General features: G+C 57.0%; 227 protein-coding genes, 4 tRNA genes, 1 rRNA gene, 1 other RNA gene, 1 pseudogene and 1 other annotated feature (1 of these 235 cut by a window edge). Of the genes and pseudogenes, 118 read left to right on the plus strand and 116 right to left on the minus strand.

Annotation, left to right across the window (positions count from 1 at the left end; genetic code table 11):
- From UR504_RS07180 to rluD, 4 genes are all read right to left on the minus strand, one after another.
- A 16S ribosomal RNA gene (locus UR504_RS07180) occupies nucleotides 1-456 on the minus strand; the annotation flags it as partial.
- Nucleotides 457-884: 428 nt separating this feature from the next.
- Nucleotides 885-3458 (minus strand): ATP-dependent chaperone ClpB, encoded by a 2574-nt coding sequence (gene clpB / locus UR504_RS07185; protein ID WP_115876089.1) that lies wholly within the window; start codon nucleotides 3456-3458, stop codon nucleotides 885-887.
- A gap of 129 nt (nucleotides 3459-3587) precedes the next feature.
- Nucleotides 3588-4319, minus strand: coding sequence for a purine nucleoside phosphorylase YfiH (gene yfiH, locus UR504_RS07190; protein ID WP_302236699.1), 732 nt, complete (start codon nucleotides 4317-4319; stop codon nucleotides 3588-3590).
- Entirely contained in the window at nucleotides 4316-5296 is a 981-nt protein-coding gene (gene rluD, locus UR504_RS07195) for a 23S rRNA pseudouridine(1911/1915/1917) synthase RluD (protein WP_111964900.1), read from the minus strand. The genes yfiH and rluD overlap by 4 nt, the downstream gene beginning before the upstream one ends.
- 131 nt (nucleotides 5297-5427) lie before the next feature.
- Between rluD and bamD the strand changes: the two genes are divergently transcribed.
- From bamD to pheA, 4 genes are all read left to right on the plus strand, one after another.
- Nucleotides 5428-6165, plus strand: a complete 738-nt coding sequence (gene bamD, locus UR504_RS07200; RefSeq protein WP_023308867.1) for an outer membrane protein assembly factor BamD — start codon at nucleotides 5428-5430, stop codon at nucleotides 6163-6165.
- Nucleotides 6166-6433: 268 nt separating this feature from the next.
- On the plus strand, nucleotides 6434-6775 hold the full coding sequence (raiA, locus tag UR504_RS07205) for a ribosome-associated translation inhibitor RaiA (RefSeq protein WP_003863162.1): 342 nt from the start codon (nucleotides 6434-6436) through the stop codon (nucleotides 6773-6775).
- A 111-nt stretch (nucleotides 6776-6886) separates the two neighbouring features.
- Nucleotides 6887-7012 (plus strand) — a sequence feature (Phe leader region).
- A complete protein-coding gene (gene pheL / locus UR504_RS07210; RefSeq protein WP_100249759.1) occupies nucleotides 6888-6935 on the plus strand; it encodes a pheA operon leader peptide PheL in 48 nt (15 codons plus the stop codon). (Overlaps the previous feature by 48 nt.)
- 30 nt (nucleotides 7013-7042) lie before the next feature.
- Nucleotides 7043-8203 (plus strand): bifunctional chorismate mutase/prephenate dehydratase, encoded by a 1161-nt coding sequence (gene pheA, locus UR504_RS07215; RefSeq protein ID WP_021242003.1) that lies wholly within the window; start codon nucleotides 7043-7045, stop codon nucleotides 8201-8203.
- On the opposite strand, the gene UR504_RS07220 is transcribed toward pheA, so the two are convergent.
- From UR504_RS07220 to aroF, 3 genes are read right to left on the minus strand one after another with little or no spacing between them, the layout of a single operon-like run.
- On the minus strand, nucleotides 8200-9072 hold the full coding sequence (locus tag UR504_RS07220; RefSeq protein WP_302236692.1) for an SMP-30/gluconolactonase/LRE family protein: 873 nt from the start codon (nucleotides 9070-9072) through the stop codon (nucleotides 8200-8202). The two genes, pheA and UR504_RS07220, sit on opposite strands and share 4 nt — an antisense overlap.
- 60 nt (nucleotides 9073-9132) lie before the next feature.
- Nucleotides 9133-10254 carry a bifunctional chorismate mutase/prephenate dehydrogenase gene (tyrA, locus tag UR504_RS07225; protein ID WP_302236690.1) on the minus strand — a complete coding sequence of 374 codons (1122 nt, stop codon included), beginning with the start codon at nucleotides 10252-10254 and terminating at the stop codon, nucleotides 9133-9135.
- 10 nt (nucleotides 10255-10264) lie between these two features.
- Complete coding sequence (gene aroF, locus UR504_RS07230) at nucleotides 10265-11335, minus strand: 3-deoxy-7-phosphoheptulonate synthase AroF (RefSeq protein WP_111964897.1); 1071 nt, start codon at nucleotides 11333-11335, stop codon at nucleotides 10265-10267.
- Nucleotides 11336-11549: 214 nt separating this feature from the next.
- On the opposite strand from aroF, the gene UR504_RS07235 reads away from it, so the two are divergent.
- From UR504_RS07235 to UR504_RS07250, 4 genes are all read left to right on the plus strand, one after another.
- Nucleotides 11550-11924, plus strand: coding sequence for a DUF2799 domain-containing protein (locus UR504_RS07235; RefSeq protein ID WP_115876094.1), 375 nt, complete (start codon nucleotides 11550-11552; stop codon nucleotides 11922-11924).
- Nucleotides 11925-12062: 138 nt separating this feature from the next.
- Complete coding sequence (locus UR504_RS07240) at nucleotides 12063-12614, plus strand: YfiR family protein (protein WP_223580273.1); 552 nt, start codon at nucleotides 12063-12065, stop codon at nucleotides 12612-12614.
- The gene (gene dgcN, locus UR504_RS07245; RefSeq protein ID WP_302236681.1) at nucleotides 12607-13827 is read left to right on the plus strand and encodes a diguanylate cyclase DgcN; all 1221 of its coding nucleotides are present in this window, start codon (nucleotides 12607-12609) and stop codon (nucleotides 13825-13827) included. The genes UR504_RS07240 and dgcN overlap by 8 nt, the downstream gene beginning before the upstream one ends.
- A gap of 12 nt (nucleotides 13828-13839) precedes the next feature.
- A complete protein-coding gene (locus UR504_RS07250) occupies nucleotides 13840-14325 on the plus strand; it encodes an OmpA family protein (protein WP_115876096.1) in 486 nt (161 codons plus the stop codon).
- Between the two features lie 2 nt (nucleotides 14326-14327).
- Here UR504_RS07250 and UR504_RS07255 read toward each other — a convergent pair whose 3' ends face one another.
- From UR504_RS07255 to UR504_RS07275, 5 genes are all read right to left on the minus strand, one after another.
- Nucleotides 14328-15698 carry a PepSY-associated TM helix domain-containing protein gene (locus UR504_RS07255; protein ID WP_127732007.1) on the minus strand — a complete coding sequence of 457 codons (1371 nt, stop codon included), beginning with the start codon at nucleotides 15696-15698 and terminating at the stop codon, nucleotides 14328-14330.
- A gap of 39 nt (nucleotides 15699-15737) precedes the next feature.
- Complete coding sequence (locus UR504_RS07260; RefSeq protein WP_111964891.1) at nucleotides 15738-16142, minus strand: DUF2946 domain-containing protein; 405 nt, start codon at nucleotides 16140-16142, stop codon at nucleotides 15738-15740.
- 228 nt (nucleotides 16143-16370) lie between these two features.
- Nucleotides 16371-17420, minus strand: a complete 1050-nt coding sequence (locus tag UR504_RS07265) for a site-specific integrase (protein ID WP_063960130.1) — start codon at nucleotides 17418-17420, stop codon at nucleotides 16371-16373.
- Nucleotides 17421-17443: 23 nt separating this feature from the next.
- Nucleotides 17444-17782, minus strand: coding sequence for a DUF2511 domain-containing protein (locus tag UR504_RS07270; protein WP_320739520.1), 339 nt, complete (start codon nucleotides 17780-17782; stop codon nucleotides 17444-17446).
- 9 nt (nucleotides 17783-17791) lie between these two features.
- Nucleotides 17792-18655, minus strand: a complete 864-nt coding sequence (locus UR504_RS07275) for a phage repressor protein CI (protein WP_320739521.1) — start codon at nucleotides 18653-18655, stop codon at nucleotides 17792-17794.
- 121 nt (nucleotides 18656-18776) lie between these two features.
- On the opposite strand from UR504_RS07275, the gene UR504_RS07280 reads away from it, so the two are divergent.
- The 11 genes from UR504_RS07280 (at nucleotide 18777) to UR504_RS07330 (ending at nucleotide 24581) form a co-directional block, all read left to right on the plus strand.
- Complete coding sequence (locus UR504_RS07280) at nucleotides 18777-19148, plus strand: hypothetical protein (protein WP_023333086.1); 372 nt, start codon at nucleotides 18777-18779, stop codon at nucleotides 19146-19148.
- 32 nt (nucleotides 19149-19180) lie between these two features.
- Nucleotides 19181-19690: a phage regulatory CII family protein gene (locus tag UR504_RS07285; RefSeq protein WP_023333087.1), complete on the plus strand. Its 510-nt coding sequence runs from the start codon at nucleotides 19181-19183 to the stop codon at nucleotides 19688-19690.
- A 7-nt stretch (nucleotides 19691-19697) separates the two neighbouring features.
- Nucleotides 19698-19898, plus strand: coding sequence for a phage filamentation protein Fil family protein (locus tag UR504_RS07290; RefSeq protein WP_320739524.1), 201 nt, complete (start codon nucleotides 19698-19700; stop codon nucleotides 19896-19898).
- Complete coding sequence (locus UR504_RS07295) at nucleotides 19862-20200, plus strand: DUF5347 domain-containing protein (protein ID WP_000963462.1); 339 nt, start codon at nucleotides 19862-19864, stop codon at nucleotides 20198-20200. The genes UR504_RS07290 and UR504_RS07295 overlap by 37 nt, the downstream gene beginning before the upstream one ends.
- 67 nt (nucleotides 20201-20267) lie before the next feature.
- Entirely contained in the window at nucleotides 20268-20495 is a 228-nt protein-coding gene (locus tag UR504_RS07300) for a DUF2732 domain-containing protein (protein ID WP_320739526.1), read from the plus strand.
- Entirely contained in the window at nucleotides 20495-20719 is a 225-nt protein-coding gene (locus tag UR504_RS07305) for a TraR/DksA family transcriptional regulator (protein ID WP_311023062.1), read from the plus strand. The genes UR504_RS07300 and UR504_RS07305 overlap by 1 nt, the downstream gene beginning before the upstream one ends.
- Nucleotides 20716-21018, plus strand: coding sequence for a hypothetical protein (locus UR504_RS07310; RefSeq protein WP_320739528.1), 303 nt, complete (start codon nucleotides 20716-20718; stop codon nucleotides 21016-21018). The genes UR504_RS07305 and UR504_RS07310 overlap by 4 nt, the downstream gene beginning before the upstream one ends.
- A gap of 453 nt (nucleotides 21019-21471) precedes the next feature.
- Complete coding sequence (locus tag UR504_RS07315; RefSeq protein ID WP_320739529.1) at nucleotides 21472-23703, plus strand: replication endonuclease; 2232 nt, start codon at nucleotides 21472-21474, stop codon at nucleotides 23701-23703.
- Between the two features lie 113 nt (nucleotides 23704-23816).
- Nucleotides 23817-23999 (plus strand): hypothetical protein, encoded by a 183-nt coding sequence (locus UR504_RS07320; RefSeq protein ID WP_023209082.1) that lies wholly within the window; start codon nucleotides 23817-23819, stop codon nucleotides 23997-23999.
- Between the two features lie 3 nt (nucleotides 24000-24002).
- Nucleotides 24003-24236, plus strand: a complete 234-nt coding sequence (locus UR504_RS07325) for a DinI family protein (protein WP_063960142.1) — start codon at nucleotides 24003-24005, stop codon at nucleotides 24234-24236.
- Nucleotides 24237-24323: 87 nt separating this feature from the next.
- Nucleotides 24324-24581: a hypothetical protein gene (locus tag UR504_RS07330; RefSeq protein ID WP_320739531.1), complete on the plus strand. Its 258-nt coding sequence runs from the start codon at nucleotides 24324-24326 to the stop codon at nucleotides 24579-24581.
- Nucleotides 24582-24893: 312 nt separating this feature from the next.
- On the opposite strand, the gene UR504_RS07335 is transcribed toward UR504_RS07330, so the two are convergent.
- On the minus strand, nucleotides 24894-25919 hold the full coding sequence (locus tag UR504_RS07335) for a phage portal protein (protein WP_270654990.1): 1026 nt from the start codon (nucleotides 25917-25919) through the stop codon (nucleotides 24894-24896).
- A 1-nt stretch (nucleotide 25920) separates the two neighbouring features.
- Nucleotides 25921-27690, minus strand: a complete 1770-nt coding sequence (locus UR504_RS07340; protein WP_320739533.1) for a terminase ATPase subunit family protein — start codon at nucleotides 27688-27690, stop codon at nucleotides 25921-25923.
- Between the two features lie 166 nt (nucleotides 27691-27856).
- Here UR504_RS07340 and UR504_RS07345 point away from each other — a divergent pair, with 166 nt between their 5' ends.
- From UR504_RS07345 to UR504_RS07465, 25 genes are all read left to right on the plus strand, one after another.
- Nucleotides 27857-28711, plus strand: a complete 855-nt coding sequence (locus tag UR504_RS07345; protein ID WP_320739534.1) for a GPO family capsid scaffolding protein — start codon at nucleotides 27857-27859, stop codon at nucleotides 28709-28711.
- A 55-nt stretch (nucleotides 28712-28766) separates the two neighbouring features.
- The gene (locus tag UR504_RS07350; RefSeq protein WP_320739535.1) at nucleotides 28767-29834 is read left to right on the plus strand and encodes a phage major capsid protein, P2 family; all 1068 of its coding nucleotides are present in this window, start codon (nucleotides 28767-28769) and stop codon (nucleotides 29832-29834) included.
- 3 nt (nucleotides 29835-29837) lie between these two features.
- Nucleotides 29838-30593 carry a terminase endonuclease subunit gene (locus UR504_RS07355; protein ID WP_320739537.1) on the plus strand — a complete coding sequence of 252 codons (756 nt, stop codon included), beginning with the start codon at nucleotides 29838-29840 and terminating at the stop codon, nucleotides 30591-30593.
- 99 nt (nucleotides 30594-30692) lie between these two features.
- Entirely contained in the window at nucleotides 30693-31199 is a 507-nt protein-coding gene (locus tag UR504_RS07360) for a head completion/stabilization protein (protein ID WP_047361211.1), read from the plus strand.
- Nucleotides 31199-31402, plus strand: a complete 204-nt coding sequence (locus tag UR504_RS07365) for a tail protein X (RefSeq protein ID WP_023333101.1) — start codon at nucleotides 31199-31201, stop codon at nucleotides 31400-31402. Before UR504_RS07360 ends, UR504_RS07365 begins: the two co-directional genes overlap by 1 nt.
- Nucleotides 31393-31614 (plus strand): hypothetical protein, encoded by a 222-nt coding sequence (locus tag UR504_RS07370; RefSeq protein WP_001354073.1) that lies wholly within the window; start codon nucleotides 31393-31395, stop codon nucleotides 31612-31614. The genes UR504_RS07365 and UR504_RS07370 overlap by 10 nt, the downstream gene beginning before the upstream one ends.
- A complete protein-coding gene (locus UR504_RS07375; RefSeq protein WP_320739539.1) occupies nucleotides 31598-32107 on the plus strand; it encodes a lysozyme in 510 nt (169 codons plus the stop codon). Before UR504_RS07370 ends, UR504_RS07375 begins: the two co-directional genes overlap by 17 nt.
- Nucleotides 32104-32529: an Rz-like lysis system protein LysB gene (lysB, locus tag UR504_RS07380; protein ID WP_248201422.1), complete on the plus strand. Its 426-nt coding sequence runs from the start codon at nucleotides 32104-32106 to the stop codon at nucleotides 32527-32529. Before UR504_RS07375 ends, lysB begins: the two co-directional genes overlap by 4 nt.
- Nucleotides 32417-32662, plus strand: coding sequence for an Rz1-like lysis system protein LysC (gene lysC / locus UR504_RS07385; RefSeq protein ID WP_320739540.1), 246 nt, complete (start codon nucleotides 32417-32419; stop codon nucleotides 32660-32662). The genes lysB and lysC overlap by 113 nt, the downstream gene beginning before the upstream one ends.
- Complete coding sequence (locus tag UR504_RS07390; RefSeq protein WP_214551125.1) at nucleotides 32625-33092, plus strand: phage tail protein; 468 nt, start codon at nucleotides 32625-32627, stop codon at nucleotides 33090-33092. Before lysC ends, UR504_RS07390 begins: the two co-directional genes overlap by 38 nt.
- On the plus strand, nucleotides 33085-33534 hold the full coding sequence (locus tag UR504_RS07395; protein WP_320739541.1) for a phage virion morphogenesis protein: 450 nt from the start codon (nucleotides 33085-33087) through the stop codon (nucleotides 33532-33534). The genes UR504_RS07390 and UR504_RS07395 overlap by 8 nt, the downstream gene beginning before the upstream one ends.
- A 68-nt stretch (nucleotides 33535-33602) precedes the next feature.
- Entirely contained in the window at nucleotides 33603-34244 is a 642-nt protein-coding gene (locus UR504_RS07400; RefSeq protein ID WP_320739542.1) for a phage baseplate assembly protein V, read from the plus strand.
- A complete protein-coding gene (locus UR504_RS07405) occupies nucleotides 34241-34591 on the plus strand; it encodes a GPW/gp25 family protein (protein ID WP_320739544.1) in 351 nt (116 codons plus the stop codon). Before UR504_RS07400 ends, UR504_RS07405 begins: the two co-directional genes overlap by 4 nt.
- Nucleotides 34592-34596: 5 nt before the next feature.
- Nucleotides 34597-35505: a baseplate assembly protein gene (locus tag UR504_RS07410; protein WP_320739545.1), complete on the plus strand. Its 909-nt coding sequence runs from the start codon at nucleotides 34597-34599 to the stop codon at nucleotides 35503-35505.
- The gene (locus UR504_RS07415; protein WP_213787202.1) at nucleotides 35498-36106 is read left to right on the plus strand and encodes a phage tail protein I; all 609 of its coding nucleotides are present in this window, start codon (nucleotides 35498-35500) and stop codon (nucleotides 36104-36106) included. The genes UR504_RS07410 and UR504_RS07415 overlap by 8 nt, the downstream gene beginning before the upstream one ends.
- Complete coding sequence (locus UR504_RS07420) at nucleotides 36103-37125, plus strand: phage tail protein (protein WP_320739547.1); 1023 nt, start codon at nucleotides 36103-36105, stop codon at nucleotides 37123-37125. Before UR504_RS07415 ends, UR504_RS07420 begins: the two co-directional genes overlap by 4 nt.
- Nucleotides 37125-37721: a tail fiber assembly protein gene (locus UR504_RS07425; protein WP_320739548.1), complete on the plus strand. Its 597-nt coding sequence runs from the start codon at nucleotides 37125-37127 to the stop codon at nucleotides 37719-37721. Before UR504_RS07420 ends, UR504_RS07425 begins: the two co-directional genes overlap by 1 nt.
- A 124-nt stretch (nucleotides 37722-37845) precedes the next feature.
- On the plus strand, nucleotides 37846-39039 hold the full coding sequence (locus UR504_RS07430) for a phage tail sheath protein (RefSeq protein WP_320739550.1): 1194 nt from the start codon (nucleotides 37846-37848) through the stop codon (nucleotides 39037-39039).
- Nucleotides 39040-39051: 12 nt separating this feature from the next.
- Nucleotides 39052-39570 carry a phage major tail tube protein gene (locus UR504_RS07435; protein WP_023333115.1) on the plus strand — a complete coding sequence of 173 codons (519 nt, stop codon included), beginning with the start codon at nucleotides 39052-39054 and terminating at the stop codon, nucleotides 39568-39570.
- Nucleotides 39571-39630: 60 nt separating this feature from the next.
- Entirely contained in the window at nucleotides 39631-39939 is a 309-nt protein-coding gene (locus tag UR504_RS07440) for a phage tail assembly protein (RefSeq protein WP_203461261.1), read from the plus strand.
- Nucleotides 39936-40094 (plus strand): GpE family phage tail protein, encoded by a 159-nt coding sequence (locus tag UR504_RS07445; protein ID WP_316326018.1) that lies wholly within the window; start codon nucleotides 39936-39938, stop codon nucleotides 40092-40094. Before UR504_RS07440 ends, UR504_RS07445 begins: the two co-directional genes overlap by 4 nt.
- The gene (locus UR504_RS07450) at nucleotides 40084-42531 is read left to right on the plus strand and encodes a phage tail tape measure protein (protein ID WP_320739553.1); all 2448 of its coding nucleotides are present in this window, start codon (nucleotides 40084-40086) and stop codon (nucleotides 42529-42531) included. The genes UR504_RS07445 and UR504_RS07450 overlap by 11 nt, the downstream gene beginning before the upstream one ends.
- A gap of 12 nt (nucleotides 42532-42543) precedes the next feature.
- Entirely contained in the window at nucleotides 42544-43008 is a 465-nt protein-coding gene (locus UR504_RS07455; protein ID WP_150182732.1) for a phage tail protein, read from the plus strand.
- Nucleotides 43005-44168: a phage late control D family protein gene (locus tag UR504_RS07460; protein WP_320739555.1), complete on the plus strand. Its 1164-nt coding sequence runs from the start codon at nucleotides 43005-43007 to the stop codon at nucleotides 44166-44168. Before UR504_RS07455 ends, UR504_RS07460 begins: the two co-directional genes overlap by 4 nt.
- A 76-nt stretch (nucleotides 44169-44244) precedes the next feature.
- The gene (locus UR504_RS07465; protein WP_071847085.1) at nucleotides 44245-44463 is read left to right on the plus strand and encodes a DNA-binding transcriptional regulator; all 219 of its coding nucleotides are present in this window, start codon (nucleotides 44245-44247) and stop codon (nucleotides 44461-44463) included.
- Between the two features lie 144 nt (nucleotides 44464-44607).
- On the opposite strand, the gene rplS is transcribed toward UR504_RS07465, so the two are convergent.
- The 5 genes from rplS to ffh all read right to left on the minus strand — a co-directional run bounded on the left by rplS (nucleotide 44608) and on the right by ffh (nucleotide 48079).
- Nucleotides 44608-44955 carry a 50S ribosomal protein L19 gene (rplS, locus tag UR504_RS07470; protein ID WP_002914145.1) on the minus strand — a complete coding sequence of 116 codons (348 nt, stop codon included), beginning with the start codon at nucleotides 44953-44955 and terminating at the stop codon, nucleotides 44608-44610.
- A 43-nt stretch (nucleotides 44956-44998) separates the two neighbouring features.
- On the minus strand, nucleotides 44999-45766 hold the full coding sequence (gene trmD, locus UR504_RS07475) for a tRNA (guanosine(37)-N1)-methyltransferase TrmD (protein ID WP_014832949.1): 768 nt from the start codon (nucleotides 45764-45766) through the stop codon (nucleotides 44999-45001).
- Between the two features lie 31 nt (nucleotides 45767-45797).
- Nucleotides 45798-46337 carry a ribosome maturation factor RimM gene (gene rimM, locus UR504_RS07480; RefSeq protein WP_223561258.1) on the minus strand — a complete coding sequence of 180 codons (540 nt, stop codon included), beginning with the start codon at nucleotides 46335-46337 and terminating at the stop codon, nucleotides 45798-45800.
- 15 nt (nucleotides 46338-46352) lie between these two features.
- A complete protein-coding gene (gene rpsP, locus UR504_RS07485; RefSeq protein WP_003863133.1) occupies nucleotides 46353-46601 on the minus strand; it encodes a 30S ribosomal protein S16 in 249 nt (82 codons plus the stop codon).
- 116 nt (nucleotides 46602-46717) lie between these two features.
- Nucleotides 46718-48079 (minus strand): signal recognition particle protein, encoded by a 1362-nt coding sequence (gene ffh, locus UR504_RS07490; protein ID WP_014884878.1) that lies wholly within the window; start codon nucleotides 48077-48079, stop codon nucleotides 46718-46720.
- A gap of 166 nt (nucleotides 48080-48245) precedes the next feature.
- Between ffh and UR504_RS07495 the strand changes: the two genes are divergently transcribed.
- Nucleotides 48246-49037 (plus strand): inner membrane protein YpjD, encoded by a 792-nt coding sequence (locus UR504_RS07495; protein WP_032623031.1) that lies wholly within the window; start codon nucleotides 48246-48248, stop codon nucleotides 49035-49037.
- 18 nt (nucleotides 49038-49055) lie between these two features.
- Nucleotides 49056-50342 carry an HlyC/CorC family transporter gene (locus UR504_RS07500; RefSeq protein ID WP_039263458.1) on the plus strand — a complete coding sequence of 429 codons (1287 nt, stop codon included), beginning with the start codon at nucleotides 49056-49058 and terminating at the stop codon, nucleotides 50340-50342.
- A 52-nt stretch (nucleotides 50343-50394) separates the two neighbouring features.
- On the opposite strand, the gene grpE is transcribed toward UR504_RS07500, so the two are convergent.
- Nucleotides 50395-50988 (minus strand): nucleotide exchange factor GrpE, encoded by a 594-nt coding sequence (gene grpE, locus UR504_RS07505; RefSeq protein ID WP_136195203.1) that lies wholly within the window; start codon nucleotides 50986-50988, stop codon nucleotides 50395-50397.
- Nucleotides 50989-51110: 122 nt separating this feature from the next.
- Between grpE and nadK the strand changes: the two genes are divergently transcribed.
- From nadK to bamE, 3 genes are all read left to right on the plus strand, one after another.
- Nucleotides 51111-51989 (plus strand): NAD(+) kinase, encoded by an 879-nt coding sequence (gene nadK, locus UR504_RS07510; protein WP_008502500.1) that lies wholly within the window; start codon nucleotides 51111-51113, stop codon nucleotides 51987-51989.
- An 85-nt stretch (nucleotides 51990-52074) separates the two neighbouring features.
- Nucleotides 52075-53736 carry a DNA repair protein RecN gene (gene recN, locus UR504_RS07515; protein ID WP_023616819.1) on the plus strand — a complete coding sequence of 554 codons (1662 nt, stop codon included), beginning with the start codon at nucleotides 52075-52077 and terminating at the stop codon, nucleotides 53734-53736.
- 138 nt (nucleotides 53737-53874) lie between these two features.
- Nucleotides 53875-54213 carry an outer membrane protein assembly factor BamE gene (gene bamE / locus UR504_RS07520; protein WP_008502502.1) on the plus strand — a complete coding sequence of 113 codons (339 nt, stop codon included), beginning with the start codon at nucleotides 53875-53877 and terminating at the stop codon, nucleotides 54211-54213.
- Between the two features lie 97 nt (nucleotides 54214-54310).
- On the opposite strand, the gene UR504_RS07525 is transcribed toward bamE, so the two are convergent.
- Nucleotides 54311-54598, minus strand: a complete 288-nt coding sequence (locus tag UR504_RS07525) for an RnfH family protein (RefSeq protein ID WP_008502503.1) — start codon at nucleotides 54596-54598, stop codon at nucleotides 54311-54313.
- Nucleotides 54588-55025: a type II toxin-antitoxin system RatA family toxin gene (locus UR504_RS07530; RefSeq protein ID WP_014832955.1), complete on the minus strand. Its 438-nt coding sequence runs from the start codon at nucleotides 55023-55025 to the stop codon at nucleotides 54588-54590. The genes UR504_RS07525 and UR504_RS07530 overlap by 11 nt, the downstream gene beginning before the upstream one ends.
- A 156-nt stretch (nucleotides 55026-55181) precedes the next feature.
- On the opposite strand from UR504_RS07530, the gene smpB reads away from it, so the two are divergent.
- Both smpB and ssrA read left to right on the plus strand, forming a co-directional pair.
- Entirely contained in the window at nucleotides 55182-55664 is a 483-nt protein-coding gene (gene smpB, locus UR504_RS07535) for an SsrA-binding protein SmpB (protein ID WP_008502505.1), read from the plus strand.
- Nucleotides 55665-55753: 89 nt separating this feature from the next.
- Nucleotides 55754-56117: a transfer-messenger RNA gene (gene ssrA, locus UR504_RS07540) on the plus strand.
- A 141-nt stretch (nucleotides 56118-56258) separates the two neighbouring features.
- Here the strand turns inward: ssrA and UR504_RS07545 are convergent.
- The 3 genes and pseudogenes from UR504_RS07545 to UR504_RS07555 form a co-directional block, all read right to left on the minus strand.
- Nucleotides 56259-57305: a bifunctional transcriptional activator/DNA repair enzyme AdaA gene (locus tag UR504_RS07545; protein ID WP_196346712.1), complete on the minus strand. Its 1047-nt coding sequence runs from the start codon at nucleotides 57303-57305 to the stop codon at nucleotides 56259-56261.
- The gene (locus UR504_RS07550; protein ID WP_302236659.1) at nucleotides 57289-58065 is read right to left on the minus strand and encodes an isocitrate lyase/PEP mutase family protein; all 777 of its coding nucleotides are present in this window, start codon (nucleotides 58063-58065) and stop codon (nucleotides 57289-57291) included. The genes UR504_RS07545 and UR504_RS07550 overlap by 17 nt, the downstream gene beginning before the upstream one ends.
- A gap of 158 nt (nucleotides 58066-58223) precedes the next feature.
- Nucleotides 58224-58421 (minus strand): annotated as a pseudogene (locus tag UR504_RS07555) (nucleotidyltransferase domain-containing protein); the annotation flags it as partial.
- Between the two features lie 386 nt (nucleotides 58422-58807).
- Between UR504_RS07555 and UR504_RS07560 the strand changes: the two are divergent.
- Together UR504_RS07560 and UR504_RS07565 are read left to right on the plus strand one after the other, a co-directional pair.
- Entirely contained in the window at nucleotides 58808-59164 is a 357-nt protein-coding gene (locus tag UR504_RS07560; protein WP_008502540.1) for a hypothetical protein, read from the plus strand.
- A 105-nt stretch (nucleotides 59165-59269) separates the two neighbouring features.
- Nucleotides 59270-59830, plus strand: a complete 561-nt coding sequence (locus UR504_RS07565; protein ID WP_115876103.1) for a YceI family protein — start codon at nucleotides 59270-59272, stop codon at nucleotides 59828-59830.
- Here the strand turns inward: UR504_RS07565 and UR504_RS07570 are convergent.
- From UR504_RS07570 to UR504_RS07580, 3 genes are read right to left on the minus strand one after another with little or no spacing between them, the layout of a single operon-like run.
- Entirely contained in the window at nucleotides 59822-60613 is a 792-nt protein-coding gene (locus UR504_RS07570; protein WP_274240644.1) for an anti-sigma factor family protein, read from the minus strand. The two genes, UR504_RS07565 and UR504_RS07570, sit on opposite strands and share 9 nt — an antisense overlap.
- Nucleotides 60610-61140 carry a sigma-70 family RNA polymerase sigma factor gene (locus tag UR504_RS07575; RefSeq protein ID WP_133295001.1) on the minus strand — a complete coding sequence of 177 codons (531 nt, stop codon included), beginning with the start codon at nucleotides 61138-61140 and terminating at the stop codon, nucleotides 60610-60612. The genes UR504_RS07570 and UR504_RS07575 overlap by 4 nt, the downstream gene beginning before the upstream one ends.
- A gap of 7 nt (nucleotides 61141-61147) precedes the next feature.
- Nucleotides 61148-61675: a tetratricopeptide repeat protein gene (locus UR504_RS07580; RefSeq protein ID WP_302236654.1), complete on the minus strand. Its 528-nt coding sequence runs from the start codon at nucleotides 61673-61675 to the stop codon at nucleotides 61148-61150.
- 761 nt (nucleotides 61676-62436) lie between these two features.
- Between UR504_RS07580 and UR504_RS07585 the strand changes: the two genes are divergently transcribed.
- The 6 genes from UR504_RS07585 to UR504_RS07610 all read left to right on the plus strand — a co-directional run bounded on the left by UR504_RS07585 (nucleotide 62437) and on the right by UR504_RS07610 (nucleotide 78270).
- Nucleotides 62437-72504 (plus strand): BapA/Bap/LapF family large adhesin, encoded by a 10068-nt coding sequence (locus tag UR504_RS07585; RefSeq protein ID WP_302236652.1) that lies wholly within the window; start codon nucleotides 62437-62439, stop codon nucleotides 72502-72504.
- Nucleotides 72505-72583: 79 nt separating this feature from the next.
- A complete protein-coding gene (locus tag UR504_RS07590; RefSeq protein WP_320739561.1) occupies nucleotides 72584-73987 on the plus strand; it encodes a TolC family outer membrane protein in 1404 nt (467 codons plus the stop codon).
- Nucleotides 73984-76182 (plus strand): type I secretion system permease/ATPase, encoded by a 2199-nt coding sequence (locus UR504_RS07595; RefSeq protein WP_302236648.1) that lies wholly within the window; start codon nucleotides 73984-73986, stop codon nucleotides 76180-76182. The genes UR504_RS07590 and UR504_RS07595 overlap by 4 nt, the downstream gene beginning before the upstream one ends.
- 10 nt (nucleotides 76183-76192) lie before the next feature.
- Nucleotides 76193-77362 (plus strand): HlyD family efflux transporter periplasmic adaptor subunit, encoded by a 1170-nt coding sequence (locus tag UR504_RS07600; protein ID WP_271369256.1) that lies wholly within the window; start codon nucleotides 76193-76195, stop codon nucleotides 77360-77362.
- A 250-nt stretch (nucleotides 77363-77612) separates the two neighbouring features.
- Nucleotides 77613-77912 (plus strand): type II toxin-antitoxin system RelE/ParE family toxin, encoded by a 300-nt coding sequence (locus UR504_RS07605; RefSeq protein ID WP_136195161.1) that lies wholly within the window; start codon nucleotides 77613-77615, stop codon nucleotides 77910-77912.
- A gap of 10 nt (nucleotides 77913-77922) precedes the next feature.
- Nucleotides 77923-78270, plus strand: coding sequence for a HigA family addiction module antitoxin (locus UR504_RS07610; RefSeq protein ID WP_271369186.1), 348 nt, complete (start codon nucleotides 77923-77925; stop codon nucleotides 78268-78270).
- A gap of 20 nt (nucleotides 78271-78290) precedes the next feature.
- On the opposite strand, the gene UR504_RS07615 is transcribed toward UR504_RS07610, so the two are convergent.
- The 3 genes from UR504_RS07615 to UR504_RS07625 form a co-directional block, all read right to left on the minus strand.
- A complete protein-coding gene (locus UR504_RS07615) occupies nucleotides 78291-78809 on the minus strand; it encodes a DUF6622 family protein (RefSeq protein WP_302236641.1) in 519 nt (172 codons plus the stop codon).
- 85 nt (nucleotides 78810-78894) lie between these two features.
- A complete protein-coding gene (locus tag UR504_RS07620; protein ID WP_302236638.1) occupies nucleotides 78895-80076 on the minus strand; it encodes a PLP-dependent aminotransferase family protein in 1182 nt (393 codons plus the stop codon).
- 20 nt (nucleotides 80077-80096) lie between these two features.
- Entirely contained in the window at nucleotides 80097-80984 is an 888-nt protein-coding gene (locus UR504_RS07625; RefSeq protein WP_271369188.1) for a LysR family transcriptional regulator, read from the minus strand.
- 97 nt (nucleotides 80985-81081) lie between these two features.
- Between UR504_RS07625 and UR504_RS07630 the strand changes: the two genes are divergently transcribed.
- The gene (locus tag UR504_RS07630; protein WP_023308908.1) at nucleotides 81082-81684 is read left to right on the plus strand and encodes a short chain dehydrogenase; all 603 of its coding nucleotides are present in this window, start codon (nucleotides 81082-81084) and stop codon (nucleotides 81682-81684) included.
- 116 nt (nucleotides 81685-81800) lie between these two features.
- On the opposite strand, the gene UR504_RS07635 is transcribed toward UR504_RS07630, so the two are convergent.
- From UR504_RS07635 to UR504_RS07660, 6 genes are all read right to left on the minus strand, one after another.
- The gene (locus UR504_RS07635; RefSeq protein WP_274240650.1) at nucleotides 81801-83180 is read right to left on the minus strand and encodes an amidohydrolase family protein; all 1380 of its coding nucleotides are present in this window, start codon (nucleotides 83178-83180) and stop codon (nucleotides 81801-81803) included.
- A gap of 1 nt (nucleotide 83181) precedes the next feature.
- On the minus strand, nucleotides 83182-84138 hold the full coding sequence (locus UR504_RS07640; RefSeq protein ID WP_271369190.1) for a carbamate kinase family protein: 957 nt from the start codon (nucleotides 84136-84138) through the stop codon (nucleotides 83182-83184).
- Entirely contained in the window at nucleotides 84135-85688 is a 1554-nt protein-coding gene (locus UR504_RS07645; RefSeq protein ID WP_115876113.1) for a xanthine permease, read from the minus strand. Before UR504_RS07645 ends, UR504_RS07640 begins: the two co-directional genes overlap by 4 nt.
- Nucleotides 85689-85699: 11 nt before the next feature.
- Nucleotides 85700-87115, minus strand: coding sequence for a DUF1116 domain-containing protein (locus tag UR504_RS07650; RefSeq protein WP_320739563.1), 1416 nt, complete (start codon nucleotides 87113-87115; stop codon nucleotides 85700-85702).
- Complete coding sequence (gene fdrA / locus UR504_RS07655; RefSeq protein ID WP_271369192.1) at nucleotides 87115-88656, minus strand: acyl-CoA synthetase FdrA; 1542 nt, start codon at nucleotides 88654-88656, stop codon at nucleotides 87115-87117. The genes UR504_RS07650 and fdrA overlap by 1 nt, the downstream gene beginning before the upstream one ends.
- A 108-nt stretch (nucleotides 88657-88764) precedes the next feature.
- Nucleotides 88765-89370, minus strand: a complete 606-nt coding sequence (locus tag UR504_RS07660; RefSeq protein ID WP_320739566.1) for an ankyrin repeat domain-containing protein — start codon at nucleotides 89368-89370, stop codon at nucleotides 88765-88767.
- 320 nt (nucleotides 89371-89690) lie between these two features.
- Here UR504_RS07660 and UR504_RS07665 point away from each other — a divergent pair, with 320 nt between their 5' ends.
- Entirely contained in the window at nucleotides 89691-90620 is a 930-nt protein-coding gene (locus UR504_RS07665; RefSeq protein ID WP_115876116.1) for a LysR substrate-binding domain-containing protein, read from the plus strand.
- Here UR504_RS07665 and UR504_RS07670 read toward each other — a convergent pair.
- A complete protein-coding gene (locus UR504_RS07670; RefSeq protein ID WP_115876117.1) occupies nucleotides 90617-90775 on the minus strand; it encodes a YqaE/Pmp3 family membrane protein in 159 nt (52 codons plus the stop codon). The two genes, UR504_RS07665 and UR504_RS07670, sit on opposite strands and share 4 nt — an antisense overlap.
- 181 nt (nucleotides 90776-90956) lie before the next feature.
- On the opposite strand from UR504_RS07670, the gene UR504_RS07675 reads away from it, so the two are divergent.
- From UR504_RS07675 to UR504_RS07685, 3 genes are all read left to right on the plus strand, one after another.
- Nucleotides 90957-91256: an ArsR/SmtB family transcription factor gene (locus UR504_RS07675; RefSeq protein WP_115876118.1), complete on the plus strand. Its 300-nt coding sequence runs from the start codon at nucleotides 90957-90959 to the stop codon at nucleotides 91254-91256.
- A 9-nt stretch (nucleotides 91257-91265) separates the two neighbouring features.
- Complete coding sequence (locus UR504_RS07680) at nucleotides 91266-91787, plus strand: rhodanese family protein (protein WP_115876119.1); 522 nt, start codon at nucleotides 91266-91268, stop codon at nucleotides 91785-91787.
- Between the two features lie 79 nt (nucleotides 91788-91866).
- On the plus strand, nucleotides 91867-92046 hold the full coding sequence (locus UR504_RS07685) for a hypothetical protein (protein WP_023308920.1): 180 nt from the start codon (nucleotides 91867-91869) through the stop codon (nucleotides 92044-92046).
- Nucleotides 92047-92084: 38 nt separating this feature from the next.
- Here UR504_RS07685 and stpA read toward each other — a convergent pair whose 3' ends face one another.
- Nucleotides 92085-92489: a DNA-binding protein StpA gene (gene stpA, locus UR504_RS07690; RefSeq protein ID WP_111965892.1), complete on the minus strand. Its 405-nt coding sequence runs from the start codon at nucleotides 92487-92489 to the stop codon at nucleotides 92085-92087.
- A gap of 495 nt (nucleotides 92490-92984) precedes the next feature.
- Between stpA and alaE the strand changes: the two genes are divergently transcribed.
- The gene (alaE, locus tag UR504_RS07695) at nucleotides 92985-93434 is read left to right on the plus strand and encodes an L-alanine exporter AlaE (protein ID WP_274240654.1); all 450 of its coding nucleotides are present in this window, start codon (nucleotides 92985-92987) and stop codon (nucleotides 93432-93434) included.
- Nucleotides 93435-93466: 32 nt separating this feature from the next.
- Here alaE and UR504_RS07700 read toward each other — a convergent pair whose 3' ends face one another.
- The gene (locus UR504_RS07700; protein ID WP_023308923.1) at nucleotides 93467-93811 is read right to left on the minus strand and encodes a DUF2002 family protein; all 345 of its coding nucleotides are present in this window, start codon (nucleotides 93809-93811) and stop codon (nucleotides 93467-93469) included.
- Nucleotides 93812-93971: 160 nt separating this feature from the next.
- Between UR504_RS07700 and UR504_RS07705 the strand changes: the two genes are divergently transcribed.
- The 13 genes from UR504_RS07705 to leuA all read left to right on the plus strand — a co-directional run bounded on the left by UR504_RS07705 (nucleotide 93972) and on the right by leuA (nucleotide 108740).
- Nucleotides 93972-94298, plus strand: coding sequence for a DUF883 domain-containing protein (locus UR504_RS07705; protein WP_008502569.1), 327 nt, complete (start codon nucleotides 93972-93974; stop codon nucleotides 94296-94298).
- Nucleotides 94299-94550: 252 nt separating this feature from the next.
- Nucleotides 94551-94790, plus strand: a complete 240-nt coding sequence (gene nrdH / locus UR504_RS07710) for a glutaredoxin-like protein NrdH (protein ID WP_274240656.1) — start codon at nucleotides 94551-94553, stop codon at nucleotides 94788-94790.
- The gene (gene nrdI, locus UR504_RS07715) at nucleotides 94787-95197 is read left to right on the plus strand and encodes a class Ib ribonucleoside-diphosphate reductase assembly flavoprotein NrdI (protein ID WP_133295016.1); all 411 of its coding nucleotides are present in this window, start codon (nucleotides 94787-94789) and stop codon (nucleotides 95195-95197) included. Before nrdH ends, nrdI begins: the two co-directional genes overlap by 4 nt.
- Nucleotides 95170-97314: a class 1b ribonucleoside-diphosphate reductase subunit alpha gene (gene nrdE / locus UR504_RS07720; RefSeq protein WP_302236613.1), complete on the plus strand. Its 2145-nt coding sequence runs from the start codon at nucleotides 95170-95172 to the stop codon at nucleotides 97312-97314. Before nrdI ends, nrdE begins: the two co-directional genes overlap by 28 nt.
- A 9-nt stretch (nucleotides 97315-97323) precedes the next feature.
- On the plus strand, nucleotides 97324-98283 hold the full coding sequence (nrdF, locus tag UR504_RS07725) for a class 1b ribonucleoside-diphosphate reductase subunit beta (RefSeq protein ID WP_302236609.1): 960 nt from the start codon (nucleotides 97324-97326) through the stop codon (nucleotides 98281-98283).
- Nucleotides 98284-98614: 331 nt separating this feature from the next.
- A complete protein-coding gene (proV, locus tag UR504_RS07730) occupies nucleotides 98615-99817 on the plus strand; it encodes a glycine betaine/L-proline ABC transporter ATP-binding protein ProV (RefSeq protein WP_127732090.1) in 1203 nt (400 codons plus the stop codon).
- Nucleotides 99810-100874, plus strand: a complete 1065-nt coding sequence (gene proW, locus UR504_RS07735; protein ID WP_271369196.1) for a glycine betaine/L-proline ABC transporter permease ProW — start codon at nucleotides 99810-99812, stop codon at nucleotides 100872-100874. The genes proV and proW overlap by 8 nt, the downstream gene beginning before the upstream one ends.
- Before the next feature lie 9 nt (nucleotides 100875-100883).
- Nucleotides 100884-101879, plus strand: coding sequence for a glycine betaine/L-proline ABC transporter substrate-binding protein ProX (gene proX, locus UR504_RS07740; protein WP_302236602.1), 996 nt, complete (start codon nucleotides 100884-100886; stop codon nucleotides 101877-101879).
- 184 nt (nucleotides 101880-102063) lie between these two features.
- Nucleotides 102064-103248 (plus strand): MFS transporter, encoded by a 1185-nt coding sequence (locus UR504_RS07745; protein WP_320739571.1) that lies wholly within the window; start codon nucleotides 102064-102066, stop codon nucleotides 103246-103248.
- A 313-nt stretch (nucleotides 103249-103561) separates the two neighbouring features.
- The gene (mprA, locus tag UR504_RS07750) at nucleotides 103562-104092 is read left to right on the plus strand and encodes a transcriptional repressor MprA (RefSeq protein ID WP_023333174.1); all 531 of its coding nucleotides are present in this window, start codon (nucleotides 103562-103564) and stop codon (nucleotides 104090-104092) included.
- Nucleotides 104093-104218: 126 nt separating this feature from the next.
- The gene (gene emrA / locus UR504_RS07755) at nucleotides 104219-105391 is read left to right on the plus strand and encodes a multidrug efflux MFS transporter periplasmic adaptor subunit EmrA (RefSeq protein WP_045909303.1); all 1173 of its coding nucleotides are present in this window, start codon (nucleotides 104219-104221) and stop codon (nucleotides 105389-105391) included.
- Nucleotides 105392-105407: 16 nt separating this feature from the next.
- Nucleotides 105408-106955, plus strand: coding sequence for a multidrug efflux MFS transporter permease subunit EmrB (gene emrB / locus UR504_RS07760; RefSeq protein ID WP_115876129.1), 1548 nt, complete (start codon nucleotides 105408-105410; stop codon nucleotides 106953-106955).
- A gap of 129 nt (nucleotides 106956-107084) precedes the next feature.
- Nucleotides 107085-108740: a 2-isopropylmalate synthase gene (leuA, locus tag UR504_RS07765; protein ID WP_302236593.1), complete on the plus strand. Its 1656-nt coding sequence runs from the start codon at nucleotides 107085-107087 to the stop codon at nucleotides 108738-108740.
- Here the strand turns inward: leuA and UR504_RS07770 are convergent.
- From UR504_RS07770 to mltB, 18 genes are all read right to left on the minus strand, one after another.
- The gene (locus tag UR504_RS07770; protein WP_274240662.1) at nucleotides 108727-109491 is read right to left on the minus strand and encodes an AraC family transcriptional regulator; all 765 of its coding nucleotides are present in this window, start codon (nucleotides 109489-109491) and stop codon (nucleotides 108727-108729) included. The genes leuA and UR504_RS07770 overlap by 14 nt on opposite strands.
- 53 nt (nucleotides 109492-109544) lie before the next feature.
- Nucleotides 109545-110060 carry an S-ribosylhomocysteine lyase gene (gene luxS / locus UR504_RS07775; protein WP_014833019.1) on the minus strand — a complete coding sequence of 172 codons (516 nt, stop codon included), beginning with the start codon at nucleotides 110058-110060 and terminating at the stop codon, nucleotides 109545-109547.
- 153 nt (nucleotides 110061-110213) lie between these two features.
- Nucleotides 110214-111758, minus strand: a complete 1545-nt coding sequence (gshA, locus tag UR504_RS07780) for a glutamate--cysteine ligase (RefSeq protein ID WP_274240663.1) — start codon at nucleotides 111756-111758, stop codon at nucleotides 110214-110216.
- An 83-nt stretch (nucleotides 111759-111841) separates the two neighbouring features.
- The gene (locus tag UR504_RS07785; RefSeq protein ID WP_008499541.1) at nucleotides 111842-112270 is read right to left on the minus strand and encodes a YqaA family protein; all 429 of its coding nucleotides are present in this window, start codon (nucleotides 112268-112270) and stop codon (nucleotides 111842-111844) included.
- Complete coding sequence (gene yqaB / locus UR504_RS07790; RefSeq protein WP_032648006.1) at nucleotides 112267-112833, minus strand: fructose-1-phosphate/6-phosphogluconate phosphatase; 567 nt, start codon at nucleotides 112831-112833, stop codon at nucleotides 112267-112269. The genes UR504_RS07785 and yqaB overlap by 4 nt, the downstream gene beginning before the upstream one ends.
- Before the next feature lie 117 nt (nucleotides 112834-112950).
- Nucleotides 112951-113027, minus strand: a tRNA-Arg gene (locus UR504_RS07795).
- A 160-nt stretch (nucleotides 113028-113187) separates the two neighbouring features.
- Nucleotides 113188-113264: transfer RNA gene (locus UR504_RS07800), tRNA-Arg, on the minus strand.
- Between the two features lie 29 nt (nucleotides 113265-113293).
- Nucleotides 113294-113370 (minus strand) — tRNA-Arg (locus UR504_RS07805).
- Between the two features lie 4 nt (nucleotides 113371-113374).
- A tRNA-Ser gene (locus UR504_RS07810) sits at nucleotides 113375-113467 on the minus strand.
- 342 nt (nucleotides 113468-113809) lie between these two features.
- Nucleotides 113810-113995 (minus strand): carbon storage regulator CsrA, encoded by a 186-nt coding sequence (gene csrA, locus UR504_RS07815; RefSeq protein ID WP_000906486.1) that lies wholly within the window; start codon nucleotides 113993-113995, stop codon nucleotides 113810-113812.
- A 241-nt stretch (nucleotides 113996-114236) separates the two neighbouring features.
- Nucleotides 114237-116864: an alanine--tRNA ligase gene (alaS, locus tag UR504_RS07820; RefSeq protein ID WP_223580361.1), complete on the minus strand. Its 2628-nt coding sequence runs from the start codon at nucleotides 116862-116864 to the stop codon at nucleotides 114237-114239.
- A 131-nt stretch (nucleotides 116865-116995) separates the two neighbouring features.
- Entirely contained in the window at nucleotides 116996-117496 is a 501-nt protein-coding gene (gene recX, locus UR504_RS07825) for a recombination regulator RecX (protein WP_111965498.1), read from the minus strand.
- Nucleotides 117497-117565: 69 nt separating this feature from the next.
- Nucleotides 117566-118624, minus strand: coding sequence for a recombinase RecA (recA, locus tag UR504_RS07830; RefSeq protein WP_024907698.1), 1059 nt, complete (start codon nucleotides 118622-118624; stop codon nucleotides 117566-117568).
- An 89-nt stretch (nucleotides 118625-118713) separates the two neighbouring features.
- Nucleotides 118714-119211 carry a nicotinamide-nucleotide amidase gene (gene pncC, locus UR504_RS07835; protein ID WP_032643004.1) on the minus strand — a complete coding sequence of 166 codons (498 nt, stop codon included), beginning with the start codon at nucleotides 119209-119211 and terminating at the stop codon, nucleotides 118714-118716.
- 129 nt (nucleotides 119212-119340) lie between these two features.
- Nucleotides 119341-120219, minus strand: coding sequence for a metal ABC transporter substrate-binding protein (locus UR504_RS07840; RefSeq protein WP_320739573.1), 879 nt, complete (start codon nucleotides 120217-120219; stop codon nucleotides 119341-119343).
- A gap of 14 nt (nucleotides 120220-120233) precedes the next feature.
- The gene (locus tag UR504_RS07845; RefSeq protein ID WP_133295027.1) at nucleotides 120234-121094 is read right to left on the minus strand and encodes a metal ABC transporter permease; all 861 of its coding nucleotides are present in this window, start codon (nucleotides 121092-121094) and stop codon (nucleotides 120234-120236) included.
- Complete coding sequence (locus UR504_RS07850) at nucleotides 121091-121744, minus strand: metal ABC transporter ATP-binding protein (protein ID WP_115876137.1); 654 nt, start codon at nucleotides 121742-121744, stop codon at nucleotides 121091-121093. Before UR504_RS07850 ends, UR504_RS07845 begins: the two co-directional genes overlap by 4 nt.
- Nucleotides 121745-122013: 269 nt before the next feature.
- Complete coding sequence (gene mltB, locus UR504_RS07855) at nucleotides 122014-123114, minus strand: lytic murein transglycosylase B (RefSeq protein ID WP_302236573.1); 1101 nt, start codon at nucleotides 123112-123114, stop codon at nucleotides 122014-122016.
- A gap of 252 nt (nucleotides 123115-123366) precedes the next feature.
- Between mltB and srlA the strand changes: the two genes are divergently transcribed.
- From srlA to gutQ, 7 genes are all read left to right on the plus strand, one after another.
- Complete coding sequence (gene srlA, locus UR504_RS07860; protein WP_003862164.1) at nucleotides 123367-123930, plus strand: PTS glucitol/sorbitol transporter subunit IIC; 564 nt, start codon at nucleotides 123367-123369, stop codon at nucleotides 123928-123930.
- Nucleotides 123927-124886, plus strand: a complete 960-nt coding sequence (locus UR504_RS07865; RefSeq protein WP_302236570.1) for a PTS glucitol/sorbitol transporter subunit IIB — start codon at nucleotides 123927-123929, stop codon at nucleotides 124884-124886. Before srlA ends, UR504_RS07865 begins: the two co-directional genes overlap by 4 nt.
- A 12-nt stretch (nucleotides 124887-124898) precedes the next feature.
- Entirely contained in the window at nucleotides 124899-125261 is a 363-nt protein-coding gene (gene srlB, locus UR504_RS07870) for a PTS glucitol/sorbitol transporter subunit IIA (protein ID WP_274240665.1), read from the plus strand.
- A gap of 14 nt (nucleotides 125262-125275) precedes the next feature.
- Nucleotides 125276-126055 (plus strand): sorbitol-6-phosphate dehydrogenase, encoded by a 780-nt coding sequence (gene srlD / locus UR504_RS07875; protein WP_274240666.1) that lies wholly within the window; start codon nucleotides 125276-125278, stop codon nucleotides 126053-126055.
- 67 nt (nucleotides 126056-126122) lie between these two features.
- Nucleotides 126123-126482, plus strand: a complete 360-nt coding sequence (gene gutM, locus UR504_RS07880; RefSeq protein ID WP_045908515.1) for a transcriptional regulator GutM — start codon at nucleotides 126123-126125, stop codon at nucleotides 126480-126482.
- 63 nt (nucleotides 126483-126545) lie between these two features.
- Nucleotides 126546-127319 (plus strand): glucitol operon DNA-binding transcriptional repressor SrlR, encoded by a 774-nt coding sequence (srlR, locus tag UR504_RS07885; RefSeq protein WP_115876141.1) that lies wholly within the window; start codon nucleotides 126546-126548, stop codon nucleotides 127317-127319.
- Nucleotides 127312-128277 carry an arabinose-5-phosphate isomerase GutQ gene (gutQ, locus tag UR504_RS07890; protein WP_271369203.1) on the plus strand — a complete coding sequence of 322 codons (966 nt, stop codon included), beginning with the start codon at nucleotides 127312-127314 and terminating at the stop codon, nucleotides 128275-128277. Before srlR ends, gutQ begins: the two co-directional genes overlap by 8 nt.
- Here gutQ and norR read toward each other — a convergent pair.
- Nucleotides 128274-129788, minus strand: coding sequence for a nitric oxide reductase transcriptional regulator NorR (norR, locus tag UR504_RS07895; protein WP_320739575.1), 1515 nt, complete (start codon nucleotides 129786-129788; stop codon nucleotides 128274-128276). The two genes, gutQ and norR, sit on opposite strands and share 4 nt — an antisense overlap.
- Nucleotides 129789-129974: 186 nt before the next feature.
- Between norR and norV the strand changes: the two genes are divergently transcribed.
- On the plus strand, nucleotides 129975-131417 hold the full coding sequence (norV, locus tag UR504_RS07900) for an anaerobic nitric oxide reductase flavorubredoxin (RefSeq protein ID WP_302236559.1): 1443 nt from the start codon (nucleotides 129975-129977) through the stop codon (nucleotides 131415-131417).
- A complete protein-coding gene (norW, locus tag UR504_RS07905; protein WP_115876143.1) occupies nucleotides 131414-132547 on the plus strand; it encodes an NADH:flavorubredoxin reductase NorW in 1134 nt (377 codons plus the stop codon). The genes norV and norW overlap by 4 nt, the downstream gene beginning before the upstream one ends.
- A gap of 449 nt (nucleotides 132548-132996) precedes the next feature.
- Here norW and UR504_RS07910 read toward each other — a convergent pair whose 3' ends face one another.
- From UR504_RS07910 to UR504_RS07925, 4 genes are all read right to left on the minus strand, one after another.
- Nucleotides 132997-134019 carry a HoxN/HupN/NixA family nickel/cobalt transporter gene (locus UR504_RS07910; RefSeq protein WP_302236554.1) on the minus strand — a complete coding sequence of 341 codons (1023 nt, stop codon included), beginning with the start codon at nucleotides 134017-134019 and terminating at the stop codon, nucleotides 132997-132999.
- Entirely contained in the window at nucleotides 133997-136237 is a 2241-nt protein-coding gene (gene hypF / locus UR504_RS07915; protein ID WP_302236552.1) for a carbamoyltransferase HypF, read from the minus strand. Before hypF ends, UR504_RS07910 begins: the two co-directional genes overlap by 23 nt.
- Nucleotides 136238-136242: 5 nt before the next feature.
- The gene (gene hydN, locus UR504_RS07920; RefSeq protein ID WP_023308960.1) at nucleotides 136243-136788 is read right to left on the minus strand and encodes an electron transport protein HydN; all 546 of its coding nucleotides are present in this window, start codon (nucleotides 136786-136788) and stop codon (nucleotides 136243-136245) included.
- Between the two features lie 134 nt (nucleotides 136789-136922).
- Complete coding sequence (locus UR504_RS07925) at nucleotides 136923-137936, minus strand: LacI family DNA-binding transcriptional regulator (protein ID WP_223580372.1); 1014 nt, start codon at nucleotides 137934-137936, stop codon at nucleotides 136923-136925.
- A 214-nt stretch (nucleotides 137937-138150) separates the two neighbouring features.
- Here UR504_RS07925 and ascF point away from each other — a divergent pair, with 214 nt between their 5' ends.
- Together ascF and UR504_RS07935 are read left to right on the plus strand one after the other, a co-directional pair.
- Nucleotides 138151-139602 carry a PTS cellobiose/arbutin/salicin transporter subunit IIBC gene (gene ascF, locus UR504_RS07930; protein WP_302236544.1) on the plus strand — a complete coding sequence of 484 codons (1452 nt, stop codon included), beginning with the start codon at nucleotides 138151-138153 and terminating at the stop codon, nucleotides 139600-139602.
- An 18-nt stretch (nucleotides 139603-139620) separates the two neighbouring features.
- The gene (locus UR504_RS07935; RefSeq protein WP_023618131.1) at nucleotides 139621-141045 is read left to right on the plus strand and encodes a 6-phospho-beta-glucosidase; all 1425 of its coding nucleotides are present in this window, start codon (nucleotides 139621-139623) and stop codon (nucleotides 141043-141045) included.
- Nucleotides 141046-141112: 67 nt separating this feature from the next.
- On the opposite strand, the gene hycI is transcribed toward UR504_RS07935, so the two are convergent.
- The 9 genes from hycI to hycA form a co-directional block, all read right to left on the minus strand.
- Nucleotides 141113-141568 carry a hydrogenase maturation peptidase HycI gene (gene hycI, locus UR504_RS07940; RefSeq protein WP_115876149.1) on the minus strand — a complete coding sequence of 152 codons (456 nt, stop codon included), beginning with the start codon at nucleotides 141566-141568 and terminating at the stop codon, nucleotides 141113-141115.
- Nucleotides 141561-141971: a formate hydrogenlyase maturation HycH family protein gene (locus tag UR504_RS07945; protein WP_111965483.1), complete on the minus strand. Its 411-nt coding sequence runs from the start codon at nucleotides 141969-141971 to the stop codon at nucleotides 141561-141563. The genes hycI and UR504_RS07945 overlap by 8 nt, the downstream gene beginning before the upstream one ends.
- Nucleotides 141968-142735, minus strand: a complete 768-nt coding sequence (locus UR504_RS07950; RefSeq protein WP_021241938.1) for an NADH-quinone oxidoreductase subunit B family protein — start codon at nucleotides 142733-142735, stop codon at nucleotides 141968-141970. Before UR504_RS07950 ends, UR504_RS07945 begins: the two co-directional genes overlap by 4 nt.
- Entirely contained in the window at nucleotides 142735-143277 is a 543-nt protein-coding gene (locus UR504_RS07955) for a formate hydrogenlyase complex iron-sulfur subunit (protein WP_111965481.1), read from the minus strand. Before UR504_RS07955 ends, UR504_RS07950 begins: the two co-directional genes overlap by 1 nt.
- A gap of 9 nt (nucleotides 143278-143286) precedes the next feature.
- Nucleotides 143287-144996: a formate hydrogenlyase subunit HycE gene (gene hycE, locus UR504_RS07960; RefSeq protein ID WP_149366659.1), complete on the minus strand. Its 1710-nt coding sequence runs from the start codon at nucleotides 144994-144996 to the stop codon at nucleotides 143287-143289.
- Nucleotides 144997-145011: 15 nt separating this feature from the next.
- Nucleotides 145012-145935 (minus strand): respiratory chain complex I subunit 1 family protein, encoded by a 924-nt coding sequence (locus UR504_RS07965; protein ID WP_302236527.1) that lies wholly within the window; start codon nucleotides 145933-145935, stop codon nucleotides 145012-145014.
- A 1-nt stretch (nucleotide 145936) separates the two neighbouring features.
- A complete protein-coding gene (gene hycC / locus UR504_RS07970; protein ID WP_302236526.1) occupies nucleotides 145937-147751 on the minus strand; it encodes a formate hydrogenlyase subunit 3 in 1815 nt (604 codons plus the stop codon).
- Nucleotides 147748-148356 carry a 4Fe-4S dicluster domain-containing protein gene (locus UR504_RS07975; RefSeq protein WP_023308971.1) on the minus strand — a complete coding sequence of 203 codons (609 nt, stop codon included), beginning with the start codon at nucleotides 148354-148356 and terminating at the stop codon, nucleotides 147748-147750. Before UR504_RS07975 ends, hycC begins: the two co-directional genes overlap by 4 nt.
- Before the next feature lie 70 nt (nucleotides 148357-148426).
- A complete protein-coding gene (gene hycA, locus UR504_RS07980) occupies nucleotides 148427-148891 on the minus strand; it encodes a formate hydrogenlyase regulator HycA (protein ID WP_032653166.1) in 465 nt (154 codons plus the stop codon).
- 210 nt (nucleotides 148892-149101) lie between these two features.
- Here hycA and hypA point away from each other — a divergent pair, with 210 nt between their 5' ends.
- The 10 genes from hypA (at nucleotide 149102) to UR504_RS08030 (ending at nucleotide 159029) form a co-directional block, all read left to right on the plus strand.
- A complete protein-coding gene (gene hypA, locus UR504_RS07985; protein WP_008499580.1) occupies nucleotides 149102-149452 on the plus strand; it encodes a hydrogenase maturation nickel metallochaperone HypA in 351 nt (116 codons plus the stop codon).
- 3 nt (nucleotides 149453-149455) lie between these two features.
- Nucleotides 149456-150319, plus strand: a complete 864-nt coding sequence (hypB, locus tag UR504_RS07990) for a hydrogenase nickel incorporation protein HypB (RefSeq protein WP_127732128.1) — start codon at nucleotides 149456-149458, stop codon at nucleotides 150317-150319.
- Entirely contained in the window at nucleotides 150310-150582 is a 273-nt protein-coding gene (locus tag UR504_RS07995) for a HypC/HybG/HupF family hydrogenase formation chaperone (RefSeq protein ID WP_111965475.1), read from the plus strand. The genes hypB and UR504_RS07995 overlap by 10 nt, the downstream gene beginning before the upstream one ends.
- A gap of 2 nt (nucleotides 150583-150584) precedes the next feature.
- Nucleotides 150585-151706 carry a hydrogenase formation protein HypD gene (gene hypD, locus UR504_RS08000; protein WP_274240671.1) on the plus strand — a complete coding sequence of 374 codons (1122 nt, stop codon included), beginning with the start codon at nucleotides 150585-150587 and terminating at the stop codon, nucleotides 151704-151706.
- Nucleotides 151703-152713 (plus strand): hydrogenase expression/formation protein HypE, encoded by a 1011-nt coding sequence (hypE, locus tag UR504_RS08005; RefSeq protein WP_111965473.1) that lies wholly within the window; start codon nucleotides 151703-151705, stop codon nucleotides 152711-152713. The genes hypD and hypE overlap by 4 nt, the downstream gene beginning before the upstream one ends.
- 56 nt (nucleotides 152714-152769) lie before the next feature.
- On the plus strand, nucleotides 152770-154842 hold the full coding sequence (gene flhA / locus UR504_RS08010; RefSeq protein ID WP_115876158.1) for a formate hydrogenlyase transcriptional activator FlhA: 2073 nt from the start codon (nucleotides 152770-152772) through the stop codon (nucleotides 154840-154842).
- A gap of 153 nt (nucleotides 154843-154995) precedes the next feature.
- Nucleotides 154996-155994, plus strand: coding sequence for an ABC transporter substrate-binding protein (locus tag UR504_RS08015; RefSeq protein ID WP_320739582.1), 999 nt, complete (start codon nucleotides 154996-154998; stop codon nucleotides 155992-155994).
- A complete protein-coding gene (locus UR504_RS08020) occupies nucleotides 155994-157031 on the plus strand; it encodes a FecCD family ABC transporter permease (protein WP_302236514.1) in 1038 nt (345 codons plus the stop codon). Before UR504_RS08015 ends, UR504_RS08020 begins: the two co-directional genes overlap by 1 nt.
- The gene (locus UR504_RS08025; RefSeq protein WP_302236511.1) at nucleotides 157031-157792 is read left to right on the plus strand and encodes an ABC transporter ATP-binding protein; all 762 of its coding nucleotides are present in this window, start codon (nucleotides 157031-157033) and stop codon (nucleotides 157790-157792) included. The genes UR504_RS08020 and UR504_RS08025 overlap by 1 nt, the downstream gene beginning before the upstream one ends.
- A gap of 16 nt (nucleotides 157793-157808) precedes the next feature.
- On the plus strand, nucleotides 157809-159029 hold the full coding sequence (locus UR504_RS08030; RefSeq protein ID WP_320739584.1) for an MFS transporter: 1221 nt from the start codon (nucleotides 157809-157811) through the stop codon (nucleotides 159027-159029).
- 5 nt (nucleotides 159030-159034) lie between these two features.
- Here the strand turns inward: UR504_RS08030 and UR504_RS08035 are convergent, their stop codons facing one another.
- The gene (locus UR504_RS08035; RefSeq protein ID WP_111965467.1) at nucleotides 159035-159379 is read right to left on the minus strand and encodes a nitrous oxide-stimulated promoter family protein; all 345 of its coding nucleotides are present in this window, start codon (nucleotides 159377-159379) and stop codon (nucleotides 159035-159037) included.
- 175 nt (nucleotides 159380-159554) lie between these two features.
- On the opposite strand from UR504_RS08035, the gene UR504_RS08040 reads away from it, so the two are divergent.
- Entirely contained in the window at nucleotides 159555-159785 is a 231-nt protein-coding gene (locus tag UR504_RS08040; RefSeq protein ID WP_045908493.1) for a SymE family type I addiction module toxin, read from the plus strand.
- A gap of 113 nt (nucleotides 159786-159898) precedes the next feature.
- Complete coding sequence (gene mutS, locus UR504_RS08045; RefSeq protein ID WP_127732138.1) at nucleotides 159899-162460, plus strand: DNA mismatch repair protein MutS; 2562 nt, start codon at nucleotides 159899-159901, stop codon at nucleotides 162458-162460.
- Between the two features lie 45 nt (nucleotides 162461-162505).
- Here the strand turns inward: mutS and UR504_RS08050 are convergent, their stop codons facing one another.
- The 3 genes from UR504_RS08050 to UR504_RS08060 are packed head-to-tail and all read right to left on the minus strand — an operon-like array spanning nucleotide 162506 to nucleotide 164757.
- Nucleotides 162506-162727: a non-oxidative hydroxyarylic acid decarboxylases subunit D gene (locus tag UR504_RS08050; RefSeq protein ID WP_003862116.1), complete on the minus strand. Its 222-nt coding sequence runs from the start codon at nucleotides 162725-162727 to the stop codon at nucleotides 162506-162508.
- 10 nt (nucleotides 162728-162737) lie between these two features.
- Nucleotides 162738-164165 (minus strand): non-oxidative hydroxyarylic acid decarboxylases subunit C, encoded by a 1428-nt coding sequence (locus UR504_RS08055; protein WP_115876163.1) that lies wholly within the window; start codon nucleotides 164163-164165, stop codon nucleotides 162738-162740.
- Nucleotides 164155-164757 (minus strand): non-oxidative hydroxyarylic acid decarboxylases subunit B, encoded by a 603-nt coding sequence (locus UR504_RS08060; RefSeq protein WP_302236456.1) that lies wholly within the window; start codon nucleotides 164755-164757, stop codon nucleotides 164155-164157. The genes UR504_RS08055 and UR504_RS08060 overlap by 11 nt, the downstream gene beginning before the upstream one ends.
- Nucleotides 164758-164929: 172 nt before the next feature.
- Between UR504_RS08060 and UR504_RS08065 the strand changes: the two genes are divergently transcribed.
- A complete protein-coding gene (locus UR504_RS08065) occupies nucleotides 164930-165337 on the plus strand; it encodes a MarR family winged helix-turn-helix transcriptional regulator (RefSeq protein ID WP_008499596.1) in 408 nt (135 codons plus the stop codon).
- Here the strand turns inward: UR504_RS08065 and UR504_RS08070 are convergent.
- Nucleotides 165334-166221 (minus strand): LysR family transcriptional regulator, encoded by an 888-nt coding sequence (locus tag UR504_RS08070; RefSeq protein WP_302236452.1) that lies wholly within the window; start codon nucleotides 166219-166221, stop codon nucleotides 165334-165336. The two genes, UR504_RS08065 and UR504_RS08070, sit on opposite strands and share 4 nt — an antisense overlap.
- Nucleotides 166222-166329: 108 nt before the next feature.
- Here UR504_RS08070 and UR504_RS08075 point away from each other — a divergent pair, with 108 nt between their 5' ends.
- Both UR504_RS08075 and UR504_RS08080 read left to right on the plus strand, forming a co-directional pair.
- Complete coding sequence (locus UR504_RS08075) at nucleotides 166330-167532, plus strand: MFS transporter (protein ID WP_302236447.1); 1203 nt, start codon at nucleotides 166330-166332, stop codon at nucleotides 167530-167532.
- Entirely contained in the window at nucleotides 167529-167906 is a 378-nt protein-coding gene (locus UR504_RS08080) for a DUF4440 domain-containing protein (RefSeq protein WP_302236444.1), read from the plus strand. Before UR504_RS08075 ends, UR504_RS08080 begins: the two co-directional genes overlap by 4 nt.
- A 51-nt stretch (nucleotides 167907-167957) precedes the next feature.
- Here the strand turns inward: UR504_RS08080 and rpoS are convergent, their stop codons facing one another.
- From rpoS to cysG, 13 genes are all read right to left on the minus strand, one after another.
- Nucleotides 167958-168950, minus strand: a complete 993-nt coding sequence (gene rpoS / locus UR504_RS08085; RefSeq protein ID WP_008499600.1) for an RNA polymerase sigma factor RpoS — start codon at nucleotides 168948-168950, stop codon at nucleotides 167958-167960.
- 59 nt (nucleotides 168951-169009) lie between these two features.
- A complete protein-coding gene (gene nlpD, locus UR504_RS08090) occupies nucleotides 169010-170134 on the minus strand; it encodes a murein hydrolase activator NlpD (protein WP_127732148.1) in 1125 nt (374 codons plus the stop codon).
- Between the two features lie 116 nt (nucleotides 170135-170250).
- The gene (locus UR504_RS08095; protein ID WP_111965459.1) at nucleotides 170251-170877 is read right to left on the minus strand and encodes a protein-L-isoaspartate(D-aspartate) O-methyltransferase; all 627 of its coding nucleotides are present in this window, start codon (nucleotides 170875-170877) and stop codon (nucleotides 170251-170253) included.
- A complete protein-coding gene (gene surE, locus UR504_RS08100) occupies nucleotides 170871-171632 on the minus strand; it encodes a 5'/3'-nucleotidase SurE (protein WP_302236436.1) in 762 nt (253 codons plus the stop codon). Before surE ends, UR504_RS08095 begins: the two co-directional genes overlap by 7 nt.
- The gene (gene truD / locus UR504_RS08105; RefSeq protein ID WP_133295057.1) at nucleotides 171613-172662 is read right to left on the minus strand and encodes a tRNA pseudouridine(13) synthase TruD; all 1050 of its coding nucleotides are present in this window, start codon (nucleotides 172660-172662) and stop codon (nucleotides 171613-171615) included. Before truD ends, surE begins: the two co-directional genes overlap by 20 nt.
- Nucleotides 172659-173138, minus strand: a complete 480-nt coding sequence (ispF, locus tag UR504_RS08110; RefSeq protein ID WP_008499607.1) for a 2-C-methyl-D-erythritol 2,4-cyclodiphosphate synthase — start codon at nucleotides 173136-173138, stop codon at nucleotides 172659-172661. The genes truD and ispF overlap by 4 nt, the downstream gene beginning before the upstream one ends.
- The gene (ispD, locus tag UR504_RS08115; protein WP_302236432.1) at nucleotides 173138-173848 is read right to left on the minus strand and encodes a 2-C-methyl-D-erythritol 4-phosphate cytidylyltransferase; all 711 of its coding nucleotides are present in this window, start codon (nucleotides 173846-173848) and stop codon (nucleotides 173138-173140) included. Before ispD ends, ispF begins: the two co-directional genes overlap by 1 nt.
- Before the next feature lie 19 nt (nucleotides 173849-173867).
- On the minus strand, nucleotides 173868-174179 hold the full coding sequence (gene ftsB, locus UR504_RS08120) for a cell division protein FtsB (RefSeq protein WP_008499609.1): 312 nt from the start codon (nucleotides 174177-174179) through the stop codon (nucleotides 173868-173870).
- A 166-nt stretch (nucleotides 174180-174345) separates the two neighbouring features.
- Nucleotides 174346-174672, minus strand: a complete 327-nt coding sequence (locus tag UR504_RS08125; protein ID WP_008499610.1) for a DUF3561 family protein — start codon at nucleotides 174670-174672, stop codon at nucleotides 174346-174348.
- A gap of 58 nt (nucleotides 174673-174730) precedes the next feature.
- Nucleotides 174731-175336 carry an adenylyl-sulfate kinase gene (gene cysC / locus UR504_RS08130; RefSeq protein WP_302236430.1) on the minus strand — a complete coding sequence of 202 codons (606 nt, stop codon included), beginning with the start codon at nucleotides 175334-175336 and terminating at the stop codon, nucleotides 174731-174733.
- Nucleotides 175336-176760 (minus strand): sulfate adenylyltransferase subunit CysN, encoded by a 1425-nt coding sequence (cysN, locus tag UR504_RS08135; RefSeq protein WP_302236427.1) that lies wholly within the window; start codon nucleotides 176758-176760, stop codon nucleotides 175336-175338. The genes cysC and cysN overlap by 1 nt, the downstream gene beginning before the upstream one ends.
- 9 nt (nucleotides 176761-176769) lie before the next feature.
- On the minus strand, nucleotides 176770-177678 hold the full coding sequence (cysD, locus tag UR504_RS08140; protein ID WP_006811770.1) for a sulfate adenylyltransferase subunit CysD: 909 nt from the start codon (nucleotides 177676-177678) through the stop codon (nucleotides 176770-176772).
- A 9-nt stretch (nucleotides 177679-177687) separates the two neighbouring features.
- Nucleotides 177688-179037, minus strand: a complete 1350-nt coding sequence (gene cysG / locus UR504_RS08145; RefSeq protein ID WP_168708014.1) for a siroheme synthase CysG — start codon at nucleotides 179035-179037, stop codon at nucleotides 177688-177690.
- Between the two features lie 246 nt (nucleotides 179038-179283).
- Here cysG and UR504_RS08150 point away from each other — a divergent pair, with 246 nt between their 5' ends.
- Nucleotides 179284-180327: an aminopeptidase gene (locus UR504_RS08150; RefSeq protein ID WP_115876173.1), complete on the plus strand. Its 1044-nt coding sequence runs from the start codon at nucleotides 179284-179286 to the stop codon at nucleotides 180325-180327.
- A gap of 47 nt (nucleotides 180328-180374) precedes the next feature.
- Here UR504_RS08150 and cysH read toward each other — a convergent pair whose 3' ends face one another.
- From cysH to cysJ, 3 genes are read right to left on the minus strand one after another with little or no spacing between them, the layout of a single operon-like run.
- Complete coding sequence (cysH, locus tag UR504_RS08155) at nucleotides 180375-181109, minus strand: phosphoadenosine phosphosulfate reductase (protein WP_023344813.1); 735 nt, start codon at nucleotides 181107-181109, stop codon at nucleotides 180375-180377.
- A 15-nt stretch (nucleotides 181110-181124) separates the two neighbouring features.
- The gene (gene cysI / locus UR504_RS08160; RefSeq protein WP_008499617.1) at nucleotides 181125-182837 is read right to left on the minus strand and encodes an assimilatory sulfite reductase (NADPH) hemoprotein subunit; all 1713 of its coding nucleotides are present in this window, start codon (nucleotides 182835-182837) and stop codon (nucleotides 181125-181127) included.
- On the minus strand, nucleotides 182837-184642 hold the full coding sequence (cysJ, locus tag UR504_RS08165) for an NADPH-dependent assimilatory sulfite reductase flavoprotein subunit (protein WP_127732160.1): 1806 nt from the start codon (nucleotides 184640-184642) through the stop codon (nucleotides 182837-182839). Before cysJ ends, cysI begins: the two co-directional genes overlap by 1 nt.
- A gap of 306 nt (nucleotides 184643-184948) precedes the next feature.
- Between cysJ and queD the strand changes: the two genes are divergently transcribed.
- The gene (gene queD, locus UR504_RS08170; RefSeq protein WP_111965448.1) at nucleotides 184949-185311 is read left to right on the plus strand and encodes a 6-carboxytetrahydropterin synthase QueD; all 363 of its coding nucleotides are present in this window, start codon (nucleotides 184949-184951) and stop codon (nucleotides 185309-185311) included.
- On the opposite strand, the gene UR504_RS08175 is transcribed toward queD, so the two are convergent.
- The gene (locus UR504_RS08175; RefSeq protein WP_302236416.1) at nucleotides 185296-187644 is read right to left on the minus strand and encodes a helix-turn-helix domain-containing protein; all 2349 of its coding nucleotides are present in this window, start codon (nucleotides 187642-187644) and stop codon (nucleotides 185296-185298) included. The genes queD and UR504_RS08175 overlap by 16 nt on opposite strands.
- A 171-nt stretch (nucleotides 187645-187815) precedes the next feature.
- Here UR504_RS08175 and UR504_RS08180 point away from each other — a divergent pair, with 171 nt between their 5' ends.
- Both UR504_RS08180 and UR504_RS08185 read left to right on the plus strand, forming a co-directional pair.
- Nucleotides 187816-188985, plus strand: coding sequence for a M20 aminoacylase family protein (locus UR504_RS08180; protein WP_302236413.1), 1170 nt, complete (start codon nucleotides 187816-187818; stop codon nucleotides 188983-188985).
- A 27-nt stretch (nucleotides 188986-189012) separates the two neighbouring features.
- A complete protein-coding gene (locus UR504_RS08185; RefSeq protein WP_115876177.1) occupies nucleotides 189013-190410 on the plus strand; it encodes an MFS transporter in 1398 nt (465 codons plus the stop codon).
- Here the strand turns inward: UR504_RS08185 and queE are convergent.
- The 3 genes from queE to UR504_RS08200 are packed head-to-tail and all read right to left on the minus strand — an operon-like array spanning nucleotide 190407 to nucleotide 193420.
- Entirely contained in the window at nucleotides 190407-191099 is a 693-nt protein-coding gene (queE, locus tag UR504_RS08190; RefSeq protein ID WP_320739588.1) for a 7-carboxy-7-deazaguanine synthase QueE, read from the minus strand. The genes UR504_RS08185 and queE overlap by 4 nt on opposite strands.
- A gap of 54 nt (nucleotides 191100-191153) precedes the next feature.
- Complete coding sequence (locus UR504_RS08195; protein ID WP_320739589.1) at nucleotides 191154-191861, minus strand: N-acetylmannosamine-6-phosphate 2-epimerase; 708 nt, start codon at nucleotides 191859-191861, stop codon at nucleotides 191154-191156.
- On the minus strand, nucleotides 191861-193420 hold the full coding sequence (locus tag UR504_RS08200) for a PTS transporter subunit EIIC (RefSeq protein ID WP_302236406.1): 1560 nt from the start codon (nucleotides 193418-193420) through the stop codon (nucleotides 191861-191863). Before UR504_RS08200 ends, UR504_RS08195 begins: the two co-directional genes overlap by 1 nt.
- Nucleotides 193421-193585: 165 nt before the next feature.
- On the opposite strand from UR504_RS08200, the gene UR504_RS08205 reads away from it, so the two are divergent.
- The gene (locus UR504_RS08205; RefSeq protein ID WP_024909265.1) at nucleotides 193586-194410 is read left to right on the plus strand and encodes a MurR/RpiR family transcriptional regulator; all 825 of its coding nucleotides are present in this window, start codon (nucleotides 193586-193588) and stop codon (nucleotides 194408-194410) included.
- Nucleotides 194411-194768: 358 nt separating this feature from the next.
- Nucleotides 194769-195878: an SDR family oxidoreductase gene (locus tag UR504_RS08210; RefSeq protein ID WP_115876180.1), complete on the plus strand. Its 1110-nt coding sequence runs from the start codon at nucleotides 194769-194771 to the stop codon at nucleotides 195876-195878.
- 53 nt (nucleotides 195879-195931) lie between these two features.
- Here UR504_RS08210 and eno read toward each other — a convergent pair whose 3' ends face one another.
- From eno to rlmD, 5 genes are all read right to left on the minus strand, one after another.
- Nucleotides 195932-197230, minus strand: coding sequence for a phosphopyruvate hydratase (eno, locus tag UR504_RS08215; RefSeq protein WP_024909267.1), 1299 nt, complete (start codon nucleotides 197228-197230; stop codon nucleotides 195932-195934).
- Nucleotides 197231-197312: 82 nt separating this feature from the next.
- On the minus strand, nucleotides 197313-198950 hold the full coding sequence (gene pyrG / locus UR504_RS08220) for a glutamine hydrolyzing CTP synthase (RefSeq protein ID WP_032648095.1): 1638 nt from the start codon (nucleotides 198948-198950) through the stop codon (nucleotides 197313-197315).
- A 223-nt stretch (nucleotides 198951-199173) separates the two neighbouring features.
- Nucleotides 199174-199965 (minus strand): nucleoside triphosphate pyrophosphohydrolase, encoded by a 792-nt coding sequence (mazG, locus tag UR504_RS08225; protein WP_143345462.1) that lies wholly within the window; start codon nucleotides 199963-199965, stop codon nucleotides 199174-199176.
- A 66-nt stretch (nucleotides 199966-200031) separates the two neighbouring features.
- The gene (gene relA / locus UR504_RS08230) at nucleotides 200032-202263 is read right to left on the minus strand and encodes a GTP diphosphokinase (protein WP_008499628.1); all 2232 of its coding nucleotides are present in this window, start codon (nucleotides 202261-202263) and stop codon (nucleotides 200032-200034) included.
- Nucleotides 202264-202314: 51 nt separating this feature from the next.
- On the minus strand, nucleotides 202315-203613 hold the full coding sequence (gene rlmD, locus UR504_RS08235; RefSeq protein WP_302236397.1) for a 23S rRNA (uracil(1939)-C(5))-methyltransferase RlmD: 1299 nt from the start codon (nucleotides 203611-203613) through the stop codon (nucleotides 202315-202317).
- A gap of 57 nt (nucleotides 203614-203670) precedes the next feature.
- On the opposite strand from rlmD, the gene barA reads away from it, so the two are divergent.
- Entirely contained in the window at nucleotides 203671-206430 is a 2760-nt protein-coding gene (barA, locus tag UR504_RS08240; protein ID WP_302236395.1) for a two-component sensor histidine kinase BarA, read from the plus strand.
- Between the two features lie 89 nt (nucleotides 206431-206519).
- Here barA and UR504_RS08245 read toward each other — a convergent pair whose 3' ends face one another.
- The 8 genes from UR504_RS08245 to syd all read right to left on the minus strand — a co-directional run bounded on the left by UR504_RS08245 (nucleotide 206520) and on the right by syd (nucleotide 214834).
- Nucleotides 206520-207659 (minus strand): glycerate kinase, encoded by a 1140-nt coding sequence (locus tag UR504_RS08245; RefSeq protein ID WP_274240682.1) that lies wholly within the window; start codon nucleotides 207657-207659, stop codon nucleotides 206520-206522.
- A gap of 77 nt (nucleotides 207660-207736) precedes the next feature.
- Entirely contained in the window at nucleotides 207737-209074 is a 1338-nt protein-coding gene (gene gudD, locus UR504_RS08250; RefSeq protein ID WP_302236390.1) for a glucarate dehydratase, read from the minus strand.
- Between the two features lie 15 nt (nucleotides 209075-209089).
- Nucleotides 209090-210430, minus strand: coding sequence for an enolase C-terminal domain-like protein (locus tag UR504_RS08255; RefSeq protein ID WP_302236704.1), 1341 nt, complete (start codon nucleotides 210428-210430; stop codon nucleotides 209090-209092).
- A complete protein-coding gene (gudP, locus tag UR504_RS08260; RefSeq protein ID WP_090418491.1) occupies nucleotides 210430-211785 on the minus strand; it encodes a galactarate/glucarate/glycerate transporter GudP in 1356 nt (451 codons plus the stop codon). The genes UR504_RS08255 and gudP overlap by 1 nt, the downstream gene beginning before the upstream one ends.
- Before the next feature lie 294 nt (nucleotides 211786-212079).
- Nucleotides 212080-212529: a flavodoxin gene (locus UR504_RS08265; protein WP_029741558.1), complete on the minus strand. Its 450-nt coding sequence runs from the start codon at nucleotides 212527-212529 to the stop codon at nucleotides 212080-212082.
- A 24-nt stretch (nucleotides 212530-212553) separates the two neighbouring features.
- A complete protein-coding gene (gene truC / locus UR504_RS08270) occupies nucleotides 212554-213330 on the minus strand; it encodes a tRNA pseudouridine(65) synthase TruC (protein WP_127732184.1) in 777 nt (258 codons plus the stop codon).
- Nucleotides 213327-213656: a YqcC family protein gene (locus UR504_RS08275; protein ID WP_047173524.1), complete on the minus strand. Its 330-nt coding sequence runs from the start codon at nucleotides 213654-213656 to the stop codon at nucleotides 213327-213329. The genes truC and UR504_RS08275 overlap by 4 nt, the downstream gene beginning before the upstream one ends.
- A 632-nt stretch (nucleotides 213657-214288) precedes the next feature.
- On the minus strand, nucleotides 214289-214834 hold the full coding sequence (gene syd, locus UR504_RS08280) for a SecY-interacting protein (RefSeq protein WP_115876189.1): 546 nt from the start codon (nucleotides 214832-214834) through the stop codon (nucleotides 214289-214291).
- A 69-nt stretch (nucleotides 214835-214903) separates the two neighbouring features.
- Between syd and queF the strand changes: the two genes are divergently transcribed.
- From queF to xni, 5 genes are all read left to right on the plus strand, one after another.
- Nucleotides 214904-215746, plus strand: a complete 843-nt coding sequence (gene queF / locus UR504_RS08285) for an NADPH-dependent 7-cyano-7-deazaguanine reductase QueF (protein ID WP_021241894.1) — start codon at nucleotides 214904-214906, stop codon at nucleotides 215744-215746.
- Between the two features lie 116 nt (nucleotides 215747-215862).
- Nucleotides 215863-217227 (plus strand): nucleotide 5'-monophosphate nucleosidase PpnN, encoded by a 1365-nt coding sequence (gene ppnN, locus UR504_RS08290; RefSeq protein WP_023309027.1) that lies wholly within the window; start codon nucleotides 215863-215865, stop codon nucleotides 217225-217227.
- Nucleotides 217228-217742: 515 nt separating this feature from the next.
- Nucleotides 217743-219038, plus strand: a complete 1296-nt coding sequence (locus UR504_RS08295) for an HAAAP family serine/threonine permease (RefSeq protein ID WP_111965430.1) — start codon at nucleotides 217743-217745, stop codon at nucleotides 219036-219038.
- 65 nt (nucleotides 219039-219103) lie between these two features.
- Entirely contained in the window at nucleotides 219104-220471 is a 1368-nt protein-coding gene (locus tag UR504_RS08300; protein WP_302236378.1) for an L-serine ammonia-lyase, read from the plus strand.
- Between the two features lie 112 nt (nucleotides 220472-220583).
- A complete protein-coding gene (xni, locus tag UR504_RS08305) occupies nucleotides 220584-221339 on the plus strand; it encodes a flap endonuclease Xni (RefSeq protein ID WP_115876191.1) in 756 nt (251 codons plus the stop codon).
- A gap of 62 nt (nucleotides 221340-221401) precedes the next feature.
- Here the strand turns inward: xni and rlmM are convergent, their stop codons facing one another.
- From rlmM to UR504_RS08325, 4 genes are all read right to left on the minus strand, one after another.
- Nucleotides 221402-222502: a 23S rRNA (cytidine(2498)-2'-O)-methyltransferase RlmM gene (rlmM, locus tag UR504_RS08310; protein ID WP_111965427.1), complete on the minus strand. Its 1101-nt coding sequence runs from the start codon at nucleotides 222500-222502 to the stop codon at nucleotides 221402-221404.
- The gene (locus UR504_RS08315; RefSeq protein ID WP_320739593.1) at nucleotides 222495-222890 is read right to left on the minus strand and encodes a DUF423 domain-containing protein; all 396 of its coding nucleotides are present in this window, start codon (nucleotides 222888-222890) and stop codon (nucleotides 222495-222497) included. Before UR504_RS08315 ends, rlmM begins: the two co-directional genes overlap by 8 nt.
- 39 nt (nucleotides 222891-222929) lie before the next feature.
- Nucleotides 222930-223847, minus strand: coding sequence for a glycine cleavage system transcriptional regulator GcvA (gene gcvA, locus UR504_RS08320; RefSeq protein WP_032643156.1), 918 nt, complete (start codon nucleotides 223845-223847; stop codon nucleotides 222930-222932).
- A gap of 349 nt (nucleotides 223848-224196) precedes the next feature.
- Nucleotides 224197-224424: a YgdI/YgdR family lipoprotein gene (locus tag UR504_RS08325; RefSeq protein WP_008499648.1), complete on the minus strand. Its 228-nt coding sequence runs from the start codon at nucleotides 224422-224424 to the stop codon at nucleotides 224197-224199.
- 192 nt (nucleotides 224425-224616) lie between these two features.
- On the opposite strand from UR504_RS08325, the gene csdA reads away from it, so the two are divergent.
- Both csdA and csdE read left to right on the plus strand, forming a co-directional pair.
- Nucleotides 224617-225822, plus strand: coding sequence for a cysteine desulfurase CsdA (csdA, locus tag UR504_RS08330; protein WP_302236366.1), 1206 nt, complete (start codon nucleotides 224617-224619; stop codon nucleotides 225820-225822).
- Nucleotides 225822-226268: a cysteine desulfurase sulfur acceptor subunit CsdE gene (gene csdE / locus UR504_RS08335; protein ID WP_115876194.1), complete on the plus strand. Its 447-nt coding sequence runs from the start codon at nucleotides 225822-225824 to the stop codon at nucleotides 226266-226268. Before csdA ends, csdE begins: the two co-directional genes overlap by 1 nt.
- Here csdE and tcdA read toward each other — a convergent pair.
- Complete coding sequence (gene tcdA / locus UR504_RS08340; protein ID WP_320739594.1) at nucleotides 226259-227065, minus strand: tRNA cyclic N6-threonylcarbamoyladenosine(37) synthase TcdA; 807 nt, start codon at nucleotides 227063-227065, stop codon at nucleotides 226259-226261. The genes csdE and tcdA overlap by 10 nt on opposite strands.
- A 75-nt stretch (nucleotides 227066-227140) precedes the next feature.
- Nucleotides 227141-228016, minus strand: partial view of a murein transglycosylase A gene (gene mltA, locus UR504_RS08345; protein ID WP_302236359.1) — the 3' portion only. Its footprint extends 222 nt past the window's final position; 876 of the gene's 1098 nt are visible here — the last part of the coding sequence; the start codon falls outside the window, past its right edge; the stop codon is at nucleotides 227141-227143.

Genomic DNA, 228016 nt, shown 5'->3' on the forward strand with positions numbered 1-228016 from the left:
CGCCTTCCTCCCCGCTGAAAGTACTTTACAACCCGAAGGCCTTCTTCATACACGCGGCATGGCTGCATCAGGCTTGCGCCCATTGTGCAATATTCCCCACTGCTGCCTCCCGTAGGAGTCTGGACCGTGTCTCAGTTCCAGTGTGGCTGGTCATCCTCTCAGACCAGCTAGGGATCGTCGCCTAGGTGAGCCGTTACCCCACCTACTAGCTAATCCCATCTGGGCACATCTGATGGCAAGAGGCCCGAAGGTCCCCCTCTTTGGTCTTGCGACGTTATGCGGTATTAGCTACCGTTTCCAGTAGTTATCCCCCTCCATCAGGCAGTTTCCCAGACATTACTCACCCGTCCGCCGCTCGCCGGCAAAGTAGCAAGCTACTTTCCGCTGCCGCTCGACTTGCATGTGTTAGGCCTGCCGCCAGCGTTCAATCTGAGCCATGATCAAACTCTTCAATTTAAGTTTGATGCTCGTGAATTAAACTTCGTAATGAATTACGTATGTTCACTCAGAGACTTGGTATTCATTTATTGTCCGAAGACATTAAGAATCCATGTCACTTTGAGTGCCCACACAGATTGTCTGATAAATTGTTAAAGAGCAGTGCCGCTTCGCTTTTCGCAGCGGCGCGGGGTGTGCATATTACGCCTTCCCGCTTCAGAGTCAAGCGTTTATTTACACTATTCTCTGCTGACCCGGCGGCGTGTGTGCCGTTGTTCCGTGTCAGTGGAGGCGCATTATAGGGAGTAATTCTGAACCTGCAAGGATAAAGTGAAATTTATTTACTGACTGCTCACTTTCCAGGCAAAACCAACTCCAGACCTCAATTTTCGCCTGGTTTTTAAACAAAAACGAGCCGCAAGCGGCTCGTTTTTGCGTTTTGTGACTTACTGCACTGCCACAATGCGATCGTCGTTGGCTTCCAGACGGATAACTTTGCCAGGAACCAGCTCCCCGGAGAGGATCTGTTGCGCCAGCGGGTTTTCGATCTGCTGCTGGATAGCGCGTTTCAATGGACGCGCACCGTACACCGGATCGTAACCGTTCTTACTCAGCAGCTTCAACGCATCGTCGGAGATGTGAATTTCATATCCACGTTCTTCCAGACGTTTGTACAGACGCTGCAGCTGGATCTGCGCAATCGACGCAATGTGTTTCTCACCCAGAGGATGGAATACCACCACTTCATCAATACGGTTGATGAACTCCGGACGGAAGTTATGGCTTACCACACCCAGCACCAGATCCTTCATGTGGCTGTAGTCCAGTTCACCGAAACGTTCCTGAATCAAATCGGAACCCAGGTTCGAGGTCATAATGACAACCGTATTACGGAAGTCGACCGTTCTCCCCTGCCCGTCGGTCAGACGACCATCATCCAGCACCTGAAGCAGGATGTTGAACACATCCGGATGCGCTTTTTCCACCTCATCCAGCAGGATGACGGAATAAGGACGACGGCGCACCGCTTCCGTCAGGTACCCACCTTCTTCATAACCCACATATCCCGGAGGCGCCCCGACCAGACGCGAGACGGAGTGTTTCTCCATAAATTCGGACATGTCGATACGCACCATCGCATCGTCGCTGTCGAACATAAAGTTAGCCAGCGCTTTGCACAGCTCGGTTTTACCGACACCCGTCGGCCCCAGGAACAGGAACGAACCAATCGGGCGGTTTGGATCGGACAGCCCTGCACGGCTACGACGAATAGCGTTCGATACCGCCTCAACCGCTTCGTTTTGACCAATCACACGATTGTGGAGATCGTTCTCCATGCGCAGCAGTTTTTCACGCTCGCCTTCTAGCATGCGCGCCACGGGAATACCGGTCCAGCGCGCCAGGACTTCCGCGATCTCGGCATCCGTCACTTTATTACGCAACAGACGCATCGTTTTACCTTCTGACTGCGTCGCTATCTCAAGCTGTTTTTCCAGCTCAGGAATTTTGCCGTACTGCAGTTCAGACATCCGAGCCAGATCGCCCACGCGTCGCGCCTGCTCAATGGCAATTTTTGCCTGTTCGAGTTCAGCTTTAATGGTCTGCGTACCGGAAAGGGAGGCTTTCTCGGCTTTCCACTCTTCTTCCAGCTCAGAATACTGGCGCTCTTTATCGTCCAGCTCTTCATTGAGCATATCGAGGCGTTTCTTACTGGCTTCATCAGACTCTTTCTTCAGCGCCTGCTGTTCCAGCTTGAGCTGAATGATGCGTCGGTCGAGTCGGTCCAGCTCTTCCGGCTTCGAGTCAATCTGCATACGAATGCTCGACGCCGCTTCATCAATCAGGTCGATCGCTTTATCCGGCAGCTGACGGTCAGCAATATAACGATGCGAAAGCGTCGCCGCCGCAACGATGGCCGGGTCAGTGATCTGTACATGGTGGTGCAGTTCATAGCGCTCTTTCAGACCACGCAGGATCGCGATGGTATCTTCAACGCTTGGCTCGGCAACAAACACTTTCTGGAAACGACGTTCCAGCGCAGCATCTTTCTCAATGTACTGACGGTACTCGTCCAGCGTAGTGGCACCGACGCAGTGAAGTTCACCGCGCGCCAGCGCAGGTTTCAGCATGTTCCCGGCATCCATCGCGCCGTCCGCTTTACCCGCGCCGACCATGGTGTGCAGTTCATCGATAAACAGAATGACGTTGCCTTCCTGCTTCGCCAGGTCGTTAAGCACGCCTTTAAGGCGCTCTTCGAACTCGCCGCGGTATTTCGCACCGGCCACCAGCGCGCCCATATCCAGCGCCAGTACGCGACGGCCTTTCAGCCCTTCTGGCACTTCACCGTTCACTATACGCTGCGCCAGCCCTTCAACAATGGCGGTTTTACCGACACCCGGTTCACCAATCAGCACCGGGTTGTTCTTGGTACGACGCTGCAGTACCTGAATGGTACGACGAATTTCTTCGTCACGGCCGATCACCGGGTCAAGTTTGCCCTGTTCAGCACGCTCGGTCAGATCGACCGTAAATTTCTTCAAAGCCTGACGCTGGTCTTCGGCTCCCTGATCGTTCACGCTTTCACCTCCGCGCATGTTCTCAATCGCCTGAGTCACGTTGGCGGTGGTCGCACCGGCGGATTTCAGCAGGTCGGTCAAGGTACCGCGTGATTCAAGCGCCGCCAGAACAAACAGCTCTGACGAAATAAAGTTGTCCCCACGTTTTTGCGCCAGCTTGTCGCAAAGGTTCAGGACGCGCACCAGATCCTGCGACGGCTGAACGTCGCCGCCGGTCCCTTCGACCTGCGGTAAACGGCTCAGCGCCTGATCGATAGAGGTGCGTAACTGGCCAGCATTAATGCCAGCGGACGTTAATAAAGGACGTACCGATCCCCCTTCCTGATTCAGCAAGGCGCTCATTAAATGAAGAGGTTCGATAAATTGGTTGTCGTGCCCCAGTGCGAGGGACTGGGCATCGGCGAGAGCAAGCTGGAATTTATTAGTAAGACGATCCAGACGCATAACTCCTCCCATAACAGGTCAAATTTGCTACTGGAGATTAAATGAGGTCATCCCTCAATTATTCAAGGTTAATGACCTGAATTATGTGAAAAGAAAACGGCACGTGCCGGATCGTCTTGATTCTTTAGGTTATATCAGCCAAATGAAACTTGCCATACGCCCCGTCGTCTTGTCGCGGCGATAAGAGAAAAAATCACCCTTTTCGGTGAATGTACAGCGATCGCCGCCGAAGATCTGCGTTATGCCGGCGCTATTCAGGCGCTGACGAGCAAGCTGGTAAATATCGGCCAGATATTTATCTCCGGAAGGCAGGAAGGCGTCCACCGCTTGCGGATCTTTAACCATAAAGGCTTCGCGAACCTCCGGCCCCACTTCAAAAGCGCGAGGACCAATGGCCGGGCCAAGCCAGGCCATAATATTGGTGGGCTCATCCTTAAAGCAGGCGACGGTTTCTTCCAGCACGCCTTCACACAGTCCACGCCAGCCCGCGTGTGCTGCAGCCACCTCGGTGCCTGAACGGTTACAAAAAAGTACCGGCAGACAATCCGCGGTCATTACGGCACAAACGGTTCCCGGAGTATTGCTGTAAGAGGCATCAGCACGTTTAGAAGCATAGGGTTCCCCCGTCAACTTCAGCACCGCCTTGCCATGAACCTGTTCCAGCCAGACCGGTTTTGAAGGCAGGTTCCCCGCAGCAAACAGACGCCTGCGGTTCTCTTCCACATGCTCCAGGTTATCGCCACAGTGTGCGCCGAGGTTCAAAGACTCCCACGCGCCCTGGCTAACACCGCCAGTGCGGGTTGAACTGCAGGCGGCCACGCCGGCAGGCAATGGCCACTCCGGGACAATCAGTTTGGTCATAACCAGTCCACTTGATCCTTATGTTCTTCGAAATCAACACGCATCGCGTCAATAAGGTCCACCATATCCTGCGGGATAGGCGCATGCCACTCCATCTGAATACCGGTGATCGGATGGTAAAGGCGCAGCATGGTCGCGTGCAGCGCCTGACGATCGAATTTACGCAATACGCTGATGAACTCATCCGACGCGCCCTTAGGCGGACGTGGACGACCACCGTAGACCTGATCCCCCACCAGCGGATGGGTGATGTGGGCCATATGCACGCGGATCTGGTGAGTACGCCCGGTCTCCAGACGCAGACGCAGACGCGTATGAATGCGGAAATGTTCCATAATGCGATAGTGCGTCACCGCCGGTTTACCCATCGGATGCACCGACATATGGGTTCGCTTGGTCGGGTGACGGCTGATGGGCTCTTCTACCGTCCCGCCAGAGGTCATATGCCCAATGGCTACCGCCTCATACTCACGGGTGATTTCGCGCAGCTGCAGCGATTCCACCAGACGGGTCTGCGCAGGAACGGTCTTCGCCACCACCATCAGACCGGTAGTGTCTTTATCCAGACGGTGCACGATGCCCGCGCGCGGAACATCCGCGATCGGCGGATAGTAATGGAGAAGCGCGTTAAGTACCGTACCGTCAGGATTCCCCGCGCCCGGATGAACAACCAGGTCGCGCGGCTTGTTGATTACCAGAATGTCATCATCTTCATAGACGATGTCCAGTGGGATATCCTGCGGCTCGAAGCGGATTTCCTCTTCGATTTCAGCATTGATGGCGACAGCTTCCCCACCTAACACTTTCTCTTTTGGTTTGTCCCAGATCTTGCCGTTTACCATCACGCGCTGGTCAAGGATCCATTCTTTTATGCGTGAACGCGAATAATCAGGGAACAATTCGGCCAAAGCCTGATCTAAGCGTTGACCGAGCTGATTTTCGGAGACTGTTGCGGTGAGTTCTACTCGTTGTGCCATAAACTGCTTCTTCGTTTAACGTTGGGTTTTACGGCTTTGCCGTTTAATATAGTGTGCTATTGTAGCTGGTCTTAATCGGGAGCAGGAACAGAGTTTCTCCCGGACAAACATTTGAGGAAAGTCAAAACGTCATGACGCGCATGAAATATCTGGTGGCAGCGGCCACGTTGAGCCTGGCTTTGGTGGGCTGCTCCGGTTCAAATGAACAGGTCCCTGACAATCCGCCGAATGAAATCTATGCGACTGCACAACAAAAGTTGCAGGACGGTAACTGGAAACAGGCGATAACGCAACTGGAAGCGTTGGATAATCGCTATCCATTTGGTCCGTATTCGCAGCAGGTACAGTTAGATCTCATCTACGCATACTATAAAAATGCCGATCTGCCGCTGGCTCAGGCAACCATCGATCGTTTCATGCGTCTGAACCCGACTCATCCTAACATCGACTACGTGATGTACATGCGCGGCCTCACCAACATGGCGCTGGATGACAGTGCGCTGCAGGGCTTCTTCGGCGTGGATCGTTCCGACCGTGACCCGCAGCATGCGCGTGATGCCTTTAATGACTTCTCCAAGCTGGTGCGCGGCTATCCAAACAGCCAGTACGTGACTGACGCCACCAAACGTCTGGTGTTCCTGAAAGATCGTCTGGCGAAATATGAATACTCCGTGGCGGAATATTATACCCGCCGTGGCGCATGGGTTGCCGTGGTTAACCGCGTAGAAGGTATGCTGCGCGATTACCCGGATACTCAGGCAACGCGCGACGGCCTGAAGCTGATGGAAAATGCTTACCGTCAGATGCAGATGACCGCTCAGGCTGAAAAAGTGGCGAAAATCATCGCCGCGAACAGCAGCAACACCTGATTTTGCCTCAATGCAAAACGGCAGCCCGCTGGCTGCCGTTTGTTTATTCGTTTCTGAGCATCGCTGAAGCGCCTTAGCCTCAACACATCCTGTCAACTATGGCCCCAATTTATGCCTTCTACAAGGTAAATCTCACCTCTTCCTGCCCTGCCTCACAAAAAAGATTCCCTGACAAAAACCGACAAAATAACGTGATCTAAATCACACATTTTGACATTGGGTCGGGTATGCTGGAATCACCAAGACGGAAAGACAAGAGGTAAAATTTATGACAATGAACATTACCAGTAAACAAATGGAAATTACTCCGGCAATTCGCCAGCACGTCGCAGACCGTCTCGCCAAACTGGATAAATGGCAAACTCATTTGATTAATCCACATATCATCCTGTCCAAGGAGCCGCAGGGTTTCATCGCTGACGCAACTATCAATACTCCAAACGGCCATCTGGTCGCCAGCGCAAAACACGAGGATATGTACACCGCTATTAACGATTTGATCAACAAGCTGGAACGGCAGCTCAATAAAGTGCAACACAAAGGTGAAGCCCGTCGCGCCGCAACGTCGGTGAAAGACGCCAGCTTCGCGGAAGAAGTTGAAGAAGAGTAATCCTTTAAATTGAGTGTACCGCCAACGCGCCTTCGGGCGCGTTTTTTGTTTTTTTATTGACAGGGTGAAAACAGTACAGGTACTTTAACGGTATCAATCACAGGATGACTTTATGAAACTTACGCCGTTCTTCTTCGCATTCTTTTTTACCTTCCCCTGAACGGGAGGCGTTTCGTCGTGTGATAAAGAATGCGAAGACGAACAACAAGGCCTCCCACACCGGGGGGCCTTTTTTATTGATAACGATAAAATGAGACAGGCAACACTATGACACCGGAAAACCCGTTACTGGATCTGCGCGTAAAAATCAGCGCGCTGGATGAGAAACTGCTGGCGCTGCTGGCCGAACGCCGCGCCCTTGCCGTTGAAGTAGGCAAAGCCAAGCTGGACTCCCATCGTCCGGTCCGTGATATCGACCGCGAGCGGGATCTTCTGGAACGTCTCATTCAGCTCGGCAAAGCGCATCACCTCGATGCCCACTACATAACCCGGTTGTTCCAGCTCATCATTGAAGACTCCGTTCTGACCCAGCAAGCGTTACTCCAGCAGCACCTCAATAAAACCAATCCACACTCTGCGCGTATCGCCTTCCTGGGACCGAAGGGCTCTTATTCTCACCTGGCCGCACGTCAGTACGCTGCACGCCATTTCGAAGAATTTATTGAGAGCGGCTGCGCGAAGTTTGCCGACATTTTTAACCAGGTCGAGACCGGCCAGGCGGATTACGCCGTGGTGCCGATTGAAAACACCAGCTCCGGCGCCATCAACGACGTCTACGATTTGCTGCAGCACACCAGCCTGTCGCTGGTCGGCGAGCTGACGATCCCTATCGATCACTGCGTGCTGGTCTCAGGCTCAACGGACCTGAACACGATCGAAACGGTTTACAGTCATCCGCAGCCGTTCCAGCAGTGCAGCCAGTTCCTGAACCGCTATCCGAACTGGAAAATTGAGTACACCGAAAGCACCTCGGCGGCAATGGAAAAAGTGGCGCAGGCTAATTCCCCCACCGTCGCGGCGCTCGGCAGCGAAGCGGGCGGCGCGCTGTATGGCCTGCAGGTGCTGGAACGCAACCTGGCAAACCAGACGCAAAACATTACCCGCTTCGTGGTGCTGGCCCGCAAGGCAATCAATGTGTCTGACCAGGTACCGGCCAAAACCACGCTGCTGATGGCAACCGGCCAACAGGCCGGTGCGCTGGTTGAAGCCCTGCTGGTGCTGCGTAATCACAACCTGATCATGACCAGGCTGGAATCACGCCCAATCCACGGTAACCCGTGGGAAGAGATGTTTTACCTCGACATCCAGGCCAACCTGGAGTCTGCTTCCATGCAGAAAGCTCTCCGCGAGCTGGGCGAGATCACGCGTTCCATGAAGGTGCTGGGCTGCTACCCGAGCGAAAACGTCGTGCCGGTCGATCCAATCTAACGTTCGATAAAGCGGCTTTTCTTCATCCCTGCCACGCTCACCGGCAGGGTGAAGATAGCTCCGGAGAGAGGATATTTCGCCACCTCCTCCGCCTCCATATTCTCCCGCGTGGTGGTAATAAACAGCGTTTTCATATCATCGCCGCCAAAGCAGACCATCGTCGGGCAACGCACCGGCATGCGATATTCTTCCAGCTGCTCCCCTTGCGGTGAAAAACGCGCGATGCGCCAGCCGTCAAACAGCGCGCTCCAGTAACAGCCTTCCACATCCATCGCCGCGCCGTCCGGTATCCCCTCGCCCTCTTTAAACTGACGAAACACCTCTCGCTTACCCGGCTCGCCCTGCTCATCAAGCGGGGTACGGTAAATAACACCGTTGGGCGTGTCTGAGGAAAACATCCACTGCTTATCCGGGCTAAACGCTAAGCCGTTATGCCCGTGGATATCGCACTGGATCACCTTTGGCGTCAGGTCGTTGTCGATGCGCATCAGCAGAGCCCCGTTGTAATCTCCCGGTCCCCAGAACGTACCCGCATAGAACCGGCCCTGATGGTCGGTGCCTCCATCGTTAAAACGCGCCAGCTGCGGGTTAGAGGGGTTATCGCACACCTTGCGCTGCAGAAGGCCATGCTTATCGGCAAGCCAGATGCCATTGCGCATGGCGACGATAAAGCCGCCGCGCTCGCGCAGCGCGAAACAGCCCACCTCCTCATGAAAAGAAAGCACGGTGTGTTCCGCCGTCGGAAGATGGTAGCGGTGGATCTCTCCTTCCAGAATATCGGCCCAGTAGAGCGCGTGCTCTTCTGCACTCCACGTCGGGCATTCAGGCAAATGCCCGGTGTAATTCAACAGCAGCTGCGGTTCGGCCATGACAGTTCCCCAAAATGAAAAAAGCCAGCAATGCTGGCTTTCAGTATATACATCATCGCATTACTGGCGACTGTCATTTGCCTGGCGCAATAAAGTCCGACTCTCATTCTGGAAACGCTGCGCGTAGTCGCCAAACCAGTGCTCGACCTTGCGGAAGCTATCGATAAACGCCTGCTTGTCTCCGTGCTCCAGCAGCGTAATGGCTTCACCAAAGCGCTGATAGTAGCGCTTGATCAGCGCCAGGTTGTTCTCGGAGGACATAATAATGTCCGCGTACAGCTGTGGATCCTGCGCAAAGAGACGCCCGACCATCGCCAGCTCCAGACGATAGATAGGTGAAGAGAGCGCCAGAAGCTGTTCAAGCTGTACGTTCTCTTCCGCCAGATGCAGACCGTAGGCAAACGTGGCAAAGTGGCGCAGCGCCTGAATGAACGCCATGTTCTGGTCGTGCTCAACCGCGCTGATGCGGTGCAGTCGTGCCCCCCATACCTGAATCTGTTCCAGGAACCACTGATAGGCTTCCGGCTGACGACCGTCGCAGTAAACCACCACCTGCTTAGCCAGGCTGCCGCTGTCCGGGCCAAACATCGGGTGCAGACCCAGCACCGGACCCGTATGAGCAGCCAGCATTGCCTGCAGCGGACCATTTTTGACGGAGGCCAGATCCACCAGGATGCAATCTTTCGGTAAAGGAGGCAGCTTCCCGATGATTTGCTCCGTCACGTGGATCGGCACGCTGACGATAACCATCCCTGCATCTTTCATGAGTTCCGGAGCAAGCGCCCAGTCCTCTTTTTCCAGAATGCGCACCTGATAGCCAGAAAGCGTAAGCATCTTTTCAAACAGGCGCCCCATCTGCCCAGCACCGCCGACAATCACGACCGGACGCAGGGTCGGACAGAGGGTTTTGAAGCCCTTGTCGTTTTCACTGGAGTAGGACTCCCGCATCACGCGACGCAGAACATCTTCAATCAAGTCCGGCGAAACCCCCAGCGCCTGCGCCTCTTTACGGCGGGAGGCGAGCATAGAGGCTTCGCGCTCCGGGACGTAAATCGGCAGGCCGTATTTGCTTTTCACCTCACCGACTTCGGCAACCAGCGACATGCGTCGCGCCAGCAGATCCAGCAGCGCCTTATCCACTTCATCAATTTGATCGCGCAGTGCGGTCAATTCAGCAACCATAACTACCCTCTTAAGCCAGACGCGTCGCCAGCTGGCCGTTTAAATCTTTATGGATCTCACGCAGCAGTGCATCGGTCGTCTCCCAGCTGATGCAGGCATCCGTCACGGAAACGCCGTGCTTCATGGCGCTGCGCGGTTGTTCAGATGACTGATTGCCTTCATGAATGTTGCTCTCAATCATCAGACCGATAATCGAACGATTGCCATCTTTGATCTGTGCGACCACGGATTCCGCAACCGCAGGCTGGCGACGGTAATCTTTATTCGAGTTACCATGACTGCAATCTACCATCAGTGCCGGGCGCAGTCCCGCCTGCTCCATCTCTTTTTCACACTGGGCCACGTCCGCCGGGCTGTAGTTAGGGGCTTTACCGCCGCGCAGGATCACGTGGCCGTCCGGGTTACCCTGCGTTTGCAGGAGGCATACCTGGCCCGCCTGGTTGATACCGACGAAACGGTGCGGCATGGCGGCCGCGCGCATGGCGTTGATCGCCGTCGCCAGACTGCCATCGGTACCGTTTTTAAAACCAACCGGCATCGACAGACCAGACGCCATCTCGCGGTGGGTTTGCGATTCCGTGGTACGCGCGCCAATCGCGGACCAGCTGAACAGATCGCCAAGGTATTGCGGGCTGTTCGGATCCAGCGCTTCGGTTGCCAGCGGCAGCCCCATGCTGACCAGCTCCACCAGCAGGCGACGCGCAATCTTCAGGCCTGCTTCCACATCAAACGAGCCATCCATGTGCGGATCGTTAATCAGCCCTTTCCAGCCGACGGTAGTACGTGGCTTCTCAAAATAGACGCGCATCACCAGATAGAGGCTATCGCTGACCTCCTCTGCTAATGCTTTAAATCGACGAGCGTACTCAATGGCGGTTTCAGGATCGTGAATGGAGCAAGGACCACACACCACCAGCAGGCGCGGATCGCGGCCGGCGATGATATTTGAAATGGTCTGACGCGAGTGCTCAATCTGAGCCTCCTGCGCGACGCTCAGCGGAAATTCTGCTTTCAGTTGATCCGGGGTAATTAAAACCTGTTCGTCAGTGATATGTACGTTGTTCAGCGCGTCTTTTTGCATGATGGCGATCCTGTAAAGCTCGTTTGCGATAGTTGTTTTCCTCAATGAGGTGAAACCACGATACCATAAAAAGTAAACATTTCAATCCAAAATACGTACACATTACTTTACACAAGCCAATTTATTGCAAAAATCAGCCGCCAAAAACGTAAAGTTTAAATTACAGACATATATTCTTAAGCCAGGCTATGCTGAAGAAAAAAGGAGAATGGCTATGCGTTCAATTGCTCTCATGCTGTTGTCGCTGTTTTTAACGGGCTGCCAGATCAATCCTTATACCTTCCAGCCCGACTGGACCAGTCCCTCCTGGTTTGATGCAGGTAAAGAAGACGCCATGAATGGCCTGCCGGTTAAAGATAACCAGACCCTGGCCGATAGTTTTAACGACACCCACGTTGATCGTAGTGAATATCTTCGCGGCTACGCTGACGGCCAAAAGAAAGTCTGCGAAGAAGGGTTTATTCATGCCTGGGGATTAGCGGGCAAATCTTTCCCTGCCAGTTGCGATACTGCCGAAAACGCGACAAAACTGCGTGCGTCATGGCAGGAAGGGATGGATGAAAGTATGCGTTCCAGCAGACTTAATTAAGTCTATTTTTATCCATCGAAAAATAAACAACTGTAGGATTTAGCTTAGGTTGGCCTGATGCTATTTCTGACATAATGACGGCTCTGATAAACAATGGTATTCTGCCCGCAACTCTCAAGGACATCTATTTCCGGAGCGATGTGGCGGATTCTGGTGAGAAATTTATTCTTGATCTCTTTTTTCCGACTCACTCTGGTGTTAATGCTGTTCCTTATGGTGGGCCCTGCGGCGGCAGGCACGCTTACGGAAACGGATAAATCGGTACGCTCGATTGTCTCAGGCATTGTGAGCTATACGCGATGGCCGTCACTTTCCGGGCAGCCTAAACTTTGCGTCTATGCCACTTCTCACTATACGCACGCGCTCAGCGGCGACGAAGGGCACAACGAGTTACCCTATACTCCCGTTATTGTACGTAACGATCAGGAAGCCCTGGCCGCGACGTGTGATGCGATTTATTTCGGGTCTGAATCACCGGCAAAACAACTTGAATTAATAAGTCAATATCAGGGCAGAGCGTTGCTATTAATCTCAGAGCAAAATCCGGAATGTGTAATTGGCAGTGCCTTTTGCCTGATGATCGATCGCGGCCAGGTACGGTTTTCCGTCAACCTGGATGCGTTGACGCGCAGTGGCGTAAGAGTCAATCCGGATGTATTAATGCTGGCACGGAATAAGCAGCATGGATAAAGATTTCACTTCAACGCCACGTCCGACGTTTAAAAGAACGTTGAGGCGAAACAGCATGATAAGCGTCATTATCACAATGACGTTAATATGGCTGTTGCTCTGTTTTGCTTCCGTCGTGACGTTAAAACAATATGCGCAAAAGAACCTCGAATTAACCGGTGCCACAATGAGCCACAGCCTGGAAGCTTCGCTGGTTTTCAACGACTCGCTGGCGGCCAACGAAACGCTTGCAGCCCTGGGCAAACAGGGGCAGTTTGCCGCGGCGGAGGTGATTAACGCGCATAAAAAGCGGTTTGCCTACTGGTCATGGAACCCGGAAGATAACAACGACACGCTGGGCGCACTGGTCAGCCGCTGGCTTTTCCCCGTACCGGTTGCGCAGCCCATCATGCATAACGGCTTAACGATCGGCGAAATCCGCCTTACCGCGCGTGACAGTTTGATCAGCCACTTCATCTGGACGTCGTTTGCCGTACTTACCGGCTGCATTCTCTTTGCCGCCGTCGTCGCGCTTATCATTACCCAGTCTTTGCATCGTGGGATGGTTATGGCCCTGCAGAACATTACCGACGTCGTGCATGACGTACGCACAAACCGCAACTTCTCCCGCCGGGTAAAAGACGGGCGTATCGAAGAGTTTCACCAGTTTGGCGAAGACTTCAACAGTCTTCTGGATGAAATGGAAGAGTGGCAGCTGAAGCTCCAGGCGAAAAACGCCCAGCTGTTGCGGACCGCCATGCACGACCCGCTCACCGGTCTTGCCAACCGCGCAGCGTTTCGTAACAGCATTGCGGCCTTAATGAACGACCCTTCAGCCAGAACAAACTCGGCCCTGCTCTTCCTCGACGGTGATAACTTTAAGTTTATTAACGACACCTGGGGCCACGCGGCAGGAGACTGCGTGCTGATCGAAGTCGCCAGCAGGATGATGGAGTTTGGCGACAAACGTCATCAGTCTTACCGTCTTGGCGGTGACGAATTTGCCATGGTGCTGTACGGCGTTCACTCTGAGCTTGAGGTTCAACACATTTGTGCTGCGCTTTCGCAGCAGTTTATTCGTCCGTTTGATCTTCATAACGGGCAAAAAGCATCGATGTCACTCAGCATTGGCTTTGCTCTGGCGTGGGAAAATGCTTCCGTGGAAGCATTACTGGAGAGGGCTGACCGCAATATGTACCAGGTTAAAAACCAGCGTACGAAAACAATAAGTTAGAAAGGATACACTATGTTAAAACGTTACTTCGCGCCGTTAGTACTGGCCTCACTGGTTCTGGCAGGCTGTCAGTCGCCGCCGGAAGGCAAATTCACTCCTGAGCAAATTGCGGCGATGAAGTCTTACGGTTTTAACGAACTGAACGGTGACTGGTCGCTTGGCATGTCGGACACCATCCTGTTTGATAAAAATGACGCCAGACTGCGTTCTGAGAGTGAAACGCAGATCCAGTCCATGGCCTCTCGCCTGGCGGAAACCGGCCTGACCCATGCGCGAATGGACGGTCACACGGATAACTACGGGGAAGAAAGCTACAACGAAGCGCTGTCGTTAAAACGCGCCAACGCCGTGGCCGATGCCTGGGCGAAGGGTGCAAATATCCCGCGCAGCAATCTCACCACGCGAGGATTAGGTCAAAAATACCCGGTGGCGAGCAACAGTACCCCGCAAGGGCGCGCTGAAAACCGCCGCGTCGCAGTGGTGATCAGCACGCCATAGGGTTATTTAGCGGATGATTCGGCGAGCGTCACCCTGGTTGCCGCTCGCCAGCGCAGCCAGTCCACCAGAATAAACAGCGCCAGACTCACGCCCATCACCGGCAGGGCTAGCCCCAGCAGTACGCTGATTATCAGCGTAACCCCTCTTCCCCATCCTGACAGCGCCAGCCAGCTCTGACAAAGCGTCTGTACCGGACTCACTGCCGATTGCGCAGGACGACGCATCCACCACATCCGGTATCCCCAGATAATGAGCACGCACAGGGCGAGGCCGAACGCCACGAGCAGCAGCTGATTCACTAGGCCGAATAAGATCCCCATATGGAAATCCACGCCCCAGCGGGTCAGTTTTGCCATTAACGGGAAATCCTCGAATCGGGTTCTGTCCAGGACCTGCATCGTATGGGGATCTACCGCAACGGCGTCCACCTGAGTCGGCCAGCTGCGATCGATTTCCGTTACGGTCCAGGCACGATCCATTGTTTTCGCCGGGCGGATCTCCAGCTTGCTGGCATCAATCCCCGCGTTACGCGCCGCGCTTAATACCCCGTCAAACTGCGTCAAATCCATCGCCATTTCCGGCATCATCATCCCACCGTGATGACCGCGATGTTCGGCATGTTCATCCATAACCTCATGTTGGCCGGATAGCGTCGTGTTCACCTGCGGGGTGAGCCAGTTCATCTCTGCACGCAGCTTATCCACGTTCCCGCCAGCCCACTGGGACCAGGTCAGGCCGGTTGCGGAGAACAGCAGCATTCCACCCAGCAGAACCCAGCCCAGCGTCACGTGCACCCGACGCCGGTTCTGGAAGCGATTGTTGATCCGCCGTTTGGGTCGGGTATAAAACCACAGGGCAATACCGCCCAGCGCGGCAACCCACATCCAGGAGGCTGCAAGCTCGCTGTAGAGCCTCCCCACGTCGCCCAACATCAGAGAGGTGTGGAGGTAATCAATGGTCTGACGCAGCGGTAAAATCCCGCTGGTGCCGTATACCGTCATATCTCCCAGTACCGTCAGGCTTACCGGATCCACGAAGATAGCGCGGTTCTCCGATGACCCAAGTTTCGGGTCAGCGAACATCACGCGGGTGGTTTCGCCTTCAGCCAGCCCCGGACGAACGGCGTGCAAACGTAAATCTGATCCAACGGTTTTTTCCGCCACGGCGATTTGTTCGGCCAGAGGCTGCGGCTCGCCCACGGAATCCGCGTGGAGCGCGTGTCGGTAGAGCGCATTCTCCAGCTGCGGGGTCGCCACATACAGCGTCCCGGTCAGCGCGGCGAAGAAGATAAACGGGCCGACAAACAGCCCAACGTAGAAATGAAGGCGACGCAGCAGGTTTCCCCATGCCGCGCGCGAGGTGCAGGTAGTCATACTTTTCCTTTTTAAGGCAAAAAGTTATCGATTTTGTTTTTAAAGGGAAAAAGCAGACTGCCGCGGCGGCGCGCGGGTATCCGGGTAAAGCCAGGGGAAGAAGTGCCAGTGGTTGACCGCCTGACGCGGCGGCTTAACGCGAAGCCTCTGCAGCACCACACTGAGCAAGACGATCAGCGCCAGCATCACGCCAGGGACATGCGCTAACAGCACGCAGTAGCCACAGGCTTCCGCATGGTCGACAGGCATCGAGTGCGGCATATCGCCGTGATGCTCGTCCATCGACATCATGCTCATGTCATGATGCATGCCCGGCATGGCGCTCATGGGATCTTTCTGCAACGAGACGGAGATCAGCGGCGCCACCACGATCAGCAGGATCGCAAACAGCGCGATCAATGCCGCTGCGCGTTTCCGGTCAGGCTGATGCAGTACGTTATCCACTTCCCCTCCACTCAAGAGGCAAGCATTGTAAATGATTTATGACGAAAGGGTTAACTCGAGAGGTGCGATGGGATAAAAAAAGGGCCAGCCTTTCGGCCAGCCCTTTCTAACAGGATGTCGCTTAAGCGAATCTTAGTTCAGACGCTCCTAATAACACCCTTTCAAAAACATACACTTACCATAAAAAACAACTAGTTAAGTTAATTTTTAATGCAGCGAATTGTAGTGTTATGCAACCTCTGCCGCCATATTGTCGCCAACATAGAGAGAAAGAGGGTTGAGAGAGACGGCTTGCTCTAAATGGTCAGGAGCAAAGTGCGCGTATCTCATTGTTTCGCGAATGTTGGAATGTCCGAGGATTTTCTGCAGTACCAGTATGTTTCCGCCGTTCATCATAAAATGCGCACCAAATGTATGCCTCAGGACATGCGTCTTTTGCCCTTCAGTTAGCTCGATATTCGTGAGTTTGAGCATCTTTTTAAACTCCTGATAGCAGGGCTTGAACATTCTGCCCTGACGTTCGGCTAGCTCGTCATACAACCATTTAGGAATGGGAACGGTGCGATTTTTCTTACCTTTGGTTTTTGTGAAAGTCAGTTTGCAGGGAGAGAGTTGAGGCCGCGTCAATCTCTCGGCCTCCCCCCATCTTGCGCCGGTTGCAAGACAGACTTTGACAATCATCGTGAGATCCTCTTTGCCGTATTGCTCGCAGGCTCGAAACAGCTCAGGGATTTGAGAAAGAGTTAGCCAGGACATTTCTTTCTCGGCTTCTTTGAATACGCGTACCCCTTCCAGTGGGTTGGGTAAACTCCACTCCCCTAACCGCCGCAGCTCATTAAACACAGCTATAAGATATTGCTGCTCACGATTCACGGTTATTGGTTTGGCGACCCATTTCGCCGGGTCTTTATGATATCCATTGTCTATTTCACCACGGAGTCGACGGTCGCGGTAATGAGCCCAATCTTTAGCGGTAAAGCGGGATGCAATTGGGTCGCCCAAACCGTTACACACAATTTGCAGCTTTGCTAACCGCGACTTACTGGCGACTAAAGCTTGTCCGTGCAGGTTATGCCAGAGTTGAATCAACTCGCTTAAGCGTCGGCGATCTTCTTTCTTGCCGAGCCAAGGCTTGTCCTCACTTTCATTCTTCGTAAATGTTTCGAATGCCTCGGCCTCACCTTTTGTATTGAAATGCCGACGAATACGCCGACCTTCCCTACCGTTTGGATAAAGCTCGCATAACCATTTACCGTTTTTTTGCTTACTAACTGTCATAGCTACACCGAGGCCAAATATTTTTATTCACAAAGCGCAATGGCTTCACTGAAAACAGGAGCAATATCAGCTCGTTCTAATGGATCGTTAGGGTCTTTTTTTATAACTTCTTTTAAATCTCGCCCTTCCATTTTTCCAGACTTGACGGCGTTCTTAGCCATGCCGCTTAAGGGATAGCGTTCATCCGTATCAGTGTCATAAACAAAAACGTAGTGACTATTTACACAGGATACTTTTGCATGTTCAAAGGTAAGCGGCCATTTATCACCAAGAGATTTACTATCAATCTCTTTAAATTTCTCAGCGGCTAAGGCTGAGGAAGAAAGCGCGATACCGGCCATCAAAAATAATAACTTTTTCATAACTGCTCCTTAAACATGCTTTTCCAAAGTAAAAATCACTGCACCTGATGGTGTGATGTCTGAAAGATTACATTCAAACTCCGCAGACTTATTTGAAAGCCTGACCTTTCCACCTGGTAACCTGATGACATCAAAAACATCGAGCGCACCATCAATGCCAATAAGCCAACGACCATTACCGATCTTTGAGTTAGAACAATCAACAAGCCAAGATGCGCCTACTCCATCAATAAAGATCAATTCATCAATGTTTTCAGGAACCATTGTAAGGTCTGGAGTCCAACGCCCAATATCTTTAAGCTCGCCAGCTTCAAGGCGACATTTTCTTACTGTTAAGGCGCTAAGAGATTCACTTTCCCTGCCGTCTCGCATCTTGCCTTTGCCTGTAGAAAGCCACTCCAACGAAACGCCTGTGTCAAGTGCGCAGGTCACCACCACATCGCCCGGGAAAAAGTCACGCCTGACCCAAGTGCTTATAGTGCCGGAAGAAATACCCAATAAATCACCAAGCTCTTTTTGCATCGTAAACCCATAAGCATCAAGAATTCTGCGCAAAACGGTTTTGCCCCCGTTCGTCATGATCTCGTCATAGAGTTCTTTGCCCTTTAGCTTGCAACCGACTCGCTCATGTTTTGCATTTGCAAGCTCACCACTTACAAGCCAATTGATATCAGCACCAGTATCAAGACAACACCTAACTATGACATTGCCGGGTATTGCATCGCGTTGAACCCAGCCACTAACGCTGTGTTTAGCGATGCCCAACAGGTCAGCTAAATCCTTTTGCATCTTGACGCCATAGGCTGACATTACGCGCTCTAACACGCCATTTGATGCACCTACACGCCACTGAACATCGAGTTCAGAACTCATAAAAACCCCTACAGATAATTTTATGGGTGTTTACAGATAACTTTTTACGATCTATAGTGGCGCTTATCGACCAAGATGCACACCACTGCACCACATTTCAAACAACAGGAGATAATGCGATATGTCAGATGCAAAATCAATCTCGACGCACGACTCGCAAAACTCACAAAATCAAACTGTGCTGTTAGACCCGACTCAGTTTGACGCCATCGTTACAGCAATGCTGCCAGCCCTGCAGACAATGATTCGCTCTGCAATGTCCGACACCATGACAGTGAAAGACTTTGCCGCCACTCGCGGCGTTAGCGAGCGTCTGGTCTGGCAATGGCTTGATGAGGGCATTCTTCTTAAAGCTCCGACCAAAGACTTTTCCAACAAAGAGGAAGCCGGTAAACGAAGCCGCACCCTCGTAAACGTAAAAGCATGGCGCGACAAACTGACTCAACAAGCGATCGATTGTCGCTACATCGACCAGCGCACCGCTCTTAACTGAATTTGATTATGCAAGTTAGAGGGAACTTAACCATGTTTGATTTTCAGATTTCCAAACATCCCCATTATGACGATGCGTGTCGTGCTTTCGCTCAACGTCACAACATGGCGAAGCTTGCCGAACGTGCGGGAATGAATGTTCAGACGTTACGTAACAAGCTCAACCCGGAACAGCCTCACCAGCTCACCCCGCCTGAGTTATGGCTGCTGACAGACCTGACCGAAGACTCAGCCTTAGTTGATGGTTTTTTGGCTCAGATTCATTGCCTGCCATGTGTACCGGTCAACGAACTGGCGAAAGACAAACTGCAGTCTTACGTCATGCGTGCTATGCGTGAGCTGGGAGAACTGGCGAGCGGCGCGGTCTCTGATGAGCGACTGACCTCTGCCCGTAAGCACACCATGATTGAAAGCGTTAACTCTGGTATTCGCATGTTGTCTTTGTCGGCACTGGCGCTGCATGCGCGTTTGCAGACCAATCCAGCAATGACGAGTGTTGTCGATACCATGAGCGGTATTGGCGCGTCATTCGGTCTGATTTGAGGTGCTTATGCTGAAAAATGAACCGTCATTCGCGTCTCTGCTAGTTAAACAAAGCCCCGGCATGCACTTCGGCCACGGCTGGATCGCAGGTAAGGACGGCAAGCGCTGGCACCCGAGCCGCTCACAGGCTGATTTACTGGCTGACCTGTCCACCAAAAAACAGGGGAAATCATGGCTATCGAAGCTGTTTCCGCGAATGTTCCGCTAAAGGCTGGCGAGCGTCTGGCTGGTCTCAATCACATAGCTGAATTACGCGCGAGATATTGGGGTGATAGCTGGAAAGAGGTTGAGCGTTTTGTCGATGATATGCGCGATAAACGCGATCCACAATTTGAAGAAAATACTCGGGCGCTGGCCGCTATTTTCTTTCTGGCAAAAATACCGGCGGCTCGTCATGAGCTCGAATTAAGTGAGCTGACTACTGACGAGAAAAAAGCATTGATTACAGCGATGAATCATTTTCGTGCAGTGGTGAGCTTATTTCCAAAACGGCTAACCATGCCGAATTAATCCAAACAGAAATTTAATGGCGTAAACCCGCCGGGCTTCTTATTGCCCGAAATCAGGAGAGTCAATTATGCGTAATACCGAAACCCGTAGCTTTCACACCGATAGCGATGCACTGGCCGTACTGCTGAGCGATGCCAAAAAAGAAGAGCGTAAAGACCGAGCTCTCGCCGTTTCCATGCGTCTTGAGGCGCTGGCTATCCACATCACCAAAGAGGGTATGAGCGGCATCGAAGCCGCCGAACTGCTGCGCCGTGAAGCAACCCGCTTTGAGAATGAATCACAGGAGCTGCACTAATGGCCGATGCAATGGATTTAGCACAACAGCGTGAGCAGGAAGACCGCGAGCGCCACATCAGCAACGCGCGCAGCCGTATCGCTGCGCCCTCTCGTTTCATCTGTGAAGAATGTGAAGCACCAATCCCGGAAGCGCGCCGCATTGCGATTCAGGGCGTGGCTTTATGCGTGACCTGTCAGCAAATCGCCGAACTTAAATCGAAGCACTACATGGGGGCGATATGACAATCCAAAATTTGACCGAGGAAAGCCGTTTCACCAAAGAGCAGTTAATCGCTAGGGCTAAGGAAAATCTCCTCGCTCTGGAGTGTTTCCCGTTGCAAGCGGTGCCTCAAATGGATTTGGCGCTAATGAAAATCGCAATAGCAGTGCTGACCGCGAAGCCGCTTGGATGGACTGACGATCAGGAATTACGGAGCATCGAAATACACGGCTGCGGCTATCTCTTTAATGCCAACCCTGTTTCACCTAACGCCGACTCACGCCGGGTTATTAAGCTTTACCGCCTGCCGGAGATTGATTGATGGAATTCACCAAACAGCAGTTGATTACGCATGTAACAGCAAAGGCAGCACGGATAAAGCCAGATTCACAGGCTAACGACTCTCGCCGCAATGAAGCGCTGATGAATAAACATGTGCTTGAAATCGCTTTGGCAGCACTGACCGCGCCAGACTACATCCCGCCTCACGTACTGGACGCAATGAGCGATATGTGCGACGGGGGTTTTAATGCACAAGGCATTTGGGATTTATGCCGGGAATCAATTATGCCCCCAGCGCCTTGCCCCCGTTGTGGGACTGTATCAGACAGGCCAGACGGTGGACATTATTGTCACGTCGACGCCGGGCAATGTGGAATTTGCGCTAACTGCGTCCCACAGATAAACGGAGGTTCAGGGTTTAGCAATTGTGCCGAAGCGCATGCTGCAGAGATAGGCCAACCATGCATTACAGCCATTAAGGGGGCTGACGCTAATGCATAGCTCTACGGTTGCTTATGCTTATCCGTGGAATGCCCCACGGTCGGCAATAGCCAGCCCGTATCTTACCTATGACCAACAGCATCGCCGCGATCGTATGTTCGCGGCTTTGCTGCATGCGCGGAAGGTGCTTTCTCTGCAGCCTGAGTGCGTGCGTTTTGATGTATACCGCACCGCTGCGGTGCTGGAACAAAATCAGGGCAGTCAACGAGCCAATGCTTTTTTAATCAGCTTCTGCAAAAAGGCATTGCCGCGTCTGGAACTGGTCGCAAAAAAATACGAGTGCGCTGGCATCGACAGCAAAGTGTCAGCCGCTGTTTTCGGTGGTCATTTCGATACTGAAATCATGCAATATATGGCGTCACGTATGGTCAACATGGTTGCCAGATATAACCGCCTCCCTGATATGTCGCGCGCCGATATTGACCTGCTGGCCGCTGATATCGCTAATTTCATTCGTGCTGAACTGGCTGACAATGATGACGCTGGGTTTAGCGAGCTTAAAACGCTGTATACCTGGTACATGCGCGCCGGTTTTATTTCTATGCAATTTAACGTTTCCCCGCCGCATTGGGAGCGCGTGACAAAAAAGTATGTCGGTCAGGATGAGATAGCACCGGCAGTAATGCGCATGTTTAATGAGGTTTGGTGGCGTGGCCGTCTGCGACGCATTGCGGCGTCATGGCGGGAACATCTGCAAATTGCAGTCGGCAACGTCAGTAAGAAACGACACGCCTATGCGAGTAAAAACTGCGTGACCGACTGGCGTGAGCAGAAGCGCCGCACGCGTGAATTTCTCAAGGGGCTGGATCTCGAAGACGAAGACGGCAACCGCATCAGCTTGATTGAAAAATACGACGGTTCTGTCGCTAACCCTGCGATACGCCGCTGCGAGCTGATGACCCGCATCCGTGGGTTTGAAAATATCTGCAATGAGCTCGGTTATGTCGGGGAGTTTTACACCCTGACTGCGCCGTCTAAATATCACGCTACCACTAAAGCAGGCTACCGGAACAGCAAATGGAACGGAGCCAGCCCGTCGGACACACAAAGTTATCTCACCGGACTTTGGGCGCGCATTCGCGCCAAACTGCACCGGGAAGAAATCCGCATTTTCGGCATCCGTGTTGCTGAACCTCATCACGACGGGACGCCTCACTGGCACATGCTTATGTTCATGCTGCCGGAAGACGTTGAGCGCGTGCGCCTCATCATTCGTGATTATGCGTGGGATGAAGACCGCCACGAACTGAGAAGCGACAAAGCCAAAAAGGCGCGCTTTCATGCCGAAGCCATCGACCCGGAAAAGGGCAGCGCTACCGGCTATGTTGCTAAATACATTTCAAAAAACATCGACGGCTATGCTCTCGATGGTGAAACCGATGACGAAAGCGGTGAGCTCCTGAAAGAGACCGCGCCTGCCGTTTCAGCTTGGGCGGCGCGCTGGCACATCCGTCAGTTTCAGTTTATCGGTGGTGCGCCGGTGACGATCTACCGTGAGTTGCGTCGTCTCGCTGACACAGAGACCGCGCACGGTCTAAGCGTTGAGTTTGCAGCTGTCCATGATGCCGCCGACGCCGGTGATTGGGCTGGCTACGTTAATGCGCAGGGTGGTCCGTTTGTTCGTCGCGATGATTTGCAGGTGAGAACGCTGTACGAGCCGCGCACCGAGTTTAACCAGTACGGCGAGGAAACCGTCTGCATCCGTGGCGTATACGATTCCGCTATCGGTGCCGGCACCCCGATTTTGACCCGACTCACGCAGTGGAAAATTGTTCCGAAGCGTGCCGTTGATTTGGCCGTTGACGTTAAGGGCGCTCCTGCGCCCTCTCGGAGTTCTGTCAATAACTGTACGGGAAGCGAAAGCGATCCACTGATACTGGATTTAACAAAACCGCTGAGTCGGCGAGAAAGACGAGAGCTGGCGAGCCGACTGAGGAAGCAAAAACCGTCAAAAAGACGAAAATTCATCCACGGAACGGACGAACAAAAAGCAGCTTTGTCGAAAACTATCGACGAGATACATCTCACAACCGGCATCACCATCAGCCGGGGCGAAGCCCTGCACCTTATGTCAGGTGGTAAAAGTTGCTTTAACGGTAAATGGTTGCGTGGAACGGCTAAAGGAGAGGTATTTTCCGCAGCACCGTCACAACAGTCTCAAGCCAGACGGATTCTAAGTCGCGTTGCGGCTTTAGCCGAAGCGGCAACAAAAATTGATAGCTAATATTCATCCTTATCATGCACATACATAACTCTTACGTTTTTTTTCTCTTCCCATCTTTTGCTAATACATGATACTGTACAAACATACAGTAAAAACTCTATGGGAGGGATTTCATGGTTGGCGAACATTTCAGCCGAACTCAACAAAAGTGGGCGTGCGTGCAATTTATTGCCGAGGTATCTCTGATTGCAAACTGCAAACCAACAGACTTAAAGCTCGCTCTCACTCTCATTGCGGATCTTGCAAACAGCGAAAATAACGAAACCGAAGATGATATTTTTTATAAGGCTGAATAGTTTATGAGAATCAATATCACGCTGGATAAAGAGCAAAAAATTAGCCAAACGACGTTGGATGCACTTGAGGCTGAGTTGTACCGCAATCTTCAACCTATTTACCCAAAGACTGCGATCCGCTTTCGCAAAGGTTCTGCGAATGGTGTTGAGCTAAGCGGGTTGAAACTGGACGAAGATAAAAAACGAGTAATGGAAATTATGCAGCAGGTATGGGAGGACGATAGCTGGCTGCATTAACAAACTCCGCCGGTGCTGGAACTTGCTTTCAGTGCCGGTGGCGTTGAACAACGAGCCCTGCGAGGCGTTAGCATTTCTGGAGGGGTTATGGCGGGTCATGACTTGGGTTTTCAGGTGGTCTATCGGGGTGAGACCCTAGAGTATTACCGCCCCGGAGGGTGGGTTTTCTTCCAGCGGCCTAAAGATTGCGGCGGCGGGTACTGGCTGGGGCGCACTTATGACGGCGTTTTTATGATTGAGTACGAGCGACCGGTGTCGCTAAGTGATGGTATGGATTTTCTGGCCTCAATGAAAAAAGTCGAGGCAAAAAGCGAGGAATTTGACCCGAATTATTCGCTTTTTTAGCGGCGCATGCATCAGGTGCATGAGTTTGCATTCGATTTTTATTCCTGCGTTTGCCAGCCAGCGCCAGCGCTGGCGCGGTTCGGGGCTCCTGATGCACCTGCATTAAAAGCGACCCGTTAAGCGCGCAGGCGAGGCGGGGATAGCACTGCGCGCCAGACGTGGTGACAGGATTTATTTTGCGCGTCTGTGCGCGTCGTGTGGGCGTGCTGAGCGGTGAGGTTGAATCGTGATGAGGTTGCGGGGTTGCGTGGCGTGTACGGCGTCTGGTGAACTCTGAGGATGTGCCGCCCGGAGGCGGCATTTTATGCGGGTTTACTCGGTCTCGATGTTGTAATCCTTAAAGCGGATCACCTCCATCCCGAGCCAGTCGTTTATCTCTTTGAAACGCTCCTGCAGCGGCGTCAGCTCGTTACGCACAAATACCCGCGCCACCTTCTCGATATCGCCCATCGAGCCGATATTTTCAGGCTTGCCGCCCATCAGCTGGAACGGCACGCGGTGCGCATCGAGCAGGTCAGCGGCGCTCACCTTCTTGATGTTAAAAAAATCATCCTTCGTGGCGACTTCACTCAGCGGCACGATCTTAATGCCGTCCGGTTTCCCGTTCGGGGCGTAGAAAAACAGGTTTTTGAAATTCCCGAGCCCTTTCGAGTCGCGCATCGCGGAGCGCAGCGCCTCGACGTCGGTGCTGCTTTGCGCCGCGTCGGTCACGTACATGATGTAACCCGCGTGCGCGCCGTTCTGATAATACTTGCGACGAAACAGCGTGGCGGATTCATTCAGCCAGGCGGAATTAAGCGCGCTCAGGTATTCCGGCATCCCGTAGAGCTCCTGATTGATATCAGGCTCAAGCAGATGAAACACCGAACCGGGGGCGAACTGGTGCGGATTGGTAAAGCTCGATACGTACCAGTAAACGCCATCCTCGACACCACGGCGGGTGTATTTGGCCGGGGAGGTTTCCAGCTTCAGGAGCTGGCCGGTCACGCTCATGCGCTTTTCGAGATAGCCGTTTGCAAACACCAGATAATCAAGCACAAGGCGGCTAAAGTCCTGACGGGACAGCAACGGGTGCGGGATAAAGGTGCTGGTCAGAATGTTGCGCTTTACGTAAATCGGGGAGCTGTGATGCACGGCGGCGCGCAGGCTTTTTGCCAGTCCCGAGAAGTTGACCGGCGGCTCGTACCATTTGCCGTTATTGATGCACTCGACATAGTCGAGGATGTCGCGGCGATCCAGAACGGGTGACGGCTCACCAAAGGTGAACGCCTCCATTTTCTGCGGCGCGCTGGCGGTCATGCTGGTCTGTTTTGGCTGTTTCTTTTGGCGTTTTTTCATCTTAGTTAATATCCAGAATTGAACTTGATTGCATACCGCTACCGGCGGAAAGCGGCTCGTTTAGCAGGGCGTGCATGGTCGCCCACGCGATATCCGCGTGGCTGGCTTCCTCGCTGCGGCTGGCTTCATAGGTGGCGCTGCGGCCGCTGCTGGTCATGGTTTTGCGGATAGCCATAAATGACTGCGTGATGTCGGTCGCCCCGGCGTCATATTCCAGACACCCGCGCCTGATGGTGTCTTTTGCTTTCAGCACCATTGCGGTTTTCATTTCCGGCGTGTAGCGGATGGCGCGCGCCGCCGGGAAGAATGAGCGCACGAGCTGGTAAACCCCCTGGCCGATGCCGGTCGCATCGATGCCGATATAGTCGACGGTGTATTTCTCGGTCAGCGCCCGGATGGCCTCGGCCTGCGCGGCAAAGTCCATGCCTTTCCACTGGTGACGCTCAAGGATGCGGAACTTGCCACCGGCAACCAGCGGCGGAGCCAGTACCGCGCACCCGGCGCTGTCCCCGGTGTGTGACGGGTCATAGCCAATCCAGACCGGTCGCCAGTTAAACGGACGGTCGGCGAACGGCTCGAAGTCCTCCCATTCCTCCATCGCATCGACCATGCAGCGCTGCAGCTCCTCGAACGGGAATACCGACGCCTTATCGTCGACGAACTCGCACATAAACAGGTTACGGAAGTCATCCGCGCTGTTTTCCTGCTTAAGCTGGTCGAGGTTAAACAGGGTGCAGCCACCGGCGAGCGCGTCCTCAATGGTAACAATCTGCCGCCACTGACCGTCACCGCACAGCACACCACCGGCAAGCGCATGATGACTGATATCGATGTCGACACGTTCGTCGCGGTTGCTGCGGCCACGGTTAAACAGCTCGCCTGACCAGAACGGGTAAGCGCCGTGCGCCAGCGTCGATGGGGTCGAAAAATAGGTTGTGCGCAGGTGAGATTGCGACGCCATACCCGAGGCGACTTTTCGCAGCTTCTGAAAATTGGGGATCCAGAAAATTTCATCGACATACAGGTCGCCGTTGTGGCTCTGCGCGGTGTTGGAATTGGTCCCGAGAAAAATCAGCTCAGCGCCATTGTTGCCGATGACGATCGGGTCGCCTGACAGGTCGACGTCAACCAGACGGGCAAAGGCGATGATGTACTTTCGGAACACATAAGCCTGCGTTTTACTCGCCGATAAAAATATCTGGTTTTGCCCGGTCTTAAGGGCGCGCAGGAGCGACTCACGCGCAAAGTAGAACGTCGCGCCAATCTGGCGCGATTTCAGGATGTGGCGGATGCGGTGCTCTAACCCTGCTTTATGCCAGCGGAGCTGATACTCAAACGACTGGTCGAAGAAAATCTCTTCCAGCTTTTCTATCGCTTCATCACTGAAGAAATTGCGTTTCGGCTTTTTGCGATCCCCTTTGTTGCGGCTGGCGATATTGGGGTTTAAATCCACCTCGTTTCCGGTCTGGCCGTAGCGGTTAACGCGCGCGAGCCGCTCCATCTGGCGCGACAGAAAATCCGCGACTTTGAAGTCATGCGCGGTCAGGTCTGGCTTAGCGTAGAGCTGGATAAGTCGCGCCTCCAGCGTCGATTCCACGCGGTTAATCGGCGCGGTTTCTTCCCATCCATCGCGCTGTTTCCAGCTCTGCACGGTCGGGCGCTTGAGCTGCAGCATGTCGCAGATTTGCGGCACGGCGAACCCCTGCCAGTACAACAGGCGCGCCTGTCGTCGCGGGTCATTGAGCAGTGAAAGGTCAGTTGAAATGGTCATGCTTGCCTCGTTTTTGGTGTTACGTGGCAAGGCTAAGGAAATGGGGTGTTATAAGCGCTAAGTGCCTGTTGTGTCAGATCTAATCAGATCGTAAGCGGTGGCTGATACGGGTCAGAGTCGGGAAACTAAACCCGACCCGAAAACCCAACATCAGGACACCTGAACAATGGCAAAGAAAGTCTCTAAATGGTTTCGCATCGGCGTCGAAGGTGACACCTGCGATGGCCGCGTCATCAGCGGCGATGATATTCAGGATATGGCCGACACGTTCGACCCCCGCGTCTACGGCTGCCGCATTAACCTCGAACATATCCGGGGGCTGATGCCTGACAGTCCGTTTAAACGTTATGGCGATGTGACCGAGCTCAAGGCGGAGATTATCAGCGATGGCTCTGCGCTCGATGGCAAAAAAGCGCTGTTTGGCAAAATCCAGCCGCTCGACGAGTTGGTCAGCATGGTGAAAGCCGGTCAGAAGGTTTACACCTCGATGGAGATCCGCCCGAACTTTGCCAACAGCGGCAAATGTTACCTCGTTGGCCTGGCCGTCACCGATGACCCGGCTAGCCTCGGAACGGAATACCTCGAATTCTGCAGCCGCGCCACGCAGAACCCGCTCGCCGGTAAAAAAGACCAGCCGGACGACGTTTTTTCTGTGGCCTCACTGGCTGAGCTGGAGTTTGAGGACGTCCCCGACACCATGCTCAACAGCCTGACCGATAAGGTCAAAGCCATTTTTGGCCGTAAGCAGGCCAGCGATGATGCCCGTTTCGCTGATGTGCATGAGGCGGTGACCACCGTCACCGAGCAGGTGCAGACCAACCTCAATGCTACCGACCAGCGCGTCACCGAGCTGGAGACCGCTTTTGCACAGCTTAAGCACGACGTGGCCAGCAAAGTCGATGAAAACGCGCAGGCGTTTACCTCCCTGAAAAGCTCCCTCGATAACACCGAAAGCCAGAGCCAGCCGCGCCGCGAGCTTTCAAAAGGCGGTACGGGCGACGAGCTGCTGACCAACTGCTGATAACGCGCCGGGCGTGCTGCCCGGCCTGAACCCTTTTACCCGAACAGGAAAAACCATGCGTAAAGATACCCGCTTCAAATTTAATGCCTACCTGACCCGCGTCGCGGAGCTGAACGGCGTTTCCACCGACGACGTGGCGAAAAAATTCACCGTCGAGCCGTCGGTCACGCAAACCCTGATGACCACCCTGCAGATGTCATCCGCGTTTCTGACCAAAATCAACATCGTGCCGGTCGACGAACTGAAAGGCGAAAAAGTCGGGGTGGGCGTTAACGGTACGATTGCGAGCACCGCCGACACCGCCGGTGATGACGAGCGTAAGACCGCAGATTTCACCGCGCTGGAGTCCAACAAATACGAGTGCGCGCAGATTAACTTTGACTTCCATATCCGCTACAAACAGCTCGACCTGTGGGCGCGATTCCAGGACTTCCAGACTCGTATCCGTGACGCCATTATCAAGCGTCAGTCGCTGGATTTCATCATGGCCGGTTTCAACGGCATCGAGCGCGCGGCGACGTCCGACCGCAAAAAGAATCCGATGCTGCAGGACGTGGCGACAGGCTGGCTGCAGAAGTACCGCAATGAAGCGCCAGCGCGCGTGATGTCCAAAATCACCGACGAGGACGGCGCGGTTATTTCCGACGTGATCCGCGTGGGTAAAAACGGCGACTATGCGAACCTCGACGCGCTGGTCATGGATGCCACCGGCAACCTGATTGACGAGATTTATCAGGATGACCCGGAGCTGGTTGTCATCACCGGGCGTAAGCTGATGGCGGATAAGTATTTCCCTATCGTCAACAAAGAGCAGGCAAACACCGAGTCGCTGGCCGCTGACATCATCATCAGCCAGAAGCGAATCGGCAACCTGCCTGCCGTGCGCGTGCCTTACTTCCCGGCAGATGCGCTGATGGTGACGCGTCTCGACAACCTGTCTATCTACTTCATGGATGACGCGCATCGTCGCGCCATCATTGAAGAACCGAAAAAAGACCGCGTAGAAAACTACGAGTCAATGAATATTGACTATGTGGTCGAGGCTTACGCCGCCGGTTGCCTGATTGAAAACATCAAGCTCGGTGACTTCACCGCACCTGCAGCACCGGAAAGCGGGGAGTAAGCCATGACGAGTCCCGCAGCGCGTCACATGATGCGGGTCTCGGCCTCTGAAACAGCGCAGCGGGCTGCCGTCCCGCTGCGCAATGCAACTGCCTATGAGCAGATGCTCGTTAAGCTGGCCGCAGACAACCGCACTCTGAAACAAATCCGATCCAATGAGCGCAAGGCAGACAAAAAGCGCGAGCTGCTGCCGTTCTATCTGCCGTGGGTCGCTGGCGTCCTCGAAAACGGCAAAGGCGCGCAGGATGATATCGTCATGACGGTGATGCTCTGGCGTCTCGATGCTGACGATATCGCCGGGGCGCTGGAAATTGCCCGTTATGCAATGACCTACGGCCTGACCATGCCGACCGGTCGACGTCCGACGCCTTACCTTCTGGCCGAAGAGGTGGCACTGGCCGCGCAACGCCTGCGCGGTGCGAAACAGCCGGTCGAACTGTCGAACCTGCTCGACACCCTCGCGCTGACCGAGCGCGCGGATATGCCCGACATCGTGCGCGCGAAGCTGCACAAAATCACCGGCTACGTGCTGCGTGATGCGGAGCAACTGCCGGAGGCGCTGGCGCACCTGCAGCGTGCGATCCAGTTAGAGAGCACCATCGGCGTTCGAAAAGACATTGAGCAGCTAGCGCGCCAGCTCAGGCCAAAACCCGAACCGACACCGAAAACCAAAACGACTAAACCGCGCACGCGCAAAGTCGCCGAAAAACCGGCGGCACGGCGCGGGCGTCCACCAAAGGCGGCAAAAGCCGCAGGTTAACCGAGCGCTCCCCGAGCCGGGCGGCACGCCGGTCAATGCGGGTATCTATTGCCCTGACTGCGACCGGCGTCCACCGCCCACCCATTACCCGAGGTTGTCATGACGACGCTGATTATTGAGCCAAAAAAAGAGCCGCAGGATGTGCCGGGCGTGGTGATACCGCCGCCGGGCGTGAGCGAGCCGGTAATCAAAAACACCCCGTTTTTTCCTGACGTGGATCCGAAGCGCGTGCGCGAGGAAATGCGTTTAGAGCAGACCGTTTCCCCCGTGCGCTTGCGCCGGGCGATTAAGACCGCCATTGCGGAGACTAACGCGGAGCTGAGCGACTGGCGCGAAGTTCAGCTCGATGCCGGTTACGCCACGCTGGCGGATGTCCCGACCGACAAACTCGACGGCGAAAGCGTGCGCGTTTTCCACTACTTCAACGCCGTGTGCTCGATGACGACGGCCACGCTTTATGAGCGTTTTCGCGGCGTGGATGCGACCGCCAAAGGGGACAAAAAAGCCGACAGCATCGACAGCACTATCGATGAAATGTGGCGGGATATGCGCTGGTCTGTGGCGCGCATCCAGGACAAAGCGCGCTGTATCGTGGGGCAAATCTGATGAAAGCGTATGCGCTGCAGGGCGACACCCTCGACGCGATTTGCGCCCGGTACTACGGGCGCACTGAGGGCGTGGTCGAAACCGTCTTAGAAGCTAATCCCGGCCTGTCCGAGCTCGGCGTCATTCTGCCGCACGGCACGGCAGTAGAGCTGCCCGAGACCGAGAGCGCGGCCAGAACCGAAACGGTGAATCTATGGGACTGAGTATGGAAAAAATCACCACGTTTATCGCCTACTGGCTGGCCGTGGGGCTGGCGTATGTCGGAGCAATGTCCCCCGAAAAGATGGCGCTTTACGTGGGCGGCGGATGCGCCATTTTTACCGCGCTGACGAACTACTGGTTTAAGCGCAAAACGTACCTCTATCTGACATCGCTCGGACTCGATAAAGGGGCTATTCGTGAAATCAATCGTTAAAAAGTGCAGTGTGGCCGCCGTGCTGGCGCTGGCAGCGCTGATGCCTGACTTTCGTCTGCTTAACACCTCGCCCGAGGGGCTGGCGCTGATTGCCGATCTCGAAGGTTGTCGCCTGACGCCTTACCAGTGCAGCGCGGGAGTGTGGACGTCGGGCATCGGCCACACTGCAGGCGTCGTGCCTAAGGGGGAAATCACCGAACGTCAGGCGGCGGCGAACCTCGTCGCGGATGTGATGAACGTCGAGAAGCGTCTCGCAGTCTGCGTGCCGGTGGAAATGCCGCAGCACATTTACGACGCGCTGGTCAGCTTCTCATTCAACGTGGGAACCGGTGCGGCCTGCCGGTCGACGATGGTCGCCTATATCAAGCGTCATCAATGGTGGCAGGTGTGCGACCAGCTCCCTCGCTGGGTTTACGTGAATGGCGAAATTAACAAAGGGCTGGAGAGCCGCCGCGCGCGCGAGCGTGCTTACTGCCTCAGGGGGATTCAATGAAAGTGATGTTGTTTTTACTGGCCGCGCTGATGGCGGTTGTGCTCTGGCAGCGTCATGAAAACGGCAAGCTGACGCGCTCGTTTGAACGGGCAAACAAGGTAGCCACCGAACAAAAAACCGCGATCGGAATGCTGAAAAATCAGCTTTCCGTTTCGCAGGGAATTGCCAGGCGAAACGAAACCGCGCAGGTCAGTTTACGCGGCGAACTGCTGGCCGCCGGTGCGATGGCCGTGCGGCGTGAAGAAACCATTACGAGGCTGATAAATGAGAATGAAACCTTACGCCGCTGGTATAGCGCTGAACTGCCTGATGTTGTGCGCAGGCTGCACACCCGCGCCGCCTGTGCCTCAGCCGGTCATTGTTTACAGCGCCTGCCCGAGGGTGAGCTATTGCCCGATGCCGGGAAGCGACCCGGCCACTAATGGCGATCTGAGCGCCGATATTCGCAGGCTTGAGCACGCGCTCGCCGCCTGCGCGCTGCAGGTTGAAACCGTCAAAGACTGTCAGGATAAACTCGATGAAGAAAGCACGCAGCCTGCGCGAAGCGCTGATTAAAGCCGTTCCGCAGCTTGAAACAAACCCCGAAATGATGCGCATCTTTGCCGATGAGGGGAATATCGATGCGCGTCTCGCGGCCTCGCTGTCGCATGAGAAAATTTATACCCTGAATGTGATCGTGTGTGACTTTGTGGGCGACCCTGACCTGATTTTCGTGCCGGTGGCCGCATGGCTAAGGGAAAACCAGCCGGATATCTGCACGCTCGATGACGGGCGCAAAAAGGGCTACCGTTTCCAGATGGATTTAAACGACGGGGACAGCGTCGACATCAGCATCAGCCTGCAGCTCACCGAGCGCACCCTCATCAAAGAGGAAAACGGCGCGCTGCACGTGAGCTATGCCCCTGAGCCGCCGCTGCCGGAACCCGTAACCCCACCAAAAGAGCTCTATCTTGACGGAGAGCTGGCGAGTAAATGGGATGAGTGAATTTAAGCCCTTTGATGAAAAGCTAAACGGTCTGATTGCTGCCCTGTCACCTGCTGCACGCCGTAAGCTTGCCGGAGAGATAGCAAAGGAGCTGCGCAAATCGCAACAGCAACGTATCAAACAGCAAAAAGCCCCAGACGGCTCGCCGTATCAGGCGCGAAAGCGTCAGCCTCTCAGAGCAAAGACCGGGCGGATTAAACGGGCGATGTTCCAGAAGCTCCGCACAAGCCGGTACATGAAAGCCACTGGCCGTGAAAACAGCGCGGTGGTGGAATTTACCGGCAAAGTGCAGCGTATTGTGAAAGTGCATCAGTACGGGCTAAAAGACCGCCCTAACCCGCACAGCCGTGACGTGCAGTATGCAGAGCGCCAGTTACTCGGATTCAGCCGGGAAGATAAACAGCTCGTCGAGACGCTGATAATTAAACACCTCTCTCTCTGAGCGTTGTCACAACAACCACAAAACACCGTTCCATTGCCGCTGGCCTCCCCCGGCGGCATCCTTTCCCTATGAATAATCTAAATTCTCTGCAGGAAATCGCACGCGCGATCCGCAATCTTATCCGCACTGGCATCGTGACCGACGTCGACCACGACGAGGGGCTTTGTCGTGTCCAGACCGGCGGCATGGAAACAACCTGGTTGAACTGGCTTACCAGTCGCGCCGGTCGCTCGCGCGTATGGTGGGCTCCCTCCGTTGGCGAGCAGGTGCTTTTGCTTGCTGTCGGCGGCGAGCTCGATACGGCATTTGTGCTACCCGGCATTTTTTCGGATGACCATCCCGCGCCGTCTGCCTCCACTGATGCGCTTCATGTTTCCTTTCCTGACGGGGCGGTTATTGAGTACGAGCCCGAAAACGGCGCGCTCACCGTGTCAGGCATCAAAACCGCAGACGTCACCGCGTCTGAGTCCATTACAGCCAACGTGCCGGTGGTGCTGGTGAAAGCGTCGAGCCGCATCACGCTCGATACGCCGGAGGTGGTATGCACCAACAAGCTGACGACCGGCACGCTCGAAGTGCAGAAAGGCGGGACTATGTCCGGGAACATCGAGCACACCGGCGGGACACTGAAATCAAACGGCGTGCAGGTGGATAACCACGCGCACGGCAACGTACAGAGCGGCGGAAGCTGGACTAAGGGGACGCAATGACGGTGCGTTATCTGGGAATGAACAGCCAGACCGGCCTCGGTATCTCTGAGGTTGAGCATATCCGGCAAAGCGTGCGCGACATTCTGGTCACGCCGGTTGGCTCGCGCGTCATGCGTCGTGAATACGGCTCGCTCCTGTCGCAGATGATTGACCAGCCGCAGACCCCGGCGCTGCGCCTCCAGATTATGGCCGCGTGCTATTCCGCGATCCAGAAGTGGGAGCCACGCGTAGACCTCTCGACCATTACCTTTGAACGGTCGGAGACCGACGGCGGGCTGTATGTCGACATCACCGGCATCCGCTCAACCGGCGGCCAGCCATTTTCCATCACCATTCCACTGAGCTAATCACTATGGCAACCGTTGACCTGAATCAGTTACCCGTTCCCGATGTGGTGGAAGAACTGGACTTTGAAACCATTCTTGCCGAACGCATTGCGACGCTAATTTCGCTTTATCCCGAAAATCAGCAGGAGGCTATCGCCCGGACGCTGGCACTTGAGTCAGAGCCGATTGTGAAGCTGCTGCAGGAAAACGCCTACCGTGAAGTTATCTGGCGTCAGCGTGTGAATGAAGCCGCGCAGGCGGTAACGCTGGCCTATTCAACCGGTCGCGACCTCGACGTCGTGGCCGGAAACAATAATACCGAACGCCTGACCATCACCCCGGCGGATGACACAACCATACCGCCAACGCCTGCCGTTATGGAGTCTGACACCGACCTGCGTATGCGTACGCAACAGGCATTTGAAGGCCTGAGCGTGGCGGGTCCGGTCGGTGCTTATGAGTATCACGGCCGCAGCGCCGACGGGCGGGTCGCTGACGTCTCGGTCGAAAGCCCGTCGCCCGCCTGCGTGACGATTACCGTGTTATCCCGTGAGGGTGACGGCACCGCGAGCCCTGAGTTACTGGCAATCGTTGAAAAAGCACTGAACGCCGAAGATGTGCGACCGGTGGCCGACCGGGTAACCGTCCAGTCAGCCCAGATTGTGCCGTACCAGATTGACGCGACGATCTACGTTTACCCCGGTCCCGAGTCTGAGCCCATCAGGCAGGCATCGGAGCAGAGGCTTCAGAGCTATATCAGCGCGCAGCACCGCCTCGGGCGTGATATCCGCCTGTCAGCCATTTACGCGGCGCTGCATGTTGAGGGGGTGCAGCGTGTCGAGCTGGCATCACCGCAGGCCGACATTGTGCTGAGTAAGTCGCAGGCGTCGAACTGTACCGAGTACCAGATAACTATCGGGGGCTCGGATGAGTGACCGGCTGTTACCCGTTGGCTCGTCGCCGCTGGAGGTCGCCGCCGCTGCCGCGCTCTCTGAAATTCAGCGCGTGCCGGTACCACTGCGCACCCTGTGGAACTGGCGTACCTGCCCGGTAAACCTGCTGCCGTATCTGGCGTGGGCGCTGTCGGTCGACCGGTGGGATGAGAAGTGGCCGGAGACGACAAAGCGCAGCGTGTGTGCATCCTCATTTTTTGTCCATCAGCACAAAGGCACCATCAGCGCATTGCGTCGGGTGGTTGAGCCGCTCGGCTTTCTGATTGAGGTGCGCGAGTGGTGGCAGCTTGACGAAGCGCCAGGTACTTTCCGCCTCGTTGTCGGGGTGCTCGACAGCGGCATTACTGACGAAATGTATCAGGAGCTCGAGCGCCTGATTGAAGATGCCAAACCGGCAAGCCGCCACCTGACGGGGCTGGCTATCAGCCTGAGTGCGACCGGTGAGCTGTATGTCGGCGCGGGATGCTACGACGGCGACGCGCTCACCGTTTACCCCTACACCCCCGAGGAAATTGTCGTCGGCGGTGAATATTACCCGGCCTCGGCCATCCATTTGATTGATAACCTGAGAGTGAACGCATGACCGCAAAATATTTTGCCATTCTGACCAATCAGGGCGCGGCGCGGCTGGCGAACGCGGCGGCACTCGGTACCAGACTAAGCCTGACGCAGATGGCCGTCGGTGATGCGAATGGTACGCTGCCGACCCCTGACCCGGCACAGACGAAGCTCATTAACCAGAAGCGCATCGCGCCGCTGAACCTGCTGAACGTTGACCCGGCCAATACCAGCCAGATTATCGCGGAACAGATTATTCCCGAGAATGAGGGCGGTTTCTGGATCCGCGAGATTGGCCTCTACGATGATGAGGGGATTCTGATTGCCGTGGCAAACTGCCCGGAGACCTACAAGCCGCAGCTGCAGGAGGGAAGCGGCCGCACGCAGACCATTCGCATGATTCTGATTGTGTCGAGCACGTCGGCCATTACCCTGAAAATCGACCCGTCGGTAGTGCTGGCAACGCGGCAGTATGTCGAGGACAAGGCTATCGAGGTGAAAGCCTATACCGATAATCTGCTGGCCGCACACCTCGGCGCTGCTGACCCGCACACGCAATACCTCAAAACGGCGGATATTGATAAATACATTCCGGTCGGTTTTCCGCTGCCGTGGCCGCAGGCAACGCCGCCGGAGGGCTGGTTAAAATGCAACGGTGCGGTTTTTGACAAGGCGAAATATCCAAAGCTGGCTGTCGCCTATCCATCCGGTAGCCTGCCCGATTTGCGCGGTGAGTTTCTACGAGGGTGGGATGACGGGCGCGGTGTGGATTCCGGGCGTGGCCTGCTGTCGGCTCAGGGTGATGCTATTCGTAATATCACTGGTAAGTTTGGTAATACGCAATTGTACCCAAGTATTTATCGTGAAGGTGCATTTGGCAGTGTTGTTGAGAATGTATCGCAAACCACAGGCTTAACTCTTGCTCCCTCGGGGCAAGGGAATGGGGTTGTTAATTTTAGCTTTGATGCCTCCAGAATTGTGCCTGTCTCCTCTGAAAACCGACCGCGCAACATTGCATTTAACTACATCGTGAGGGCGGCATAATGGCGAAAGCAACACTGAACAAACAGGGCATTACCACAAAAGCCGGTGACATGACCGTCTATAACTTTGACGGTGAAACCCGCGAATATCTGGCTTCGTCTGTCGAGTTTCTGGCTGTGGGCGTGGGTATTCCTGCTAATTCCTGCACCGATGCACCGGTCGAAAAAAAGGAGGGTTTCGCGGTGTGCCGCACGGCCAGTCTTGACGGGTGGGAGTATGTTGCAGACCACCGGGGCGAAACGGTTTATGACACGGAAACCGGTCAGCTGGTCAACATTACCGCGCCCGGTGACTATGCCGTCGGCGTAACTACGATTGCACCGTCTACCCCCTATGACCGCTGGAACGGTAGCGAATGGGTCACGGATAAGGACGCGCAGAAAAATGGTCATGCTAAGGAGGCAGAACAGAAAAAATCCGCGCTGCTGAATAAGGCACAAAGCACTATCAGCCTGTGGCAGACTGAGCTGCAGCTCGGCATCATCAGCGACGATGACAAGGCCAGCCTGATTACATGGATGAAATACATTCAAGCACTGAACGCGATCGACACCTCTGCGGCGCCGGATATCGAGTGGCCGGAAAGACCAGAATAAACGAAGCCCTCCACCCGGAGGGCTTTTTTGTCTGTTGTGTTATCCCTCCACCAACGGCATTGCATCGCACCTGCGCGACGCACAACAGAAAATAGTCGCACCCCTTAACCACGGAGTTAAACAGATGGGCGACTATCATCACGGCGTCGAGGTCATCGAGATTAACGATGGCACGCGCACCATTTCCACCGTCTCGACGGCCATCATCGGCATGGTCTGCACGGCCAGCGATGCTGACGACAAGACGTTTCCCCTTAATGAGCCGGTACTGATTACCAGCGTGCAAACGGCGATCGGGAAAGCCGGTAAAAAAGGCACGCTGTCAAAATCCCTGCAGGCCATCGCCGACCAGTGCAAGCCGGTCATTGTGGTGGTGCGCGTTCCTGAAGGTATTGAAGACCCGGAAGACCCCGAAGCGGCGCAGAAAGAAACCATTTCCAACATCATCGGCACGACCGACGAAAACGGCAAATACACCGGGCTGAAAGCGCTGTTAACGGCGAAAACCGTCACCGGCGTTAAGCCGCGCATTCTCGGCGTGCCGGGACTTGATTCTCAGGAAGTGGCGACCGCGCTTGCGTCGACCTGCCAGAGCCTGCGCGCGTTCGGCTACGTGAGCGCGTGGGGCTGCAAGACCATTTCCGACGCCATCAAATACCGTGAGAATTTCAGCCAGCGCGAGCTGATGGTCATTCATCCTGATTTTCTGGCATGGGACACCACGGCGAACGAAACCGATATTGCATGGGCGACCGCCCGCGCGCTCGGCCTGCGCGCCAGAATCGACCAGACTATCGGCTGGCACAAAACGCTGTCTAACGTGGGTGTAAATGGCGTCACCGGCGTCAGTGCCTCGGTCTCATGGGATTTGCAGGAGCAGGCCACCGACGCCAACCTGCTTAATCAGGCCGGAGTGACAACGCTCATCCGCAACGACGGCTTTAAGTTTTGGGGCAACCGCACCTGTTCTGACGATCCGTTATTCGTGTTTGAAAACTACACCCGCACGGCGCAGGTGCTGGCCGACACGATGGCGGAGGCGCACGCGTGGGCGATGGATAAGCCCGTTTCCGCAACGCTTATCCGCGACATCGTCGCCGGTATCAATGCCAAATTCCGCGAGCTGAAAAACAACGGCTATATCGTTGACGGCTCCTGCTGGTACGACCCGGAGTCAAACTCCGTGGAAACCCTGAAAGCCGGGAAGCTGTATATCGATTACGACTACACCCCCGTCCCGCCGCTGGAAAACCTGACCCTGCGCCAGCGCATCACCGATACCTATCTGGCAGACCTGTCAGACTCGGTCAACAGCTAAGGAGCTCAGAGCATGGCGTTACCACGCAAACTGAAATACCTGAATATGTTTAACGACGGTCTCAGCTACATGGGCGTCGTTGAATCCGTCACCCTGCCAAAGCTGACCCGCAAGCTTGAGAAGTATCGCGGCGGCGGGATGCCGGGCTCGGTGTCGATTGACCTCGGCCTCGACGACGACGCGCTGTCGCTTGAGTGGACGCTGGGCGGCCTGCCTGACGTTGAGCTGTGGGCACAGTACGCGTCACCGGGTGCCGACAGCGTGCCGCTGCGCTTCACCGGCTCTTTCCAGCGCGATGATACCGGCGCAATTTCCGCCGTTGAAGTGGTCATGCGTGGCCGTCACAAGGAGTACGACGGCGGCGAGAACAAGCAGGGTGAAAGCGGCACGACCAAAATCGCGACTGAGTGCTCGTACTACCAGCTCACGATCGACGGCAAGGAGGTCATCGAGATTGACGTCGTCAACATGGTGATGAAGGTCGACGGCGTCGACCGTCTCGCTGAGCACCGCCGGGCGATTGGCCTGTAACCCGTTAACCGGTCAGCCAGGCTGGCCGGTCACTTACTCACATTCAAAGAGAGCAACATCATGGAAAACATCAACGAAACCGCCACCACTGAAACCGAAAACCCGAACATAGTGATCCTCGATAATCCAATTATGCGCGGTGAGCAAAAAATCGAACAGGTGACCGTGACCAAACCCAACGCCGGAACCCTGCGCGGCGTGAGTCTGGCCTCGCTGGCAAACTCTGACGTCGACGCGCTGATTAAGGTGCTGCCGCGCATGACGTACCCGGCGCTGACCGAGCCCGAGGTTATGCGTCTGGAAGCGTCAGACCTGATTTTGTTCGCCGGTAAGGTGGTCGGTTTTTTGTCGCCATCTTCGGCACGCTGACCTTCCCGGATAACCTTTCGGTCGATGACCTGATGGCGGATATCGCGGTGATATTTCACTGGCCGCCATCAGAGCTAAATTCCCTGAGCGTGGCCGAGCTCATCACATGGCGCGAAAAGGCGCTGCAGCGAAGCGGACACCACCATGAGCAATAACGTCAGACTTGAGGTACTGCTGAACGCAGTTGACCGGGCAAGCCGACCGCTTAAAGCTATCCAGACTGCCAGCAAGACCCTTGCTGGCGATATCCGCACTTCTCAAAACAGCCTGCGCGATCTGAATGCGCAGGCTGGCCGAATTGATGGATTCAGGAAAGCGAGCGCACAGCTTGCCGTGACAGGCCAGTCGCTTAACAAGGCGAAACAGGAAGCCGCCGCGCTGGCCGTCCAGTTTAAAAACACGCAGAACCCCACAACCGCGCAGGCGCGCGCGATGGAGGCGGCAAAGAAATCCGCCGCTGACCTGCAGCTCAAATACAACAGTCTCAGGCAGTCGGTACAGCGCCAGCGCACCGAGCTCGCACAGGCCGGGATTAATACCCGCACCCTGTCGGCAGATGAGCGCCGACTGAAAACCAGCATCAGTGAAACAACTGCACAGCTCAACCGACAGCGCGAGGCACTGGCTCGGGTCAGTCAACAGCAGGCGCGACTGAGTCGGGTTAAAGAGCGTTATCAGGCCGGAAAATCCCTTGCCGGAGGCGCTGCTGCGGCAGGCGCGGCGGGTGTCGGATTCGCCACGGCGGGAACGATGGCCGGAGTGAAGTTGATGATGCCGGGCTATGAATTTGCACAGAAAAACTCTGAGCTGCAGGCCGTGCTCGGCGTCGATAAACAGTCACCCGAAATGGAGGCGCTGCGCAAACAGGCGCGCCAGCTCGGGGACAATACCGCTGCGTCTGCAGACGATGCGGCGAGCGCGCAGATTATCATTGCGAAAAGCGGCGGGGATGCCGCAGCGATTCAGGCGGCGACGCCGGTCACGCTGAATATGGCGCTGTCTAACCGGCGCTCGATGGAAGAAAACGCCGCGCTGCTGACGGGTATGAAATCCGCGTTTCAGATGTCTAACGACCAGATCGCGCACATCGGCGACGTGCTGTCGATGACCATGAACAAAACGGCCGCTGACTTTGACGGGCTGAGCGACGCGCTGACGTATGCTGCGCCGGTGGCAAAAAATGCCGGGGTCAGCATCGAGCAGACAGCCGCAATGGTCGGCGCGCTCCATGATGCCAAAATCACCGGCTCGATGGCGGGGACGGGCAGCCGTGCCGTCCTGAGTCGCCTGCAGGCTCCGACCGGTAAGGCATACGAGGCTATCAAAGAGCTCGGCGTTAAAACGTCTGACAGCAAGGGCAACACGCGCCCGATATTCGCCATTCTGAAAGAAATGCAGCGCAGTTTTGAGAAAAACAATCTCGGAACAAGCCAGAAAGGCGAGTACATGAAAACCATCTTTGGTGAGGAAGCCAGCTCGGCGGCGGCGGTACTGATGACCGCTGCCTCAAGCGGCAAACTCGACCAGCTCACGGCGGCGTTTAAAGCCTCGGACGGGAAAACCGCTGAGCTGGTCAAAATCATGCAGGACAACCTCGGCGGTGACTTCAAAGAATTCCAGTCAGCTTATGAGGCCGTCGGTACTGACCTGTTTGACCAGCAGGAGGGCTCACTGCGTAAGCTCACCCAGACCGCCACGAAATATGTGTTAAAGCTCGACGGCTGGATCCAGAAAAATCAGGGGCTGGCGCAAACCATCGGCATCATCGCAGGCGGTGCAATGGCAATAATTGGCATCGTCGGGGCAATTGGTCTCGTTGCCTGGCCGGTTATTACCGGCATTAATATGTTAATAGCCGGTGCATCGCTGCTCGGAACGATTTTCTCGGTGGTGGGTGGTGCCATTATGGCCGTGCTCGGGGCGCTTACCTGGCCGATAGTGGCTATTGGCGTTGCCATCGTCGCCGGTGCGCTGCTTATCCGCAAATACTGGGAGCCAATCAGCGCGTTTTTCTCGGGTGTAATGGAGGGGCTAAAGCAGGCTTTTGCCCCTGTAACGGAATTATTCGAACCGTTAAAGCCGGTTTTTGACTGGCTGGGTGACAAACTGAAAGCGGCGTGGCAGTGGTTTAAAGACCTGATCGCACCGGTTAAATCGACGCAGGAGACGCTCGACAGCTGCAAAAATGCGGGTGTGATGTTCGGTAAGATGCTGGCCGAAGCGCTGATGTTACCGCTCAAAAGCTTTAATACATTGCGTACCGGCGTTAACTGGCTGCTGGAAAAGCTTGGGGTTATCAATAAAGAATCGAGCGACCTCGACCAGAAGGCCGCAAAAGCCAGTGCCGCCACCGGCTCGCAAAATGGGTCTTATATTCCGGCAACCTCAGCATATGGCGGTTATCAGGCATATCAGCCGGTAACGGTACCCACTGGTAAGACTTACGTCGACCAGAGCAAGCCTGAATACAACATCAACCTGAATGGTGGCATCGCGCCGGGCAGCGACCTTGACCGGCAGCTACGCGAGGCTGTCGATAAATTCGACCGGGAAAACCGTGCGCGTCAGCGCTCAAGTATGCGCCATGACTGAGGGAGATAAAGCATGTTAATGGTTTTAGGTTTGTTTGTGTTTGAGCGCCGCACGCTGCCCTATCAGTCCATGCAGTATTCGAAGGATTACCGCTGGGCGTCAAACGATCGTATCGGAAAGCCACCGGCTTACCAGTATCTCGGGGAAGGTGAAACCACGCGCACGCTGTCGGGCGTGCTCTATCCCGAAATTACCGGCGGACGTCTGTCACTGACCGCCATCGAGCTGATGGCAGACGAGGGGCGCGCGTGGCCGCTGATTGACGGAACGGGCATGATCCACGGCATGTATGTCATCGACAAAGTGACGCACACGCACACCGAGCTATTCAGCGACGGAGCGGCGAGAAAAATCGAGTTTAGCCTTTCGCTTAAGCGTGCAGATAAATCGCTGGCAGCCATTTATGGCGACCTGAAAACGCAGGCCGACAATCTGGTCACGTCTGCCGGTGACTGGCTGGGAGGGCTGGCGGGATGATTACGGGTATGAATATTCAGGCCGGGGCGAAGATAGCTCCGGCGTTTATGCTCAAGCTGGATAACGAGGATATCACGCAGGATTTTAGTGACCGCCTAATCAGCCTGACCATGACCGACAATCGCGGATTCGAGGCCGACCAGCTCGATATAGAGCTCGATGACACTGACGGCCAGATAGCTTTGCCACCGCGCGGCGCAACGTTGACGCTGTGGTTAGGCTGGCAGGATTCCGCGCTGATAAAAAAAGGGACGTTCACGGTCGACGAAATCGAGCACAGGGGCGCACCCGATACGCTGACCATCCGGGGGCGCAGCGCCGATTTTCGCGGTACGCTGAACTCGCGCCGGGAACAGTCATGGCATGACACCACGCTCGGGCAAATTGTGGAGACGATTGCGGCACGCAATAAACTGACGGCCAGCGTGGCCGACACGCTGAAACCCGTCGCGGTGCCTCACATTGACCAGTCGCAGGAATCCGACGCGGTGTTTCTGTCCCGTCTGGCTGACCGGAACGGGGCGTCAGTTTCGGTGAAAGCGGGGAAACTTTTATTCCTGAAAGCGGGGAGCGGTAAGACGGCCAGCGGGAAGCCCATTCCGCAGATGACGCTTGAGCGAGGCGACGGCGATCGTCATCAGTTTGCCATTGCTGACCGGGAAGCCTATACCGGCGTTACGGCAAAGTGGCTGCACACCAAAGACCCGAAGCCGCAAAAGCAAAAGGTGAAGCTCAAGAGAAAGCCCAAAGAGCAACACCTCCGCGCGCTGCAGCACCCGAAAGCGACCAAAGCCCCGGCGAATGCCAAAACCAAAAAAGAGCAGGAAGCGCGCGAAGGTGAGTATATGGCCGGTGAGGCTGACAACGTGCTGGAGCTGACGACCATTTACGCGACAAAGGCGCAGGCCATGCGCGCCGCTCAGGCGAAGTGGGACAAGCTACAGCGCGGTGTCGCGGAGTTTTCAATATCGCTGGCTATTGGCCGCGCCGATTTATTTCCTGAAACGCCAGTCGCGGTGAAAGGCTTTAAGCGCGTTATAGACGAGCAGGCATGGATAATCAGCCGGGTGGTGCATAACCTCAACGGGAACGGCTACACGACGAATTTAGAGCTTGAGGTTAAGATTTCGGATGTTGAGTACGAGCAAGTCAACGATTAAACAATGCAAACTTTATCTTGCAAATGCAAATCTGAGGTTTATCATCCCGACTAGGTCATGAGAGGGGGATATAATTATGATGCACTGTCCGTTATGCCAGGACGCTTCACACGCAAGGTCAAGCCGGTATTTAAGCACTGAAACAAAAGAGCGTTATCACCAGTGCCAAAACATAAACTGTGGCTGTACTTTTGTAACACACGAAACACTTGCAAGGTACATAGTTAAGCCAGGTGAAGTGGTGCCAGCCCCGCCCCACCCCTCAAAATACAATCAGGGTAGTCTGTGGCTTTGAACCTGCTCCGGCAGGTTTTTTTATTTCTATCGCCAAAACGTTAATCTCTGCCGCCAATTTGCCGCCATCGCCAATAAAAAAGGGGTTAGCATTACGCTAACCCCTTGTTTTCTACAAGCTTTCGGATGTTGCGAAAGCGCGTTATTAGTTCAGACGCTCTTTAATACGAGCAGACTTACCAGTACGCTCACGCAGGTAGTACAGTTTAGCTTTACGTACAGCACCACGACGTTTAACAGCAATGCTGTCAACTACCGGAGAGTGAGTCTGGAAGACACGCTCAACGCCTTCGCCGTTGGAAATTTTACGAACAGTGAATGCAGAGTGCAGACCGCGGTTACGAATAGCGATAACCACGCCCTCGAATGCCTGCAGACGTTTTTTGGAACCTTCAACAACCCATACTTTCACTTCCACGGTGTCACCTGGACGGAAGGAAGGTACGTCCTGCTTCATCTGCTCTTGTTCAAGTTGCTTAATAATGTTGCTCATAATTTAATCTCTTATCCTGGGTAAACTGATATTCGGGAGCGTATTACGCATTCCCATCATGTTCATGCTGCTGGTGCGCGTGTTCAGTTTTGAACTCGGCCAGCAACTTTGCTTGCTCTTCAGTCAGAGCCAGGTTTTCCAGAAGTTCAGGTCTTCTAAGCCAGGTTCGGCCCAGCGACTGTTTCAAACGCCAGCGACGTATCTCGGCATGGTTTCCAGACAGTAACACTGCCGGAACTTCCATCCCTTCTAACACTTCAGGACGAGTATAGTGTGGACAGTCCAGCAACCCGTCGGCAAAGGAATCTTCCGTTGCCGAAGCTTCATGGCCCAGAACACCCGGAATAAACCGGGCGACGGAGTCAATCAGCGTCATTGCCGGTAACTCACCACCGCTGAGAACGTAATCGCCGATAGACCATTCTTCGTCAATCTCGGTTTGAATTACGCGCTCATCTATCCCTTCGTAGCGCCCACAGACCAGAATCAGCTTTTGATTCGTCGCCAGTTCGCTCACGCCCGCTTGATCAAGCTTGCGTCCCTGAGGTGACAGATAAATCACCTTTGCGCCTTCACCTGCCGCGGCTTTTGCTGTGTGAATGGCGTCCCGTAAGGGTTGCACCATCATTAGCATCCCCGGTCCGCCGCCGTAAGGACGATCGTCCACGGTACGGTGCCGGTCATGAGTAAAGTCACGAGGACTCCAGCTCTGGATGCTCAGCAGGCCATTCTTTACTGCCCGGCCAGTTACCCCGTAATCGGTAATCGCGCGGAACATTTCAGGAAACAGGCTAATTATGCCAATCCACATAGCGCCGTCTTTTACCGTTTATCCGGAGAATTTAAAAACCAGGATCCCAATCTACTTCAATGGTTTGAGTAGTGAGATCGACTTTCTTGATAACCTGTCCATCGAGGAACGGGACCAACCGCTCCTTGATGCCAAATGCATCTTTCAGGTTTGCCTTAATGACGAGAACGTCATTCGACCCGGTTTCCATCATATCGATGACTTTCCCCAGGCTGTAGCCTTCGGTAGTGACTACCTGGCAACCCATAAGGTCTTTCCAGTAGTAGTCGCCCTCTTCCAGCTGTGGCAACTGCGACGAATCCACGACAATTTCACAATTAGTCAGCGCATTCGCGGCATCACGATCGTCAACGCCTTTCAGCTTGATGATGATGTCCTGATTGTGGTGACGCCAGCTTTCCAGCTCGACCTCTTCCCACTTACCGCCTTTCTGGATAAACCAGGGCTGGTAATCAAAAATGCTATCAGCGTCTTCAGTGGAGGAAAACACTCTGAGCCAACCACGGATACCGTAGCAAGAACCCATTTTTCCCAATACGATCGGTTCAACAGGTGCTTTACTGCTCATCATGACCACCGTGACAGATTAAGCTGCTTTGTTTGCTGCTTTGATCAGCGTAGCAACGCGATCGGAAACAGTAGCGCCCTGGCCAACCCAGTGAGCGATACGATCCAGATCCAGACGAGTTTCTTCTTCTGCGCCAGCGGCCAGTGGGTTGAAGAAACCAACGCGCTCGATGAAGCGACCGTTGCGTGCATTACGGCTGTCAGTCACAACAACCTGGTAGAACGGACGCTTTTTAGCGCCGTGACGTGCTAAACGAATAGTTACCATAACATCCTCTTGTGTGAATAAAACAACCGGGCCCCATCGAGGAACGGAGCCCGGGTGTCATATTAAAAGCCCGAAAATTTTACTCATTTTCGGGCAAAAAGCAATCTCAAAAGCGATTAACGCCCTGGAAAACCGGGAGGCATCATCCCTTTCATCCCACGCATCATCTTCGCCATGCCGCCTTTCTTCATTTTCTTCATCATGCGCTGCATGTCGTCGAACTGTTTCAGAAGGCGGTTAACGTCCTGCACCTGCATGCCGCAACCGGCTGCGATACGGCGTTTACGGGAACCTTTGATGATGTCCGGGTTAGCGCGCTCTTTCAGCGTCATCGAATTGATGATCGCCTCCATACGCACCAGCACCTTGTCATCCATCTGCGCTTTCACGTTGTCAGGGATCTGGCCCATGCCCGGCAGTTTGCCCATCAGGCTGGCCATGCCGCCCATGTTTTTCATCTGACGCAGCTGCTCAAGGAAGTCGGTGAGATCGAAACCGTCGCCTTTTTTCAGCTTGCTGGCGAGTTTCTCAGCCTGCGCGCGGTCAACCTTGCTCTCAATATCTTCGATCAGCGACAGCACGTCGCCCATGCCGAGGATACGGGAGGCAATACGGTCCGGGTGGAACGGCTCGAGCGCTTCAGTTTTCTCGCCCACGCCGAGGAATTTGATCGGCTTGCCGGTGATGTGGCGAATCGAGAGGGCCGCACCGCCGCGGGCGTCACCGTCCACTTTGGTCAGCACCACGCCGGTTAACGGCAGCGCTTCGTTAAACGCTTTCGCGGTATTCGCCGCATCCTGACCGGTCATTGCGTCGACAACAAACAGGGTCTCTACCGGGTTGATAGAGGCATGCACCTGCTTGATCTCGTCCATCATCGCTTCGTCAACGTGCAGACGACCGGCGGTATCCACCAGCAGCACGTCGTAAAATTTCAGCTTCGCCTCTTTCAGCGCGGCGTTAACGATGTCGACAGGCTTCTGCGCCACGTCGGACGGGAAGAAATCTACGCCGACCTGCTCGGCCAGAGTTTCCAGCTGCTTGATCGCCGCCGGGCGATAGACGTCCGCAGAGACCACCAGCACTTTCTTCTTGTGCTTTTCACGCAGGAATTTACCCAGCTTACCGACGCTGGTGGTTTTACCCGCACCCTGCAGGCCCGCCATCAGCACCACGGCCGGAGGCTGAGCGGCCAGGTTAAGCACCTGGTTCTCTTCACCCATCGCCGAAACCAGTTCATTACGAACGATTTTGACGAACTCCTGACCCGGGGTCAGGCTCTTGTTAACTTCATGACCAACCGCCTTCTCTTTTACGCGGTTGATAAAATCACGAACAACCGGCAACGCGACGTCTGCTTCCAGCAGCGCCATGCGCACTTCGCGCAGCGTTTCCTTGATGTTCTCTTCAGTAAGGCGTCCGCGGCCGCTGATGTTGCGCAGCGTGCGCGACAAACGATCGGTTAAATTATCAAACATTGTCTCTCGCCTGAGTAGAAACGTTGGGTCGCATTGAGCGACACATACACAGAATTTTGGCGGAGTATAACATGAAGGCGCCTTTGTTGTTATGCAACGGTTGGAGCAGGCGTCACGTAACGTTATACTGCTTCTCTTTCTTATTAAGACAACTGTCGATGCCTATATGCCTGTTTTCGCACTGATCGCCCTTGTTGCCTACTCTGTCAGCCTCGCGCTGATTATTCCCGGACTGCTGCAAAAAAACAGCGGCTGGCGGCGCATGGCTATTCTTTCGGCGGTGATCGCACTGATTAGCCACGCCTTTGCGCTGGAATCACGCATCATCCCCGGTGACGGCAGCGTGCAAAACCTGAGCGTCCTCAACGTCGGCTCGCTGGTCAGCCTGATGATCTGTACGGTAATGACCATCGTCGCGTCTAAAAATCGCGGCTGGCTGCTGCTGCCAATTGTCTACACCTTCGCGCTGATCAATCTGGCCCTCGCCACCTTTATGCCTAATGAGTTCATTACGCATCTGGAGGCGACGCCGGGGATGCTGGTGCATATCGGCCTGTCGCTCTTTGCCTACGCGACGCTGATTATCGCCGCGCTTTACGCCATGCAGCTCGCCTGGATTGACTACCAGCTGAAAAACAAAAAGCTGGCCTTTAACCATGAAATGCCGCCGCTGATGGTCATTGAGCGTAAGATGTTCCACATCACCCAGGTGGGGGTGGTGCTGCTGACGCTCACGCTCTGCACGGGGCTGTTTTACATGAAGAACCTGTTCAGCGTGGAGAATATCGATAAAGCGGTGCTCTCCATCATCGCGTGGTTTGTCTATATTGTCCTGTTATGGGGCCATTATCATGAAGGCTGGCGCGGTCGTCGCGTGGTCTGGTTCAACGTCGCGGGTGCGGGCATTCTCACCCTTGCCTATTTTGGCAGCCGCTTCATACAGCAATTTGCTGGCTAAGAAACAAAGGAGTTCCCCCTGGAACACATCTCTACCACCACGCTGATCGTTATCCTGATCGTCATGGTGGTCATCTCCGCCTATTTCTCCGGCTCGGAAACCGGCATGATGACCTTAAACCGCTACCGGTTACGTCATCGTGCTAAACAGGGTAACCGTGCCGCACGTCGCGTTGAAAAGCTGCTCCGCAAGCCGGATCGCCTGATAAGCCTGGTGCTCATCGGCAACAACCTCGTCAACATTCTGGCATCTGCCCTCGGCACCATCGTCGGGATGCGCCTCTACGGCAACGCCGGGGTGGCGATTGCCACCGGCGTGCTGACGTTCGTGGTGCTGGTGTTTGCCGAAGTGCTGCCGAAAACCATCGCCGCGCTTTATCCTGAGAAAGTTGCCTACCCGAGCAGCTTCCTGCTGGCACCGCTGCTGATCCTGATGATGCCGCTGGTCTGGCTGCTGAACATGGTGACGCGCGTCCTGATGCGGATGGTGGGAATCAAAGCCGACGTCACCATCAGCAGCGCACTCAGCAAAGAGGAGCTGCGCACCATTGTGAATGAATCCCGCTCGCAGATCTCCCGACGCAATCAGGACATGCTCCTGTCGGTGCTGGATCTGGAAAAGGTGAGCGTGAACGACATCATGGTGCCGCGTAACGAAATCGTCGGTATCGACATTAATGACGACTGGAAAGCCATCGTTCGCCAGCTGACGCACTCCCCGCACGGGCGCATTGTGCTCTATCGTGATTCACTGGATGACGCTATCAGCATGCTCCGCGTGCGCGAAGCGTACCGTCTGATGACCGAGAAAAAAGAGTTCACCAAAGAGGTGATGCTGCGCGCCGCCGACGAAATTTACTACGTGCCGGAAGGAACGCCGCTCAGCACGCAGCTGGTAAAATTCCAGCGAAACAAGAAGAAGGTCGGCCTGGTGGTCAACGAGTACGGCGATATCCAGGGGCTGGTGACGGTCGAAGATATTCTGGAAGAGATTGTCGGGGACTTTACTACCTCAATGTCGCCCTCCCTCGCGGAAGAGGTCACCCCGCAAAACGATGGCTCGGTGCTGATTGACGGCAGCGCAAACATTCGTGAACTCAACAAAGCCTTTAACTGGCATTTACCCGAAGATGAGGCTCGCACCATTAACGGGATGATTCTGGAAGCGCTGGAAGAGATACCGGCAGCGGGCACGCGGGTGCGCATTGAACAGTACGATATTGATATCCTGGACGTGCAGGACAATATGATCAAGCAGGTGAAAGTCCTGCCCGTAAAACCCCTGCGCGAAAGTATCGCGGAGTAAGGTTGTAGGCCGGGTAAGGCGAACGCCGCTACCCGGCACTACGGATTGCGAATTACGCTTTCGCTTTCGCCACGGTCACCATCGCCGCGCGAATGGTACGGCCGTTCAGGGTGTAACCTTTCTGCATTACGCCCAGTACCTTACCGGCTTCAATCTCTTCAGATTCAACCATCGCAATCGCCTGGTGAACGTTTGGATCCAGCGGAACGTCGGTATCGGCAATCACTTCCACGCCAAACTTACGCACCACGTCGAGCATGGATTTCAGCGTCAGTTCGATGCCTTCGATCATTGCCGCGTTGTCCGGATTCGCTTTGTCAGCCACTTCCAGCGCGCGATCGAGGCTATCGATCACCGGCAGCAGTTCGTTGACGAATTTCTCCAGCGCGAACTTGTGCGCCTTCTCAACGTCCTGCTCGGTACGACGACGCAGGTTTTCCATTTCCGCCTTGATGCGCAGAACACTCTCGCGTTCGCGATTCTGTGCTTCTACCAGTTGGGCTTCCAGATTCGCAATTTTTTCATCGCGCGGGTCCACCTGCTCAGCAGATGCGTCTGGCTCTACAGCCTCAACTTCATCGTGCTGTTCCGTGATAATTTCTTCAGGGGCTTGCCCCTCAGGCGTTTTCTGTTCTTTACTACTCATGAATTTCTCCGCGTTTTTCTGCATTCATCTCGCTAACTTCGCTTATTATGGGGATCAGTTTCCTGGATTCAAGGGAACAAGACAGATTGTCATCATTCATCAGGCACAAGGACCTCCAGAAAATGAATAATCATTTCAGGTGTATTGGGATCGTCGGGCATCCGCGTCACCCTACCGCACTAACGACACATGAAATGTTGTATCGCTGGTTGTGTAGCAAAGGCTATGAAGTGATGGTCGAGCAGCAGATTGCCCAGGAGCTGCAGCTGAAGAGCGTCAAAACCGGCACGCTGGCGGAAATTGGCCAACAGGCCGATCTCGCCGTGGTGGTGGGCGGCGACGGCAACATGCTAGGCGCGGCGCGCACGCTGGCGCGTTATGACATCAAGGTCATCGGCATCAACCGTGGCAATCTCGGTTTTTTAACCGATCTCGACCCGGACAATGCCCAGCAGCAGCTGGCCGACGTGCTGGAAGGTCACTATATCAGTGAAAAACGCTTTTTACTGGAGGCACAGGTGTGCCAGCAGGACTGTCAGAAGCGCATCAGCACCGCGATTAACGAGGTGGTTCTTCACCCCGGAAAAGTGGCGCACATGATCGAGTTTGAAGTCTATATCGACGAAATCTTTGCCTTCTCCCAGCGTTCCGACGGGCTGATTATCTCGACACCGACCGGCTCAACCGCCTACTCGCTGTCTGCCGGCGGCCCGATTCTGACCCCCTCTCTGGACGCCATTACCCTGGTGCCGATGTTCCCGCACACGCTCTCCGCCCGCCCGCTGGTCATCAACGGCGACAGCACGATTCGTCTGCGCTTCTCGCACCGCCGTAACGACCTGGAGATCAGCTGCGACAGCCAGATAGCGCTGCCAATTCAGGAAGGTGAAGATGTGCTTATTCGCAGGTGTGATTACCACCTGAACTTGATTCATCCGAAAGATTACAGCTATTTCAACACATTAAGCTCAAAGCTAGGCTGGTCAAAAAAATTGTTCTGATTTTGCATCCAGGACTTTACTGTATATAAAACCAGTTTATACTGTATGAAAACACAGTTATGGTTTTTCATACAGGAAAACAATTATGCTGGCACAACTGACCATCAGCAACTTTGCCATTGTTCGTGAGCTTGAGATCGATTTCCACAGCGGCATGACGGCGATCACCGGGGAAACCGGTGCAGGTAAATCCATTGCCATTGATGCCCTCGGCTTGTGCCTTGGCGGCCGCGCCGAGGGGGACATGGTGCGCATGGGCGCAAACCGTGCCGACCTGTGCGCCCGCTTCTCCCTGAAAGACACCCCTGCCGCCCAGCGCTGGCTGGAACAGAACCAGCTTGAAGATGGACGTGAGTGTTTACTTCGCCGCGTGATCAGCAGCGACGGTCGCTCCCGCGGCTTTATCAACGGCACGGCGGTCCCGCTCTCCCAGCTTCGTGAACTCGGCCAGCTGCTTATTCAGATCCACGGTCAGCACGCGCATCAGCAACTCGTCAAACCCGAACAGCAGAAAGCGCTGCTGGATGGCTATGCGGGTGAGTACGCGCTTACTCAGCTTATGGCCGAGCACTATCGCCAGTGGCATCAGAGCTGCCGCGAGCTCGCTCAGCACCAGCAGCAAAGCCAGGAGCGTGCCGCCCGCGCGGAGCTGCTGGAATACCAGCTCAAAGAGCTGAATGAATTTAACCCGCAGGCGGGTGAGTTTGAGCAAATCGACGAAGAGTACAAACGCCTGGCGAACAGCGGGCATCTGCTCTCAACCAGTCAGAATGCGCTCAACCTTCTGGCCGATGGCGAAGACGTGAACCTGCAGAGCCAGCTGTATAACGTCCGCCAGCTGCTTACCGAACTGGTCGGCATGGACAGCAAACTTTCTGGCGTCCTGGATATGCTGGAAGAGGCAGCCATTCAGATCTCTGAAGCCGGTGATGAACTGCGCCACTACTGTGAGCGTCTGGATCTCGACCCGAACCGTCTGTTTGAGCTGGAACAGCGTATCTCCCGTCAGATCTCGCTGGCGCGCAAGCACCACGTTACGCCGGAAGAACTCCCGGGTTACTATCAGTCTCTGCTGGAAGAACAGCAGCAGCTTGACGATCAGGCTGACTCGCTGGAAACCCTCTCCCTGGCGGTGAGCCTGCACCATGAACAGGCGCTGGCCACAGCGCAAAAGCTGCATGAAATCCGTCAGCACTATGCTCAGGAGTTAAGCCAGCACATTACCGACAGCATGCACACGCTGGCGATGCCGCACGGCGTCTTCACCATTGACGTTCGCTTTGAAGAGAATCACCTGACGGCGGAAGGTGCGGATCGCATCGAATTCCGCGTCACCACCAACCCGGGGCAGCCGTTGCAGGCGATTTCCAAAGTGGCCTCCGGCGGTGAACTGTCGCGTATTGCGCTGGCGATTCAGGTGATCACCGCGCGTAAAATGGACACCCCGGCGCTGATTTTCGATGAAGTGGATGTCGGCATCAGCGGCCCGACGGCGGCAGTGGTGGGTAAACTGCTGCGCCAGCTCGGCGAATCAACGCAGGTGATGTGTGTCACCCACCTGCCGCAGGTTGCGGGCTGCGGTCATCATCACTTTATCGTCAGCAAAGAAACCGACGGTGAAATGACCGAAACGCACATGAAGCCGCTGGATAAACGTGCTCGCCTGCAGGAGCTGGCACGCCTGCTCGGCGGCAGCGAAGTCACGCGCAATACGCTTGCGAACGCGAAAGAACTGCTGGCGGCATAAACTTTTTCGGGATCTCAGGGTCATACAGAACAACAAAAACGCCGCCAGACCGGTTTCAAAGTGGGGCAAGGTCTATTATCATCGGCATATTACATATGAGCCGCGTTCTGCTCGGGCCCGAAAAGGAATCAAATCACTATGCGTTGTAAAATGCTGACCGCTGCCGCAGCGGTTCTTCTGATGTTGACCGCAGGCTGTTCCACTCTGGAGAAAGTGGTTTACCGTCCTGACATCAACCAGGGGAACTACCTTACCCCTAACGATGTGTCCAAAATCCGCGTGGGGATGACACAACAGCAGGTCGCTTATGCACTGGGAACCCCGATGATGTCCGATCCGTTTGGCACTAACACCTGGTTCTATGTATTCCGCCAGAAGCCGGGCCATGAAGATGCGACCCAGCAGACCCTGACGCTGACCTTCAGCAGCGCCGGTGTGTTGACCAACATCGACAACAAGCCTGCCCTGACCAAATAATCCGGTGTCAGAAATGCAAAAAGGTGCTCATTGAGCACCTTTTTGTTTTGTGTTGATCCCCTCGCCGCTTTGGGGAGAGGGTAAGGGGAAGAAAGCGCTACTTGCTGGCCTTCTCCGCACGCTGACGACGCAACTCTTTCGGGTCGGCAATCAGCGGACGATAAATCTCCACCCGGTCGCCCTCTTTCAGCACATCGCCCAGCTTCACCGGACGGCTGTAAATCCCGACCTTATTCTTCGCCAGGTCGATATCGCTGCGAAGCTCCAGGATGCCGGAAGCACGGATGGCCGCCTCAACGGTCGCCCCCTCTTCCAGCGTCACGCGCTGCAGATACTGCTTCTCCGGCAGCGCGTAAACCACTTCCACAGCAATCTTATGCGACACTGTAAACCTCTTTGGCGCGGGTGGTGAACGCCTGAACCATATTCGATGCCAGCTCTTTAAAGATGCGGCCAAACGCCAGCTCAATCAGCTTATTGGTGAACTCGAAGTCCAGATGGAACTCAATGCGGCAGGCGTCAGCGCTCAGCGGCGTAAACTTCCAGCCCCCCATCAGGGTCTTAAACGGACCATCCACCAGATGCATCAAAATACTCTGATTGCTCGTCAGCGTATTACGGGTGGTGAACGTCTTGCTGATCCCCGCTTTGGAGACATCCACCGCCGCGGTCATCTGCGTCGGGCCAGACTCCAGAACGCGGCTCCCGGTGCATCCCGGAATAAACTCTGGATAAGACTGAACGTCGTTCACTAACTGATACATTTGTTCCGCGCTGTAAGGCACAAGCGCAGTACGGCTAATCTGAGGCATAGCATTTCCCATGGTCACACAACGGACAAATAATAACATTTATCACCTGTTAAAAAAACGCTAAGCCTCATCTCGTGCTAAGATAGCGCGTTAGACCTCACAGGACGCAATGAGGTGACTTTTTGAAATCAGATTACCGACGGCTTTACGACACTTATGACGAAGAAAAAAGCACATAAACCAGGCTCGGCGACCATTGCGCTCAACAAGCGTGCTCGCCACGAGTATTTCATTGAAGAAGAATTCGAAGCTGGCCTTGCGTTGCAGGGCTGGGAAGTAAAATCGCTGCGCGCTGGGAAAGCCAACATCGGCGATAGCTACGTGATCCTGAAAGATGGCGAAGCCTTCCTGTTCGGCGCAAACTTTACGCCGCTGACCGTCGCCTCTTCACACTACGTGTGTGACCCAACGCGCACGCGTAAACTGCTGCTAAACAAGCGTGAACTGGAATCCCTCTACGGACGCATCAACCGTGAAGGTTTCACCGTGGTCGCCCTGTCGCTGTACTGGAAAAACGCCTGGTGCAAAGTGAAAGTTGGCGTCGCGAAGGGTAAAAAACAGCACGACAAACGCACTGACCTGAAAGAGCGCGAATGGCAGTTGGACAAAGCGCGCATTATGAAAAACGCAGGACGTTGATTCTGCACACTTATTGTACTATTCAATAAGTTAGCGTTCCGGGCTGGTATCCAGGAAGTGAAATCTGGTATACTCAGTTCAACACTATTGGGGCTGATTCTGGATTCGACGGGATTTGCGAAACCCAAGGTGCATGCCGAGGGGCGGTTTGCCTCGTTAAAAGCCGCAAAAAAATAGTCGCAAACGACGAAAACTACGCTTTAGCAGCTTAATAACCTGCTCTGAGCCCTCTCTCCCTAGCTTCCGCTCTTAAGACGGGGATCAAAGAGAGGTCAAACCCAAAAGAGATCGCGTGGAAGCCCTGCCTGGGGTTGAAGCGTTAAAACTAATCAGGCTAGTTCGTTAGTGGCGTGTCTGTCCGCAGCTGGCGTGCGAATGTAAAGACAAACTAAGCATGTAGTACCGAGGATGTAGAAATTTCGGACGCGGGTTCAACTCCCGCCAGCTCCACCAAAATTCTCCATCGGTGATTACCAGAGTCATCCGATGAAGTCCTAAGAGCCCGCACGGCGCAAGCCCTGCGGGCTTTTTTGTACCCTCAACATGTCCCGCGAAGTCCGTAAAATTTCCCGGCGACACAGAAACATCACGCCATTAAACATTATTTCTCTCATGCTCAATGAGCCATTCTTTGCGTGAAATCCCCCCTCCGTAACCTGTCATCGCGCCATCTTTTCCAATTATCCTGTGACAGGGGATCACAATCGCAATCCGGTTGGCACCGTTAGCGGCAGCGACGGCGCGCACAGCATTGGGCTTATTAAGCCGTAGTGAAATGGCCTGATAGTGTGAGGTCTGTCCATAGGGAACAGCACGCAACGCATGCCAGACGGATTGTTGAAAATCACTGCCCGGAGCATCTAAAGCCAGATCAAACTGTCGGCGGGTTCCGGCAAAATACTCGCCGATCTCTTTTACTGTCTGCCGGGTATGGCTGTTTTCGCCGGTGACGATTCTGGCGTTAAATAAACGCTGGATATCGCGAAATTCTGTTTCTAACATCCGGCGATCGGTAAACTCCAGCAGACAGACTCCCCGCTCTGTCGCGCAGACAAACATCGGCCCAAGCGTCGTGGTAAACCGGTGAATGACTATCACCTGGGTTGCCTGAGTCGGCGCTGCGCCAGTAAGCCGCTTGTAGGTATAACCAAAGCCGCTAAGCGATTCATAGCCATTGTCCAGCGCAACGTCAGTCGCCGCTCGTCCACTTTTTAGCTCCTGCAGGGCAACGTTCACCCGCTGCATTCGCTGGAAAGCCTGAAAAGTGATGCCGTGATGTTGCAGGAACCAGCGCCTTACCCGCTCCGGGCTGATGCCATGCTGACGAAGCTCCGCGTCTGCTACACGGGATTTAATATCGCGCCTGACAAGCGCAAGCGCCTGCTCAACGAATAATGGCGCGCTGTGCGCATTTTCCGCAGGTCTGCAGACCTTACAGGGACGAAAGCCGTCCGCCAGGGCAGATTTGGCATCTTTATAAAATTCGACATTTTCGCGCTTGGGCTTTCGCGCCCGGCATACCGAAATGCAGAATACGCCAGTGGTTTTGACGCCAACAAAAAACACGCCAGTGTAGTCTGAAGCACGTTCAAGTAATGCCTGATACCAGATATCACACAGATTTTTATCGGTTATTTTCATCACCAAAAAGTCCTTCAAACGTCTGACGAGATCGGATCGCATGCATGACATCAATCAGCGTTGACTGCATCGCTGAATGAACAAAATTGCCCATTGAAATGCGGCTTACCCCTGCCCGTTTCAGCCTGTCGAATGACGGAAGATCGGGCATACACATGACATTCAAAGGCAATCCCGTTGCCTCTGCAATGAGGCTGATGTCTTTCTCTGAAGTCAGGCAGGGAACAAAAAGGCCGTCAGCACCTGCAGCTTTGTAGCGTTGACCCCGTAATATCGTCTCCTGCAACGCGTCTTCATGCCCGAGCAGGTAAGTGTCAGTCCGGATGTTCAGAAACAGGCTGGAATTTTCGCTTCTCAGCGTATCGCATACTGTTCTCAGGTTACGGGAAAAATCAGAGGCATCGTCAAGCTGACGAACCCCGTTTATGACTCGGCTGTCTTCGAGGTTAACGCCTGAGACGCCTGTCTGAGCAAGGCGCCGCAGATTGTCTGCTATCTCTTCGGCTGAATCACCATACCCTGCTTCCATGTCAACGCTCAATGGCAGGCTGCTGGCAGCCCGGATCCGGGTGACCATATAAAATAACTCATCAAACGGCACTCGCTGCCCGTCGTCATATCCCAGTGTGGACGCTATAGCTGCACTGGACGTTCCCAGAACCTGGTAGCCTGCTTTTTTCGCTGCGACAGCACTGGCGGCATCCCAGACGTTGGCGATAAGAAGAGGCTCATGCTGATAGTGGCGTTCTGCAAAGTTCATATTCATATCCTCTCGATAGATTGAAAATGAATCTAAGCACTCAGGAAGAACCTCACAACCGAAATTCAGACGACCATTTTTTAGCAAACGTCGTCTGAACATGGGGGGCGGAACAGACCAAAACCTTTCAGGCCCGGGCTCCGGCTTTCAGCATGGCTAAGCAGACGAGGCTCTCCCACATGTTCCCCGGTGAAAGCATGGAGCAGGTGACCCAGTGTTCCGGCGAGCACAATACGCTGAGCCATGATTTCGTCATAGTAGAGAGGGTCTACCACAACGACAAAATCGAGATCGGAGTATTTATCAAACCCGCCATGAACAAGCGAGCCGCCAGCGAGAAGGGAGTGAATCTGCGATCATTCCACCACAATCACTACGTCCAGCCCTGACAGAGCTCATTCATCTTCTCGCTTGAGAAGCTACCCTCTCCCTTTGACCAACATCAACGACACCGCCCCTCCCCCTATGGAGAATGAAAAAACACCCCCACCCACCGCTACAGAATAGCCGCTCACCCCGGAAGGAGCCCCACCATGTACAGACCCATAACCGTCATAATATTCATTCTCCTGACCCTCGCCGCCCTCGCGGAAATAGGCGTTTTATCCTTTGGATAATCCTCAGGCGAAATACCCCTCATCGGGGCATGTTGATCTCATTACAGTTTTTTCCTAAAGCCATCCCGTTTCGCCTGTGCCATGCTGAATCACGCTCATAACCGATAACGTTAAATGAGGATATTATGAAAAAAACAATTATCGCATTATCTGCCGTTCTGCTGGCTTCCCCAGTATTTGCTGCGACCACACATGCAACTGACGATACCGTCGCGGCGGCGAACGCAAACGCCAACGAGGCGAAGCAAAAACTGCACGAAGAGCAGAACAAAGGTGAAGAGCTGAAGCTGAAACAGAAGCATGCTGCGGAAGGTAAAAGCGAAAGCTTTGGCAGCAAGGTCAGCGAAGATTCCCAGAAAGCCTGGCATAAAACCAAAGAAGGCACCGAGAAAGGGTGGGATGCCACCAAAGAAGGCGCTGAGAAAGGCTGGAACAAAACCAAAGAAGGTGCCAGCGAGCTGGAAAAGAAAGTCACTGAGTAAATATTTATGCTCGCAAAAAGGTCGCGCTTGCGGCCTTTTTTATTTCTTCGAATATAATTAGCACCTCGGGCGTTTACGCAGTGCGCATTTATCGGAGAAACCACTATGTATCGCCTTTTGGCCTTTCTGGCCGTTCTGCTTTTATGCCCTTCTCTGCACGCCGCCCCGAAAAGCTACATTATCGACACCGATAACACCGCCATTCGGCTGTCGTGGCATGCCTTCGGCGGCATCCTCTCCTGGGCGACATTCAGCGGCGTGACGGGAGCCGTAACGCTCAACCCGGAAAACGACGTCGACGATCATATTCACGTCACCATTCCCGTAGCGACTCTCGTAGCCTCAAACAAGCTGCTCACCTGGCAGCTCAAAAGCGACATGTTTTTTGAATCCGAGCGTTACCCGACTATCGAGTTCATCAGCTCTCGCGTGGTCGCCCAGGGCGACGGTCGGTTCAGGGTGTTCGGCACGCTGACCGTGCGAAACATTGCCCGTCCGGTGATCCTGGAGGCCATCGTGAAAAACCCGCATGCGCAAGCCCTCACGCTGGATGCCACCACGGCGATCTCGCGCGCGTCCTACGGAATGGATAAGTTTGCCCTGGTCGTGGACGATCGAATTGCCATTGCCATTGCGATTCAGACGAATAAAGTGCCGTCATCCTGAGATCAGGCGCTGTAGCTGCTCCGCGTTTCCCCGCAGATGTGACGGCGGGTTGCGGCCAATCAGGACAAACTGGTAGCCCGCATCCTGCCACCACGCCAGGTTCATGCTGTGCCGCTTCTCCTGGCGGAGCGAGGCCGTCGCCTTTTCATCAACAGGAGAGATACAAAGCGCCATCGGGCCGTAGTCGGCGTTGATCCAGGCAATCTGCGCGATCGAGGTGGTTTCATAGCGCAGCATTCGCACCATTTTCAGCTCTGCCCCCTGAAGGACAAGCTGCGACAGGTTTAGCATCATGCCGATGTCCTGCGCGGCCCGTTTCAGCCCGCGCTGCAGAACCGGCGTTGCGCTGTCCATATCCAGCAGCGTCTCGACGCTGTACAGGGACATATATTGCGCTTCAAGGTCGCGGATATGGGCATTCTCATCCGCAGGCGCAGCTGCGGGACGCAGCAGGTAGCCCAGACCGGAGCCAACCATCAAAAAGCTGACCGATGCGGCAATCAGCGCCCGCCTGCTGACGCCGACCGGCGAAGAGGATTGTGGATCGGGAAGAGCTGCCAGACGCGCCTGCATTGTCTCAAGAGGCGCGTCATCCAGCAGGGAGGCAAACGCCCCGGCGTAATCCTGGCTGCTTTTCATCAGTTCGTCGGTTCGCCCGGCGAGGCGTTCGTCATTTTTCAGTTGTTCTTCAAACTGCTGCGCGTCGGCGCGGCACATCTCGCCATCTATCCAGGCCACGATAGCGTCGTCGTTATAGGGCGGTACAAAACGGTGCGCGTTCAAGAGCGTTTCTCCTTTACCGGAGGCAGTGCGTCAGCGGATCTGGCAAGCCGAGCCCGTGCCGTCGCCAGCCGGCTCATCACGGTTCCGATCGGCACCGCCAGAGTGTCTGCCGCCTCCTGGTAGGTAAAGCCTTCGACATAAACCAAAAATACCGCGTTGCGCTGGGCTTCAGGCAGCGCGTTGACGCGCTGCATCACCTTAAGGTAATGCAGGCGTGTCTCATCCTGTTCACGGGTGTCCGGTGCCATAAGCTCGTCGCTGGCCACAAATCCCTGCCCCTGACGCACGTGTCGTGCCCGAAGTTCAGAGATCCAGATGGAGTGAAGGATCGCGAACAGCCACCTGTCTATGCGTGTGCCCGGCGTATACTGGCTGCTTCTTTCAAGCGCACGCACGCAGGTGGACTGAACCAGCTCTTCGGCGATATCCCTGTTTCGCGACAGCACCAGCCCATACCGCCAGAGACGCGGCAGGTGTGCGGCTAACTGTTGACGAACCTCACGGGTAGCGATGTGTTTTCCCTCCACGAGAAAATCAGGATTCCGGATGTCCGTTGATAGCGGCCTGCAGGTCGCGATACTCCTCACAGGACTGGCCACAAATACCGGCAATCACCTTCAGCTGTTCTTTCGCGAGGTCCGGGCGTCCTTTTACCATCCACGCTTCACCGAGATATTCCCGGGCTTTGGCATAATCCGGGGCGATAGCCAGCGCGCGCTGGTAGTAACCAATCCCTTCGTCCGTGCGGCCCAGTTTGCGCGTGGCGAACCCGCGGTAGTTCCACGCTTCAGCCGTATTGCCATTTTTCAGCGAATCAAGCAGGTTCAGCGCCACCTGGTATTCTCCTTTCTTCGCAAGATGGTACGCATAGTTGGTTTTGTCCTGATCGCTGAGGCTGCTGCTCTTGTCCGGCACGCATTTCTGTGTGGCGCTGTCATATACCTGTCCGGAAGGACAATCGGGCGTTTTGCTCTCGGTACTATTATTGCCCATGGCCTGCGCCAGTGGGGACTGCAGGGATAAAATCAGCACCGGGATCAAACGAAACGAGGTCGTGTTCATACAAAGCTCCAGGGTAAGAAGGAAGTGACGTCAGTTAACGCCCGACTGACGATTTTTATTCATTCTCCCCGTATTTTTTTGTTGTCGCAAAATCATGCCGACATCGTAGCCGCAATGGAAATAAATCAGGTTATTTTACCCTTTCCTTAACGCTATTCATTTCGCGTGATAGCAGAACTTTAACTCCTCACAAGAATATATTTCATTGTACTAGTGATATAATATATTTTATATCAAAAATGTTATCCTAACTTAAATGCATATTAAGCACGCTTAAAAAACAACGTTGATCATTATATTGAAATTGTCCCCTACCAATTATCATACTGCGTTAATGATATTTATAATCAGCATCAAAAGGAAAAAAACAAAATCATATAAAACAATATGTTATGCAATTTAAATTATTAACGCCCCCCATGTATTAATGCCCTCTTCATTGTTTTGGCACTTATTTAAGAAAGCTTAAGTTGCACAACTATCGTTTTCTGTCTATATCATTTTTATATTCCGAAAAATAATTCCTCTATTAAATACAGGGTTTTATAAGACGCAAAACACCCATAAAAACTGTTCTCTTTTATAAGTCATTAGATTCGCTCTGATGTTGCCACTCTGAATTCTGGCGGGCATCGTGCGCGCAAAAAACGACGGTGAGTGCTGCGTTATAACAGCGACTGCGCCGGGGGCGCCCTTTACCTTCTGCAGAGATGGCTCGTCTTGCTCGCCGTTCATGACACATCTGCTGGAGTAATACCTAAATGAGCCAAATCTCTGTTATTTCGAAACTTACTGGCGTGGAAACGACCACGGAAGGCACCCAGGTTACGCTGAGCCATTCCTCTGTCGTTGAGCTTCATGTCGAGCGAGCGAGCGTCTCTCACTTCGCGCGAAATGGTAACGATCTGCTGGTTACGCTCCACTCCGGCGAGGTGATCACCCTTAAAAATTTCTACGTCGCGGACGCGCAGGGCGTGAGCCAGCTGGTGCTGCAGGACAGCCAGGGCGCTTTATGGTGGATTGAAGATCCAACCGGAGCCGCCACGTACGAATCCATCGCGTCCACGGACGTGCTGCTTGCAGCCTCAGGGAGCGACACCGGTGGTGCCGCCATCTGGCCATGGGCCCTGGGCGGGATTGCCGCTGCGGGCGGCATTGCGGCGGCGGCAAGCACTGGCGGCGGTGGTGGTGATAATGGCAGCAGTAACAATTCGGCCGATCCGGATACGACAGCGCCGAACGCGCCTTCCGGCCTTAAGTTTTCTTCAGATGGCAAAACGGTCACCGGTACCGCAGAACCCGGCAGTACCATCACGCTGAAAGACGCGAACGGTAACGTCATTGGCACAGGAAAAACGGGCAGCGATGGCAATTTTACCGTCTCTCTCGACACGCCGTTGACCAACGGCGAGCAGGTGACCGCCACCGCGACGGATAACGCCGGGAATACCAGCCCGGGCACGAATCTTACCGCCCCGGACACCACTGCGCCCGATGCGCCAGCCATCACCAGCGTAACTGACGATACGGCTCCACAGACGGGGGCAGTCAGCAACGGCGGCAGCACCAACGATCAGCGTCCGCAGCTTACCGGCACCGGTGAAGCGGGTTCGACCGTGACGATTTATGACGGCGGGATCGCCATTGGTACGGCGGTCGTCGCCAGCAACGGCACCTGGACCTTTACCCCTTCAGTTGATCTGAGCGAAAGCACTCACCAGATTACCGTGCGGGCAACCGACGCTGCCGGCAACACCGGGCCTGCCTCGCCGGTGTTTACCCTGACGGTGGATCTTACTCCGCCGGACGCCCCGACCGCGATTGTGCTGACCGACGATACGGGCGTTATCAAGGGAACCATCACGTCGGGCGCGCCTACCGATGCTTCACTGCCGATCCTGGCGGGAACGGGCGAGCCCGGCGGAACCATCACTATTTACGATAACGGCGTGGTGGTTGGCACAACGACGGTACTGCCCAACGGCACCTGGAGCGTAACGCCGAACGGTCCGCTTCCGGACGGGACGCACTCCATAACCGTCACTGAAACCGATGCCGCCGGAAACCTGAGCGCGACCTCAGAGCCTGTCATCTTCACCGTGGACACCACGCCGCCGTTAGCCCCTGGAAACCTCGTGGTTTCAAATGATGGCGGCACCATCAGCGGTACCGCAGAGCCGGGCAGCACGGTGACCATCCGTGAAGGCGGCGCACTCGTTGGCACTCCAGTTGTTGCCGATAGTCAGGGTAACTTCAGCCTGACGCTGACCCCGCCGAAGCTCAACGGCGAAATCCTGATCGCTGACGCCACCGACACGGCAGGCAACACGAGTCCTACCACCTCCGCGGCGGCACCGGATATTACTCCACCGCAGACGCCAGTTATCGTGTCGGTGGTTGATGACGTACAGGCCTCCACCGGCCCCGTGGGCCCGAACGGGATCACCAACGACCGGGCGCCGACCGTGAACGGTACGGGCGAAGCGGGCTCGACCATCACGATTTATAACGGCGGTGATATCCTCGGTACGGTGGTTGTTCCCTCTTCCGGCCTGTGGAGCTTTACGCCACCCGCACCGCTAACCGATGGCACGTACGTGCTGACGGCGAAGGCGACGGACCCCGCCGGTAACCCGAGCGGGTTATCAGACTCCTGGACAATTGACGTCGACGGGACGGCACCTGGCGCCCCGGTGATTTCACAAGTCGTGGACGATGTCCCCGGGCGCACCGGCGCGATCGACCTGAATGGGACCACTAACGACACCACCCCGACGCTCAGCGGTACCGCCGAAGCAAACGCGACTGTCACCGTGCGCGTGGACGGTGTTGCTGTTGGTACGACCGTCGCCAATGGCCTTGGCGTATGGATCTTTACCCCTTCCACCCCGATCGGTGAAGGCCCCCATGATCTTACCGCCGTCTCGACCGATGCGGCAGGCAACACCAGCGGCGTCTCCAACACCTGGACTCTGACGGTTGACAGCGTGGCGCCTGCTGCCCCGATCATCACCCAGGTGGTGGATGATGTGCCGGAACGCCTCGGCGAGCTCAACCCTAACGACAGCACTAACGACACCACGCCGACGCTCAACGGCACGGCTGAACCCGGCTCAACCGTCACCATCCGCCTCGATGGCACCGATCTTGTCACGGTTCCGGTCGACAACAATGGCGCGTGGACCTATACCCTCACGACGCCTCTTGTCAGCGGGCCTCATACCTTTACCGTTGTCGCCACCGATACGGCGGGTAACACCAGCCAGCCGTCAGACGGCTTCACCCTGACCGTCGATACCACGCCACCAGTGGCGGCAACCATCGGCACCGTGACTGATGACGTCGGCGGCGTTCAGGGTCCGCTCAGCAGCGGCGATACCACGGATGACACCAAACCGCTGCTGCAGGGCACCGCTCCGGCCGATGCGGCGATCACCGTTTATGACGGCACCACCCTGCTCGGCACCGCCACCCTCGACGGCAACGGCGGCTGGAGCTTTACGCCCGTTACCCCGCTCACCGACGGCCCGCATTCGCTGACGGTTCACGCCACCGATGCCGCGGGCAATACCACCATCTCCAGCCCGTTTGTGTTGACGGTAGATACCGTCGCGCCTGTCACGCCGGACGTGCCGGCCATCACCGTCAATCCTGACGGAACAGAAACAACGCTGAACCCGGGCGAAACCACCCGCGACACCACGCCAACCCTGAGCGGTACCGGCACGGCGGGCGATACCGTGACGATCTACAACAACGGCGTCAAAATCGGCGATGCTGTCGTGGACAATACCGGCAGCTGGTCGTGGACACCATCAACCCCGCTGCCCGGCGGTACCTATGACATCACCCTGACCGTCACCAACGTGGACGGCACGGGCAACGAAAGCGCTCCGTCGCAGCCGGTTACCATCACCATTGATACCGAGGCGCCGGCTACGCCTGCGGCACCGACCGTCACCGACAGCGTCACCCAGATCACCGGCCCCGTACCCGATGGCGGAACCACCAACGATCCGCGCCCGGTGCTGAGCGGCACCGGGACGCCGAACGATGTCATCAACATCACTGACACCGTCAACGGCATATCGACCGTCGTGGGCACCGTCACGGTAGACAGCAGCGGCAACTGGAGCTGGCGTCCTGGCAGCGACATTGCCGAGGGCAGCCACGCCTTTACCGCCACCGCCACCGATGAAGCGGGCAACGTTTCTGACGCTTCTCCTGCGATTACGATCGTCGTGGATACAGTGGCACCGGCTACGCCAGCGATCAGCGCCGTGGGCGGTGAACCGAACGGAGGCTACATTACGGATACCACGCCGACAGTGGGAGGAACCGGCGTTAACGGTGAGACGGTGATCGTCTACAACAACGGCGTCGAGCTGGGTCGTGTCGTGGTGGCTAATGGAGAATGGAGCCTGACGCTCCCCACGCAAACGGACGGCCCGCTCAACATTACCGTAGCGGGCGTGGACGCAGCGGGTAACCTCAGCGCGCCGAGTTCAGTCTTTACCGTCACGCTCGATACCGTTGCGCCTGAGATCCCCGTCATTAGTGCCGTAGCCGACAGCCAGCTGTCCAGTAACGTGCTCTACACGAAGGACGGCACGCCAACTCTTACCGGGACCGGTGAACCCGACACCACCGTTATCGTTTCCGTAGACGGCACACCGTCTACAGTGCTTGTGACGGTCCAGCCGGGCGGCACCTGGAGCTGGACCGCCGACACGACGTTGCCGGATGGTCCTCATACGTTCACCGTCTCTTCCAGCGATCCAGCAGGTAATTCCTCCGGTGATTCAGTACCGCTGAGCGTGACGGTGGATACTGCCGCACCTGCCGACCCGGTCAACATGGCTCTGGCTCAGGAAGGAACGCCGCTGACCGGTACAGGTGAAATAGGAAGTACTATTACCGTGAAAGATAGCGGTGGCACGGTCATTGGTACCGGCGTTATCGGTAGCGACGGCAGCTTCTCGATTGCGCTGAGTCCGGCGCAGCTGGATCCGACCACGCTGACCGTGAACGCTACGGACGCCGCAGGGAATGCCAGCGCGGGCGTGCCTTTTGTCGTCACCGACTCGTCGCTTGAGCTGCCGCAGGTGCCCGTCATCACGGCGATCGTCGATGACGCGGATCCGATAACTGGCGATGTGAAAGGCAAAACGACCAACGACACCACGCCAACGCTTACCGGCACGGCCGAAGCGGGCAGCCTGATTACCATCTATCAGGACGGTAGCACGACGCCATTGACGACGGTGACCGCCGACGGCAGCGGCAACTGGAGCTATACGCCGGCGGCGCTTGGCGAGGGGCTGCACACCTTTGAAGTGACTGCGACCCTCAACGGCCAGACCAGCGGCCGCTCTCCGGCGGCCAGCGTCACCGTCGACCTCACCGCCCCGGGCACGCCAACTATCGGCGCGGTGATTGACGACGTCGGTCCGGGCACCGGCCCGCTGACCAGCGGCCAGACCACCAACGACAACCAGCCGACCCTCACCGGCACCGGCGCGGTGGGCGATACCATCTCCATCTACAACAACGGGACGCTGCTGGGCAGCGTGCTGGTAGGCAACACCGGCACCTGGAGCTACACCACGCCCACCCTGGCAGAGGGCAACCATGTCCTGACCATCCGCGCGACCGATCCTGCGGGGAATCAGAGCGGCCCTTCGGCGGGCTTCACCGTCGTGGTGGACTCCGTTTCCGCCACGCCGGTCATCACCAACGTCACGGATAATGTCGGCAACGCCGCCACCACGGTGGTCAGCGGCAGCGAAACGAACGACGCCACGCCAACCCTTTCGGGGACAGCGGACGCAAACAGCGTGGTGACAATTTTCGACGGCGGCACCCAGATTGCCGTGGTAACGGCTGACGGCACCGGCGCATGGACGTTTACCCCTGACACCGCGCTCGGCGAAGGCTCGCACAGCTTCACCGTCCGGGCGACCGACCCGCTGGGCAACGTCAGCGCGGTCTCTGCTCCCTGGAGCGTGGTGGTTGATCTGACCGCTCCGACGGTTCCGACGCTGGATAATGTAAACGACGACATCCCTGGCGGCGTCCAGGGTAACCTCACCAGCGGCCAGGTAACCAACGACAGCACCCCAACCATCAGCGGCACCGGGCTGGCGGGCAGCACTATCCACATCATGAATAACGGCACGCAGATTGGTACAACGACCGTTGACGGAAGCGGGAACTGGTCCTTTACGCCGACCGCGCCGCTGAGCGACGGCAGCTACTCCCTGCGCGCGTATGCAACGGATACCGCAGGCAACGCCTCGGCGAACTCATCGGTCTTCGCTTTTACCATTGATACCGCAGCCCCCGGCGTACCGGTGGTGACCAGCGTGATTGACGATGTCGGTCCGGTCACCGGGACGCTCACGTCGGGTAACAGCACCAACGACGCGCGTCCAACCTTCAACGGTACGGGCGAAGTGGGTTCTACCGTGCACGTGATCGTTGATGGCAACGAAATTGGCACAGCGGTGGTCAATGCCCAGGGCAGCTGGACCTTTACCCCGGGTACCGATCTGGGCGAAGGGCCACACGCCATCACCTTCAACGCCACCGATGCGGCGGGCAATACCGGCGGCACGACGACGCCGTTTACCCTGACGGTGGATACGGGCGTGCCGTCGGCGCCGATCATTTCGACCGCGGGTGACAACGTGGGCAACATTCAAACTCCGCTCTCTTCGGGGCAGAGCACCGACGACACCACGCCGACGCTGAACGGCACCGCGACCGCCAACGCCACGGTCACCGTTTATGAGAACGGTCAGCCGGTCGGCACCGTTCAGGCGGACGGTACAGGAGCATGGAGCTTTACGCCATCAGCACCGCTGGGCAACGGCAGCCATACCTGGACCGCCACGGTCACCGATGCAGCGGGCAACGTCAGCCCGACCTCGCCGGGCTTTACCCTGATTGTTGATACCGCGGCACCAAACGCGCCGGTTATCAGCCAGGCGGTAGACGACGTGGGCAGCATCACCGGCCCGCTAACGTCCGGGCAAACAACCGACGATACCGTTCCGCGCCTTGTCGGGACCAGCGAACCGTTTGCCACCGTGAAAATATATGAGGGAACTACGCTTGTCGGAACAGGCACTGCGGATAGCAACGGGAGCTGGAGTATCTTGCTCAACACCACGCTGACCGCGGGCGCGCACAGCTTCACCGCGCAGGCGACGGATGCGGCGGGCAATACCAGCCTGTCGTCCACCAGCTTCAGCCTCACCGTTGACACCACGCCGCCTGCGCTGCCGGTGCTGACCAGCATTCTGGATGACGTGGGCAATGCGGCGACGCCGGTTGCAAACGGCGGGTTCACCAACGACGCGCAGCCAACCCTCAGCGGCACGGCGGAAGCCGGGTCGACGGTGAAAATCTTTGATAACGGCGTACAGATCGGCAGCGTGACGGCGACCGGCGGCGCGTGGAGCTTTACGCCATCTCCGGCGCTGAGCAACGGCGCGCACACGTTGACCTTCACCGCCACCGATGCGGTGGGCAACGCCAGCGCCCCCACCGCCGGATATGTCATTAACGTCGATACCCTCGCGCCGGGCGCGCCGGTTATCAGTTCGGTGATTGATGATGTCGGCAGCGTTATCGGTCCGGTGACCGGTACGAATCCGACCAACGATACGCGCCCAACGCTAAGCGGGACAGCCGAAGCGAATGCCACGGTCAGGATCTACGATGGTATTACGCTGGTCGGCACGGTGACCGCCGATGGCAACGGCAACTGGACCCTGCCGCAAACCACCACGCTGACGCAGGGCACGCATAACTTCACCGCCACGGCCACCGATGCGGCAGGCAACACCAGCACGGCGTCAGGCGTGACGACGATTATCGTCGATACGACCGCCCCAACGGCGCCGACCGGGACCCTCAACGCCGACGGTAGCGTCCTGACCGGGAGCGCGGAGGCGGGAAGTACCGTCACAATCCGCCTTGCGGACGGCTCGACGGTGACCGCCATTGCGGGCAACAACGGCACCTACAGCTACACCTTCATTAACAAACAGATCGAAGGCCAGACGCTGCAGATCACCGCTACCGACGCCGCGGGCAACACCTCCCTGCCGGGCTCCGTCCTTGCGCCGGTGTTGCCGCTCTCCGCCAGCAATAACGTTGAAGAGCTAAACCTCAGCACCACGGCGACCGTGACCAACAGCCAGTACAGCGACTACGGCTTCCTGCTGGTCGGCGCCGTGGGCAACGTCCTGACGCTGCTGGGCAATGACACCGCGCAGGTGAACTTTACGGTGGGCAACGGCGGCAGCGCGGATATCGTGGTGAATGCTAACGCTACGGGGGCGGTGCTCTCTCTGCTCAACACTCTTGAGCTGGTAGTTCAGCACTACGTCAACGGCGTCTGGACTACCGTGGTGGATACCGGCCAACCGCAGTTTGCCGATCTCCTGACCCTCGGCGCTACCGGCGTCTCGCTGAACCTGACCGGGCTGGCCGACGGTAACTACCGCGTGCTTAGCTATAACACCAACCTGCTGGCAACCGGCTCCTACACCAGCCTCGACGTGGCGGTGAAAGAGACCGGTCCGGGTACGGTTACCGGCGATACCAGTCTCAACGGCAACGTGATCCTCGATACGGATCCGACCGCCGGCAGCGACAACGCGCCGGCCGGAACCACTATCTCCACGGTGACTAACGCGCAGGGCGTTACCACCAGCGTGAACGCCGACGGCACGGTGATCCAGGGCAAATACGGTACGCTGACCATCAACCGCGACGGCAGCTATACCTATAACCTGACCGACACCAGCGCCGCGGTCGTTGGCCGGACGGAGAGCTTCACCTACACCATCACCCATAACGGCGTCAGCGCGTCGGCGAACCTGGTGCTGTCTCTGGGTGCCGGTACGGTAATCAACGGCATTGTGGCAGTGGACGACACGGCCTCGCTGACCTTTGACACCACCGTGAGTGAGGTGAATAACGGCGCCTCGTCTCAGAACGGTTTTACCCTGGTGGGCATTAATCTCGGCAGCACGCTGGGGCTTAACCTGCTGGACGACATGACCAACCCGATCATCTACAACGTGGAGGAAGGGACGACCCGCACCATGACCATCCAGGCCTCCGTGGGCGGCGTGGCGCTGGCGTCGGTGTTCGACCTGTACGTCTATAAGTTCAACAATGCGACCCAGACCTTCGAGCAGGTTCGCGTCGAGTCGGGCTGGCTGCGCGCCCCGCTGCTGGGGGGTACGTCACCGCAGCTGACGCTGAACCTGCCTGCCGGGGAGTATCTGTTCCTGCTGAATACCGCATCCGGGATCGCCGTACTGACGGCCTACACGCTTAACGTCCTGCAGGACCATGTCTACAGCGTGGCGAGCATCAGCGAAACCACCACGGGCGACGTGCTGGCGAATGATCCGGTTCCAGCGGGCACGCTGGTTACCGAAGTGAACGGCGTGGCGGTCAACAGCAGTGGAACCACCACCATTCAGGGAGAATACGGCACGCTGACCATCAATTCGTCCGGTCAGTACACCTATACCCTGAGAAGCGGCGTGGGGGCGGACCATATCAGCACGCCGGATACCTTCGTCTACACCGTTACCGCGCCTGACGGCTCGAAGGATACGGCATCGCTCAACATCACCCCAACCGCGCAGGCGATGAATGCGGTGAACGATGTCAGCGCCACGATGGACCTTACCTCGGTACATCACACGTCGGTCTACTCGGATACGACCGTGGGCACCGCCAGCTGGACGACGGCCCTGCTCTCGTCAACCCAGGGCAGCGGCAGCGGAACCTTCGTGGTCGACGCGAACACCGCGCTGCACAACGCGTCGCTGCACTTTAGCGTGGCATCGCTGCTGTCGCTGACCGGGTTGACGGTGAACTGGTCTATCAGCGACGGCTCGGGCGTGATCCGCAGCGGCTCCTTCAGCGGGGCCTCGCTGCTGGGCGGCAGTATCGACGTCGCGCTGACCGGGCTGGATCTCAACGCCGGGACCTATACGCTGAACTTTACCGGTAGCGTCCCGGGGCTGAGCGTCGGAAACATCACCATTACCCCAAGCGTGAACGGCACCACCTACTCGCTGAGTAATTTCGACGTCACCGGCAGCCACACCGTCAACGGCAATATCTTTGACGGCACCGACTCCGGCGGCGTGCTGGATCAGCTCCACTCGGTGGATACCCGTCTGAGCGTGACCGGCTACAACGGCGTGACCACCACGCTGGACCCGTATACCGGCAGCGCAACGGTGAACATTGTCGGCCACTACGGCACGCTGGCGATCGGCGCTGACGGCCATTACACCTATACCCTCAACAGCGGGGTATCGCTCTCAACCATGACTTCGAAGGAGACCTTCAACTACACCCTGACCGATTCTGCCGGAAGAACGGACAGCGCCACGTTGACCATCAATATGGCGCCGCAGTTCATCAGCTCTGAGCATAACGACGCCATCACCGGTACGGCCTACGGCGATACGCTGATTTACCAGGTGCTGAACAGCACGGTGGGCAACGGTACGGGGGGTAACACCAGCAGTGCCGCGGGCGATCACTGGACCGGCTTCTCGCTGGCACAGGGCGACAAGATCGACATCGGCGATTTGCTGGTGGGCTGGAACGGTAGCGCCGCGACGCTCGGGAATTATCTCCATGTCACTAATAGTAATGGCAATACCGTGATCTCCATCGACCGTGATGGTGCAGGGGGCACCTACACTAATACCACGCTCGTTACGCTTGATGGCGTTCAGACCACCTACGACGAGCTTGTTAACCAGCAACACATCATTACCTGATACCACCTGCAAGAGATGACCCGGGCGCGCAGCGCCCGGGCATAAATAATAAAGCCGTATTTTTTTATAGGGACATGACATGGGAATGAAGATGCCTTACTGGTGGCTCTCGTGCTGCCTGATATCTGTGCCCGCTTTCTGCGCAAATCCGGCGGCCACCATCAATACCGGACAGCTTCGCGAAACGCAGGAACTCCCCTCGCTCAACGGCCGCGTCGCACCTGCGGCTGGCAAAGCCGCACCCGGTTCATTGCAGCTTGGCGATGCCGTTAACCGCGCCGTCACCTGGCACCCGGCCATCAGCGAAGCCGTGGGGAAACTCTACCAGCAGAGCGAAGAGGTAGACGTCGCTAAGTCAAAATACTATCCGCAGATTAATGCCGGCGTGGACAACGGTTATTCCCACGACGGCGACCAGAACGGCTTTACGCCGTCGCTGGTGCTTTCTCTCTCACAGATGCTCTACGACTTTGGCAAAGTGGCAAGCCAGGTACGCGCCGAGAGCGCCGGCGTTGCCCAGCAGCAGGCCAACGTGCTGGTGAGTATCGACACTATCGCCCACGATACCGCCGTCGCCATGGTGCAGGTGCAAACCTGGCAGCAGATGGTTGAGACCGCTAAAGAGCAGCTCGACGCCCTCTCCTCTATCGGCACGCTGACCCGCCAGCGTAACGACGAAGGGGCTGCATCGCTCTCTGACGTGGTGCAGACCGATGCCCGAATCGAAGGCGCGCGAGCTCAGCTGATGCAGTACCAGGCCAGCCTGGACAGCGCCCGCGCCACGCTGATGAGCTTTCTCGGCTGGAACAGCCTGAACGCGATAAGCAATGACTTTCCGCAAAAGCTGGGCCGGAGCTGCGACATCGCCGAGCCGGACGACCGCCTGGTTCCCGCCGTTCTCGCCGCCTGGGCGCAGGCTAACGTCGCCCAGGCTAACCTGGACTATGCCGACGCGCAGATGACGCCAACCGTCTCGCTGGAGCCGGAGGTGCGCCACTACATGAACGATCGCTACGCGGGCAGCGACACGCGGGATCGCACCCAGTATTCCGCATGGGTGAAAGTTCAGATGCCGCTTTATCAGGGCGGCGGCCTCACCGCACGGCGTAACGCTGCCGGACACGCGGTGGAGGCGGCGCAGTCCACCATTCAGCGCACGCGTCTTGATGTCCGCCAGAAACTGCTGGAAGCCCGCAGCCAGGTGATGAGCCTGCAAAGCACGCTGCAAATTCAGGGCCGTCAGGAGGCGCTCAGCGCCCGCACCCGCGAACTGTACCAGCAGCAGTATCTTGACCTCGGCTCGCGCCCGCTGCTCGACGTGCTCAACGCCGAACAGGAGGTTTATCAGGCGCGCTTCACCCAGCAGCAGACCCTCGGTCAGCTGCACCAGCTGCAGCTCAACTGCCTGTATAACACCGGACAGCTGCGCCACGCGTTCGATCTTGATAACCGCACCATCCAGACCGTGGAGATCCAGCCATGAAGCAGCGTGATATCCCGCAAGGTGAAAACATGACGGATGAGGCGCTGGCGCAGTGGGCACAGGCCTTTGGTTTTGTTGCCACGCGCTATCGCGTCGCCTGCTCGCCCGGCGCGCTGATTGCAGGCGCACCCTGGCTGAAAGGCAAACCGATGGTGCCCGCCCTCACCCAGCTGGCCCGCGAAGCAGGGCTGTCGTTTCAGCTCCTTACCGACGATCGACAGGCGATCAACAGCTGGCGTCTGCCGGTTGTCGTAGCGATGAATGACGACAGGATCGGCGTGATCGAGCATTTCGACGGGGACGATACGCTGGAAGTCAGCTTTTTCGACGACGAGACCTACACCAATCGGCTGTCGATGACGGCGATGCTGCCCGCTATACGCCACGTTATTGCCCTGCGTCCACTCGCCGCGCTGAAGGACAGCCGCGTGGATGCCTATATCTCCAAATATCGTCCGGACTGGCTCTACCGGCTGGTGATGCGCGATCTCCGCCCCTACAGCTGGGTGATGCTCGCCGCGCTGTTTATCAACGTTCTGTCGCTCTCCGGGATCGTCTTTTCCATGCAGGTCTATGACCGGGTGATCCCCGCCCAGTCCTACCCGACGCTGTACGTCCTGACCATCGGGGTGCTGATTGCCACCCTGTTTGGTTTTGTGCTGCGCGTGGCGCGCGGGCACATTATGGATCTGCTGGGCAAGCGCTCGGATATGCGCGTTTCGGATCGCGTATTCGGCCACGCTCTGCGGCTGCGCAACAGCGCGATCCCCCGCTCCACCGGCAGCTTTATCTCACAGCTGCGCGAGCTGGAGCAGATCCGTGAGATGGTGACCTCGTCCACCATCTCGACAATTGTCGATTTGCCCTTCTTTTTACTGTTCGTGGTGGTGCTGGCGATCATCGCCCCGCAGCTGGCGTGGATCGCCCCGGTCGCGGCGGTGATCATGGTCCTGCCCGGCCTGCTGCTGCAGAAGAAGCTGGCGGAGCTGGCAAAGCAGTCGGCCCATGAATCAACCCTGCGCAACGCGGTGCTGGTGGAGAGCGTGCAGGGCCTGGAGGACATCAAGCTGATGCAGGCGGAAAACCGCTTTTTGCAGCAGTGGAACAGCTATATCCAGATCACCGCGGAATCCGGCCTGCGCACTCGTGAGCTGACGCAGAACCTGATCAGCTGGGGGATGACCATTCAGAGCCTGGTCTACGCCGGGGTGATTGTGGTCGGCGCGCCGATGGTGATCGACGGTACCCTGACCACCGGCTCGGTGGTCGCCGCGTCGATGCTGGCTTCCCGCATGATCGCCCCAATGGCGACGCTGTGCGGCGTGCTGGCGCGCTGGCAGCAGGTCAAAGCCGCAAAAGAGGGACTGGACAGCATCATGCAGCTTCCCACCGAAAACCAGCGCGAGGAGACGCCGATCCGCCAGGACGTCCTGCGCGGACACTATCTTTTCGAGCAGGCGCAGTTCCGCTATCAGCCGGACGATCCGCGCATGGCGCTGCGCATTAATCGCCTGGAGATAAGGCCGGGAGAAAAAGTGGCGATCCTCGGGCGCAACGGCGCGGGCAAATCAACCCTGCTGCAGGCGATGGCGGGCGGGATGGACCTGGCGGCGGGCGAACTGCGGCTCGACGGCTTCAGCCTGCCGCATCTCGACGTGGCGGACGTGCGGCGCAACGTCGGCTTTATGACCCAGAACGCGCGGCTGTTTTACGGCACCCTGCGCGAAAACATCACCCTCGGCATGCCGCGCGCCACCGACGAAGAAATTTTCGAGGCGCTGGAGCTGACCAGCGCGGCGGGCTTCGTGCAGAAGCTGCCCAAGGGGCTGGACTATCCGATCATGGAAAACGGCGTAGGGCTCTCCGGCGGGCAGCGCCAGTCGATTCTGCTGGCGCGAATGCTCCTGCGCGATCCGAATATTGTGCTGATGGATGAACCCACCGCGTCGCTGGATGAGCACACCGAGCGGGAATTCATCCAGCGCCTGGGCGACTGGCTCGGGCATCGCACCCTGATCGTCGCCACGCACCGCGTACCGGTTCTGGAACTGGTGGAGCGCGTCGTGGTGTTAAAAGAAGGCATGCTGGTGATGGACGCACCAAAAGCCCAGGCGCTGAGCAACAGCCGTATGCAGCAGCAACAGCAGCAGGCAGCAACCGGACGGGAGTGGAAAAATGAAAATCAGTCAGCGTGACGTGGCGGCAATGGACGATCTGGATAACGCCCTCGACTCCGAAAGCGGCTACACCGGCGCGCGCCGGATCGTGATCTTCTCGCTGCTGATGTTTGTAGTGCTGGGCGTCTGGGCATGGTTTGGCGTGCTGGATGAGGTGTCAACCGGTTCGGGTAAAGTGATCCCCAGCTCGCGCGAGCAGGTCTTACAGTCTCTCGACGGCGGGATCCTCACCGAGCTGAACGTCCACGAAGGCGATCAGGTGCAGGCCGGACAGGTGCTGGCGCGGCTTGACCCGACGCGTTCTGAGTCGAACGTCGGCGAAAGCGCGGCGCGCTACCGGGCCTCACTGGCCTCCAGCGCCCGCCTGTACGCCGAGGTAAACGATCTGCCGCTGAAATTCCCGCCTTCGCTGGCGAAATGGCCGGATCTGATTTCCGACGAAACCCGGCTTTACAACTCGCGCCGCGCGCAGCTGGAGGATACCCAGCGGGAGCTTCGCGCCGCGTTAGATCTCGCCAATAAAGAGCTGGCCATTACCCAGCGGCTGGTGAAAACCGGGGCCGCCAGCCACGTGGAGGTGCTGCGCCTGCAGCGGCAGAAAAGCGATCTGGAGCTGAAGCTCACCGACGTGCGTTCGCAGTATTACGTCCAGGCGCGCGAGGCGTTATCCAAAGCCAACGCTGAGGTGGATATGGTTTCAGCCATCCTCAAGGGCCGCCAGGATTCCGTCACCCGTCTGACGGTAAAATCCCCGGTGCGCGGGATCGTGAAAAATATCAAGGTGACCACCATCGGCGGGGTGATCCCGCCCAACGGCGAGCTGATGGAGATTGTGCCGGTGGACGATCACCTGCTGATCGAAACTCGCCTGTCGCCGCGCGATATCGCCTTTATCCACCCGAACCAGGAGGCGCTGGTCAAAATCACCGCCTACGATTACGCCATTTACGGCGGCCTGCACGGGGTCGTTGAGACGATTTCCCCGGATACCATTCAGGATGAGGCCAAGCCGGAGGTGTTCTATTACAGGGTGTTTATCCGCACCAGTCAGGATTACCTGGTCAATAAGGCGGGCAGGCACTTCTCGATTGTACCGGGGATGATTGCGACGGTGGACATTAAGACCGGAGAGAAAACGGTGCTGGATTATCTGATTAAACCGTTCAACCGGGCGAAAGAGGCGCTAAGGGAGCGATAGCCAATCGCCGGGTGGCGGCTGCGCATTACCCGGCCTACATCCCCCCAGGCCCTTGCAAGCGCAGCGCCGCCGGGCATTAAACCGCACGCCAGAACTGGAACCTGCCTCGGAGGATTAATCTTTAGTCATGCATCCCACTTCCCTTCAGCCATCGCCCAGGTAATATTAACCGCAGACGAAACGCACTTGCGCACAGTGCAGGAGTGCATTACTATTCAGTCAGCTTCACGGACTGGAGCTCGCCAGCATTATGATTAGTTATTTTCGGGATCATTGGCTTGAGGATTTTTTTCTTTACGGCAGATCGAGCAATGTTATCCCTTCAAATCTGGAAACAGCGCTTGCGAGAAAGCTCGATATCATCAGGGCAGCAACCTCGCACAGGGATTTGCGATCGCCACCGGGTAATATGTATGAAGCATTGAATCCTCCGCTGAAGGGCTATTCCTCCATCCGGGTAAACAGGCAATACAGGCTCGTATTTCGCTGGACAGAGGGCAAAGCAGAAGATCTGTACCTCTCTCCACACAAGTACACGCAACACAAGTGAGGCATCATCTATGACACTTCAACAGGCATTCCGCAAACCCACCACGCCGGGCGACGTGTTGCAGTATGAGTATCTTGAACCGCTCAATCTGAAAATCAGCGATCTGGCGGATATGCTCAATGTTCACCGCAACACCATCAGCGCGCTGGTCAATAACAATCGCAAGCTTACTGCCGATATGGCGATCAAGCTGGCAAAAGCCTTTGATACCACGATTGAATTCTGGCTGAACTTACAGCTGAACGTCGATATCTGGGAAGCGCAATCTAACGCCAGGACGCAGGAGGAACTAAGCCGTATAAAGACCGTTGCGGACGTCATGGCTAAGCGAAAATCTGGCCAACCGGATGTAGCCTGACCCGAACAGGCGCGGAGATCTTACTCCGCCGGGCGAGGTGCGGCGCTGTTATACACGCCAATATAACGCGCAAATTTCCCAATAAACACACCGGCAAACACGCCGCCGGAGACGATCGCCAGCGCGCTCATGGCAGGCTGCTGCATCGTCTGGGGAGAGACTGCGCTCATCACGCCCAGCACATACTTTACCCCGAACGCCAGCATCATAAACGGCAGCGCGGTGTAGTCCGCCTGGCGGTAAATGCTTCTCGGCGCCTCTGCGCGGGTGATAACCGCCTGCTTAATCAGAACATACCCCAGCGCGGCCCCGGCGAGGATCCCCGCCGTCCACAATGCGACTGTCCCGGGGGTTAACGTGCGGTAAACCACCAGATCGTAGATATCCCAGATTAGAAATATTGCCGGAATGATGGCAAGCCTCTCCAGCGAAACGGTGGCAGGCCTGCGGGCTTTAATGCCGCGAGAGATGAGGAAGATAAACAGCACCCACACCCAGACGGGCGTGTGCGTCACAACACCGTTCAGAAATTCAAACATGGAGTTCTCCATGGACGATTGCGGCCCGTGCCGCCCTGAACGCGTATTGCGCATAACGGCAAAACCACCGTTATGCGCAGGTCTTTTACAGCGATTTTTTCAGGCGTTGAACCGCTTCCTTCAGCTCTTCATCCGTTGGGGTGACGAATGACATGCGCAGCGTTGAATGGTCTGGCTCATTGCAGTAGAAAAATTCGCCCGGCACAAATACTACGCCGTTACTTAACGTTTTTTCCAGCCAGCGGGTGGTATTACTACCATTTTTCATATTCGCCCACAGGAACATGCCGCCCTTCGGCTTGTGGAAAGACATCACGTCGCCAAGCTCGGCCTCCAGCTCGGTTGCGAACGTCTGGTATTTCTGGCGATAGGCTTCGCGGATCGTTTTAATCTGAGCGGACAGACGACCGGTTTTCAGGTACTCATACGTCATCAGCTGCGACAGCGTGCTGGTGTGCAGATCGGTGGTTTGCTTAAGGTTGACCACCGCACGCTTCAGCCACTCCGGTACCAGCACCCAGCCCACGCGGGTTCCGGGAGCGAGAATTTTGGAGAAGGTGGAGGTATACACCACGTTCTCTTCATTACCGATATCTTTGGCGTGAGCAATCAACGGGCGGAACACTTCGTCGGTGTAATTAATTTCGCTGTACGGATCGTCTTCAATAATCACGAAGTCATAGCGCTTCGAGAGTTCCACCAGCTGTTTACGACGCGCCTCAGAAAGCGTCACGCCGCCAGGATTACCAAAGGTTGGAACGATATAGACCGCTTTGATGGTTTTCTTTGCCACCAACGCCTCAAGTTCATCAACCTTCATGCCGTCGCCGTCGGTGCCAACGGATTCAAAATTCGCCTGCGCCAGGCCGAATACCTGCAGCGCAGCAAGATAGGTTGGACGCTCGACGACGACAATATCGCCCGGATTAATCAAAGCACGCGCCAGCACGTCGAGGGACTGCTGTGAACCAGAGGTCACGACCACGTCATCCGCCTTACAGCGAATGCCTCGCCCCTCGCAAATACGCTGAATCTCTTCCCGCAGTCCCGGCACGCCTTCGGTCAGGCCGTACTGGAATGCCTCGCCAAAATGCTGAGATAACACGGCATCAGCGGCAATTTTCAGGCCTTCGTGATCGAACAAGGCCGGATTCGGAATCCCCCCACCGAGCGAAATGACGCCGGCCATTTTGCTATGTTTTAATAATTCACGGATGGCAGATGATTGCAGGCCCTGCGCGCTGCTGGCGAGTTTACTCACAGACATTCTTTGCTTACCTTCTTTTTTTATAGTGTGCCCAATCTTAGCAGAATATGGGCGATAAATTCCGTAAGCTTAGGCAGTTGACGTAAATCCTGACGCCACAATAAATGCACGGGTCTCGGCGCCGGAATATACTCTTTCAGCACCCGAACCAGCCTGCCGCTTTCCAGATCTTCCGCCACCAGCACCTCCGGCTGCAGCAGCAGTCCCGCTCCGGCTCTCGCGGCCATCCGGAGCCCGTAGCCGTCATTACATTTTAAGACCGCATCCCGCTTCCAGCGCACCTCGCCCTCGACGCCAGGCAGTCGCCACTCGTTGCGCGCGGTCCACACGCTGTGGGACAGGCAGAGATGATCCACCAGATCGGCAGGGGTTTGCGGCGTACCGTAGCGTGCCAGGTAGTCCGGCGCGGCGCAGATCACCATCCGGTAAGGGCAGAGGTATTTCGCCACCAGATCGTCGTTGTGAATGTCGCCAATACGAATGGCCAGATCGATACCCTCCTCCACCAGATCCACCATCCGGTTGGTGAGATCCAGCTCGATGCGCACTTCCGGGTAGCGCTGCAAAAAGGAGGCCGTAAGCGGCGCGATCGCGCTGCCGCCAAACGAGGTGGGCGCCGTCACGCGCAGGGTGCCTGACGGTGCGGCGCGCAGGCGTTCCACGGCGCTTTCGGCGATCGCGACCTGCTCCAGCACCCGCTTCGCCTCGTCGAAATAGACCCGTCCGGCGTCGGTCAGGCTCTGGCGCCGCGTGTTACGCTCCAGCAGGCGGGTGCCAAGCTGGGATTCCAGCAGCGCAACGTACTTCCCCACCATCACCGCCGACATCTCGAGCCGTGCTGCCGCGCCGGTGAAGCTGCCGCTTTCAACCACCGCAATAAAGGTCTCCATGCTGCGAAGCTTATCCATATTCCAAACCTCTGGTTAGCAATCTTCTAACTTTAGCCCAGTTTATCCGTATTTTAATTTATTAAAGAATGAAGGCTCACAACAGAAGGAGTCGGCTATGAAAATCGTCATTATTGGTGCCAGCGGTACGGTTGGTCGTGCGGTAACGGAAGAGCTGAGTCGTCGCCACGAGGTCATCCGCGTCGGCCGCACGCAGGGCGACGAGCAGGTAGATATCACCTCTCAGGCGAGCGTTCAGGCGCTGTTCGAGAAAATCGGTCCGGTGGATGCCATTGTGTCCGCCAGCGGTGGCCTCTACTTTGGCCCGCTCGCGACCATGAAAGATAGCGACTTTAACCAGGGGCTACAGGATAAGCTGCTAGGACAGGTGCGCCTGGCGCTGACCGGCCAGCACTACCTGAACGAAGGCGGCTCGATTACGCTGATAAGCGGAATTGTGGCGCACGAGCCGATTGCGCAGGGCGTAAATGCCACCACGGTGAATGCGGCGCTGGAAGGGTTTGTTCGCGCCGCAGCCTGCGAATTGCCGCGCGGGATCCGCATCAACCTGATTAGCCCGACGGTTCTCACCGAATCCGTCGAAACGTACGATGGCTTCTTCCCGGGCTTCGAAAGCGTGCCTGCCGCGACGGTGGCGCAAGCCTATCGCCGCAGCGTGGAAGGCGTGCAGAGCGGGCGGGTATACAAGGTCGGCTACTGAGCCGTGCGCGCGGCGATCGGCACCAGCATCGGGCGTGGAAGCTGCGCTTACCCGGCCTACAGAAGTGCGGCCTGATGCCATCCCCCCTCTCCCACAGGGAGAGGGAGAAATGCACATCAACCCACAACGCCCCAGACGAGGTTGCCCTTGTGGAACGTTGCGGTACGCGGAGAGATGCGCGCCACGGCTTCGGCGGAACAGGAGGCGTCCACCAGCACAAAGCTGGCGTCATCCTGCGCTTTCGGCCACACGCGCTCGCCTTTGTCGTTCAGCGGCAGCACGTCGCCGGTCGCGATACCTAATGCGCGGGAGAGCGTCTGCTCGTTCGGGCGGATGTAGAGCTGGGCGTAGAGATTCGCTTTTTCCAGCATGTCCCCCAGACCGTACGGCGACCAGTGGTCGATCACGCTGTCGGTTCCCGTCATCACAAACACGCCCTTGTCCCGCAGCTGCTTCAGCGGCATATGCAGGGTGCCAATCGGCACGGTGGAGGCGATGGTCACCTGCTGCGCCGCCATGCGGGTGGCGATCTCATCCACCTGCTTTTCGTTAAGCGTCGCCAGCGCAAAGGCGTGGCTGATGGTCAGCTTCCCCTTCAGCTCCGGCGTTTTCTCCACGGTTTCGATCATGTAGTTCACCGCCGCCACGCCCGCCGGGCTGGTCTCGTGCAGATGAATATCCACTCCTTTGTCGTAGTCCAGCGCAATCTGGAACATCAGGTCGAGAGATTTCTCCATCGCGCCGTCAACGTTGGTTGGATCCAGCCCGCCCACGTAGTGCGCCCCGGCCTGCATCGCCTCGCGCATCAGCTTTTCGGAATGGGACAGCAGCAGCCCGTGCTGTGGGAAGGCGACGATTTCACAGTCAAAGCCGGGCTTACGGCGCGCCAGGACCGCCTGCAGGTTTTCGAGATTCTTCAGGCCGGAGGTCGGCTCGATATTGCAATGGCTGCGGGCGATGGTGGAGCCTTTCGACTGGATCAGATCGATCAGCTTTTCCGCACGCTCCTGGGTGTAGGGCTGAAGCTCCGGCAGCAGCTTCTGTTCCAGGCGGATCATATCCTGAATGGTGGTACCTGCCGGGCGGTTGAGGGAACGCCACGGGCCACCGTAAAAGGTTTTATCCAGGTGAATGTGCATGTCGCGCATCGGCGGAAGCATCAGCTTGTTGCCCGCGTCGTAGTGCGGCAGCGTGGCGTCGGCGTGGCGCTTGTTATCGCGCAGGGCGACGATCTTCCCGTCTTGAATCTCAAGCGTTTTCAGCTCGGTGCGGGTGCTCGTCGCCACGCTGCCGTCGAAATTAAACCCGGCTTCGAGCAGCACGTTGTCCAGATAGTAATGTTTCGCGGTGATCGTCATCGGTTTACCCGTCTCGCAGGTTGGCTTTGCGGAGTCGGCAGCATACGCGACGGATCCGGTCGCGCCAAACAGCGCGCAGGCGGTCACCATTTTGCCGCTCTGGCTGATGAATTCACGGCGGCTTTTATTTTCACTCATCTTATCTTCCTTCATTAATAATATGGGTACCGGTTTCCCCGCGCAGCGCGGCGGGCAGGCAGTCCGGCGAGGTGATAATCACGCGCTTGCCGCCGTGGTGTAAAAACGCCAGCGAGGCGACGATTTTGGGCAGCATGCTGCCCGCCGGGAAGTGGCCTTCGTCCATGTAGCGCGTCATCTCTGCTACGTCGACGGTCTCCAGCGCCTGCTGATTTGGCTTGCCGAAGTTGATGCACACCTTTTCCACGCCGGTAGTTATCACCAGCACGTCGGCGCAAATCTCACGGGCCAGCAGCGCGGTGGAGAGATCTTTATCGATCACCGCGTCGACGCTCTGGTAATCGCCCTGCTCAGTGCGCACCACGGGAATACCGCCGCCGCCCGCGCCGATGACCACAAAACCTTTCTGCGTTAGCGCCTTAATCGCATCCGCCTCGACGATGCGCAGCGGCTGGGGCGAGGCCACCACGCGACGATATCCCCGGCCCGAATCCTCAACAAAGTGCCAGTCCGGGTGCGCGCGCTGCAGCTCGTCGCGCTGCGCCTCGCTGAAGAACGCGCCGATCGGCTTCGTGGGGTGCGCAAAGCCGGGATCGTTTTTATCCACTTCCACCTGCGTGACGACCGTGACCGCCTTTTGCTCGCCGCGCGCGGCAAGGCGGTTGTTCAGCGCCTGCTGGATCAGGTAGCCAATGCCGCCCTGGGTGTCCGCCACGCAGTTTGCCAGCGGCGTGAGGGGAAGCCCCTCCCGCTCGTGGGCGATTTCAGCACGGCGCAGATCCAGCCCCACCTGAGGGCCGTTGCCGTGGGTGAGCACGATGTCATAGTCGGAGGCCAGCATTTCCAGCACCGACTCTGCCACCGCTTTCACCGCCTGCGCCTGATGTTCAACCGACTGGCTGGCGTTGTCTTTGATAATGCTGTTGCCGCCGATGGCAACGACCATAAGCTCTTTCATACGTGTTCCTTCGCAACATTACCCGACGCAGCGCTCGCAACTTCCCGGCTGTCGAGAAAATGCTTCACCACAAACATGCCGCCCATCATCAGATACGCGGTGACGAACATCAGCGAACTGCCTTCGGCAAAGCCCACCACCGGGGCGTGGATCACCCCGAACAGCGCCAGCAGTGCCCCGCCCGCCGCAGCCACGGCACCGCGCAGCGGTTTGTTGATGATGGCAAAAATGGCGATACAGCCCCACAGCATGCTGGCGAGCGGTGCCCCGTTCCCCAGATGGACTAATCCTTCGTAGTAGATCCCTTTGCTGTGCAGCACGTCGGTACCGATTTTGGCGGCATTCGTGCCCGCCGCTCCCATCACGCTGTTCATCATGGTCAGCGCCCAGTTGGCGATCCACGGGAACAGGCAGATGAAGATCACCGGCACTTCCACTTTCGGCGTTTCCCTCACCACCTGGTTGGCGGTAACCACGCCGATAAACACCAGAATCGGCACGATGGCGGTCATCGGAATGATGGCGAGCATAAACGCCCCCAGCCCGAACAGCGGCACGATGAACATGGTCACGCCGGAGGCCAGCGTGTAGCCGATGCTGGCCCCCATCGCTTTCCAGCCGGGATGGCCGACGTAAACCGTCACCGGGAACGGGTTCCCCATCAGGCAGCCGAGCATGGAGGCCAGACCGTTCGCCAGCATGACTTTACGCGTCGGGTATTCATCCCCCGCCGCGTGGGCGCTTTCGATGTTCTCCAGGTCAAAGATGTAGTTCGCCAGCCCCAGCGGTACGGCAGAGGCAAGATACGGCAGCGCGTGCGGCAGGCCCTGCAGGAAGCCCTCCACATGCACCTGCGGCGGGTTAAAGCCGAAGGATGACATGGATGCTTTAATCGCTTCCGGGCTCTGCAGGCCGGAGATCCACGCCAGTGCGGTACCGGCTATCAGCAACAGCAGGCCGGTAGGGATTCTGGCGAAAATCGGCTTTTTGCCAAACCAGTTGATGAAGATCAGCAGCAGGACGATGAACGATACGGTCGGCGCTTCAAACGCCTGCAGCATCGGGTTCATCGCCAGCAGCAGCAGGCCTAAACCGGAGAGGCACGACAGCAGCACGGTGCGCGGGATCATCTTGCGGATGGTTTCGCCCAGGAATGAACCGCCCGCAAGAATCATCGCCTCAACGAAGCACCAGACCAGGCCAATCTGAATAGCGAACTCCGCATCGCCCGTTTGCTGATACACCGGCATCAGCACCAGGAAGGTCACGGTAAAAATTGACGGCGCGCTGGGGCCGGACGGCAGCGCTGTCACGTCCGTGCGCCCGGTCTGGCGCGCCATCTGCATGCCGAACCACGCGTAGCAGATACTCGCGGCCAGCACCGCCAGCCCGAAGGCCGGCGCGATGCGTCCATAAACAATCTCCTTCGGGATGCCGACGACAAAAATGAGCAACCCCATCATGGTCAGCAAATTGGTCAGGTTGTTGGTCATCAACCCGAAATAAGCCGCCCAGTCACCTCTTTTCCACTCCAGCTTCATGTTTTTCATGGATGCATGCCTTATAAAAAGTAGCGTTCGCGGAAGGTCAACAGCGCCTTTTCAAAACAGCTAAACGGCGGGTGAACGATGCCCGCTCCAATCATGCCGATGCCCGCGTCTTTGTGCGCAATGGCGGTATTGATGACCGGCAAAATGCCGCTGCCAGCGACCTTCGTGATGTCGATGGCGGTCGGTATCCCCATAAACGAGAGCAGCGGAATGGTGACGTTAGGGTTTTCTCCGAGGGTGATTTCGCGCATCTGGCGGGAGAAGTCGATAGCTTCCTCCACCGTCCCGCCCACCAGGGCGACAATCGCCGGGGCCGTCGCCATCGCAAAGCCGCCGATGCCGTAGGTTTCGGTGATCGCGCTGTCGCCGATGTCCAGCCCGGAATCTTCCGGCTTATAGCCCGCGAACATCGGGCCGATCACCTGCTGCGCCGGGCCGGTGAACCACTGCCCCGGAAGCCCCGAAACGCGCAGGCCGAATTCGTAGCCGTTGCGCGCCATGGTGGTAACCACGGTGCTGTATTCAATGCCGTGGGCGGCGTCCAGCGCGGCTTTACACATCGCCATCCATGTCGGGCCGGAGAAGTAGTCGCTGCTGGCGACAAACTCGAATACCTCGCGCTGCTGCTCCACCGGATAGCCCGCCTGAATTAGCCCCGGCGTCAGCGCCTGGATCAGCAGCGTGGTGCCCGCGTTATTGCGGTTGTGGCACTCGTCGCCCATGTGCAGCGCCTGGGCCAGCATCAGGCGCAGGTCGATTTCGCCGATAATCTTCATCGCGTCGCGCAGCATCGGGCCGAGCACGTCGCGCATCCAGTTCAGTCGGTCGATGACGCTCTGGTCGTTGGCCCCCATGCGCAGGATCTTCGCCATCTGCTCGCTAAGGTTGGTGAACGCGCGGTTGCCGTAGGTTTTGTTCTCAACGATGTGCATAAACATCGACGCGGAGGTGACGCCCGCCATGGAGCCCACGCAGTCGTGCTCGTGGCACGGCGAGAAGGCGATCTTCCCGGAGGCGGCAAGTCGCGCCGCGTCGTCCAGATCCTTCGCCAGCCCTTCAAACACCAGCGCCCCGGTGACCGCGCCCTTCATCGCGCCGCACATGTTTTCCCAGGAGACAGGCGGACCGGCGTGCAGAATGGTGGTGCGGGTCATCCCCGGCACAACGTTAATCGCCTGGTCATAGCCCACCAGCACCGGATGAGACTGAATAATGCGCTCAAGGGCGATTTGGTTGGCGGCGGCGATTTTCTCCGCCAGCGGTTTTTCCGCCAGCTGGTCGAGCGCTTCAACGACCTGCATATTGCCCTGCCCCGGCGGCGTCCAGTCGAGCTGGGTCACGGGAACGTGCTGCTTTTTAAGATCGTCGCTGAACATCGCGAGACCCACGTTAATGACGTTCAGCGGCTGGTTAAATAAGGTAGTCATTATGCGTTCTCCCCTTTGCAGACAAATTCGCGTGCCAGTAATCCGGTATTGGTGCTGCTGCTGGCCCAGATGACGCCTGCGTCGGTCAGCAGCTGACACTGCTGCGCCAGCGACTGCGGATCCTGGTCGGTGCCGAGCACGTAGCCGAGGATCTCAAGCGGACGGTTATCGGCCTTCGCGATGGCCTGTGCTTCTTTAATGGCGTCGATCATCACGCCGACCGGATCCTCGTGGGCGCCGAAGCCGAGCACAAAGTCCATCACAATCACCCCGACTTCCGGGTCGCGAGCCTCCTGCAGCAGGCGGCTGATGCGGTTGGTGGGGTCAATCATCGGGTGCGGCTTGCCGTTAGTGAAATCGTCGTCGCCAAAGTCGAGGAAAGTGTGGGCTTTACTGACGCTGATGTCGCTCAGGCGCTTAGCCGGATCCGGCTGGATGTTGCTGTAAACGTCGTCGAATTTCGCAAGCGCGGCAAACATCGCCTCGTCGCACAGGGTGCCGCCGCAGAACAGGCCGCGAATGTACTTCTGCTGCGGGGTCAGGCGGGCGCGCACCTCTTCAATTAATGGCCAGTTGAGCGGGTGCAGATCGAGGGACTCTTTTTTGATGCCGGTGAGCAGGACGGCCTTCAGCGCCGCCTCTTTGGTGCCGCGCGCAAACTGAAGTCCGTCCTCATCGGCGGGCGGTTCATTGCGACCGAGGAAGCACGCGATCACGGGCTTACGACAGGCGCGCGCGCGGGCCAGCACTTTCTCCGCCACCGCTGGCGCGGGCGGCTTGGAGATCAGCGCAATCACTTCTGTACCCTCGTCGGCTTCCAGCATTTCAATGGCGTCAAGCATCATCAGGCCGCCGATCTTCTCGCTGAGATCGCGTCCGCCGGTGCCGATCAGCTGCGACACGCCGCCGCCGAATTCGTGAATACGCACGCTCAGCTCCTGGCTGCCGGTGCCGGATGCGCCGACGATACCAATCGGTCCGCGACGCACCGCGTTGGCGAAGCACAGTCCCGCGCCGTTGATGATGGCGGTGCCGCAGTCCGGCCCCATCATCAGCAGCCCTTTCCGGTGCGCGAGCTTCTTCAGCGCCAGCTCGTCGTCAAGCGACACGTTATCGGAAAACAGCATCACGTTGAGATCGTTTTCCAGCGCCTGACGCGCTTCGCGGGCGGCGAAGGTACCGTTGACGGAAATGACCGCGAGGTTACTGTCCGGGCGATGGGTTTTGGCGCTGGCAATCGTCGCGTAGCGCGCTTCATGGGAGCCCGCGCTCTCTTTACGCGTGAACAGCGCTTCAATAGCGGCCAGCGTTTCTTCATTCGCCGCGTCGCCTTTAATGACGATCATCAGGTCACCGTTTTTCGCCTCATTTAATTCCGGCGTTAAAAGCCCGAGGTTTTTTAAAACGCCCTTATTCATTTCCGTTGCCATGGCGACAAAGGCCTGTTCGACGCCCGGCAATTTATTGGCTTTAGTGGAAACGGACATTAATGATACGGAGTCAAAATAGGTGTTCTTTTTAATCACGATTTTCGTTGGCATTATTTGCACCTGTTCGCGGATAAAAGGGGGCCGCCGTCGTGCAAAATGCACGTCGGTAAAAATGTTTTATTTAATTAGCGGCCAGCCGGAACGGGCTGACCGACCGTCTTACGCGCCCGCCGCCGCCAGCAGGTCTGCAATCTCAGTGAAGCCTTTCTCCCGCGCCAGTTCGAGCGGGGTTTTGCCGTATTTGTCGGTCATATGCGGGTTCGCGCCGTGCTCGAGCAGCAGCTTCACGATCGCCTGCTGCTTTGCGCCGCCGTCGTTGAGTACGATGGCTTCCAGCAGCGGCGTCCAGCCGACAAAATTGGTGTGGTTAACGTTGATATCGGTTTTTTCCAGCAGCTCGCGGACGATCTCCACGTGCCCTTTTTCACTGGCAGGCGTAATGCCCACGCCGCCAAAACGCGTCAGACGGTCGAGATCCGGGTTCGCGGGTAATACCAGCCGCAGGAGAGTTAAATCGTTCGTCAGGCAGCTAATCAGGAAAGGGTTAAAGCAGGTCTGATCCTGTTTATCAATATCCGCCCCGGCGGCAATTAAGAACTCCACGCAGGCATAATGTTTTTTCAGGCTGGCAATAATAACGGCGGTTCTTTTCTGGCGGTTCGTGGCGTTAATATCCACGCCCTTCTCCAGACAGGCTTTTAGCGCATCGCTATTGCCCTCTTCTGCCGCCAGCAAAAATTCCGTAACCAGTTCAGTTGCAGACATATTCAGACTCCCGATGTTTTTATTTCTGTTGACCTGAGAATAGCAACAGCCTGGTCATAAAAGAATCCGCTTAAAAATGATTCATCGACAGACAATTCATTGTTGAGTTAAATTCAATAAACCAGTCAAAACGTGCGTCTGTGCAACCTTTTTCTTATGTTTAACCGCTTTTTAGCGCGTCAAAACGCATTATGCTTATGTCTGGAAAAGCCTTGTATGGCGAGGCATTGATGAAATAGCCAGAACTGTGATCGGCTTCAAATGCGTTGTAACGACGCTGTTAAAATATGTTCAAAACTGATGGCTGAAGGGAGTGAGATATGAATTCCATCTTTACCGAGGAGAACCTGCTGGCCTTTACCACCGCCGCACGCTTCGGCAGCTTCAGCAAAGCCGCCGCCGAACTGGGTGTAACGACCTCCGCCATCAGTTACACCATTAAGCGCATGGAGACCGGGCTGGACGTGGTGCTGTTCGTCCGCAGCACGCGCAGCATTGAGCTGACCGAATCCGGCTTTTACTTTTACCGCAAAGCCACCGACCTGCTTAACGACTTTCACGCCATAAAGCGCGGGATTGATACCATTTCACAGGGCATCGAGGCGCGTGTACGCATCTGTATCAACCAGCTGTTGTATACGCCGCGCCATACCGCGCGGCTGCTACAGGTGCTGAAAAAGCAGTTCCCCACCTGTCAGATCACCGTCACCACCGAGGTCTATAACGGCGTGTGGGACTCTATCATCAACAACCAGGCCAATATCGCCATTGGCGCGCCGGACACGCTGCTCGACGGCGGCGGAATTGACTACACCGAAATCGGCGCCATTCGCTGGGTGTTTGCCATCGCGCCGGAGCACCCGCTGGCGTTCGTTCCGGAACCGATCGCGGAAAGCCAGCTGCGCCTGTATCCCAACATCATGGTGGAAGATACCGCGCACACCATTAACAAAAAGGTCGGCTGGCTGCTGCACGGGCAGGAGGCGATTCTGGTGCCGGACTTTAACACCAAGTGTCAGTGTCAGATCCTGGGCGAAGGGATAGGCTTTTTGCCGGAATATATGGCGCGGGAAGCGGTTGAAGATGGCCTGCTGGTGACGCGGCGTATCAATAACCCGCGTCAGGATTCGCGCATGCTGCTTGCCACGCAGCATGCCGCAACCGGTCAGGTCACGCGCTGGATCAAACAGCAGTTTGGCCCCCAGGGCGTGCTGACCGGGATCTACAGCGACTTACTCTGGCGTGCTTAGTTCTTACTCTGAATCCAGAAGGCATGGATAAGACCCGGGATGTAGCCCAGCAGCGTCAGAATAATGTTGATAATAAACGCCCAGCCAAACCCTTTGCCTAACAGCACGCCCAGCGGCGGCAACAGGATGGTAAAAACAATACGCCAAAAACCCATATCAAAACTCCGTGCAAGCTAATCCATTGAAAATAATAAAGAGAACTCTTTGTAAGCATAGCCAGCTTACCTGTCTGCGCCAGTTTTCTGCCCCGCGTTTACCCTCTTTTACGCTTGTGACGCTGGTTTAATATATCGGATTAGTTTAGCATTACCTTAATTAAGAAAACTCTAAACTAATATGACTGAACTCGAACAGCTTCAGGCCAGCGCCGAGCAGGCCGCCACACTTTTAAAAGCGATGAGCAACCCGCGTAGGCTGCTGATCCTCTGCACCCTGTGCGGAGCGCCCGGCACCAGCGCGGGAGAACTGGCGCGAGCCACGGGGCTTAGTCCTTCCGCCACGTCGCAGCATCTGGCGCGCATGCGTGAGGAAGGTCTGATCGACAGTACCCGCGACGCGCAGCGCATTCTCTATTTCATTAAAAACGATGCGGTGCATCAGCTCATCAGCACCCTGAAAAAGCTTTATTGCCCGTAAGGAGCCGCTATGTCACTTCCCCTTATTTCGCCGCGCGAGGCCAGTGCCCGCATCGCTGAAGGCGCAAAACTGATTGATATTCGTGATGCCGATGAGTACGCCCGCGAGCATATTCCCGCCGCGCGGTCCGTGCCGCTGGGTACTTTACCCGGTGGACTTAAAACGCAGGCGGGCGAAACGGTGATTTTTCACTGCCAGTCCGGCGCCCGTACCTCAGGCAATGCAGATCGCCTGGCGCAGGCTGCCGTTCCCGCTCAGGCATTTGTGGTCGAAGGTGGCATTCAGGGCTGGAAGCAGGCCGGGCTGCCGACTGTCGAAGACAAATCCCAGCCGCTTCCGCTGATGCGTCAGGTGCAAATTGCCGCCGGGCTGCTAATACTCTGTGGCGTGGTTCTGGGCTATAGCGTCTCCAGCGGCTTTTTCCTGCTCAGCGGCTTTGTAGGTGCCGGGCTGCTGTTTGCCGGTGTGACGGGCTTTTGCGGCATGGCGCGGCTGCTTAAGGTGATGCCCTGGAACCGTCGTACCTCATAAGCAGTAATCGGTGAAATACGCTGTACCCGGCGTCATACGTGGGCTAATGTGAAGATCGCTAAAACGATGAGGAGGTAATATGTTTTCTGTCGGTGATTATGTGCAACCGCGTAAAGGCGGCCCGAAACTGAAAGTGCTCGAAGTGAACGGTGACAGCATTGTGGCGGTCCAGGCCAGCAATGAGCAAGGTGAGAAATATACGCTGAAAGCCGCCGATGTGGCGCCGTATACCGAAGAAGGTGATTTCGGCGTCTGCTGAACAGATAACCGGGCGGCATGTTCCACCCGGTCAACGCATTAGATTAGAAAATCATCCAGTGATTTACCGTTTTCCAGCGCGCTGGCGATAGGCTTAGGCGTGCGGCCCTGGCCGGTCCACGTTTTCTCTTCACCGTTCTGGTCAATAAAGCGATATTTTGCTTCACGCGGCTTACGCTTTTTCGTTTGCTTACCCGCCAGCGCCAGTTCAGAGCCCAGCAGATCGGTCGGTGAAATACCATCGGCTTTCATCAGTTCCAGCAGGGCATTAATTTTTTCCTGCTGCTCGGCGCGCTGCTGCTCTAATTCCGTGAGTTCACTCCGTTTCTCTTCAGTAACGACCCTGACCTTTTCCAGCATTTCCTCAAGAACGTCCAGGGATAATTCACGCGCCATGGCGCGCAGGGTTCGGATATTATTAAGATTCTGTAACGTCAAAGACATATTATTTGAAAACCTTTTCTTTGGGGTAAATAGATAAATCGCCGACAGAATAATTCATTTGAGTTGAAATATCTACCCAAGGGTCCGTATGGACATCAGTGTAAATATATTAAAATCTCATTGCGAATAATAGCGCACGGGGCTGCCAGGAAACAGGGGAATCTAATCACCGCATTAATATAAATGGTCAACTTTACTCCAAATCACAGCATACTGCGCCGCTGTCATGAGGCGGATTCGTCGCTTGCGCCATCAATAAAACCAACATCTTGATTTTGATATAAAAAAAGCCAAGCGAGAGAGATTATAACGATCGGAGCAAAAAACGAACAGTTTTAGAGAATTTTGTGGACTAAAGGCGATTAAATAAAAATTAATCACTAGTTGTTAGTTCAAACTCAGAGATATACGCTATACACGTCAAACAAACCAACCTAAAGCACTATGCGCCGAAGGGAAATCGTTTCTTTTGTGTTCTTCTCAAGGAGTTCAGACATGTTCTCGCCGCAATCTCGCCTGCGCCACGCGGTGGCGGATACCTTCGCGATGGTTGTTTACTGTTCCGTCGTGAACATGCTGATCGAAATATTCCTCTCCGGAATGTCCTTCGAGCAGTCATTTTCTTCTCGTCTGGTGGCGATCCCGGTCAATATTATTATTGCATGGCCTTACGGATTATACCGCGATGCGGTAATGCGTTTCGCACGTCGAATTAGTCCTGTAGGCTGGGTGAAAAACCTGGCAGACGTCCTGGCGTATGTAACGTTCCAGTCGCCGGTTTACGTGGCCATTCTTCTGACAGTCGGTGCAGACTGGCACCAGATCGCTGCGGCAGTGAGTTCGAATATTGTCATTTCGATGCTGATGGGAGCCGTTTACGGCTATTTCCTCGACTACTGCCGCCGCCTGTTTAAGGTCAGCCAGTACAGCCAGGCTAAAGCGTGATGTGAAGCGACTGGCGCACGCCAGTCGCGGATTTACTGTACGTCGCCAAACAGTCCCTTCAAAAATCGCTCCAGCGCCATACGCGAACTGAAACCGTGCGGAATACCATAATGCTCATGCCGTTCACCGCCTAAATAGAGCGGAAATTGCTGATAATGATCGCAGGTTTTAATATCCGAGGCAGGCTCAGCAAATGACAGGCTTCTGTCTTTCAGCGTCGGGTGAATAATGAGAGCGGTACGTCCCATTCTTGCTTCGCGATTAACATAAACATAATTCTCGCCGCGGCGATATCCATACGCTTTTGGCGTCACCTCATCCATGGTGAATCCCTCTTTTTCAAGAACGCGTGCCACCTCGTCAGGTCGTAAATACATATCTTTTCCTCGTTATCTTTTCCTGCCCGGCAACCTTACAGTATTCAGCAATAGCAGGGCTTTCAGAATAGTCCATAAACTGCCGGATAACGCGTGATGGGCTTCAGATATTAAATTTCTGAACTAAACTGAACGGGAACACAAAATTACGGAGGATCGCATGTTTAACAGACCGAACCGAAACGATATTAACGACGACGCTCAGGATATTCGTAATGATGTCAGCCAATTAGCGGACACGCTGGAAGAGGTGCTGAAGTCCTGGGGAAGTGACGCGAAGGACGAAGCGGATGCCGCAAAGCGTAAGGCTCAGTCTCTGCTCCGTGAAACCCGCGCACGTTTAAACGGCCGCACGCGTACGACACAGGCTGCCTGCGATGCGGTCAGCTGCGCAACGACCTTCGTACGCGAGAAACCGCTCTGTACACTCGGCACGGTAGCGGCAGTCGGTATCTTCGTGGGCGCTCTGCTTAGCCTGCGTAAATAACCCGATCGCGCACCGTTATCTGCCCCGGTGGTCAGTGGCTGCCGGGGCTTTTCTTTGCCTTCTCGCCTGTCTAACCCGCATAGCCTACCATGCCCCGCTGGGCTCATCATCGGGACAACATCAATCTAAATTTCCCATATCTTGTATGGTTGAAACTTAAGACAACTACATCTAGTATTCCTTTTAGCAAGACACATACAACCTGACGCGATGATTCGCGCCGTTCTCTCATTTTAAATGGAAATACGAATCATGAGCATTATTATTTACACTCGTAACGATTGTGTTCAGTGCCACGCGACCAAACGGGCGATGGAAAGCCGCGGCGTGCCGTTTGAGATGGTGAATATTGACCAGCAGCCCGAGGCCGCAGACACCCTTCGCGCGCAGGGTTTCCGTCAGCTTCCGGTGGTGGTAGCCGGGGAGACCAGCTGGTCTGGCTTTCGCCCGGACATGATCAACCGCCTCGCCTCGCAGGCCGCACGGGCATGAGCAGACTGGTGTTCTTCTCCAGCAGCTCGGAAAACACGCTCCGTTTTATTGAGCGCGTCGGGCTGCCTGCGGTGCGCATTCCGCTCAACGAGCGGGAGCGGATCCGGGTAGAGGAACCGTACATTCTGGTGGTGCCCAGCTATGGCGGAGGCGGTACGGCGGGCGCGGTACCTCGTCAGGTGATCCGCTTTCTGAACGATCCTCATAATCGCGGGCTAATCCGCGGCGTGATCGCGGCGGGGAATCGCAATTTCGGCGATGCCTTTTGCCGCGCCGGGGATGTCATCTCTCAAAAATGCGGCGTGCCGTATCTCTATCGCTTTGAGCTGATGGGGACGCAGCAGGACGTCGAAAACGTGCGTAAAGGAGTGAACGAATTTTGGCAACGACAACCGCAGAACGGGTGATCCAGGCGACGCCGGATTACCACGCATTAAACGCGATGCTTAACCTCTATGACCGGGAGGGACGCATTCAGTTTGATAAAGACCGTGAGGCGGTGGACGCCTTTTTTGCCGCCCACGTGCGGCCCAACAGCGTGACTTTTGCCAGCCAGAATGAACGTCTCGACCATCTGGTTAACGAGGGTTACTACGACGCGCGCGTACTCACCCGCTACGACCGTGCCTTTGTGGTGAAGCTGTTTGAACGCGCCCACGCCAGCGGTTTTCGTTTCCAGACTTTCCTCGGCGCGTGGAAGTACTACACCAGCTATACGCTGAAGACTTTCGACGGCAAACGCTACTTAGAGAGCTTTGAAGATCGCGTGGTGATGGTCGCACTGACCCTGGCGCAGGGCGATGAAGCGCTGGCGCAACAGCTCACCGACGAGATCCTCTCCGGCCGCTTCCAGCCAGCCACGCCGACCTTCCTCAACTGCGGTAAAGCCCAGCGCGGCGAGCTGGTTTCCTGCTTCCTGCTGCGTATCGAAGATAACATGGAGTCGATTGGCCGCGCGGTGAACTCGGCGCTGCAGCTTTCCAAACGCGGCGGCGGCGTGGCGTTTCTGCTTTCTAACCTGCGTGAAGCGGGCGCGCCGATCAAGCGCATCGAAAACCAGTCTTCCGGCGTGATCCCGGTGATGAAGATGCTGGAGGATGCGTTCTCTTATGCTAACCAGCTTGGCGCGCGCCAGGGTGCGGGAGCGGTTTACCTACACGCGCATCATCCGGACATTCTGCGTTTTCTCGATACCAAACGCGAAAACGCCGACGAAAAAATCCGCATCAAAACCCTGTCGCTGGGCGTGGTGATCCCGGATATCACCTTTAAACTGGCCAAAGAGAATGCCGGGATGGCGCTCTTCTCGCCGTATGACGTTGAGCGTATTTACGGCAAAGCGTTTGGTGACGTGGCGATAAGCGAGCTGTATGACGAGCTGGTAGCCGACGAGCGCATTCGCAAAAAATATATCAACGCCCGCGATTTCTTCCAGACGCTTGCGGAGATCCAGTTTGAGTCCGGCTATCCGTACATCATGTATGAAGATACGGTGAACCGCGCGAACCCGATTGCCGGGCGCATCAACATGAGCAACCTGTGCTCGGAGATCTTGCAGGTCAACAGCGCATCGGCCTACGACGAAAACCTCGACTATGCTGACATCGGCAAAGATATCTCCTGCAACCTCGGATCGCTGAATATCGCCCACACCATGGATTCTCCCGACTTTGGCCGCACGGTGGAGACCGCCATTCGCGGGCTGACGGCGGTGTCGGACATGAGCCACATCCGCAGCGTGCCGTCCATCGAGGCGGGCAACGCCGCGTCGCACGCCATCGGGCTGGGGCAGATGAACCTGCACGGCTACCTGGCGCGGGAGGGCATCGCCTATGGCAGTCCGGAAGGGCTGGACTTCACCAACCTCTATTTTTACAACATCACCTGGCACGCGCTGCACACCTCGATGATGCTGGCCCGCGAGCGCAACCAGCGGTTCGCGGGCTTTGAGCAGTCCCGCTACGCCAGCGGGGAATATTTCAGCCAGTATCTGGAAGGCGACTGGCAGCCGAAAACCGAAAAAGTGCGCGAACTGTTTGCTCTCTCCGGAATCGAGTTGCCGACGCGCGAAATGTGGCAGCAATTGCGGAATGACGTGATGCGCTACGGCATCTACAACCAGAACCTGCAGGCGGTGCCGCCAACCGGTTCGATCTCCTATATCAATCACGCCACGTCGAGCATTCACCCGATCGTGTCGAAAATCGAGATTCGCAAAGAAGGCAAAACCGGGCGCGTTTACTACCCTGCCCCGTTTATGACCAATGAGAACCTGGCGCTCTATCAGGACGCGTATGAGATCGGCCCGGAAAAAATCATCGATACCTACGCGGAGGCGACAAAACACGTGGATCAGGGGCTCTCGCTGACGCTGTTCTTCCCGGATACCGCCACCACGCGGGATATCAACAGGGCGCAGATCTACGCCTGGAAGAAAGGTATCAAGACGCTTTACTACATTCGCCTGCGCCAGCTTGCGCTGGAAGGCACCGAAATTGAAGGCTGCGTGTCCTGCGCGCTGTAAGGAGAAAGGATGAAACTGTCACGCGTGAGTGCCGTTAACTGGAACAAAATCCAGGACGATAAAGATCTGGAGGTCTGGAACCGTCTGACCAGCAACTTCTGGCTGCCGGAAAAGGTTCCGCTCTCCAACGATATTCCGGCCTGGCAAACCCTGAGCTACGCCGAACAGCAGCTGACGATCCGCGTCTTTACCGGCCTGACGCTGCTGGACACCATTCAGAATACCGTCGGCGCACCGGCTCTGATGAGCGACGCGCTGACGCCGCACGAAGAGGCGGTGATGTCGAACATCAGCTTTATGGAGGCGGTGCACGCCCGCTCTTACAGCTCGATTTTCTCCACGCTGTGCCAGACCAAAGACGTGGACGCAGCCTATACCTGGAGTGAAGAGAGTGAGTCATTACAGAGAAAGGCGGAGCTGGTACTGACGTATTATCGGGCCGACGAGCCGCTGGAAAAGAAAATCACCAGCGTATTCCTGGAATCGTTCCTCTTCTATTCCGGCTTCTGGCTGCCCATGTACTGGTCGAGCCGGGGCAAGCTCACCAACACCGCCGATTTGATTCGGCTTATCATTCGGGATGAAGCGGTACACGGCTATTACATCGGCTATAAGTACCAGAAAGGGCTGGAGAAAGTCAGCGAGGCAAAGCGCGAGGAGCTTAAAGGCTTTGCGCTCGATTTACTGATGGATCTGTACGACAACGAGCTGAGCTATACCGAGGAACTCTACGCCGGCACCGGCTGGGAGGAAGACGTGAAGGCCTTCCTCTGCTACAACGCCAACAAGGCGCTGATGAACCTGGGTTATGAGGCGCTTTTCCCGCCGGAGATGGCGGAGGTGAACCCGGCGATTCTGGCCGCGCTGTCGCCCAATGCCGACGAAAACCACGATTTCTTCTCGGGATCGGGCTCATCGTACGTGATGGGCAAAGCGGTGGAAACCGAGGATGAAGACTGGGATTTTTAATGAACGCTAACGTTCGTTAATTTAATATAAACCCAACAATTCCCTCTCTAATATTTACAAAACAACTACACTGTAATTTCCACGTCATATTCGCCTGAATCATTCCAGTTCAGGCGAAATTTCCCGATGCAGCAGCAAAAAATTGAGAAAAATTCAGATCACGCTCAGCCCTTTACTCATGGGAAATTCAGCCATTTCGCTTCCCTGAAAATTCATGCCATAAGCGAACTCAGGGTTGTCTCAGATTCTCAGTATGTTAGGGTTATGCCCGTTAACAATTTACCATGGTAATCATATCGGCATAAACAAATAACAGGACACTCTCTATTGCATGGCAATTAAATTAGAAGTGAAAAATCTTTATAAAGTATTTGGCGAGCACCCGCAGCGCGCATTCAAATATATTGAGAAAGGCCTTACGAAAGAGCAAATTCTGGAAAAAACCGGGCTATCGCTTGGCGTTAAAGACGCCAGTCTGGCCATTGAAGAAGGCGAGATTTTTGTCATCATGGGATTATCCGGTTCGGGTAAATCCACTATGGTTCGCCTTCTCAATCGCCTGATTGAACCCACCCGCGGACAGGTGCTGATTGACGGCGTGGATATCGCCAGAATATCAGACGCCGAGCTTCGCGAGGTGCGCAGAAAGAAGATCGCAATGGTGTTTCAGTCATTCGCGCTAATGCCGCACATGACGGTACTGGATAATACCGCTTTTGGCATGGAATTAGCCGGCACGCCGGCTCAGGAACGTCAGGAAAAAGCTCTGGATGCACTGCGTCAGGTTGGGCTGGAAAATTATGCGCATGCGTACCCGGATGAACTTTCCGGCGGTATGCGCCAGCGCGTGGGATTAGCCCGTGCATTAGCCATTAATCCAGACATATTATTAATGGATGAAGCCTTCTCCGCCCTCGATCCGTTAATTCGTACCGAGATGCAGGACGAGCTGGTAAAATTACAGGCTAAACATCAGCGAACCATTGTGTTTATTTCCCACGATCTGGATGAAGCCATGCGTATTGGCGACCGTATTGCCATTATGCAAAACGGTGAAGTGGTGCAGGTCGGCACGCCGGATGAAATTCTCAATAATCCGGCGAATGATTATGTACGCACCTTCTTCCGCGGCGTGGATATTAGCCAGGTCTTTAGCGCCAAAGATATTGCCCGTCGAACGCCAAACGGCATTATTCGTAAAACCCCAGGTTTCGGCCCACGCTCGGCGCTTAAGCTGCTGCAGGACGAAGACCGTGAATACGGTTATCTGGTTGAACGCGGCAATAAATTTGTCGGCGTTGTTTCCATCGATTCTCTGAAAACCGCGCTCAGCGAAAACCAGGGCATCGATGCGGCGTTAATTGACGCTCCGCTTGCCGTGGACGCCGAAACGCCGCTCAGCGAGCTGCTCTCTCACGTGGGACAGGCACCGTGTGCCGTGCCCGTCGTGGGTGAGGAACAACAGTACGTCGGTATCATCTCCAAACGGATGCTGCTGCAGGCTTTAGATCGCGAGGGGGCAAATAATGGCTGATCAAACTAACCCGTGGGGCACCGCTGAAGCGGCGGACAACGCTGCACAATCCGCCGACGCTTGGGGTTCCACGCCAGCACCCGCCGACGGTGGCGGTGCGGCGGACTGGCTCAATAGCGCACCCGCGCCTGCGCCAGAGCATTTCAACATCATGGATCCGTTCCATAAAACGCTGATCCCGCTGGACAGCTGGGTCACGGAGGGGATCGACTGGGTGGTGACGCACTTCCGCCCGGTTTTCCAGGGGATCCGCATTCCGGTGGATTACATCCTGAACGGCTTCCAGCAGCTGATGCTGGGCATGCCGGCGCCGGTGGCGATTATTCTGTTCTCCCTGATCGCCTGGCAGTTTGGCAGCGCCGGGATGGGGATCGCCACGCTGATTTCGCTGATTGCCATCGGCGCGATTGGGGCCTGGTCGCAGGCGATGATCACCCTGGCGCTGGTGCTGACTGCCCTGCTCTTCTGCATCGTCATCGGCCTGCCGATGGGGATCTGGCTGGCGCGCAGCCCGCGGGCGGCGAAGATTATCCGTCCGCTGCTGGATGCGATGCAGACTACCCCGGCATTCGTCTATCTGGTGCCAATTGTGATGCTGTTCGGCATCGGCAACGTGCCGGGCGTGGTGGTCACCATTATCTTCGCGCTGCCGCCGATTATTCGTCTGACCATTCTCGGGATCAACCAGGTGCCTGCGGACCTGATCGAAGCGTCACGCTCGTTCGGCGCCAGCCCGCGCCAGATGCTGTTTAAGGTTCAGCTCCCGCTGGCCATGCCAACCATCATGGCGGGCGTTAACCAGACGCTGATGCTGGCCCTTTCGATGGTGGTGATTGCCTCGATGATCGCCGTTGGCGGTCTGGGTCAGATGGTGCTGCGCGGCATTGGCCGTCTCGACATGGGGCTGGCTACCGTTGGCGGCGTCGGGATTGTGATCCTCGCCATTATTCTTGACCGCCTGACCCAGGCCGTCGGTCGCGATTCACGCAGTCGCGGCAACCGTCGCTGGTATTCCACCGGCCCTGTCGGGTTACTCACCCGCCCATTTATAAAATAAGGAACAACGATGCGACATAACGTACTTTTTGCCACAGCGTTTGCCACCCTTGTCTCCACCAGCACGTTTGCGGCAGACCTGCCGGGCAAAGGCATTACCGTGCAGCCGGTGCAGAGCACCATTTCGGAAGAGAGCTTCCAGACCCTGATCGTCAGCCGCGCGCTGGAAAAACTGGGCTATAAGGTTAACACGCCGAGCGAAGTGGATTACAACGTGGGCTACACCTCGATTGCCTCCGGTGACGCCACCTTTACCGCCGTAAACTGGCAGCCGCTGCACGACGACATGTATGCCGCCGCCGGTGGCGATAAGAAATTCTATCGCGAGGGTACCTTCGTGACGGGCGCGGCGCAGGGTTATCTGATCGACAAGAAAACCGCCGATAAGTACCACATCACCAATATTGAACAGCTGAAAGATCCGAAGATCGCCAAACTGTTTGACACCAACGGTGACGGCAAGGCCGACATGATGGGCTGCTCGCCTGGCTGGGGCTGTGAAGCGGTGATTAACCACCAGAACCAAGCTTTCGATCTGGCGAAAACGGTCGACGTGAGCCACGGCAACTATTCAGCGATGATGGCCGACACCATTGCCCGCTTCAAAGAGGGTAAACCGGTGATCTACTACACCTGGACGCCGTACTGGGTGAGCGACGTGCTGAAGCCGGGTAAAGACGTGGTGTGGCTGCAGGTGCCGTTCTCTTCCCTGCCGGGCGAGCAGAAAGATATCGACACCAGGCTGCCGAACGGCATGAACTACGGCTTCCCGGTGAACACCATGCATATCGTGGCGAACAAAGCCTGGGCGGAGAAAAACCCGGCGGCGGCGAAGCTGTTTTCGGTAATGAAGCTGCCGCTGGCTGACATCAACGCCCAGAACGCGATGATGCACGCGGGCAAATCGTCTGAAGCGGATGTCAAAGGCCACGTCGACGGCTGGATCAAAGCCCACCAGCAGCAGTTTGACGGCTGGGTGAAAGAGGCGCTTGAGGCACAGAAGTAAAAACAAAACCCTACCCCTCACCCTAACCCTCTCCGCTTTGGGGAGAGGGCCGGGGTGAGGGGATCAAACCGCACTATCCCCCTAAACCGCACAATCCATCACCCAACAATCCCCCAACTTTCACAATCATTAGCTATTATGGTTTCCGGAAAAATAATCACTCAACTAACGATTCCTGAAACTAATGACAAAAACAACTCAAGGGCTTAGCCCCGCACTCATCCTTTTAATGTCCGTGGCAACGGGTCTGGCCGTCGCCAGCAACTATTACGCGCAGCCTCTTCTCGACACCATCGCCCGCGCGTTCAATCTCCCCGCCAGCTCCGCAGGCTTTATCGTCACCGCAGCACAGCTAGGCTATGCCGCCGGGCTGCTGTTTCTGGTGCCGCTGGGCGATATGTTTGAACGCCGAATGCTGATAGTCTCCATGACCCTGCTGGCCGCCGGTGGGATGCTGATCACCGCCAGCAGCCAGTCGCTGACGATGATGATCGTCGGAACCGCGCTGACGGGACTGTTCTCCGTGGTGGCGCAAATTCTGGTCCCGCTCGCCGCGACTCTCGCCTCTCCGGAAAAACGCGGCAAGGTGGTGGGTACCATCATGAGCGGCCTGCTGCTGGGGATTTTGCTGGCGCGTACCGTTGCTGGGCTGCTGGCAAGCCTCGGCGGCTGGCGCACCGTATACTGGGTGGCGAGCGTGCTGATGGTGGTTATGGCGCTGGCGCTGTGGCGCGGGCTGCCAAAAGTGAAGCAGGAAAACCACCTGAACTACCCGCAGCTGCTGGCCTCCGTTTTCAGCCTGTTCACCCAGGATAAGCTTCTGCGCACTCGCGCCCTGCTGGGCTGCTTCACCTTCGCTAACTTCAGCATTCTGTGGACGTCGATGGCGTTTCTGCTGGCCGCACCGCCGTTCAATTATTCCGAAGGGGTGATTGGCCTGTTCGGCCTGGCCGGTGCCGCAGGCGCGCTGGGCGCGCGTCCCGCAGGCGGGCTGGCCGACAAGGGTAAATCCCACCTGACCACCTCCGCAGGACTGATTTTACTTCTGCTCTCCTGGGCGGCGATCTGGTACGGACACATCTCGGTGCTGGCGCTGATCGTCGGTATCCTGGTACTCGATCTCACCGTACAGGGCGTTCACATTACCAATCAGACCGTCATCTATCGCGTGAAGCCAGAGGCGCGTAACCGCCTGACGGCCGGCTACATGACCAGCTACTTTATCGGCGGCGCTGCGGGTTCGCTAATTTCAGCGTCGGCGTGGCAGCATGCGGGCTGGTCGGGGGTGTGTGCGATTGGGGCCATTGTCGCTACCCTCAACCTGCTAGTATGGTGGCGCGGTTACCACCGCCAGGATGCAATTAACTAACATTTACATTGAGTTGGCCTCTTAGGGTGTTAAGAGGCCCTTCACTCTGTTAATGTAAACGTAATCATTTATCCCAGAAATTTTAATGTGGGTGACATATTTACAATTGGCATGAATAGTTCAGACCCCCGTCCTCACATCCTCTCCTCAGCGGGCTCATACCCTACGCTTTCTGTGCTCACCGGGTCACGGACTTACCCGGCGCTTTCTGATGGTGACATAAGTTTGGCGGATATAACCGCACAAATAATTCATTTACATTATTTGTCACCGTCGTTACTATATCAGCTGTAATTAATGAGGTTATGCCCAAATGGATAGTTCGTTTACGCCCATTGAACAAATGCTTAAATTCCGCGCCAGTCGCCATGAGGACTTTCCGTACCAGGAAATCCTGCTGACTCGCCTGTGCATGCACATGCAGGGTAAGCTGCTGGAAAACCGTAATAAAATGCTGAAAGCTCAAGGGATTAACGAGACATTGTTTATGGCGTTGATCACGCTGGAGTCTCAGGAAAATCACAGCATTCAGCCTTCCGAACTGAGCTGCGCGCTGGGCTCCTCCCGTACCAATGCGACCCGTATTGCCGATGAACTCGAAAAGCGTGGCTGGATTGAGCGCCGCGAAAGCGACAACGATCGCCGCTGCCTGCATCTGCAACTGACCGATAAAGGTCACCAGTTCCTGCGCGAGGTGCTGCCACCGCAGCACAATTGCCTGCACAAACTCTGGTCTGTCCTCAGCACCGCCGAGCGCGACCAGCTTGAGCACATCACTCGCAAGCTGCTCACCCGTCTGGACCAGATGGATGAAGACGGCGCCGTTCTTGAGGCGCTGCGCTAACGCGACGACACGCTCACCATTCCTGATTCATAAGAAAACCGACAGGCCAGCACGTCACACTGCTGGCCTTTCTGACAACAGGTCGGCTCAGCCGATGTGAAAATAAGAAGATCGTGGAGAACAACAATGAGCGCAAATGCGGAGAGCACTACCCCGCAGCAACCGGCCAACAAGAAAGGCAAACGTAAGAGCGCCCTTCTTCTGTTGACCTTGCTCTTTATCATTATTGCCGTGGCATATGGGATCTATTGGTTTTTAGTACTGCGTCATGCTGAAGAGACTGACGACGCGTACGTGGCAGGGAACCAGGTACAAATTATGGCGCAGGTGTCGGGCAGCGTGACGAAAGTCTGGGCTGACAATACCGACTTTGTGCAAAAAGGCGATGTGTTGGTGACCCTCGATCCAACCGACGCCCAGCAGGCTTTTGAAAAAGCACAGACCGCGCTGGCCTCCAGCGTCCGTCAGACCCGCCAGCTGATGATCAACAGCAAACAGCTGCAGGCCAACATCGACGTGCAGAAAACAGCGCTGGCGCAGGCGCAGAGCGACCTGAACCGCCGCGTGCCGCTCGGCACCGCCAACCTGATTGGCCGTGAAGAGCTGCAGCACGCCCGCGATGCCGTTGCCAGCGCTCAGGCACAGCTGGATGTGGCCATTCAACAGTACAACGCCAACCAGGCGATGGTGCTGGGCACCAGTCTGGAAAACCAGCCCGCCGTACAGCAGGCGGCGACCGAAGTGCGCAACGCGTGGCTTGCCCTGCAGCGTACCAAAATCGTCAGCCCGATGACCGGCTATGTCTCCCGTCGTTCCGTCCAGCCAGGAGCGCAGATTAGCCCAACCACGCCGCTGATGGCGGTCGTGCCGGCAGACAATCTTTGGGTCGACGCCAACTTTAAAGAGACGCAGCTTGCCCATATGCGTATCGGCCAGACCGCGACGGTTGTCAGCGACATTTACGGCGATGACGTGAAGTACACCGGTAAAGTGGTCGGCCTGGATATGGGGACCGGCAGCGCCTTCTCCCTGCTGCCTGCGCAGAACGCCACCGGTAACTGGATCAAAGTGGTTCAGCGTCTGCCCGTGCGTATCGAACTGGATGCCAAACAGCTGGCGGATCACCCGCTGCGTATCGGCCTCTCTACGCTGGTGACCGTTGACACCGCCAACCGCGACGGTCAGATCCTGGCAAGCCAGGTGCGCAGCAGCCCGGCTTATGAAAGTAACGCCCGTGAAATTAGCCTCGATCCGGTCAACAAGCTGATCGATGACATCGTGAAGGCAAACGCCGGTTAATCCGAAGGTGAGCGTTATGCAACAGCAAAAGCCGCAAAAACCGCTGGAAGGGGCGCAGCTGGTCATTATGACCATAGCGCTGTCGCTGGCGACATTCATGCAGGTGCTGGACTCCACCATCGCAAACGTGGCGATCCCGACCATTGCCGGTAACCTTGGCTCGTCGCTGAGCCAGGGGACCTGGGTCATTACCTCGTTTGGGGTGGCAAACGCCATCTCCATTCCGATTACCGGCTGGCTGGCAAAGCGCGTCGGTGAGGTGAAGCTGTTCCTCTGGTCCACGGTGGCGTTTGTACTGGCCTCGTGGGCGTGCGGCATGTCCAGCAGCCTGACGATGCTGATTTTCTTCCGCGTCATTCAGGGGATTGTCGCCGGGCCGCTGATCCCGCTTTCCCAGAGTTTGCTGCTGAGCAACTACCCTCCCGCAAAACGTTCCGTCGCGCTGGCGCTCTGGTCGATGACCGTTATCGTCGCGCCTATCTGCGGACCGATTCTGGGCGGGTACATCAGCGATAACTACCACTGGGGCTGGATCTTCTTCATCAACGTACCGATTGGCGCGGTCGTGGTATTAATGACGCTGCAGTCGCTGCGGGGACGTGAGACCCGTACCGAACAGCGGCGAATCGACAGCATCGGGCTGGCGCTGCTGATCCTGGGTATCGGCAGTCTGCAGATCATGCTCGACCGCGGTAAAGAGCTCGACTGGTTCAACTCGCAGGAAATTATCATCCTGACCATTGTCGCGGTGGTGTCGATAAGCTTCCTGATCGTCTGGGAGCTGACGGACGACAACCCGATAGTCGATCTCTCGCTGTTTAAGTCGCGAAACTTTACCATTGGATGTCTGTGTATCAGCCTCGCCTATATGCTCTACTTCGGCGCGATTGTTCTGCTGCCGCAGCTATTGCAGGAGGTGTATGGCTATACCGCAACCTGGGCGGGTCTGGCCTCAGCGCCGGTCGGGGTGATCCCGGTCCTGCTGTCGCCGATAATTGGCCGCTTCGCCCATAAGCTCGACATGCGCCGTCTTGTGACGTTCAGCTTCATCATGTATGCGGTGTGCTTCTACTGGCGTGCGTATACCTTTGAGCCAGGAATGGACTTTGGCGCCTCTGCGTGGCCGCAGTTCATTCAGGGCTTCGCGGTCGCGTGCTTCTTTATGCCGCTGACTACCATCACGCTCTCTGGCTTACCGCCCGAGCGTCTGGCGGCCGCGTCTAGCCTGTCGAACTTCACCCGTACGCTGGCGGGCTCCATCGGTACGTCGATCACCACCACCCTGTGGACGAACCGTGAATCGATGCACCACGCCCAGCTGACCGAAGCGGTGAACCCGTACAACCCGAATGCTCAGCAGATGTATAGCCAGCTTCAGGGGATGGGAATGACGGAGCAGCAGGCGTCCGGCTGGATTGCCCAGCAGATCACCAACCAGGGGCTAATTATCTCGGCCAACGAGATTTTCTGGATATCGGCAGGGATCTTTATCATCCTGCTGGGGCTGGTGTGGTTTGCCAGACCGCCGTTTGGTGCCGGCGGCGGCGGCGGTGGTGCGCATTAATCCTCTGCGCTGGTAGCCGCCACAGGGCAACCGCCCCGGTTGTCCAGAACGCGACAGCGATTGTCAGTTTCGATAAAGCAGCGCTCCTGTAATCACTTCACGATAGTGAAAAGACAACAGGAGCGCATCATGCTGAACACACCCGCCGACAAGTACCAACCCTATCCGACCCTTTCCCTGCCCGACCGCCGCTGGCCGGAGCAACGCATCACCCGCGCGCCTCGCTGGCTTTCCACCGACCTCCGCGACGGCAACCAAGCCCTTGCCGAGCCGATGGACAGCACCCGCAAGCTGCAGTTCTGGGATTTGCTGCTGGGCTGCGGATTCAAAGAAATTGAGGTGGCTTTTCCTTCAGCCTCGCAGACGGATTTCAACTTCGTTCGCCAGCTGATTGAAGAGAACCGCATCCCGGATGACGTGACGATTCAGGTATTAACCCAGGCGCGGGAAGATCTCATCCATCGCACTTTTGAATCCCTGCGCGGCGCAAAGCAGGCCACCGTGCATCTGTATAACGCCACCGCCCCGCTGTTCCGCCGCCTGGTCTTCGGCATGGAGAAAGCGCAAATCGTTGAGCTGGCGACGCGCGCGACGCGGCTTATTCGCCAGCTGTGTGAGAAAAATCCCGACACCCGCTGGCAGTATGAATACTCTCCGGAAACCTTCTGCTTTACCGAGCCGGAGTTTGCGCTGGAGATTTGTGAAGCCGTGGCGGAGATCTGGCAGCCGTGCGATGAACGGCCTATGGTGATCAACTTACCCGCCACAGTCGAAGTGAGCACGCCGAACGTCTATGCCGACCAGATCGAGTACTTCTGTCGCCATTTTAGCCGCCGCCGCGACGTCTGCATCAGCGTGCATCCGCATAACGACCGCGGTACCGGCGTCGCCTGCGCGGAGCTGGCCGTAATGGCGGGGGCTGACCGCGTGGAGGGCTGTCTGTTTGGTAACGGGGAACGTACGGGCAACGTCTGCCTGGTAACGCTGGCGATGAACCTCTACAGCCAGGGGGTTAGCCCGAATCTGGACTTTAGCGATATGAATCGGGTGGTGGAAGTGGTGGAAACCTGCAATCAGCTGCCGGTGCACCCGCGCCATCCGTGGGCAGGACGGCTGGCCTATACCGCCTTCTCCGGCTCGCATCAGGACGCGATTAAAAAAGGCTTTGATGCCCGCAGGCCGGGCGATCGCTGGGAGATGCCTTACCTGCCTGTCGATCCCCAGGATATCGGCTGCACCTACGAAGCGGTGATCCGCGTGAACAGCCAGTCAGGAAAAAGCGGCAGCGCATGGCTCATCGAACAGAATCATGGCCTGAAATTACCTCGCGCCCTTCAGCAGGATTTCAGCCTGCACGTGCAGCAGGAAACCGATCGCCACGGAAAAGAGATGACGCATAATGCGCTGTGGCAGCTGTTCCGCGCCCGCTACGGCCTGGTAGCATCGCCGCACTATGCGCTGCAATCCTACCGCAGCGACAGCCAGCAGGACGGCCAGCTGCGTCTGACGGCCAGCGTCGCCACACAGGGAGGAACGCGCCAGCTGGAGGGTCAGGGTAACGGTCTGCTCTCCGCCGCCGCTCACGGCTTAAGCCGCTGGGTCAACGCCCCGTTCGTGATAAAGGATTACCACGAGCATACGTTAGGCGAACGCAGCGACAGCCGGTCGGTGGCCTACATCCGCTGCCTGTTCCAGGACGGCAGCAGCCGCTGGGGCGTAGGCATTGACAGCGACGTGGCGCGCGCGTCGCTTCAGGCGCTGTTTAACGCCGTCAGTCGTTCTTAAAGTAATCGCTGGGAGAGACGCCCATCACCCGACGGAACATGGCCGTAAAGGCGCTGTGACTGCCGTACCCCAGATCCAGCGCCACGCGTAATACCGGCTGGCCCTGCGCCAGTCGCACTAAGGCTTCCAGCAGGCGCGCCCTTCTCAGCCACTCGCCGTAGCTTAATCCCGTCTGCTGCTGAAAATGGCGGTTCAGGGTGCGCTCGCTCACGTTCATCATGCTCGCCGCCTGCGCGCTGGTCCAGCTTTCCCCCGGGTGTTGCCGGATTTGCAGACACAGGCGACGTAGCGCCTCACTTTCCGGCTCCGGCAGGTGAAACGGCAGCACCGGCATAGTGCGGATTTCATCGAGAATGAGCTCATAGACGCGCTCATCCCGGCTTCCGGGTGAGTACGATTCAGGTAAAGCAAGGCAGACGAGGATCAGCTCGCGCAGCAGCGGCGTTATCTGCACGATCTGGCAGGTGGCCGGGAGATCGGCCCGCGCCAGCGGATCGATAAATAGCGTTCGCGCCGCCACGTTGCCGGTGATGCGAAGCGAGTGGCGAGTCCCCGCAGGTAGCCAGACGCCGCGACCGGGAGGCACAACCCAACAGCCTGATGCGGTATCCACCCGTACCACGCCGCTCAGGGTGTGCAGCAGCTGCGCGCAGTCGTGCTTGTGCCACGGTTCGCTGTCACCATGAATGTAATCATGGGCAAACGGAACGAGGGGACGGTGGATAAAGGAAAAAGTCGAGGTTGTGGTCATGGGTTAAACAACCCTCACCCTACCCTCTCCCTGAGGGAGAGGGAAAAGGTGCACTAGATGTGCAGTTCCTGCAGTTTTTCTTTCGGCAGGGCCAGCTCTTCGTTGCTGTTCACGCGCACATCACGCTCGATGATATGACGCGCGATTTCCTGCGCTTCTTCCAGAGAGTGCATCTGGTAGGTGCCGCACTGGTAAACGTTCAGCTCTGGGATCTGGTTCTGCTCTTTCACCTTCAGCACGTCCTGCATGGCCGCTTTCCAGGCATCTGCCACACGTTTCTCTTCAGGCTGACCAATCAGGCTCATGTAGAAACCGGTACGGCAGCCCATCGGAGAGATATCGATGATCTCAACGCCGTTGCCGTTCAGGTGGTCACGCATGAAGCCAGCGAACAGGTGTTCCAGCGTATGAATGCCTTTCTCCGGCATCACTTCTTTGTTTGGCACGCAGAAACGCAGATCGAAGACGGTGATCGTGTCGCCGTGCGGGGTGTGCATGGTCTTCGCCACGCGGACTGCAGGTGCTTCCATACGGGTATGGTCGACAGTAAAGCTATCTAATAACGGCATACGTCACCTCCGATAGTGATTTTTTTTAAAATAAACTGAACTCTTCTACAGAATGCGCGTCTGAGTATATGAAAGACGCGCATTTGTTATCATCATCCCTGAATTCAGAGATGTATATTTTGGCCACAGCGATGTGGCCTTTTTCTTTTCTGCTTAAGCCTGCTTAGCCAGAAACGCCTCAAACGACTCGGTATCCGCCGCTTCAACCTCTTTCTGACGCACCACGGACGCATCGCGTTCCGCGACAAAATCCGCTTCGCTCAGCACTTCTAACGGCTCCTGCATCAGCATCTCACGGTACTCCGCTGAGAGTGAACGCCCCGTGCCGCCAATGCCCTGATCGATCATAGAACGCAGAATGCGTGCTGAGAACGTCAGTTCCGGGTTATCAAAGCACGCCACCAGCTGGTCGCAGATCTGTTGATACGCATCCCCGCCGTCGATGCTGTCCATCGTCCGGGCAACACGCTTCAGATCGCCGAACAGATCTTTGCCGACTTTCGTCAGCGGGAACTGTGCCGTTTCGCAGCCGATCCCCAGCGTCAGACCCGGTTTACGCCCTTCCAGAATCACGCGGTTCCAGTTTGTACGGGTACAGAGCAGTTCGTCTGAACTCATTTCCGGCGCATCCGCCAGCACGCACCAGACCATAAACAGATCCAGGAAGCGAATCTGCTGTTCATCAACGCCAATCGGTGAGAACGGGTTGATATCCAGCGAGCGCACTTCAATGTATTCGATCCCACCGCGCTGCAGCGCATCCGACGGGGTTTCGCCGCTGCGCGTCACGCGCTTAGGACGAATAGGCGCATACAGCTCGTTTTCAATCTGCAGCACATTGCTGTTGATTTGCAGGCGCTTACCGTCTTTTTCGAGGCCGATTTTCTCGTACTCTTCCGACGGGGTTTTGATCGCCCGCTTCAATCCTGCCACATATTCGTGCAATTCGTTAAACGTAATACCGAGATTGCTTTGCGATTTATTGGTATAACCGAGATCGCTCAGGCGCAGAGAGGTGGCATACGGGAGATAGTACATTCCGCAATCGGTCTTCTCGAATGGCAGCGTGGTCGGTTTCCCCTGCAGGAACGAAGAACAGATCGCCGGGGAGGCACCAAACAGATACGGGATCACCCAGCCGAAACGGTAATAGTTGCGGATGAGGCGGAAATAGCCCTCCGAGATCGCGTCTTTATCCGTTTCACCGCATTTCGCCTGCCAGAATGCCATTGGCAGCGAGAAGTTGTAATGCACACCCGAGATCGTCTGCATCAACGCGCCGTAGCGGTTTTTCAGCCCTTCACGATAGAGCGTTTTCAGCCGGCCGATATTTGACGTGCCGTACTGCGCCAGCTCAATCTCCTGGCCCTGCTCGATATAGCACGGCATGCTGAGGGGCCACATACGTTCGTCGCCCAGGTTGCGCGCGGTATAACGATGGATATCGCGCATGATCGTCAGCATATGATCAATATCACCCTCTACTGGGGTGATGAACTCCAGCAGCGCTTCAGCGAAATCGGTTGTGATCCATTTATGTGTCAGCGCCGAGCCTAACGCCTTCGGGTGACCCGTTGTCGCTAAACTGCCGTCCGCGTTAACGCGCAGCGTTTCACGCTCAAGCCCACGCTGAATACCCTTCAATGCCTGAGGGTGGTTTTCCAGCCAGGCCAGCGCCTGAGATACGTCCGGGATCAAATTGACCTCCCGCCTGTCAAAGTAATGTTACTCAGCATAATTGTAATGGTTGACGATTGAAGGTCGCGTATTCATTCCACCAATTAGTGCCACCACGTCATACCCTGCAGCGTTGCCCACGCCACGAGAACATAGCGCAACGCCTTGCCAAGGCACAAAAAAAAGAGCACCGGTCCCCAGGAGATGCGCATCCATCCCGCCAGCAGACACAGTAAATCGCCTATTACAGGCATCCAGCTTAATAACAGCGTGGCAGCGCCATAGCGTTTTAGCCAGCCGACTGCCTTTTCCTGCCAGCGCGATTTTTCACGCAGCGGAAAGAAACGCCCAAGAATAACGTTAGTCAGCCCTCCAAGGCTATTACCCATTGTTGCTATTAATACAAGCAGCCAGGGCTGACTCACGCCGGACAACAGCATCGCCACCAGCACCACTTCCGAATTTCCCGGTAACAGCGTGGCGCTTAAAAAACTGCTGGCGAATAATGAGGCAAGTGACAGCGCGTCACTCACAGTAAGCGTACATCCACCGCATCCATTCCGGCATCACGCGCGGCCTGGATGCCGAAATCGGCATCTTCAAACACGACGCATTTTGCCGCCGGGACGCCCATTAATTCTGCGCAAAGCAGGAAGGTGTCCGGTGCGGGCTTGTGATGTTTAACATGATCGGCGGCGACCACGGCAGAAAAATAGTGGCGCAGGCCAAGATGATTGAGCAAAGCTTCTGCAATCGCACTTTCGCTGCCTGTTCCTACCGACATCGGGCGACGCCCGTGCCACTCTTTTACCACATCAATCAGCGGCAGAGGGCGTACGGTATCTAAAAGCATGGCTTTTACTGCATCGGTTTTTTCGCGCGCGAGCAGGTGCGGGTCGAGATCGGCCTGATTCAGTTCAATCACGGCCTGTGCAATACGCCAGGTGGGAGATCCGTTGAGGGCAATCATCGCCTGAAGATCGAAACGCATACCGTAGCGGCCCAGGACGTCTGTCCAGGCTTGACGATGCGTGGGTTCGGTATCCAGGAGAGTGCCATCCATATCGAAGATCAAACCGTCATACTGTGCGTACATCGTGCTCTCGCTAAACGATTAACAAAGCATTACTTTATCGTAAATGGTGGTTTTTGTCGCTGACTGAGAGTGTGATTGCTGACGGAACGTCGAAGGAATAAACAAAGAAGGAGAAGATGGTGCATCCGGGAGGATTCGAACCTCCGACCGCTCGGTTCGTAGCCGAGTACTCTATCCAGCTGAGCTACGGATGCATCGGGAAATGCTTTCAGAAACAGTAAATGGTGCATCCGGGAGGATTACTCGGCTGCGCCTCGCCCTTCGGGCCGTTGCTAAAGCAACGTTATCCTCCCTGGTGCTTGCGATTAACCCGCAGACCTTGAAACAACAGCGTGGCTATTATCTCGGAGAATATGGTGCATCCGGGAGGATTCGAACCTCCGACCGCTCGGTTCGTAGCCGAGTACTCTATCCAGCTGAGCTACGGATGCATCAGGGTACTGCTTTCAGAAATAGTAAATGGTGCATCCGGGAGGATTCGAACCTCCGACCGCTCGGTTCGTAGCCGAGTACTCTATCCAGCTGAGCTACGGATGCAAAATGGCGGTGAGGCGGGGATTCGAACCCCGGATGCAGCTTTTGACCGCATACTCCCTTAGCAGGGGAGCGCCTTCAGCCTCTCGGCCACCTCACCACACAACGCCTCTTTCGAGTGCTTCGAGCAACTCGTTAAGAGCTTCTCGTCGCTGCGTGGCGCATATATTACTTTCTGGGACTTATAAGTCAAACAATTTTCCAAAAGCTTTTATCGTTTGCACAAATCACACGCAATTCGCATGTAAAAGCCGCAAAGAGGGTGTTTTATAAGCGGATTTTGCAGGCTTCTTCACAGAAAACCTATGCAGAAAAGGCGGAGATAGGACGAGTTAAGGGTTATGGAGCGGTTAAAAAGAGAGCGATTGAAATTAAACGGTAACTTTGAGCAGGAAAAATGACAGGAGGGTTGCGTCTCGCCCGACAGCGAGACGCGACAATATCAGTAACTGGACTGCTGGGATTTTTCAGCCTGGATACGCTGGTAGATCTCTTCACGGTGGACAGATACTTCTTTAGGAGCGTTAACACCAATACGTACCTGGTTACCCTTTACCCCTAAAACTGTCACGGTGACCTCATCCCCAATCATGAGGGTCTCACCAACTCGACGAGTCAGAATCAGCATTCTTTGCTCCTTGAAAGATTAAAAGAGTCGGGTCTCTTGTATCCCGGCATTATCCATCATATAACGCCAAAAAGTAAGCGATGACAAACACGTAAAGTGTAAGCAGTCACGGCATCACATTCTGTTAAACGTAAGTTTAGCCGATATACACAAACTCAACCTGACTTTATCGTTATCGATAGCACAGTGAACAAGACGCCATAACGTTACCGCTATGGCGTCTGCTTGTGCTTTGTAGTTATTACAGTTTCGCGCTTACCCAGCTTTCAACGCTGGCCAATGCTGCAGGGAGTGCCGCCGCATCCGTACCACCGGCTTGCGCCATGTCCGGACGACCGCCACCCTTGCCGCCCACCTGCTGAGCGACCATACCAATCAGTTCCCCTGCTTTTACGCGGTCGGTCACATCCTTAGATACGCCCGCAATCAGAGAAACCTTACCTTCTGCCACTGTCGCCAGCACGATAACGGTAGAACCAAGCTGGTTCTTGAGATCGTCGACCATAGTACGCAGCATCTTAGGCTCAACGCCCGCCAGATCGCTGACCAGCAGTTTGACGCCCTTAATGTCTACAGCCTTGCTGGAGAGGTTTGCACTCTCCTGCGCCGCAGCCTGCTCTTTCAGCTGCTGCAGCTCTTTTTCCAGCTGACGCGTGCGATCCAGCGCAACGCGCACTTTCTCGCCCAGGTTCTGGCTATCGCCTTTCAGCAGCTGCGCGATATCGTGCAGTTGATCGCTCTGCGCATGCAGGCTGGCAATCGCACCTTCACCGGTCACCGCTTCAATACGACGCACGCCTGCCGCCGTACCCGACTCGGAAACAATACGGAACAGGCCGATGTCACCGGTGCGCGAGGCGTGTGTACCGCCGCACAGCTCGGTAGAGAAGTCGCCCATGCTCAGCACGCGAACACGTTCATCGTATTTCTCGCCAAACAGCGCCATCGCACCTTTTTTCTTCGCGTCCTCGAGATCCATGATATGAGTCTCGATTGGCAGGTTACGACGGATCTGCGCGTTCACCAGATCTTCCACCGCACGGATTTCAGATGGCTTCATCGCTTCAAAATGCGAGAAGTCGAAGCGCAGCACTTTGTCGTTAACCAGAGAACCTTTCTGTGCAACGTGGGTACCGAGCACATCGCGCAGGGCAGCGTGCATCAGGTGGGTTGCCGAGTGGTTCAGACGAATGCGCGCGCGGCGAGCTTCATCAACGTTAGCCTGGACGCCCTCGCCCACTTTCAGAGAACCGGAAACCAGTTTGCCCTGGTGACCAATCGCCTGACCGTATTTTTGGGTGTCGCTGACGCTGAAGCTAAAGCCATTGCCCTTCAGTTCGCCCTTATCGCCAACCTGGCCGCCGGATTCGGCGTAGAACGGCGTTTTGTCCAGAATGACAACCGCATCCTGACCCGCACTGATGCTGTCCACGGCTTTGCCGTCAACAAACAGGGCGGTCACTTTGCCGGTCAGTTCCAGCGCCTCATAACCTTTGAATTCAGACGCGCTATCAACGCGGATCATCGCGTTGTAGTCTGCACCGAAACCGCTGGACTCACGCGCACGACGGCGCTGCTCTTCCATCGCGGCTTCGAAGCCCGCTTCGTCAACTTTGATGTTGCGCTCACGGCAAACGTCCGCTGTCAGGTCAACCGGGAAGCCGTAGGTGTCGTACAGGCGGAAAGCGGTTTCGCCATCCAGCGTGTCGCCCTTGAGCTTCGCCAGCTCTTCGTCCAGCAGCGCCAGACCGCGCTCCAGAGTACGGGCAAACTGCTCTTCTTCGGTTTTCAGAACCTGCTCAACCTGCGCCTGCTGGCGTTTCAGCTCGTCACCGGCTGAACCCATCACGCCGATCAGTGGCCCAACGAGTTTGTAGAAGAAGGTGTCCTTCGCGCCCAGCATGTTGCCGTGACGAATAGCACGACGAATGATACGACGCAGCACGTAGCCACGGTTTTCATTCGACGGGATAACGCCGTCTGCAATCAGGAACGCGCAGGAGCGAATGTGGTCCGCGATAACGCGCAGCGATTTGTTGTTCAGATCGGTCGCGCCGGTGACTTCGGCAACGGCTTTGATCAGGGTGCTGAACAGGTCAATCTCATAGTTGGAGTTAACGTGCTGCAGAACCGCGGCAATACGCTCCAGGCCCATACCGGTATCAACGGAAGGCTTCGGCAGCGGCTCCATCGTACCGTCGGCCTGACGGTTGAACTGCATGAAGACGATGTTCCAGATCTCAATGTAGCGATCGCCGTCTTCTTCCGGGCTTCCCGGAGGGCCGCCCCAGATGTGGTCGCCGTGATCGTAGAAGATCTCGGTGCACGGACCGCAAGGACCGGTATCACCCATCTGCCAGAAGTTGTCGGACGCGTAAGGCGCGCCTTTGTTATCGCCGATGCGAATAATACGCTCGCGCGGGATCCCGACTTCTTTTTCCCAGATTTCGTAGGCTTCGTCATCGGTTTCATAGACGGTAACCCACAGACGCTCTTTCGGCAGGTTGAACCAGTTTTCACCGGTCAGCAGTTCCCACGCATATTGAATGGCATCGTGTTTGAAGTAGTCGCCGAAGCTGAAGTTACCCAGCATTTCGAAGAAGGTGTGGTGACGCGCGGTGTAACCGACGTTTTCCAGGTCGTTGTGTTTACCGCCCGCACGCACGCAACGCTGTGAGGTTGTGGCGCGGGAATAATTACGCTTGTCGAGACCAAGGAACACATCCTTGAACTGGTTCATCCCGGCGTTGGTAAACAGCAGAGTCGGATCGTTGTTCGGTACCAGGGAGCTGCTGGCAACAACCTGGTGTCCCTTACTATGGAAAAAATCGAGAAACGCCTGACGGATCTCAGCGGTGCTCTTGCTCATAATTATCCTGAAATCAAGCTAACGAAATGTCGTAGCCAGCCTGTATCGGTAAACCGTTGGACAGACCAGCTACTGGAAAAAGTGGGAATAAGATAAGTTTTCTTTAGTGGGAAGTAAAATCCCGCATGCGTTCAATCGGCAAAATTACGCCAGATATCCTGAATATCTTCCATCAGAAAGCCGCGGTAGAGCAAAAAGCGCTGGATTTTAACTTTTTCTGAAAATTCACGCGGCAGCGGCTCGCCGTACTTGCGAATCGCCTGTTCTCTTGCCAGTTCGCACCAGTCAATATCGCATTCGCGCATCGCTTTTTCGATGGACTCCCGGGCTACCCCTTTCTGGTTTAGCTCCTGCCGGATGCGCGCGGGCCCGTATCCTTTACGGCCACGGCTGGCGAGAAACCGCGAGGCAAAACGCTCGTCATCAAGATAGCGATGCTCATAGCACCAGGCGATGACGCGGTCATAATCTTCCGCGGCGGCATCAATCTCTTCCGGGCCGTTTTTACTCATCACCGGCGCCGACAGTTTTCGCCGCAGCTCCTGTTCGCTGTGGTCACGGACGGCCAGGATGCGCACCGCGCGATCAAGTAAGCGTGCATACGCGGGTCGACGTGTTGTCGGTTCACTCATAAAAAAACCTGCTGATTCAGAAATGCAAAAAGGGCCGCATCAGCAGCCCTTCATTGTTAAACGAGAGAATTAAAAGTCTTCGTTAGTTTCTTCAGCATCCGCGCTATCAACCGCGAAATCAGGCGTGGAGTCCTGGTTGTTCAGCAGAAGCTCACGCACTTTCTTCTCGATCTCTTTCGCCGCAGCCGGGTTCTCTTTCAGCCAGGAGATGGCATTCGCTTTACCCTGACCAATCTTGTCACCGTTGTAGCTGTACCAGGCGCCCGCTTTTTCAATCAGCTTCTCTTTCACGCCCAAGTCAACCAGCTCACCGAAGAAGTTAATACCTTCGCCGTAGAGGATCTGGAACTCAGCCTGCTTGAACGGCGCAGCGATTTTGTTCTTCACAACCTTGACGCGGGTTTCGCTACCGACGACGTTCTCACCCTCTTTCACCGCGCCGATACGGCGGATATCCAGACGGACAGAGGCGTAGAATTTCAGGGCGTTCCCCCCGGTCGTGGTTTCCGGGTTACCGAACATCACGCCGATTTTCATACGGATCTGGTTGATGAAGATCAGCAGCGTGTTGGACTGCTTCAGGTTACCCGCCAGCTTACGCATCGCCTGGCTCATCATACGAGCCGCAAGGCCCATATGAGAGTCGCCGATTTCGCCTTCGATTTCGGCTTTTGGCGTCAGTGCGGCAACGGAGTCGACCACGATAACGTCAACAGCACCAGAACGCGCCAGCGCGTCACAAATTTCCAGTGCCTGCTCACCGGTGTCCGGCTGAGAACACAGCAGGTTGTCGATATCGACGCCCAGCTTACGGGCATACACAGGGTCCAGCGCGTGCTCGGCATCGATAAACGCACAGGTTTTACCTTCGCGCTGTGCCGCGGCAATGACCTGCAGCGTCAGGGTGGTTTTACCGGAGGACTCTGGCCCGTAGATTTCTACGATACGGCCCATAGGCAGGCCGCCAGCGCCCAGCGCGATATCCAGAGAAAGCGAACCGGTGGAGATGGTTTCCACATCCATGGAACGGTCTTCACCCAGGCGCATGATGGAGCCTTTACCGAATTGCTTTTCGATCTGGCCCAGTGCTGCCGCCAACGCTTTCTGTTTGTTTTCGTCGATAGCCATTATTACTCCTGTCATGCCGGGAGAAGCGACTGTGCTTCACCGTGGATTTCTGTTCTGTTGGTGCAATTATACTGTATGGTCATACAGTATCAAGTGTTTTGTAGAAATTGTTGCCAGAGCGTTTTTAACGCATATTCCGTTGCCTGACGACGCACGCTTTCGCGATCGCCGCTGAAGCACTCCCGGCGGGTGATGCCTTCGCCTTTAGAAGTAGCAAACCCAAACCAGACTGTGCCGACAGGCTTCACGTCGCTACCGCCGTCCGGGCCCGCAATGCCGCTAATGGAAATTGCGTAATCTGCGCGCGCCTCTTTGAGCGCACCAATGGCCATCTCGATCACCACCGGTTCGCTGACCGCGCCATGCTGTTCAAGCGTGGATTCGCGCACGCCAATCATCTGTGCTTTAGCTTCGTTACTGTAGGTCACAAATCCGCGTTCAAACCAGGCGGAACTGCCGGCAATATCGGTAATCGCTTTCGCCACCCAGCCGCCGGTGCAGGATTCCGCGGTGGTGATTGTCGCGCCACGCTGCTTCAGCGCAAGGCCAACAATCTCGCTAAGCTGCATCAATTCATGGTCAGTCATTCTCGCTCCAGGCATCAGAAAAACGTGCTGCACAAGATAGCACTTTCTCGTCAGATGTGGGGATGCACTTCAGGTTTTACGAGGGAGCTTCAGAAAAAAGCCGATGCGGGCGCACCGGCCGTGGAAATGTTATTTCATGCTGTCGGCGAGGGTGTTCACATTGTGGCGAAATGCCTTAACGTAGGTGTCTGCCACCCCGCCTTTTGCCGACAGCGCTTCCGGATACAGTTCGCCCCCCGGCTGTGCGCCCGTCGCCGACGCTATCTGCTTCACCAGACGCGGATCGAGCTGATTTTCCATAAACCAGGTTTTGACGCCGTCGGCTTTGATCTGATTGATAATCTCAGCAACCTGCGACGCGCTGGCCTCGCTCTCGGACGACAGTCCCTGCGGCGCCATAAACGTCACGCCGTAGGCGCGGCTGAAATAGCCAAACGCGTCATGGCTGGTCAACACGTTACGCTTCGCCTGCGGGATCTGGCTAAAGCGCGTTTTGGCCCAGCTATCCAGCTGGTTAAGCTGCGCGATATACGGTTTACCGGAGGCTTCCAGCGCGGCTTTGTCCTGCGGATCGGCTTTCACCAGCCCGTTCAGAATATTTTGTGCATACAGCGCCCCGTTCGCCGCGCTGTTCCACGCGTGCGGATCGGTCACGGTCTTTCCATCTTCCTCAAGCGTGTGGGTTTTCACCCCGGTTGAGGCGACGACCAGCTGTCCTTTGAACCCGGAGGCCTTCACCAGCCGATCGAGCCAGCCCTCCAGCCCCAGGCCGTTTACCACCACCACATCGGCCTTGCTCAGCGCCGCGCTGTCTTTCGGCGACGGTTCAAAGGTATGCGGATCGCCGTCTGGCCCCACCAGCGTCGTCACGTTCACATGGTCACCGCCCACCTGCTGCGTGATATCCCCCAGTATCGAAAAGCTGGTGACCACATTCAGCGTTTTCGCCATCACGCCGTGCGACATCATCCCCAGCGCGAGCGCCACTGCTAATCCTGTACGTTTCATCGTTTCCCCTTGCGTTAAAAAAGCGCGCGCAGGCTGCCAGCGAGCCTGCTTCGCGTGCCCAGTAAAATGGAAATAAAGAACAGCGCGCTGGCGGTAAGCACAATGGAAGGCCCGGCAGGCAAACTCATTGCCCAGGAGAGGCTCAGCCCCAGCCATGCGCAGAAAATACCGCTGATGCCCGCCATCAGGAGTAACGCAGGCAGCGTGCGCACCCAGCAGCGGGCCGCCACGGCTGGAAGCATCATCAGCCCGACGGCCATCAGCGTGCCGAGCACCTGAAAACCAGCCACCAGGTTAAGAACCAGCAGCGCCAGAAACAATCCGTGCAGCAGGCCGGGCAGCCAGCGGGCGTTCACCTGCAGCCAGGCGGTGTCAAACGCTTCGGTAACCAGTCCGCGATAGAACATCGCCAGCACGATAAGGGTGAACATGCACACGCCCGTGACAAACAGCGCGGCGTCGTTGTCCACGGCGAGGATGGAGCCAAACAGCAGATGCAGCAGATCGACATTCGACCCGCGCAGCGACACCAGCGTGACCCCCAGCGCCAGCGAGCCAAGATAAAACCCGGCAAAGCTGGCATCTTCCTTAAGCGGCGTGCGTCGACTGACCAGACCGGCCAGCAGCGCCACGGTAATGCCCGCGATAAAACCGCCAATACTCATCGCCAGCAGCGACATACCGCTGAGCAAATACCCCACGGCGACACCCGGCAAAATGGCGTGAGAAAGGGCGTCGCCCATCAGGCTCATCCGTCGCAGCTGAAGAAACACCCCGAGCGCGGTAGTGCTGACGGAGAGCGCCAGGCAAACCACCAGCGCGCGACGCATAAAGCCGTACTCAATAAACGGCTGAAAAAAGAGATGCCAGATCATGCCACCCTCACCCGCTCGGTTTTCCACTGGGGCACGTCAGCATCCAGCCGCAGCGTTTGCGGGAAATGGCGCGACACGCGCTCGCTGTCGTGCAGTACCGCGAGCAGAGTTTGCCCCTGCATATACATCTCCAGCATCACGTCCATCAGCACGTTGCAGGTGGCTTCATCGACGCCGGTAAAGGGCTCATCCAGCATCACCAGCGGCGCCTGCTGTACCAGAACGCGGGCAAACAGCATGCGCTGGAACTGCCCGCCGGAGAGCTCATCGATGGTGGATAACGCCATGGTTTCCAGTCCGACGCGCTCAAGCGCGCTGGCAAGGCGCAGCCGCGCTTCGCGACGAAACCCGGAAAACAGCGAAATGCCCGGCCAGCATCCCATGCTTACCACGTCCTGTACGGTCAGCGGAAACTGCGCCTCCAGCGCGTGGCGCTGTGCCAGCCATCCGATTACCGGGCGCTTCCCCTGCCAGCGAAAGCCGCCGCTGACGGGAGGAATAAACCCCGCCAGCGTTTTCAGCAGCGTGGATTTCCCGCAGCCGTTAGCGCCGATAATGGCGGTCATGCTTCCGCGCTCAATCGTGCCCGAAAGGGGCCGCGTAATGGGCTGGCGTTCATAACCCGCGACCAGTTCATTCATCACAATCATGGCAATGCCACCGCCCAGCACACGGCCAGCCCAATAAAGACAACCAGCACCAGCGCCAGCAAAAGCCGAACCGGAGCAGACAGAGAGAAAAGGGACGTTGACATCTCGACACCACATTAAACGTTATAACATAACAATAATAAAAGGTAGTTAAGATGTAAATGGCGGGTTTGCAGAGGGAGTGTGGCGAAATGTTTCTGAGGGAAATAGGTGCGCGCGGGTGCCCTCACCCCAGCCCTCTCCCACAGGGAGAGGGGGAATAAGGTGACTTACTGACTAAACGGTGACGCCGCCGGCACGCGGGCCTGCGATACCGCCAGCCCCAGCTGCCATACAGCCATCGCATAGTGGGTGCTGTGGTTATAGCGGGTAATGGTGTAGAAATTCGGCAGACCGTACCAGTACTGATAGCCCGTCCCGACATCCAGACGCAGCAGACTCACCTGTTGCGCGTTGCCCAGCGGCTGGGTTGGCGTTAAGCCTGCCGCCGTCAGCTGTGCAACGCTATATTTGGTTTTAAAGCCGTTTTCCAGCCCAAACGCCTCGCCGTTCGCCTGCACCGCAACTTGCCCGCCCGGCACCCAGCCGTGCGCCTTGAAGTAGTTCGCCACGCTGCCGATGGCATCCACCGGATCCCACAGGTTGATATGGCCATCTCCGTTAAAGTCGACGGCATACTGTTTATAGGACGACGGCATAAACTGGCCGTAGCCCATCGCGCCGGCAAACGACCCTTTCAGATCGAGCGGATCGTCCTGCTCGTTGCGCGCCATCAGCAGGAAGGTCTCCAGCTCGGAGGAGAAATACTCCGCGCGGCGCGGATAGTTAAAGGAGAGCGTCGCCAGCGCATCCAGGATGCGGGTTTTCCCCATCACGCGGCCCCAGCGGGTTTCCACGCCGATAATCCCGACGATGATTTCAGGCGGTACGCCGTACACCTGCCACGCGCGGTTGAGCGCCTCTTCATACTGATTCCAGAACGCCACGCCGTTTTGCACGTTGTCCGGAGTAATAAACTGCTTGCGATAGCGCAGCCACGCGCCGTTCGGCCCGCTCGGCACCTGGGCCGTCGGCGCCTGTCTGTCCATCAGACGCAGCACGTAGTCCAGACGCTTCGCCTGAGACAAAATTTCGTGCAGCTGCTGTCTGTCAAAGCCGTGTTTGCTCACCATTTTATCGATGAACTGCTCGGCCGCCGGGTTATTCGCGAAGTCGCCGCCCATCTGCATCATATTGTGCTGCGGCTCCAGCAGGAATCCTCCGGAAGGCGCGCCCGCCGTTTGCTGAACGGCTTCGGTCTTAGGTTTGCTACTACAGGCAGACAGCAGAATAAGCGCAGGCAACAGCGCTGCATAACGACGCTTGAACATGAGACATCCATTTAACGGGTTCGATAAGAACCCAGTATGGTAAAGCATCCGCAACACCTCAAGGAAGCGGTACGCACCTTCCCTACGCAAATCCGCGCTTTTTTCCATCGAAAATCATTAGCCCCACCAATAAACTTTCAAAATAATCCTTTTTTCTTTCATTGTGAGATCTAATTAACACTTTAAAATCTTTCAAAATGATTATTATTAGCCCAGCCAGACAAAAACAAAAAAGCCTCACAGGAGAGAAGAATGATAGAAACCATCACCCACGGCGCCGAGTGGTTCATCGGGCTATTTCAAAAAGGCGGAGAAGTGTTCACCGGCATGGTGACCGGGATCCTGCCCCTGCTGATCAGCCTGCTGGTCATCATGAACGCGCTGATCAACTTTATCGGCCAGCAGCGCATTGAACGCTTCGCCCAGCGCTGCGCCGGAAACCCGCTGTCCCGCTACCTGATACTGCCCTTTATCGGCACCTTCGTGTTCTGCAACCCGATGACCTTAAGCCTCGGCCGCTTTATGCCGGAAAAGTACAAGCCGAGCTACTACGCCGCCGCCTCCTACAGCTGCCATTCGATGAACGGCCTGTTCCCGCACATCAACCCCGGCGAGCTGTTCGTTTATCTCGGGATCGCCAGCGGCCTTACTACGCTTGGCCTGCCGCTCGGCCCGCTGGCGGTGAGCTACCTGCTGGTCGGTCTGGTGACCAACTTCTTCCGCGGCTGGGTGACCGACCTCACCACCGCTATTTTCGAGAAAAAAATGGGCATCCAGCTTGAACAGAAGGTCCATCTTTCAGGAGCCACAGCATGAACCGGATCCGCATTGACAAAGGCACGGGCGGCTGGGGTGGCCCGCTGGAGTTCGACGCCACCGAAGGCAAAAAGATTGTTTACATCACCGCGGGTACCCGCCCGGCGATCGTCGACAGGCTGTGCGAGCTGACCGGCTGGGAAGCGGTCGACGGCTTCAAAGAAGGCGAGCCGCCGGAAGCAGAAATTGGCGTGGCGGTGATCGACTGCGGCGGCACGCTGCGCTGCGGTATCTATCCGAAGCGCCGTATTCCGACGGTAAATATTCACTCCACCGGAAAATCCGGCCCGCTGGCGCAGTACATCCTCGAAGACATTTATGTCTCGGGCGTTAAGGAAGACAACATCACCCTGGTGAAGGGGACGTCTGCACCGCAAAAAGCGGCTCCGCGCGAGTACGACACCAGCAAGAAAATCACCGAGCAGAGCGACGGCCTGCTGGCGAAGGTCGGGATGGGCATGGGTTCCGCCGTGGCGGTGCTTTTCCAGTCCGGGCGCGACACCATCGACACGGTGCTGAAAACCATTCTGCCGTTTATGGCGTTCGTCTCGGCGCTGATCGGCATCATCATGGCCTCCGGCCTGGGCGACTGGATTGCCCACGGCCTCGCCCCGCTCGCTAGCCACCCGCTCGGGCTGGTGACGCTGGCGCTGATCTGTTCCTTCCCGCTGCTGTCGCCGTTCCTCGGCCCGGGCGCGGTGATCGCTCAGGTCATCGGCGTGCTGATTGGCGTGCAGATTGGTCTGGGGAACATTCCCCCGCACCTCGCCCTGCCCGCCCTGTTTGCCATTAACGCCCAGGCGGCTTGCGATTTCATCCCCGTTGGGCTGTCGCTGGCCGAAGCGCGCCAGGACACCGTGCGCGTGGGCGTGCCGTCCGTGCTGGTCAGCCGCTTCCTGACGGGCGCGCCCACGGTGCTGATTGCCTGGTTTGTCTCCGGCTTTATTTATCAATAAGAGGTTCCTGCAATGACCGTGATTTACCAGACCACCATTACCCGCATTGGCCAGAGCGCCGCCGACGCGCTGAGCGACCAGATGCTGATCACCTTTCGCGAAGGGGCGCCTGCGGATATCGAAGAGTTTTGTTTTATCCACTGCCACGGCGAGCTGAACGGTGAGCTGAAGGCCGGTAGCCAGCTTGAGCTGGGCGAGGCGCGCTATGCCGTGACCGCCGTCGGCGACGTCGCTGAACAAAACCTGCGCGAGCTGGGCCACATCACCCTGCGTTTCGACGGCCAGCTACAGGCCGAATATCCCGGCACGGTTCACGTCGATGGTCCGGTTCCGCAGGCTGTCACCCCAGGCTGCACGTTAAAATTTGTTGCGTAATTAAGGAGATAGACATGAGTCAGGTTGCCGTTGTCATTGGTGGAGGACAAACCTTAGGCGAGTTCCTCTGCCGTGGGCTTGCCGCAGAGGGCTACCGCGTGGCGGTAGTGGATATTCAGAGTGAAAAAGCCGCCCGCGTGGCGGACACCATTAACACCGAGTTTGGCGAAGAAATGGCGTACGGGTTTGGCGCCGACGCCACCAGCGAGCAGAGCGTGATGGCGCTGGCCCGCGGCGTGGACGAGATTTTTGGGCGTACCGATCTGCTGGTCTACAGCGCGGGAATTGCGAAAGCGGCCTTTATCAGCGATTTCGAACTGGGGGATTTTGACCGCTCGCTGCAGGTCAATCTGGTGGGCTATTTCCTCTGCGCCCGCGAGTTTTCCCGTCTGATGATCCGCGACGGCATTCAGGGACGCATCATTCAGATCAACTCCAAATCAGGAAAAGTGGGCAGCAAGCACAACTCCGGCTACAGCGCGGCGAAGTTTGGCGGCGTGGGGCTGACGCAGTCTCTGGCGCTGGATCTGGCCGAGTACGGCATTACCGTTCACTCGCTGATGCTCGGCAACCTGCTGAAATCGCCGATGTTCCAGTCCCTGCTGCCGCAGTATGCCACCAAGCTCGGCATCAAGGCTGAGGAAGTGGAGCAGTACTACATCGATAAAGTGCCGCTGAAGCGCGGGTGCGATTATCAGGACGTGCTGAACATGCTGCTGTTTTACGCCAGCCCGAAAGCCTCGTACTGCACCGGGCAGTCGATTAACGTCACCGGCGGGCAGGTAATGTTCTGATCGAGCGGCCTGATGCCCTCACCCTAACCCTCTCCCACCGGGAGAGGGTACACAATAAGGAGCCGATATGGTCACCGCACTCATCACCGTCGCCGCCCTCGCCTGGCTCTGCCAGATGGCGTTCGGCGGCTGGCAAATTCACCAGTTTAACCGCGCGTTTGACGCACTGTGCCAGAAAGGCCGCGTGGGCGTCGGGCGTTCCGGGGGACGCTTTAAACCGCGAGTCGTCGTGGCTATTGCGCTGGACGAAAACAATAACGTCTGCGATTCCCTCATCATGCGCGGCATGACCGTCTTTGCCCGTCCGGTGAAAATCCAGGCAATCAACGGCATTTCGCTGCAGGAATTGCAGCCTGATGTGATCTTTCCCCATGATCCACTCTGTCAGAATGCACTATCATTAGCGCTTAATCTGAAACATGGATAATTTCGTTGTGAAAGATATAGACTTGCGAAATTATCATTTCGCAACCTAAGGAACGAAGCGCCTATGAAACCTCGTCAGCGGCAGGCGGCCATTCTCGAGCATCTGCAAAAGCAGGGAAAATGTTCGGTAGAGGATCTGGCCCACTACTTTGACACCACCGGCACGACGATACGCAAGGACCTCGTATTGCTCGAAAACTCTGGCGCCGTCATTCGAACCTACGGCGGCGTGGTGCTTAATAAGGACGAAGCCGACCCGCCTATCGACCACAAAACGCTGATCAATACCCACCAGAAAGCGATGATTGCCGAAGCCGCCGTAAAATTTATCCACGATGGCGACTCCATCATTCTGGATGCAGGCAGTACCGTTCTGCAGATGATCCCGCTGCTCAGCCGCTTTAACAACATCACGGTGATGACCAACAGCCTGCACATCGTCAACGCGCTGTCGGAGTTCGACAGCGAGCAGACCATCCTGATGCCCGGCGGCACCTTCCGCAAAAAATCCGCCTCATTCCACGGACAGCTGGCGGAGAACGCCTTCGACCACTTCAGCTTTGATAAACTGTTCATGGGCACCGACGGCATCGACCTGAACGCGGGCGTCACCACCTTCAACGAGGTGTTCAGCGTCAGTAAAGCCATGTGTAACGCCGCGCGGGAGGTGATTCTGATGGCGGACTCGTCGAAGTTTGGCCGTAAAAGCCCCAACATTGTCTGTAGCCTTGAAAGCGTCGACAAGCTGATTACCGACGCGGGTATCGACCCGGCGTTCAAAAAAGCGCTGGAAGAGAAAGGCATCGACGTGATCGTAACCGGAGAGAGAGATGAGTGATTTTCTGTTAGAAACGGGTCGCCAGACGCTGACGCTGGAACTGCAGGAAGCCAGCCGCCTGCCGGAACGTCTGGGCGAGGATTTTGTCCGCGCCGCCAACACCATTATCCACTGCGAAGGCAAAGTGATCGTGGCGGGCATCGGTAAATCCGGCCATATCGGCAAAAAGATTGCTGCGACGCTCGCCAGCACCGGCACCCCGGCCTTCTTCGTGCATCCGGCAGAGGCGCTGCACGGCGATCTGGGGATGATAGAAAGCCGCGACGTGATGCTGTTTATCTCTTACTCCGGTTCGGCCAAAGAGCTGGATCTCATTATTCCGCGCCTGCAGGAAAAATCCGTCGCCCTGCTGGCGATGACCGGGAAATCCCGCTCGCCGCTAGCGCTGGCCGCCAAAGCGACGCTGGATATTTCCGTTGAGCGTGAAGCCTGTCCGATGCACCTCGCCCCGACCTCCAGCACCGTGAATACCCTGATGATGGGCGACGCGCTGGCGATGGCGGTGATGCAGGCGCGCGGCTTTAACGAAGAAGATTTCGCCCGCTCGCATCCGGCGGGGGCGCTCGGGGCACGCCTGCTCAACAAGGTTCACCACCTGATGCGCACCGACGATGCTATTCCGCAGGTCAAACTCAATACCAGCGTCATGGACGCGATGCTGGAGCTCAGCCGCACCGGTCTGGGGCTGGTGGCGGTGTGCGATGACGACGGGTACGTCAAAGGCGTATTCACCGACGGCGACCTGCGCCGCTGGCTGGTGGGCGGCGGCAGGCTGGAAACCCAAGTGTCGGACGCCATGACCAAAGGGGGGCTGACGCTGAACGCCGAGAGCCGCGCCATTGAAGCCAAAGAGGTGCTGATGAAGCGCAAAATCACCGCCGCACCGGTGGTGGATGACACCGGCAGGCTGTGCGGCGCCATCAACCTGCAGGATTTCTATCAGGCCGGCATTATCTAACCCTTCAGTCCCAGACGCTTCGCCAGCCGGTGCAGGTTGGCGACGTCCATCTCCAGCGCCCGCGCGCACGCCGCCCAGCTGCGGTTATTCTGCTCCAGCGCGCGGGTAATCATCCGACGCTGGAATTCTTCCGTCGCCTCGCGTAGATTCTCGTTTGCGCTCTCGGGCGCAGCAGCCTTCACGGTCGGGGCAGTTTCCTCATGCAGTGCAAAATGCCGCGCATGAATTACCACCTCATCTCCCGAACGCGTCGCCCGCGCCAGCACCACCGCGCGGTGGATCGCATGCTCCAGCTCGCGCACGTTGCCCGGCCAGCCGTAGCTTAGCAGATGCGACCTCGCACTCGGGCTCAGCACCACGCGGGAAAGCCCCATCCTGAGACGGCACTGCTCGCAGAAAAAGCCCGCCAGCAGCACCACGTCGTCCCCGCGCTCGCGCAGCGGCGGCACGGTAAGCGGGAACACGCTCAGGCGATGGAACAGGTCGGCGCGGAACTGCCCGGCCAGCACCGCTTCACGCAGGTCGCGGTTGGTGGCCGCCAGCACGCGAACGTCCACTCTGTGGCTGCGGTCATCCCCCACGCGCTGGATGTCGCCGTACTGCAGCACGCGCAGCAGCTTGGCCTGTAGCGACAGGGAGAGCTCGCCGATTTCGTCCAGAAACAGCGTGCCGTTATCGGCCATTTCGAACTTGCCGCTGCGGTTGCTGATGGCCCCGGTAAACGCCCCTTTAACGTGACCAAACAGCTCGCTTTCCGCCACGCTTTCCGGCAGCGCGGCGCAGTTGAGGTACACCAGCGGGTTCACCGCGCGCGGCGACGCTTCGTGAATGGACTTCGCCACCAGCTCCTTGCCAGTGCCGGTCTCCCCGAAGATCAGCACGTTCAAATCGGAAGCGGCAACGATCTCAATCTCTTTTTTGAGCTGCGCCATGCCCGGAGAGAGGCCAATCATCTCCGTATGCGTTACCTGCTCAAATGCCGCCGGGCTGCCGGGAAGGATATTCTGGCTCTCCAGCTGTTCAATCAGCAGCGCGTTGTTAAGCGCCCCGGCGGCCAGGGCGGCAATCAGGCGCAGCTCTTCGTCGCTAAAGGCATCGAACTGGTCCGGCGAAAGGCCGTCGAGGGTCAGCGCGCCAATCAGATTTTGTCCGGCAAATAAAGGCAGGCCGATACAGGCGTGCACCTTCAGGCTCTCCTGGCCGGGAATAAGCCCATCGTACGGGTCGGGCAGATCGCTGTCCGCCGGAAAGCGCACCACGTCACCCGCGCGGGCGATAGTTTCCAGACGCGGATGGCCCTCAAGGGTAAAACGCCGTCCGAGCACGTCCTTCGCCAGCCCGTCGATAGCCAGCGGAATAAACTGCCGCCCCTCGTAGCGCAGCAGTGCGGACGCATCGCACTCAAGCACGTGGCGCAGCGTGGAGATCAGCCGCTGAAAGCGGTCCTGATGGCCGATACCGGTCTGCAGCTCAATGGCGATCTTCGCCAGCACGTCTACGGAAAAGCTCATAGTGATCTCGTTGTCATTTTGACAATGAATAGTGTCATATTGACAATATATTTGATAGTCATAATGACTACCCACTACGAGGCACGACAACATTAATTCATTAAAATCAAATAATTAAAAACTGGCACGCAACTTGATATAAGCAAATCATCTTATTTGAAAATGCTGTATTACGTAGAGGTTGCTATGTCTATTCTGGTTAAAAATAACATTCATTGGGTGGGTCAACGTGACTGGGAAGTGCGCGATTTCCACGGGACGGAATACAAAACGCTGCGCGGCAGCAGCTACAATAGCTATCTCATCCGCGAAGAAAAAAACGTGCTGATCGATACCGTCGATCACAAGTTCAGCCGCGAGTTCGTGCAGAACCTGCGCAGTGAAATCGACCTGGACGCCATCGACTACATCATTATCAACCACGCGGAAGAAGATCACGCCGGCGCGCTGACCGAGCTGATGTCTTACATCCCGAACACGCCGATCTACTGCACCACCAACGCCATCGACTCGATCAACGGCCACCACCACCATCCGGAGTGGAACTTCCACACCGTGAAAACAGGCGACGCGCTGGATATCGGCAACGGCAAGAAGCTGATCTTCGTGGAAACGCCGATGCTGCACTGGCCGGACAGCATGATGACCTACATGACCGGCGACGCGGTGCTGTTCAGCAACGATGCCTTCGGCCAGCACTACTGCGACGAACGCCTGTTTAATGACGAAGTGGATCAGACCGAACTGTTCGAACAGTGCCAGCGGTACTACGCCAACATCCTTACCCCGTTCAGCCGCCTGGTGACGCCAAAAATCACCGAGATCCTCGGCTTTAATCTGCCGGTGGAGATGATTGCTACCTCTCACGGCGTGGTGTGGCGTGAAAATCCCACCCAGATTGTGGAGCTGTACCTGAAATGGGCGGCGGACTATCAGGAAGACCGCATTACGATTTTCTACGACACCATGTCCAACAACACCCGCATGATGGCGGACGCCATTGCCCAGGGCATCAACGAAGTGGACCCGAACGTGGCGGTGAAAATCTTCAACGTGGCGCGCAGCGATAAGAACGAGGTATTGACCAACGTGTTCCGCTCTAAGGGCGTGCTGGTGGGCACCTCCACCATGAACAACGTAATGATGCCGAAAATTGCAGGTCTGGTGGAAGAGATGACCGGCCTGCGCTTCCGTAACAAGCGCTCCAGCGCCTTTGGCTCCCACGGCTGGAGCGGCGGCGCGGTAGACCGCCTTTCTACCCGTTTACAGGATGCCGGTTTTGAGATGTCCCTCAGCCTTAAAGCCAAATGGCGACCGGATATCGACGCCCTGGAGATCTGCCGCCAGCACGGCCGCGACATTGCGCGGCAGTGGGCGCTTGCACCTCTGCCGGAAACCGCCCCCGCTGCGGCGGTTGCGCCAGAAGCCGTAGCTGAAGCTGCCGCTGCGAACCTCGGTCCTTGCATGCAGTGCAGCGTCTGCCAGTGGATCTACGACCCTGAGCTGGGCGAGCCGCTGCAGGATGTCGCGCCGGGTACGCCGTGGAGTGACGTGCCGGACAACTTCCTCTGCCCGGAATGTTCCCTCGGGAAAGACGTTTTTGATGAACTGGCAACGGAGGCAAAATGAGCCACGGCATCGTCATCATCGGCTCGGGCTTTGCCGCCCGTCAGCTGGTGAAAAACATCCGCAAACAGGACGCCAGCGTGCCGCTGACGGTGATTGCCGCCGACAGCATGGACGAGTACAACAAGCCTGACTTAAGCCACGTGATTAGTCAGAATCAGCGCGCCGAAGATCTCACCCGCCAGACGGCGGGGGAGTTCGCCGAGCTGTTTAACCTGCGCCTGTTCCCGTACACCTGGGTCACCGACATCGACGCCGCCGCTCACGTGGTGAAAGCAACAGAGAAAACCTGGCAGTACGACAGGCTGGTGCTTGCCACGGGTGCCTCTGCGTTTGTGCCGCCGATTGAGGGCCGCGAGCTGATAATCACCCTCAACAGCCAGCAGGAGTATCAGGCCAGCGAAACGGGGCTTCGCGACGCGCAGCGCGTGATGATTGTCGGCGGCGGGCTGATAGGCACCGAGCTGGCGATGGATTTCTGCCGGGCGGGCAAATCCGTCACCCTGGTCGACCATGCGGCGAGCATTCTGTCGTCGCTGATGCCCGCAGAAGTAAGCAGTCGCTTACAGCATCGCCTGACCGACATGGGGGTACATCTGCTGTTGAAATCGCAGCTGCAAAGCCTGAGTAAAACCGAAGGCGGCATTCGTGCCATGCTCGACCGCAACCGCAGCGTTGAGGTCGATGCGGTTATCGCGGCGACGGGCCTGCGCCCGGAAACCGCGCTGGCGCATCGCGCAGGCGCCGAAATACAGCGTGGCGTGAAGGTAAATAGCTATCTGCAAACCACGCAACCTGATATTTACGCGTTAGGAGACTGCGCTGAAATTAATGGTCAGGTACTTCCCTTTTTACAGCCAATCCAACTAAGCGCGATGTATCTTGCTAAAAACCTGCTCGGCGGCAGCGCGCCGCTGAAATTACCCGCCATGCTAATTAAAGTAAAAACGCCGGAATTACCGCTGCATCTCGCAGGTGAAACGCAGCGTCAGGATCTGAGCTGGAAAATAACCCTCGAACAGCAGGGAATGGTCGCGCATGGCGTAGACAACGAGGATCAACTACGCGCTTTTGTGGTCAGTGAAGATCGGATGAAGGAGGCTTTCGCTCTGCTGAAATTGCTACCTGCTTAACCCTCTTTTTGCCGGGTGGCGCTTCGCCTACCCGGCCTGCAAAAGGGTCATGCTTACTTAAGCTTTGGATATTATTATTCACCGCCCCGATATCCCGGAGCTTTTTTTTACGAATCCTATTCATAAAATAAATGCAAAGCAGATATATCATCGCTATCAATCCCTTATTTATTATTTTCGTAAATACTTTAATCTGAAACAGATTAGAAACATCATTCTGTTTTATTATTCGCAGCCAACTCAGTCTAAAAAGACATGATCGGCCGGAGGCAAATCATGGCGAATTTTTATAAATAACTCAATTATCTTTCTCGCTATTTCACACAAGCGAAGAATGCGGAATATATTTTATTCCGCAAAAGTCCTATATTTTCAGCATTTTTTATCGGTATGCCGCTGTGCGCCAGCCATTGAGGAAGTCGCGGAGGTTACGCTGTGCAGGAGCCGGATCAGGAACGCACCACCAGCGCGTCGTAGCCGCGCCAACGGTAGTTGACCATGGAGATCAGCCAGCAGGCAACGAACAGCCCGACCACCACAAACCCGGCGTTGCCCAGGTTGTCATTCACCGCGCCAATCAGATCCCACACGCCGCCGCTGAGGGCAAATTTATCCATCAGCAGACCCAGCGCTTCCAGCCCGCCGATAAACAGCGCCACCACCACGGAGGTGCCGGTGATGGTCATGTTGTAGTAGAGCTTGCGCTGCGGCTTGTTAAACGCCCAGCCGTAGGCGCCGACCATCAGCAGGTTATCGAGGGTATCCACCAGCGCCATGCCGCTGGCGAAGAGTGCAGGAAAGATCATGATTGACCACACCGACATCCCGCTGGAGGCGCTGGCGGCAGAGATCCCCAGCACGCCAATCTCGGTGGCCGTGTCAAAACCGAGACCGAACAGGAAACCCACCAGATACATCTGCCAGCTTTTATTGACGAGGCGGAAGGTTTTGCCAAACAGCCAGTTCATGACGCCGCCCTGGGCAGGCAGCGTGATGTCGCCCTGCACCGGCTGGCCTTTTTTCAGCGCCTGAAAACTGCGCCAGACTCCGCGCAGGATCACCATGTTCACCAGCGCCATCGCCAGCAGGAAGGTGGCGGAAACGGCGGTGCCAATCAGGCTGCCGGTTTCGTGGAACCATTCCATGTTTTTCTGAAACGCCGTGGCGGTGGCGGCAATAGCAATGGAGGCCAGCACCACGATGGTGGAGTGTCCCAGCGAGAACCACGCCCCTACGCCGGACGGGCGTTTGCCCTGCTGCATCATCTTACGCGTCACGGTATCAATGGCGGCAATGTGGTCGGCGTCCACCGCGTGACGCAGCCCGTAGCACCACGCCAGCAGGCTGGCGGCCATCAGCGCCGTGCTGCCGCTAAAAGTCTGCCATGCCCATCCCCAGGCCAGCAGGTTTGCCATTACCAGAGCCAGCAGCAGAAGCGCGGCACGAGGTTCATTGCGTAACAGTCGTAACATTTTTAGTCCTTTGTAAACATGACCGGGCAGCGGCGACCACCGCCTGCCCGAAGGAGATCGCTCCGTCACCTGCGGGCAGGTGCGAAGGAAAAAGAAGCGTAAAGTCAGAAAGATAATGACGCAGGCGCGCGCGCAGCAGACGGTTGTGCAGCACGCCGCCGCTGAGACAGATTGTCGACAGCGACAGGCGTCGGGCATGGAACGCGGCAAGATGCGCCAGCCCTTTTGCCAGCGCGTCGTGAAATGCCCACGCGCGCTCGCAGGGCTCCGCCTGCCAGCTCAGCCACTGCAGCCAGAATTGCGCGAGGTTATCCACTTCCAGCGTCACCGGATGGTCAACACCCGTGCACTGCGATGCCAGGGCTTCCAGCCGGCAGGCCGCTTCCCCTTCGTAACGCTGCGTGTCGATGCCGAGCGCACAGGCAACCGCGTCAAACAGGCGACCACAGGAAGAAGCTCGCGGCGCGTTGATGCCACGCCGGATCGCCGTCGCCAGCAGCGGCCAGTTCTGGCGCTGTACCGCACGCGTTTCAGGGTACTGCTGCCAGTCAGGCACAAACGCCAGGCAGTGGGCGAGCAGATTGCGCCACGGCTGCCGCGCCGCCAGATCGCCCCCCGGAAGCGCAACGGCAGGCAGCCCGCCCAGACGCTCGCACGCGAGATAGTTCACCCGCAGGCACTCCCCGCCCCACAGCGCGCCGTTCTCGCCCATGCCGATCCCGTCCAGCGTCAGGGCAATTGCGTCTTCGCCGTCGAGTGGCCAGCCGTTCTCCGCCAGGCACGCAGCCGCGTGGGCGTGATGATGCAGGACAGTTTCAACGGGCAGCCCCTGCACCTGCGCCCACTGACGCGCGCGGTACCCCGGATGGGCATCGCATACAATGCGTTCCGGCTGAAAGCCGTAAATTTCCTGCATCGTCGAGAGCGCGCTGCGCCACTGCGCTTCGACACCCTCGTCACCGAGATCGCCAAAATGCTGGCTCAGCACCGCCTGGTTCCCACGCGCCAGGCAGAAGGTATTTTTCATCTCTGCACCGGTGCATAACATGGCGGGGATATTCTCGAAACCCGCAGGCAGCGTGATGGCATCGGGCACAAAACCGCGCGCGCGGCGCAGCATCGCCCCGTCCCGATCCATCACCGAGTCGTCCATCCGCTGCAGGATATCGCGGTTATGCAGCAGGAAGCCGTCCGCGATGCCGCTGAGCTCCTCCAGCGCCTGCCGGCTGGTGATGGCTGGCGGTCTGCCGCTGAGGTTACCTGAAGTCATCACCAGCGGGCGCTGGCAGTCCATCATCAAAAGGTGCTGCAGCGGGTTCGCAGGAAGCATGATGCCCACGGTGTCCAGACCGGGCGCGATACCTTCCGGGAACGCGGGCAGCCAGGCTTTTGGCGTGAGCACAATGGGTGCGGCGGGTGAGCGCAGCAGCGTCTGAACCGTCTCCGGCAGGTCATCCGCATGCGGGATCATCACCGCCAGCGGCTTCGACGGGCGCTGTTTGCGTGACCGAAGCGTCGCGACCGCCTGCGGGTTACGCGCGTCGCAGACGAGGTGAAAGCCGCCCAGCCCTTTGACGGCAACAATACCGCCGCTTTTCAGCATCGCCACCGCCGCACGCAGCGCAGCTTCACGGTCAGCAGTTATGTCGCCCGCACGCCACATAAGCGCGGGCCCGCAGTCCGGGCAGGCTACCGGCTGAGCGTGAAAACGGCGGTCGGCAGGATTGCGGTACTCTGCTTCACACGGCACACAAAGCGGGAATGGCGCCATTGCCGTGGCCGGGCGGTCGTAGGGCATGGCGCGAATAATGGTGAACCGCGGCCCGCAGTGGGTGCAGTTGATAAACGGATAGCGATAGCGGCGCTCGCCGGGGTCGCGCATTTCAGCCAGACATGCCGGACAGGTCGCGGCATCCGGCACTATCTGGGTGTCCATCGCCCCGCCCGCGCTGTGGCGGATGGTAAAGTCCTCCGGCACGTGCGCCCAGGTAAACGGCTGCGTTTCCACGTGGTCAATGCGTGCCAGCGGCGGGCAGTCCTGATGCAGCCTCGCGGTAAAGGCCCCCCCATTACCCGCGAGGCGCACCAGCACGCCCTCTCCGTCATTGCAGACGTCACCGGTCAACTGAAGCGCCTGCGCCAGCTGCCAGACGAAGGGACGAAACCCTACGCCCTGCACTTTGCCGCGCACGCGCAGCTGAACGCCGTTGCTGCTCATACGGTTCAGAACAGCAGTGATGACGAGGTGTCGAACGCCGCGCGACGGCGCTTTTCGGCGCTCATCTGCTCAAGCTTGTCGCGATCCACGCAGACCAGCGCGTGCGTCGGGCAGGCTTCCATGCAGGCCGGACCGGCGTCGCGGTGGTAGCACAGGTCGCACTTGTTGGCTTCGGCTTTCTCCGCCCGCACGCTCAGCCCCATACCGCTGTTGCGCACCACCGGACGGACCACCACCTCCATCGCGCCATACGGACAGGCGACCACGCAGGTTTTGCAGCCAATGCAGCGCTCCTGCATCACGTGCACAAAGCCTTTCTCGCGTTTAATCGCCCCGTTCGGGCAGACGTTCGCGCACGGTGCGTCTTCGCACTGGCGACAGATGGCGGCGGTGGAAATATTCACGCCTTTGATGACGTGGATGCGCGGCAGGAAGGTGTCAGGGGTAAGCGACGCGCAGTCCTGCTCCGCCTGATGGGAAACCACGCACGCCACTTCACAGGTACGGCAACCAATACATTTACTGGCATCGGCCATAATAAAACGGTTCATCTGCTTCTCCAGCATTACAGTTATGCGCGGAGATATTCATAAACCGTGCCAATAATTAATACGTTGATTTTATGGAACTTTAAAAATCGCAGCAGCGCTGTCATCGTCACTTATGACGATGACAGCTGTCGACATCAGCGGTGCGGGCCGTCAATAACGGAGTCACGCAGGACAAGCTCGCCGGAGAAGGTTTGTTGATACTTAAACTCGCCGCCGTCGAGCATGAAGATCAGGCGGCTGATGGTTTCTTTAATCATCTCCGTCACCGGAATACGCACGCTGGAAAGCGACGGCACGATGTAGGGCGCGATGGCCACGTCGTCGAAACCGATCACCGACACCGCGTCCGGTGCGGCCACGCCGCTGTCGTGCAGCTGCTTCATGGCGCCGATCGCCATGTCGTCATTACTCGCCACCAGCGCCGTAAAGCGTTCACCGCGAGCAAGCAGTTCGGCAACCGCCGCCGCGCCGCTGGCGGGGTTCCACTTCCCCTGCGCAATCAGACCCTCGCGCAGCGGAATACCGTGCTGCGCCAGCGCGTCCTTATAGCCGGAGAGACGCTCAACCCCGGTGGGAGAATCCAGCGAGCCGGTGATAAACGCGATCTCCCGGTGCCCTTTCGCAATCAGCTGCGACACCGCATCCTGGCTGGAGGCTTTATGATCTGACCAGACGCTGTGGCTGCTGTTTTTCCGCAGGCGACGGTTGAGCACCATTATGGGCTGCTCGCACTTCTCGACGATCTCATCCATTTCATCCACGCTCAGAAAACGCGGATAGATGATCACCGCGTCGCAGCGCATATCGAGCAGGTACTGGATCGCCTCGCGCTCTTCATCCGCGCTATGCTTGCCGTCCGCGAGGATCAGCTGCCGCCCCTTTTCTTCCGTCATGCGCGCGGCGTGAAACAGCAGTTCGCTAAAGTAGACGCCGTGATAAAGGGTGTTCGTCACCACCAGGCCCAGCGTCTGGGTACGTTTGGTAGCCAGGTTTCGCGCCAGCAAATTCGGGCGATAGCCGCTCTCTTCAATGGCCTGAAACACCCGATCTTTGGTTTCCTGGCTAACGTAGCCATTTCCCGACAGCACCCGGGATACCGTGGCTTTCGAAACGCCTGCCCGCTTCGCCACTTCCAGCATCGTGGTCATGTTGTTATTCCGTCTGAATCTGATGGAGCGCAGTGTACTGCACTGCAAAAAAATTGTCGCAGCGATGAAATCACGCTTTCGATACCCCATTGCGATCTGCATCACGAAACGAAAAAATGGTCAAAAAGCGATCTTGTTTCATTCATAGAAACTAATGATGATTATGTGGAACCGGTTTCCTACATTTCTCACAACAATAACAGGATCACATCCGATGGCCAAAAATTACGCTGCGCTGGCGAACGACGTCATCAGCGCGCTGGGCGGCAAAGAGAACATCATCGCCGTCACCCACTGCATGACGCGACTGCGTTTCGTTCTGAAAGATGAAACCCTCACCGATGCCGCACTCCTGAAAAGCATCAGCGGCGTCCTTGGCGTAGTGCGCAACGACAACCAGTGCCAGGTGATTATTGGCAACACGGTGTCACAGGCGTACCGCGAAGTGGTAAGCCTGCTGCCCACGGAACTGCAGCCCGCAGTGCCGGAAGGACCGCAGAAACTGACGCTGCGCCGCATTGGCGCCGGGATCCTCGACGCGCTGATCGGCACCATGTCCCCCCTGATCCCGGCGATCATCGGCGGCTCGATGGTCAAGCTGCTGGCGATGATCCTTGAGATGACCGGCGTGCTGCCAAAAGGCGCGCCGACGCTGACTATTCTGACCGTCATCGGCGACGGCGCCTTCTTCTTCCTGCCGCTGATGGTGGCAGCCTCGGCGGCGGTGAAATTCAAAACCAACATGTCGCTGGCCATCGCCATTGCGGGCGTGCTGGTGCACCCGAGCTTTATCGAGCTGATGGCAAAAGCCGCGCAGGGCGAGCACGTTGAGTTCGCCTTTATCCCGGTGACGGCGGTGAAATACACCTACACCGTCATCCCGGCGCTGGTCATGACCTGGTGCCTGTCATACATCGAACGCTGGGTGGATCGTATTACCCCGGCGGTGACGAAAAACTTCCTCAAGCCGATGCTGATCGTGCTGATTGCCGCCCCGCTCGCCATCGTGCTGATTGGCCCGCTGGGGATCTGGATCGGTAGCGCCATCTCCGCGCTGGTCTACACCATTCACGGCTACCTGGGCTGGCTCTCCGTCGCCATCATGGGCGCGCTGTGGCCGCTGCTGGTGATGACCGGCATGCACCGCGTGTTTACGCCAACCATCATTCAGACCATTGCCGAAACGGGCAAGGAAGGGATGGTGATGCCCTCGGAAATCGGCGCCAACCTGTCGCTCGGCGGCTCTTCGCTGGCGGTGGCGTGGAAAACCAAAAACCCGGAGCTGCGCCAGACGGCGCTGGCGGCGGCAGCCTCCGCCATCATGGCGGGGATCTCTGAACCGGCCCTGTACGGCGTGGCGGTGCGTCTGAAACGCCCGCTGATTGCGAGCCTGATCAGCGGCTTTATCTGCGGAGCGGTGGCCGGTATCGCGGGTCTTGCCAGCCACTCGATGGCGGCGCCGGGGCTGTTTACCAGCGTGCAGTTCTTCGATCCGGCCAACCCGATGACCATCGTCTGGGTGTTCGGCGTGATGGGGCTGGCAGTGGTGCTGTCGTTTGTTCTGACCCTGCTTTTAGGGTTTGAGGATATCCCTGTCGAAGACGACGCCGAAAAAGCGCGCGCCCTGCAGACCGCACCGGTACAGAACAACGCAGCAAAAGCATAAATTGAAAGCGAGGTAAGAATGTCTGTTTTTCCACAAGGATTTTTATGGGGCGGCGCGCTTGCCGCCAACCAGAGCGAAGGCGCTTACCGTGAGGGCGGCAAAGGGCTGACGACGGTCGATATGATCCCCCACGGCGCGAACCGCCTGGCGGTGAAGCTTGGTAAGGAAAAGCGTTTCTCGCTGCGTGACGACGAGTTCTACCCGAGCCACGAGGCGATTGATTTTTACCATCGCTATAAAGAGGACATCGCCCTGATGGCGGAGATGGGCTTTACGGTGTTCCGCACCTCGATCGCCTGGAGCCGCCTCTATCCGAACGGCGACGAACCGCTGCCGAACAAAGAGGGCATTGCCTTCTACCGGGCGGTATTTGAAGAATGCAAAAAGTACAACATCGAGCCGCTGGTGACGCTCTGCCACTTCGACGTGCCGATGCACCTGGTGACGGAATACGGATCCTGGCGCAACCGCAAAATGGTGGATTTCTTCGCCCGCTACGCCCGCACCTGCTTCGAGGAATTTAACGGGCTGGTGAAATACTGGCTGACCTTCAACGAAATCAACATCATGCTGCACAGCCCGTTCTCCGGCGCGGGGCTGGTGTTTGAGGAAGGCGAAAACGAAGACCAGGTGAAATACCAGGCCGCGCACCACGAGCTGGTGGCGAGCGCGCTGGCGACCAAAATTGCCCACGAGGTGAACCCGGAAAACCAGGTCGGCTGCATGCTGGCGGGCGGGAATTTCTATCCGTACTCCTGCAAGCCGGAAGACGTGTGGATGGCGCTGGAGAAAGACCGCGAGAATCTGTTCTTTATCGACGTGCAGGCGCGCGGCAGCTATCCGGCTTACTCCGCCCGCGTGTTCCGCGAGAAAGGCGTGGTGATTGTGAAAGATCCCGGCGATGACGAACTGCTGAAAAATACCGTCGACTTTGTGTCGTTCAGCTATTACGCCTCGCGCTGCGCGTCGGCGGATATGAATGCGAACAATACCAATGCGGCGAACATCGTCAAATCCCTGCGCAACCCGCACATTCAGGTGAGCGAATGGGGCTGGGGCATCGACCCGCTCGGCCTGCGCATCACCATGAACATGATGTACGACCGCTACCAGAAGCCGCTGTTCCTGGTAGAAAACGGCCTCGGGGCGAAAGATGTCGTTGATGAAAACGGCGAGATTAACGACGACTACCGCATCAGCTATCTGCGCGAGCACATCCGCGCGATGGGCGACGCGATTGAGGACGGCGTGCCGCTGATGGGCTACACCACCTGGGGCTGCATTGACCTGGTTTCGGCCTCAACAGGCGAGATGAGCAAGCGCTACGGGTTTGTGTACGTTGACCGTGACGACGCCGGGAACGGCACGCTGGAGCGGAAACGTAAGAAATCGTTCGGATGGTATAAGAAGGTGATTGCGAGTAACGGTGCGGATCTGGAGTAGCCTGTTTTGCCGGGTGGCGGCTTCGCCTTACCCGGCCTACAAAACCGTAGGCCCGGTAAGCCGCTGCTCAGAGCTGAGAAAACCCTCCGTCTCCAGCCCACCCGGCTAGTCGTGAATACACCACCTCCACCGCCTCCTTCACCGGCGGCGTCATCGGGTAATAAAACCCAACGATGTCCGGCTGAATGCCCAAAAACAGCACCTCGCCCACGTCACCTTTGATCTGATCCACAAGGTAGTTCAGCGGCATATTGTGGGTGGTCATCATAAACATCTCGGCGATGTCGTCCGGGTCAATCAGGCGGATCTCGCCGGGGTTGAGCCCCATATCGGTGGCATCGACGATTAACAGCCTGTCCGGACGCAGTTCGCGAATGGCGACCACGTCGTTTTCCGGCGCGCTGCCGCCGTCAATCACCAGCCAACTGCCCTGCGGGTTGGCGGCACACATCTCTGCGAGCAGCGGACCCGCGCCGTCGTCGCCCATCATGCTGTTGCCGACACACAGTAAAACGTCAGTCACGTAATCTCCTCACCATCAGGTAGATGGCGCTCTCCTGATGAATATCATGCAGCATGCCGAGCAGCGTTTTGCTCCACGCCTGCTGCGCCGGGGTTTGCCTGCCGAGCGCCGCGTCAAAGGCGTTGGCGAGCATCGCAATGTGGTTCACATCGATCACGATCTCGCCGTACTTCGGCACGCCTTCCATCTTGCGCCGCGCCGTACTGCCCTCCTCCAGCGTGGCAATCCACGCCAGGTATTCCGGCCAGGGGCAGCTCAGCGCGGCCTCCAGGCAGTCAATCACCCCGAGGTGATGCCCAATCGCCAGGCTGTAATAGACCACCTGCTGCGCCGCATCCGGCGTGGCATCGTTCTCATCAATAAACTTACGGCTCAGCTGGCTGAACACCACCGTTTCACTCATCGGATTCGCGCCTCATCGACGATGCTGTTCAGGTTCGCCACGATCTCATTGAGGCGCGGATCGTTTTCCGCCTCCAGCCAGCGCGCCACCTGATGGTCGCCCTGGCTCAGCAGGCGCAGATAGTCATCGGCAATCTGACGCCCGTAGCGATAGCCCGCCAGCCTGCGCGCCGTGCGGTCGACCTTCACCCGCAGCGGTTGCACCATGTCCGGGTGCAGAATGGCGGCAGGCTGGTTGTCCAGCTCGCCCGGCTCGCGGGCGTGGATTTTCTGCTCCAGCAGGCCGAGCGCCATCGCGAAGCCGTACAGCGTGGCGGCGGGCGTCGGCGGGCAGCCCGGAATGTAGACGTCGACCGGCACGATTTTGTCGGTGCCGCCCCAGACGCAGTAGAGGTCATGGAAGATGCCGCCGCTGTTGCCGCAGGCGCCGTACGAGATGCAGATTTTCGGGTCCGGCGCGGACTGCCAGGCGCGCAGCGCGGGCGAGCGCATGGCGCGGGTGACGGCCCCGGTAAACAGCAGGATGTCCGCATGACGCGGGGACGGTACCACCTTGATGCCGAAGCGCTCGGCGTCAAACAGCGGCGACAGCGTAGCGAAGATCTCGATCTCGCAGCCGTTGCAGCCGCCGCAGTCCACGCGGTAGACGTAGGCCGAGCGTTTGATTTTTTTCAGCAGCGACGCCTTCATGCTGGCGATGGATTCGTCCACCGTCATCGGCACCGGAATGCCGTTAGCGTCGCGCGGGCCCAGTAAGTTTTCCATCAGCTGGCCTCTCTCATGTGGCGGGTGATATCAATGCGGTCGGACGGCAGCAGGCACTTCTGACGCTTGCACGCCGGGCAGGTTTCAAAGCTTTCGCGGTGATGCTCCGCGCGGGCGTCGCCGTTGTGCTGCAGCAGCGCGATGGCGTAGTCGATCTCTTTCTGCACGGCGAACGGACGTCTGCAGACGCGGCAGTTGCACAGCTCAAAGCGCGACTGCTGCAGAAAATCCTCTTTCTTCCACACCGCCAGCTCGTATTCCTGCGACAGGCGAATGGCGACCGTCGGGCAGACCTCCTCGCAGCGGCCGCAGAAGATGCAGCGCCCGAGGTTAAACTGCCAGGCCAGCTCGCCGGTTTTGAGATCCGTTTCCACCGTCAGGGCATTCGACGGACAGGCGTTGACGCAGGCCGCGCAGCCGATGCACTGCTGCGGGTTGTGCTCCGGCTTGCCGCGAAAGTTTTTATCCACCGGCATCGGCTCCAGCGGATAGCTGCTGGTTTGCGTGCCGGTTTTGATCGCTTTTTTGATAAAGGTAAACATGACTAATCCTTATTTCAGCGGCGAGTTCTTACGCTCGATGCTGTAGCGCTCAAGCTCTTTGTACGGCACCACCTGGCTTTTCTTCTTGCGCACGTCGACGACGGTCATGCGGTCGGTGCAGGAGTAGCACGGGTCGAGGCTGCCGATGATCAGCGGCGCATCGGAAACCGTGTTGCCGCGCAGCATGTAGCGCAGGGTTGGCCAGTTGGCGTAGGTGGCCGCGCGGCAGCGCCAGCGGTAAAGCTTCTGGTTGTCGCCGGTCATGCTCCAGTGAATGTCGTCCCCGCGCGGCGCTTCGGCAAAGCCGAGGGCAAAGCGGTTCGGAATGTAGGTGAAGCCCTCCACCATCAGCGGGCCGCCCGGCAGGTTATCAAGGCCGTAGTCGATCATGTTCAGCGCCGTGAACACCTCGTTGATGCGCACCTTGAGGCGAGAGATGACGTCGCAGCCCTGCTCGCTGTGCACGGTCATCGGCAGCAGGCCGTAGCCGACGAACGGGTGATCGGCACGGGTGTCGCGGGCGTGACCGCTGGCGCGCACCATCGGGCCGACGTTGCTGAAGTCGCGGGCAATTTCCGGGTCAAGACGGCCGATGCCGACGGTGCGCTGCTCGATGTTGGGCGTGCTGAGCAGCATATCCACCAGCTCCTGCACGTCGCGGCGCATCTGCTGCGCCAGCTGGCGGGTCTGGATCATATCGTTTTTCAGCAGGTCGCGACGGATCCCGCCGATCAGGTTCAGACCGTAGGTTTTGCGCGCCCCGGTGAGGATCTCCGCCATCTTCATCGACGCTTCGCGCACGCGGAAGAACTGCATAAACCCGGAGTCAAAGCCGACGAAGTGACAGGCCAGGCCGAGGTTCAGCAGGTGCGAATGCAGGCGCTCCACCTCGAGCAGAATGGCGCGGATCATCTGCGCGCGTTCCGGCACCACGATCCCCATGCCGTTCTCTACCGAGGTGGTGTAGGCGGTGCTGTGGGCGAAGCCGCAGATGCCGCACACGCGGTCAGAGAGGAACGTGACTTCGTTGTAGCCCATGCGGGTTTCCGCCAGCTTTTCCATGCCGCGGTGGACGTAGAACAGGCGGTAGTCGGCGTCGATAATGTTTTCGCCGTCGACGAACAGGCGGAAGTGGCCCGGCTCGTCGGAAGTGACGTGCAGCGGGCCGATCGGCACCACGTTATTTTTCTTGCTGCCCAGCTCGTTGATGAACTCGTAGGTTTCGCTGTCGGTGGTCGGGGCCGGACGCTGACGGTAGTCCATGCTGTCTTTGCGCAGCGGATAGAGTTCGTCCGGCCAGTCGTCCGGCAGCACCAGACGGCGCTCGTCCGGCAGGCCAACCGGCACCAGGCCATACATGTCGCGCACTTCACGCTCGCCCCAGACGGCAGCGGGCACGCGGGGCGTGACGGACGGGTATTCTGGCTTAGCCGGGTCGACCTCGACGCGCACGGTGAGCCAGCACTTTTCGCCCTGCTCCATAGACATCACGTAGTACACCGCATAGTTGCCGCACAGCTGGCGCTCGTCGTTACCGAACAGCACCGACAGCCAGCCGCCCTGCTGGTAGTAGAGAAACTCCACCACTTCCGGCAGATAGTTCACCTTAATGGTGACGGTTATCTGGTCTTTGGTTTGCCAGGACTCCTCCAGCACCACGCCGGGGAAAGCCTGATGCAACGCGGCGAGATACTGCTGACCTTTCTTTTCTTCAGACATAAATACTCTCTTTAATCACGCCACCAGCAAGGAGACGAACGCTAAAAATGCAAAACCAAACCCGGCCCAGGTGATGCGGGACGTTTCCACAAAACGCAGACGCGCCATGCTGTTTTCGAACAGGGCAATTACCAGCACGCCGACCAGCAGCTTGAGGGCGGCAACCACGACGGCCAGCAGCAGACCGCCCGCGGAGAAGTGCGTCATCTGCCCCCACGGGAAGAAGACGCCGACAAACATCTGCAGCACCACCAGCTGTTTGAGGCTAATGCCCCACTTCAGCACCGCAAAGCCGTAGCCGCTGTACTCGGTGAGCGGCCCTTCCTGCAGTTCCTGCTCGGCTTCCGCCAGATCGAACGGCAGTTTGCCCATCTCGATAAAGGTGGCGAACGCGCAAGCGCACAGCGCCAGCACCAGCGGAATGGAGCGGGCAACCGGCCAGTGGTAGACGGCGTGGGTGATAAAGCTGATGTGGGTGGAGCCCGCAACCTGCGCGGCAACCCACAGCCCCAGCAGCAGGATCGGCTCAACCAGCACGCCGAGCATCGCCTCGCGGCTGGCACCGATGCCGGTAAACGGGCTCCCGGTGTCCAGGCCCGCGATGGCAAAGAAGAAGCGGGCGATAGCGAAGAGGTAGATAAGCGTGATCAGATCGCCGAGCGCCGGCAGCGGCGATCCCACCGTGACCACCGGCAGCGCGGTGGCGATGGTCAACATCACGCCCACCATCACAAACGGCGTCAGACGGAAGACCCAGCCTGCGGCATTCGGCGCCACGCTCTGGCGAGAAAACAGCTTGAAGAGATCGCGATACTCCTGGAGCACACCAGGGCCGCGACGGTTGTGCATCCGGGCGCGCGCCACGCGCGTGATGCCCGACAGCAGCGGCGCCACGGCGAACAACACCAGCGCCTGAAGAATTGCCAGTAACAGATTCATGTCAGGCTCCTCGTGAAATCACAATGACCACCAGCACCGCCAGTTCGATCAGCGCCAGACGGCGGAACAGCGCGGGTGCGGCAGCGCTCTGCCAGCCGGGTACCCAGCCGACCGGGTTCAGCCAGTGGCGCAGCTTCAGCACGGCGGCAAAGTTTTCTTTTACCGGCATGGCGAAACCGTGGGCGGTAATGACCATCGACTGTTCGTGTTCGTAGCCACAGGCCCACGCCGCACCGCGCGAGCAGGAGGCGAGCCGGTCGCGTTTGAAGAACATCATCAGGATGAGCGGTAGCAGCGGTGCGCCAATCAGCAGCAGCGCAATCATTGGCTGAGAGACGGTGGTATTCGCCACGGTCAGCGGCAGCGGAATGGCGTTGCCCAGCAGCGGTAACAGCCACGGCGCAGCGACGCCGCCCGCAATGCAGCACAGCGCCAGCGCGACCACGCTCACGCCCATCAACAACGGTGCGCAGCAGGCGTTTTCCGCTTCGCGGGTGCGCGGCGCACCGAGGAAGGTCACGCCGTAGACTTTCGCCATGCACATCACCGCCAGCGCCCCGGTAATCGCCAGCCCGACCGCCAGCAGCGGCCCCAGCAGACGAGCGATAAACGCATCGCTCTGACCGAGGGCGAAGAAGGACTGATAGATCACCCACTCCCCGGCAAAGCCGTTCAGCGGCGGCAGCGCGGCCATCGCCATCAGCCCGACCAGCATCGCCAGTGAAATCACCGGCATCTTTTTGCCAATCCCACCGAGCTTTTCGATATCCCGATGGCCGGTGCGGAACCAGACGCTTCCCGCGCCGAGGAACAGCGTGCTTTTAAACAGGCTGTGGTTGATCAGGTGATAAAGACCACCGATAAAACCGGCCGCAATCAGCGCCGGTTGATTCAGCGCCAGCCCGGTCACGCCCGCGCCAATGCCGAGCAGAATGATGCCGATATTCTCCAGCGTGTGGTACGCCAGAAGACGCTGGATATTGTGCTCCATCAGCGCGTACAGGCCGCCGACGAAGGCGGTGATCATGCCCGCAATCAACAGCACCACGCCCCACCACAGCGGCGGTTGTCCGCCGGTCAGCGTAATCGCCAGGATCCCAAACAGACCGACCTTCATCACCACCACAGAAAACAGCGCGGCGGCGGGCGCGGAGGCATTCGCATGCGCCTGCGGCACCCAGCCGTGCAGCGGGATGATTCCGGCGAGCAGGCCAAAGCCGAGCACGCCCAACAGCCAGACGTCATTCCCCAGCGGATGCCCGTTAAGCGCAGCGAAGTCCAGCGTGCCGAAGCGCTGCCACACCAGCCAGCAGGCCAGCGCCAGCAGCAGCGTCCCGAGGCGTCCCAGCGCAAACCACAATTTCCCGGAGGCGCTGCAGCCCGTCAGGAACACGCCGCAGAGCGCCATGATCTCCGCCATCACCACCAGCGCGCCGAGGTTGCTGGCGGTCACGGTGCAGACCGCCGTCGCCATCAGCAGGTTAACCAGCAGGCCGTTGGCTTTAGCGTGCGGGTGGCGATGCCATTCGATATTGAACAGGCTGATAAACAGCCCGCACAGGCCAAACGTCACCAGCCAGAGGGCGTTCAGCGGCGTAATCTCAACGGTGTGGCGAACCAGCGGTATGAGGGTGTCAACGGATTGTCCGCCTAGCAGAACAACGCCGCCTGCCGCCAGCGTCAACAGGCTACCTGCCGCCCCGCCGATCCCGGCAATTCCGCCGCTCAGGGTTTTATGGAAGGAGAAGATCGGCGCCAGAATAGCTGCGGCAATAAAACAGGCTACCGCGCCGGTAATCATCATGGCCGCGTTCATTTCGCCCCCTCGTTAAGCGCCTGTAGCAGAGAAAGGTCGCCAAAATCACTGTTGATGGTCAGCTCGCGCTTGCGCTTGCTGGTACGGGCGATGTCGCGAATGTTAACCAGAATCAGCGCTTTCGTCGGACAGGTCCGTACGCAGGCCGGGCCCTGTTCATCGAAGCTGCACAGGTCGCACTTCACCGCCACGGCACGGATGCCGGGCACCCAGTCCAGCAGCGTGCTGACGCGTGCAGGCGCCGGCGGCGCGGGCGGGGCTTTAGGCGAGTTGGCATTGGCCGGAATATGCAGCGGGCGGCTGCCGGAAAATTCAATCGCGCCGAACGGGCAGGCAATGCCGCACAGCTTGCAGCTTACGCACAGGCTTTCGTTCAGCTGGACAGCGCCATCCACGCGGGTGATGGCATTTACAGGACAGACGCCCGCGCACGGGGCATCCTCACAGTGATGGCAGAGCTGCGGGGCAGACTCTTTTTCATTACGCATGACGTGCAGGCGCGGCATGGACTGCAGCCCATGCAGGCGATGCGTTTCCGAACACGCCGCCTCACAGGTTCGACAGCCAATGCAGACCGTCGAGTCAGCAATTACAAAACGGTTCACCGGGTTATCCTCTGGTGATAGTCATTTTTGTCGAAAAGCTGTCTTGTCGACACTTCTCGACACGCATGGATCAGGCCACGTTCGCTGAGGCATTTCCGTCCATCAGCTGCTTCAGGTTGACAGGAAGATCGTGCTCAACGGCGGCGTACAGGCCGTTATAAACCGGCGCGATTTTTTCCAGATAGTGTTCCAGCACCTGCTGGCGATCGCGGTTGCTTACGTGGCCGTCCACCATGCCGTCGGCCATCAGCTGCGCCTTCGCAATACACTGTTTTTCGCCGTCTTTTGTCTCGAGGTAGTACTCAATGGTGTGGCTGTTGAAGTTGTCCGCCAGGGTAACGTTGATGGTGAAATGGCCGAACAGAACGAAGCGCATGTCGCCCTGCGCCGCGCAGCTCATCGCATGGTGAAGACGCGCTTTCGACAAGGTAATGCCCTGGACCAGAGAGTTGCAGTAAAGGTGCCACTGGTCCTGCAGCTGCTGATGACGCTGCGCGATGTAATCCGCTTTTTCGCTGATTTCCCAAATAGTCATAAAAGGTATCCGTTTAATGGAGATAGCGGCTGTTAAGCAGATTCCATGCCAGTTTTTATCTTTATGATTTTCAATACATTTACCTTAAAAATTGCTGTCAACACCGCGGTGTCGACGTGTCATTTCGACAGCGTTGACATCGTCACGCCTTAACAAAAATCAAGCTGGCACCGTTATTGCATTACCGGGGCAATTCATTGAGGAGGCGTCATGCACGAAATCACCCTCTGCCAGCGGGCTCTGGAACTTATCGAACAGCAGGCAGTGCAAAACCACGCGAAGCGCGTCACCGGCGTCTGGCTGAAGGTCGGAGCGTTTTCCTGCGTCGAGACCAGCGCCCTGACCTTCTGTTTTGAGCTGGTCTGCCGCGGCACGCTGGCGGAAGGCTGCGAACTGCATATTGAAGAACAGCAGGCGGAGTGCTGGTGCGAGCAGTGCCAGCAGTACGTCACCCTGCTGTCATCAAAGGTACAGCGCTGCCCGCAGTGTCAGAGCACCGGTCTGCGCATCGTGGCGGATGACGGCATGCAGATCCAACGCCTCGAAATCGAGAAGGAGTAAAGTATGTGTAGTACCTGCGGTTGCGCCGAAGGCAACCTGTATATAGAAGGGGATGAACATCGCCCCCACTCCGCGTTTCGCTCCGCGCCCTTTTCACCCGCCCCACGCCCTGCGGCAGCCCTGACCGGCATTACCTTTGCGCCGCAACGCTCCGACGCGGGCGACCTGCATTACGGCCACGGCGAAGCGGGCACCCACGCGCCGGGCATGAGCCAGCGCCAGATGCTGGAGGTGGAAATCAACGTGCTGGACAAGAATAACCAGATCGCCACCCGCAACCGCGCCCGCTTTGCCACCCGCAAACAGCTGGCGCTGAACCTTGTCTCCAGCCCCGGCTCCGGCAAAACCACGCTACTGACCGAAACGCTCAAGCGCCTGAACGGGCTTGTCTCCTGCGCGGTGATCGAAGGCGACCAGCAAACCGTTAACGATGCGGCGCGCATTCGCGAAACCGGCACCCCGGCGATTCAGGTCAACACCGGTAAAGGCTGCCACCTCGATGCGCAGATGATTGCCGACGCCGCCCCGCGCCTGCCGCTGGCGGATAACGGCATCCTGTTTATTGAAAACGTCGGCAACCTCGTCTGCCCGGCGAGCTTCGACCTCGGCGAACGACACAAGGTTGCGGTGCTTTCGGTGACCGAAGGCGAAGACAAGCCGCTGAAGTACCCGCACATGTTTGCCGCCGCGTCCATCATGCTGCTGAACAAAGTCGACCTGCTGCCGTACCTGAATTTCGACGTGGATAAGTGCGTGGCGTATGCCCGCGAGGTGAACCCGGAGATTGAGATCCTGCTGGTCTCCGCCACGCGCGGCGACGGCATGGACGGCTGGCTACACTGGCTGGAGAGCGAACGATGTGCATAGGCGTACCGGGACAAATTCACGCCATCGACGGTAATCAGGCCAAAGTCGAGGTCTGCGGCATCCTGCGCGACGTCGACCTGACGCTGGTGGGCACCACCGATGAGAGCGGCGCATCGCGTCTCGGCCAGTGGGTGCTGGTCCACGTGGGGTTTGCCATGAGCGTGATTAACGAAGCGGAAGCCCGCGACACGCTCGACGCCCTGCAAAATATGTTCGACGTGGAGCCTGACGTGGGCGCGCTGCTGTACGGCGAGGAGCGATAATCATGCGTTACGTTGATGAATACCGCGCGCCGGAGCAGGTGCTGCAGCTTATCGGCCACCTGAAAACGCGCGCAGCGCGGCTGGACTACACGAAAGAAAGGCCGCTGCGGATCATGGAGGTGTGCGGCGGGCACACGCACGCCATCTTCAAATTTGGCCTCGACCAGCTGTTGCCGGAAAACATTGAGTTTATCCACGGCCCCGGCTGTCCGGTCTGCGTGCTGCCGATGGGGCGCATCGACAGCTGTATTGAAATTGCCAGCCAGCCCGACGTCATTTTCTGCACCTTTGGCGACGCGATGCGCGTGCCGGGGAAAAATGGTTCGCTGCTGCAGGCGAAAGCGCGCGGCGCAGACATCCGGATCGTCTATTCGCCGATGGATGCCCTGACGCTGGCAGCGGATAACCCCGCGCGCAAGGTGGTGTTTTTTGGCCTGGGGTTTGAAACCACCATGCCCGCCACCGCCATCACGCTGCAGCAGGCGAAAGCGCGCGGCGTCGATAACTTTTTCTTCTTCTGCCAACACATTACGCTCATCCCCACCCTGCGCAGCCTGCTGGAAGAGCCAGGCAACGGCATTGACGCCTTTCTGGCACCGGGCCACGTCAGCATGGTGATTGGCACAGACGCCTACGGTTTTATCGCTGAACAGTACAATCGTCCGTTAGTGGTCGCTGGTTTCGAACCACTTGATCTACTGCAAGGTGTCACCATGCTGGTTGAGCAGAAAATAGCGTCCCTGAGTACCGTGGAAAATCAGTACCGCCGCGTGGTGCCGGATGCGGGAAATGAACGAGCGCAGCAGGCGATAGCCGACGTGTTTAGCGTTGAGGGCGACAGCGAATGGCGCGGCCTGGGGCTGATTGCTGAATCCGGCGTGCGCCTGACGCCAGCCTATCGCGCGTTCGACGCCGAAGCGCATTTCCGCCCGCAGCCGCAGCAGGTTTGCGACGATCCCCGTGCCCGCTGCGGCGAGGTGCTCACCGGCAAATGCAAACCGCATCAGTGTCCGTTATTTGGCAATACCTGTAACCCGCAAACCGCCTTTGGCGCGCTGATGGTCTCCTCCGAAGGGGCGTGTGCCGCGTGGTATCAGTATCGCAACCAGGAGAGTGAAGCATGAATACGGTTGAAATGGCGCACGGCAGCGGCGGACAGGCGATGCAGCAGCTGATTAACCGGCTGTTTATGGAGGCCTTTAACAACCCCTGGCTCGCCGAACAGGAAGACCAGGCGCGCATTGACCTCGCCACCCTCACCGCCCAGGGCGACAGGCTGGCCTTCTCCACCGACAGCTACGTGATAGACCCGCTGTTCTTCCCGGGCGGCGATATCGGCAAGCTTGCCGTCTGCGGCACGGCAAACGACGTGGCCGTCAGCGGCGCCGTTCCGCGCTACCTCTCCTGCGGGTTTATCCTCGAAGAGGGCTTACCGATGGAGACGCTCGCGGCCGTGGTCAACAGCATGGCGCAGACCGCGCGCGAGGCGGGGATAGCTATCGTCACCGGCGACACCAAAGTGGTGCAGCGCGGCGCGGCCGACAAGCTGTTTATCAACACCGCCGGAATGGGCGCGATCCCCCCCGATATTCACTGGGGCGCGCAGCGCCTCAGCGTGGGCGACGTGCTGATCGTGACCGGCACGCTGGGCTGCCACGGGGCGACCATCCTGAACCTGCGCGAAGGCCTGGGGCTGGACGGCGAACTGCGCAGCGACTGCGCGGTACTCACCCCGCTGATTCAGACGCTGCGCGGTATTCCCGGCGTGAAGGCCCTGCGTGACGCCACGCGAGGCGGTGTCAACGCCGTGGTTCACGAGTTTGCGGCAAGCTGCGGGTACGGGATTGAACTCACCGAGCGCAGCCTGCCCGTTAAGCCCGCCGTTCGCGGGCTTTGCGAACTGCTGGGTCTGGACCCGCTCAACTTTGCAAACGAAGGCAAGCTGGTGATTGGCGTTGAACGGGCCGCGGCACAAGCTGTTCTTGAACAGCTGCAGGCTCATCCGTCAGGAAAAGAGGCGGCGATGATTGGTGAAGTGGTTGAGCGCAAAGGGGTGCGCCTGACCGGACTTTATGGCGTGAAGCGCACGCTGGATCTGCCGCACGCTGAACCCTTACCCCGTATTTGCTAGGCCGCGCCACAAGCGGCCAGCATGGATTTTTTTGCTCGTTTCTACTGGAAAGCACTATGCCGTATACACCGATGAGCGATCTTGGACAGCAGGGTCTGTTTGACATTACGCGCACACTTTTACAGCAACCCGATCTCGGCGCGCTGAGCGATGCCCTGACGCGGCTGGTCAGGCAATCAGCGCTGGCGGACAGCGCCGCGATTGTGCTCTGGCATAGCGGAACGCAGCGCGCGAGCTACTTCTCAACGCGTGATAATGGCAAAACGTTTGAATACGAAGACGAAACGTATCTCGCGCATGGCCCGGTGCGCCGCATTCTCTCCAGACCTGAAGTGCTGCACTGCAACTTTGCGGAATTTCAACAGGCGTGGCCGCGGCTCGCGGAGAGCAACCTCTATCAGCCGTTCGGGCATTACTGCATGCTGCCGCTGGCTGCAGAGGGCCAGATTTTTGGCGGATGCGAGTTTATCCGCACGACCGACCAGCCCTGGAGCGAGGCGGAATACGAGCGCCTGCACACCTTTACCCAGATAGTGGCCGTCGTCGCGGAGCAGATCCAAAGCCGAGTGACGAATAACGTGGATTACGACCTGCTCAGCCGCGAACGCGACAACTTCCGCATTCTGGTCGCCATCACCAACGCCGTACTCTCCCGCCTGGACATGGATGAGCTGGTCAGCGAAGTCTCGAAAGAGATCCACCACTATTTCAAAATCGATGCCATCAGCATTGCGCTTCGCGGGCATCGCAAGGGCAAGCTGAACATCTACTCCACGCATTATCTTGATGAAGCCAACCCGGCGCACGAGCAGAGCGAAGTGGATGAAGCGGGCACTCTTTCTGAACGGGTCTTCAAAAGCAAAGAGATCCTCCTGATCAACCTCAACGAGCAGGATCCGGTCGCGCCGTACGAGCGGATGCTGTTCAACACCTGGGGCAACAAAATCCAGACCCTGTGCCTGCTGCCCCTGATGTCCGGCAACACCATGCTGGGCGTGCTGAAGCTGGCACAGTGCGAGGAAGGCGTGTTCACCACCGCCAACCTGAAGCTGCTGCGTCAGATCGCCGAGCGTATCTCCATCGCGCTCGATAACGCCCTCGCCTATCAGGAGATCCACCGTCTGAAAGAGCGGCTGGTGGATGAAAACCTGGCCCTGACCGAACAGCTCAACAACGTGGACAGCGAGTTTGGTGAAATCATCGGACGCAGCGACGCCATGTACAGCGTGCTCAAGCAGGTTGAGATGGTGGCGCAGAGCGACAGCACGGTGCTGATCCTGGGCGAAACCGGTACGGGTAAAGAGCTGATTGCCCGCGCCATCCACAACCTGAGCAACCGCAACAGCCGTCGGATGGTGAAGATGAACTGCGCCGCGATGCCCGCAGGGCTTCTGGAAAGCGACCTGTTCGGCCACGAGCGCGGCGCATTCACCGGGGCCAGCAGCCAGCGGCTGGGCCGTTTTGAGCTGGCAGACAAAAGCTCGCTGTTCCTTGACGAAGTGGGCGATATGCCGCTGGAGCTACAGCCGAAACTGCTGCGCGTCCTGCAGGAGCAGGAGTTTGAGCGCCTGGGCAGCAACAAGCTTATCCAGACCGACGTGCGGCTGATTGCCGCCACCAACCGCGACCTGAAAAAAATGGTCGCCGACCGAGAGTTCCGCAGCGATCTCTACTATCGCCTGAACGTCTTCCCGATCTTCCTGCCGCCGCTGCGCGAGCGCCCGGAAGATATCCCCCTGCTGGTCAAAGCCTTTACCGCCAAGATCGCGCGTCGGATGGGGCGAAACATCGACAGCATTCCTGCCGAGACGTTGCGTACCCTTTCATCGATGGAATGGCCCGGCAACGTGCGCGAGCTGGAAAACGTCATTGAACGCGCGGTGCTGCTGACGCGCGGCAATGTGCTGCAGCTCTCCCTTCCAGAAGTGACGCTGCCTGACGTGAGCGTGCCCGCCGCCGAGACGGCGAAAGAGGGAGAAGATGAATATCAGCTCATTATGCGCGTACTCAAAGAGACCAACGGCGTGGTCGCCGGGCCGAAAGGTGCCGCCCAGCGCCTGGGGTTAAAACGCACCACCCTGCTGTCGCGCATGAAGCGTCTCGGTATTGATAAAGAGAGCCTCATTTAAGGCCTTATTCCGGCGGTGTTTTTCTGACACCGCCTTTTGTTACCCTGCGCGATTGTCCCTCATTGACACAAAATCGTTTCCTCTGTATAAAATTCCGCCTTAATAATGAGTTTCATTTGCATCAAAAATAATTTTAATGAAGGGTAGCGTTTCATGAAGAAGGTCATCTGCGCGTTAGGCCTGGCGGTTGCGTCGGTCAGTTCTGCTCTGGCAACCACATATCCTCTGACGATTGAAAACTGTGGCTATAAAGAGACATTCACCAAAGCGCCGGAACGCGTCGTGGCCCTGGGCCAGAACACCGTCGAAATATTGCTCCTGCTGGGGCTGGAAGATAAGGTGAAGGCCAGCGCCTTCTGGCCGACGAAAGTGTTGCCGCAGCTCGCTGAACAGAACGCAAAAATCAAAACCCTGACGGTCGAAATCCCTACCCTTGAATCCGTGCTTGCGCAAAATCCCGACTTTGTCCCCGCCCAGACGCCACTGCTGCTGGGGCCGGAAAGCAAGGTCGCAAAACGCGACGATCTGATGACTCTGGGCGTGAACAGCTACGTGTCGCCGGGCATGTGCGCGACCCAAAAAGCCACCGGCGATATGTACGGCAGCCGCCAGAAGCTGTGGGATATGACGTATCTCTATCAGGAGATTGAGGACTTCGCCAAAATATTTAACGTTGAAGACCGCGGTCAGGCCGTGATTGCCGATTTCAAAAAACGAGAGGCCGACCTGCGTAAGGAATTCGGCAAGAGCAAAAAAGACCTCTCGTTTGTCTTCTGGTTCTCCAGCTCCTCCCCCTCTGCGGACGCCTACGTCGGCGGTAAAAATAGCCCCTCCGGGTTTATTGCGAGCCTGATGGGCGGCCATAACGCCATCACCTCCGAGACCGAATGGCCAACCGTGGGTTGGGAAAGCATTATTGCCGCCAATCCGGATGTCATTGTGGTGTCCAGCCTCGACCGCAACCGCTGGGCGCTGGATAACGCGGAAGAGAAAATCAAATTCCTGAAAAGCGATCCGGCCGTCAGCCAGCTGGACGCGGTGAAAAAAGGTCATATCGTGGTGATGGACGGTCAGGCCATGAACCCGACGATTCGCACGATTTACGGGGCTGAGCAGGTCGGCGAACAGCTCAGAAAGCTGGGGCTTAACTGATGACCACCGCCGTTCTTCAGGCCCGGCAGAGCCTGGTTCTGACGACCTCGTGTTTGCTCGCCTTCGTCCTGCTATTTCTGGTTATCGCGCTGAGCGTCAGCGTCGGCGAACTGTCCATCCCGCTGGATAACGTGTTTTACGCTATCAGCAATAAAATGGGGCTCACCGATATTCCGCTCACTCGTATCTATGAGAGCGTGATCTGGGACTTTCGCCTGAGCCGCGCGCTGGTTGCGGCCTGCTGCGGCGCGGGGCTGGCCATCTGTGGTGCCGTATTGCAGAGCCTGCTGAAGAACGCGCTGGCGGAACCCTATGTGCTCGGCGTGTCCGCGGGCGCGTCGACCGGGGCGGTTTCTGTTGTCGTATTGGGGATCGGCACCGGTGCGGTGTCGCTCTCTGTCGGGGCCTTTGCCGGGGCGTTCGCAGCGTTTGCGTTTGTCGCATTTCTGACGAACGGCGCGCGCGGCGGGAATGAACGTACTATTCTGGCAGGCGTTGCCGCCTCGCAGCTTTTCAATGCCATTACCGCCTATACCATCAGCACCTCCGCCAGCGCCCAGCAGGCGCGCGACGTGATGTTCTGGCTGCTGGGCAGCTTCAGCGGCGTACGCTGGCCCGAATTCCAGCTGGCACTGGTCGTGGTGCTGATTGGATTAGCCATTTGCCTCTACTATTCCCGTGCGCTGGATGCCTTTACGTTCGGTGACGACGCCGCGGCGTCGCTTGGCATTGCTGTTCCCTGGGTGCGCCTGGCGCTCTTTACCACTACCGCACTTATCACCGCGACCATCGTCAGCATGGCGGGGTCAATCGGCTTTGTCGGGCTGGTGGTGCCGCACGTCATGCGCTTCCTGTTCGGGCCGCTGCACCGCACGCTGCTGATTGCCAGCGCGCTGGCAGGCGCGATCCTGATGGTGCTGGCAGACATTGCCTCACGCATGCTGATTGCGCCGCAAAGCCTGCCCGTCGGCGTGGTCACCGCGCTGGTTGGCGTCCCCTTCTTTGCCGTGATTATCTACCGTTCAAGGAATAAGTGATGAGCATCTGCGCGGAAAATATTACCTGGAAGGTCGGCAAAAAAGTCATCGTTAATGACGTCTCGCTGAAGGTGTCACGGGGCGAAACGGTAGGGCTGCTTGGCCCTAACGGCTGCGGTAAATCGTCTCTTTTACGTATCCTCGCGGGTCTGCGTCGCCCGGATGCTGGCCGCGTTACCCTGGACGGTCAGGACATCTGCAGCATCGCCAAAAAGCAGCTGGCGCGACGGGTGGCCTTCGTCGAGCAGCACGGTATGACGGACGCCAACATGCGCGTGCGCGACGTGGTGAAACTCGGGCGGATTCCGCACCACTCCGCCTTTTCCAACTGGAGCACGCACGATGACGAGACCGTCACCGCCGCTCTGCAGCGCGTGGATATGCTGGATAAAAGCGACCAGGGCTGGCTGAGCCTCTCCGGCGGCGAGCGCCAGCGCGTCCACATTGCCCGCGCGCTGGCCCAGACCCCGACGGAAATCCTGCTGGATGAACCGACCAACCACCTGGACATTCATCATCAGATGCAGCTGATGCAGTTGATCAGCGAATTACCGGTCACCAGCATTGTCGCTATACACGATCTCAACCACGCCTCGATGTTCTGCGACTCGCTGATAGTCATGCAGAAAGGGCAAATTGTGGCGACGGGGACACCGCAGGATATCTTATCCGAGTCATTGCTCTCGGACGTCTTCCGGGTCAAAACCAAAATCGAGATCTCACCGTTCCATGGCAAAAAGCACATTCATTTTATCGTTTAGGGGCGAGTGACCAACGATGCCCCTTCGCCCTGCCACCATGCTCTGGCCGCCCGTTTTACTGGGTAGCCAATTTGTTTTTAACATTGGCTTTTACGCCGTTGTTCCCTTCCTGGCGATATTCCTGCGCGACGACATGCTGCTCTCCGGCGGGCTGATCGGGCTGATCCTGGGCCTGCGCACGTTCTCGCAACAGGGGATGTTTATCGTCGGTGGTGCCCTCTCGGACCGGTTTGGCGCGAAAATCGTTATCCTGAGCGGCTGTATTGTCCGTGTTTCAGGTTATCTGCTGCTGGCCTTCGGGGAATCGCTGTGGCCGATTATTCTGGGCGCGTGTCTGACAGGCGTGGGCGGCGCGCTGTTTTCTCCGTCTATTGAGGCATTGCTGGCGAAAGCGGGCACGCACAGCGAGGCGAAAGGTAAACGAAGCCGGGCGGAGTGGTTCGCGCTCTTTGCGGTTTGCGGGGAACTCGGTGCCGTACTGGGCCCGGTCGCCGGCGCCCTGCTAACCGGCCTGGGTTTTCGTCAGGTGGCGCTAGCGGGGGCGGGGGTCTTTCTCGTTGCGCTGGTGGTTCTCTACTTTTGCCTGCCCGCGTCACGCCACGCCGCGCAGACGCTAAAGCTCGTTCCCTGGTGGACGACGTTCCGCCAGCCCCGCTTTGTCGCCTTTATTATTGCCTACAGCTCGTGGCTTTTAAGCTATAACCAGCTCTATCTGGCGCTGCCGGTAGAGATCCAGCGCTCTGGCGGTAACGAGAAAGATCTCGGCCCGCTTTTTATGCTGGCCTCCGTTCTGATCATCACCTTACAGCTGCCGCTGGCGCGTTTCGCCCGACGCGTGGGTGCGGTGAGGATCCTGCCGGTGGGCTTTTTGCTGCTCTCCGCCGCCTTTGCGAGCGTGGCAATATTTGCGTCGACGGCACCGCCAGAGGGCTGGCTGCGCCTGCTGCCGTCAGTCTGTTTCGTGACGCTGCTGACGCTGGGGCAGATGCTGCTGGTACCCTCGGCAAAGGATCTGATCCCGAGGTTTGCCGAGGAGTCCACGCTGGGGGCGCACTATGGCGCACTCGCCACCGCTGGCGGCATCGCGGTACTGGCAGGAAACTTGTTGTTTGGTAGCCTGCTGGATCGCGCGCTGGTACCCTCAACGCAGGCGATGTATCCCTGGCTGCTGCTGGCTCTTTTCCCACTCTGCAGCGCGCTGGCCCTGAACGTTATTTGCCGCCCGCTCAGAAGCTGAACCGGTCACTTTTTCGGACGATACTTTTCCGGCAGCTCCGGCACGGGACGACGGTCATCAATCAGATGGCGGACGGTCAGAATGGGGTGACGCCATAACATACGCGGGCCTGCCCAGCGCATAATCAGCTTCATCTCTTCGCGTTTTGCAGGCTGGTAGCAGTGGACCGGACACTGCTTACAGGCAGGCTTTTCCTCACCAAAAACGCACTTATCCAGGCGCTTATCGGCATAGGCATTCAGCGCCTGATAGTGCCCGTCTTCCACAGAGGCCTGAGGACACTGCTTCTGATACAGCGCGATCATTTTCGCGATGGTCTCTTTTTCGCGAGAAATTCGTTTACCGGACATAGCGACTTACCAAACAATAAAGTGCAAAAATAATACACCTTTCAATGCGGGATTTCAGTTGTTGCATGCGGTTTTCTGAAGCCTGATTCCAGTTTTATCCCTGCACCGCCCGGCAATCACTGGTATTTTATACAGGCATTAGTGATGACTTTTATCCGTGTTGTCGGGAGACCCTATGCAAGAACTCGCTATCAACAAACCCTATCGCCATTTAACAGTGGGATATTTCAGAAAGCGCCATGAAGACCGCAATACCAAGATACCGAAGCGCTACAGCGTGCATGCGGCGCTGAGCTTAAAAGGAGACTGGCTTGAACAGGCTGGGTTTACCACCCACTCCAGGGTTCGAGTGGGCGTAGAGCATGGAAAAATAGTCATTGAGTTAATGTCGGAAGATGCCTCGTAAAGCGACGACATTTTTCTGCGCCGTACCTTTTTTTCATGCGACAATAGAAGGAACAAACGGCCTTTGAGCCGCTCAAAACGGTTTATATTCAAAGAAATGGACATCATAACTCCATGAGCACACTCGACAATTTCGACGCACATACGCCGATGATGCAGCAGTATCTGAAGCTGAAGGCACAGCATCCGGAAATCCTGCTGTTTTACCGTATGGGCGATTTTTACGAGCTGTTTTATGACGATGCCAAACGCGCATCGCAACTGCTCGACATCTCGCTGACCAAACGTGGCGCATCGGCAGGTGAACCCATCCCGATGGCAGGTATTCCGCACCACGCGGTAGAAAACTACCTGGCGAAACTGGTGAATCAGGGTGAGTCTGTCGCCATCTGCGAACAGATCGGCGACCCCGCGACCTCAAAAGGTCCGGTGGAACGCAAGGTCGTGCGCATCGTCACGCCTGGCACCATCAGTGATGAAGCCCTGCTTCAGGAACGCCAGGACAACCTGCTGGCCGCGCTGTGGCAGGACGGCAAAGGGTTTGGCTACGCGACGCTGGACATCAGCTCCGGGCGTTTTCGTCTGAGTGAACCGGCCGATCGTGAAACGATGGCTGCCGAACTGCAGCGCACCAACCCGGCAGAATTGCTCTACGCCGAAGATTTCGCCGAAATGGCGCTGATTGAAGGTCGTCGCGGGTTGCGCCGCCGTCCGCTGTGGGAATTCGAAATTGATACCGCGCGCCAGCAGCTGAATCTGCAGTTTGGCACCCGCGATCTGATTGGCTTTGGCGTTGAAAACGCTCCGCGCGGGCTGTGTGCGGCAGGCTGCCTCCTGCAGTACGTTAAAGATACCCAGCGCACCGCCCTGCCGCATATCCGCTCTATCACCATGGAGCGCCAGCAGGACAGCATCATCATGGATGCCGCCACTCGCCGTAACCTGGAGATCACGCAGAACCTCGCGGGCGGCGTAGAAAATACGCTGGCGTCGGTCCTCGACAATACGGTCACGCCAATGGGCAGCCGTATGCTGAAACGCTGGCTGCATATGCCGATTCGCGATACCGCAACGCTGGTTTGCCGTCAGCAGACGATTGCCGCCCTGCAGGATCGCTATACCGAGCTGCAGCCTGTCCTGCGCCAGGTGGGGGATCTGGAACGTATCCTGGCCCGTCTGGCGCTGCGCACGGCGCGACCGCGCGATCTTGCTCGGATGCGTCATGCTTTCCAGCAGCTGCCGGAACTTCGTGCGCAGCTGAGCGACGTTGACAGCGCGCCGGTACAGAAACTCCGCGAAACCATGGGCGAATTTTCCGAACTCCGCGAGCTGCTTGAACGCGCCATCATTGATGCGCCTCCGGTTCTCGTGCGTGATGGCGGCGTGATTGCTCCGGGCTACAACGAGGAGCTGGACGAATGGCGCGCGCTGGCCGACGGTGCGACGGACTACCTCGATAAGCTGGAGATCCGCGAGCGCGAGCGTCTTGGGCTCGACACCCTGAAAGTGGGGTATAACGCGGTTCACGGTTACTACATTCAAATCAGCCGCGGGCAGAGCCACCTGGCACCGATTCACTACGTGCGCCGCCAGACGTTGAAAAACGCTGAACGCTACATCATTCCCGAGCTGAAAGAGTACGAGGACAAAGTCCTCACCTCGAAAGGGAAAGCCCTGGCGCTGGAAAAACAGCTGTATGAAGAGCTGTTTGATATGCTGATGCCGCACCTGGCCGACCTGCAGCTGAGCGCCAGCGCGCTGGCGGAACTGGACGTGCTGGTGAACCTCGCAGAGCGTGCGGAAACGCTGAACTACACCTGCCCGACCTTTACCGACAAGCCCGGCATTCGCATCACTGAAGGCCGTCACCCGGTGGTCGAGCAGGTGCTGAACGAACCGTTCATCGCCAACCCGCTGAGCCTGTCGCCGCAGAGAAGAATGCTGATCATTACCGGTCCGAACATGGGCGGTAAGAGTACCTATATGCGTCAGACGGCGCTGATTGCCCTGCTTGCCTATATCGGCAGCTACGTTCCGGCGCAAAACGTGGAGATCGGCCCCATCGACCGCATATTTACCCGTGTCGGAGCTGCGGACGATCTGGCGAGCGGTCGCTCAACCTTCATGGTCGAAATGACTGAAACGGCAAACATTCTGCATAACGCGACGGAGCACAGCCTGGTGCTGATGGACGAAGTCGGACGCGGAACGTCAACCTACGATGGTCTGTCGCTGGCATGGGCCTGTGCGGAAAGCCTCGCGAATAAAATCAAGGCCATGACGCTCTTCGCCACCCACTACTTCGAACTGACGCAGCTGCCGGAGAAAATGGAAGGCGTGGCTAACGTCCACCTTGATGCGCTGGAGCACGGCGACACCATCGCCTTTATGCACACGGTGCAGGATGGCGCGGCAAGCAAAAGCTATGGTCTGGCCGTTGCGGCGCTGGCTGGCGTACCGAAAGAGGTGATCAAGCGCGCGCGTCAGAAACTGCGTGAGCTGGAAAGCCTGTCACCGAATGCGGCGGCGACGCAGATTGATGGTACGCAGATGTCGCTGCTGGTGCCAGCGGAAGAGACATCGCCTGCTGTGGAAGCGCTGGAAAACCTCGATCCGGATTCACTGACGCCGCGTCAGGCGCTGGAGTGGATTTATCGCCTGAAGAGTCTGGTTTAGTTTTCTGCGGTCTTTGCCCGGTGGCGCAGCGCCACCGGGCTGTCTTTACAGCAGCGGCGGGATCGTTGGCACCTGCGGCGCCTCGTCAATATCCTTCTGCGTCATGCGGAACGCTTCAGGGTAATGCTCGCGGCTGGTACGACGCAACGGTTCGGTATCTCGCCAGGTATACAGACAATGCTGGCACTGGTAAACGGTCCAGACCCCTTTCACCGGCGACGTCGCCATCACTTCAATATGCTCATCGGCACAACGTGGACAAATCATCTTTTCCTCCTTATTGACGTGAAGCCAGCATCGCGGTCAGTTTTTCAGCCCAGGCTTTGGTTTCAGGCAGATCCTGTACCGGCTGGCTATAGTGGCCACGGGTGTCCGGTGCGACAGGCGTGGTCGCATCGATAATCAGTTTGTCGGTAATGCCCGCCGGACTGGATCCAGGATCGAGTTCCAGCACCGACATGTTCGGCAACTGCACCAGATCGCCTGCCGGGTTGACCTTCGATGACAGCGCCCACATCACCTGCGGGAGGTTGAACGGGTCGACATCCTCATCCACCATGATCACCATCTTCACGTAGCCCAGGCCGTGCGGCGTGGTCATGGCGCGCAAGCCGACCGCGCGGGCAAAACCGCCGTAGCGTTTTTTGGTGGAGATAATCGCCAGCAGACCGTGGGTATACATCGCATTCACCGCCTGCACTTCCGGGAATTCCGCTTTCAGCTGCTGGTAGAGCGGCACGCAGGTGGCTGGCCCCATCAGATAATCAATCTCGGTCCACGGCATACCGAGATAAAGGGATTCGAAAATCGGTTTGGTGCGGTAAGAAACTTTGTCGATACGCACAACCGTCATGTTACGACCACCGGAGTAGTGCCCAGTAAACTCGCCGAACGGCCCTTCAATTTCGCGCTTACGGCCTTCAATCACCCCTTCCAGGATCACTTCAGAACCCCACGGCACGTCGAAGCCGGTCAGCGGCGCGGTGGCAATCGGATATGGGCTTTCACGCAGCGCGCCGGCCATTTCATACTCTGACTGATCGTATTTCAGCGGCGTCGCGCCCATCAGCGTAATGATCGGATCGTTGCCGAGGGTAATGGCAATCGGCAGGTCTTCGCCACGCTCTTCGGCTTTGTGCAGATGCAGAGCAATATCGTGCATCGGTACCGGCTGCAGGCCGAGCTTGCGCTTGCCCTTCACTTCCATGCGGTAGATGCCAACGTTCTGCTTGCCGAAGTTATCCGGGTCAAGTGGATCGCGCGAGACGACGCACGCTTTATCGAGATAAAAACCCCCGTCTCCGTCGTTCAGACGGAACAGCGGCAGAATATCGAACAGGTTAATGTCTTCGCCGTCCACCGTATTCTGCGCCCAGGCCGGATTGGCGCGGCGTTCTGGCGCAATAGGAAATTTATCCCAGCGACGGATAAACTCGTCGATCTGCTTTTTCACCGGGGTGTTCGCCGGCAGCCCCATCGAAATGGCATGGTTCTGCCAGGAGCCGATGGTGTTCATCACCACGCGGGCATCGGTAAACCCGCGAATATTGTCGAACCACAGCGCGGGGGCGCCGTCACCGATGCGGCCGGTCGCGTTGGCTGCCGCCGCCAGATCGGGCTCGGCGTTAACCTCTTCCTCAATTTTCAGCAGTTGCCCTTGCTCATCGAGCGCCTGCAGGAAGCTTCTCAAATCATCAAATGCCATCTTTATTCTCCTGTGAAAAATGTTTCGCCTCCCGCAACCCGTTCCAGCGGCGCGCCTTTTTATGCTCCAGGCCAAACCGGTCAAGCACGCGGGTCACAATATGCTGGGTGATGTCATCGGCGGTTTGCGGATGGTTGTAATACGCAGGCATAGGCGGCACCATCGCCACGCCCATGCGGGAGAGCGCAAGCATATTCTCCAGATGAATGGTGCTGAGCGGCGTTTCACGGGGCACCAGCACCAGCTTACGCCCCTCTTTCAGCACCACATCCGCCGCACGGCCCACCAGCCCTTCGGCATAGCCCGCGCGGATCCCGGCCAGCGTTTTCATGCTGCAGGGAATGACGATCATGCCGTCGGTACAAAACGAACCGGAGGAGATGGTGGCGGCCTGGTCAGCCGGGCTATGGACAACGTCAGCCAGCGCAGCAACGTCCTGGGCGGCGTAAGGCGTTTCCAGCTCAATGGTGGTTTTTGCCCACTTCGACATCACCAGATGCGTCTCTACTTCCGGCATTTCCCGCAGCGCCTGCAGCAGCGCCACGCCCAGCGGAGCACCCGTTGCCCCCGTCATTCCCACGATCAATCTCATTCATCACCTCAATCATTTTGTTCGTGTACGAACATTATCAATAAACTACCCCCGAATACTTTTTCTGACAATATCGTTCGCATACGATCACACTAAATGCTAAAAAATGCCGCATTATCATCCCGGGCTTTAGCCGCTATCATAGGGGGTGATTTTTTCTGTCGGAGTGTTCATGGAACTAAGACAAGAGGCGTTCCACCTGTTACGTCAGCTTTTTCAACAGCATACCGCGAAGTGGCAACATGCCCTGCCGGAGCTGACCAAGCCGCAGTATGCGGTGATGCGCTCTATTGCCGAGCATCCGGGCATCGAACAGGTGGCATTGACTGAAGTCGCGGTCAGCACCAAAGCGACCCTGGCGGAAATGCTCAGCCGCATGGAGGCGCGCGGGCTGGTCAAACGCGAGCACGACCCTGCGGATAAGCGCCGTCGCTTTGTCTTCCTCACGCCAGAAGGTGAGGCCCTGCTTGCAGACTGTAAGCCGGTAGGCAATGAGGTTGATGAGGCCTTTTTAGGCCGTCTTAACAAGGCCGAGCGGGAGCAGTTCTCGGCTCTCATCAAAAAGATGATGCACGATTAATTCACGCCGGTGCGCATAAAATCGATAAAGGTGCGCACTTTCGCTGGCACATGCCGGGCATCAGGATAGACCGCATAGATCCCTTGCCGCGCAAAGGTATACTCCGGTAAAACCGTCACCAGCGTTCCCGCACCAAGCGCATCGCGCACCAGCCATTCCGGCAGTAACGCCACCCCACCGCCTGCGAGCGCAAAAGCCATAAGGGCCTGAGCGCTGTCGGCAAACAGGCGCGGCGCCTTTTTTATCTCGAGCGTTTCAGGCGCGCCGCTGGCATTTTTCACCTGCCAGCGCAGCGGTGAGGCCAGGTGCTCGTGGATAATCCAGTCGGCCTGCGCCAGCTGCGCAAGAGATTCGATCGGGTTTCTCACAAGCCACTCGGGCGTTGCGACGGGGAGAATAGAAAAGTGAGAAATCAGTGCGGCGTGGTTGCGCGAATCGACAAGCGTGCCCAGCCGGATGGCCACGTCAAAACGCTCCGAGATAAGGTCAGCATGCAGTGACGACGAAACGTGTCGGACGCGAAGATCGGGGTGCTGCTGGCTAAACCTGGCCAGCAGCGGCACCACGACCCGGGAGCCATATTCAGGCGTGGTCGTGATCCGCAGTTCACCGGTAAGTCCCGCATGATTCGCGCGGACATCATCCTGCAGCCGTTCGGCTTCCTTCAGAAGCGCCACGCTGCGCTGATGAAAAAGCGCGCCCGCCTCGGTTAGCGTCAAGCGGCGGGTGGAGCGCAGCAGCAGCGTAACGCCCAGCTCATCTTCAAGCTGGCGGATATTGAAGCTAACCACCGCTTTTGTCAGCCCCATCGCCTCTGCGGCCGCCGTAAAACTGCCGGTGTCGGCCACTGCGATAAACATCTGCGTCCGCTGTAGGTTAACCATTATTACGCCTTATACTGTCAAAATATTTTTGACAGTATATCGCGCTTTGTCAGGTTTATCCGTGATTCCCGAGCCGATACGATACGCCACCTCACCGGAGGATCCACCATGACGTATCGCAGCAAAGTTGCCGTTGTCTATCTGCTGGGCTTTTTTCTTGATTTGATCAACATGTTTATTGCCAGCGTCGCCTTTCCGGCAATGGCTCACGCCTTTACTGCCACGCCATCAGCGCTTGCCTGGGTCAGTAACGGGTATATTGCCGGTCTGACGCTGGCGATCCCGTTCAGCAGCGTGCTCGCGTGCCGCATCGGGTCAAAGCGCGTCATCCTGCTCTCGCTTTTTCTGTTCAGCGCAGCCTCAGCTGCAGCGGGCATGTCTGCAACGCTGGAAACTCTGATTGCCTGGCGAGTGCTTCAGGGCGTGGGAGGAGGCTTACTGATCCCCGTCGGACAGGCGCTGACCTGGCAACAGTTCAGGCCTCACGAGCGGGCCCGACTCTCCTCGGTAGTGATGCTGGTTGCGTTGCTTGCCCCGGCCTGCTCCCCGGCTATCGGCGGCGTGCTGGTTCAGACGCTGGGCTGGCGATGGATCTTTTTCGCCACGCTCCCGGTGGCTATCGTGACCTTTGTTCTGGCCTGTCTGTGGCTTAAACACGAAAAACCCACGATGAACGCGGCCAGATTGCTAAACCTGCCCTTGCTCGCGGACCCGCTTTTGCGTTTTTCCATGCTTGTCTATTTATGCGTCCCCGGCATATTTATTGGGGTGAACGTCACGGCCATGTTTTATCTTCAGCACGAGGCGAACATGAGCCCAGCCGCAACGGGAATGCTCATGCTGCCGTGGTCTGTGGCATCGTTTCTCGCCATCACGGCGACGGGACGTTATTTTAACCGTATCGGCCCCCGACCGCTGATAGTCATCGGCTGCCTTTTGCAGGCGGCGGGTATTCTGCTTTTGATTGACGTCAGCTCGTCAACGCTGTTGCCTGCCGTCGCGTTTGCCCTGATGGGCGCGGGGGGAAGCCTGTGCAGCAGTACAGCTCAGAGCAGCGCGTTTCTGACAACGCGCCGGGACGAGATGCCGGATGCCAGCGCGCTGTGGAATCTCAATCGTCAGCTGAGTTTTTTTGCCGGTGCCCTGCTGCTTGCGCAGGTGCTGAACCTGGCGCAGTCGTGGCTGACGCCACACGCCGCCTGGCACGGGATGTTTATTTTTGCTGCAGGCATGACCTTGCTGCCTGTACCGTACGCTTTTCGTCTTAACAATACGCAGGTGCTAAATCAGCTGCGACAGGAGAATTCATGACGCCTTTCGAACACGACATTATCGACCTCCACATTGCGCTTGAAGACTGGTTAGGCAAAGGTGAAGGCGATCCCGACGTCCTGCTCGCCCGCTTCAGCCCAGATTTTCTGATGATCCCGCCGGGTGGTGTGCAGATCGACTATAACGGCCTGGCCAGTTTTCTGGAAAAACAGCGTGGAAGCCGTCCCGGACTGAAGATCGTCATTGACGAATTATCCACGATCCAGCGTTGGGATCGTGGCGCGGTGCTCCACTACCGGGAGACGCAAACCCGGCCAGACCTGCCCGTCAACGTGCGCTGGTCGACCGCGGTGCTCAGTCAGGAAGGCGAAAAAATAACGTGGCGTCTGCTGCACGAAACGGCTAAGCCGTAGCGCAAAAGAAAAGGCCCGTCTCACGACGGGCCTTTTTTGACGAAAGGTTGCTTATTCGCGGAACAGCGCTTCGATATTCAGACCTTGCCCCTGCAGGATTTCACGCAGGCGGCGCAGACCTTCAACCTGAATCTGACGAACACGTTCACGGGTCAGGCCAATTTCGCGGCCGACGTCTTCCAGTGTCGCAGCTTCATACCCCAGTAAACCGAAACGACGTGCCAGCACTTCACGCTGTTTGGCGTTCAGTTCGAACAGCCATTTGACGATGCTCTGTTTCATGTCATCGTCCTGCGTGGTGTCTTCCGGACCGTTATCTTTTTCATCGGCCAGGATGTCCAGCAGCGCTTTTTCGGAGTCGCCACCCAGCGGGGTGTCAACGGAGGTAATGCGCTCGTTGAGACGCAGCATACGGCTTACGTCATCAACCGGTTTATCGAGTTGTTCGGCAATCTCTTCTGCGCTTGGCTCGTGGTCCAGTTTATGGGACAACTCGCGCGCGGTGCGCAGATAAACGTTCAACTCTTTGACGATGTGAATCGGCAGGCGGATCGTACGGGTCTGGTTCATAATAGCCCGTTCGATGGTCTGACGAATCCACCAGGTCGCGTAGGTTGAGAAACGGAACCCGCGTTCCGGGTCAAACTTCTCAACTGCGCGGATGAGACCTAAGTTGCCCTCTTCAATCAGATCCAGCAGAGCCAGACCACGATTGCCGTAACGGCGGGCAATTTTTACGACCAGTCGCAGGTTACTTTCAATCATGCGACGACGCGAGGCAACATCACCACGCAAAGCACGACGTGCGAAATAGACTTCTTCTTCGGCCGTTAGCAGTGGGGAGTAACCAATCTCCCCAAGGTAAAGCTGAGTCGCGTCCAGTACACGCTGTGTGGCACCCTGCGATAACAGCTCTTCTTCAGCCAAATCGTTATCACTGGGTTCCTCTTCTACTAAGGCTTTTTCGTCAAAAGCCTCTACTCCGTTCTCATCAAATTCCGCGTCTTCATTTAAATCATGAACTTTCAGCGTATTCTGACTCATAAGGTGGCTCCTACCCGTGATCCCTGAACGAGGCACCCTGGCTGGCATGCCCCGTCAAATTATCGCTGCGGCAAGTACTGCAGCGGGTTTACGGATTTCCCCTTGTAACGAATTTCAAAATGCAAGCGTGTAGAACTGGTTCCGGTGCTACCCATGGTAGCGATTTTTTGCCCCGCCTTAACTTCTTGTTGTTCCCGGACCAGCATTGTGTCGTTATGGGCGTAGGCACTCAGGTAATCATCGTTATGTTTGATGATAATAAGATTACCGTAACCGCGCAGGGCGTTACCGGCATACACAACGCGTCCATCTGCGGTCGCGATGATAGCCTGTCCTTTACTCCCTGCGATATCGATCCCTTTATTTCCCCCTTCGGAGGAAGAGAAGTTCTCGATAACCTTGCCGTCAGTCGGCCAGCGCCATGCAGAAATCGGCGAACTGGAGGTCATACTGCTGGCAGTCGGTTCAGTAGAGCTAACCACAGGTGCCGTAACCGGTGCTGTGACAGCAGTCGCAGTCCCTTTATTATTCGGCAACATTTTGTTAGCAGTCTGATCACCTGAATCCTCAGAATACGTAATTACAGGTTGTGAAGCAACCACCGTGGTGGATTTTTGTGCAGGCTTAACGCTGTTATTTTGAGCTGTTACATCGGCCGCTGAAACGGTGTTGCCAGGCGTAAGCGGCGTCCCCGTCGCGTTGCCCACCTGGAGCGTTTGCCCGACTTCCAGACCATATGGGGCCTGGACGTTATTGCGCTGCGCGAGGTCACGGAAATCGTTCCCGGTGATCCACGCAATGTAGAACAGCGTATCGCCGCGTTTCACGGTATAGGTGCTGCCACCGGTGTAGCTGCCTTTCGGAATGTTCCCATACTGGCGGTTATAGACTATGCGGCCATTTTGGGTCTGAACAGGTTGTTCAACTGGCTGAACCTGTACTGGCTGTGTAACAGGATGTTGCACAGGCTGAATTTGTGGTGTTTTCTGCGGTGCAGCCGTCCCCATTTTAGGTGGCGGCGTGATTAACATTCCGCTGGACGTGTTACCGGAGCCGCTGTTTCCGCCGACGGAACTCACGGGCGCAGGCGCGTTGTTTGAACTTGTACAGCCTGCCAGCCAGAGCGAAACCAGTGATAATGCCGCAACACGGCTGATGGTGAATTTAGGGCTTCCCGCGCTCATTTATCCCCCAGGAATGTGTTAACTACCAGTGACTTAAAATTTACCGTGATGGCACGAATCTTTCGCGCCACACCATACGCTGAATTTGCCTTAATAACCCTGGATAATTCCGAGTCTCAGGCCAACTCCCCCTTCACCAGAGGCACAAAGCGCACGGCTTCCACGGTGTCGATAATAAACTCGCCGCCGCGCCGACGAACGCGCTTCAACAACTGCTGCTCGTCCCCGACAGGCAGAACCAGAATGCCCCCCTCATCCAGCTGCGACAACAGGGCTGCAGGAATTTCAGGCGGGGCCGCCGTCACGATGATCGCGTCAAACGGGGCGCGCGCCTTCCAACCCTGCCATCCATCACCGTGTCGTGTCGAAACATTATGTAAATCAAGTTGTTTCAGGCGACGACGCGCCTGCCACTGTAAACCTTTGATCCGCTCAACGGAGCATACATGATGAACCAGATGCGCCAGGATCGCGGTCTGATACCCCGACCCGGTGCCAATCTCCAGCACGCGGGAGTCGGGCGTCAGCTCCAGCAGCTCCGTCATGCGAGCCACCATGTAAGGCTGCGAAATCGTCTGTCCCTGTCCGATGGGCAGCGCCACGTTTTCCCACGCTTTGTGTTCAAACGCCTCATCTACAAATTTTTCACGCGGAACCAGGGCGAGCGCTTCGAGCACGTGCTCGTCGCTGATCCCCTGCGCGCGGAGTTGTTCCAGAAGAGTTTGTACACGTTTGTTTACCATTGCGCGTTCACTCCTGCGCGATCCAGCCAGCCCGACACCACATCATGCGCGCTATACGCGGTTAAATCTACGTGCAGCGGAGTAACCGAAACATAGCCTTCCTCTACGGCGGCAAAGTCGGTATCCGGACCCGCATCGCACTTGTCGCCGGGAGGGCCAATCCAGTAAAGCGTGTTGCCGCGAGGATCCTGCTGCGGGATCACCTGATCGGCAGGATGTCGACTCCCGCAACGGGTGACGCGGATGCCTTTAATTTCATCAAGAGGAAGATCCGGCACGTTGATATTAAGAATGCGCCCGGTACGCAGCGGCTCACGGCCAAGCGCCCGCAGGATCGAACAGGTTACCGCGGCAGCGGTGTCGTAGTGCGTGTGGCCATTTAACGAGACCGCCAGCGCCGGGAACCCCAGATGGCGCCCTTCCATTGCGGCCGCCACGGTGCCGGAGTAAATCACGTCATCGCCGAGGTTAGGCCCGGCGTTGATGCCGGAGACGACGATATCCGGACGAGGCCGCATCAGCGCGTTCACGCCCAGAAAAACGCAGTCGGTTGGCGTGCCCATCTGCACGGCAATATCGCCATTATCAAAGGTAAAGGTGCGAAGCGACGACTCCAGCGTCAGAGAGTTAGACGCTCCACTGCGGTTACGATCGGGCGCCACGACCTGCACGTCCGCAAATTCGCGGAGGTGTTTCGCCAGGGTCTGAATGCCTGGCGCGTGGATACCGTCATCGTTACTCAGCAATATTCGCATAATCACCCGAGGTGTTGATAAGTTCCCTGACAACACTGGTGGCAAAGCTGCCTGCCGGCAGCCAGAAGCGTAACTCGACGGTCACGTCATCCCACCAGTTCCAGCTTAACTGCTGCGGATAGAGCAGCATCGCGCGGCGTGCCGCGTCGACTTTTTCCCGCACCAGCAAGGACTGCAATTCTGGCGCATCCGCCACGGCTGACTGCTCGGCGGCCAGGGCCTCCCCCTGGGTTCCCCAGTCGCCCGTACCGGGCAACGCGGCGGTAATCATCAGCGCTTTTGCGTCCACGCGCGACTGCACATCAGCCATCTCTTCGGCCGTTGCCACAAACCAGCTTCCGCGTCCCGCTAATTGTAGCGCATCGCCAACAACAACTTGATTCGCGTCCGGTTTTTTCAGCCTTTCGCTCACAATCTGATTAAACAACGCACTGCGGGCTGCCGACAACCAAAAACTGCGTTTATTCCTGTCACGTACCGGCGCATCGCTTTGCGCCCAGCGCAGCGCGCCCTGCAGGTTGCTGCCGCCGATGCCAAAGCGCTGCGCGCCAAAGTAGTTCGGTACGCCGCGGTCGCTGATGGCGTTCAGACGTTTTTCAACGTCTTCTCGGTCAGTCACTTCGCGCAGCACCAGCGTAAAGGCGTTGCCTTTTAACGCCCCCAGACGCAGTTTGCGCTTGTGGCGGGCATATTCCAGTACCTTACAGCCCTCAAGCTCAAATTTGCTTAAATCAGGCATCGCATTGCCGGGAACGCGCGCGCAGAGCCACTGTTCCGTAACGGCGTGTTTATCTTTCTGCCCGGCAAAGCTCACTTCGCGGGCATGAATTTTGAGGAATTTTGCCAGCGCGTCGGCCACAAAGCGGGTATTGCAGCCATTTTTCAGAATACGCACCAGGATATGTTCGCCTTCGCCATCCGGCTCAAAGCCCAGATCCTCGACCACGAGGAAATCTTCCGGGCTGGCTTTCAGCACCCCGTTCCCCTGCGGTTTACCGTGCAGGTATGTCAGGTTGTCGAAGTCTGTCATTTGCTCGCCTTCACCAGCAGCGCCACGGCTTCACAGGCAATCCCTTCGCCACGACCGGTGAAGCCCAGCTTCTCGGTCGTCGTCGCTTTGACGTTCACGTCGTCCATATGGCAACCCAGATCTTCCGCAATAAACACGCGCATCTGCGGAATGTGCGGCAGCATTTTCGGGGCCTGGGCGATAATCGTCACGTCGACGTTGCCAAGGGTGTAGCCTTTCGCCTGGATGCGGCGCCACGCTTCGCGCAGCAGTTCACGGCTGTCCGCCCCTTTAAACGCCGGGTCGGTGTCCGGGAACAGCTTGCCGATATCACCCAGTGCGGCCGCGCCCAACAGCGCGTCGGTCAGCGCATGCAGCGCCACGTCGCCATCAGAATGCGCCAGCAGCCCTTTTTCATAAGGAATGCGCACGCCGCCAATGATAATTGGGCCTTCGCCGCCAAAGGCGTGTACATCAAAACCATGTCCAATTCGCATTATGCCTTCTCCTGATGGGTCGAACGGGTAAGATAAAATTCCGCGAGCTGTAAATCTTCCGGACGCGTCACTTTAATATTATCAGCACGTCCTTCAACAAGCTCAGGGTGGAAACCGCAGTACTCCAGCGCAGAGGCTTCGTCCGTGATGGTCGCACCTTCGTTAAGAGCACGCGTTAAGCAGTCGTGGAGTAATTCGCGGGGGAAAAATTGCGGCGTCAGCGCGTGCCATAGATCGACGCGATCGACGGTGTGGGCGATAGCCCGTTTGCCCGGCTCGGCACGCTTCATGGTGTCGCGCACGGGAGCGGCCAGAATGCCACCCACTTTACTGGTTTCGCTCAATGCCAGCAGGCGAGCGAGATCGTCCTGATGCAGGCACGGACGCGCCGCGTCATGGACCAGCACCCACGGCGCGTTTCCGGCAGCCTGAATGCCTGCCAGCACGGAATCGGCGCGCTCGGCACCGCCATCGACAACGGTAATCTGCGGATGATTTGCCAGCGGGAGCTGCGCGAAGCGCGCATCACCCGGGCTGATAGCGATGATCGCCCGCGTCACCCGCGGGTGCGCCAGCAGCGCCGCCACGGCGTGCTCAATGATCGTTTTATCGCCAATAGAGAGGTACTGCTTGGGACATTCTGTCTGCATGCGCCGGCCAAAACCTGCGGCCGGCACCACGGCGCATACGTCCGAAAAAGTTACTGCCATGTCGTAATCCTGGGCCTGATTATCGATTATTTTGTGCTGAGCCCTGATTGCGTTTAGACGCATCCGGAACCAGACGATAAAAGGTTTCGCCCGGCTTAGTCATACTGAGTTCATTGCGTGCGCGTTCCTCAATCGCCTCTTGCCCGCCATTGAGGTCATCAATTTCAGCGAAGAGTTGATCGTTTCGCGCCTTAAGTTTGGCATTTGTTGCCTGCTGAGCCGCGACGTCATCGCTCACCCGGCTATAGTCGTGCAGTCCGTTCTTACCGAACCACAGCGAATATTGCAGCCAGATTAGCAAAGCCAGCAACAGCAGCGTTAGTTTACCCATCCTGCCCCCTGAAAAACGGCATCATCATCCCAAGACTTCCCCAGAGCACTACGCCGGGGTAACAGAGATGCCGCAACATCGCGGGCAAATGTACCACATTTTTTCCGCAGAATCGTCCTGCTCAATATCGTTACACAGTTGGTTACGGTTTGAATTATGGCTGAAGTTAGCCCATGAGCCACAAAAATAACAGACCAAACATCAGAACCACCGTCACAATCGTGACCACGGTACTGTAGAGCAGCTTGCCATTGAGAAGCGAGTGCAGCGCAATGCCGACGACAACCGCCACGGGCATCAGCGCCAGAAAGAAAGGCCAGGTGTAGAGAAAGAAGAACAGCGTGTTGCCGCCGTAGATAAGAAACGGGATACCCAGCGCCAGCAACCATGAGACGAAGCCAATGATGGCCCCAGGAAATGACCAGGTCGTTTCGTCGTCGGTCGCAAGCGGCTCCGACCCGGTGGTGGTAATGTAATGTTCACTGTTGCGCATAGCTAGTCCTGTGACCGTGACTCATCGTTCGGGAAGACAGCTCCCGAACGATACCGTCTCAGGATCTGATAATATCGTCCCGTCTGAGCAGGTCTAATAATTGGCTTACTAAATTTGTTACCAATTGTTGACCCTCCAGGTGAATTTCAGGCGATTCAGGCGCTTCGTAGACCGCGTCAATTCCGGTGAAGTTGCGCAGTTCTCCGGCACGCGCTTTTTTGTACAGCCCTTTCGGGTCGCGCGCTTCGCAAACCTCCAGCGGCGTATCCACAAACACTTCAATAAAGCGACCCTGACCGACGCGTTCGCGCACCATCTGGCGCTCGGCGCGGTGCGGAGAGATAAACGCGGTCAGCACCACCAGCCCGGCATCGGCCATCAGGCTGGCGACTTCCCCGACCCGGCGGATGTTCTCTTTGCGGTCGTCGTCGCTGAACCCTAAATCGCTGCACAGGCCATGGCGCACGTTGTCGCCATCCAGCAGGTACGTGCTTACGCCCTGCTGATGCAATGCCTCTTCCAGCGCCCCCGCCACCGTCGATTTACCCGAGCCGGACAGCCCGGTAAACCACAGCACAACCCCACGGTGACCGTGGAGCTGTTCGCGCTGGGCGACGGTGACCGGATGAGGATGCCAGACGACGTTCTCATCATGGGCAGCCATTACTTGCCTCCCAGCAGATCGCGCGCGCCCCAGTGCGGGAAGTGTTTACGCACCAGCGCGTTCAGCTCCAGCTCAAAGGCGCTGAATTCTGAAGCCGCGGACGCCTGTTCGTTTGGCTCACGGACCATCCCCGCGCCGACGGTGACGTTCGTCAGGCGGTCAATAAAGATAAGCCCACCCGTCACCGGGTTCTGCTGATACGGATCCAGCACCAGCGGTTCGTCGAAGGTCAGATCGACCAGACCAATACCGTTCAACGGCAGCTCGGTAACCTCGCGCTGGGTCAGATTGTTGATGTCCACCTGGAACTGAATACCGTCCACGCGGGCGCGGGTCTTCTTGCCGGCAATTTTGATGTCGTAGCTCTGGCCCGGCGTCAGCGGTTGCTCTGCCATCCACACCACATCCACGGAAGCCCCCTGTACGGCCGCCAGCGTTTCCTGGGCATCCACCAGCAGATCGCCCCGGCTGATATCAATCTCGTCTTTCAGCACCAGCGTAACCGCTTCACCGGCACCCGCGTCCTGCAGGTCACCGTCGAAGGTGACGATACGGGCGATGGTCGATTCCACGCCGGATGGCAGCACCTTGACGCGCTGACCGACCTTTACGGAGCCTGACGCAAGGGTACCTGAGAAACCGCGGAAATCGAGGTTTGGACGGTTCACGTACTGCACCGGGAAGCGCATCGGCTGGGTATCGACCACGCGCTGAATTTCAACCGTTTCCAGCACTTCCAGCAGCGTCGGGCCGCTGTACCACGGCATGTTCGCGCTCTGGGAGGCGACGTTATCCCCTTCCAGCGCCGAGAGCGGCACAAAGCGGATATCCAGGTTGCCCGGCAGCTGTTCGGCAAAGGTCAGATAGCTCTGGCGGATCTCCTCGAACTTCTCTTCGCTGAAGTTCACCAGATCCATCTTGTTGACCGCCACCACCAAGTGTTTGATCCCCAGCAGCGTGGAGATAAAGCTGTGGCGACGGGTCTGATCCAGCACGCCTTTACGCGCGTCCATCAGCAGGATCGCCAGGTCGCAGGTCGACGCGCCGGTCGCCATATTGCGGGTGTACTGTTCGTGCCCCGGAGTGTCGGCGATAATAAATTTGCGCTTCTCGGTAGAGAAGTAGCGGTAGGCCACGTCAATCGTGATGCCCTGCTCGCGCTCCGCCTGCAGGCCATCCACCAGCAGCGCCAGGTCGAGTTTTTCACCCTGGGTGCCGTGACGTTTACTGTCGTTATGCAGGGAAGAGAGCTGATCTTCGTAAATCTGGCGCGTATCGTGCAGCAGGCGGCCAATCAGGGTACTTTTCCCGTCATCCACGCTGCCGCAGGTCAGAAAACGCAGCAGGCTTTTGTGTTGTTGCGCGTGCAGATACGCTTCCACGCCGCCTTCTTTGGCAATTTGTTGAGCAATAGTGGTGTTCATGGCGGCTCCTTAGAAATAACCCTGACGTTTCTTCAGCTCCATGGAGCCTGCCTGGTCGCGGTCAATCACGCGGCCCTGTCGCTCGCTGGTGGTCGACACCAGCATCTCTTCGATGATCTCCGGCAGCGTCTGCGCGCTGGATTCCACCGCGCCGGTCAGCGGCCAGCAGCCAAGGGTGCGGAAACGCACCATCTGTTTTTTAATCACTTCGCCCGGCTGCAGGTCGATGCGATCGTCGTCGATCATCATCAGCATGCCGTCACGCTCCAGCACCGGGCGCTCTGCGGCCAGATACAGCGGAACGATCTCGATGTTTTCCAGATAGATATACTGCCAGATATCCAGCTCGGTCCAGTTGGAGAGCGGGAAGACGCGGATGCTTTCGCCCTTGTTGATCTGGCCGTTGTAGTTGTGCCACAGCTCCGGGCGCTGGTTTTTTGGGTCCCAGCGGTGGAAGCGGTCGCGGAAGGAGTAGATACGCTCTTTGGCGCGGGATTTCTCTTCGTCACGGCGCGCGCCGCCGAAGGCCGCGTCAAAACCATATTTGTTCAGCGCCTGCTTCAGCCCTTCGGTCTTCATGATATCGGTATGTTTGGCGCTGCCGTGCACGAACGGGTTAATGCCCATCGCCACCCCTTCCGGGTTTTTGTGCACCAGCAGCTCGCAGCCGTAGGCTTTCGCGGTACGATCGCGGAACTCGTACATTTCGCGGAATTTCCAGCCGGTATCCACGTGCAGCAGCGGGAACGGCAGCGTGCCCGGATAAAACGCTTTACGCGCCAGATGCAGCATGACGCTGGAATCTTTACCGATGGAGTACATCATCACCGGGTTAGAAAACTCGGCGGCCACTTCGCGGATAATATGGATACTTTCCGCTTCGAGCTGCCGCAGGTGTGTAAGACGTTTTTGGTCCATAACCGTTCCTTAAGCCAAATTTACAACAGAAGAACCAAAGCCTTCTGTATCGGTTGTGTGTTGGAACCAGGCGAGCGTGCTGTGCAGCTGCACCACTTCACCCACCACGATCAGGGCGGGCATAGGGGCGTCTTTCGCCAGGGTTGCAAGATGTTCCAGCGTGCCCGTCGCAACGTGCTGATCGACGCGCGTGCCGCGAGAAATGACGGCAACGGGCGTCGTCGCCTCGCGACCGTGCTGAATAAGCTGTTCGCTGATGTCCGCCGCCTTCATCGTGCCCATGTATATCGCCAGCGTCTGGCGGCTCTGGGCGAGATGCGACCAGTCGAACGGCGTGCTGTCCGCCTTGTAGTGGCCGGTCACAAAGGTGACGCTCTGGGCGTAATCGCGATGGGTCAGAGGAATACCGGCGTAGGCCGTCACCGCAGAGGCCGCCGTAATGCCGGGCACCACCTGGAACGGTATGCCCGCTTCGGCTGCCGCCTGCAGCTCTTCGCCGCCGCGGCCAAAGATAAACGGATCGCCCCCCTTCAGGCGCACCACGGTTTTGCCCGCTTTGGCGGCGTCAACCAGCATCTGGTTGGTGTCGTGCTGCGGCACCGAGTGCTCGCCAGCCCGTTTGCCCACGCAGATTTGCTCCGCGTCGCGACGGATCAGTTCGCGCACGCCGTCGGTGACCAGATGGTCGTAGAACACGACGTCCGCGTCCTGCAGCACCTGCAGGCCGCGCAGCGTCAGGAGCCCGGCATCGCCAGGCCCCGCGCCCACCAGGATGATCTCCCCGCCCGTGCTGCCGGGGTTATCCAGTTCATCCTCGAGGATTTTTTGCGCAGCCGTTTCATTGCCGGCATGCATCAGGCTGGCGAAGCGGCCGCGAAACACACGTTCCCAGAAGCGACGGCGTTCCGTCACGCTGGTCAGGCGGGTTTTCAGGTGGTTACGCCAGTAGCTGGCTTTCTCCGCCATGCGCCCGAGGCTGGTCGGCAGCAGCGCTTCGATTTTTTCACGCAGCACACGCGCCAGCACCGGTGCGGTACCGCCGGAGGAGATCGCCACCAGCAGCGGCGAGCGGTCAACGATCGACGGGAAAATAAACGAGCATAAAGGCTGGTCGTCCACCACGTTCACCAGGCGGTAACGGGCCTGCGCGGCGTCGGAGATCCGCTGGTTCAGTTCACGATCTTCGGTCGCCGCAATTACCAGCACCACGCTGTCGATTTGTGACTCGTCGAAATCCGCCTCTGCAACGACCTGCACCTGGGCCCCTGCGCGCTGCAGAAACGCGATTTTGCGATCGGCGATTTCACCCGTGCCAACAACCAGCACCGGTTTCTCTTTAATCGCAGCAAATAAGGGCAGATAGTCCACAGGCAACAACTCACTAACAACGAGGAATAGAGGGACTATAGGGGGCGGCTTAGACCGAATGAAATTACGAATTGGAATGAGTAGTTACTCAATGGAATAACGCCGTAAAAATGCTAATACCAAAAAGTGCTTAACGCGCGAAATTTCGGGCATTTAAGAGCAATTCAAATTGTGTATGGACGATCACAGTTTCATACTAGGCGGGTTATTATTTTGCTCTGTTTTTAAGGACTCACTATGTTTTCCGCAACGCGCCACCGTATTGCTGCCCTGGCGCTCGGCGTTTGCTTTATTCTTCCTGCTCAGGCAAAAAACCAACCTTATGGTGAAATCGCCAATATGCAGGCGCGGCATATTGCCACCGTTTTCCCTGGCCGCATGACCGGCTCGCCTGCGGAAATGCTCTCCGCGGACTATCTTCGCCAGCAGTTTGCTGAGATGGGTTACCAGAGCGACATCCGGTCGTTTCACAGCCGCTACGTCTATACCTCGCGAAATAAAACGAAAAACTGGCATAACGTGACCGGCAGTACGGTGATTGCGGCCCACGAAGGAAGCGCAAAAGAGCAAATTATTATTATGGCGCACCTTGATACCTACGCTCCGATGAGCGATGCCGACACGGATAACAACCTCGGCGGGCTGACGCTGCAGGGCATGGACGACAACGCTGCAGGCCTGGGCGTGATGCTCGAACTGGCCGAGCGGATGAAAGATATTCCAACCCAGTATGGCATTCGTTTTGTTGCCACCAGCGGTGAAGAAGAGGGCAAACTCGGCGCTGAGAATCTCCTTAAACGCATGAGCGCCGAGGAGAAGAAAAATACGCTGCTGGTGATCAACCTCGACAACCTGATCGTCGGCGACAAGCTCTATTTCAACAGCGGGCAGAGTACGCCGGGTACCGTGCGAAAACTGACGCGCGACCGTGCGCTGGCCATTGCCCGCAGCCATGGCGTTTATGCCACCAGCAATCCCGGCGGTAACCCGGATTATCCGCGAGGCACAGGCTGCTGCAACGACGGGGAAGTGTTTGATAAGGCGGGCATTCCGGTGCTGTATGTGGAAGCGACAAACTGGGCGCTGGGCAAAAAAGATGGCTACCAGCAGCGGGCTAAATCGAAAGCCTTCCCGGACGGGACAAGCTGGCACAACGTGATGCTGGATAATCAGCAGCACATCGATCGCGTGCTGCCGCAGCGGATTGAGCACCGCAGTCGTGATGTGGTGAAGGTGATGCTGCCGCTGGTGAAGGAGCTGGCGAAAGCGGGGAAAGCCTGAGGCCGTTAAGCCCGGTGGCGGCTACGCCTTACCGGGCAAAAAGGTTATCACCCTTCGTGCAACCCGCACTCGCGCTTCAGCCCGAAGAATCGCGTCTCTTCTTCCGCCATTCCCGGTTCCCACTTACGCGTGGTGTGGGTGTCTCCCACCGACAGATAGCCCTGATCCCACAGCGGATGGTACTTCAGCCCGTGTTTTTGCAGATACTGGTATACCGTCCGGTTATCCCAGTCGATAATCGGCAGCACTTTAAACACCCCGCGCTGCACCGCCAGCACCGGTAAGGTTGCCCGGCTGCCGGACTGCTCGCGGCGCAGGCCCGCAAACCACGTCTGCGCATTAAGCTCTTTCAGCGCCCGGTTCATCGGCTCGACCTTGTTGATCTCATTGTATTTCTCAATGCCCTCAACGCCCTGTTCCCACAGCTTACCGTAGCGCGCCTCCTGCCAGGCCGCGCTTTCCGTCGCGCGGTAGACCTTGAGGTTCAGCCTGAGCTTGTCCGTCAGCTCGTCAATAAACTGATAGGTTTCCGGGAACAGGTAGCCGGTATCGGTGAGGATCACCGGAATGTCCGGACGGATCTGATTCACCAGATGCAGGCTGACCGCCGCCTGAATACCAAAGCTCGACGAGAGCACATATTCTCCCGGCAGGTTTTCCAGCGCCCACGCCACGCGCCCTTCGGCGTCCAGCTTTTCAAGGTGGGCATTGGTTTCTGCCAGCGCCAGAATACGTTCGACTTTTGGCAGGTCATTAAGGGCGTTTAGATCGAGTTCGGACATAGTTACCTCTCGTGGTTACTCCCAGAAATCCCTTGCGGGATCGAGCACCGGGCGAATGATGCCCGCACGCACCGTAAAGTCGCCGAAGCCTTCACCCGCTTCGCGCTCTTTCGCCCAGCGCCCGACAAGCTCGTCGATGGAATCAAGAATTTCCGGCTCGGTGATGTTCTCGCGGAACATGCGCGGAATGCGCGTGCCGATACGGTTACCGCCCAGATGCAGGTTATAGCGCCCCGGCGCTTTCCCCACCAGACCGAGCTCGGCCAGCATCGCGCGACCACAGCCGTTCGGACAACCGGTGACGCGCATAACAATATGCTCGTCCGGAATGCCGTGTTTTTCCAGAATCGCTTCCACTTTGTCGGTAAACGACGGCAGGAAACGTTCCGCTTCGGCCATCGCCAGCGGGCAGGTCGGGAACGATACGCAGGCCATCGAGTTTTCACGCTGCGGCTTAACAGCATCCATTAACCCGTGTTCGCGCGCCAGCTTCTCGATCTTCGCCTTCTGGCTTTCCGGCACGCCGGCAATAATCAGGTTCTGGTTAGCGGTAATGCGGAACTCACCTTTGTGGATCTTCGCAATTTCCAGCAGACCGGTTTTCAGCGGACGTCCCGGATAATCCAGAATACGGCCGTTTTCAATAAACAGCGTCAGGTGCCATTTATTATCGATGCCTTTTACCCAGCCAATGCGATCGCCGCGACCGGTGAATTCGTAAGGGCGGATCGGCTCAAATTTGATGCCCGCACGACGCTCCACTTCCGCTTTGAACGTCTCCACGCCCACGCGCTCCAGGGTGTATTTGGTTTTCGCGTTTTTACGATCGGTACGGTTACCCCAGTCGCGCTGGGTCGTCACCACCGCTTCCGCCACGGCCAGCGTATGCTCGAGCGGCAGGAAGCCGAACTCGCTCGCGGTACGGGCGTAGGTTTTCTTGTTACCGTGTTCGATGGACAGGCCGCCGCCCACCAGCAGGTTAAAGCCCACCAGCTTGCCGTTTTCGGCTATCGCCACGAAGTTCATGTCGTTGGCGTGCAGGTCGATATCGTTCTGCGGCGGGATCACTACCGTGGTTTTAAACTTGCGCGGCAGGTAGGTCTGGCCAAGGATCGGCTCTTCGTCGGTGGTCGCGACTTTTTCCTGATCGAGCCAAATCTCGGCATAGGCGCGCGTACGCGGCAGCAGGTGCTCAGAGATCTTCTTCGCCCACTCGTAGGCTTCGGCGTGCAGCTCGGACTCATACGGGTTCGAGGTGCAGAGCACGTTACGGTTCATGTCGTTGGCGGTCGCCAGCGCGTCCAGCCCGACCGAGTGCAGCATCTGGTGCACCGGCTTGACGTTCTTCTTCAGAATGCCGTGGAACTGGAAGGTCTGACGGTTGGTCAGACGAATGCTGCCATAAATCGTGTTTTCACCGGCAAACTTGTCGATCGCCTGCCACTGCTTGGTGGTGATCACCCCGCCCGGCAGACGGCAGCGCAGCAGCATCGCGTGACGCGGCTCCAGCTTCTGCTCGGCACGCTCGGCGCGGATGTCGCGGTCGTCCTGCTGGTACATGCCGTGGAAGCGGATCAGCAGGAAGTTGTCGCCTTTAAAACCGCCGGTGAGACCGTCATTCAGATCTTCAGCAATGGTGCCGCGCAGATAGTTGCTTTCCAGCTTCATGCGCTCGGCGTCTGTCAGTTTACCTTCGACCACCAGTGGCCCTGGATGTTTTTCGCTCATTAGTAGACATCTCGCTGATAACGGCGCTCAACGCGCAGCTCACTTAAAAATTCATCCGCCGTTTCGGCATCCATACCGCCGAATTCGGCAATCACTTCCAGCAGTGCCTGCTCAACGTCTTTCGCCATGCGATTGGCGTCGCCGCAGACATAAATGTGGGCACCGTCATTGATCCAGCGCCACAGCTCTGCGCCCTGTTCGCGCAGTTTGTCTTGTACGTATACTTTTTCTTTCTGGTCGCGGGACCAGGCCAGATCGATGCGGGTCAGTACGCCTTCTTTCACATAGCGCTGCCACTCAACCTGGTAGAGGAAATCTTCGGTAAAGTGCGGATTGCCGAAGAACAGCCAGTTCTTACCAGACGCACCGTCTGCCGCGCGCTGCTGCATGAAGGCGCGGAATGGCGCAATGCCGGTGCCCGGGCCAATCATGATGACCGGCGTTTCCGGGTTTGCCGGCAGGCGGAAGTTGTCGTTGTGCTCGATAAAGACGCGCACTTCGCCCTCTTCTTCCACGCGATCGGCCAGGAAGCTCGACGCCCCACCCGCGCGCGCGCGGCCTTCGATGTCGTAGCGCACCACGCCGACGGTAACATGCACTTCACTCTCCACTTCGGCCTGCGAAGAGGCGATGGAGTAGAGGCGCGGGGTTAGCGGACGCAGCAGGCCGATCAGCGCATCGGCATCCAGCTGAGCCGGAGAGAAACGCACCATATCGACAATCGGCGTCGTCGCGGCGTAATGCTGCAGTTTCGCCTTGTCGCCCACCAGCGGCAGCAGGGATTCGCTGCGCGTTAAGGTGGCATAATTTTCGACGATATTCGGGGTGTTCACCGTCAGTTCAAAATGCCACTGCAGCGCCTCGGATAACGGCAGCGATTTGCCGTCAACGGTCACAGGCTCGTCGCCTTTCAGCCACAGCAGCTCAACCAGCTCTTTCACCAGCGCCGGATCGTTCTGATACCAGACGCCCAGCGCATCGCCAGGCTGATAGCGCAGCCCCGAGTCGCCTAAATCGATTTCGATATGACGCACGTCTTTTTCTGAGTCGCGGCCGGTAATTTTCTGGTTCACCGACAGGCTCGCCGTCAGCGGCGCCTCTTTGGTGTACGGGCTGGTGTGGATGTCGTTGACAGCACCCGTCGCGGTGAACGCGGCCTGTGCCGACGTCTCTTTCGGCACGCGCGCTTTTAGCACTTCAACGATGCGGGCGCGCCATTCAGCGGCGGCGGTCTGGTATTCGACATCCGCATCAACGCGGTCCAGCAGACGCTCCGCGCCCAGCTCCGCCAGCCTGCTGTCGAAGTCTTTGCCGGACTGGCAGAAGAATTCATAGGAGGTATCGCCCAGGCCAAAGACGGCAAACGCCGTCCCATCCAGCTTCGGCGCTTTTTTCGAGAACAGGAACTTATGCAGCGCCACCGCTTCTTCAGCAGGTTCACCTTCACCTTGCGTAGAGGCGACCACCACCAGCAGTTTTTCCGACGCGATTTGCTTGAATTTATAATCCCCGGCGTTGACCAGGTTCACGTTCAGTTTAGCGGCCAGCAGGTCGTCGCGCAGCGCTTCGGCCACGCGGCGGGCGTTGCCCGTCTGCGAGGCGGAAATCAGGGTAATGGCCGGAATCTCAACGGCCGTAGCCGGTGCACCCGCCACAGCGCCAGGCTGCTGATTGAGCATTCCCCAGAAATAACCGGAGACCCAGGCAAGCTGAGTGGGAGAAAAATCAGAGGTGGCAGCCTGAAGGCGCGCCAGTTGCTCCGGGTTCAGGGGAAGCAAATTTGAAGGTGGGGCCTGTGTTGTCATGCGTCGTTATGTTCCAGTAGCCAAGCGGACTTTAAGCGAATAAATCCAAACTGAAGATAAGGTTAACGGCGAGGATAATAACAATTAAAGAAGGGATGGAAATAATAAATAACCAAATGGACTAACCTGTTTTGGTTGTCATGCTTAGCGATAAAACCGATTAAATAATTATTTGAAATATAAGAACAAATAGCGATAAACACCCCGAATACGAGGCGGTGGACGCTCAGAGCCGTTTTAGTTAATGCTAAAAATTGTGCTTTCCGGTACTATGCGGCGGTTTTTTCCGCATTACTGAGAGCGATCATGTCCACCACACTGTTTAAAGATTTCACCTTCGAAGCCGCCCACCACCTTCCGCATGTCCCTGAAGGACATAAATGTGGCCGTCTGCACGGGCATTCGTTCATGGTGCGTCTTGAGATCACCGGTGAAGTTGATCCGCATACCGGTTGGATCATGGATTTTGCCGAGCTGAAGGCGGCGTTTAAGCCGACCTACGATCGTCTGGATCACTACTACCTGAATGAGATCCCGGGACTTGAAAACCCGACCAGCGAAGTGCTGGCAAAATGGATTTGGGATCAGATGAAGCCGCTGGTACCGCTGCTGAGCGCGGTGATGATCAAAGAGACCTGCACCGCGGGCTGCATCTATCGCGGGGAGTGATTCTCCTCTTCCCCACGCACGTTTAGCGGCGTGAACTCATAGAGCACAAGCGCGTTACTTTCCAGCGATTCAGTAATTTGCCAGCCGTCATAAAGCCGTTCATCGCGTAAGGAAAGCGTTGGGCGCGCTTTGTGCGCAATCCAGCGCCACATCTCCTCATCAGGCCCGCTGTCGCTGTGTACTCCTTCCAGCAACGGATAGAGCGCACCGTTGTGCCGATCGAACAAATGGCTCTTAATGCGCCAGTGACCGCGCATTCCTCGTAGCTCAAGATGATACTGCTGGCGAAAACGCTGAATAAAGGCCTCCTCGCTGGAGAGCAGAGGATTGAAGACCACCACGTTACGCAACAGCAGTTGATATCGCCCCTGATGGCGGAGCAGCAGCACGCTCTTGTCGTTAACGAGCACCTCTCCCCGCAGACGCTGCCACAGCCAGAGTACCCAGTAGATGGGCCGTGGAAGGCCGTGATTATATTGAAGCGCAAGGCTTGATGTATCGAGGGTGTTGTTCGCCCTCGCTTCCCCCTGTAAACCAGAATTAAGCCAGAATCCCGCCAGCCATACCTGTTCTGAAAGCCCGAGCAGATTCTGCATCAACAGCGCACCGCGAAAAAACCAGCCGTTGGTCGCCCGCGTATTCCCCGTAAGAGTGTTCCATGAGAGTAACCATACCGGCAGCGTCCGCTGCCGCTGGCGAAGGGCGGCGAGGATCTGGCGGACCTTTAGCACCGGGTAATTTTCAGAAGAGGAAAGATGCGCGGGATCCAGCTGCGCCAGATCGAGCAGCTCGTTGGCATCTGCCGGACATGCGAGGAAATCAGCCTCGTCCAGAATGTCAGAACGGAACAGCGCGTCACCGCTCAGCTCGCTACCAACGGGAGAGAAGCGATGCCACACCCCCAATTTTGCCTGCGGAAGGTAGGCCCTCAGCGCCGCCCGCTGCGCCCGCCAGGCGTGCTCCTGGGTTTCCGCGTTTGCCTGGGGAGACCAGTGCATGACGACGTGCCAGCCAGCGGTAATGTCGGGCAAAAATCGGTTAACCGAAAGCTGCAAAAAGCGCGTCAGGAGATCGCATCGGGTAGTGACCCCCGTGTGCAGCAGGACCGTCCAGCCTTTTTTCGCCACCCAGGTAAACAATTGCTGCAGATGATACCAACAGGCGTAGCCCGCCATTTGGGGATCGTCCCATCCCGTAGCGAACAGACGGCTGCTGAGAAAAGGTTCGGCGATATCAATGCCCTCAATCGGGATCGCCTCGTGTAGCGCCTCCAGATGCCGACGAACATCCTCTCGCAGCAAATCGTCTAGCTCGCGCAGGGTGATGACCAGCCGCGTGCGGCGCAGCGCGGAAGAGAGCGGATAAAGCTGCTGCACATCCAGTATCCGCTCCTGACACGGGGAGTAGGTTAGCGGCGACGGTTCCCAACCGCGGGTCTCAGCGTCGTTAAGCAGGCTAAATAACGTATCTACCGCAACAGGGAAACGCTGTTCATCCACGGTCGTGCGCGGGCGGAACGCAAGGGGACGATGACGCCCGGCCTTACGAAACTCACCCGGAGACATATTGTGATAGCGCTGGAAACTATCGGTCATCATACGTGTGCTGGCAAATCCATTCTCCAGCGCAATCTGATGCAGAGGGCGGCTGGTGAGACACAGGGCGTCAGCCGCTTTTTCCAGCCGCAGGGCAGTGATGTACTGCATAAAACTGGCTCCCGTCTCTTTTCGAAAGAGACGAGAGAGCCACGCTTCTGAGACGAACTCACTCTCTGCGATTTCGGCCAACGTAATGCGGCGGGTGTAGCTGGCGTCGATCCGCTCCAGTACACGGGCGATGCGCTTGCTTACGTTGGCGTGCTGGTTCCGGGGTTTCTGGCGGACGGGCTGCTGAAAGCGACCAATCAGCAGCAGCAGGATCTCGCTCAGCCAGCGATTCGCCTCCAGCCGGTAGCGATGCGGATCGTTGACGAGCGTCACCACCAGCAGCTGGCGCAGCAGGTGCCGAAGCTCGTCACACTGCGGCCAGCGCCCGCCTGACTCCTCCGGAACCGCGTAATCATGGGCAAAAAAATCATTGTACAGCTGGATTACCCAGCGTCCGGATAGAACGACACGCAGAGTCACATTCGCGTTCTGGCTGATAAGCCTCCATCGCTGATGGCGGTTTATCACTACAAGGCCATTTGTCGGAACCCTTTCTAGTCCCGCCTCGGTTTGCAGTTCAGCTTGCCCTTCCAGCACCCACAGTATCGTCAGCAAATCGCCTTCATCCTGCGCGAACAGGCGAATGTCCTCAACGGCTATCGCAAACTCATTTCCACGATGTTCCATTCGCCCCCTCCACGAAGACAAAAAATGACGCACTCTTTTTTGTCATAACCGAATCGTATGAAAAACAATCAGAAAAAAGGCGTCGATTTACAACAAAAAAGGACATTTTCCGGCAATGCGATCGACATAAACTCGAAACTAACACCATTTGGCAGGAAAAGGATAACAAAAATGACACATCCAATTGTTGACGCGCTGCGAGGCTCCGAGGCTCAGTTCACTGAATTACGCCGCGAGTTTCACCGACATCCCGAAACAGGCTTCGAGGAGCACAAAACCAGCGACCGCGTCGCGTCACTCCTGGAGCAGTGGGGCTATGAGGTCCACCGGGGAATGGCCAAAACCGGGGTGGTCGGCACCCTTAAGGTAGGAAACGGCAGCAAACGTCTGGGCATGCGCGCCGATATGGATGCGCTGCCGATGCAGGAAAATAGCGGCAAAGCGTGGAGCAGCACGGTTGAAGGTAAATTTCACGGCTGCGGGCACGATGGCCACACCACTACCCTGCTTTATGCCGCAGAGTATCTGGCCCGAACCCGCAACTTTAGCGGCACGCTGCATCTGATTTTTCAGCCAGCCGAAGAGCTGCTGTATGGCGGGCGCGTCATGGTTGAAGATGGCCTGTTTGAACAATTCCCCTGCGACCATATTTTTGGCCTGCACAACATGCCCTCCCAGCCGCTTGGGAAAATTGGCCTGCGCGATGGCGCCATGATGGCCTCCTCTGACACCGTTCATATTGAGGTGAACGGCGTAGGGGGTCACGGCGCCGTTCCGGAACACACCGTTGATGCCACGCTGGTTGCCTGCCATATCACCCTCGCCCTGCAGTCGATTGTGTCGAGGAATATCACCCCATTCCAGCCGGTCGTCGTAACCGTGGGCAGCATCCAGGCGGGACATGCCCCGAATATTATCAACGATAAGGTATTAATGAAGCTGACCGTGCGCACGCTGGACGAAGCGGTGCGTCAAACCGTCCTGCAGCGAATCCACGACATTGCCGTGGCACAGGCTGAAAGCTTCAACGCCACGGCCACGATTCGTCACGTCAACGGCAGCCCGGTGCTGCGCAATAGCCCGCAGGCCAATGAAATGGTGCGCACGGTGGCGACCGACCTGTTCGGTCAGGATGCCGTCGCGTCGGTGAATGCCTTTATGGGAAGCGAAGATTTTGCGTTCATGCTCGAGAAAAACCCCAACGGCTGTTACTTCACCCTCGGCGCTGGCGATGAGCCGGACCGCTGCATGGTGCATAACCCAGGCTACGACTTTAACGACAAGCTTCTGCTTACCGGCGCGGCACTCTGGAGTGCGTTGACCGAGCACTATCTGCGCTGATTCGCACCAACCCCGGAGGGCCGCACGATGAGTACCGTACCCCTGACAGGCACACCGTCCTACGCCGGTAACGATCGGCTGCTGGCCGGTATTGTGATGAGCGTTCTGACATTCTGGTTATTTGCGCAGTCGGTGATTAACGTTGTGCCGGCAATGAAAAACAGCCTCGCTATCTCCCTTGAAACCCTCACGCTGGCGGTCAGCCTTAGCGCCTTGTTCAGCGGCTGTTTTGTCGTTGCCTGCGGCGGCTTTGCCGATAAGTTTGGCCGCGTGCGTATGACCTACATTGGCCTCGCGCTGAGCATCATCGGCAGCGCCCTGCTTTTTTTCTCGTGGGAGCCGGTTCTGTTTCTGCTGGGGAGAGCGATACAGGGGCTGTCAGCGGCCTGCATCATGCCCGCCACCCTGGCGCTGATTAAAACCTGGTATCAAGGCAACGCTCGCCAGCGGGCAATCAGCTTTTGGGTGATTGGTTCATGGGGCGGCAGCGGGCTGAGCTCGTTTGTCGGCGGCGCCATCGCCACCACGCTCGGCTGGCGATGGATCTTTATTTTTTCCATGCTGGTGGCGGCGATGGCACTCCTGCTGATCCGCGGCACGCCGGAAAGCCGAAGCGACGGCGCACGTCGCCATAAGCTAGATATTGGCGGCCTGGTGAGTTTTGTCCTTATGCTGGTGCTGCTGAACTTGTTTATCAGCAAGGGACACGGTTGGGGCTGGAGCAGCGGCCTGTCGCTGCTGGTGCTGGGGGGCTCCGCGCTGGCAGCGGCCTGCTTTGTGCTCACCGGGCGACGCAAGGGTGACGCGGCGCTGATTGATTTTGCCCTGTTTAAAAACCGGGCCTACAGCGCCTCGGTATTCTCTAACTTTTTGCTCAACGGCTGCATTGGCACCATGATGATCGCCAGCATCTGGCTGCAGCAGGGCCACCGTCTGTCGCCATTGCAAACCGGCATGATGACGCTGGGGTATCTGATTACCGTGCTGGCGATGATCCGGGTAGGGGAAAAGCTGCTTCAGCGCTACGGCGCGCGCCTGCCGATGATGACCGGGCCGCTGCTGACCGCAACGGGCATCACGCTCATCTCCTGCACGTTTTTAAGCAAGGAGATCTACATCGTCACCGTCTTTCTCAGTAACATTTTATTTGGTCTGGGGCTGGGATGTTACGCCACGCCGTCAACAGATACGGCGGTGATGAACGCGCCAGAAAACAAAGTCGGGGTGGCCTCGGGGGTGTACAAAATGGGCAGCTCGCTGGGGGGAGCGATGGGGATCGCGGTTACCGCGTCGCTCTATGCGCTGCTGCTGCCGCTGGGCATGGCCAGCGCCGCACAGTATGCCCTCCTTTTCAACAGCGCGATGTGTCTCGCTTCGGTGGGAGTGACCTGGGCGTTACTCCCTTCAGGTCGGGCCCCCCGCTAGGCGGGGGCCCGCAAGGGGGAGGCAATATTCAGGTACTTGTGCGTCTGCATCGACAGGCGCCAGTTGCGCGCAATACAGGTTTCAATGCACAGGCGCGTCGCGTCGTCTTTCTGGCTGATCGGCTGTAGCGCAATGACGCGCTGCTTTTCATCCGTCAGCGTTGCCAGCAGTTCATCCAGCGCTTCGATATCACGCACGCGCCCAACCGGGTGCTTAATCTCATCCGCGCGTTCCAGCGCCTGAGACAGCACGTCATACCCGCCGCGCATATTCACTTTTGGCGATACCGTCACCCAGGTGGTGTGTGAACAGCGCACTTCATGGGTGCCGCTGGTTTCAATCTGACAGCTATAGCCGTTCTTTTCGAGCAGCTCGGTCAGCGGCGTCAGATCGTGGATGCAGGGCTCACCGCCGGTGATCACCACATGGCGCGCCGTCCAGCCTTGACGACCAATAATGGCCAGCAGATCTTCTGAACTGCCCGCGCCCCATTTATCGCTCTCTTTGGTTTTCGCCAGAATGCTAAACAGCGATACTTCCCGATCTGCGAGCTTATCCCACGTATGTTTGGTATCACACCAGGCACAGCCAACCGGGCATCCCTGTAAACGAATGAAAATAGCGGGAACGCCGGTAAAGTAACCCTCGCCTTGCAGGGTCTGGAACATCTCGTTAATCGGGTACTGCATAGTCATCTCAGTAAAGGGGATAAACGATAAGTATCGCAGATCCCCGCCGGATGGTCATGCTCCATCGGTGCTTTGCGCGCCAATCGCCGCCATAAAGCGCTCGGTAATTTGCTGTGGGCGGGTGATCGCACCGCCGACAACGACCGTATGCGCCCCTAGCGCCAGGCATCTGGCCGCGCGTTCAGGCGTATCCACGTTGCCTTCGGCAATTACGGGGACCGTTACGGCAGCCAGCACGGCCTTCAGGAACGCGCAGTCGTTCTCAGGAAGCGAATGGCCCACCGTTTCCGCCGTATAGCCATAAAGCGTGGTGCCGACGCAGTCAAAGCCCAGCGCCTGCGCCGTCACTGCCTCTTCGACCGTTGGAATATCCGCCATCAGCAATACTGAGGAGTAACGTGAGCGTATGCGCGTGACCAGCGTTTCCAGAGATTCTCCGCCGGGACGCTCCCGCGCCGTCGCATCAAGCGCAATGATTTCCGGAGATACGGCCATGAGCTCATCCACCTCTTTCATTGTCGCGGTGATAAATACCTCGCTTTCCGGGTAATCCCGTTTGATGATGCCGATAACAGGCAAAGAGACCTGCTGCTTAATGGCCTCGATATCCACCACGCTGTTGGCACGAATTGCGGCGGCCCCGCCCTGTGCCGCCGCCAGCGCCATTCGCGACATAATAAACGGGCTATGCAGCGGTTCATTTTCCAGCGCCTGACAGGAGACGACCAGTTTTCCCTTCAGGGTATCCAGTACAGTTTTCATTACGATAAGATCTCTTCCACTTCGTTTTTGATAATCGTGACGTGCGGGCCATAGATGACCTGAACACCGTTGCCGCGCACGATAACGCCGCGCGCCCCGGTGGCTTTCAGCGCCGCGTCATTCACTTTGCTGCCGTCCTTGACCGTAACGCGAAGACGAGTGGCGCAGCAGTCCACCTCTTCCAGATTGTCTTTTCCGCCTAATCCGGCGATCACCGCAGCGGCGCGTTCGTTTTGCGGCAGGCTGACCTCGTCAGCCATCGCCTCCTTTTCCCGACCCGGCGTGGCGAAATCAAAACGGTTAATCAGATAGCGGAAGGTAAAGTAGTAAAGGAAGAACCACGGTACGCCGACCAGCGGTACGAACATCCAGTTGGTTTTGGCCTCTCCCTGTAAAATGCCGAACAGCACGAAGTCGATGAAGCCGCCGGAGAAGGTTTGCCCGATGGTGATATGCAGCATGTGCGCGAGCATGAACGCCAGCCCGTCAAACAGCGCATGGATGACGTAAAGCACCGGCGCAATAAACAGGAAGGAGAACTCAATAGGCTCGGTAATCCCGGTAAGGAACGAGGTTAACGCCGCAGAGAGCAGCAGCCCGGCAACGCGTTTTTTGTTCTCGGGTTTTGCCGTATGGTACATCGCAAGACACGCGCCGAGCAGGCCAAACATCATTGTAATAAAGCGCCCGGACATGAAGCGTGACGTCCCCTCATAGAAATGCTGCGTGTTCGGGTCGGCCAGCTGGGCGAAGAAGATCCGCTGCGTGCCTTCCACGAGGTGTCCGTTGACGATTTCACTCCCGCCAAGCGCGGTGGTCCAGAAAGGTAAATAGAAGATGTGGTGCAGACCGAACGGGCCCAGCATGCGGAGAATAAAGCCGTACAGCAGGGTGCCCAGATAACCCGTAGCATCCACCAGCCCGCCCAGACCAAAAATCAGCTTCTGGAAATGCGGCCAGACCACTGTCATGAGCGCACCGACGAGTATCGCCGCCAGGGAGCTGATAATGGGGACAAAGCGCGAGCCGCCAAAAAAGCCCAGGAACTGCGGAAGCGCAATCTTGTTAAACCGATGATGGAGTGCGCAGGTCACCAGTCCAATCACCACGCCGCCAAACACGCCGGTTTCGAGCGTCTGGATACCCAGCGTCATGCCCTGCCCCACGGCCCCCGGGTTCTCCTGCGCCAGTTTGCCGGTGAGGATCAGCAGCGCGTTGATGGTGGCATTCATCACCAGAAACGCGAGTAATGCCGCCAGCCCGGCCGTGCCCTTATCGCTTTTTGCCAGCCCGACGGCCACCCCAACGGCAAACAGCACCGAGAGGTTCGCAAACACGATGGATCCAGCGCTGCTCATGATGGTGAAAATGGCCTGCAGCCAGCTCACGTCTAAAAACGGATAGGCTGCCAGCGTGTTGGGATTCGATAACGCGCCGCCTATCCCCAGCAGCAGACCCGCCGCAGGCAACACGGCAATCGGCAACATAAAGGATTTGCCAAAGCGCTGCGCTTTTTCAAACCATCCTCCTGAAGAAGCCCCACTGAATATTTGCATCATTTTTTCATCCCCTCATTAAACGATGAAAATTTTTACCATATAAATATTTAATAGTGAAAATTATCATCACAAACCAGGACGACGATCATACTTTTTCAAAATGACTGGCATCTTTCCCCCGCTTTCCGCCACACTAGTCGCAGAGAAACGCATTAAGGATCGAGCATGTCAGACCATGAAAACCTGCTGCTGAAGCTACGCCAGGAGGCTTCCGGGTACAGCCCAACACAACAAAAACTCGGCGAGTTTGTCCTCAGCGATCCTGCCCGGGTGCTCTACCTGACGATCACCGAGCTGGCGCGCGAGAGCCACACCAGCGAGGCCAGCGTCACGCGTCTTTGCCGGACGCTGGGCTGCAAGGGCTATAACGAATTTAAAATGGCGCTTGCGCTGGATATTCAGCAGGGCCAGCCCGCGCGTCAGGCGGGCGATGAGATTGATAACGTCGTGGATGAGTCGGTGCAGGCTTTGCAGGATACCGCCCGGCTCCTTGACCGCACGCTGCTTGAAAAGGCCGCACTGGCGCTGCACCAGGCGCAGTCCGTGCAGATTTATGGCGTTGCGGCCAGCGCGATCCTTGGGGAGTATCTCCACTACAAGCTGTTGCGGTTGGGCAAACCCGCGCAGCTGTTCAGCGATATGCACCGCGCGGCCATGAATGCGACAACGCTTTCAAAAGAGACCCTGGTCGTGGCTATCTCCAGTTCGGGTTCAACGCGGGATTTACTCCACGTGGTGAAGCTTGCCCGCAAGCGCGGCGTTAAGGTTCTGGCACTCAGCAATACGCCCCGCAGCCCGCTGGCATCCCTGAGCGACATGCTGCTGGTTGCGGCCAAACCAGAGGGTCCCCTTAGCGCTGGCGCACTCAATGCTAAGGTTGGGGTTATGCTGCTGGTCGAGCTGCTGACCACGTCCATGATTGCGCTGGATGGTCATTACGGCGACGTTAGCCAGCAAACAGCCAGCGCCACGCTTCCCCTTTTGCTCTGAAAATCATTCGCAGGCTAAATAAATCGGCCTGCGACTTATATTGTCTGATTTTCGTTAAGTGGAGTTTTCATCATTTACCCGGTAAATGTTTGGTGTAACAAAGTATTATATTTATTACATTTTGAATTAAATTCACCATTCGGCACAGGCCTTATAAAATCAATTAAATTCAACGAGTTAAAATTTAAATTTTAATAGATTGAATTTTTACCATTGCGATAATGTCCAATATCTTCACCTGATTTCCTTTCCTTAAAATAAGCTTAAGACGCCACTGATTTCGGCGTTTTATTATTTAAATGCCGTTTACTTTTGCCCGCCTACAATCCGCCTCATCAATCATAATGAGACGGTATTAATGAAGATGTTATTGATTACAGGCGTGACCGGATTTCTGGGCGGTGCAGTTCTTGAAAAAATCCTGACCAACGATCAATCCATAGAACTCCTTTTGCTTGCGCGCGCCAGCGATCCGCAGAGCGGGCTGGAGCGCGTGCTGGAGAATATGCGCAAGTTCAACGTTCCTGAGGACAAACTGGCCTCCCTGAATGTGGACAATATCCTGATTGGCGACCTCAGCCAGCCAGAAGCCTTCCTGAACGATCCCCGTCTGGATCGGGTCACGCATGTCGTGAACTGTGCGGCCGTCGCCTCATTTGGTAACAACCCGCTGATCTGGAAGGTCAACGTTGAAGGTACGCTGGCGCTGGCGCGTCGTATGGAGCAGGTCACAGGACTGCAGCGTTTCCTCCACGTCGGCACCGCGATGTCATGCACGCCGGAGCAGGATTCCCTGGTCGCCGAAAGCGCCGAATTCAGAGAGAATGCTGAACACCTGGTGGAATACACGTTTTCGAAGTCAACCATCGAACAGCTGATGCGCCAGGAGTGCCCTAACCTTCCCCTGCTCATCGCCCGTCCGTCCATCGTCGTTGGCCATACCCGTCACGGCTGCACGCCGTCGAGCAGCATTTTCTGGGTCTTTAGCATGGGCCTGATGCTGCAGAAGTTCATGTGCTCAATGGAAGACCGGATCGACGTTGTGCCGGTGGATTACTGCGCCGACGCGCTGTTAATGTTGCTTAACAGCAACGCGCGTCCGGGGGAAGTGGTGCACATTTCTGCGGGTGAAGAGAACAGCGTTCGCTTTGCGGATATCGATCAGGCGATGGCGCAGGCGCTGGAGAAAGCCCCCGTCGGGGATAAATATGCCCAGGTCAGCTACGAAACGCTGGTCCGAATGCGCCGCGAGCTGAAACATATTTTTGGCCCGTGCAACGAACGTCTGATGCTGAAAGCCATGCGGTTATACGGTGCGTTTGCCACGCTTAACGTGCGCTTCAGCAACGATAAGCTGCTGAGCATGGGAATGCCCAAGCCGCCCCGGTTTACGGATTATATCGCCCGCTGCGTGCAAACTACCCAGGGGCTGACCATTCCGGAGCAAATGGCGGTCGATTTTAAATAGCCAAAAAAAATGCCAGTCATTCGACTGGCATTTTCATTTTAAGGCTTAAGCAATTATGCCTGGCCTTTGATCTCTTTACGACCGTTGTATGGTGCTTTTTCGCCCAGCGCTTCTTCGATACGAATCAGCTGGTTGTATTTAGCAACACGGTCAGAACGGCTCATAGAACCGGTTTTGATCTGGCCTGCAGCGGTACCAACAGCCAGGTCGGCAATGGTAGCATCTTCAGTTTCGCCAGAACGGTGAGAGATAACCGCGGTGTAGCCAGCGTCTTTCGCCATTTTGATCGCAGCCAGAGTTTCGGTCAGAGAACCGATCTGGTTGAATTTGATCAGGATGGAGTTAACGATGCCTTTCTCGATGCCTTCTTTCAGGATCTTGGTGTTGGTCACGAACAGGTCGTCACCAACCAGCTGGATTTTGTCGCCCAGTACTTTAGTCTGGTATGCGAAGCCAGCCCAGTCAGACTCGTCCAGACCGTCTTCGATAGACACGATTGGGTACTGTTTGGTCAGGTCTTCCAGGAAGTGAGTGAACTCTTCGGAGGTGAACGCTTTGTTGCCTTCGCCAGCCAGAACGTATTTACCGTCTTTGTAGAATTCAGATGCTGCACAGTCCATCGCCAGGGTGATGTCTTTGCCCAGCTCGTAGCCAGCAGCTTTAACTGCTTCTGCGATAACAGCCAGTGCTTCTGCGTTAGAACCCAGGTTTGGCGCATAGCCACCTTCGTCACCAACAGCAGTGTTCATGCCTTTAGCTTTCAGAACTTTAGCCAGGTTGTGGAACACTTCAGAACCCATACGTACCGCTTCTTTCAGGGATTTCGCGCCAACTGGCTGAATCATGAATTCCTGAATATCAACGTTGTTGTCTGCGTGCTCACCACCGTTGATGATGTTCATCATTGGTACAGGCATGGAGTATTTGCCTGGGGTGCCGTTCAGTTCAGCGATGTGCTCGAACAGTGGCATACCTTTAGCAGCCGCAGCCGCTTTGGCGTTCGCCAGGGAAACAGCCAGGATTGCGTTCGCACCGAAGTTAGATTTGTTTTCAGTACCGTCCAGATCGATCATGATCTTGTCGATGCCAGCCTGGTCTTTAGCGTCTTTGCCAATGATTGCCTGAGCAATAGGACCGTTTACAGCGCCAACCGCTTTCAGTACGCCTTTACCCAGGAAGCGAGATTTGTCGCCATCGCGCAGTTCCAGCGCTTCGCGAGAACCGGTAGAAGCACCTGATGGAGCAGCAGCCATACCAACGAAACCACCTTCCAGGTGAACTTCGGCTTCAACGGTCGGGTTACCACGGGAGTCGATGATTTCACGACCGATGACTTTAACGATTTTGGACATTAGATTTTCCTCAGTACAAGTTAAACTAAAACTCCAGACAAACAACGCGTACCAAAGGTACGCGTTGCCGTTCTAACTTTTTTTACTTCGCCTGACGCTTCTGGTAGTCGCTGGCGGCTTTAACGAAGCCTGCAAACAGCGGATGCCCGTCACGTGGCGTTGAAGTAAATTCCGGGTGGAACTGGCAGGCGACAAACCACGGATGGTTTGGCACTTCAATGATCTCGACTAACTGATCATCCCCGGAGCGTCCCGCAACACGCAGGCCCGCGGCTTCAATAGGTTTCAACAACATGTTGTTGACTTCATAGCGGTGACGATGGCGCTCGGTGATGACCGGCTCGCCATACAGCTTGCGAACCACGCTATCGTCAGTCAGCTGGCAGGCCTGTGCGCCAAGACGCATGGTGCCACCCAGATCGCTCTTCTCGGTACGGACTTCGACGTTACCTTCTTCGTCACGCCATTCGGTGATAAGCGCCACAACAGGGTACTTACAGTCTGGCACAAATTCCGTAGAGTTCGCGTTTTCCATTCCCGCTACGTTGCGCGCAAATTCGATCAGCGCAACCTGCATACCCAGACAGATGCCGAGGTATGGAATATTGTTTTCACGCGCATAGCGCGCGGTGGCGATCTTGCCTTCTACACCACGGTAGCCGAAGCCGCCAGGTATAAGGATAGCATCCAGATCTTTCAGGATTTCAACGCCACGCGTTTCAACATCCTGCGAATCAATCAGCTTGATGTTCACGGAGACACGGTTCTTCAGACCACCGTGTTTCAGCGCTTCGATCACTGACTTATAGGCATCCGGCAGCTCGATGTACTTGCCGACCATACCGATAGTCACTTCGCCTGCCGGATTGGCTTCTTCGTAAATAACCTGTTCCCATTCAGACAGGTTAGCTTCCGGACAGTTCAAGCTGAATCGTTTACAAATATAATCGTCCAGGCCCTGAGATTTCAACAGGCCCGGGATTTTATAAATGGAATCGACATCTTTCATTGAAATAACGGCTTTTTCAGGCACGTTACAGAACAATGCAATTTTCGCACGTTCGTTCGCCGGAACCGCGCGATCGGAACGGCAAACCAGGATGTCTGGCTGAATACCAATAGAAAGCAGCTCTTTAACAGAGTGCTGAGTCGGTTTGGTTTTCACTTCACCTGCAGCGGCCATGTACGGCACCAGCGTCAGGTGCATGAACAGCGCGTGTTCACGGCCAATGTCTACCGCCAGCTGACGAATCGCTTCCAGGAATGGCAGGGATTCGATATCACCCACGGTACCGCCGATTTCAACCAGCACTACGTCGTGGCCTTCGCCACCCGCAACAATGCGTTCTTTGATGGCGTTAGTAATGTGCGGAATAACCTGAACGGTTGCACCCAGGTAGTCACCACGGCGCTCTTTACGCAGAACGTCGGAGTAGATGCGGCCGGTCGTGAAGTTGTTACGACGGGTCATTTTGGTGCGGATGAAACGCTCGTAGTGGCCAAGATCCAGATCGGTTTCAGCGCCGTCTTCAGTAACGAACACTTCCCCGTGTTGGATTGGGCTCATGGTGCCCGGATCGACGTTGATGTACGGATCCAGTTTCATCATGGTCACATTGAGGCCACGGGCTTCAAGAATGGCTGCGAGGGAGGCTGCGGCAATGCCTTTACCCAGAGAGGATACGACCCCGCCGGTCACAAAAATATAGTTCGTTGTCATGCTGAACCTGAGAAGTTAGGGTGAAACGATGGAATAACCAGGACGGGAAAGTAGTATACCCGAACACGGCGAGCGCCACAAACTTTCATTCTCCGTCTCCATTCCAGGCCATGACAAACATAAGGAGTGAGAAAATAGCCCCTTTTGGGTAAATGTTTTTGACGCAAATCAAGCGCTTGTCATTTAAAAAATCACACAAATTGCGCTTGATCGCAAAATTTCGTTAGAGATCAGATTCCTGGCGCTTTACTTCCTGCCAGACTTCTTCCATCGCGTCGAGGTCAATACCGCTCATTTCCAGGCCGCGCGAGGCGACAATCCGCTCTACTTCGCGGAAGCGGCGTTCGAATTTCAGGTTGGCTTTTTGCAGCGCCGTTTCCGCTTTTACACCCAGGTGGCGAGAAAGGTTGACGGTCGCAAACAGCAGGTCGCCCATCTCTTCCTCAAGCTTTGCTTCATCCACCACCGCCTGCTGCGCTTCATGCATGACCTCGTCAATCTCTTCGTGCACTTTATCCAGCACCGGGCCGAGAGAGGTCCAGTCAAACCCCACCGCGGAGCAGCGTTTCTGGATTTTGTGCGCACGCATCAGTGCGGGCAGGCTCAGCGGAATGTCGTCCAGCGCGGAGTGCTGGGATTTTTCTGCCCGCTCGGCGCTTTTGATCTGCTCCCAGCGGGCCAGGACTTCGGTGCTGGTTTCTGCGGTAGCGTCACCGAAAATATGGGGATGACGGCGCTCAAGCTTGTCGCTGATTGCTGCGCAGATATCGTCAAAGTTAAAGCGCCCTTCTTCCTGCGCCATTTGTGCATAGAACACCACCTGGAACAGCAGATCGCCCAGCTCGCCGCGCAGGTCGTCAAAGTCTTCGCGGGAAATGGCGTCCAGCACCTCATAGGTCTCTTCAAGGGTGTACGGGGCAATGGTAGCGAAAGTCTGCTCTTTGTCCCACGGGCAGCCGTTTTCCGGGTCGCGCAGGCGTTTCATGATGCCGAGCAGGCGGTCGATTTGAGTCATGGTTATGTCCTGATAAAAAAATGCCGGGTGGCGGCGTTGCCTAACCCGGCCTACGGAAGAGGATGTTTAGCCGCCGTGCAGACGACGCGCGTCAATCACATCCGGCACCTGGTTCAGCTTGCCAAGCACGCGGCCCAGCACCTGCAGGTTGTAGATTTCGATAGTCATATCGATGGTGGCAAGCTGCTCGCGGGTATCGCTGCGGCTGGCGACGCCCAGCACGTTGACCTTCTCGTTGGCGAGAATGGTCGTGATGTCGCGCAGCAGGCCGCTGCGGTCGTTGGCGGTAACGCGCACCACCAGCGAGTAGCCGGCGGAGTAGCTCTCGCCCCAGACCGCTTCCACAATGCGCTCCGGCGCATGGGACTGCAGCTCGGCAAGCTGGTCGCAGTCGGAACGGTGAATTGAAATCCCGCGCCCCTGGGTGATAAAGCCGACGATATCGTCTCCTGGAATTGGCTGACAGCAGCGGGCAATGTGGTGCATCAGGTTACCTACACCCTCGACCACCACGCGGCCGTTGTCTTTACTGCGCTGCTGCGGCGCGTAGGTTTTCTGCTGCAGCTGCTTCAGCGCCGCCGCATCTTGCTCTTCCGCGCTTGGCTTATTGAACTGCGCCTGCAGGAAATTCACCATCTGATTCAGACGAATATCACCGCCGCCAATGGCCGCTAACAGCTCGTCAAGCTCGTTGAAGTTGTAGCGCGGCAGCAGGAATTTTTCCGCCTCTTTCAGGCTTATCCCGATATGCTCCAGCTCGTCGTCGAGGATCTGGCGACCGGCAAGGATGTTCTTGTCACGATCCTGCTTACGGAACCAGGCGTGAATCTTCGAGCGCCCGCGGCTGGTGGTAACATACCCCAGGTTCGGGTTAAGCCAGTCCCGGCTCGGGTTGGGCTGCTTCTGGGTAATGATTTCAATCTGGTCACCCATCTGCAGCTGATAGGTGAACGGTACAATACGCCCGCCGATTTTCGCCCCGATGCATCGGTGTCCCACATCGCTGTGGATGTGGTAGGCAAAATCGAGCGGCGTAGAGCCGGCCGGCAGGTCGACAACGTCCCCTTTCGGCGTAAAGACATACACCCGATCGTCAAAGACCTGGCTGCGCACTTCGTCGAGCATCTCGCCGGAATCGGCCATCTCTTCCTGCCACGCAATCAGCTTGCGCAGCCAGGCAATGCGGTCTTCGTGGCCAGAACGCGCCCCACCGGAGGTGCCTTCTTTGTATTTCCAGTGCGCGGCAACGCCCAGCTCGGCGTCTTCATGCATCTGTTTGGTGCGGATCTGAATCTCAACCGTTTTACCGCCAGGGCCAAGCACCACGGTATGGATAGACTGGTAGCCGTTCGGTTTTGGGTTGGCGACATAGTCGTCGAACTCATCGGGCAGATGACGAAAGTGAGTGTGTACTATCCCCAGCGCGGCGTAGCAATCCTGCAGACGCTCCGCCACGATACGCACGGCGCGCACGTCAAACAGCTCGTCAAAGGCGAGGTGTTTCTTCTGCATTTTGCGCCAGATGCTGTAGATATGCTTAGGCCGACCGTAGACTTCGGCGCGCACGTTCTCTTCTTTCATCGCCTGGCGCAGGCCGCCGACAAACTCCTCGATATAGTGCTCGCGGTCGATACGGCGCTCGTGCAGGAGTTTGGCAATCCGTTTATATTCCGCCGGGTGCAGATAGCGGAAGCAGTAATCTTCAAGCTCCCACTTCAGCTGACCAATCCCTAAGCGGTTCGCCAGCGGCGCATAGATGTTCGTACACTCTTTGGCGGCCAGCACGCGCTCGTCTTCCGGCGCATCCTTTACCTCTCGCAGGTGGGCAATACGCTCGGCCAGCTTGATGACCACGCAGCGGAAATCATCCACCATGGCCAGCAGCATCCGGCGAACGTTATCGACCTGCTCTGAGGAGACGGAATCGGTATGCGCGGCTTTAAGCTGACGAATGGCCGCCATATCGCGCACGCCGTGGATCAGCGCGACGACGGATTTGCCGACGCTGTCGCGCAGCACGTCTTCGCTGACCACGTCCGCATCCGCGAGGGGGAAGAGCAGCGCGGCCTGCAGCGTTTCGATGTCCATGTTCAGCATGGACAGGATTTCAACCATCTCAACGCCGCGCCACAGGAGAAGATCGGCGTCGGGATGCCCCTGCGTGGTGCGCAGACAATAGGCCCAGGTTTCGGTTAAGCGTTCACACGACTGCTGGCTGGAAATTCCCAGACTTGCGATCCATTTTTGTGGGTCAAACTCCCCAGCTTTATTGAGATGTGCACTTCTTACCGCAACCATTGTCCTCTCCTTTAGGGACCAGGGCCTGTCGAAGTCGACAAGCCAAACAAATTAGATGTGCTCGAACAACACCATCGATTCCAGATGCCCAGTGTGCGGGAACATGTCCAGCATTGCCAGACGCTGAATCTGGTAACCCGCGCTGAGTAATGCCTCGCTGTCCCGGGCAAGCGTTGCCGGGTTACAGGAAACATAGACCACACGCTTCGGCGCGAGTTTAATAATATGTGCCATCACGCCCGGGGCACCGGCACGTGCCGGGTCGAGCAAAATTTTATCAAAGCCCTGCTTTGCCCACGGCTGTTGAGTGACATCTTCCTCAAGATTTTGATGAAAGAATGTCACATTTTGCAAGGCGTTTTGCCGCGCGTTCTCCTGCCCTTTCGCCACCAGCGCCTCAACGCCTTCCACGCCGACGACGCTGGCCGCTTCTCGCGCCAGCGGCAGCGTGAAGTTGCCCATTCCGCAGAACAGATCGAGCACCCGATCGCTTTTCTGGACATCCAGCCACGCCAGCGCTTTCGCCACCATCTGCTGGTTAACGCCATCATTGACCTGAATGAAATCCCGCGGGCTAAACGTTAAGCGTAGCCCGTTTGACGCATACCAGGGCGCCTCACCGGTAACCTGCTCAAGTATCTCGCTTTGTGGTGCCAGGAAAAGCGCCAGGTCGTGGGAATGCGAAAAGCGTTCCAGTTTTTCGCGATCTTTTTTCGACAGCGGCGCGGTGTGGCGCAGCACCATCAGCGGGCCATTGTTTGCCATGACCAGTTCGACGTGCCCGAGATGGCGTACGCCGTCCAGCCCGGAGAGGCAGATGCGCACTTCCGGAAGTAATGCCTCAAGATGGGGCACCAAAATGGGGCACTGCTTCACGTCAACGATGTCGCTGGAGCCGGCCTTGCGAAACCCCATCTCCAGACGTTCCGTTTTTGGCTGATAGCTGAGGCTCAGGCGCGCGCGCCGACGATAGCCCCAGGGCTCGTCGGCAACAATTTCGTTAACGTCATGTTTGAGCAGACGCGCCAGCGCGCGGCTTTTACTTTTTTGCTGTAATTCTGTGCTCGCATGCTGTTGCTGGCAGCCGCCGCAAACGCCAAAATGCGGGCAGCGGGGCTTCTCGCGCTCCGGGCTATCGTTGAGACGACGCTTAACCTGTCCGCGCGCGAACTGACGTTTATCTTCCGTCAGCGTAATTTCTGCTCGTTCTGCTGGCAGTAAACCTGTTATAAACAGAGCCTTACCATTGTGACGTGCTACTCCCTGACCAAACGGATCGAGGTCCGTGGCTTCAACAGTAATGATTTCACGCGTCGTCACGCGTCGCTTTGCAGAGTAGAATTGCGCCATCGCCGAGATTTTTCTCACATAAACATAATTATCTTAATTGTCCCATAACGGAACGCCATGACCAACTACAGCCTGCGCGCGCGCATGATGATTTTGATCCTCGCCCCCACCGTTCTCATCGGTTTGCTGCTGAGTATCTTCTTTGTGGTGCACCGCTATAACGATTTGCAGCGGCAGCTGGAGGATGCAGGCGCCAGCATCATCGAACCGCTTGCCGTATCCAGCGAGTACGGCATGAACCTGCAAAACCGCGAATCCATTGGGCAGTTAATCAGCGTACTCCACCGCCGCCACTCGGACATCGTACGCGCCATTTCCGTGTACGACGAACATAACCGGCTGTTTGTCACCTCGAACTTTCATCTCGATCCGGCGGCCCTGAAGATCCCGGACGGTACGCCGTTCCCGCGCCACCTCACCGTATTGCGGCGCGGCGATATCATGATCCTGCGCACGCCGATCGTGTCGGAAAGCTATTCCCCCGATGAGTCCGCGCAATCCGACGCCAAATCCAGCAATAATATGCTGGGATATGTGGCGCTGGAGCTGGATCTCAAGTCGGTACGGCTACAGCAGTACAAAGAAATCTTCATCTCTGGCGTGATGATGCTGTTCTGCATTGGCATTGCGCTGATCTTCGGCTGGCGCCTGATGCGCGACGTGACGGGCCCCATCCGCAACATGGTTAACACGGTTGACCGCATCCGCCGGGGACAGCTCGACAGCCGTGTGGAAGGGTTTATGCTGGGCGAGCTGGACATGCTGAAAAACGGCATCAACTCGATGGCGATGTCGCTGGCGGCCTATCACGAAGAGATGCAGCACAACGTTGACCAGGCGACGTCCGACCTGCGCGAAACGCTGGAGCAGATGGAGATCCAGAACGTTGAGCTGGATCTGGCGAAAAAGCGCGCCCAGGAAGCGGCGCGTATCAAGTCGGAATTCCTTGCCAATATGTCGCACGAGCTGCGCACGCCGCTCAATGGCGTGATCGGCTTTACCCGCCTGACGCTCAAAAGCGAGCTCAACCCCACTCAGCGCGATCACCTGCACACCATTGAACGCTCGGCCAACAACCTGCTGGCGATCATCAACGACGTGCTGGACTTCTCCAAGCTGGAAGCGGGCAAGCTGATCCTGGAGAGTATTCCCTTCCCGCTGCGCAGCACGCTTGATGAAGTGGTGACGCTGCTCGCGCACTCGTCGCACGATAAAGGCCTGGAGCTGACGCTTAACATTAAAAACGACGTGCCGGATAACGTTATTGGCGATCCGCTGCGCCTGCAGCAGGTCATTACCAACCTTGTCGGGAATGCCATTAAATTCACCGAAAGCGGTAATATCGACGTCCTGGTAGAGAAACGCTCGATCAGCAGCAATAAGGTCCAGATTGAAGTCCAGATCCGCGATACCGGCATCGGTATTCCGGAGCGCGACCAGTCGCGTCTGTTCCAGGCGTTCCGTCAGGCGGACGCCAGTATCTCCCGCCGTCATGGCGGCACCGGTCTGGGGCTGGTGATCACCCAGCGTCTGGTGAACGAGATGGGCGGCGATATCTCTTTCCACAGCCAGCCAAACCGCGGTTCAACCTTCTGGTTCCACATTAATCTGGACCTCAATCCGAACGTGCTGACCGACGGTCCGATGACGGGCTGCCTGAAGGGCAAGCGACTGGCCTATGTTGAGCCTAACGCCGCAGCGGCGCAGTGTACGCTCGACATATTAAGCACCACGCCGCTGGAGGTGGTCTACAGCCCAACCTTCTCAGCGCTTGCCGTTGAGCATTACGATATTCTGCTGATGGGGATCCCGGTCACCTTCACCGGCGAACTGACCATGCAGCAGGAGCGGCTGGCGAAAGCCGCCTCAATGACCGACTATCTGCTGCTGGCGCTGCCTTGCCACGCTCAGCTGAATGCAGAAGAGTTAAAAAATGACGGAGCCGCCGCGTGTCTGCTAAAACCGCTCACCGCGACCCGTCTCCTGCCCGCGCTCACGGATTATTGCCGTCTTAGCCAGCATGCCCTTCCGCTGATTAACGATGAGCAAAAATTGCCGATGAGCGTGATGGCGGTGGATGATAATCCGGCCAACCTGAAGCTGATAGGCGCATTGCTTGAGGACCAGGTTCAGCATGTTGAGCTGTGCACCAGCGGCGCGCAGGCGGTTGAACAGGCTAAGCAGATGCAGTTCGATTTAATCCTGATGGATATTCAGATGCCGGGCATGGACGGCATCCGGGCCTGCGAGCTGATCCACCAGCTGCCGCATCAGCAGCAAACGCCGGTCATTGCGGTCACCGCACATGCGATGGCTGGCCAGAAGGAGAAGCTGCTGAGCGCCGGGATGAACGATTACCTGGCAAAGCCCATCGATGAAGAGAAACTTCATAGCCTGCTGCTGCGATATAAGCCGGGTCATATCGGCGGGACGTACACGGTTTCCAGCGAGCAGGCTGAGGTAAGCGTTAATCAGAACGCCACCTTTGACTGGCAGCTTGCGTTGCGCCAGGCGGCAGGTAAACCCGATCTTGCCCGCGACATGCTGCAAATGCTGGTCGCGTTTTTGCCTGAAATTCGCAATAAGGTGGAAGAGCAGCTGGTGGGTGAAAATCCGGAAGAGCTGCTCGAAGCAATCCACAAGCTACACGGCAGCTGCGGTTACAGCGGCGTGCCGCGGCTGAAAAACCTCTGCCAGCTGCTGGAGCAGCAGCTACGTGCCGGTACGCCGGAATCGGAGCTTGAACCGGAGTTCCTGGAGCTGCTGGATGAAATGGATAATGTGACGCGGGAAGCGATGAAGGTGTTGGGGAGCTGAGGTAAATGCCCGGTGGCGCTACGCTTACCGGGCCTACAGGTGCACTAACGTAGGCCGGTTAAAGCGAAGCCGCCACCCGGCAACCACAGCTAAAATGCCTGCCCCACTTTCAGCACCGCAGCGATATTCCTTGCGGTCATCCTGACGTTCTCGCTGGCATTTTCCAGCGCGTCTTCCAGGGAGCAGATGGTGTAGATCACGCTAAACACTGCATCAATGCCGTGATCGTGTACTACGCCAACGTCCGCCGTCAGGCTGCCAGCAATGCCAATAACGGGTTTGTTAAAGCGTTTCGCCACCTTCGCCACCCCCACCGGGACTTTGCCGTGGATCGTCTGGCTGTCAATGCGGCCTTCCCCGGTGATCACCAAATCCGCATCGGCCACCTGGTCGGCCAGGTGTAGCGCATCGGTCACGATCTCAATGCCCTGGCGCAGCTGCGCGCCGCAAAAGGCGTACAGCGCAGCCCCCATGCCACCTGCCGCTCCGCCGCCAGCAAGGTTTAGCACGTCGATATCCAGATCCCGGGCAATGACTCTCGCATACTGCGCCAGCGCGTTGTCCAGGGTGACGATCATCTCGGGTGTGGCACCCTTTTGCGGTCCAAATACGGCTGACGCACCGTCCTTTCCGGTGAGTGGATTCGTGACATCACAGGCGACTTCTATCCGACACTCCGCCAGACGTCTGTCCAGCCCGCTCAGGTCGATACGCGCGAGTTTTCCCAGTTCGCCTCCGCCCTGCCTAAGAGGTTGTTCGCTCGCGTCGAGCAATTTAGCGCCCAGCGCCTGCACCATCCCTGCTCCGCCGTCATTGGTGGCGCTGCCGCCAATGCCAATGATGATATGCTTAACACCCGCATCCAGCGCATGCCGAATCAGTTCGCCCGTGCCCCAGGAGGTGGTTTTCAGGGGATTACGCTGTGAAGGGACGACCAGCTCCAGGCCGCTTGCCGCCGCCATTTCAATAAAGGCGCTCTGCTCGTCACCGGATAAGCCATAAAACCCGTCCACCCGCTCACCCAGCGGGCCGGTCACCGGAACATGCACAATGCGTCCCTGCGTTGCCGCGATCATCGCCTCAACCGTCCCTTCGCCGCCGTCCGCAACCGGCAGTTTGACGTAAACCGCCTCGGGAAAGATCTCGCGAAAACCACGTTCTATCGCTGTCGCAACCTCAAGCGCACTCAAACTTTCCTTATACGAGTCCGGTGCGATAACAATTTTCATAAGCCATCCTTACGCATAGTCGTTACGTTAAGCATACACCACGTAAAAGACCGCTCATGGGAGCGGTCCCAATGCGTTTATCGTACCATGCACGGGCATTTATTGTCGAATGTCCAGTCGGGGATCAGATACTGCATCGCCATCGCGTCATCGCGCGCGCCCAAACCGTGTTTCTGGTACAGCTCATGGGCCTTCATCACCTGGTCCATATCCAGCTCAACCCCCAGCCCCGGAGTGGAAGGCATCTGAACCATGCCACCTTTGATTTCAAACGGCTGCTTAGTCAGACGCTGATTACCCTCCTGCCAGATCCAGTGCGTGTCGATAGCGGTAATCGTCCCCGGAGCGGCAGCGGCAACGTGCGTGAACATTGCCAGCGACACGTCGAAGTGGTTGTTAGAGTGCGAGCCCCAGGTCAGGCCAAACTCATGACACATCTGCGCCACGCGCACCGAGCCCTGCATCGTCCAGAAGTGCGGGTCCGCCAGCGGAATGTCGACAGATTGCAATGACAGCGTGTGTCCCATCTGACGCCAGTCGGTAGCAATCATATTGGTCGCGGTTGGCAGCCCCGTTGCGCGGCGGAATTCCGCCATCACCTCACGGCCCGAGAAGCCTTGTTCTGCCCCGCACGGATCTTCCGCATACGCCAGCACGCCTTTCAGCTGCTTTCCGATTTTGATCGCTTCATCAAGCGACCATGCTCCGTTAGGATCCAGCGTCACGCGCGCCTGTGGAAAACGTTTTGCCAGTGCGGTGACGGCTTCCGCCTCTTGTTCCCCGGCCAGCACGCCGCCCTTCAGTTTGAAATCATTAAAGCCATATTTTTCGTACGCGGCTTCCGCCAGGCGCACCACCGCATCCGGGGTCATCGCCTCGTCGTGACGGAGTCGGTACCAGTCGCATTGTTCATCCGGCTGGCTCTGATACGGCAGCGGTGTCAGCCTGCGGTCGCCGACAAAGAACAGATAGCCCAGCATTTCCACTTCGCTGCGCTGCTGTCCTTCACCCAACAGCGACGCGACGTTGACGCCCAGATGCTGACCCAACAGATCCAGCATCGCGGATTCAATCCCGGTCACCACGTGAATGGTGGTACGCAGATCGAAGGTCTGCAGGCCACGTCCCCCGGCATCGCGATCGGCAAAGGTGTTGCGCACGGTGTTCAGGACATTTTTGTACTCACCCAGCGTTTTGCCCACGACCAGCGGAATGGCATCTTCCAGCGTCTGGCGGATCTTCTCCCCGCCCGGAATTTCGCCCACGCCCGTATGGCCGGAATTGTCTTTGATAATGACAATATTGCGGGTAAAGAATGGCGCATGCGCGCCGCTCAGGTTCATCAGCATGCTGTCATGGCCCGCAACCGGAATGATTTGCATGGAAGTGACGACAGGGGTCGTAAAGGTACTCATCGTGTAATCCTTTTATCAGTTACGTCCAAAAACAGGGCGCTTACGGTCAAATGTCCAGCCGGGGATAAGGTACTGCATCGGGCCCGCGTCGTTACGCGCGCCGCCCGGTAGCTTTTTATACGCCTCATGGGCTTTATGGATCCGATCCCAGTCCAGCTCCACGCCCAGACCCGGCGCATCCGGTACGGCAATTTTGCCATCTATGATTTCCAGCGGATTTTTCGTCAGTCGGGCTTCACCTTCCTGCCAAATCCAGTGGGTATCGATGGCGGTCGGGTTACCCGGCGCCGCCGCGCCAACGTGGGTAAACATCGCCAGCGAAATATCAAAGTGATTGTTCGAGTGACAGCCCCAGGTGAGCCCCCACTCATCGCACAGCTGGGCCACGCGAACTGCGCCTGAGAGCGTCCAGAAGTGCGGGTCCGCCAGCGGTATGTCGACGGCGTTAAGCATCACCGCGTGACCCATTTCGCGCCAGTTGGTGGCGATCATATTGGTCGCGACCGGCAGCCCGGTGGCGCGACGGAACTCAGCCATGACTTCACGACCCGAGAATCCTTGCTCCGCGCCACAGGGGTCTTCTGCATAGGTCAGGACATCGCCCAGCCCTTTGCACAGGCTAATGGCTTCATCCAGCAGCCATGCGCCGTTGGGATCGACGGTGATCCGTGCATCAGGGAAGCGTTTTTTCAGCGCCCGGGCCGTTTCAATCTCCCGCTCGCCGGGCAGCACGCCGCCCTTCAGCTTGAAATCCTTAAAGCCGTAGCGATCCTGCGCCGCCTCGGCCAGCCGTACCACCGCGTCGCTGGAGAGCGCTTCCTGATGGCGCAGCTGATACCAGTCGTGATCGCCCGCGGTTCGGGCCAGATAGGGGAGATCGGTTTTATTACGATCGCCAACGTAAAACAGATAGCCCAGCACGGTAACAGCTTCGCGCTGTTTGCCGGGCCCCAGCAGCTCGCAAACCGGAACATTGAGCGCCTTACCCAGTAAATCGAGCAGGGCGGCCTCCAGGGCGGCGACGGCGTTGACCCGCAGTTCAAACGTCCAGGCACCTTTACCGAACGTATCAAAATCCGCCGACTGATTGCCCTTATGCACCCGCTGAACCACCTTATTCAGACGAGCGACCTCCTGGCCCACGACCTGCGGAATGGCATCAACCAGCGTCTGGTAAATCACCTCTCCACCAGGAGCCTCGCCCACGCCGGTGTTCCCCGCGCTGTCTTTCAGCACGACGATATTACGGGTAAACCATGCGTTATGTGCACCGCCTATATTGAGCAGCATGCTGTCCTGTCCGGCCACCGGGATGACCTTCATCTCCGTGATGGTTGGACTCGATTGCGTTGTCATCATCCACGCTCCGCTACAGGTTTAAGTTCGACGCGTTTGATATCCCCCACCAGCACCAGGTAACTCAGCACCGCCACCAGCGCATGCACACCTACGTAAATCAGCGCACCGTTAAAGGAGCCGGTGGTGCCGACGATGTAGCCGATAGCGATGGGCGTAACAATCCCGGAGATGTTGCCGAACATGTTGAACAGACCGCCGCTCAGGCCGCTGATCTCTTTCGGTGCCGTATCCGCCATCACCGCCCAGCCCAGCGCGCCAATGCCTTTGCCGAAGAAGGCCATCGCCATAAAGCCGATAATCATCCACTCGGCATTGACGTAGTTACAGAACACCATGGTCATGGAGAGCAGCATGCCGAGCACGATGGGCGTTTTACGCGCGATGTTCAGGGAACCGGTGCGGCGCATCAGCCAGTCGGAAATCACCCCGCCGAGCACGCCCCCCACGAAGCCGCAGATGGCCGGGACCGAGGCGACAAACCCCGCTTTCAGAATCGACATTCCGCGTGCCTGTACCAGGTAAACCGGGAACCAGGTGATGAAAAAGTAGGTCAAGGCGTTGATACAGTACTGGCCCAGATAGATGCCGATCATCATGCGCGAGCCGACGAGCTGCCTGATCTGCGCCCATTTCTGGCTGAACGGCACTTTCGCCGTCGAGGATTTCTGATCCATGTTGATCAGCGCGCCGCCTTCCGCGATGTACTCCAGCTCTTTTTTGTTTACGCCTGGATGCTGGTTGGGTTCGTGGATCACTTTCAGCCAGATAAAGCTGATGACGATCCCAAGCCCGCCCATGAAGAAGAAGACGTGTGACCAGCCCACCTCATGGGTCAGCCAGCCCATAATGGGCGCAAAGATCACCGTCGCGAAGTACTGTGCGGAGTTGAAAATCGCCACCGCCGTTCCCCTCTCTTGCGCCGGGAACCAGGCCGCCACAATGCGGCTGTTGCCCGGGAAGGAAGGTGCTTCCGCTAGCCCCACCAGGAAGCGCAGCGTGAAGAGCGCCACGATAATGCCGAAGCCGCTGAAGATATCGACGAAGCCCTGCAGCAGGGTAAAGGCAGACCAGATGAAGATGGACCAGAAATAGACGCGTTTCGAGCCAAAACGGTCCAGCAGCCAGCCGCCAGGAATTTGCCCGATGACGTAGGCCCATGAAAATGCGGAGAAAACGTAACCCATCCCCACCGGATCAAGGCCGATATCTTTTGCCATTTCCGAACCGGCAATCGACAGCGTGGCGCGGTCACCATAGTTAAAGGACGTGACGATAAACAGCATCACCACTATCCAGTAGCGGGCATTGGTGCGCTTTTCAGCGCTGCTCGCTGCGTGGCTTAATGTACTCATTGTTGCACTCCTGAAACATAGCTTTCGCCTGGTTCATTCTGTACAGCACCGGTAGGGTAATCAGAATGAGATTGGTTTTTGTCGTTTTAGTACGGCCTGAAGCCGTTTTATAGTGACCGGGAAAGTATATGAAGGAGAGCCTCTTCTCCTCACCGTGCAAAAACACAACATTGAAAGGAGTAGGGAACGTGGTTTGGGGCATAAGCCCAAAGCAGTTGAAGATGCTTCACGGAATCGAGGATTTGGTGCGGCTTCGTTGCCGGGTGGCGGTTAAGCCTTACCCGGCCTGGAGAACTATTTAAGAAGCGTTGCCCAGTGTTCGACCCACGGGTTTGATTCGCTTTCTGGCTCCGGGTGCTCACCCGCGTCAATCAGCAGCATCTCGCCGACGCGCTGGGCGCTCTGTTCCTGCAGGAGCGCATCGAACTGCTTGCCGCCGCCGCAGAAGTTAGCGTAAGAGCTGTCGCCGAGGGCGATGATGCCGTAGTGAACATCTGGCTGATAGCCAAGCTGGTCTTTAATGCCCTGGAACAGCGGCACGATGCTGTCCGGCAGGTCGCCCTGCCCGGTGGTGGAGGTCACCACCAGAATGTATTTATCTTTATACTTTTCCCAGTCCGCCAGCTCCGGATCTTCATAGACCGTGGCTTTATGGCCCTGGCTGGCGAGTATTGCCTCAGCCTCTTCCGCTACCAGCAGCGAGTTGCCGTACATTGTGCCGACAAAAATGCCTACTTCAGCCATGCTATTTTCCCATATTGAATGCGTTTACTGTTCATCCTGAACGTTGCCCGATACAAACTCAACCCTTTCATTTTCGGGGAGTTGTCCCAGCCAGCCAAACTGTGACAGCGCCTGCATCCAGACGTCGTCCAGCCGCGCACGGATAGTCAGCGGCTCGCCGGTAAACGGGTGCGTCAGGCTGAGCTCGCTCGCGTGCAGCATCAGACGATGGCAGCCAAAGTGTTCGGCCGCGCTGCGGTTCTGGCGTAAATCACCGTGTTTGCTGTCGCCAATAATCGGGTGGCGCAGATGCGCAAGGTGGCGTCGCAGCTGGTGCTTACGCCCGGTTTTGGGCAGAAGCTCAACCAGGCTGTAGCGCGTGGTCGGAAATTTGCTGGTTGCCACCGGCATTTCCGTCGTCGCCATACCGCGATAATCCGTCACGGCGGGCTGGGGGCCTTTGTCATCGCGGGCAAATTTATCGGCGATTTTGTCCAGCTCCTCCACCAGCGGGTAGTCCAGCGTGGCGGACTCGGTCAGCCAGCCCCGCACGATCGCGTGGTAGCGCTTCTGGATCTGATGTTGTTCAAACTGCTGCGCCAGCAGACGCCCCGCCTCGCTGGAAAGCCCCATCAGCAGCACGCCGGAGGTCGGCCGGTCGAGACGATGGGCGGTAAAAACATGCTGACCAATCTGATCGCGAACGGTCTGCATCACCACCACTTTCTCATCACGATCGAGCCAGCTGCGGTGTACCAGCCAGCCGGACGGTTTATTCACCGCCACCAGCCACTCGTCCTGATAGAGGATCTCAAGCGTCATGCATCTTCACCGGCAAACAGGGAATCCAGTTTTTCCAGTTCGACCAGCATGACGTCGCGCGCAGGATGCGTCGCTTCGAGCGCCATTTCATAATAGGGAGAGACAGCAAACGCCTGCGGCAGCGGATGACCGCCCTCAAGCAGGGCGTGCATGCGCGGAATTAACACCCACTGCAGCCACTCAAACGGGGCCAGCGTATCCAGGCAGAAAGGCTGGGTGCTCGCGAACGCTTCTGGCTGCGGCGCGGTCTCCTGCCACAGCTGATGTTGGCGCAAAAGGGCTTCGATGGCGTGCAACTGAGCACGAACGCTATCGTGTTGCGTCATAGTAACCTCAACTGAAAAAGTGAACGGCGCGCAGCATAGCATTGCGGAAGGCAGAAATAAAAAAAGGGAGCACTGTAAAAACAGTGCTCCCGGTTCGTTTCGCAGCATTCCAGCTACAATTCGTGCTCCCTGCTCATCCGTGACAACTTTTCCTGAAGCCCGAAGGCCTGGTCATCCGTCTACCTTTTGCATCCTTCACACATCTTCCTGACGTGTTTGTTTCATCCTGAAACGTCCTGGCCTTCCTGACCCACCGACCATCCTGACCGGCTCTCATTCTCCTTCCTGGAGGTGTCCCTTACGCATCCTGCGTTATCCGCTTCGCTTCATCCTGAAGCCTTCCTGCAGCGCCATCCTGACGAGTCCTGACTGAGAAACGCCATCATCCTGATGTTCGTTTCTCGTGTCGGCTTCCTGTCGACGGAGATAGAATCCGCTATTCCGCTTCGTCTTACAACCCACTCAGCCAGCGTTGTAAGACGCAGGGACTCCCTAAAAATAATAGGACGAACCACTAATCTATTGAAAAATAGATTGATATTAATCTGAATTAAATGAGGTAAGACTGAATGTTCCAGCGATCTCTCACAAACGTTGTAAGAGATCTCTCACACGCGATATAGCATCAGGGATTACAGAAGTGGCTCAAGTCGGGTGAGGAAATCCGCAAGAGAGGGGGCGAGAGTCTCGCGATTGCGGGTACCGATAGTCTCTTTAACCACTTCACCTGACAGGTTACAGACGGATAACACATCCAGTTCGCTGTCCAGCGTGGCAATAAAGAGCGTTGGAGAAAGCTTAAGGCGTTTTTGCGTGACAAGATGACCAATCAGGTTTTCCTGAACACGCTGCAGATCGTCTTCGCTCCAGGTCTGCAACAGCGTCAGCGTGATATCGGCAAAGCGCGCGGGCATATCCCCTGCAAACTGCGCGGTATAAAATGCGTGAACCGCTGGTTGTACCACAATGTCCATTGCCCGCTCAACCGCATTTACATTTTGCTCGCCGTCGAAGGGTTTTGGTTGCCAGATAACGTAACCGTCGAGCGAAGAGATAATACACGGTGAAGGTACGCCATATAAATCAGAACTTTGCGGCCACGAGCCCTGCTTTTCATGCCATGCGTCGCAGTAGCGGGTCGTAAAGGTAGTGAGGGCATTTGCAGTTTCGATGTCCACCGATTTCTCTCTTCTTGTCAGACAGGATAAACTCAGGCCATAAGTGTACCTGTAAAGTGGCTATGAAACATGTCTTACGAAAATCATCAGGCGTTAACCGGCTTAACGCTGGGTAAATCGACCGATTACCGCGATACCTACGATGCAAGCCTGCTGCAGGGCGTGCCGCGCAGCCTGAACCGCGATCCTCTGGGTCTGCACGCAGACGCGCTGCCGTTCGTGGGTGGCGATATCTGGACGCTGTACGAACTCTCGTGGCTCAACGCACGCGGCCTGCCGCAGGTGGCGGTGGGCCACGTTGAGCTGGACTATGCCAGCGTGAATCTCGTCGAGTCTAAAAGCTTTAAGCTCTATCTCAACAGCTTTAACCAGACAAAATTTAACAGCTGGGACGACGTTCAGCACACGCTGGAACGTGATTTAAGCGCCTGCGCGCAGGGAAAGGTGAGCGTTTCACTGTATCGCCTGCACGAGCTGGAAGGGCAGCCAGTCGCCCACTTCAACGGGACCTGCATCGACGATCAGGATATTGAGGTGGAAAATTATGAATTCAGCGCCGATTACCTCGAAAACGCGGCGAGTGGCAAGGTGGTCGAAGAGACGCTGGTCAGCCATCTGCTGAAATCCAACTGCCTGATCACCCACCAGCCGGACTGGGGCTCAGTGCAGATCCAGTACCGCGGCCCGAAAATCGACCGGGAAAAATTGCTGCGCTACCTGGTGTCATTCCGACATCACAACGAATTCCACGAGCAGTGCGTGGAGCGCATCTTTAGCGATATTCAGCGCTTCTGCCAGCCAGAAAAACTGAGCGTTTACGCGCGCTATACCCGCCGCGGCGGTCTGGACATCAACCCGTGGCGCACCAACACCGATTTTGTGCCGGCGACCGGACGGCTGGTGCGTCAATAATATAAATATTTTCACAATATGCGCGGTATCTTCCGCGCTTTAGGTTGTGAAACGTCACGCGCCAGGGCTATTGTAATCAACAGGGAAAGACGATAATCGTCCCGTAAGGAGCTCACTTGATTACACATATTAGCCCGCTTGGCTCAATGGATATGTTGTCGCAGCTGGAAGTGGACATGCTTAAGCGCACGGCCAGCAGCGATCTTTATCAACTGTTTCGTAACTGTTCACTTGCCGTACTGAACTCCGGAAGCCTGACAGATAACAGTAAAGAACTGCTGTCCCGCTTCGAAAGCTTTGATATCAACGTGCTGCGCCGCGAGCGTGGCGTGAAGCTTGAAGTCATCAACCCGCCGGAAGAGGCCTTTGTTGACGGGCGTATCATTCGTTCACTTCAGGCTAACCTGTTTGCCGTGCTGCGTGACATCCTGTTTGTTAACGGGCAGATCCACAACGCAGGTCGTTTTCAGCATCTCGATCTGGAAAGCTCGGTCCATATCACCAACCTGGTGTTCTCCATTTTGCGTAACGCCCGTGCCCTGCACGTTGGCGAAGCGCCGAACATGGTTGTCTGCTGGGGCGGCCACTCCATTAACGAAACCGAATACCTTTATGCCCGTCGGGTTGGAACGCAACTCGGCCTGCGTGAGCTGAATATCTGTACCGGCTGCGGTCCGGGTGCGATGGAAGCACCAATGAAAGGAGCGGCGGTTGGGCATGCGCAACAGCGTTATAAAGAGGGACGGTTTATCGGCATGACCGAACCGTCCATCATCGCCGCTGAGCCACCTAACCCGCTGGTTAATGAGCTGATTATCATGCCGGATATTGAGAAGCGTCTTGAAGCGTTTGTCCGTATCGCCCACGGCATTATCATCTTCCCGGGCGGCGTGGGGACAGCGGAAGAGCTGCTCTATCTGCTGGGTATTCTGATGAACCCGGCCAACAAGGATCAGGTTCTGCCGCTGATCCTGACCGGGCCAAAAGAGAGCGCCGACTACTTCCGCGTGCTGGACGAGTTTATCGTGCACACGCTGGGTGAAGCCGCGCGTCGCCACTATCGCATCATCATTGACGATGCCGCGGAAGTGGCGCGCCAGATGAAAAAAGCGATGCCGCTGGTGAAGGAGAACCGTCGCGATACCGGCGATGCGTACAGCTTTAACTGGTCAATCCGTATTGCGCCAGACCTGCAGATCCCGTTCGAGCCAACGCACGAAAATATGGCGAACCTGAAACTCTACCCGGACCAGCCGGTGGAAGTGCTGGCTGCGGATCTGCGTCGCGCCTTCTCCGGTATTGTCGCGGGCAACGTGAAAGAGATGGGCATCCGCGCCATTGAACAATACGGTCCGTACAAGATCCACGGCGACCCGGAGATGATGCGCCGCATGGACGACATGCTGCAGGGCTTTGTCGCCCAGCACCGCATGAAGCTGCCAGGCTCAGCCTATATTCCTTGCTACGAAATCTGCACATAACGCTTAGCGATATCTCATCAAAGCCGGGTCGCCCTGTTGCGCGTCCCGGCTTTTTTTATTCCTGATGTAATTCATACGAATCACTTATGTCTTTAACAAACTATGCCCAAACGCAAACGATTACCTTGTTTTCTCAACCGTAAATTATCAGCCTTAATCTAAATTACCCGTCAGAAAATACTAAAAACCCCTTTCTTTACAGCTAAAGACACCTATATCACGGGCCAGTCTTTCAGCTCACATGTCGTTGGTGGTAGCCTTCGCGCACGTAAATTCTCTTTGGTGTTTTTTTAACAGATAAATGGTCTAAAGATGCCCACATCATAAGTGGATTATTGCATTTGGGATCAGGATCACTGATAGATTCATAACTAGAATGTATCTTTCCGCCCGCCAATAGTTACGGGCAAAAATTATTAAAAAACCGTCACTGAACGAATTTCATATTACCGTCAGGCACTTTTTCATCGGATTTGACTAAAAACCTGACAATTCGCTTCCTCCAGGAGATATAGATGGAAACCACTCAAACCAGCACCGTTGCTTCGATTGAATCCCGAAGTGGTTGGCGCAAAACGGATACCATGTGGATGCTTGGCCTTTACGGCACGGCAATCGGCGCTGGTGTACTGTTCCTTCCTATCAACGCAGGCGTCGGCGGTCTGATTCCGCTGATCATTATGGCTATCATTGCTTTCCCGATGACCTTCTTTGCACACCGCGGTTTGACCCGCTTCGTGCTGTCCGGTAAAAACCCGGGCGAAGACATCACTGAAGTGGTTGAAGAGCATTTCGGCGTGGGCGCAGGTAAGCTGATTACCCTGCTCTACTTCTTCGCGATTTACCCTATCCTGCTGGTTTACAGCGTGGCGATTACCAACACCGTTGAAAGCTTCATGCTGCACCAGCTGCACATGACGCCGCCTCCGCGTGCCATCCTGTCTCTAATCCTGATTGTCGGCATGATGACCATCGTGCGCTTCGGTGAGCAGATGATTGTGAAGGCGATGAGCGTGCTGGTGTTCCCGTTTGTGGCTGCTCTGATGCTGCTGGCCTGCTACCTGATCCCACAGTGGAACGGTGCAGCGCTGGAAACCCTGTCCCTGAGCAGCGCATCGGCGACCGGTAACGGCCTGCTGATGACCCTCTGGCTGGCGATTCCGGTAATGGTCTTCTCCTTCAACCACTCTCCAATCATCTCTTCCTTCGCCGTTGCGAAACGTGAAGAGTACGGTAACGGCGCAGAGAAGAAGTGCTCCAGCATCCTGGCACGCGCTCACATCATGATGGTTCTGACCGTTATGTTCTTCGTCTTCAGCTGCGTACTGAGCCTCTCCCCGGCAGACCTGGCTGCAGCGAAAGAGCAGAACATCTCTATCCTGTCTTACCTGGCGAACCACTTTAACGCACCGCTGATTGCGTGGATGGCACCGATCATCGCGATTATCGCCATCACCAAATCCTTCCTGGGCCACTACCTCGGCGCACGTGAAGGCTTCAACGGTATGGTGATTAAATCTCTGCGCGGTAAAGGCAAGAGCATTGAAATCAACAAGCTGAACAAAATCACCGCGCTGTTCATGCTGCTCACCACCTGGGCAGTAGCGACCCTGAACCCAAGCATCCTGGGCATGATTGAAACCCTGGGCGGCCCGGTCATCGCGATGATTCTGTTCCTGATGCCGATGTACGCGATTCAGAAAGTCCCTGCTATGCGTAAGTACAGCGGTCATGTGAGCAACGTGTTTGTGGTTATCATGGGTCTTATCGCAATCTCTGCGATCTTCTACTCCCTGTACACCATGTTCTGATTACCACCCGCGCCGTTTTCGGACGGCGCACTCCTCCCTCTCTGACTGAAAGCAATGGACGCATCATGATTAGCGTATTCGATATCTTCAAAATCGGTATTGGTCCTTCCAGCTCTCATACCGTCGGACCGATGAAAGCCGGTAAGCAGTTCACGGATGACTTGATTGCACGCGGCATCTTGCACGACATCACCCGCGTGGTTGTCGATGTATACGGCTCGCTTTCCCTGACCGGGAAAGGCCACCATACCGATATCGCCATTATCATGGGCCTGGCGGGAAACCTGCCGGATACCGTTGATATTGATGCGATCCCTGGTTTCATCCAGGACGTTAATACCCACGGGCGCCTGCTGCTGGCGAACGCCGAGCACGAGGTTGAATTCCCGGTTGACCATTGCATGAATTTCCATGCGGACAACCTGTCGCTGCACGAAAACGGCATGCGCATTACCGCGCTGGCCGGCGAAAAAGCGGTATACAGCCAGACGTATTACTCAATCGGCGGCGGTTTTATCGTCGACGAAGACCACTTTGGTCAAACCAGTACTTCCTCTGTCGAGGTGCCGTATCCGTACAAAACGGCGGCAGACCTCCAGCGCCACTGCCAGGAGACGGGCCTTTCCCTCTCCGGCCTGATGATGAAAAACGAGCTGGCACTTCACAGCAAAGAGGAGCTCGAACAGCACTTCGCTAACGTCTGGGAAGTGATGCGCGGCGGTATTGAGCGCGGGATCACCACCGAAGGCGTTCTGCCGGGCAAGCTTCGCGTGCCGCGTCGTGCTGCAGCGCTGCGCCGTATGCTGGTGAGCACCGACAAAACGACCACGGACCCAATGGCCGTGGTGGACTGGATCAACATGTTCGCCCTGGCGGTAAACGAAGAGAACGCCGCAGGGGGCCGTGTGGTCACCGCGCCGACTAACGGCGCCTGCGGCATCGTTCCGGCGGTACTGGCATACTACGACAAGTTTATCCGTGAAGTGAACGCAAACTCGCTGGCGCGCTACCTGCTGGTGGCCAGTGCGATTGGTTCGCTGTATAAGATGAACGCGTCTATTTCCGGTGCGGAAGTGGGCTGTCAGGGTGAAGTCGGCGTGGCGTGCTCTATGGCGGCAGCGGGTCTGGCGGAACTCTTGGGCGCAAGCCCGGCGCAGGTGTGCATCGCTGCGGAAATCGGCATGGAACACAACCTGGGGCTGACCTGCGACCCGGTTGCCGGCCAGGTACAGGTTCCGTGCATCGAGCGTAACGCGATTGCCTCCGTGAAGGCGGTTAACGCGGCGCGAATGGCGCTGCGCCGCACCAGCGAGCCTCGCGTCTGTCTCGATAAGGTTATCGAAACCATGTACGAAACCGGTAAAGATATGAACGCCAAATACCGCGAAACCTCTCGCGGCGGCCTGGCGATGAAGATCGTAACCTGCGATTAAGCCTCTCAGGAAGCCTCGTTTTGCGAGGCTTCTTCCTGTTTTCCCCACCATTCATAGTTTCACGCTGCTGACAGTGTTACCCTTCACATATGAGATAGAAGGGAGATTATCTGTGGCCGTTCATTTACTTATCGTCGATGCACTAAACCTGATTCGCCGTATCCATGCGGTACAGGGGACGCCTTGTAAAGACACCTGCCTGCACGCGCTGGAACAGCTTATCCGCCACAGCGAGCCCACCCATGCGGTCGCGGTTTTTGATGACGAAGACCGCAACACGGGCTGGCGACACCAGCGTTTGCCCGACTACAAAGCCGGACGCGCACCGATGCCGGACGATCTTCACGCTGAATTGCCCATGCTGCGCGCTGCATTTGAACAGCGGGGCGTCCCCTGCTGGGGCGCACAGGGAAATGAAGCCGACGATCTCGCAGCCACTCTGGCCGTAAAGGTAGCCAGCGCCGGGCATCAGGCCACTATCGTTTCAACTGACAAAGGCTACTGTCAGCTGCTCTCCCCAACTATCCGCATTCGCGACTATTTTCAAAAACGCTGGCTGGACGCGCCATTTATTGCCAGCGAGTTCGGCGTCTCGCCTGGACAACTGCCTGATTACTGGGGGCTGGCAGGCATCAGCAGCTCTAAGGTTCCGGGTGTCGCCGGTATTGGGCCGAAAAGCGCCGCGCAGCTGCTGGCCGATTTTCAGAGTCTGGAAGGGATTTACGCCCGTCTGGATGAGGTGCCGGAAAAGTGGCGCAAGAAGCTGGAGGCGCATAAAGAGATGGCGTTTATCTGCCGGGAAATCGCAACGCTACAGACGGATTTACAGCTCGACGGGAATTTACAGCAGCTGCGTTTAGAACGTTAAAACCACTACACAGTTTTTTTTGCCCGGTAAGCGCAGCGCCACCGGGCAAAGCAAAGCACGCACTATCGCTCGTCGCGACGTCCGCCGACCGCTGCCCACCAGCGACGAATGTGCACCGTCACCTCTTCGCGGTCGTGATACAGCTGACGCGCCTGGATCTCCACGTTAATACCGTGTTCATCCATCTGCTCCTGAATGTAGGCCAGGTTCTGCGACACTTCCTCATAGCGCTTTTTCATCGGCAGCTTGAGGTTGAAAATGGTCTCACGACACCAGCCGTTGACAAGCCAGGAGGCCATCAGCGCGGCGACTTTTGCCGGCTTCTCAACCATATCGCACACCATCCACGAGATGTTGTTACGGTTCGGGCGATAGCGGAAACCGTCTTCACGCAGCCAGGTGACCTGCCCGGTGTCCATCAGGCTTTGCGCCATTGGGCCGTTATCAACGGACGATACCCACATGTTGCGTTTCACCAGCTGATAGGTCCAGCCGCCCGGGCACGCGCCAAGGTCGACGGCGTACATGCCGTTTGCCAGACGCTCATCCCACTCATCCGCCGGGATAAAGACGTGGAACGCCTCTTCCAGCTTGAGCGTGGAACGGCTTGGCGCATCGGCCGGGAAGCGCAAACGCGGGATGCCCATAAAGAAGGGAGAGTTGTTGGTGGTGTACGAATAGCCTGCATAGCAGCAGCCCGGTGCGATAAAGAAGATATGCACCACCGGACGCTTCGGCGTTTCGTAGTTCGTCAGCACGCCCGCATCACGCAGCGCCGCACGCAGCGGCACGGTGAACTTACGGCAGAACTTCATCAGCTCTTTACTTTCGTTGGTATCCGCCACTTCAACGCGCAGATCGCCGCCCTTTTCAACCACGCCCTGCAGCATGCCGACAATTGGCGTGATGCGGTCTTCCGGCGGAAGATCCTTCAGCAGCTCACCCGCAACAAACATCTGGCGAGCAAAGATCAGCGAGCTGAACGGCAGCTCGCGTGCCAGCTTGTCTGCGTCTTCGGGCTGGTAGCATTCGAATACCACATAGCCCGCGTTCTCTTTTACGCGGGCAAAGCCGAAGACTTCGCGCTTCGCCGCTTTATCGGTAATTTCCGCGGCGCACTCTTTCTCAAACCCCGGGCGACAATATAAAACAACCTTATTCATGAACAACGCCCTTGCGTTTCAGACGGATAGCTCCGATAAACATTAATACCCAACCCGCCAGGAAGCTGAAGCCACCGACGGGTGTAACGAACGCCCACAGGCGCAGATGTGAGAGCGCAAGGCAGTACAGGCTACCGCTGAATAACACGGTACCCAGCGACATAAACACGCTGCTCCAGTAAAACCAGATACTGATACGACGCTGCATCGCCACCGCCAGCCCAAAAATAGCCAGCGTGTGGAATGCCTGATATTCAAGGCCGGTCTGGATCCAGCCCATCTCTACAGCGCCCAAAGACTTGCTTAATACATGTGCGCCAAAGGCGCCCAGTGCAACAAAAATAAAGCCACTCACCGCGGCAAAAATCAGCATGAATCGGCTGGTCATGTTTAAGTCCTGAGTTGATGCGTGCCCGGCACACAAACGTTATTGTTCATACCTGAAGCGGAATTTTTCTTGCTCGGTTGCCGCTTTCGCCAGTATCCACTGCCGGAAGGCGGCTATTTTACCCAGTTCTGCCTGACTGTCATGACAAACCAGATAAAACGCATTCTTGCTGACCAGTACATCATTAAAAGGGCAGACCAGGCGGCCTGCCTCAATTTCGGACTGCGCCATAACGTTGTTCGCCAACGCCACGCCTTGTCCGTGAATGGCAGCCTGTAACACCATCGCACTGTGGCTAAAGATGGGTCCCTGCTGCACGTTTATATGAGTAAGACCTAATTGACGGGTATAAGTTTGCCAGTCGCGGCGAGAGGCATCATGCAAAAGCGTATGCTGCGCCAGATCAGCGGGAGACTTCAGCGCCTTGTCGCCCGTTAACAGCAGGGGAGAACAGACCGGCAGGAGATATTCTGCGTATAATTTCTCAACACGCAAGCCCGGCCAGTTACCGCGACCATAAAAAATGGCGACATCCACGTCATCGGCCAGCTTGTCCTCCTGACGATCTACCGCCTGGATTCGAACGTCGATCCCCGGATAAGCTGAGTTAAAGCTTGAGAGTCTGGGCACCAGCCATTGAATCGCAAAACTGGGCAATAAACTGACAGTCAGGGCGCCTTTTGCACTGCGAGCCTGCAGCTTACGCGTGGCTTCCGTAAGCTGAGAAAAAATCTCTTTAATATCCTGAAAATAGCTCTGCCCCTCTTCGGTCAACAGCAACGAACGGTTGCGTCGACGAAACAGCTTAAGGCCCAGAAAATCCTCCAGAGACTTGATTTGGTGACTTACTGCGGCCTGTGTCACAAAAAGCTCATCTGCTGCGCGGGTAAAGCTCAGGTGACGTGCTGCTGCATCAAAAACACGTAATGCATTAAGAGGTGGCAATCGCTTTGACATGGTTATCTGGCTTAGATGTTAACGGATTTTAACAAACAGGAAACAACGTTTAACCTATTAGTTTTTTTTATCTGAGCCATTATAATTTGTCCGTTGAGGAACTACCAGCAAATACCTATAGTGGCGGCACTTCCTGAGCCGGAACGAAGAGCTTTTTTCGGAATGCGTGTTCTGAAGGGCTTTTGGCTTACGGTTGTGATGTTGTGTTGTTGTGTTTGCAATTGGTCTGCGATTCAGACCACGGTAGCAACGCTACCAATTTTTCACTTCCTGTACATTTACCCTGTCTGTCCATAGTGATTAATGTAGCACCGCCAATTTGCGGTGCTTTTTTTTCGCTTGCGATCTGTTAATGCTCGATCTCTTTCATCTCTTTCACGTCCGTGCGGTTGATCTGCTGCTTGTTCCCGTTAGCATCTTTGTACGAAATCATCCCGGTATCATTATCGGTAGTCGGTTTCCCTTCCGAAACGATAGAACGACCATCGTTGGTGTGCATCACGTAGTTATTACCAGAACAGGCGCTCAGGGCAAAAGTAAACGCACAGGCAGAAATGATTGCAGCTGTCTTATTCATGATTATTCTCCTTTAGCAATTAATGCTATTCAAACCTCGATTTATAACAGGCTAAAACATCCGCCTAACACTATTTAGCATAACCTGCTTTTTTAGGGTCATCAGGATAAGCAGACAAATCTGATAGATATCAACCTCCTTGCCCTGCAGCTGAAATTGCGCGACGATCGCTATATTGAAATGAGGAATCCCATGAACGCTTTCAGCCCTGCGCAGTTCCGCGCACAGTTTCCGGCCCTGGCCGATGCCGGTATTTATCTGGATAGCGCCGCCACCGCCCTTAAGCCCCAGGCGGTGATTGAGGCCACGCAGCAGTTCTACAGCCTGAGCGCCGGGAACGTGCATCGCAGCCAGTTTGCCGAAGCGCAGCGGTTAACCGCGCGCTATGAAGCGGCACGCGATCAGGTCGCTCGCCTGATCAATGCCGAAAGCGGGAAAAACATCGTCTGGACGCGCGGCACGACCGAGGCCATCAACATGGTGGCCCAGTGCTACGCGCGCCCGCTGCTTCAGCCGGGCGATGAGATCGTCGTCAGCGAGGCGGAACATCACGCCAACCTGGTGCCGTGGCTGATGGTGGCCGAGCAGACGGGCGCACGCGTGGTGAAGCTTCCGCTGGGGGCAAACCTTCTGCCAAATGTGGCCCGCCTCCCCGAGCTGATTACCTCCCGCAGTCGCATTCTGGCGCTCGGACAGATGTCGAACGTCACGGGAGGTTGCCCGGATCTGGCTCAGGCCATTCGCATAGCCCATGCCAGCGGGATGGTGGTGATGGTCGACGGCGCTCAGGGCGTGGTGCACTTCCCCGCCGACGTGCAGGCGCTGGATATCGACTTCTATGCCTTCTCAGGACATAAACTTTATGGGCCAACCGGTATTGGGGCGCTGTACGGCAAGCCAGAACTGCTGGCAAAAATGACGCCGTGGCTTGGTGGCGGCAAAATGATTACCGAAGTGTCGTTCGAGGGCTTCAAAACGCAGGACGTCCCCTATCGTCTGGAAGCCGGTACGCCGAACGTGGCGGGGGTGATTGGCTTAAGCGCGGCGCTGGAGTGGCTGGCTGAAATCGACATTGTTCAGGCTGAAAGCTGGAGCCGGGGGCTGGCGACGCTGGCAGAGGAAGAACTCAAAAAGCGCCCGGGCTTCCGCTCGTTCCGCGTTCAGGACTCAAGCCTGCTCGCCTTTGATTTTGCGGGCGTACATCACAGCGACATGGTGACGCTGCTGGCCGGGTATGGCATTGCCCTGCGTGCCGGACAGCACTGCGCCCAGCCGCTGCTGGCGGCGCTTGGCGTTAACGGTACGCTGCGCGCCTCGTTTGCGCCGTATAATACCCAAAGCGATGTCGACGCGCTGGTTGCCGCCGTTGACCGTGCCCTTGAAATACTGGTGGATTAATGACTAGCGCTGCTTTAGCCGGACATCCGTTTGGCACCGTCATCACAGAAGAGACCTTGAAACAGACCTTCGCCCCGCTCCAGCAGTGGGAAGATAAATATCGACAGCTGATCCTGCTGGGTAAACAGCTCCCTGCCCTTTCAGACGATCTCAAAGCGCAGGCGAAAGAGATCGCAGGCTGTGAAAACCGCGTCTGGCTTGGCGTGAGCGTCTCCGGCGAAAAGCTGCACTTCTTCGGCGACAGCGAAGGCCGGATTGTCCGGGGCCTGCTGGCAGTATTGTTGACCGCTGTTGAAGGAAAAAGCGCGGCGGAACTGCTGGCCCATTCGCCGCTGGCGTTATTTGATGAGCTTGGGCTGCGCGCGCAGCTCAGCGCCTCGCGCGGTCAGGGGCTGATCGCGCTAAGCGAAGCCGTGCAGGACGCCGCACGCCAGGCTCAGGCCTGACGCTCCGCTTTCGCCATCATCTTCTTCAGGGCGTGTGACACCGCCACAAAGCCAAAGGAAGCGGTCACCATCGTGGCCGCGCCAAAGCCTGAGGCGCAATCCATTCTCTTTGGTCCTTCCGCCGTGCTTTTCATCGCGCACACGGAGCCGTCCGCCTGCGGGTAAACCAGCGCTTCGGTCGAGAACACGCAGTCAACGCCCAGCTTGCCTTTGCTGTTCTTCACCACGTTAAAGTCGCTCTTCAGGCGCTCACGCAGCTTAGCCGCCAGCGGATCCTGAATGGTTTTCGCCAGATCGGCTACCTGGATCTGCGTAGGGTCGATTTGCCCGCCCGCGCCGCCCGTCGTCACCAGGGGAACCTTGTAACGACGACAGTAGGCGATCAGCGCCGCTTTTGGCCGCACGTTGTCGATGGCGTCAATCACATAGCTGTAGCCTTTGCTCATATACTCCGCGACGTTATCTGCCGTCACAAAGTCGTCGATCACCGTGACTTGACATTCCGGGTTGATCAGGCGGATACGCTCCGCCATGACCTCAGACTTCGCCAGCCCGACGCTATCCCGCAGGGCGTGGATTTGACGGTTGGTGTTGGTGACGCAAACGTCATCCATGTCTATCAGCGTGATTGCGCCAATACCGGTTCTCGCCAGCGCTTCTGCCGCCCACGACCCCACACCACCAATGCCCACGACGCAGACATGCGCATCCGCAAACAGCTGCAGGGCTTTTTCACCATATAAACGTGCCGTCCCGCCAAAACGCTGGCGCCAGGCGTCGCTGATTACCACAGACATAAAACCTCAGATGTAAAAAGGGTGAGGTTATCCTCACCCTGAACAGTAATCCGTATTGCGCTCAGAATACCACAATCAGCCGCTGAATACGTTTCCGGCACCTGGTGCCGCCTTCAGTACCCACACGCGTCCGTAGTGATTATACCAGCCCGCGCGATGACCTGCGTCAGGGCCAATACCCTGATAGATGTCGAAGTGCTGGCCTTTAATCGCCCCGCCGACGTCCAGCGCCACCATCAGACGCAGCTCATACTGGCCGTTGAACTTGCCGTTGTTGTCCAGCAGCGGGACCTCAGCAAGCAGCGTGGTGCCTGCAGGAATAATCGAACGATCGGATGCTACCGACGCGCGGCCAATCAGCGGAACTGCGCTCGCCCCTTTCACCGGCGCGAAGTTTTGCGGTTTAAAGAAGACGAACGACGGGTTCTGCTCAAGCAGCTCGCGCACCTCGGCCTCGCTGTGCTTCTCGCCCCACTCGCGGATCGCCTGCATCGACATATCTTCTTTCTTCACTTCGCCGCGGTCGATCAGCACCTTGCCGATACTGCGATAGGCGTGGCCGTTTTTACCGGAATAGCTGAAGAAGTTAAGTGGCGAACCGTCGCCAAAATCAATGTAGCCGCTGCCCTGAACGTCCATGATGAAGTTATCCATCAGGGAGTTGCTGTAGGCCAGGACGTAGTTTTCGCTCAGCGCACCGGCGTAGATCTCGGCGCGCGACGGGAGGCGACCGCGTTTTGGCGGCATACGGTAGATAGGATACTGGAACTCGCCCTGACGCGAGTGTCGTGCCTGGATAACTGGGGTGTAATAGCCGGTAAACTGGACGTTGCCGTAGTTATCGGCCCCTTCCATCTGCCAGGCGTCGATACCAAACTGGCGCATATTGCGCGTATCGCCGCCTGCTTTCAGCCAGTCCTGGACCGCGTTATATACGCTACTCTGGGCGCC

Source organism: Enterobacter sp. 241F3 (assembly GCF_034106785.1).
In the GTDB taxonomy this organism is placed as follows: domain Bacteria; phylum Pseudomonadota; class Gammaproteobacteria; order Enterobacterales; family Enterobacteriaceae; genus Enterobacter; species Enterobacter vonholyi.

Coding starts and splice junctions, on each gene's coding strand:
- UR504_RS07435 (WP_023333115.1), top strand. CDS start 39,052: ATGGCGTTACCACGCAAACTGAAATACCTGAATATGTTTAACGACGGT.
- UR504_RS07250 (WP_115876096.1), top strand. CDS start 13,840: ATGTTAAAACGTTACTTCGCGCCGTTAGTACTGGCCTCACTGGTTCTG.
- UR504_RS08245 (WP_274240682.1), bottom strand. CDS start 207,659: ATGAAAATTGTTATCGCACCGGACTCGTATAAGGAAAGTTTGAGTGCG.
- UR504_RS07705 (WP_008502569.1), top strand. CDS start 93,972: ATGTTTAACAGACCGAACCGAAACGATATTAACGACGACGCTCAGGAT.
- UR504_RS08315 (WP_320739593.1), bottom strand. CDS start 222,890: ATGACCAGCCGATTCATGCTGATTTTTGCCGCGGTGAGTGGCTTTATT.
- UR504_RS07600 (WP_271369256.1), top strand. CDS start 76,193: ATGGACGATCTGGATAACGCCCTCGACTCCGAAAGCGGCTACACCGGC.
- UR504_RS07325 (WP_063960142.1), top strand. CDS start 24,003: ATGAGAATCAATATCACGCTGGATAAAGAGCAAAAAATTAGCCAAACG.
- mltB (WP_302236573.1), bottom strand. CDS start 123,114: ATGTTCAAGCGTCGTTATGCAGCGCTGTTGCCTGCGCTTATTCTGCTG.
- cysH (WP_023344813.1), bottom strand. CDS start 181,109: ATGTCCGAACTCGATCTAAACGCCCTTAATGACCTGCCAAAAGTCGAA.
- UR504_RS07335 (WP_270654990.1), bottom strand. CDS start 25,919: ATGAAAAAACGCCAAAAGAAACAGCCAAAACAGACCAGCATGACCGCC.
- ftsB (WP_008499609.1), bottom strand. CDS start 174,179: ATGGGTAAACTAACGCTGCTGTTGCTGGCTTTGCTAATCTGGCTGCAA.
- UR504_RS07415 (WP_213787202.1), top strand. CDS start 35,498: ATGAGTGACCGGCTGTTACCCGTTGGCTCGTCGCCGCTGGAGGTCGCC.
- pheA (WP_021242003.1), top strand. CDS start 7,043: ATGACACCGGAAAACCCGTTACTGGATCTGCGCGTAAAAATCAGCGCG.
- queD (WP_111965448.1), top strand. CDS start 184,949: ATGTCCACCACACTGTTTAAAGATTTCACCTTCGAAGCCGCCCACCAC.
- UR504_RS07450 (WP_320739553.1), top strand. CDS start 40,084: ATGAGCAATAACGTCAGACTTGAGGTACTGCTGAACGCAGTTGACCGG.
- UR504_RS07370 (WP_001354073.1), top strand. CDS start 31,393: ATGGGACTGAGTATGGAAAAAATCACCACGTTTATCGCCTACTGGCTG.
- eno (WP_024909267.1), bottom strand. CDS start 197,230: ATGTCCAAAATCGTTAAAGTCATCGGTCGTGAAATCATCGACTCCCGT.
- rlmM (WP_111965427.1), bottom strand. CDS start 222,502: ATGAATAAGGTTGTTTTATATTGTCGCCCGGGGTTTGAGAAAGAGTGC.
- UR504_RS07425 (WP_320739548.1), top strand. CDS start 37,125: ATGGCGAAAGCAACACTGAACAAACAGGGCATTACCACAAAAGCCGGT.
- srlR (WP_115876141.1), top strand. CDS start 126,546: ATGAAACCTCGTCAGCGGCAGGCGGCCATTCTCGAGCATCTGCAAAAG.
- UR504_RS07270 (WP_320739520.1), bottom strand. CDS start 17,782: ATGAAAAAGTTATTATTTTTGATGGCCGGTATCGCGCTTTCTTCCTCA.
- UR504_RS08080 (WP_302236444.1), top strand. CDS start 167,529: ATGACGCCTTTCGAACACGACATTATCGACCTCCACATTGCGCTTGAA.
- nrdF (WP_302236609.1), top strand. CDS start 97,324: ATGAAACTGTCACGCGTGAGTGCCGTTAACTGGAACAAAATCCAGGAC.
- UR504_RS07310 (WP_320739528.1), top strand. CDS start 20,716: ATGACAATCCAAAATTTGACCGAGGAAAGCCGTTTCACCAAAGAGCAG.
- UR504_RS08325 (WP_008499648.1), bottom strand. CDS start 224,424: ATGAATAAGACAGCTGCAATCATTTCTGCCTGTGCGTTTACTTTTGCC.
- UR504_RS07700 (WP_023308923.1), bottom strand. CDS start 93,811: ATGTATTTACGACCTGACGAGGTGGCACGCGTTCTTGAAAAAGAGGGA.
- flhA (WP_115876158.1), top strand. CDS start 152,770: ATGCCGTATACACCGATGAGCGATCTTGGACAGCAGGGTCTGTTTGAC.
- UR504_RS07635 (WP_274240650.1), bottom strand. CDS start 83,180: ATGAGTGAAAATAAAAGCCGCCGTGAATTCATCAGCCAGAGCGGCAAA.
- recN (WP_023616819.1), top strand. CDS start 52,075: ATGCTGGCACAACTGACCATCAGCAACTTTGCCATTGTTCGTGAGCTT.
- UR504_RS07255 (WP_127732007.1), bottom strand. CDS start 15,698: ATGACTACCTGCACCTCGCGCGCGGCATGGGGAAACCTGCTGCGTCGC.
- yqaB (WP_032648006.1), bottom strand. CDS start 112,833: ATGTACGCACAGTATGACGGTTTGATCTTCGATATGGATGGCACTCTC.
- UR504_RS07675 (WP_115876118.1), top strand. CDS start 90,957: ATGACTGAACTCGAACAGCTTCAGGCCAGCGCCGAGCAGGCCGCCACA.
- UR504_RS08295 (WP_111965430.1), top strand. CDS start 217,743: ATGGAAACCACTCAAACCAGCACCGTTGCTTCGATTGAATCCCGAAGT.
- UR504_RS07405 (WP_320739544.1), top strand. CDS start 34,241: ATGACGGTGCGTTATCTGGGAATGAACAGCCAGACCGGCCTCGGTATC.
- gcvA (WP_032643156.1), bottom strand. CDS start 223,847: ATGTCAAAGCGATTGCCACCTCTTAATGCATTACGTGTTTTTGATGCA.
- UR504_RS07685 (WP_023308920.1), top strand. CDS start 91,867: ATGTTTTCTGTCGGTGATTATGTGCAACCGCGTAAAGGCGGCCCGAAA.
- UR504_RS07305 (WP_311023062.1), top strand. CDS start 20,495: ATGGCCGATGCAATGGATTTAGCACAACAGCGTGAGCAGGAAGACCGC.
- cysI (WP_008499617.1), bottom strand. CDS start 182,837: ATGAGCGAAAAACATCCAGGGCCACTGGTGGTCGAAGGTAAACTGACA.
- hycC (WP_302236526.1), bottom strand. CDS start 147,751: ATGAACGCGGCCATGATGATTACCGGCGCGGTAGCCTGTTTTATTGCC.
- rluD (WP_111964900.1), bottom strand. CDS start 5,296: ATGGCACAACGAGTAGAACTCACCGCAACAGTCTCCGAAAATCAGCTC.
- tcdA (WP_320739594.1), bottom strand. CDS start 227,065: ATGTCTGTGGTAATCAGCGACGCCTGGCGCCAGCGTTTTGGCGGGACG.
- UR504_RS08195 (WP_320739589.1), bottom strand. CDS start 191,861: ATGAAAACTGTACTGGATACCCTGAAGGGAAAACTGGTCGTCTCCTGT.
- surE (WP_302236436.1), bottom strand. CDS start 171,632: ATGCGAATATTGCTGAGTAACGATGACGGTATCCACGCGCCAGGCATT.
- UR504_RS07660 (WP_320739566.1), bottom strand. CDS start 89,370: ATGTCTGCAACTGAACTGGTTACGGAATTTTTGCTGGCGGCAGAAGAG.
- emrB (WP_115876129.1), top strand. CDS start 105,408: ATGCAACAGCAAAAGCCGCAAAAACCGCTGGAAGGGGCGCAGCTGGTC.
- UR504_RS07945 (WP_111965483.1), bottom strand. CDS start 141,971: ATGAGTGAAACGGTGGTGTTCAGCCAGCTGAGCCGTAAGTTTATTGAT.
- barA (WP_302236395.1), top strand. CDS start 203,671: ATGACCAACTACAGCCTGCGCGCGCGCATGATGATTTTGATCCTCGCC.
- UR504_RS07330 (WP_320739531.1), top strand. CDS start 24,324: ATGGCGGGTCATGACTTGGGTTTTCAGGTGGTCTATCGGGGTGAGACC.
- UR504_RS07465 (WP_071847085.1), top strand. CDS start 44,245: ATGATGCACTGTCCGTTATGCCAGGACGCTTCACACGCAAGGTCAAGC.
- norW (WP_115876143.1), top strand. CDS start 131,414: ATGAGCCACGGCATCGTCATCATCGGCTCGGGCTTTGCCGCCCGTCAG.
- gudP (WP_090418491.1), bottom strand. CDS start 211,785: ATGAGTACATTAAGCCACGCAGCGAGCAGCGCTGAAAAGCGCACCAAT.
- UR504_RS07590 (WP_320739561.1), top strand. CDS start 72,584: ATGGGAATGAAGATGCCTTACTGGTGGCTCTCGTGCTGCCTGATATCT.
- leuA (WP_302236593.1), top strand. CDS start 107,085: ATGCTGAACACACCCGCCGACAAGTACCAACCCTATCCGACCCTTTCC.
- rplS (WP_002914145.1), bottom strand. CDS start 44,955: ATGAGCAACATTATTAAGCAACTTGAACAAGAGCAGATGAAGCAGGAC.
- UR504_RS07560 (WP_008502540.1), top strand. CDS start 58,808: ATGAAAAAAACAATTATCGCATTATCTGCCGTTCTGCTGGCTTCCCCA.
- UR504_RS07530 (WP_014832955.1), bottom strand. CDS start 55,025: ATGCCTCAGATTAGCCGTACTGCGCTTGTGCCTTACAGCGCGGAACAA.
- hypD (WP_274240671.1), top strand. CDS start 150,585: ATGCGTTACGTTGATGAATACCGCGCGCCGGAGCAGGTGCTGCAGCTT.
- bamD (WP_023308867.1), top strand. CDS start 5,428: ATGACGCGCATGAAATATCTGGTGGCAGCGGCCACGTTGAGCCTGGCT.
- cysD (WP_006811770.1), bottom strand. CDS start 177,678: ATGGACCAAAAACGTCTTACACACCTGCGGCAGCTCGAAGCGGAAAGT.
- csdA (WP_302236366.1), top strand. CDS start 224,617: ATGAACGCTTTCAGCCCTGCGCAGTTCCGCGCACAGTTTCCGGCCCTG.
- UR504_RS07430 (WP_320739550.1), top strand. CDS start 37,846: ATGGGCGACTATCATCACGGCGTCGAGGTCATCGAGATTAACGATGGC.
- proV (WP_127732090.1), top strand. CDS start 98,615: ATGGCAATTAAATTAGAAGTGAAAAATCTTTATAAAGTATTTGGCGAG.
- UR504_RS07365 (WP_023333101.1), top strand. CDS start 31,199: ATGAAAGCGTATGCGCTGCAGGGCGACACCCTCGACGCGATTTGCGCC.
- UR504_RS07770 (WP_274240662.1), bottom strand. CDS start 109,491: ATGACCACAACCTCGACTTTTTCCTTTATCCACCGTCCCCTCGTTCCG.
- mprA (WP_023333174.1), top strand. CDS start 103,562: ATGGATAGTTCGTTTACGCCCATTGAACAAATGCTTAAATTCCGCGCC.
- ascF (WP_302236544.1), top strand. CDS start 138,151: ATGGCCAAAAATTACGCTGCGCTGGCGAACGACGTCATCAGCGCGCTG.
- UR504_RS07650 (WP_320739563.1), bottom strand. CDS start 87,115: ATGACTACCTTATTTAACCAGCCGCTGAACGTCATTAACGTGGGTCTC.
- UR504_RS08205 (WP_024909265.1), top strand. CDS start 193,586: ATGTCAGACCATGAAAACCTGCTGCTGAAGCTACGCCAGGAGGCTTCC.
- UR504_RS07235 (WP_115876094.1), top strand. CDS start 11,550: ATGCGTTCAATTGCTCTCATGCTGTTGTCGCTGTTTTTAACGGGCTGC.
- UR504_RS07355 (WP_320739537.1), top strand. CDS start 29,838: ATGACGAGTCCCGCAGCGCGTCACATGATGCGGGTCTCGGCCTCTGAA.
- UR504_RS07595 (WP_302236648.1), top strand. CDS start 73,984: ATGAAGCAGCGTGATATCCCGCAAGGTGAAAACATGACGGATGAGGCG.
- UR504_RS08055 (WP_115876163.1), bottom strand. CDS start 164,165: ATGGCATTTGATGATTTGAGAAGCTTCCTGCAGGCGCTCGATGAGCAA.
- UR504_RS07395 (WP_320739541.1), top strand. CDS start 33,085: ATGAGTGAATTTAAGCCCTTTGATGAAAAGCTAAACGGTCTGATTGCT.
- UR504_RS08040 (WP_045908493.1), top strand. CDS start 159,555: ATGCAAGAACTCGCTATCAACAAACCCTATCGCCATTTAACAGTGGGA.
- relA (WP_008499628.1), bottom strand. CDS start 202,263: ATGGTTGCGGTAAGAAGTGCACATCTCAATAAAGCTGGGGAGTTTGAC.
- hycE (WP_149366659.1), bottom strand. CDS start 144,996: ATGTCTGAAGAAAAGAAAGGTCAGCAGTATCTCGCCGCGTTGCATCAG.
- UR504_RS07910 (WP_302236554.1), bottom strand. CDS start 134,019: ATGTTACGACTGTTACGCAATGAACCTCGTGCCGCGCTTCTGCTGCTG.
- UR504_RS07965 (WP_302236527.1), bottom strand. CDS start 145,935: ATGAATCTGTTACTGGCAATTCTTCAGGCGCTGGTGTTGTTCGCCGTG.
- UR504_RS08065 (WP_008499596.1), top strand. CDS start 164,930: ATGGAACTAAGACAAGAGGCGTTCCACCTGTTACGTCAGCTTTTTCAA.
- UR504_RS07925 (WP_223580372.1), bottom strand. CDS start 137,936: ATGACCACGATGCTGGAAGTGGCGAAGCGGGCAGGCGTTTCGAAAGCC.
- UR504_RS07550 (WP_302236659.1), bottom strand. CDS start 58,065: ATGAACTTTGCAGAACGCCACTATCAGCATGAGCCTCTTCTTATCGCC.
- UR504_RS07620 (WP_302236638.1), bottom strand. CDS start 80,076: ATGTCTGTGAGTAAACTCGCCAGCAGCGCGCAGGGCCTGCAATCATCT.
- UR504_RS07625 (WP_271369188.1), bottom strand. CDS start 80,984: ATGGATAAGCTTCGCAGCATGGAGACCTTTATTGCGGTGGTTGAAAGC.
- UR504_RS08095 (WP_111965459.1), bottom strand. CDS start 170,877: ATGGTAAACAAACGTGTACAAACTCTTCTGGAACAACTCCGCGCGCAG.
- UR504_RS07645 (WP_115876113.1), bottom strand. CDS start 85,688: ATGAAAAACATGAAGCTGGAGTGGAAAAGAGGTGACTGGGCGGCTTAT.
- nrdH (WP_274240656.1), top strand. CDS start 94,551: ATGAGCATTATTATTTACACTCGTAACGATTGTGTTCAGTGCCACGCG.
- rpoS (WP_008499600.1), bottom strand. CDS start 168,950: ATGAGTCAGAATACGCTGAAAGTTCATGATTTAAATGAAGACGCGGAA.
- UR504_RS07865 (WP_302236570.1), top strand. CDS start 123,927: ATGAACCGGATCCGCATTGACAAAGGCACGGGCGGCTGGGGTGGCCCG.
- UR504_RS07845 (WP_133295027.1), bottom strand. CDS start 121,094: ATGATCTGGCATCTCTTTTTTCAGCCGTTTATTGAGTACGGCTTTATG.
- UR504_RS08060 (WP_302236456.1), bottom strand. CDS start 164,757: ATGAGATTGATCGTGGGAATGACGGGGGCAACGGGTGCTCCGCTGGGC.
- UR504_RS07295 (WP_000963462.1), top strand. CDS start 19,862: ATGGCTATCGAAGCTGTTTCCGCGAATGTTCCGCTAAAGGCTGGCGAG.
- rpsP (WP_003863133.1), bottom strand. CDS start 46,601: ATGGTAACTATTCGTTTAGCACGTCACGGCGCTAAAAAGCGTCCGTTC.
- UR504_RS08185 (WP_115876177.1), top strand. CDS start 189,013: ATGAGTACCGTACCCCTGACAGGCACACCGTCCTACGCCGGTAACGAT.
- truD (WP_133295057.1), bottom strand. CDS start 172,662: ATGACAGACTTCGACAACCTGACATACCTGCACGGTAAACCGCAGGGG.
- tyrA (WP_302236690.1), bottom strand. CDS start 10,254: ATGGTTGCTGAATTGACCGCACTGCGCGATCAAATTGATGAAGTGGAT.
- queE (WP_320739588.1), bottom strand. CDS start 191,099: ATGCAGTACCCGATTAACGAGATGTTCCAGACCCTGCAAGGCGAGGGT.
- UR504_RS07950 (WP_021241938.1), bottom strand. CDS start 142,735: ATGGAAAACTTACTGGGCCCGCGCGACGCTAACGGCATTCCGGTGCCG.
- proW (WP_271369196.1), top strand. CDS start 99,810: ATGGCTGATCAAACTAACCCGTGGGGCACCGCTGAAGCGGCGGACAAC.
- recX (WP_111965498.1), bottom strand. CDS start 117,496: ATGAGTGAACCGACAACACGTCGACCCGCGTATGCACGCTTACTTGAT.
- UR504_RS07420 (WP_320739547.1), top strand. CDS start 36,103: ATGACCGCAAAATATTTTGCCATTCTGACCAATCAGGGCGCGGCGCGG.
- cysN (WP_302236427.1), bottom strand. CDS start 176,760: ATGAACACCACTATTGCTCAACAAATTGCCAAAGAAGGCGGCGTGGAA.
- UR504_RS07585 (WP_302236652.1), top strand. CDS start 62,437: ATGAGCCAAATCTCTGTTATTTCGAAACTTACTGGCGTGGAAACGACC.
- mutS (WP_127732138.1), top strand. CDS start 159,899: ATGAGCACACTCGACAATTTCGACGCACATACGCCGATGATGCAGCAG.
- UR504_RS07955 (WP_111965481.1), bottom strand. CDS start 143,277: ATGTTTACCTTTATCAAAAAAGCGATCAAAACCGGCACGCAAACCAGC.
- UR504_RS08075 (WP_302236447.1), top strand. CDS start 166,330: ATGACGTATCGCAGCAAAGTTGCCGTTGTCTATCTGCTGGGCTTTTTT.
- gutM (WP_045908515.1), top strand. CDS start 126,123: ATGGTCACCGCACTCATCACCGTCGCCGCCCTCGCCTGGCTCTGCCAG.
- UR504_RS07670 (WP_115876117.1), bottom strand. CDS start 90,775: ATGGGTTTTTGGCGTATTGTTTTTACCATCCTGTTGCCGCCGCTGGGC.
- UR504_RS07350 (WP_320739535.1), top strand. CDS start 28,767: ATGCGTAAAGATACCCGCTTCAAATTTAATGCCTACCTGACCCGCGTC.
- hypA (WP_008499580.1), top strand. CDS start 149,102: ATGCACGAAATCACCCTCTGCCAGCGGGCTCTGGAACTTATCGAACAG.
- pyrG (WP_032648095.1), bottom strand. CDS start 198,950: ATGACAACGAACTATATTTTTGTGACCGGCGGGGTCGTATCCTCTCTG.
- UR504_RS07680 (WP_115876119.1), top strand. CDS start 91,266: ATGTCACTTCCCCTTATTTCGCCGCGCGAGGCCAGTGCCCGCATCGCT.
- alaS (WP_223580361.1), bottom strand. CDS start 116,864: ATGAGCAAGAGCACCGCTGAGATCCGTCAGGCGTTTCTCGATTTTTTC.
- smpB (WP_008502505.1), top strand. CDS start 55,182: ATGACGAAGAAAAAAGCACATAAACCAGGCTCGGCGACCATTGCGCTC.
- UR504_RS07285 (WP_023333087.1), top strand. CDS start 19,181: ATGTTTGATTTTCAGATTTCCAAACATCCCCATTATGACGATGCGTGT.
- UR504_RS07840 (WP_320739573.1), bottom strand. CDS start 120,219: ATGAAACGTACAGGATTAGCAGTGGCGCTCGCGCTGGGGATGATGTCG.
- UR504_RS07360 (WP_047361211.1), top strand. CDS start 30,693: ATGACGACGCTGATTATTGAGCCAAAAAAAGAGCCGCAGGATGTGCCG.
- trmD (WP_014832949.1), bottom strand. CDS start 45,766: ATGTGGATTGGCATAATTAGCCTGTTTCCTGAAATGTTCCGCGCGATT.
- mazG (WP_143345462.1), bottom strand. CDS start 199,965: ATGACTCAAATCGACCGCCTGCTCGGCATCATGAAACGCCTGCGCGAC.
- UR504_RS07240 (WP_223580273.1), top strand. CDS start 12,063: ATGTGGCGGATTCTGGTGAGAAATTTATTCTTGATCTCTTTTTTCCGA.
- UR504_RS07320 (WP_023209082.1), top strand. CDS start 23,817: ATGGTTGGCGAACATTTCAGCCGAACTCAACAAAAGTGGGCGTGCGTG.
- ffh (WP_014884878.1), bottom strand. CDS start 48,079: ATGTTTGATAATTTAACCGATCGTTTGTCGCGCACGCTGCGCAACATC.
- UR504_RS07615 (WP_302236641.1), bottom strand. CDS start 78,809: ATGTTTGAATTTCTGAACGGTGTTGTGACGCACACGCCCGTCTGGGTG.
- UR504_RS07440 (WP_203461261.1), top strand. CDS start 39,631: ATGGAAAACATCAACGAAACCGCCACCACTGAAACCGAAAACCCGAAC.
- UR504_RS08015 (WP_320739582.1), top strand. CDS start 154,996: ATGAAGAAGGTCATCTGCGCGTTAGGCCTGGCGGTTGCGTCGGTCAGT.
- gudD (WP_302236390.1), bottom strand. CDS start 209,074: ATGAGTACCTTTACGACCCCTGTCGTCACTTCCATGCAAATCATTCCG.
- emrA (WP_045909303.1), top strand. CDS start 104,219: ATGAGCGCAAATGCGGAGAGCACTACCCCGCAGCAACCGGCCAACAAG.
- csdE (WP_115876194.1), top strand. CDS start 225,822: ATGACTAGCGCTGCTTTAGCCGGACATCCGTTTGGCACCGTCATCACA.
- UR504_RS07630 (WP_023308908.1), top strand. CDS start 81,082: ATGAAAATCGTCATTATTGGTGCCAGCGGTACGGTTGGTCGTGCGGTA.
- UR504_RS07220 (WP_302236692.1), bottom strand. CDS start 9,072: ATGGCCGAACCGCAGCTGCTGTTGAATTACACCGGGCATTTGCCTGAA.
- UR504_RS08300 (WP_302236378.1), top strand. CDS start 219,104: ATGATTAGCGTATTCGATATCTTCAAAATCGGTATTGGTCCTTCCAGC.
- UR504_RS08125 (WP_008499610.1), bottom strand. CDS start 174,672: ATGCGCAACAGTGAACATTACATTACCACCACCGGGTCGGAGCCGCTT.
- cysJ (WP_127732160.1), bottom strand. CDS start 184,642: ATGACAACACAGGCCCCACCTTCAAATTTGCTTCCCCTGAACCCGGAG.
- UR504_RS07850 (WP_115876137.1), bottom strand. CDS start 121,744: ATGATTGTGATGAATGAACTGGTCGCGGGTTATGAACGCCAGCCCATT.
- UR504_RS08020 (WP_302236514.1), top strand. CDS start 155,994: ATGACCACCGCCGTTCTTCAGGCCCGGCAGAGCCTGGTTCTGACGACC.
- aroF (WP_111964897.1), bottom strand. CDS start 11,335: ATGCAAAAAGACGCGCTGAACAACGTACATATCACTGACGAACAGGTT.
- queF (WP_021241894.1), top strand. CDS start 214,904: ATGTCTTACGAAAATCATCAGGCGTTAACCGGCTTAACGCTGGGTAAA.
- lysC (WP_320739540.1), top strand. CDS start 32,417: ATGTTGTGCGCAGGCTGCACACCCGCGCCGCCTGTGCCTCAGCCGGTC.
- UR504_RS08180 (WP_302236413.1), top strand. CDS start 187,816: ATGACACATCCAATTGTTGACGCGCTGCGAGGCTCCGAGGCTCAGTTC.
- norV (WP_302236559.1), top strand. CDS start 129,975: ATGTCTATTCTGGTTAAAAATAACATTCATTGGGTGGGTCAACGTGAC.
- UR504_RS07610 (WP_271369186.1), top strand. CDS start 77,923: ATGACACTTCAACAGGCATTCCGCAAACCCACCACGCCGGGCGACGTG.
- UR504_RS08035 (WP_111965467.1), bottom strand. CDS start 159,379: ATGTCCGGTAAACGAATTTCTCGCGAAAAAGAGACCATCGCGAAAATG.
- UR504_RS08070 (WP_302236452.1), bottom strand. CDS start 166,221: ATGGTTAACCTACAGCGGACGCAGATGTTTATCGCAGTGGCCGACACC.
- grpE (WP_136195203.1), bottom strand. CDS start 50,988: ATGAGTAGTAAAGAACAGAAAACGCCTGAGGGGCAAGCCCCTGAAGAA.
- fdrA (WP_271369192.1), bottom strand. CDS start 88,656: ATGCCAACGAAAATCGTGATTAAAAAGAACACCTATTTTGACTCCGTA.
- ispF (WP_008499607.1), bottom strand. CDS start 173,138: ATGCGAATTGGACATGGTTTTGATGTACACGCCTTTGGCGGCGAAGGC.
- UR504_RS08275 (WP_047173524.1), bottom strand. CDS start 213,656: ATGACGCAACACGATAGCGTTCGTGCTCAGTTGCACGCCATCGAAGCC.
- UR504_RS07280 (WP_023333086.1), top strand. CDS start 18,777: ATGTCAGATGCAAAATCAATCTCGACGCACGACTCGCAAAACTCACAA.
- truC (WP_127732184.1), bottom strand. CDS start 213,330: ATGACGCTTGAGATCCTCTATCAGGACGAGTGGCTGGTGGCGGTGAAT.
- rimM (WP_223561258.1), bottom strand. CDS start 46,337: ATGATGAGCAGTAAAGCACCTGTTGAACCGATCGTATTGGGAAAAATG.
- norR (WP_320739575.1), bottom strand. CDS start 129,788: ATGAGCTTTTCCGTAGACGTGCTGGCGAAGATCGCCATTGAGCTGCAG.
- UR504_RS08030 (WP_320739584.1), top strand. CDS start 157,809: ATGCCCCTTCGCCCTGCCACCATGCTCTGGCCGCCCGTTTTACTGGGT.
- UR504_RS07410 (WP_320739545.1), top strand. CDS start 34,597: ATGGCAACCGTTGACCTGAATCAGTTACCCGTTCCCGATGTGGTGGAA.
- pncC (WP_032643004.1), bottom strand. CDS start 119,211: ATGACTGACCATGAATTGATGCAGCTTAGCGAGATTGTTGGCCTTGCG.
- UR504_RS07275 (WP_320739521.1), bottom strand. CDS start 18,655: ATGAGTTCTGAACTCGATGTTCAGTGGCGTGTAGGTGCATCAAATGGC.
- raiA (WP_003863162.1), top strand. CDS start 6,434: ATGACAATGAACATTACCAGTAAACAAATGGAAATTACTCCGGCAATT.
- UR504_RS07495 (WP_032623031.1), top strand. CDS start 48,246: ATGCCTGTTTTCGCACTGATCGCCCTTGTTGCCTACTCTGTCAGCCTC.
- bamE (WP_008502502.1), top strand. CDS start 53,875: ATGCGTTGTAAAATGCTGACCGCTGCCGCAGCGGTTCTTCTGATGTTG.
- UR504_RS07605 (WP_136195161.1), top strand. CDS start 77,613: ATGATTAGTTATTTTCGGGATCATTGGCTTGAGGATTTTTTTCTTTAC.
- hycA (WP_032653166.1), bottom strand. CDS start 148,891: ATGACTATTTGGGAAATCAGCGAAAAAGCGGATTACATCGCGCAGCGT.
- csrA (WP_000906486.1), bottom strand. CDS start 113,995: ATGCTGATTCTGACTCGTCGAGTTGGTGAGACCCTCATGATTGGGGAT.
- yfiH (WP_302236699.1), bottom strand. CDS start 4,319: ATGACCAAACTGATTGTCCCGGAGTGGCCATTGCCTGCCGGCGTGGCC.
- UR504_RS07290 (WP_320739524.1), top strand. CDS start 19,698: ATGCTGAAAAATGAACCGTCATTCGCGTCTCTGCTAGTTAAACAAAGC.
- UR504_RS07565 (WP_115876103.1), top strand. CDS start 59,270: ATGTATCGCCTTTTGGCCTTTCTGGCCGTTCTGCTTTTATGCCCTTCT.
- UR504_RS07545 (WP_196346712.1), bottom strand. CDS start 57,305: ATGAAAATAACCGATAAAAATCTGTGTGATATCTGGTATCAGGCATTA.
- srlD (WP_274240666.1), top strand. CDS start 125,276: ATGAGTCAGGTTGCCGTTGTCATTGGTGGAGGACAAACCTTAGGCGAG.
- recA (WP_024907698.1), bottom strand. CDS start 118,624: ATGGCTATCGACGAAAACAAACAGAAAGCGTTGGCGGCAGCACTGGGC.
- UR504_RS08200 (WP_302236406.1), bottom strand. CDS start 193,420: ATGATGCAAATATTCAGTGGGGCTTCTTCAGGAGGATGGTTTGAAAAA.
- ispD (WP_302236432.1), bottom strand. CDS start 173,848: ATGGCAGTAACTTTTTCGGACGTATGCGCCGTGGTGCCGGCCGCAGGT.
- UR504_RS08025 (WP_302236511.1), top strand. CDS start 157,031: ATGAGCATCTGCGCGGAAAATATTACCTGGAAGGTCGGCAAAAAAGTC.
- clpB (WP_115876089.1), bottom strand. CDS start 3,458: ATGCGTCTGGATCGTCTTACTAATAAATTCCAGCTTGCTCTCGCCGAT.
- srlA (WP_003862164.1), top strand. CDS start 123,367: ATGATAGAAACCATCACCCACGGCGCCGAGTGGTTCATCGGGCTATTT.
- UR504_RS07640 (WP_271369190.1), bottom strand. CDS start 84,138: ATGAAAGAGCTTATGGTCGTTGCCATCGGCGGCAACAGCATTATCAAA.
- UR504_RS08050 (WP_003862116.1), bottom strand. CDS start 162,727: ATGATTTGTCCACGTTGTGCCGATGAGCATATTGAAGTGATGGCGACG.
- UR504_RS07265 (WP_063960130.1), bottom strand. CDS start 17,420: ATGACAGTTAGTAAGCAAAAAAACGGTAAATGGTTATGCGAGCTTTAT.
- hydN (WP_023308960.1), bottom strand. CDS start 136,788: ATGAACCGTTTTATTATGGCCGATGCCAGTAAATGTATTGGTTGCCGT.
- UR504_RS08175 (WP_302236416.1), bottom strand. CDS start 187,644: ATGGAACATCGTGGAAATGAGTTTGCGATAGCCGTTGAGGACATTCGC.
- UR504_RS07665 (WP_115876116.1), top strand. CDS start 89,691: ATGAATTCCATCTTTACCGAGGAGAACCTGCTGGCCTTTACCACCGCC.
- srlB (WP_274240665.1), top strand. CDS start 124,899: ATGACCGTGATTTACCAGACCACCATTACCCGCATTGGCCAGAGCGCC.
- stpA (WP_111965892.1), bottom strand. CDS start 92,489: ATGTCTTTGACGTTACAGAATCTTAATAATATCCGAACCCTGCGCGCC.
- UR504_RS07745 (WP_320739571.1), top strand. CDS start 102,064: ATGACAAAAACAACTCAAGGGCTTAGCCCCGCACTCATCCTTTTAATG.
- rlmD (WP_302236397.1), bottom strand. CDS start 203,613: ATGGCGCAATTCTACTCTGCAAAGCGACGCGTGACGACGCGTGAAATC.
- UR504_RS07460 (WP_320739555.1), top strand. CDS start 43,005: ATGATTACGGGTATGAATATTCAGGCCGGGGCGAAGATAGCTCCGGCG.
- UR504_RS07995 (WP_111965475.1), top strand. CDS start 150,310: ATGTGCATAGGCGTACCGGGACAAATTCACGCCATCGACGGTAATCAG.
- hypB (WP_127732128.1), top strand. CDS start 149,456: ATGTGTAGTACCTGCGGTTGCGCCGAAGGCAACCTGTATATAGAAGGG.
- nadK (WP_008502500.1), top strand. CDS start 51,111: ATGAATAATCATTTCAGGTGTATTGGGATCGTCGGGCATCCGCGTCAC.
- UR504_RS07390 (WP_214551125.1), top strand. CDS start 32,625: ATGAAGAAAGCACGCAGCCTGCGCGAAGCGCTGATTAAAGCCGTTCCG.
- UR504_RS08150 (WP_115876173.1), top strand. CDS start 179,284: ATGTTTTCCGCAACGCGCCACCGTATTGCTGCCCTGGCGCTCGGCGTT.
- UR504_RS08210 (WP_115876180.1), top strand. CDS start 194,769: ATGAAGATGTTATTGATTACAGGCGTGACCGGATTTCTGGGCGGTGCA.
- dgcN (WP_302236681.1), top strand. CDS start 12,607: ATGGATAAAGATTTCACTTCAACGCCACGTCCGACGTTTAAAAGAACG.
- lysB (WP_248201422.1), top strand. CDS start 32,104: ATGAAAGTGATGTTGTTTTTACTGGCCGCGCTGATGGCGGTTGTGCTC.
- UR504_RS07315 (WP_320739529.1), top strand. CDS start 21,472: ATGCATAGCTCTACGGTTGCTTATGCTTATCCGTGGAATGCCCCACGG.
- nrdI (WP_133295016.1), top strand. CDS start 94,787: ATGAGCAGACTGGTGTTCTTCTCCAGCAGCTCGGAAAACACGCTCCGT.
- luxS (WP_014833019.1), bottom strand. CDS start 110,060: ATGCCGTTATTAGATAGCTTTACTGTCGACCATACCCGTATGGAAGCA.
- hypF (WP_302236552.1), bottom strand. CDS start 136,237: ATGAGCAGCAACGGCGTTCAGCTGCGCGTGCGCGGCAAAGTGCAGGGC.
- UR504_RS07455 (WP_150182732.1), top strand. CDS start 42,544: ATGTTAATGGTTTTAGGTTTGTTTGTGTTTGAGCGCCGCACGCTGCCC.
- gutQ (WP_271369203.1), top strand. CDS start 127,312: ATGAGTGATTTTCTGTTAGAAACGGGTCGCCAGACGCTGACGCTGGAA.
- cysC (WP_302236430.1), bottom strand. CDS start 175,336: ATGGCTGCCCATGATGAGAACGTCGTCTGGCATCCTCATCCGGTCACC.
- UR504_RS07580 (WP_302236654.1), bottom strand. CDS start 61,675: ATGAACACGACCTCGTTTCGTTTGATCCCGGTGCTGATTTTATCCCTG.
- UR504_RS07345 (WP_320739534.1), top strand. CDS start 27,857: ATGGCAAAGAAAGTCTCTAAATGGTTTCGCATCGGCGTCGAAGGTGAC.
- UR504_RS07400 (WP_320739542.1), top strand. CDS start 33,603: ATGAATAATCTAAATTCTCTGCAGGAAATCGCACGCGCGATCCGCAAT.
- alaE (WP_274240654.1), top strand. CDS start 92,985: ATGTTCTCGCCGCAATCTCGCCTGCGCCACGCGGTGGCGGATACCTTC.
- proX (WP_302236602.1), top strand. CDS start 100,884: ATGCGACATAACGTACTTTTTGCCACAGCGTTTGCCACCCTTGTCTCC.
- UR504_RS07300 (WP_320739526.1), top strand. CDS start 20,268: ATGCGTAATACCGAAACCCGTAGCTTTCACACCGATAGCGATGCACTG.
- UR504_RS07935 (WP_023618131.1), top strand. CDS start 139,621: ATGTCTGTTTTTCCACAAGGATTTTTATGGGGCGGCGCGCTTGCCGCC.
- UR504_RS08255 (WP_302236704.1), bottom strand. CDS start 210,430: ATGACAACGCAATCGAGTCCAACCATCACGGAGATGAAGGTCATCCCG.
- UR504_RS08265 (WP_029741558.1), bottom strand. CDS start 212,529: ATGGCTGAAGTAGGCATTTTTGTCGGCACAATGTACGGCAACTCGCTG.
- UR504_RS07340 (WP_320739533.1), bottom strand. CDS start 27,690: ATGACCATTTCAACTGACCTTTCACTGCTCAATGACCCGCGACGACAG.
- nlpD (WP_127732148.1), bottom strand. CDS start 170,134: ATGAGCGCGGGAAGCCCTAAATTCACCATCAGCCGTGTTGCGGCATTA.
- hypE (WP_111965473.1), top strand. CDS start 151,703: ATGAATACGGTTGAAATGGCGCACGGCAGCGGCGGACAGGCGATGCAG.